Origin of the sequence: Pseudomonas paraglycinae, from assembly GCF_021601625.1 — a bacterium.
GTDB classification, from domain to species: domain Bacteria; phylum Pseudomonadota; class Gammaproteobacteria; order Pseudomonadales; family Pseudomonadaceae; genus Aquipseudomonas; species Aquipseudomonas paraglycinae.
In genome coordinates this window covers 114,776-345,461 of record NZ_BQHR01000001.1, presented here as the reverse complement: position 1 = coordinate 345,461, position 230,686 = coordinate 114,776, and the positions used below count along the sequence as shown (strand labels likewise).

Below are 230,686 nucleotides of genomic sequence, written 5' to 3'. Positions count from 1 at the left end.
TTCAAGCAGGCCATGCACGAGCAGGCCGATGCGCTGGGCGAAAGCCTGACCACGCAGACCGCCACCTCCGCCACCGAGCTGCTGGTGTCCAACGACATACTCAGCCTCAACGTGCTGCTCAACAACCTGACCAAGAACAAGCTGGTGGCCCACGCCGCCATCTACAGCGTGGACAACCGCATCCTCGCCGAGTCCGGTCAGCGGCCCAAGCACGGCCTGCTGGGCGAAGCCGAGGGCATGTACGAGAGCAAGATCACTTTCCAGGACGTGACCGCCGGGCAACTGCGCATCAGCCTGGACATGGATCAGTTCCAGCAGCCGATGACCATCAGCCTGCAAAGCATGGGTATCCTGAGTGCGATCCTGCTGGCACTGTCACTGGCCCTGAGCCTGCGTCTGGGCCGGCACATCTCCACGCCGCTGCTGCAACTGCGCGTGTGGTTGCGCCGGATCGACGAATACACGCCGGGTATCGAACGTCAGGACGAGATCGGCGATCTTGCCCGCCAGTTACACGCCAACTATGCGCCGGAGCCGGCCGAACCGGAGCCTGAGCCGGAACCCGAGTTCGAGGACGACGAACCGGAATTCGAAGTGCGCAACCTGCGTGATCCGAGTTTCGACGAGAGCCGCCCGATGGCTGCGCAGAAGCCTGCGCCACGCCATGCGGTCAGCACCGTTGAAGACGACGATGACGAAGACCCGTTCGCCGATCTGCGTGACGAGTCGCTGGACGAAGCAGCACAACCGGCAGTGCGCCGACCGACCCCGAGCGTGCCGCAACACACGGCGGTGCTGGCGGTACAACTGGGCTCGCAGGAACAACTGCGCCGTTTGCCGCGCGCACGTCTGGAAGAGTTGCAGGATCGCTATCGCGACTGCCTGGAGCAGGCTGCTTCGCTGTACCAGGGCGAAATCGAAACACTGAACGACGGCAGCACCCTGATGCTGTTCCACACCGAAGACAGCGGCGACGATTACCTGACCAACGCCATCTGCTGCGGCGAGCTGCTGCGGGCGCTGGGCCACCAGTTGCAGATCGAAGTCGCCGACAGCGGCATCACCCTGCAATTGCAGCTGGGCCTGACACTTGGCGACGAGCTGTTCGGCCTGAGCCAGATCGACCTGTTGCTGACCGACTCCGCCCAGGACGCCCTGGCTCTGTCGCAACACAGCCGCAACCTGCTGCTGGTGGAGCGCAAGATCGGTGACGACGCGCTGATTCGCCAGCGTGCACGAATCCGGCCGATTGCCAGCCCTGAGGGGGCTTGCTGTGTGGAGCGGTTGATGGAGCCTTATCCGTCGATGCTTGAGCGGCAGCTGGCGCGGATGCATGAGCGTCGGGCCTGAGGCCTTGCCCTTGATGTGAAGAAGCCCGCAGACGAGTGATTGTCTGCGGGCTTTTTGTTTGTGGCGTTATTGTGATATCACCCGTCGTCAAACAGCCCCTCACCCTAGCCCTCTCCCAGAGGGGAGAGGGGACTGACTGAGGTGTATAACGCTATCCGTCGACCTGAAAATTTGAGTCGATTATGGATTCACAGCCGAGCTTTCAAGTCGGCGTACCTCCCGAATATCCCCCAATCAGTCCCCTCTCCCTCCGGGCGGTCCGACGTTTCGGGAGGGTTAGGGTGAGGGGCTTTTCGAGTCGGACACCAATGCATGTCCCACCAACGCCCAGACACGACAAAGCCCGCACAAGGCGGGCTCTGTCCTGACTCGATCCAGCCTTAGAAGCGAAACACTTCCATATCCGTACGAATCGGCGAAGCCATCGGTATCTTCGGCTGCTTCTCGGCTTCCGCCGCCGGTGCTGCCGGTTTCGGTGCCGGTTTGCGCGGCGCTTCGGCGACCGGTGGCTGATTGGCCAACGGCTTGAGCGCTACCGACAACTGCTCGGCCAGACGCTGCAACAACACGCCTTGCGCCTGCACCTGCGCGGCGGTGGTGCCGGCATGCTGCTCTTGCAGATGGACGATGCGGTTATCGCGCACCTGGCCACGGCGGTCGATCAGACGCCATTGCGCATCGAGGATCGCCGGTTGCGATTGACCAGAATCCAGACGCGTAATGGTCAACAGCACCTGCACATCCGGGGTGAAGCCCACAGTGGCCGGCGCCAGCACGACGCGCTGACTGTCCAGATGCCCGGCAACCTGACGCAACAGCAACTGATCGATGTCCGACGAAAGGCTTCCGGCCCAGCGACCATCGGTCGAAGCTTGGAGGCTGCCATCCGGTTGACGCTGCAACAGGGTTTCCCGTTGCAGGTAATCGGCAACGATCACAGGGCCCAGCAAAACTGCCATGCCCGCGCTTTGCGCAGGCTGGGCCGGACTTCCGCTGTCCAGCTGATACAGCGACACCGGCTGGTGAACGCTGCAACCCGCCAGGCCAAGAACGCCGGCGAGCAGGAAAATAAGGGGGCGCAGAGAAGTCATCATCCCGTCCAGGTGGCCGCCACAAGGCTGACCACAGTGAAAATACTCAATAAATATGAAGAACGCTCGGCCACGCCGGCGCTTGGAAAGGCCATATCATCCGTGAATATGCGTTCCGACTCCAGCGCCAAAGCGCCGATCTACGGGTTAAATCGTAGATCCGGCGCTCTAGGACGCTTAATTGAGGTTTTCGACGAGCAGCGCATCCACCCGCTGGAAGCCACGTGGCAGTTTGTTACCACGACGACCACGTTCACCTTTGTAGTGTTCGAGGTCGTCGGCTTTCAGCGACAAGGTACGTTTTCCGGCCTGCAGCACCAAGGTGGCGCCTTCCGGAAGAACGGCGATGTCCGTGACATATTCTTCGCGACTGGCCACACGCTCACCGGAAATACCGATGATCTTGTTGCCTTTGCCCTTCCCTAATTGTGGCAGATCGCTGATCTTGAAGATCAGCAGGCGACCCTCGGTCGTCACCGAGGCCAGCCAGTTGTGCTCGCGGTCGGCGACCGGACGCGGCGCAATCACCTTGGCGTTGTTCGGCAGGCTCAACAGGGCCTTGCCGGCCTTGTTCTTGGCTTGCAGGTCTTCGCCTTTCACCACAAAACCGTAGCCGGCGTCGGAGGCGATCACGTACAGCGAGTCCTCTTCAGGCATCAGCACGCATTCGAACGTGGCGCCCGGCGGCGGCGTCAGACGGCCGGTCAACGGCTCGCCCTGGCCCCGTGCCGATGGCAGGGTGTGGGTGGCCAGCGAGTAACTGCGGCCCGTGGAGTCGATGACCACCGCCGACTGGTTCGAACGCCCCGCCGCCGAGGTCTTGAAGCCGTCCCCGGCTTTGTACGACAGGCCGGTGGCGTCGATCTCGTGGCCTTTGGCCGAACGGATCCAGCCTTTTTCCGACAGTACGACGGTGACTTTCTCGTTCGGCAGCAGATCGTGTTCGGTCAGCGCCTTGGCTTCGGCACGCTCGACGATTGGCGACCGACGGTCATCGCCGTAGGTTTCAGCGTCTTTCAGCAGCTCGCTGCGAACCAGCTTCTTCAGCTTGGCTTCGCTACTCAGCAGGGCTTGCAGCTTGGCCTGTTCCTTGAGCAGTTCGTCCTGCTCGTCGCGCAGCTTCATCTCTTCCAGTCGCGCCAACTGACGCAGACGGGTGTCGAGGATGTAGTCGGCCTGGATCTCGCTGAGGGCAAAACGCTCGATCAGCTTGGCTTTCGGGTGTTCCTCGGTGCGGATGATGTGGATCACTTCATCCAGGTTGAGGTAGGCGATCAGCAAACCGTCCAACAGGTGCAGGCGACGCTCGACCTTGTCGAGGCGGAATTGCAGGCGGCGACGCACGGTCAGCACGCGGAATTCCAGCCACTCCACCAGCAGCGCACGGAGGTTTTTCAGCTGCGGCTTGCCGTCCAGACCGATGATGTTGACGTTGACCCGATAGGTCGACTCCAGCTCGGTGCTGGCGAACAGGTGCTGCATCAGCGCTTCGTGATCGACGCGGCTGTTGACCGGAATGATCACGATGCGGCACGGGTTCTCGTGGTCGGATTCGTCGCGAAGATCGGCGATCTGCGGCGCTTTCGACGGTTTGGCCTGCATCAGCGCAGCGATCTGTTCCAGCACCTTGGCCCCGGAGACCTGGTGCGGCAGCGCGGTGACGATGATGTCGCCGTCCTCGACGTGGTACACGGCGCGCATGCGCACCGAGCCCTTGCCGGTTTCGTACATTTTCAACAGGTCGGCGCGTGGGGTGATGATTTCCGCTTCGGTCGGGTAGTCCGGGCCCTGAATGTGTTCGCAGAGCTGTTCGACCGTGGCTTTCGGCTCATCGAGCAGACGCACGCACGCGGTGGCAACTTCGCGCAGGTTGTGCGGCGGCACGTCGGTGGCCATGCCCACGGCGATACCGGTGGTGCCATTGAGCAGGATGTTCGGCAAACGTGCCGGCAACACCAGCGGTTCCTGTAGGGTGCCGTCGAAGTTCGGGCCCCAGTCTGCGGTGCCCTGGCCCAGTTCGCTGAGCAGCACTTCGGAATAACGCGACAGCCGCGCTTCGGTGTAACGCATGGCGGCGAAGGATTTCGGATCGTCCGGCGCACCCCAGTTACCCTGGCCGTCCACCAGCGTGTAGCGATAGCTGAACGGCTGGGCCATCAGCACCATCGCTTCGTAGCACGCCGAGTCGCCGTGCGGGTGGAACTTGCCGAGCACGTCGCCGACGGTACGCGCCGACTTCTTGTGCTTGGAATCGGCATCCAGCCCCAGCTCGCTCATGGCATAGACGATACGCCGCTGTACTGGTTTCAGACCGTCGCCGATATGCGGCAGGGCACGGTCCATGATCACGTACATGGAGTAGTTGAGGTAGGCATTTTCGGTGAAGTCAGCCAGCGACCGGCGTTCTACGCCATCTAAGCTGTCTGCAAGGTTATCGCTCATGCGGGCCTCATCGGTTCGTTGTCTGGCGCAGCAGCATGGTGCCGCCGCGCTGAGTAAATTCAAGTTTGTTCAGGGCGCTCATGCCGAGCAGCACCTGATCGCCATGCAGCCCCGGCGCCACCAGTGCGCGGACGTCCCGCAGCACGATGTCGCCCAGTTGCAGGCGGTCGATACGGGTGCGATAGCCCTGGCTCAGGCCATTGGCCGTGCTCAGGGTCACACCGAAACCTTCTTCCAGCCGGAGGTTTTTCGCCACCTCGGCCGGGATTGCCACGTCGGTCGCGCCGGTGTCGAGCATGAACTCCACCGGCCGACCGTTGATCAGGCCACTGGCGACAAAATGTCCCTGGGCGTTGCCGATCAGTTTCACTTCTATAAAGCCGTTGCCCTGCTGCGAAGCCACTTCCACATTGGGATTGCGCTGGCGCTCTTCCCACTGGCCGAAAAACCGCGTGGCCAGAAACAGCGCCGCGCACCACGCCAGAATCATCAGCACCCGACCGGCGCGTTTGCCCGGCGGTTGCTGGCTCATGGCTTGGCGCTCCAGCCACCCTCAGGCGCGGCGAAACGCCAGATGATCGGGCGAACCTCGCCATCGGCGCGCGGGCCGAAATTGTTGTCGACGCCGATCCAGGCACCCTGTGCATCGACGACCAGCGCCTCTTCCAGCCCGAAGTTCTGCTCGTAACGACGATTGGCCTGCAACAGCTCGGCCGCATACGACCAGCAGAGCTCGACCTTGGCCGTCTGCACATCCCGTCGACAGATCTGATACGCGTTGCGCTCAAGGGTAAACAGCTTGCCGTTGAACAGGGAGATATCGGAAAAATCCCGATTGACCGGACGGGCTTTCGGGAACTGCGGCGGTTGCATTTCCATGCCGCCCTCGCTGAGCAACACGCAGCGACCGTCACAATCCCAAACCGTCTGCTGGCGCTTGATCAGCAACAAGCCACGGCTTTGCCGCTCGGCGGCCAGCCACATCTGATCGCCCGCCGGGTTGATCGCCAGGCCTTCGAATATCGCATTGAATTGCAGCAACATCCCGCTGGCCCGCGCTTCGCGCACCATCATCGGCGAGATTTTCAGCCACGACGACGGCCCCTGCGGCGGCACTTGCAGCACGGCCGCGTGGGCTTCGCTGACGATGTAGCGGTTACCGGCGCTGTCGCAGCTGATGCCTTCGAAATCCAGATCGCCGCCCCGAATGAACGACGCTGCCCAAGTTCGCGAGCTGATGCCCCACGGCAAACCGCTGTCCGGCACTTTCGGCGGATCGATGCGCACGGCCGTGGCCTGCCAGACCCGATCGCGGATATCGAGACGGTAGATCTGATCATCGTCGCGATCCGAAACGGTCCACAAGTCATTTCCGCACAAGGCCAGCCCCGACAGGTTGCCGCCGCGCATGCCTTCGACCGGGTGTTCGGCGAGCACGCGCAGTTCTTGCGCAGGCTCTGCCGACACCGTCATCGAACCCAGCAGCAACGCACCCGCCAAGGCCCAGCCAAACCGCATCAGGCCAGAACCTCGGCGAGGTTGCCCTTGGATTCGAGCCAGGTCTTGCGGTCGCCGGCGCGTTTCTTCGCCAGCAGCATGTCCATCATTTCCGAGGTCTCGGCGAAGTCGTCCCCAAGGGTCAACTGCACCAGGCGCCGGGTATTCGGGTCCATGGTGGTTTCACGCAGTTGCGGCGGGTTCATTTCACCCAGACCTTTGAATCGGGTGACCTGCGGCTTGCCGCGTTTCTTCTCGGCCACCAGACGGTCAAGGATCCCGTCGCGCTCGGCGTCGTCCAGGGCGTAGAAAATCTCTTTGCCCAGGTCGATGCGGTACAGCGGCGGCATCGCCACGTAGACGTGACCGGCATCCACCAGCGGGCGGAAATGCTGGACGAACAAGGCGCACAACAATGTTGCGATGTGCAGACCGTCGGAGTCGGCGTCGGCGAGGATGCAGATCTTGCCGTAGCGCAGCTGGCTCATGTCCTCGGCGCCCGGATCGACACCGATGGCCACGGCAATGTTGTGCACCTCCTGACTGGCCAGCACTTCGCTGCCGTCGACTTCCCAAGTGTTGAGGATCTTGCCGCGCAACGGCAGGATCGCCTGGAATTCCTTGTCCCGCGCCTGCTTGGCAGAACCGCCGGCGGAATCACCTTCCACCAGGAACAGCTCGGAACGCATCGGATCCTGCCCGGCGCAATCGGCCAGTTTGCCCGGCAACGCCGGCCCCTGGGTGATGCGTTTGCGCTCGACCTTTTTGCTCGCTTTCAGGCGACGGCCGGCGTTGCTGATTGCCAGTTCGGCCAGCGCCAGACCGGTTTCAGGGTTGGCGTTGAGCCACAGGCTGAACGCGTCCTTGACCACACCGGAGACGAAAGCCGCTGCTTCACGAGACGACAGACGCTCCTTGGTCTGGCCGGAGAATTGCGGCTCCTGCATCTTCATCGACAGGACGAAAGCAATGCGCTCCCAAACGTCTTCCGGCGCCAGCTTCACGCCACGCGGCAGCAGACTGCGGAATTCGCAGAACTCGCGCATCGCATCGAGCAGGCCCTGACGCAGACCGTTGACGTGGGTGCCGCCCTGCTCCGTCGGGATCAGGTTGACGTAGCTTTCAGTGACCGAGGTGCCACCTTCCGGCAGCCACAGCAAGGCCCACTCGACCGCTTCCTTGGTACCGGCCAGGTTGCCGCAGAACGGCGCGTCCGGCAGGCGCTCGAATTCGCTGACCGCGTCCACCAGGTAGGAACGCAGGCCATCTTCGTAATGCCACTCGACCTTCTCGCCAGTGCCTTTGTCTTCGAAACTGATCAGCAGCCCCGGGCACAGAACGGCCTTGGCCTTGAGCACGTGCTTGAGGCGGCTGATGGAGAATTTCGGCGAATCGAAGTATTTCGGATCCGGCGCGAAGTACACGCTGGTCCCGGTATTGCGCTTGCCGACAGTGCCGATCACTTGCAGATCGGTGGCCTTGAAGCCGTCGGCGAAGGTCATTTCATATTCGTTGCCGTCACGCTTGACCCGCACCCGTACCTGGGTCGACAAGGCGTTGACCACGGAAATACCCACCCCGTGCAGACCGCCGGAGAACTGGTAGTTCTTGTTGGAAAACTTGCCGCCCGCATGGAGCTTGGTGAGGATCAGTTCGACGCCCGAAACGCCCTCTTCCGGGTGGATGTCGACCGGCATACCGCGACCGTCGTCGCAGACTTCCAGCGAATGATCGGCATGGAGGATGACCTGGATCGATTTGGCGTGGCCGGCCAAGGCTTCGTCGACACTGTTGTCGATGACTTCCTGGGCAAGATGGTTCGGCCGACTGGTGTCGGTGTACATGCCGGGGCGCTTGCGCACCGGGTCGAGGCCCGAGAGGACTTCGATGGCGTCGGCGTTATAGGAGCTAGCGCTGGGAGTGGCCATAGGGTCTCGTCGTCAGTGATTCAATGAAAATGGGGCAAGACTTCACAGTGCGGTGAAATCGATTGCCTGATAGGTATCGGCACCAATCCCGGCAAAGCTGAGCAATGCCGGCAATTGTGTAACAAATCCCTGGAAACTGTGGTCGCCGCCGGCCTGAATGCGCAAGGCGCAGGCCCGGTAATACTGCTGGGCAAGGCGATAATCCAGCGTTTCATCCCCGGTCTGCAACCATACCTGATAACGCTGCGGATCCTGCGGCGCCGGCACTTCCAGCTCGGCCAGGGCCGTCACGTGGTCGTGGGTCAGCTCCCAGGTTTCGTCGGTGTACAGGTTTTTCTGGGTGCCCAGGTATCCGTCGAACATCCGGTGCGGACTGACGGCCGGGTTGACCAGCAGGGCTTTCAAGCCATGGCGCTCGGCCAGGTGAGTCGCATAGTAGCCGCCGAGCGAGCTTCCCACCAGCAATGGCCGGCCGAGTTCGGCGATTGCCTGTTCCAGCTGACCGATGGCTTCGCGCGGGTGGTGATGCAGCGCCGGCACACGCAGTTGATCGCTCAAACCCAGCCGCTCCATCACCTCGACCAGCTGACAGGCCTTTTTCGAGGCCGGCGCACTGTTGAAACCATGGATATAGAGAATCGAACCGGACATTTGAGCTCCCTGGGCGTCGGCTGAAGAAAGCGGAGTTTACAGGGAGTCGAGGGGTGTTGGGCCAGCACCCGAGGAAATCAGCGCTGCGCCCGTCAATCAGTAACCGTCGGAGCCGTAATCAACCTGAAAATCGAAACCCGTGACACGCTCCACACCGGTCTCGATCCGCCCATCCGGCAACAATCGCAACCAGCGATACCCCGGTGCCTGCTCGCCGACCTTGAAGTCTTCACTGCCCGGCTCGAACTGGATGCAGGTCGACGGCGATGCCATCAGCCGTACGCCGTTGCGCTCGCGGTCGATCTCCTGATGGACATGCCCCCACAGCACGGCACGGGCCTGCGGGAAACGATCGAGCACCTCGAAAAAGGCTTCCGGATTGCGCAAGCCGATCGGCTCCATCCAGGCGCAATCGATCGACACCGGGTGATGGTGAAAGCACACCAGATGATGGCGATCCGGCGCTTCGCTCAGGGAGCGGGCGAGCAGTTGCAGCTGGTCGTCCTGCAAATACCCCGGCACCGATCCGGGCACGGCCGAATCGAGCAGGGTCACGCGCCAGTTGCCGACGTCCACCACGGACTCCAGCAGCGCACTCTTCACAGTCGCCTGAGCCATGATCTGTGGCTCGTCGTGGTTGCCGGGAATCCAGCGGGCCGGCGCGTCGATCTGCGCCGTCATCTGCCGGAATTGCTGGTAGGACTCCAGCGTACCGTCCTGGGACAGGTCGCCGCTGGCGACGATCAGGTCGATCCGCGGTTGCTGTTCGAGCACCAGCTCGATGACTTTTTGCAGGCTCTCGCGGGTGTTCATACCCAGCAGCGTTCCGTCCGACTCGGCGAACAGATGACTGTCAGAGAGCTGCACCAGCAACGCCGTGTCGGCGGTGGTCAAAGTCGATACGCTCGGCAAGGCGTTCTCCCCCGGGATCGCGGGACTGGAAAGGTGCGGCAATTATGCGGGGGGACAGCGCAAAGAGAAACCGGCGAACCGGACGCAGTTCACAACTTGCGGTGGTTATCGGACCGCCGCGTATTCGTGTCCGCACGCCAGGCAATGACTCAGCCATTCGCCCAGGAACAGATTGAGCTGGGCCTTCTCGTCCGGCTGATGCATGGCCGCATTCGGGTAAGGATAGACGCCGCGAAACCGTCGCGCATGCTCGGCGCTGATCACTTCGGCCATGCGCGCGTCGTGATAGACCTGCACTTCCAGTTGCGGCACCGGCAGCCACGGCAGGCTGTGTTCCTGACGCACCTGCAGGGTCGTGGTGTACGGACAGGTCTGCAGCACCTCCAGCGCCAGCACGCCGAGCATCTGGTCGCCCTGGGTCACGGCAATGCGCCGTGCCTCGGGGTCGCTGCGCATGTCCGGCAACAGTCGCATCAGGCGCGCGTAGTTCGCCTCGCAGGCGGCTTGCAGGCCCACGAGGTCGACGCGGTAGCGATCGCGCAACTTGTTTACGACCATAGCCCCCTCACTTCGGCGCGATTGAGCGCCAGCCACTGCAAGGCGATGATGCTCGCCGCATTGGCAATCCGTCCGTCACGTACGGCCTGCAGGGCATCTTCAAAAGCCCAGACCGTGACGCGAATATCTTCAGCTTCTTCCTCCAGCCCATGCAGGCCGCCCGCGCCTTCGGTGCTGCAACGCCCCAGATACAAATGCACGAATTCGTTGCTGCCGCCCGGCGATGGAAAGTATTTGGTCATCGGCCACAGGGCCTTGATGTCCAGCCCAGCTTCCTCCTGTGCCTCGCGGTGAGCAACTTCTTCCGGCTGTTCGTCCTTGTCGATCAGACCGGCGACCAGCTCCACCAGCCACGGGTTATCGGCCTTGCCCATCGCGCCGACGCGAAACTGCTCGATCAGCACCACTTCATCGCGCTGCGGATCGTAGGGCAGCATGCACACGGCATCGTGGCGCACGAACACTTCACGATTGATTTCGCGGCTCATGCCACCGGCGAACAGTTCGTGGCGCAAGTGCAGGCGGTCGAGCTTGTAGAAGCCCTTGTAGCACTGCTCGCGTCGCACGATATCGACGGCGGACGGAATGGCTTTGGCAAAATCGGTCATGAGCATCCTCTTTACTGCAAATCCAATACGAGGCGCCTTACCTGCGACCTCGACTTCGCGCCATCCTAACGCGCCGGTGACGTTTGATGCAGCCCCTTTACTGTCAGCGGGATGGACGGTGGAGGCGAAACCCACTCTAATTAGCTTAGTGGCGAACTGACCGCTTCGTTGAGAGTCGAAGCGGTAACTTTTTGCCTTCCCCTGCTTCAGAAAGGACGCCCATGTCGCTTTTCAAAATCGCCTCCGTGGCCGCCATCGCCCTGACCCTGGGCGCCTGCGCCAGCCTGTTCCAGCCCAACTACCGCACGCCGCTGGAAACCACCCGCGACGCCTCGGAAACGCTGAAACCGGGCTGTTCCAACCCGGACTGCCCGCTGGTGAACATCGATACGTTGCGCTTCCCGGCAGAACCGGCGCTGGACGCCATCATCGAAAAACGCCTGCTGCAGATGACCCGCACCGCACCGAACGCGCCGGTAGCGCCGACGCTGGCAGCGTATCGCGAGCAGTTCCTGGCCACCGCCGGCCCGCGCAACAGCAGCTATTTGCAGGCGAAAGTACGCGAGCAGCATGACGGTCTGGTGATCATCGAAACCTCGAGCTACCTGGACACCGGCGGCGCCCACGGTACGCCGGGCCGCGGTTTCATCAACTATTCGCGTCAGCAGCACAAGGTACTGACCCTGGCGGATATGTTGCTGCCAGGTCAGGAAGAGGCATTCTGGAAAGCCGCGCAAGTGGCGCACAACAGCTGGCTGATCAGCACCAAGCTCGATCAGGAACCGGAGTTCGTGAAGAGCTGGCCATTCGTTAAAACCCCGAACGTGGCGCTGACCTACGGCGGCGTGATCCTCAAGTACGACGTGACCACCATCGCGCCTTATGCGCTGGGCCACGTCGAACTGAAGATCCCTTACCCGCGCCTGAACGGCATTCTCAAGCCCGAGCTGTTTCCCGGCCGTAACTGAAAGCCCGACCGAGCACCAGTTGCAGCAGCCCTGCCAGCACCAGCGCCGGCAGGGTCGCGCCGACATCCGGATACAGATTGGCCAGCAAGTGATAGGTGCTGATGCCACCCAGCCAAGCCAATAGTGCCGGCCAGCGCAACGCGGCCGACGCCACCTGGGCACTGCGCTTGCGCAGGATGAAGTGATCCACCAGCACCACGCCGAACAGCGGCGCGAACACCGAACCGATCAGCAGCAGGAAGTTCTGGTACTGCGCCAATGGCGCGAGCAAGGCGATCAGGGTGCAGATCACACCGATGGCCAACGCCAGATGCTCGACTTTCAGACGCAACAGAATCCCGCTGGAAACCGCTGCCGAGTGAATGTCGGCGAAAGCGTTTTCCGACTCGTCCAACAGAATCAGCAGCAGCGGAATCCCGAGGCCTGCACCGGCCAGCGCCAACAGCAGCGCGTTGACTTCACCGCTCGGCGCGAAGGCCAGGGTGTAGGCGACGCCGAGGCTCATCAGCCAGAAGTTGCCGATGAAGAAACCGATCGCCGTACCGCCGAACACGTTCTTCGCCTTCTTGCCGAAACGCGAGTAGTCGGCAATCAGTGGCAGCCACGACAGCGGCATCGCAATCGCAATGTCGAAGCCCACGGCGAGCGACATCGAGCCATCCCCGGCCCGTGCCCACAAGGCGGCAAGATCGGCCTTGGCGAACAGGTTCCAGGTCAGCCAGATGCACGCGGCCAGAATCAGCCAGATGCCCCACTTGCGCAGGATCTTGCGCACGAACGTCAACGGCCCGCTGATCGCGAGCAAGGTCGCCAGCGCACCGAAGCACAACGTCCACAGCATCGGACTGGCCCACAGCGAACCTTCGCTGAACGCACGGGTGCCGAGCAGACTGGCGGCGGCGCGCATGACGATGATTTCGAACGAGCCCCATCCGATCAATTGCAGCAGGTTGAGCAACGCCGGCAGGCTCGCGCCTTTGCTGCCGAGGCTGAGTTTCAGCGCAGCCATAGACGACAGGCCGGTGTCGCTGCCGATCACGCCAACGGCGGCCAGCAACAGGACGCCGACCAGGGTGCCGAGGAAGATCGCCAGCAGCGATCCCGACAGGCCCAGCCCCGGCGCCAGCAGCGCACCGGTCTGCAAGACCATCAGGCCGATGCCGAGGGAAAACCACAGGGAAAACAGATCACGACCGCCGAACACACGCTGGTTGGCGGGCACGGCGAGGTCGGGGGAATAAGTACCGGGTTGAATGCTCAAGGACGTTTCTCACAGAGAAGCAGAAAAAAAGCTGCAAGCTGCAAGCTACAAGTCAGAAGCGATATGCGGACTGCTTCTCCTCTTGTAGCTTGTAGCTTGCCGCTCGTGGCTAGACTTTCTTGTATAGCTGACTGCCTTCCTTCCTGAACCGCTCGGCCTGTTCCGCCAGGCCCTGGGCGACGTCCACGTCGACCGCGTCGATCCGCTGGTTGGCCGCGTATTCGCGGACTTCCTGAGTGATCTTCATCGAGCAGAATTTCGGCCCGCACATCGAACAGAAATGCGCGACCTTCGCCGAGTCCTTCGGCAGGGTTTCATCGTGATACGAACGGGCGGTGTCCGGGTCCAGACCGAGGTTGAACTGGTCTTCCCAGCGGAATTCGAAACGCGCCTTGCTCAAGGCGTTGTCGCGGATCTGCGCGCCCGGATGTCCCTTGGCCAGGTCCGCGGCGTGAGCGGCGATCTTGTAGGTGATGATCCCGGTCTTCACGTCATCCTTGTTCGGCAGACCCAGGTGCTCCTTCGGCGTCACGTAGCAGAGCATCGCGCAACCGAACCAGCCGATCATCGCCGCACCGATACCCGAGGTGATGTGGTCGTAACCCGGTGCGATGTCGGTGGTCAGCGGGCCGAGGGTGTAGAACGGCGCCTCGTCGCAGCACTCCAGCTGCTTGTCCATGTTCTCTTTGATCAACTGCATCGGCACGTGGCCCGGGCCTTCGATCATGCATTGCACGTCGTGCTTCCAGGCGATCTTGGTCAGCTCGCCGAGGGTTTCCAGTTCGCCGAACTGCGCTTCGTCGTTGGCGTCGGCAATCGAGCCCGGACGCAGGCCGTCGCCCAGCGAGAAGCTGACGTCGTAGGCCTTCATGATTTCGCAGATTTCGTCGAAGTGGGTGTAGAGGAAGTTCTCTTTGTGGTGCGCCAGGCACCATTTGGCCATGATCGAACCGCCACGGGACACGATGCCGGTCACGCGTTTGGCGGTCAGCGGCACGTAGCGCAGCAACACGCCAGCGTGGATGGTGAAGTAGTCGACGCCCTGCTCGGCCTGCTCGATCAGCGTGTCGCGGAATAGCTCCCAGGTCAGGTCTTCGGCCACGCCGTTGACCTTTTCCAGCGCCTGATAAATCGGCACGGTGCCGATCGGCACTGGCGAGTTGCGGATGATCCACTCGCGGGTTTCGTGGATGTGCTTGCCGGTGGACAAGTCCATCACCGTATCCGAACCCCAGCGAATGCCCCAGGTCAGTTTCGCCACTTCTTCTTCGATGGATGAACCCAGCGCGCTGTTGCCGATGTTGCCGTTGATCTTCACCAGGAAGTTACGGCCGATGATCATTGGTTCCAGTTCGACGTGGTTGATGTTGGCCGGGATGATCGCGCGGCCACGGGCGATTTCTTCGCGGACGAATTCCGGGGTGATTTCTTTCGGGATGCTCGCGCCGAAGCTGTGGCCGGCGTGTTGCTGGTTCAACAGGCCAGCGGCGCGGGCCTCTTGCAGCTTCATGTTTTCGCGGATGGCGACGTATTCCATCTCGGCGGTGATGATGCCTTTGCGGGCGTAGTGCATCTGGCTGACATTGGCCCCGGCCTTGGCGCGGCGCGGGTTGTTGACGTGGGCGAAACGCAGTTTGGTCAGCTCCGGATCGGCCAGACGCTCCTGGCCGAAATTCGAGCTCAGGCCTGGCAGACGCTCGGTGTCGCCACGGTCGTCGATCCACGCCGAACGCACGTCGCCCAGACCTTTGCGCACGTCGATCACCACGTTCGGATCGGTGTACGGGCCCGAGGTGTCGTAGACGGTGACCGGCGCGTTGATTTCGCCGCCGAAGTCGGTCGGGGTCACATCAAGGGTGATTTCGCGCATCGGCACGCGGATGTCCGGGCGGGAGCCCTGAACGTAGATTTTTTGCGAACGGGTGAATGGTTGAACCGACTGCTCGTCGACCTTGGCCGAGTCACTCAGGTTGATCGCGTTTTTAGATTTTGTAGTCATCACGGGCTCTCCAGACAGCATCCAGGCAGTGGATTGTCGGAGCAGAACCTGAGAGGCACGGACGCACCAGGACTGGTGCTGTGCATCGTCGTCGAGCGTTCGATTGTCGAACAATATCCCGGACGAAGCACAAGAGGACTCGCCGGGTGACGAGAAATCTTGTTCCCTACGCAGGCGCTAACCTGATCAGGTTCAACGGGATCCGAAATTATTCGATCTCAGCCTCATAGCAAGGCACCCCGACAAGAACCCGGCCAGTCTAGACACAACCGGCAAAGAACGCCAACACCGCGGTAAACACCATGATGAATGGCGCAATTGGCAGATTGTTGCCTGCCGCCTGCGCTACTACACTCGCTACGCCATGCTGCGCCTTGACGCTGCATGGGCCGCGCCTTACCTTTGGCGCCCGGATTACTTCCATAATATTCATGCTAGGGATCGCCTCATGCTGCGCAAACTCTCACTGGCTGTCGCCGTGTCTTGTGCGTCCACCGCAACGGCCTGGGCAGCAGAAGCGCCTTTATCGACCAGGACCGATCTGGTCAGCGTCTATCAGGAAGCCGTCGACAACAACGCCGACCTGGCCGCTGCCCGCGCCCAGTACGGTGCGCAGAAAGAAGTGGTGCCCCAGGCCCGCGCCGGGCTACTGCCGAACCTGTCCGGCGGCGCTGAAGTCGCCAACGTGCGCACTTCGATCGACCAGCCCTCGGCCATCGCCAATCGCAGCGCGCACTCCTATCAGGCGACGCTGGCGCAACCGCTGTTCCGCGCCGACCGCTGGTTCCAGTACCAGGCCGCCAAGGACGTCAACGAGCAGGCCGCGCTGCAACTCTCGGCCACCGAGCAGAACCTGATCCTGCAAACCGCCGAAAGCTACTTCAACGTGCTGCGCAGCCAGGACAACCTGGCCTCGACCAAAGCCGAGGAAGCCGCGTTCAAGCGCCAGCTCGATCAGTCCAATGAGCGCTTCGATGTGGGCCTGTCGGACAAGACCGACGTGCTGCAATCGCAAGCCAGTTACGACACCGCGCGCGCCAACCGGATCGTCGCCCAGCGTCAGGTCGATGATGCGTTCGAAGCGCTGATCACCCTGACCAACCGCCAGTACAACTCGATCCAGGGCATCGTCCACACGTTGCCGATCCTGCCGCCGGCGCCGAACGACGCCAAGGCCTGGGTCGATACCGCCGCGAAACAGAACCTCAATCTGCTGGCCAGCAACTACGCGGTCAGCTCCGCCGAACAGACCCTGAAACAGCGCAAGGCCGGCCACCTGCCGACCCTCGACGCGGTGGCCAAATACGAGAAAGGCGACAACGACGCCCTCGGCTTCTCCAACCCGAACGCGTTCGGTACGCCGTACAGTGGCAACGTCGAGCAGAGCACCGTGGGCTTACAACTGAACATCCCGATCTACAGCGGCGGACTGACCAGCTCGCAAGTGCGCGAGTCGTACTCGCGGCTGGACCAGACCGAACAACAGCGTGAAGGCCTGCGCCGGCAAGTGGTGGAGAACACCCGCAACCTGCACCGCGCGGTGAACACCGACGTCGAGCAGGTGCAGGCGCGCCGCCAGTCGATCATCTCCAACCAGAGCGCAGTGGAAGCCACGGAAATCGGTTACCAGGTAGGTACGCGCAACATCGTCGACGTGCTCGACGCCCAGCGTCAGCTCTACACCTCGGTACGCAACTACAACAACACTCGCTACGACTACATCCTCGACAATCTGCGCCTGAAGCAGGCGGCGGGGACGTTGAACCCGGGTGATTTGCAGGATCTGACGCGTTATCTGAAAGCCGACTACAACCCGGACAAGGACTTCCTGCCGCCGGATCTGGCCAAGGCTGCGGAAGCGCAGCTCAAGGCCCGGCCTTAAACAAAAAACGCAGCCCTGAGGCTGCGTTTTTTATGGACGGTCGATCAACCTTCCCAGGCCATCGAGCAAGCGCTGCAACGCGCCCTGATTGCGGCGCATCACGCTCAGCCCGGCTTCCGCCATGCGCTGTGCGTCGCGCGGCAATTCGAACAGACGCTGCACTTCTGTCGCCAGACCTTCGGCATCATCCACTTCGGCCAAGGCTCCGGCGCTGCGCAGTTGCGCGGCGATGTCGAGGAAGTTGAACAGATGCGGGCCGCTGATCACCGGTTTCGCCAGCGCTGCCGGTTCCAGCAGGTTGTGGCCGCCGTTGGGCACCAGGCTGCCGCCGACAAACGCGCTATCGGCCAGGGCGTAGAGAAACAGCAGCTCGCCCATGGTGTCGCCGAGCAGCACCGAAGTCTGCGCATCAACGCCCGCGCCAGTGGAACGACGCACCGTGGCAAAGCCTTCACGCTGGCACAACTCGAACACCGAGTTGAAACGCTCCGGATGGCGCGGCACCAGAATCAGCAGCGCATCGGGATGGTTGGCCAGCAAACGACGGTGAGCGTTCAGCGCCACCTCGTCTTCGCTTTCGTGTGTGCTGGCGGCGATCCACACCGGGCGCTCCAGCGCCTGCCATTGGCCACGCAATTCATGGGCACGTTGCAGCAGTTGCGGGTCGATGGTCAGGTCAAACTTGATCGAGCCGGTGACTTCGACTGTCTCCGGGCGCGCACCGAGATCACGGAAACGCTGTGCTTCAGCTTCGGTCTGCACGGCGAACAGGCTCATCTCGGCCAGCATCGGTGCGGTCAGTTTGCTGAACCGGCCATAGCCCTTGGCTGAACGTTCGGACAGGCGCCCGTTGGCCAGCGCCACCGGAATCCTGCGTTTGGCGCATTGGTGAATGTGGTTGGGCCACAGTTCGGTTTCCATGATCACCGCCAGTTTCGGCTGCACGCGATCCAGAAAACGCGCCGCCGCGCAGGGCAAGTCATACGGCAAATAGCAGTGCTGGATGCGCGGCTCGTTGGCGAACAACGCGTGAATGCGCTCCGAGCCGGTCGGGGTCATACAGGTTACGGTGATCGGCAGCTGTGGATAACGTTGCAGCAGCGCGCGAATCATCGGCGCGGCGGCGATGCTTTCGCCCACCGACACGGCATGAACCCAGATGCCGCCCGGTTGCAGGGCCGGCATGCCATAGGAGAATCGTTCGCCAATCCGCTTGGCATACGCCGGCGCCTTGCGCGAGCGCAGCCACAGCCGAATCGCCACCAATGGCAGCCCCAGATAAAACAGCGCGGTGTAGAGAGTTCTATTCATGGCGGCGGAGTTTATCGGCTTTTGCCGCCGATCGCCCGCAGGTGTATGGCAAATCGCTCCGCCAGCCAACGGGCGGCTGGCCCGAGGGGTTCGTCGCGGCGCCAGACCAGCTCCACCACCAGCGCCGGCGGCGTCCATTCGCTGTCGAGTTCCACCATCAGGCCCTGATACGCCGAGTACTGCACCACGTGACGCGGCAGCCAGGCCCAACCGAGATCGCGCACCAGCCATTCGGCCATCACGTAGAAACTGTCGGCGCGCCAGACCTGCGGACTGGCCGGTTCGCTGCCGGGGTAGACGCTGGTCTGAGTCGACATCAGCAGTTGCCGATGCTGAGCAAGCTGCTGGCAGTTGACCCGTGACTGCGCCGCCAGCGGATGATTGACCCCGCAGACGGTGACCATTTCCACACTGCCCAGCACCCGGCGCTCCAGCGCTTCGGGGATTTCGTCGTGATAGAACAGCAACCCGAGATCGGCACGGCGCTCCACGAGTTTGCGCGAAACCTCGCCTTGGGCGGCGCTGGTCAGTTGCACCTCAAGACTGGGAAACTGCTCGGCCAGCGCGCCGAAGCTTTCCACCAGCGCCTGATAAGGCATCGCCTCATCCTGGGCAACCCGCAATTGCGCTTCCTGCCCGCGCATCATGGCCACGGCCCGACCGTTCAGGCGCTCGCACTGACGCAACACTTCACGCGCCTCTTCAAGCAAGGCTTCACCCGTTTCGGTGAGACTCGGCTGGCGACCGCTGCTACGCTCGAACAGACTGACGCCGAGGTCGTCCTCGAGCATGGCAATCGCGCTGCTGATAGCCGACTGCGCCTTGCGTTGCTGACGCGCCACGGCGGAAAACGAGCGTTGTTCGGCGACCGCAACAAACACCCGCAACTGCTCCAGATTCCACTGCATGCTCATCGGCCAACCCATCTTGTAAACAGATAGGTAATGACTTTACCCCATCTGGGGAGTCACTAGAATGCCGCCTCAGAAAGCAACGCTACACACGAGGATTTGAACATGAACGCTTACGTCTACCTGGCCATCGCCATCTGTGCCGAAGTGATCGCGACCGTTTCGATGAAAGCCGTCAAAGGCTTCAGCACGCCATTGCCACTGGTGCTGGTCATCGTCGGCTACGCCATCGCGTTCTGGATGCTGACCCTGGTGGTGCGCAGCGTGCCGGTGGGCGTGGCCTACGCGGTGTGGGCCGGCATGGGCATCGTGATGGTCAGCGTCGCGGCGCTGTTCATCTACGGGCAAAAGCTGGATATCCCGGCGATGCTCGGGATGGCGCTGATCGTGCTCGGCGTGGTGGTGATTCAGCTGTTCTCGAAAACGGCCGGCCATTGATCCTCACATGAGCCCTTGCAGGCACTCGCTCCTGTAAGGGCTCATGCCTTCCCTCTGTTGATCATCGACAAATCCCCTTTTCCCCGAGTCTGTATACTGCGCCCTCGTCTTGAACACTGAGGTCGTTGCATGCCATCTCCAATTTCCACCGACGTGCTGATTGTCGGCGCGGGTGTCGCCGGTCTCTGGCTGAACGCGCGCCTGCGTCGCCAGGGTTTCTCGACCGTGCTGGTGGAAAGCGCCAGCCTCGGCGGCGGGCAGAGTGTGAAGTCCCAGGGCATCATCCACGGCGGCGCCAAGTACGCGCTGCACGGTGCACTGACCGGCGCCTCGGAAGCCATCGCCGACATGCCGCGCCGCTGGCGTGAAGCCCTGGCCGGTAACGGTGAACTGGACCTGACCGGCGTGCGCCTGCTGTCCGAAGCCCATTACCTGTGGTCGCCGGGCACCCTCGCTGGCAATCTGACCAGTTTCTTCGCCAGCAAAGCGGTGCGTGGCCGGGTCGATCAGGTCAAGGGCGATCAACTGCCGGCGGCCCTGCAAGACAAGCGTTTCAAGGGCAAGGTCTACCGCCTCGCCGAACTGGTGATCGACGTGCCGAGCCTGATCCAGCGTCTGGCCGACCTGTCGGGTGACGGTCTGCTCGCCGGCCAGACCATCGAGCCGCTGCTGGAAAGCGGCGTGCTGGTTGGCCTGAAAGTCGACGGCCGTGAGATCCGTGCCCAGCGCATCGTCCTCAGCGCCGGTGCCGGTACCGCCGACCTGCTGACTGCTTTGGGCCTGACTCATCCGGCCATGCAACGCCGGCCGCTGCACATGATCATCGCGAAAGGCCCGGGCCTGAAGCCGCTGTACGCGCACTGCCTCGGTGGCGGCACCAAGCCGCGCATCACCGTGACCACCCACCCGGCCGCTGACGGCCAGTGGGTCTGGTATCTGGGCGGCGACATTGCCGAGTCCGAAGGCGTGGCCCGTGAGCCGGCCGAACAGATCGCCACCGCTAAAAAAGAACTTGGCCAGTTGTTGCCATGGATCGACCTGAGCACCGTGCAATGGGCGACCCTGCGCGTCGATCGCGCCGAACCGCTGCAAACCGGTCTTACCCGTCCAGACAACGCCTTCCTCGCTGAAGAAGGTCGCCTGCTGGTCGGCTGGCCAACCAAACTGGCCCTGGCGCCAGACTTCGCTGACCGCGTGATCGCGTCCCTCGAACGCGACGGCATCCAGCCAAGCCACCCGGCTCCGCTGCCCGAGCTGCCAAAACCACCGATGGGTGTTCCCGCCTGGGAGCAACTGCTGCCATGAGCCTGCCGACCCTGCACGATCTGCATCGCCCACTGGGCAGCACCGGCCTGCTGGTTTCGCCACTGGGCCTGGGCACCGTCAAACTCGGCCGCGACCAGGGCGTGAAATACCCCAACGGCTTCCAGATTCCCGACGACGACGCCGCGCGCATGTTGCTCAAGCAGGCGCGGGAGCTGGGCATCAACCTGATCGACACCGCACCGGCCTATGGCCGCAGCGAGGAACGTCTCGGCCCGTTGCTGCGCGGTCAGCGTCAGGACTGGGTGATCGTCAGCAAGGTCGGCGAAGAATTTGTCGACGGCCAGTCGACCCACGACTTCAGCGCCGCTCACACTCGGATGTCGGTGGAGCGCACCCTGCAACGTCTTGAAACCGATTTTATCGACCTGGTGCTGGTGCACTCCGACGGTAACGATCTGGCGATCCTCAACGACAGCGAAGTCTACGCAACCCTCGCGGCACTCAAGGCCGAGGGCAAGATTCGCGGCTTCGGCTTTTCCGGCAAAACCGTCGACGGTGGCCTCAAAGCACTGGAGCAAGGCGACTGTGCGATGGTCACCTACAATTTGAACGAACAAAACGAGAAGGCGGTCATTGACTATGCTGCTGCCCACGGCAAAGCCATTCTGGTGAAAAAGGCACTGGCCAGCGGTCATGTGTGCCTGAGTCCCGGCGTGGATCCGGTGCGCGCCAGCTTCGAGTTGCTGTTCGCCCAGCCCGGCGTGGCCAGTGCCATTGTCGGGACAATCAATCCGCTGCACCTCGCCCATAACGTTGCGACCGTTGCCCAGGTCCTTCGTGGTCACTGACGCCGCCTCGCGGCCTTAAGCAGGAGCCGACATGCCGCGTACGCTCATCAGAAAGAACCCGAGCAACTTCAAGACGCTGCCGCTGTTCGTCGAAGCCACGTCGGAAGGCCTGACCTACCAGAGCGTCGGCATGCCGCTGAATTTCGCCCAGACCCTGCAGCGACGCAAACCGGTCAACGTGGCTGACGCCGAGCGGTTTGCGCTGGAGCTGGCCAACCTCGGCGTCTCGGTGCGCCTGACGCTGCACTGGCAGAATCGCGATTACTGGGTGCTGGTGCGCCAGCGTCGGCAGGATCGCGGCGATGTGGTGCTCAAGCTGATTTCCGGTTACGTGCCGGCCCATGAGCTGAACATTCCGCTGCACACAGCGATCCAGGAGATCGCCGAAGAATGCCTGCTGGAAACCCCGGAAGGCTGGCTCGGCGGGCGCTTCAATGACACCTGGCTGCCGGCGCCGTATGCCTCGGCGCTGCATTATCGCGAGGCTCTGCCCTTTCGCCTGACGCCGCTGTCCGGTTCGGCACGGCCGGTGCGCTGCGCCAATCTGCAATTGCTTGAACGGCCGCGGGCCTACGTGCATTTGCCGACCGCGTCCCTGCAATTGATCTACGACCTGCGGCTGGACGTGCCCAAGGAAGCCAAGAACCTCAGCCTGTTCCATGTCGATGAACGGCTGGAAGGCGATCAACTGGTCGCCCGACTCGACCGCAAGCGCCCCGATCTGTACTTGATGCCGTTGCAGGACGGCGAACCGCTGCCCGAGCTGTACACGCTGAAGAAAGGTCAGTTGTACCCGGCGGGCACTCGCGGTCTGTACCTGGCGGAAAGTTTCGCCCGGCAGGACGGCTGGCTGGTGCGCGACGAGCGTATTCGCTGGAAGGACTGGCTGCGCCAGCAGGGTCTGACCCCACCGCCCAAGGACACCGGGCTGGCGCGCTTGCGCGGCAAGGCCAAGCAACTGCTGAAGAAGATCGTGCCACGCAAGAAAGTGAACTCCTGAACGGCAAAAGACCGCGCCTGCGAGTGACTCCGGAGAGTCATCGCAGGCGCGGTCTTTATGTTTGCATCACTCGGATTTGCGGATTTTTTCCACAATCGCCGTGGTCGAGCTGTTTTCCACCAGCCCCAGAACCTTAACGGTGCCGCCGTAGGCTTTGACGATATCCGCGCCGACAACCTGGTCGATGCCGTAATCGCCGCCCTTCACCAGCACGTCCGGCTTGACCTCGCGCAGCAGGTTTTCCGGGGTGCCCTCAGCGAAGCTGATCACCCAGTCCACCGCGCCGAGACCGGCGAGAACCGCCATGCGCCGGTCAACGCTGTTGATCGGACGGCCCGGCCCTTTCAGGCGGCTGACCGAAGCATCGTCGTTGATCGCGACGATCAGGCGATCGCCCTGGGCCCGCGCCTGCTCGAGGTAGGTCACGTGGCCGGCGTGCAGGATGTCGAAGCAGCCGTTGGTGAACACGATTTTCTCGTTGTGCGCACGGGCATCGGCGACTGCCAGCAGCAGTTGCTCCAGACCCAGCACACCACGTTCGGAACCTTCTTCACGCTGGATGGCGCGACGCAGCTCAGGGGCGCTGATCGCCGCGGTACCCAGCTTGCCGACGACGATGCCCGCCGCCAGATTGGCCAGCGCCACCGCGTGCGGCAGTTCTTCGCCAGCGGCAATTGCGGCTGCCAGGGTTGAAATCACCGTGTCGCCGGCGCCGGTCACGTCGAACACTTCACGGGCCCGTGCAGGCAAATGCAGCGCCGGATGATCCGGACGCAACAGGGTCATGCCGTGTTCGCCACGGGTCACCAGCAGTGCGCCGAGATCCAGGTCGTGCATCAGCGTCGCGCCCTTGGTCACCAGCTCGTGCTCATCGGCGCAACCGCCGACGATGGCTTCGAACTCGCTGAGGTTCGGGGTGATCAGGCTCGCGCCACGGTAGATCGAGAAATCTTTGCCCTTCGGGTCGGCCAGCACCGGAATGCCTTTGGCACGGGCGGCCTGGATCAGCGCCTGATGGTTTTTCAGGGCGCCCTTGCCGTAGTCGGACAGCACCAGCACCTTGATGCCTTCGAGCAGATCGTCGACCTGCGCGCCGAGGGCCAGTGCGTCGGTGGCGAACGGTTCTTCGAAGTCGATACGCAGCAATTGCTGGTGCCGGCTCATGACCCGTAGCTTGACGATGGTCGGCTGATGCGCGATGCGCTGGAACAAGGCTCGCACGCCCGCACCCTTGAGGCTGTTGCTCAGGCTGTCGGCGGCTTCGTCGTCACCGGTCACACCGACCAGCGACGCCGGCGCACCCAGCGCGGCAATGTTCAAGGCAACGTTAGCGGCACCGCCCGGGCGGTCTTCGATTTGCTCGACTTTAACGACAGGAACCGGCGCCTCAGGGGAAATCCGTGAGGTACCACCATGCCAGTAACGGTCGAGCATGACATCGCCGACCACCAAGACAGGGGCTTGATCGAATCGCGGCATGGACAACTTCATGGAGCAACCCACATACAAAATGAACAGGGGCGCGATATTAACACAGGGTTGGCGAAGGCTTGTGCGGCGGCTGCAACAGGATGAAACAGCTGGCTTTTTTGCTCATTTTTTAAGCAGAAAAGCCGCCAGCAGCTCGCAGGCTTCTCTCGGCTCGACCGTTTCCGTATCGATCCGGCATTCCGCCGCCGAGGGTTCTTCGTAAGGGCTGTCGATACCCGTGAACTGCTTGATCCGGCCCTCTCGCACGGCCTGGTACAGACCTTTCGGGTCCCGGCGCTCACACACCTTCAGCGACGTGCTCACATGCACCTCGACAAAGTCGCCCTCGGCAAAAAGATCTCGCGCTGCCTCCCGTTCCGCCCGGAACGGCGAGATGGCTGCCACAATGACGATCAGGCCGGCGTCGACCATCAACCGGGCCACTTCAGCCATGCGCCGGATATTTTCCCGACGACTCGCATCGTCCATTCCCAAGTCCCGGCACAAACCGTTGCGCACGTTATCGCCGTCGAGCAAAAACGTGTGCAGGCCGAATTCATGCAAATGCACTTCCAGGGTGTTGGCCAGGGTCGACTTGCCGGCACCGGACAATCCGGTCAGCCACAGGCAACGTGGACGCTGGGCCTTGAGCGCGGCTCTGTCCCGAGCAGACAGCGTGAAGCTGTATGGGCGAATGGCCGATGCGGTCGCCAGACCGGGCAACACTTCATTCATAACCGAGCAACTCATAGTCGCGTTGATAAACCCGACGTACCAAACGCCGTGTACGCAAGGAGCAGAACTCTCGCGCCTTGGTCGGCTGGCGCAGCACGGAAACGTTGACGTGTGGCAGCTGACACACCATCCCCAACTGCTCGCAGACAATCTGAAAATCCCGCTCCAGGTGCTCCTGATAGCCGATGAAATCCATGGCCAGATGGCCCAGCGAGTCGGTCAAAAAATCGCTCTGTGCGGCAAAATGCAGTTGTCGCGAGATCGTCTCCGTATGCAGCCAGCGGGCAATGAAATCGTCGAAGTCCCGGTACTGCCGAACCAGTTGCTGCGCGGCATGATCACGCCCGCTCAACGTATTGCCGTGGAGAAACGCATAAGCCGAATACGCCCGCTCCAGAGGATCTCGTACGAAAGCAAACTTGTACGCAGCGGCATACTGCTCGGGAAACTGCTGCTCGTACCAGTACAGCGGCAGGTGACCCGGAGTCCTGCCGTTGAACATCGCCGTACAGATACTGCTGCCGGCGCATTTGGGCACGTGGATAAACAGACAGGAACGCTGCGCGAACGATGGGGGGTAGTGCCGATTCGCAGACATCGACTTGTTCACGACCTGACGGTCCACGACTGACAGTCGATCCAGCAGAAATTGCCGCTGTGCCTTGGGCAACAGCTTCCAGAGATAACGTTGCAGCATCGCAGTACCCACGCGAAAGGGATGGCCCTCTCGATTGAAGTCAAAGTTCGTTCGAGAACCTTAACAAGCGTGTTACCGGGATTTATTCAAGTTTGGTCAAGAAGCGTAAAGAAACGGATACATATCTCGGAAGCGCATTGCACGCCCCGAAGGGCGACAGGATGGGGCAGTCCCATCCTGTCGTCGGGATCAGGCGATGTCTTCAGCCGGAGCATCCAGGCCCATCGCATGCAGACGCGAGTAGTAGCCGTTCTGCGCCAGCAACTGTGCGTGGGTGCCACGTTCGACAATCTGGCCCTGATCCATCACCAGAATCAGATCGGCCTTCTCGATCGTCGAGAGGCGATGAGCGATGACCAGCGTGGTGCGGCCCTTCATGACGTGATCCAGCGCTGCCTGAATGTGCCGCTCGGATTCGGTATCCAGTGCCGATGTCGCCTCATCGAGAATCAGCAGCGGTGCATTCTTCAACAACGCCCGTGCTATCGCCAGGCGCTGACGCTGACCGCCGGACAGCAACACGCCATTTTCCCCGACCTGGGTGTCCAGGCCTTCGGGCATTTGCGAGATGAAGTCCATTGCGTAGGCGTCGGTAGCGGCCTTTTCGATATCGGCCCGGGGAGCACCGGCCAAGTCGCCGTAGGCGATGTTGTTGGCAATCGTGTCGTTGAACAGGGTCACATGCTGGGTGACCTGTGCAACGTGGCGACGCAGGTTGCGCAATCGGTAATCTTCGATCTCGACGTCATCGAGCAGAATCTCCCCGATATCGTGATGATAGAAACGCGGAATCAGGCTGGCGAGAGTCGACTTGCCGCTACCGGAGCGACCCACCAGTGCGATCATCTGGCCTGGCGCCGCACTGAAGTTGATGTTCTTCAGCACTTCGCGCTCGGTGCCCGGGTAAGTGAAACTGAGGTTGCGTACCTGCAGATGGCCGCTGACCCGGTCACGCTCCACCGTACCGTTATCCACTTCAGGTTCTACGTCCAGTTGCTCGAAAATGCTTTCGGCACCGGCAACCCCTTTCTGGATGGTCGAACTGACCTCCGACAACTGCCGGATCGGCTTGGGCAGCAGACCCGCGGCCGTGATGTACGCCACCAGATCACCGGCCGTGGCATCGCCACGCAGGAACAGCACCAGGAACATCAGCACGGCCATGGCGCTGTAGATCACCAGCTGCAGCATGGGCGTATAGACCGCTCCGGTCTTGGTCATGCGCAATTGCTTGTCGGTGTTGCTCTGGCTGGCGGCGGCAAAGCGGCGCTCTTCATAGCTCTCGCCACCAAAACTGCGCACCACGCGATAGCCCTGGATGGTTTCGGAAGCCACGTGAGTCACGTCGCCCATGGCCACCTGGATCTTCTTGCTCTGCTTGCGGAATTTCTTGCTGGTACTCCCCACCATTAAGGCAATCAACGGAAGGATCGCCAGCATGACGAGGGTCAGCTTCCAGTTCATCCAGAGCAGATAGGCGAACAGAAACACCACCGTCAGGCCTTCACGGATAACCACCTTGATGGCATCGGTGGCGGCACCGGTCACCATGGTCACGTTGAACGTGATGCGCGAAATCAGATGCCCTGAATTATGGGTGTCGAAATAACGATTGGGCAGCACCAGCAGTTTGTTGAACAACTCGATGCGCAGGTCATGCACCAGTCCCAGCGATACTTTCGCCAGATAAAAGTTGCCGAGAAACGACCCCAGCCCCTGCCAGGCAGCGATCAGAATGATCAGCAGCGGCACGGCCATCAACAACTGCAGGTCCTTGAGATAAGGAACATTGGGAAAGAGCACCGCTTCGGGATTGCTCAGGCCATCGACAAAATATTTGAGTATTCCCGCCAGCATTGGCTGGGTGGAGGCAAAAATCACGAAGCCAACGATACTCAGAAGGAAAAGGCCGATATAGGGCTTTACGTACCCCAACAGCCGAAAGTAGATCTTCAGGCTGGAATCCTGTTCCGCTTTGGGCGGTACGTCACTCATCGTAGGGCTCACTGATTAGGAAGAACGCGAAATTTTATCACAGGCACCGGGATTGGCCCGAGCCCATACCAAAACACTGGCCAGACCAATAGGCAACCAGCTTACAAACCACTCGGCCCTTGGGGTTCCGGTCAGGCTGGCGGCGTCGAATTGCATGGCCAGGCTCGAGAACAGCCAAATGCCAATGATGCCCCGCCCGTAGAGGGTTTCCCGGGCTTTCCATGCCTGGCACAAGACGGCAATCCAGATTGCACACCACAACAGCAAGCCTGGCAGGCCCAGCTCGATAGCGACATGGGTGAACAGATTATGGGCATGGTCAAAATACATGCCCGAAGCAAACACTTTGTAGTCGCCACCAAGACCCAGCCCACGCAGGGGGTGCTCGGCGATCATTTGCAGGCAGGCCATCAGAATCTGCGGCCGGTAGGAAACGCCGCGCGCCATGACCAACGGCTCGAACAACACGAAAGCCAGCATGGCGACAACCAACGCGCACGCCGCAATTGCACGGCTGCGGCGGTCACCGCACCAGATCGGCATGGCAAGCAGCGTGAGAAACAATGCCAATGCGGCGCCGCGACTCTGGCTGAGCAGTACGAACATGCCCAGAAACGTCATCGCGATGACCCAGACAATCTGCATCCGCCCGGTTTGTGGTGGCCACAGAACAAGCCATACCGCCGCCAGGCCGATGACATAGCCCCCGAGGATCGGGTGGGCCAGCTCGCCCAGGCCTTCCACGCGCGCCATCAGGACATTGCCATCGAGAAGGTAGAATTTGACGATAGCCGCGATTGCCGTGGCCGCCAGCCCGATGCCACCCCATTGCATGATGCGAATCACACGGTCGGGTCTGCCATTGGCGAAAACCGGAAAGAACAGAAGAAAAACCACGATATACAGCAACCGCTTGGCCTCGCGCCCGCTGTCCGCGGCGTTCGTCCATGAAAGACTGATCAAAGACCAGGCCAGAAGCCCGAGCATCGGCAGCCAGATCCAGCGCTGTTCATGAAACATCTCCCTGAGCCGGGCCCGTGCAGACCAGGAAAAGACCAGCGCAGGTATCCAGAGCAATACGACCAGGCCTTGCTGATAGGCTTTGTTGGTAGGCGCAATGGCAATGGCTAACAGAAACCACAACAGACCTGTCGACATCCATGCTTTCGCCCAACGTGTTTCTTGCATCAAACTGCTCCTGATAGAGTTCACCCACCCAGCCCGGCATGGTTAAAGCTGAAACTTTTCGGCATCATTGCCCGCCACAGCGCCCCGTTCTTCCCACAAGGCTTTTCACGATGCAATTTTCCCGGCTGCCAGAGGCCACTTTGAATCAAATGATTGACGGTGCCAGAATCCTGGAGGCCGATAGCTACGGGCCGAAAGTCTACCTGTTGCAGGATGGGAATATTCTGAAACTGTTCCGCCGCAAACGGTTTTTTTCATCCGCACTGTGGCGCCCCTACTCGAAACGCTTCATCGATAACGCCGTCGGACTGCAAAAACTGGGCGTTCCAACCCTTCAGGTCCTGCAGCTTTATAAACTGCAAGCTCCTGGCATGACAGCTGTGCTCTACCAGCCATTGCCGGGAGAGACCTTGCGCCAGATTGCCAGCAAGGATGGTTTTTCGTGGCAGCAGGCATTGCCAGACCTGGCCGGTCTGATCCGCAATCTTCATGAATCGGGAATCTATTTTCGTTCGCTGCACCTGGGCAACATTGTGGTGACGCCCGACAACTGCATGGGCCTGATCGATGTAGCAGACTTGCGTTTTTTGCGGGCGCCGTTGCCCCGGTATCTGGTCAAGCGCAACCTGCAGCATTTCGCTCGCTATATTGAACGCGAGAAGCTGAACGAAACCTTTCCGATGCACGCACTGGAAAAGGCCGTAATGCCTTCATGAAAGCAGGTCGTGGGCAGCCTGGCTGAAATCGAGCCAGGCCTGGTCAGGCGCCAGCGCCTGATATTGCTCGGCGGCGACTGTTTCGGCCGATGCGCTGAACGCCCTCAGGATCGCGTCACGCCAGGCGGCCACATCCTGAACGGGGGCATACCAGCCGGTATCGGCCAACTGTTCGCGAAACACCTCCAGCTCACTGGATAAAACCGGAACACCCGCCATGACGGCTTCCTGCATGATCAGCCCCAGGCCTTCATTCAGCGACGGCATGGCAACCCAATCGAATGCCCGGTAAAGCTGAGCCGCATCATCCAGATGCCCCGGCAGCAAGACCTTGCCACGCAATTGCAACTCATCGATCCGCGCCTCCAGCACAGCGCGCCCCGTGCCTTCACCGAGAATCACCAACTGCAGATCAGGTCGCTGAAGCAAGGCTTCGGCGAAAGCGTCGAGCAGGCAACCAAACCCCTTGCCCGCGACCAGTCGCCCAACAGCTCCCAATACCGGTTTGTCCAGCGCAAGACCCAATCGCGCTCGCGCCTGCTCCCGAGGGAGAAGGTCGGCACGAAACGCCAGAGGATCGAAAGCGCTGCGCAACGTCATGACCTGAATCTGCAAGTCCTGACACAACGACGCCGCGAGGGTGTTCGAGACTGCAACCAGCGTCAGTTGCGAGGAGGGAATTCGTTTGAAGAGCGCGCGATCCGCAGGATGAAGCCGCGTCGAACCATGAAAGACCACCACCGCACGAACGTCGGGCATGGCTTCGATGACAGGCAGCAATGTACGTGCTACGCCAAGGCCATCGAGGAGCACCACGCGTGCACGGCTGTTTTTGAGGGCTTTGTGAAATCTGGAACGCATCCAGGGCCTCGTCAGCCGCCAGAAATGCCGCCCTTTCAACCGGGCGGAGGACAGCCCCCACTCCGTCACTTCGCCAACGCTCAGCCCACCTTCGCAGGCGCGGCCTTGAAGCAACCAGGTTTGAACCGGCTCCGACGAAGCGGCCTGAGACAGGATCTGTTGATGCACCTTATGAGTTGAGGCAAACGGAGCACCCCCGGCCCACATGACGTTGAGAATACTCATAGGGAACGAAGCCAATACCTGGGTTTCTGGAAAAAAGCTGCGGTGCATTTAATTGATGAACCAGCCAATACAGACTCCCAACAGCAAAGACAATACGAACTTTATCTGTTCGCGACGACTGCGGCGCGCCTTGCGCTGACGCTCGACAGCCGTTTGCACATGCAGACCGAAACCCGTGTGCATGACGGCGTCCGCTTCCAGCGTCATGGCCGTCAGATTCAAGTCTGCGTAGCGAATGGACAGCGCCTTCTCCCCACTGAATCCGGCAAAAGGTGCGCACAAGCGGTATTCCTTCATCCGGCGCAAGCCAGGATTCAGCGAAAAGCCCTGCCACTCAGGCTTGTCGGACACCAACGGGTAACAAGCTACCCCGCCGACGATCTCCCGCGTCTCCAGCCGAATGTAAGGACTATGCACCCGCAAGTCATGATTATAGCTACGCAGCCAGACCTGCAGAATTTCCGGGCGCAGGTCGAGAATGGTCCTGGAGTCTTCCACAAATCCCGGGCGATAGAATTCCCAGTCGTCTTCGCAATGGAAGACATAGGGTGTGGTGACATGTGCGTAAGCCAAGTCGATTGATGCCAGCTGCCCCAGCTTCGGGCGATTGATGAATACGGTGCAATGCTCCTTCCAATGAGCAGGAATCACAGCGTGCACACCTTCATCCCCCGCATCCTCCGTGATGAACACTTCACGGATGGGAGCGGTATTGAACCGGTCGAAGCTCTCAAGCGTTATCTTGAGCAGATCCATTCGACCACAGCTGGTGACCACCAGGGTGATGTCACTTTCTTGAGTAAATTGCACCGGAATCTCAATTAGGTAAAAGTCGCCAGCAATATCGATTGCCGGGTAGTGCTTGTCAAATGCCCAGCTTCAGACGCACCTTTTCCAGAAGGCTCAGCGGCGCACGAGCCCGCAGTTCTGGCTTAAGTTCCTCGACGATACGTTGGCCGATTCGTGCAAAGCTGAACTGACTGACCGCGAGCTCGCGACCGTTGCGCGCAATTCGCGGCGCCAGTTCCGGATCGCTGCGCAATACGGCCAGCTTCTCCTGAAGCTGTGCGATGTCCTTGTAGAACACCACGTTGTGCATGTCCTTCAACCCCAGGGCCTGACTTTCCTCTGCCCCCTGATCAAACGCCAGCAATACACAACCGCAGGCCATCGCTTCGAAATTCTTGATCATGAATTCGCCCATGCCAACGTCGGCGCTGACAAAAAAGCGGATTCGGTTGAGCGTGTCGCGGTATTCCTCTCCGGACTTCGTGCGGGTAACCACCAGAGGCTCGACGCGCCCCAACTCGTCGAGCAAGGCTTTGCGACCGCTGTAGGCAACACTGTTGGTGCTACCCACGAAAGCCAGCTCGATATCCCGCTCGCGCCCCTGATCTTCAAGTTGTGACTGGTCGTAGCCCTTGGGCACGAAGACGGCGTCGAAGCCCTCCTGACGAAGGCGCTCGGTGACCACGAAGCCGGAGCTGATCACTCGTGCCCACGGCAAGCGGCGGTAATGCGCGCTGAACTTACCGGTGTATTTGCACGGAATGTAATTCTGGTAGGCATCGTGTTCCAGAATCACGAGATTGGGGATCGTGCGGATAAATCCGACCTGACGGATTTCCTGCTTGAAACGAAGGAAAAACACGATGCGGTCATATTGCGTAACGTCGACTTCGCGCCGGAAATAGCGACGCAGATTGCGCTGTTCATCGCTGCTCAGCCACCGCAGATCGCACTCGCAATGTGCCGCAACACCTTCGTACAAGCGATCCAGAATCGCCCGCTGATCTTTCTGCACCAGAAATAAAACTTTCATCGTCTTCCTTGCCGCGACAGGCAAACAGAGCAACGCCTGAAGGTCTTTCCGCTCGAAAGCGGACGTACTTCAGGCCCGTACCATCTATAAACGCCAGAACAGTTCATGGCGTCGTACAGCCTTGCGGAAAAATTCGTTTTCACCGTAGGGCGAGCCCGCACGCCCCGCAAGCAGGCGCTGCAGGCCGCGCCGCAGGCGACGCTTGAACGGAGCCGGTGGTTGCAGGTCGTGCATCATGCCCAAGGCCATGGCTTTGTCACGTTGCTGCGAGAGCGTCAACGGCACGCACAATGGCTGCATCGGTTGCGACGAGTCGAATGTCGGCGGCAGGGCGATACCTTGCCCGCTATCACCCATCGGCCAGCGATCGTTATCGTGCAGGTGGTTGGCGTAGCCGAGCAGGACCGGTTGCCAGTCAAGACCACGCAAGACTTCCAGCACGGCTTCCTGGGCGCAGATGTGATCGGGATGCGGATCGAGCGTCGGATGCGGCAGCACGATCACATCCGGGCGCGCGCGGGACAGCACGTCACGCAGGTCGGCCAGCAGATTGTTCCAGGTCGGCGCGCCATCGGCATCACCGGGCAAGGCAAACGGATTCAGCTGACGAAACATCCGTGTATCACTCAAATCAGCTTCCCGCGAACCCACCGGCTGATTCGGCGCAGCCTGCATCGCCGCCAGTTGCAGGCAGAAATACCCGAGCTGCACGCAGTGCTCCTGCGGTACGCCGGCCCAGCGCGGTACGGCAAGACTGTCCCAGGCACGCAGGCGCCCCTTTAGCCGCGCCGCCTCGACCTTGTTCAGGCCCATCTGTTGATAATGTTCGGCTTCGATCTCGCCGGCGGTCAGCGTCACGATCCAGGCTTCACTGGCCTGGCTGTACAGACCGTAGGCGGCGAGTTCCGCATCGTCGGCGTGAGGGGCGATGACCATCACCCGCTGCTGGCGGTAGTCCGGCTGCTCCAGTGCCCACAGCACCGGCTCGCCGGAGACCCGGCAAAAGCGCCCGCGCAGACGCAACTGGCCTTGCGACAAGGCCTGCGCCTGCCCGCTGAGGTTCAGATAACGCAGACCGTTGACGCCACGTTCGAACGTCTGCGCATCGGGATGGGTGCCCCCGGCCAACTCGACCCGAGGATCGAAGAAGCGTCCCAGAAAGCTGCTTTTGACATTCACCGCGAGGATCAGCGTAGCGTCGTCCATCAGCATCACGCCTTCGTCGAGGCGCAATTGCTCGCCGTTCAAATGCACTTTTGGCTGCGGGGTAAACGGCGGAAAGCTGTATTGGTAATCGTCTTTCGGCGAATAGAACAGGTGATCGGCGAACCACGCTTCGTGAGCGATCCAGCCAACCACTGCCAGCACCAGCGGCAACCACCAGGCCACCAGCACACCGAGAGCGATCAACACGACCAGTGCGATCAACAGGCCGATGCGTTTATTGCGCCGGTGGCGCTTGAGCAATTGCTGTTTGCGGCTCATGGGCTGACTCATACGGTGAAGACCGGCACAGGATTGCACCAGCGATCCTTGTATTCACGGTCGGCACGACCGAAGGAAAAGCGCAGCGGCTTGTCCAGTGCCCGCGCATGCTCCCAGGCACTTTGCGTATTGAGGAAACTCAGGACGCTGCCAGGGCTGAATTCGCGGGTTTCAGGGTCGACGCCGCCGTTGATGTATTCGACGCTGATCCACTCCGGGGCTTCAACGCGATACACCAGTTGAATGGCAATCGGCGCGTCGTTGAGGAAGATCACCGAGCCGATCAACAATTCGCGCAGCAATTCGATGACTTCGGCCATGCGTGCCGCGCCAGTGGCCGGAAAACCCCAGCGACGCTGAAACAAGTCGCAGTAGATTGCTGCCAGTTCCGCACTCGAGAAGTCGCTGACCGGCCGCACCACACCGCCCGCCTCTTCCAGCAGGCGCAGTTCACGGCGCTGGTTGTAGCGAAACTTCTTCGACAGTTCTTCGGGGGTACGGGCCATGGCCAGTTGTTCGGTCTGCAACTTGAGGCCGCTGAAGCGGTTTTCGTTGAGCGCCGACAAGTAGCGTCCGCGATGGCGCAGCGGGGCCTGGGCATCGACGGCGGCCGGCAGGATCAGCTCGGCGTTGCCGAGGTCGAACAAGCCTTTCTTGCCGCTGCGCTTGAGCACGTCCTTGGACAAGGCCAAGTCGCGGCCCCAGGTCGGGATCGCGGCTTTGACGTCGCCCCGCTGCTCCCAGGCCAGATAACGCACCGGGATGCCGGCCAGATCCGCCAGACGCTCGACCACCATGGGATGAGTCGCGACGCTGCCGCCGAAACGCTGCCAGGCCTGTGCATAAGTTGAGGCGTCAACGGGCGACCAGCCACGTTCGCGCCAGCCTTGAAATCGGTTGAGCATCAGCCCCTCGGTGCCAGATCGGTAACTTGCGGCAAATGCCAGAAGGTGTCGCGTACAGCTCGGTCGGAGAAGCGCTCGCGCAGACGATCGACCATCATTTCGGCGCATTGACGACGCTGCTGCTCGTCCATGCCGGCCAGATGTTTCAGACCCTGGGCCAGATGCTCGGCGTCACCCAGCGGGAACAGAATGCCCACGCCTTCGACCACTTCCTTCGCCCCGCCACACGCCGTGGCCAGCAACGGCACGCCGGCGGCCATGGCCTCCAGCAGCACCATGCCAAACGGTTCGTGGTCGGAGCTCAAGGCAAACACATCGAATGCGCGGAAATAATTGCGCGCGTCCGGCACCTGGCCGAGGAACAACACGCGATCACCGATGCCCAGTTCACGGGCCAGTTCCTTGAGGTCTTGTTCCAGACGCCCTTTGCCGAGAATCACCAGTTGGCTGTTGGCCGGCAGACCGGGCAATGCCGCAGCAAAACCGTGCAGCAGCGTGGCCTGATCCTTGTCCGGGTGCAGACGACCGACGTTGCCGACAATGAACGCATCCGCTGACAGACCGAGGGTCTCGCGGGCTTCACGGGCCGACACCTGACTCATCTGCAACGCCGAGACATCGATGCGGTTGTAGAGGGTCTGGATGCGCGCCGCCGGCCATTTCGGCAGGCAACGGCGCATGTCGTCGCGCACTGCATCGGACACGCCGAGCAGGCTCAAACGCTTGCGGAAAATCTGCGCAAAAAGTTTGCGCGAGCCGCGTTTGTAATCGCCAAACGCGTGATGCACGCCAATCACCGGCAGCGAAGTGCCGAGCAAGGCGATGTAGATCGGCTTGAAGCGATGGGCGATGCAGAAACTGAAATTGCGTGAAGCGGCGATCTTGCGCAGATCGCCGATGGCGCCCAGCTTCAGGCCACGAATGGCCTTGGAGCTGTATTCCATGAACAACACTTCATCGGAGGCGCAGGCTGCGGCCACCTCGCTATCGGCGGCCCCGGTCAGAAAGACCGTGGTGACCCGATAACCGGTGCCCGCAAACAGGCTGGCGTATTGCCGTGCGCAGTCGAGGAACGGCCCGTCATAGCCGTGACAGAACTGCAGCACATGGCGTTCAGCCGAGCGTGTCATAAGCGTTTGCGCCTTCTTTGACCACCAGGATGTCTTCCATGATCAGGTATTGCAGATCCGAGCCGAAGAACATGTTCAGGGCGTCGGTCGGCGAGCAGATCATCGGTTCACCACGGCGGTTGAGCGAAGTGTTCAGGGAAACGCCGTTGCCGGTCAGCACTTCCAGCGCCTTCATCATGTCGTAGTAGCGCGGGTTGTATTCGCGCTTGAGCACCTGGGCCCGGGAAGTACCGTCTTCGTGGACGACTTCCGGCACGCGGGTTTTCCACTCTTCAGCCACTTCGAAGGTGAAGGTCATGAACGGCGCCGGGTGATCGATCTTGATCATCTGTGGCGCAACGGTGTCGAGCATCGACGGGCAGAAAGGCCTCCAGCGCTCGCGGAACTTGATCTGGTGGTTGATGCGGTCAGCCACGCCAGCCACGCTCGGGCAACCGATGATCGAACGACCACCCAGTGCGCGCGGACCGAACTCCATGCGGCCCTGGAACCAGGCCACCGGGTTGCCATCGACCATGATTTTGGCGATCTGCTCCGGCATGTTGTCGAGCTTGCGCCAGGTCGGCTTGTTCTCGTGACGGGCGCACGCGGCGATCACGTCTTCATTGCTGTACGACGGGCCGAGGTAGACGTGTTCCATCTTCTCGACCGGCACGCCACGGGCGTTGGACACATAGGCCGCTGCGCCGACTGCAGTGCCGGCATCGCCGGAGGCAGGCTGTACGAACAGTTCCTTGACGTCGTCGCGGGCGATGATTTTCTGGTTGAGCTTGACGTTCAACGCACAGCCGCCGGCGTAGGCCAGCTTGCCGGTTTCCTTGAGCACGTCGCCCAGGTAGTAGTCGATCATCTGCAGCGCGATTTTTTCGAACAGTGCCTGGATGCTGGCGGCGTAGTGGATGTACGGCTCGTCGGCGATGTCGCCTTCGCGCTTCGGACCCAGCCACTCGATCAGCTTCGGCGAGAAGTAGTAACCCTTGCCCTTCTCTTTATAGCGACGCAAGCCGATCACGTTGGCGTAGTCGGTGTTGATCACCAGCTCGCCGTTCTCGAACGAAGCCAGGCGCGAGAAATCGTATTTGCTGGCGTCGCCGTACGGCGCCATGCCCATGACCTTGAACTCGCCGTCCAGCATGTCGAAACCGAGGAACTCGGTGATCGCACCGTACAGGCCGCCGAGGGAGTCCGGATCGAAGAATTCCTTGATCTTGTGGATCTTGCCGTTTTCGCCGTAACCGAAGAAGGTCGTGGCGTACTCGCCCTTGCCGTCGATGCCGAGGATCGCGGTTTTCTCTTTGAAACCCGAGCAGTGATAGGCGCTGGAAGCGTGGGCCAGGTGGTGTTCAACCGGTTCGATCTTGATTTTCTTCGGATCGAAGCCCAGTTGCTCCAGGCACCAGACAATCTTGTTGCGATAGCGCTTGTAGCGACGGTTGCCCATCAGGATCGCGTCGAGTGCGCGGTCCGGGGCGTACCAGTAACGCTTGGCGTACTGCCAGCGAGCCTTGCCGAAAATGCTGATCGGGGCGAACGGAATCGCGACCACGTCAACGTCGGAAGGCTTGATGCCTGCCTGCTCCAGGCAGAACTTCGCCGATTCGTAGGGCATGCGGTTCTTTGCATGTTTATCGCGTACGAAGCGCTCTTCCTCAGCCGCCGCGACCAGCTTGCCGTCGATGTACAAGGCTGCGGAAGGATCATGGCTAAGGGCGCCGGACAGGCCAAGAATCGTCAATGCCACAGGGGTCTAGCCTCTTTAGTCTGCATTCAGGCGCGATGCGCCTTGAAAAATGATGTGCCCTCGCACCGGGCGAGAGACAGCTAAAGGGCGGGATTATAGCGTAAACGTGGCGGGAATGACCCTGTGCGAATTGCCCCATGTCGTTCAACCTACTGAACCCTTGTCCATCGGCCTATCCACGGCCTGGTCGCCAATAAACACTGATATTCCCGTCCACCGTCTGGCGATAGATCGTGTACGGCAGAAAAGCCGTATCGAACACACCGGACAGGGTCAGATCGAGCAGGACAACCGGCACCAGAATGCCGGTAGGATCGGGCGGCGCGTGCAGCAGGCAGAAATCGTGGGCGAGTCCGCTGTAGATACGCGGAATCGACTGACAGTAGGTCTTCTGTTTACGCAGGCCGCGCGTGGCGTCTTCATCGTCCTGCAGCACCGTAACGGCGGTGCCGCAGCCGGACAGTGCCAGGGAAAATGCGCCGATAGTGATAGCGTTTTTGATGCTCAAGATTTGCCCTCCGGGAACGTCGGGGCAAACTAGCATCGGGGTTTTGCGAGGGGCAGTTCATGGGTTCCGGGAAGGCCGTAGGACAAGTCACAAGGATTTGTCGCCACATGCCTCACCCGGATCCAACTGCAGAAATGTCTTACGCGCTGGCGAAAACAATCACGCGGTGCCCGCTACATCTTTGGGCAACCGCTGATCAATCACCTGATACAGCGCGCTGCTCTCAGGCCAGTTGCGCATGAAGCGCGCACGATCCCGGGCATAGGCCGGAGCGAAGCTGCCCAACGAGCCGTGCTGACACATCGAATCCAGATCTATCAGCGCCCAGCGATCTTCCTGCCAGAACAGGTTATGCCCCTTGAAGTCGCCATGGCTGATGCGTTCGGCGATCAACCGCGCAAACAGCTGATCCAGCGCCTGCAACTCGCTTTCCGGCGCCGCACCGTTTTCAACGTACGGCGCAAAGCGCTCGATGATGTCCGGCCCGGCCAGATGTTCGGTGATCAGATAGGCCTTGCTGCGCAGCCAGAGAAAACGGGTTTCCAGCACCGCCAACGGTTTTGGCGTGGCGATGCCGAGGAAGGCCAGACGATTGCCTTCGCGCCAGGAATGCCAGGCGCGGCTTGGACGCCAGAAGCGCTTGAGCCAATGGGCAAAATTCTTGATGTTGTAACGCTTGATCACCAGCGCACGCCCGGCAACCTCGACCTTGCCGACACTGGCCGCGCCGCCGGTCTTGTACAGATGGCCCTGATCGAGCAAGGCATCGGCCTGCTCCAGCACCGGCAACATCGCGGGCTCTTCCTCACGACGAATCGAGCGCAGACCGAACGCGCCGCGCTTGACGCTGAACAGCGTGCACTCACGACCGGCCTTGATCAGGTAATCCTTCAAGCGCCAGGCGCGCACCTTGTCGATCTGCTTTTGCAAGGCTTCCAGCGGCAGCGCGTGTTCGCTGTTGCTCAGCAGGTAATACACCAGCAGTTCTTCAGTGAACGGCTCGAGCGACTTGGGCAACTGGGCGAAGAACACTCCGAGGTTTTCCAACACTTTCTGCCGGGACAAAGGCTGGCCGGCGTTTTCCGCACAGATACCTGCGCCATCGATCAGATACAGCTGACCGCCGTGGCGCAGCAGGTTGTCCAGGTGCAGGTCTTCCTGCCACAGGCCTTTGCCGTGCAATTGACCGATGGCGCCAAGCGCTTCGGCCAGCACCGCCGATTGTTCGTCGGCCAGCACCGGCAAGGATTCGACCTTGTTCCAGGCATCGCCGAGGCTTTCGGCGCCTTCGAGGAGCTCGAACAGCAGCCAGCCACCCTCGCCGTCCTTCAGGCCGTCGGCCAGCAACAACGGCGTGGTCATGCCCTGGGCGGCGAGCAGTTTCACACCTTCCAGTTCACGCTGAAAATGCCGCGCAGCCTTGTTGCCGACCAGCAATTTGGCCAGCACCGGACGCCCGCGCCACACACCGGCACCGACGTAACGCTGCCCCGGCAACACCCGCAGCAGACTGAGCAACTGCAAATCGGCAACGCCCGCCGCATCCGCGAGCGAAACCGTCAACGGCAGACTCGGCGTGCGCCCGGCATTTTTCAAGTCGGACAACTGCATCAGCGGGTCTCCTTGCGACTGCGCCGCGCGGTCAGCCGCGTGATCCAGCTGTCGACCAGCGAACTGTCCGTCGATTGATCGAGATACGCCGCCAGCAGCTCACGCAATTGCGCCTCGCTCCACTCCGGCGCACGGCGCAGCAGCGGTTCCAGATCCTTGACCCGGTCACGCATGCCGAACAGCAACGGGCGGGTCTTTTCCAGGTCGATCAACTGCGCCTGATAGCCATCGCTCTCGGCGCGCAGGAAAATGTGTTTTGGATAAAAGCAGCCGTGCACCTGACGCATACCGTGCAGATGACGCGCCAACAGGCCGCAAGCCTTGAGAATCGCCGACTGCTGCGCGGCATCGAGATCCGACCAGCGCTGCAACAGCGAATCGAGATCGTCCCAGCCCTCCAGCGCGCGGGTCAGCAGGATCGCACGGACTTCACCGTTGACCTTGCGCTCACCGAAGAACGCCGCCTGCAACGCCGGAATGCCCAGCTTGTTGTAACGACTGATATTGCGAAATTCCCGGGCGAAGGTCGGCTCGCCGAATGGCGCGTGCAAGGTGCGAGTCAGGTAATTGCACTGGCGCTTGAGGTAATAGCCATGCCCTTCCAGCTCCAGACGAAACACGCTGCTCCAGCCGCCGCCATCGGTGTTGGGTTCATCCACGGCGTCGAGTTGCTTGGACCACAGCGCATCGAACGTGCCGAGACCGTGGCGCTCCAGCAGCGCACGATCTTCAGCGGCCAGAAAATCAGTCATTCGCGTCCCTCGAAAAATCTCACCACGTGGCGAATCCGTTGCTTGTCGGCGGCATTGAGCCGTTCACGTCGGCGATATTGCAGGTAAAAGCGCAGGCGCTGGGTGTTCGACAGGTGATACTTGGCCACCTTGTCGAGACAGGCCAGATCCTTGGTGATCCGGTACTTGAGCCAGAAGCCGCGCCAGAAATCGCCGTTCGGGCAATCGATCAGAAACAGCTGCGCCTGATCGTCGATCAGCAGGTTGCGCCACTTCAGATCGTTATGAGTGAAGCGATGGTCGTGCATGACCCGGGTGTAACCAGCCAGTTGCCGGCTGACGCCGTCGACCCAGGCGCGATCCTTGAGCTTGGGATCGTTGCGTTCGGCCAGTGCCGACAGGTCTTCGGTGCGCGGTAGCTCACGGGTGATCATCGCCCCGCGATCGTAGGCCATGCCGTTGCGCTCCAGGCCCCACGCCACCACTTCGGCGGTGGGAATGCCCCACTTGGCAAAGCGCTTGAGGTTCTGCCATTCCATCTTCACCCGGGGCTTGCCCAGATAACGCCGCAGACCCTTGCCGGCACCGCTGTAGCGCTTGACGTAATAGTTGACGCCATTGAGCTGCACGCGAATGACTTCGGACAATGGATCGCGAGTCAGGCGCTCGCCCTGAAGGGCAAATACCGCTTCGAGGCTACCGAAATGCTGCGCAAGTTCACTGTACTCAGGCTCCAGATTCCAACCCGCCATCAGAGCGCATCCCCGTAACGCTGCTTGCGCGCGTAGAGCTTGTTGGCCTTGCCTTCAAGCCAGCTCAGCAACGGCGCTTCTTCGGCCAGGATCTGGCGCAGCGGTTGCTGGAAGTAGCCTTTGAGGAAACGCAGCTTGTCGCGGCGGGTCAGGCCGATATCCAGCGCGGAAAAGTACAGCGCCGCCAGATCCTTGTTGCGCCAGCGCTGGGTGATCGCCGGGCGAGTCTGGGCACGGTGCAGGTCGATCACCGAAAGTTTGAAATCTTCGGGAGTGACCGGTTTGTCGGTGTGCAGCAGGAAATGGCAGATGTAGCAGTCGCGGTGATTGACCCCGGCGCGGTGCATCATGCCGGTCATGCGCGCGACCTCGGCGATCAGCGCCCGCTTGAGTCTTGGCTGCGGCGGTTGCTTGACCCAGTCGATGCTGAAGTCTTCCAGACTGATGGTCGGTGCCAGCTCTTCGGTGACGATGAACGAATGCTGATCCGCCGGGTTGCTGCCCTTCTCGCCGTACGCAACGGCGGTCATGGTCGGCACGCCGACTTCCTGCAAGCGCTGGATGGCTTTCCATTCCTGACCCGCGCCGAGCACCGGCAGCTTGGCGGTCAGCAGGTTCTTGAAGATCTCGCCCCAACCGATGCCCCGGTGGATCTTGACGAAAAAGCCATTGCCGTCGACTTCCGTACGTAACGTCCGGCGGGCTTCCAGCTCGCGGTACACCTCGCCCTGCAAGCCCTCGACCTCGGCGAACGGATCGCGTCCGGCCCACAGGCTCTTGAACGGTTCAGCCAGCATCAACTTCATTTAAGCGTGCTCCGCCAGAATCACATCGGCCGCGTGCTGCGGCATGCTGTAGAGGTCGGCCGTCTCGGCGAAGGCCAGACCGTTGCGGCTCCAGGCCGCCCGTGCAGCGTCGTCGTTCAACATGTCAGTCAGGTATTGCGCCAGTTGCGCCTGATCGAACGGTTCGTCCAGCACTCGCCCGGCGTCCGCCTCGGCGATGTAATGGGCGTAACCGCAGACCGCGCTGACCAGCACCGGCAACCCGGCGACCAGCGCCTCAAGCAGCACCGTGCCGGTGTTTTCGTTGTACGCCGGGTGGATCAACAGATCGGCGCCGAGCAGGAAACGCGGGATATCGCTACGCCCCTTGAGGAACGTCACGTTGTCGCCCAGGCCCAGCGTCGCACTCTGCATCTGGAACAATTTGGGGTCATCCTGGCCGATTACAAACAGCCGGGTGCGTTTCTTCAGCTCGGCGGGCAATGCGGCCAGCGCTTTCAGGCTGCGATCGACACCCTTGGTCTTGAACCCGGAACCGATCTGCACCAGCAGCAGTTCGTCGTCCTTGAGGTTGAATTCGGCGCGGAAACCGGCGCGAATCTGGTCGGCATCCGCAGGGCGGCGACGATCCTGGGCGATGCCCGGCGGCAGCAAGTGGAAGCGTTCCAACGGCGTGTCGTAATGTTTGATGAACAGCGGCTGCTGCACTTCGGAAATCATCAGCACTTCGGTCTTCGCGTCTTTGGCGAACACCGCACGCTCGTACTCGGCGAAGTGGCGGTAGCGGCCCCAGCGGCGGTACAGCGAATTGCGCAGGTTCTGCGCCTTGTCTTCGAAGCAGCCGTCGGCGGCGTAGTAGACGTCCAGCCCCGGCATCTTGTTGAAGCCGATCAGGCGATCCACCGGGCGCTTGGCCAGGTCCGCTTCCATCCACGCGCTGAGCTTTTCGTTGCGCCGGTGATTGAAGAACGCCTTGACCGGCGCCACCAGCACTTCGAAACCGGGCGGCACGTCGCCTTCCCAGATCAGGGTGTAGACGCGGATCTGGTGCCCGCGCTTCTGGCATTCGAGGGCGATGCGCATGAAGTCGCGCTGCAAACCGCCGAACGGGAAATATTTGTAAAGGACAAAAGCCAATTGCATCAGCGCAGCTCCTCAGCCATCAACAACGTGCTCAGTCGGCTGGCAACACGCTCGGGATTCAGACGCGTGAAGCACAGGGGCCACTCGCGTTTCAGGTCAAACTGACGGGCATCCTGCGCGGTCGGTTGATAGGTACATTTCTTTTGCAGGCACGGCGCGCACGGGAAATCGCTGCCGAGGTGAATCTGCAGCTTGCCGTAGGCGCCGGTCAGGCCCGGATTGGTCGGGCCGAACAGGGAAATCGTCGGCACATCCAGTGCCGCAGCCAGATGGCCGAGACCGGTGTCCACCGCGACGCAGGCCTGGGCGCCGGCCAGCACCTTGCCGACCCCGGCCAGGTTCAGCTTCGGCAAAACTTCGGCGTGTTTGAAACCGGCGGCGATGCGCTCGGCCCGGGCTTTCTCCAGCGGGTTGCCCCACGGCAGCTTGATCCCGACGCCGAGGTAGCCGACACGTTCGGTCAGCTCGCGCCAGTAGGCTTCCGGCCAGTGCTTGGTGTCCCAGGTGGTGCCGTGGAGGAACACCACGTAAGCATTCTTGCGCGGCAGTTCGACCAGACGCTCGACGTTGAGGCCATAATCGCCCAGGCCTTTGGGCAAGTCGTAACCCAAAGCAATGGCGAACAACTGGCGCACGCGCTCGACGGCGTGCTGCCCACGGGCCACCGCCAGTTTGCGGTCATAAAAGCGCGCGGCAATCGGCTCGCGGGCCGAGCCCTTGTCGAGACCGGCCACCGGCGCTTTGACGTAGCGGGTCAGCCAGGCGCTTTTCAGCAGGCCTTGAGCGTCGATCACCAGGTCATATTTGTTCGCCCGAACGGATTGCTTGAAGCGTTTCCACTCGCCGCTGGTGATGGTTTTCCAGATGTTCTTGCGCCAGCGGCGGATCGCCACCGGAATCACTTTGCCTACGGCCGGGTGCCAGGTCGGAATCTCGGCGAAGCCTTCTTCCACCACCCAGTCGAACTTGATCCCGGGAATCGCCCGGGCGGCGTCGGTCAGCGCCGGCAACGCGTGAATCACGTCGCCCAGCGATGAAGTCTTGATCAGCAATACCCGCAAGTTAATGAACCTCGACCACAGAGCCCTGCAAACGCTGCAAGGCATCGTTGACCGCGTCCGGCATCAGCTGGCGCAGGCAGTTGTAATGGCCGAAACGGCAGGTGCGGTCGAAGCAAGGACTGCAATCGAGGCCCAGACGGACGATTTCCACGTGCTCGGCCAGCGGCGGGGTGAAACCCGGCGAGGTCGAACCGTAGACCGCCACCAACGGACGATTCAGCGCGGCGGCCACGTGCATCAGGCCGGAATCGTTGGAGACCACCGAGTCGGCGCAGGACATCAGGTCGATGGCCTCGGCCAGCGAAGTGCCGCCGCTGAGGTTCACGGACTCTTCGCGCAGGCCCGGAATCAGCCGCGCGCGAATGTCTTCACCCACCGCGTGATCGTTCTTCGAACCGAACAGCCAGACCTGCCAGCCTTCGCGGATGCGCGCCTCGGCAACCTTGGCGTAATGCTCCGACGGCCAGCGTTTGGCCTCACCGAATTCGGCGCCGGGGCACAGCACCAGCACCGGGCGATCGAGGGTCAGACCGAACTTGGCCAATGCGGCCTCGCGTGTCACCGGATCGATCTGCAGGCTCGGGCGCGGATAAGGTTTCGGCAACTCGGCGTTCGGCTCGTAGGCCAGCGCCATGAAACGCTCGATCATCAGCGGATAACGTTCTTTATCCAGCGTGCGCACGTCATTGAGCAGGCCGTAGCGGAATTCGCCGCGCCAGCCGGTGCGTTTCGGGATGCCGGCGAAGAACGGCACCAGCGCCGACTTCAGCGAGTTCGGCAACAGGATCGCCTGGTCGTACTGGCCGGCCAGGGATTTGCCGATCCGCCGACGGGTCGCCAGCTCCAGCGCGCCGTGGCCGAGCGGGAAGCTCAAGGCCTTGCGCACTTCGGGCATGCGTTCGAGGATCGGCCGGCTCCACTCGGGGGCCAGCACGTCGATTTCGCACTGCGGGTGGCGCTGCTTGAGACACTGAAACAGTGTCTGCGCCATCACCATGTCACCGACCCAACTGGGCCCAACGATCAGAATATTCATGTGGTTTCCATAAACGAACCGGGGAGGCTTTACGCCTCCCCGTCTCGAGAATCAGCTTAGCCCCAGCTCACGCCAGATCCGCATCACCTGCCGCCGTTCGTCTGCGAACTGATCGCCCGGTATCACCCCGGCGTCCTTCTGCAAGGCCTGCCGGTGGGCGGCGGAACGATAGGCCTTGTAGGCCTCGCGCAACAGGCTGGCGTCTTCGGCCGGCATCAGCCCTTCGTGCTCCAGCTCTTCCAGAATGCGGATATTGTCCGTCCAGCGCAGCAACGGCGGGTGGGTTTGCGACCACGCCAGAGCCGCGTATTGCACCATAAATTCAATATCGACGATACCTCCGGCGTCCTGCTTGAGGTCGAACGGCGCCGTGGCCTCGAAGGCATTCGCCCCGGTACCGGCGGCAGTGCTCTTGCTGCCGAGGTTGTCGCGCATTTTGGCGCGCATCTCGCTCACTTCCTGTTGCAGTTTCGCCAGATCCCGCACTTTGCCCAGCACTTGGGCCCGGACGTTCTCGAACGCCTGGCCGACATCCTTGCTGCCCACCAGCACCCGCGCCCGCACCAGCGCCTGATGTTCCCAGGTCCAGGCTTCATTTTCCTGATAGCGCGCAAACGCGCCGAGCGAACTGACCAGCAGCCCGGATGCTCCGGAAGGACGCAGGCGCATGTCCACTTCGTACAGCTGACCGGAGTTGGTCTGTGCCGTCAGCAAGTGAATGATCCGCTGGCCGAGCCGGGTGAAGAACTGCGTGCCATCGATGGGTTTCGGGCCATCGGTTTCGGCCTGCTGATCGCCATCGTGGATGAACACCAGGTCCAGATCCGAACCATGCCCCAACTCGATCCCGCCGACTTTCCCGTAACCGACAATGATGAAGCCGGGATCGCACAGCGTGCCGTCGGTGCGCAGCGGCGTGCCGTATTTGGCCACGGTCTGGCGCCAGGCCAGGGCCAGCACTTGCTCAAGAATCGCTTCGGCCAGCCAGGTCAGGTAATCGCTGACTTTCATCAACGGCAGGCTGCCGGCGATTTCCGAGGCGGCGACGCGCAAGCGGTGCGCCAGTTTGAAATGACGCAGCGCTTCCATCTGTTGTTCGAGGTCGTCTTCCGGGATCCGCGTCAGGCGCTCGCGCAACTCGGCGGCCAGTTCCGGTGCCAGCGGCGGCTTGAACAGCCGGCCTTCGTTGAGCAATTCATCAAGCAGCAACGGGAAGCGGGTGATCTGCTCGGCGATCCACGGACTGGCGGCGCACAGCGTCAGCAAACGCCGCAGCGCGCCGGGGTTTTCCGTCAGCAGCACCAAATAAGCCGAGCGCCGGGCTACCGCTTCGACCAGCGGCAACACCCGCTCGAGCACCAGATCGGGATTTTCATGCTCCACCGCCTGGGCGAGCAGGCGCGGAATAAAGGCATCGAGACGCTCGCGCCCCAGACGCTGCATCGCCCGCAACTGCGGACTGGCGCGCAGGCTCGCCAGTGCCTTCAGGGCCTTGGTCGCGTCGGCGAAACCGCCCTCCTCCAGCTGGCGACAGGCCGCTTCTTCGTCTTGAGCCTCCTCCCACAGCGGCAGCCATTCACCGCCGACCACCACTTCGCTCTCGACGCCTTCGTCCTCATCCGGATCGGCGATCACTTGCGCAAAGTGCCAAGCCACCCGGCCGCGCCAGAACATCAGCTTCTCGTGGAACGCTTCCCAGTCGGCGAAACCGAGCATGAACGCGATTCGCGCCTGATCCTGAGCGCTGTCCGGCAGCATCTGGGTCTGACGGTCAGCAATCGCCTGGATCGCGTGTTCGGTGTAACGCAGGAATTCGTAACCTTCGCGCAGTTCGCTGATCACCGCTGGCGGCAGATAGCCCTGCCCTTCAAGCGTGCTCAACACCTTTAATAGAGGGCGCTGTTGCAGACTCAGGTCGCGACCGCCGTGAATCAGTTGAAAGGCCTGGGCGATGAACTCGACTTCGCGGATACCGCCCGAGCCGAGCTTGATGTTGTCGGCCATGCCTTTGCGCCGCACTTCCTGCTGGATCAACTGCTTCATGGTGCGCAGCGCTTCGATCGCCGAGAAGTCCAGATAGCGCCGGTAAACGAACGGCCGCAGCATTTCCTGCAACTGCTCGCCCGCCACCTGATCGCCGGCCACCACTCGCGACTTGATCATCGCGTAGCGTTCCCAGTCGCGGCCCTGATCCTGGTAATACTGCTCCAGCGCATTGAAGCTCAGCACCAGCGCGCCGGACGAGCCGTACGGGCGCAGGCGCATGTCGACGCGGAATACAAAACCGTCGACGGTGATCGGGTCGAGTGCCTTGATCAGACGCTGGCCGAGGCGGATGAAAAATTCCTGGTTGTCCAGCGGGCGCTTCACGCCGACGGTTTCGCCGCCCTCGGGGTAAGCGAAGATCAGGTCGATGTCCGAAGACAGGTTCAGCTCGACCGCGCCGAGCTTGCCCATGCCGAGGATGACCATCTGCTGCGGTTCGCCGCTGCGCCGGCCGGTCGGTGTGCCGAACTGGTCGCAATGGCGGCGGTACAACCATTGATAGGCCTGATCGATGCTGGCGTCGGCCATGTCCGAGAGATCGCGGCAGGTCTGCACCAGATCGGCCTGGCGGTTGAGGTCGCGCCAGATGATCCGCACCTGATGCCGGGTGCGCTGGCGACGCAGGGCTCGGCCCAGTTCATCTTCGGTCTGGGCGAGGCTGACGGCGGCGGCGATCTGCGCGCACAACTCACCTTTGGCGAACGGCCGGTCCAGCTCACCGGACTGCACCAGCGACAACAACATCAAAGGGTCACGAACGCTCTGTTCAATGACGAAATCGCTGGCGGCGCTGACGCGGGCGAACTGCGCCCAGCGTTCCGGCGTCCAGGTGGAGAAGCCAAGATCATCTTCAAGTCCGGCGACGGCCGCACGGAACGACTGCTCCGATCGGCTGACCAACGGCAGGAGAATGGCGGGCAGTTCGGCAAGCGCGGGCAGGGTCATGGTCTATCCTTGATCGGCGTGTAAATGGCCGCTTGTAGTGATGATTGAAAAACCGCTACGCGAAGGACTGTCGAACAAAAGTGAGAAATAGCTGAAATTTCTTTTTCTTTGGCAGCCAGCATCAAACTTTCACCTTTTTCGGATGGCTAAAGACCAACCTTAACGATTATTCTCACAACGCAGTCGGAGGCCACAAGCCTTTCATCTGTAGTTTTACTACTCGTCTATACATTCGAAAGGCTGAAATGCCGGATGATTTGTAGTAAAACTACACGCCGCCGGAACAACCTGTCGGCAATCCAAGAATTTTAAATCGTCTGCCCACAAGGCCAGTCGCAAACTCAGGCAACCGATTCTGGAAGCCTTTCCGCCCTGGAGCAAGCCATGCAAGACCTCGATCCCGTCGAAACCCAGGAATGGCTGGACGCCCTGGAATCGGTTCTCGACAAAGAAGGCGAAGACCGTGCTCACTATCTGATGACCCGTATGGGTGAACTGGCGACCCGCAGCGGTTCGCAGCTCCCTTACGCCATCACCACGCCTTACCGCAACACGATCCCCGTTACCCACGAAGCACGCATGCCTGGCGACCTGTTCATGGAACGCCGCATTCGCTCGCTGGTACGCTGGAACGCGATGGCCATGGTAATGCGTACGAACCTGAAAGATTCTGACCTGGGTGGTCACATCTCCAGCTTCGCTTCCAGTGCGACCCTGTACGACATCGGCTTCAACTACTTCTTCCAGGCCCCGACCGACGAACACGGCGGCGACCTGATCTACTTCCAGGGCCACACCTCGCCAGGCGTTTACGCCCGTGCATTCATGGAAGGCCGCATCACCGAAGACCAGATGAACAACTTCCGCCAGGAAGTCGACGGTCAGGGCCTGTCGTCCTACCCGCACCCTTGGCTGATGCCTGACTTCTGGCAGTTCCCGACCGTTTCGATGGGTCTGGGCCCGATCCAGGCGATCTACCAGGCTCGCTTCATGAAGTACCTGGAACACCGCGGTTTCATCCAGCCGGGCAAACAGAAAGTCTGGTGCTTCCTGGGCGACGGCGAGTGCGACGAACCGGAATCCCTGGGCGCCATTTCCCTGGCCGGCCGCGAGAAGCTGGACAACCTGATCTTCGTCATCAACTGCAACCTGCAGCGCCTCGACGGCCCGGTTCGCGGCAACGGCAAGATCATCCAGGAACTCGAAGGCGTGTTCCGCGGTGCTCAGTGGAACGTGACCAAAGTCATCTGGGGCCGTTTCTGGGACCCACTGCTGGCCAAAGACGTCGACGGCATCCTGCAACGTCGTATGGACGAAGTCATCGACGGCGAGTACCAGAACTACAAAGCCAAAGACGGCGCGTTCGTTCGTGAACACTTCTTCAACACGCCAGAACTCAAGGCGATGGTTGCTGATCTGTCCGACGACGAGATCTGGAAACTCAACCGTGGCGGCCACGACCCGTACAAGGTCTACGCGGCGTACCACGAAGCGGTCAACCACAAAGAACAACCGACCGTCATCCTGGCCAAGACCATCAAGGGTTACGGCACCGGTGCGGGCGAAGCGAAGAACACCGCGCACAACACCAAGAAAGTCGACGTCGACAGCCTGAAGCTGTTCCGCGACCGCTTCGATATCCCGGTGAAAGACGAAGAGCTGGAAAACCTGCCGTTCTTCAAGCCGGAGCCAAACAGCGCCGAAGCCCGTTACCTGGCCGAGCGTCGTGCCGCACTGGGCGGTTTCGTGCCTCAGCGTCGTGCACAGAGCTTCAGCGTACCGACTCCGGATCTGGACACCCTCAAGGCGATCCTCGACGGTTCCGGCGACCGTGAAATTTCCACCACCATGGCGTTCGTGCGGATCCTCGCGCAACTGGTCAAGGACAAGGAAATCGGCCCGCGCATCGTTCCGATCATCCCGGACGAAGCCCGTACCTTCGGTATGGAAGGCATGTTCCGTCAGCTGGGCATCTACTCGTCCGTCGGCCAGCTCTACGAGCCAGTCGATAAAGACCAGGTGATGTTCTACAAGGAAGACCAGAAAGGTCAGATCCTTGAAGAAGGCATCAACGAAGCAGGCGCCATGAGCTCCTTCATCGCGGCCGGTACTTCGTACTCCAGCCACAACCAGCCAATGCTGCCGTTCTACATCTTCTACTCGATGTTCGGCTTCCAGCGTATCGGCGATCTGGCATGGGCCGCTGGCGACAGCCGTACCCGTGGCTTCCTGATCGGCGGCACCGCCGGCCGTACCACCCTGAACGGTGAAGGCCTGCAGCACGAAGACGGTCACAGCCACCTGCTGGCTGCCACCATCCCGAACTGCCGCACCTACGATCCGACCTACGGCTACGAGCTGGCGGTGATCATTCAGGACGGCATGAAGAAGATGACCGAAGAGCAACAGGACATCTTCTATTACATCACCGTGATGAACGAGTCCTACCAGCAGCCAGCCATGCCGGCCGGTGCCGAAGAAGGCATCAAGAAAGGCATGTACCTGCTCGAAGAAGACACCCGCGACGCGGCGCACCACGTACAGCTGATGGGCTCCGGCACCATCCTGCGTGAAGTCCGTGAAGCGGCGAAGATCCTGCGTGAAGAGTTCAACATCGGCGCCGATGTGTGGAGCGTCACCAGCTTCAACGAACTGCGTCGCGACGGCCTGGCCGTAGAGCGCAGCAACCGTCTGAAACCTGGCCAGAAGCCTAAGCGCAGCTACGTCGAAGAATGCCTGAGCGGCCGTAAGGGTCCGGTCATCGCGTCTACCGACTACATGAAACTGTTCGCCGAGCAGATCCGTCAGTGGGTACCGTCCAAGGAATTCAAAGTCCTGGGCACCGACGGTTTCGGCCGCAGCGACAGCCGCAAGAAACTGCGTCATTTCTTCGAAGTCGACCGTCATTTCGTGGTGTTGGCAGCCCTGGAAGCACTGGCTGACCGTGGTGATATCGAACCTAAAGTCGTGGCCGAGGCCATTACCAAGTTCGGCATCGACCCGGAAAAACGCAACCCACTGGACTGCTGAGGAGAAACTCTGTGAGCGAACTCATTCGCGTACCTGACATCGGCAGCGGTGAAGGTGAAGTAATCGAACTGTTTGTGAAGGTCGGCGACCGTATCGAAGCCGACCAGAGCATCCTGACCCTGGAATCGGACAAGGCCAGCATGGAAGTGCCGGCCCCGAAAGCCGGCGTCATCAAGAGCCTGAAAGTGAAGCTGGGCGATCGCCTGAAAGAAGGCGACGAACTGCTGGAACTGGAAGTCGAGGGTGCCGCAGCTGCGGCCCCTGCTCCGGCTGCTGCGCCTGCCGCCAAGGCTGAAGCTGCACCGGCAGCCGCTCCTGCACCGGCTGCTCCAGCTGCTGCCCCTGCTGCCGCTTCGGTTCAGCAAGTGCACGTGCCGGACATCGGTTCGTCGGGCAAGGCCCAGATCATCGAGATCCAGGTCAAGGTCGGCGACACCGTCGAGGCTGATCAGTCGCTGATCACCCTGGAATCCGACAAGGCGAGCATGGAAATCCCGTCGCCTGCCGCTGGCGTGGTCAAGGCCATCAGCGTCAAGTTGAACGACGAAGTCGGCACCGGCGACCTGATCCTGGATCTGGAAGTGGCGGGTGCTGCGGCCCCTGCTGCTGCCGCTCCGGCCCAGGCTGCTGCTCCGGCCGCTGCGGCTGCACCAGCACCGGCCGCCGCGCCAGCTGCACCGGTTGCCGACAGCGTTCAGGACATCCACGTTCCGGACATCGGTTCGGCCGGCAAGGCCAAGATCATCGAAGTGCTGGTCAAGGCTGGCGACAGCGTTGAAGCCGACCAGTCGCTGATCACCCTGGAATCCGACAAGGCGAGCATGGAAATCCCGTCGCCTGCCGCTGGCGTGGTGGAAAGCGTTTCCATCAAGCTGGACGATGAAGTCGGCACCGGCGACCTGATCCTCAAGCTGAAAGTCAAAGGCGCTGCTCCTGCTCCTGCTCCTGCCCCGGCTCCAGCTGCCGCTGCTGCTCCGAGCGCTCCGGCGCCGGCCGCTGCTGCTGCTCCGGCTGCCGCTGCACCTGCTGCTGCCGCTCCGGTTGCTGCTCCAGCCAAGCCAGGCGCCAAAGTTCACGCCGGCCCTGCCGTGCGTCAACTGGCTCGCGAATTCGGCGTCGAGCTGAGCGCTGTCGGCGCCAGCGGTCCGCACGGTCGCATCCTGAAAGAAGACGTGCAGGTTTACGTCAAAGCCATGATGCAGAAGGCCAAGGAAGCACCGGCCGCTGCCGCTGGCGCAACCGGTGGCGCGGGCATCCCGCCGATTCCGGTCGTCGACTTCAGCCGTTTCGGCGAAATCGAAGAAGTGCCGATGACCCGCCTGATGCAGGTCGGTGCTGCCAACCTGCACCGCAGCTGGCTGAACGTGCCGCACGTAACGCAATTCGACTCGGCGGATATCACCGAGCTGGAAGCGTTCCGCACCGCACAGAAAGCTGTCGCAGAGAAGGCCGGCGTCAAGCTGACCATCCTGCCGCTGCTGCTCAAGTCCTGCGCGCACCTGCTCAAGGAACTGCCGGACTTCAACAGCTCGCTGGCACCAAGCGGCAAGGCGATCATCCGCAAGAAATACGTGAACATCGGCTTCGCCGTCGACACCCCGGATGGCCTGCTCGTACCGGTCATCAAGAACGTCGACCAGAAGAGCCTGCTGCAACTGGCCGCCGAGGCCGCTTCCCTGGCTGAAAAAGCCCGGACCAAGAAGCTCTCGTCGGACGAGATGCAAGGCGCCTGCTTCACCATTTCCAGTCTCGGCCACATTGGCGGCACCGGCTTCACGCCAATCGTCAACGCGCCGGAAGTGGCGATCCTCGGTGTTTCCAAGGCAACCATCCAGCCAGTCTGGGACGGCAAAGCCTTCCAGCCGAAACTGATGCTGCCACTGTCGCTGTCCTACGATCACCGTGTGATCAACGGCGCCGCTGCTGCACGCTTCACCAAGCGTCTGAGCGACCTGCTGGCGGACATCCGCACCATCCTGCTGTAAAGCGCTCGGCCCTCCGGCAACGGAGGGCCGATCGTGCTCCACGTTTTCGAGCGCCACACGCTCGTACCTCAACCCCGTCAGTTTGGCGGGGCTTTTTTTTGCCTGAAATAACTGTCGCCCGAACTTTTCCCACAACTTGCGCTGATATAAGCCACGACTCGAGTCCACTTCCTGTCGATATTTTTCAGCAACAGGCAACTAACCTTGGCGCATCAAAGTTGCACCAACCAGCCGGGTAACTTTATCAATCACCAACATTTATTCGAATGGACTCGAACATGCTGAAACCTACTGTCGGCCCGATCATTGGCTACACGACAACTAATCAGGTGCGGATCTTTATTCGCGGCGGACTGCAGCATAACGCTGCCGTATTTGCCGGTATTCGCTATCGGATATTGGATTCGAAACAATGGCAGACGGGCCAGTTTGTAAAACTGGATTCAACCCGCGACATGACTGAAGTGCTGGTGCTCGATCATTTGCAGGCCGACACCGACTACGAATACCAGACCGGCTGGTTCAGCCCGATGAGTCCCGTTCACAGTGTGGATAGCGTGGCGGAGTTACCGCTGCAATGGCCACGGGAAACGTATCGCCTGCGCACCCGCAGCCATCAGCCCTTGCAGCCGCGCGCTTATATCCTCGGTTCCTGCCGCTACTTGCGCATGACCGCCGGCATCCCGGTTCTTCCGCATCTGGGCGACCGGATTTTCGCGTCGATCAGTCAATTGATCGAAGGCGCACAACCGGCGATCAGCGCCATCATGATGTGTGGCGATCAAATCTACGCTGATGATTTGAACCTGTTCGCACCGGATCGCGACTATGAAGAGTTCATCGCAAAGTATCGTACGGCGTTTTCCCTGCCCAATATTCGACGACTGATGTCGGAGACTTCGACTTACATGATTCTAGATGATCATGAAATAGAAGATAACTGGCCAATGAACGCCAACGAGTCCGATGAAATACTGTTCAGCAATGCGATGAAGGCTTACGAACTCTATCAAGTCAGTCATAGCCCGGCTTACTCCGCAACAACTAACGGCACAATCGACCGTACTTCACTGAAACACTACTGGTATCAATTCAGCGACGGCGATATCGAATGGTTTGTAACGGACAGTCGAACTCGCCGCAACTTGTCGGCCGAGAACCGCCGCATCCTCGATGAAGAACAGGAACAAGCCTTGTGCAATTGGCTGGTGAAGAGTCCGGCGAGGGTCAAGTTCGTGGTCACCAGTGTCATGTTCTACCCCGACCGCAAAATGAACGGCGATGATGCCTGGGCAGGCTTCCCCGAACAGCGCCTGCGCCTGCTGGAAACCATCCGCCGGCATCGGCTCAGGAACGTCGTGTTCATTTCCGGCGATGTGCATGGCTCGCTGACCAGTCGCCTGAGCCACAGCGAAGACCCGGACTTCGAGGTACACACCGTCGTATCTTCGCCGCTGAGCAACAGCAAATTGCTGCCCTATGCCACCGCCGCGACCTTCATGCTCGACCAGCCGCTGGCGCAGACCGAGGCAGGCGAATACCGGCACGAACTGACCAGCCAAGTCATCAGCCAGGACAACTTTGCGCACCTGGTGGTCGAGGCCGGACGGATCCAGGTCAACTATCACGACCGGGATGGCAGGCACCTGCAATCCATCGATATTCCGCTGCGATGAAATCCAGCGGCACGACCGTTCCGGATGGCCGAAGGCTCTGGAACGGCCATCTCCGCGCTTAATAGCATTAGTTTCCGGCAAGTGCTGGAGAAATGTTCACTGCAGCCGACATATTCTTATAGCACTTGGCCTTCATGTCTCTTGTCAGTCGGTGCCGCAATGATGCAACCTTGCCGCAGGCAACAGTAAAGAGGGCGAGAGCCCGGCGCGTTCAGCAAATTTCCAAGCGAGTTCCCTTCATGAAGAGCCAACCCGATGCCGCCAGCCGTATGGTGGCCGAGGTAGTGACGCAGTTGCCTGTGCCCTCGCGGCTCGGCATGCTGCGTTTCGAGCGCCTGAATGAAGCCAGCTGGGCGATGCTGTTTCTCGATCCCAACTGCGAACGCCAGTTCGGCCAGCCCGCCGTTGAACTCTGCGCCCTGGTCGGCTCGCCCTACGCAAGCCTGATGGAGCCCGAAGCGCGCTATCAACTGCATGATGCGATCCAGCAACAACTCGGCCAAAGCCCGCATTACCTGGTGCGCTATACCCTGCACACCGCCGCCGGCGCGTTGAGCATTCTTGAACTCGGTGAAGCCTACAAACAGCACAACCGCCACTTGCTGCGCGGTTACCTGCTGGCGGTCGACGATGTATTCGACGAAGCGCCGACGTTGCCCTCCGTCGATCTGGAAACCCAGAATTCACGCCTGCAAATCGCCCTTGAACTCAACCAGCGTGCCCAGCAGGAACAGCTGCAACATCTGGAGCGGGTGCGCGCCCAGCAGGACCTGATCCTGCTGCTGGCCCGCCAGCGTTACAGCAGCCAGAACTCCCTGCAAGAAGCCGCCGAACTGATTACCCGCTGCGCCTGCGATATCTACGAAATCGACTGCGCCAGTCTGTGGAACCTTGAAGGCCAGAAGCTGGTGCCGATCTCGGCGTACCACCGCGCCACCCAGGAATACATCCTGCCGGAGGTCATCGACGTCAGCGGCTTCCCCGATTACATGGACGCGTTGCACGGCAGCCGCGCCATCGACGCGCACAACGCGATGCGCGACCCGCGTACCCGGGAAATGGCCGAAGCCCTGCGCCCGCGTGACGTCAACGCCATGCTCGACGCCAGCATCCGCGTCGACGGCCAAGTGGTCGGCGTGCTGTGCCTGGAGCAGACCGGCGTCACCCGCGCCTGGCAGTCCGACGAAATCGCTTTTGCCGGTGAACTGGCCGACCAGTTCGCCCAGGTCATCAACAATCACAACCGCCGCACCGCCACCAGCGCGCTGCACCTGTTCCAGCGTGCGGTCGAGCAAAGCGCCAACGCCTTTTTGCTGGTCAACTGCGACGGCGTGGTCGAGTACGTCAACCCGAGCTTCACCGCGATCACCCAGTACACCACCGAGGAAGTCCACGGCCAGCGCCTCTCGGAATTGCCAGCCCTGGAAAACTTAAGCGAGCTGCTGTTCGACGCGCCGTCGGCGCTGGCCAAGAGCAACAGCTGGCAGGGCGAATTCAAGAGCCGCCGCAAGAACCTCGAACCCTACTGGGGCCAGTTGTCGATCTCCAAGGTCTACGGCGACAACCGTGAGCTGACGCACTACATCGGCATCTACGAAGACATCACTCAGACCAAGCTGGCGCAGCAGCGCATCGAGCGCCTAGCGTATACCGACAACCTGACCAACCTCGGCAACCGGCCTGCATTTATCCGCAATCTGGATGAACGCTTCGCCCGGGATAGCGATACCCCGATCAGCCTGCTGCTGGTGGACATCGACAACTTCAAGCGGATCAACGACAGCCTCGGCCACCAGACCGGCGACAAACTGTTGATCAGCCTGGCCCGGCGCCTGCGTAACAGCCTGAGCCCGAGCGGCAGTCTGGCGCGGTTCGCCAGTAACGAGTTCGCAGTGTTGCTCGACGACACAGACCTTGCCACCGGGCAGCAGATCGCCAACCAATTGCTGGCGACGCTGGATAAACCGATGTTCGTCGACAACCAGTTGATCAGCGTCACTGGCTCCGTGGGCCTGGCCTGCGCGCCACTGCACGGCCGCGACCCGCAAACCCTGATGCGCAACGCCGGCCTCGCTCTGCACAAGGCCAAGGCCAACGGCAAACATCAGGTCCAGGTGTTCACCGAAGCGCTGAACGCCGAGGCCAGCTACAAACTGTTCGTCGAGAACAACCTGCGCCGGGCCCTGACCCAGAACGAGCTGGACGTGTTCTATCAGCCGAAGCTGTGCCTGCGCAGCGGTCGCCTGCTCGGCATGGAAGCATTGCTGCGCTGGAACCACCCGGAGCGCGGCATGATTCGCCCGGACCAGTTCATCAGCGTCGCCGAGGAAACCGGCCTGATCATTCCGATCGGCAAGTGGATCGCCCGTCAGGCCTGTCGCATGAGCAAGGCTCTGACTGCTGCCGGCATGGGCAATCTGCAAGTGGCGATCAACCTTTCGCCCAAGCAGTTCTCCGACCCGGATCTGGTGGCCTCCATCGCCAACATCCTCAAGGAAGAAGCGCTGCCGGCCAATCTGCTGGAGCTGGAACTGACCGAAGGCCTGCTGCTGGAAGCGACCGAAGACACCCACTTGCAGCTCGACCAGCTCAAGCGCCTGGGCCTGACCTTGGCGATGGACGACTTCGGCACCGGTTACTCGTCGCTCAGCTACCTGAAAAAATTCCCGATCGACATCATCAAGATCGATCGCAGCTTCATCCATGAAATCCCGGACAACCAGGACGATATGGAAATCACCTCCGCCGTGATCGCCATGGCCCACAACCTGAAACTCAAGGTCGTCGCCGAAGGCATCGAGACTGCCGAGCAACTGGCGTTCCTGCGTCGCCACCGCTGCGACGTCGGCCAGGGCTACCTGTTCGACCGGCCGATTCCGGGCGCCGAGCTGATCCAGGCGCTCAAGCGCTATCCGCGCGGCCCGCTCTGCCTGTAAATCCCAAGACAGTACCCGCACATTTTGCCTAGTGATTAACGGGGCATCATTGGGCACACTGGCGGTCAGACTTTTTACATCCCATCCTGACTGAGAGGAACGATCATGGTTCTGCGCTCGGAAATTCTGGTGAACAAAAACGTGCTACCGACTAAAGAACAAGCTCTGCCTGGCCGCGAAACCCCGATGGCCCTGCCTGAAAAACACTTTGTTTTCACCGAAACGCCGTTGCTGGGCCCGTTCTTTCAGGACGTCGACTTCGCGATTTTCGGCCTGGGCTGCTTCTGGGGTGCCGAGCGCCGCTTCTGGCAGCGTGAAGGCGTGGTCAGCACCGTGGTCGGTTACGCCGGCGGTTACACGCCGAACCCGACCTACGAAGAAGTCTGCTCGGGCCTGACCGGCCACGCTGAAGTGGTGCTGGTGGTGTTCGACAAGGCCAAGGTCAGCTACGAAGAGCTGCTGGCGATGTTCTGGGAATTGCACAACCCGACGCAGGGCATGCGCCAGGGCAATGACATCGGCACCCAGTACCGTTCGGTGATCTACGCGACCCATCCGGAGCAACTGGAGGCAGCGTTGAAGAGCAAAGCTGTTTATCAGGCCGAACTGTCGAAGGCGGGTCTGGGTGAAATCAGCACCGAGATTGAACAGGCGCCGACCGTTTACTTCGCCGAGGCCTATCACCAGCAGTATCTGGCGAAAAACCCGGAAGGCTATTGCGGGATTGGCGGCACGGGCGTTTGCATGCCGCCGAGTCTGGCGGGGAACTGACCGCGACCACTGATCGCTCCCACGCTCCGCGTGGGAACGATCGGTCAGTGATCAGCTCTCGGCGATCAACCAATCCATCTGCCACCCACCCTGGGTTTGCCCAAGCTTTTTGGACAGCCACGGCAGTAGCTCACGCAATTCTTCCTCCAGCCCCCACGGCGGATTGGCAATCGCCAGGCCAGAGCCGTTCAGGCTGTTCGGCGTGTCCAGTGGATGCACGAGCAGCTCGACCCGCAGCAGTTTCGGCGCACCGGTGCCGGCCAGATCCTGATAGAAACGACGCAGCGCACGCTGATCCTTCACCGGATACCAGATCGCAGCCACGGTCTGGCGCATCCGGCCAATGGCCTCTTTCATCGACGCCGCACAACGCTGCATTTCATCGAGCTGTTCGAACGGCGGATCAATCAACATCACCGCGCGCTTCTCCTGCACCGGCAACATGGCGCGGGCGACATGCCAGCCCTCGCCCAGATGCACCTTCACCCGACGATCGCCGGCCATGTTCTCCTTGAGCTGCACGCCGTCTTCAGGGTGCTTCTCGTTGAGCATCACCCGGTCCTGCGGTCGGGTCAGACGCCGTGCCAGCTCCGGCGAACCCGGGTAATAACGCAACTGACCGTCCGGGTTCATCTCGTGCAGCACCTTCATATAGTCGGCGGTCAGCGCCGGCAGATCCGGCTGATCCCACAACCGCGCGATGCCTTCCAGGTACTCGCCGGTACGGTTGGCCTGATCACCCTGCAGGTCATACAGACCGATGCCGGCGTGGCTGTCGAGATAGGCAAACGGCTGCTCCTTGCGCGACATCAGGGCGATGAGGCGGGTCAAGGTCAGGTGTTTGAACACATCGGCGTGATTGCCGGCATGGAAGGCGTGACGATAATTCATGGCTGCTCCTGCGAGGGCCGTGAAGTTTACCTTTTACCGGGCGGCAAGTCAGGGGTTGGGGGCTGAGTGGGCGTTCCCGGCGCTACACTGGCCGCAACCACCTGACAGGAAGTCTGAAAATCATGTATTGCCGGATCATTGCCCTCCTTTGCCTGCCGGGCTCATTACACGCCTTCGCTGGCGAAGAACACACCGAACAGGCACGCCAGAATCTGAAGAACTACGGTTTGAGCTACTGCATCCTGGCGCCATTCAAAGAACAATCTGCACTGGAAAAAGACATCGGACTGTCCGCCGGAGCCTACTCGTTCATGGGCAAAGGCCTGCACACCATTGTTCAGAATGAGGACACGCTGGAGGTCACGCATGATCCGTATGCTGAGACTGAGAAATACATGGCTGGCGCCTACCTCAAAACATCCTCAACCAGCAAACAGACTAGTAAAAACATAGTGTTCTATTCTTGTCTGGAAATTTATAACTCGCCGGAATTTGACGCTTTCATCAAGTCGCAGGATCAGTATCTGCAAAACTGAAATCTTCTCGCCTGACTAAATGATCTTTCCAAAACGGATGTTGGAAAGGGGTGAGTGGGCAGTCTAGCTGTCGGGTACATCCGTGAGAGCCCCCTCACCCTAGCCCTCTCCCGGAGGGAGAGGGGACTGACCGAGGTGATCTTTCGGTTTGCATCGACCTGAAAAATCACCGCGACCTCAGCTTGGCCAAGCGAAGTTCACCACCGAAGTCGCAGGTCGGCGTACATGACCCAAACAACTCGGTCGGTCCCCTCTACCCTTGGGAGAGGGCTAGGGTGAGGGGTTGGGGATCTAAGGCCGGTCACGCAACCTGCGGCCAATCACATCCAAGACATCACAGCCGTCACGCAACGGAATCACGCAGAGCTGGGCGAAGTCGCTGAGGATGACCGAGTCGCACTCGACCGAGCCGCGCATGCACATGTTTTCCAGGACCTGGATTACCGCGCGGATTCGGTAGTTGGCGGCGTCCATCAGGATGTCGAGCGGGGCGTGGGTGTCGATGAACAGCGTGGGCATGTCGTTGCAGTTACTGGTCAGCGCCATGAGGCGGTTGTCGGGGTGGGGGATGAAGGGCTCGTAGGGTGGATCGGGTTTCAATGTTGGCACTGGAATCACTCCTAACGTATTGGGTGGAGCCGCCAACTCTCACTTCCACGCATTAGGTGGCGGCTGTACGCAGGTGTGGAAGACCGGGACGTTAGGCACCCGGCGCACTCGAAAGCGCCCCGCGCACAGCCACCAAAAACTCAAACGACAAAAACGCCTGACTGGTGCAGCTTGACGCGCCTAACGATAAAAGGGCTTCCACGCCCTGTCACCGAATTTGCGGTGACAGCCAAAGACTATCCCCGCACCACCGCGCCCACCAGTTCACGCAAACCGCCGCAACTCGCAGGAAACGTCCGAAGCCTTTGCCCGGAAATTTCACTCTGATTCGTCCCGCAAGTAGTCCAGCAGTGCCGAAGCCGACGATTCGTCCGACGCTGAAACCGCAAAAAACCTGACAACCTTGCAGCGCAAGACATCGGCGGGGAACGCTTCGAACAACGCCGGTTGCTCCTCGCTCAACCACTGCAAGGCGTTGTTGATCCGGGCATCTTCGCCGAATTGCGCCAGCAGTTTTTCCGGCACCGACCACCAAGGAAACTCTCGACCGGAGACCTGCGCTCTACCCCCTATCTCGACGGCCTGACCGTTGATCAATCCTCGCGTGAGGACCGGTAGTAGTTGCCCGGCATCCACCTCGGACGACTCAAGGATCGGCAACAAATACCGCCCATCCCAAAACCGGAAGAACACCACTTTCCCGTCCGGCATCAGCACCTGGGTCAAACTGCGAAAGTGCTCGACCACCGCCTCAAGCCCTGCTGAAGAAACCGCCAGCCAGCCCCAGTCGCGAGACTCCGTGGTCGCCACCCAATCCAGAAACTCACTGCCCGCGTCGACGATTCCCACGTAGGGCATCACCGCATCCCACTCGGCATAAATTGTTTCCACCCAGACCGGTTTCGGCATCTGCGCTTTCAGCGGCCAGGCCTTCAGTGGCTCTGCCGCACTGGCGCTACTGAAAATCGCGAACAACTGCTCCGACGGCTTCAGCGGCACATCCTTCAACCATTGTTCAGGCTGCACAGACACCACCCTTGCAGCGCTCGCATTCTTCGCAGAACGGCGCATCACCTTTAAGGCTCATGATTTGCGCCGCAGTCAGAATCACAGCCGGTGCCGCCACCAGTTTTTCCGGCAACCCCGGCATTGTCGGCGCCGCGCTCATCGCCGCCATTGGCGCGCCACCCACCACAATCGGCACGCTGCTGAAGATCCCGCCGGGGCCGATGTTGATCCACTGCCCGCCCGCCTGAATCGTCGCGCTCGCCCCGCCGTCGATCACCACTTGCTGGCCTGCGCTGACGTGGAATTGAGCACTGGCGTTGATCGCCTGATTGCTTACGCGGATGTGCCGGTCGCCGGTCACCGTGAGGTGGTCGTCCTGCTTCACTTCGGTCTGGCGCTGGCCGTGGGTGATGCGCTGCTCATCGGCTTTCAGTTCATGCTTGGCGAGACCGGTCACAACGACGCTGCGCTGGTTATCGACCTGCACCTGCTGATCGTTCAGCACATGCTGCGTCCAGTTTCGCTGGGCCCGCAGGTAGATTTCCTCGGCGCCTTTGCGATCCTCGATGCGCAGTTCGTTGTAGCCCCCACCGCCGGGACTGCTCTGGCTGCGGAAAATACTGCGGGTCTTGTCGGCCGGCAGGTCCAGCGGCACTGGCGTCGCGGCGTTCGGCAGGCAAGCCATGACCAGCGGTTTGTCGGCATCGGAATCGATGAACCCCACCAGCACTTCCATGCCGACCCGCGGAATCAGCACGCTGCCATAACGGTCATGAGCCCAGCCGCTGGCGACCCGCAGCCAGCAACTGGAATGCTCGTTGAGTTCGCCGTCGCGATCCCAGGCCAGTTGCACCTTGACCCGACCGTACTCGTCGCAATGGATTTCACTGTCTTGCGGACCAGTGACCACGGCTGGCTGATAACCGAGCATCCGAGGTTTTTCCGGGCCCATCGGCGGGCGGAAGAACACGTCCCACGGTGTGGCGAGAAAGGTATTACGGTAACCCTGGAATTCGTCACCCTCGCTGGTCACCGATTCCTCCAGCACTTGCGGCTGTCGGCCATGGTGCTCGATTGCGGTCAGCAGCCAGAGGTCATTCAGATCCTGGCGCGGATGCTCGGCCAGTTGCAGGAAATGTCCGCTGACCAAGGCAGATTGATCGCTGCGCCCCTCGGCCTGACGGTAATCGGCGACATGCCGCTCAAGCGTGCGCTGGGCCAGTTGCTTGCCAGTGGCGCGATCGGTGAACTGGCCGGGAAAGTGGTAATCCTCCAGCACCGGGCGCTGGTCGCTTTCCACCCAGCTCTGCAGCGCCAGCCGCGGTTTGGTGAAGTCGTAATCACGCCGGGTGACCACGCTGGTGCGGGTTTCCACTCGAACGGTGAAGCGCTTGATTGCCGGTGCCGATGCAGCCATGCCGCTGCCCGGCAGGTACAGCGTCGGCTCGGCCAGACGCGGGAACACCGTTTGATCGTCACCGAACACCAACAGATGCCCGTCCGGGCTGTGCTGAAAGTGGAAGTGAATGCCGACTTCGGCACACAGCCGCTGGATGAACGCCAGATCGCTCTCGGCGTACTGCACGCAATACTCACGCGGCGGGTAATCGCTGCCGAGGCGAAATTCGAAGGCGTCGCGCAGGATCGCGTGATCCTTGAGGATCTGCGTCACAATCTGCGGCACGCTTTGATGCTGGAAGATCCGCTGATTGATCCGATGACCCAGATAGGCCAGACGCGGAACGAGGCTGACGTGATAGCGGGTCAGACGCTTGCCGGAATCCCCCTGCCCGACCCGATAGATCTGACCGTGGATACCGGAACCGTCTTCATCAAAACTCAGAAACGCCTGACAGTGCAGCAGGCTTTCCAGATCCAGATCCGGCCGTTCACTGACCAGCTCCAGGTCAAAGCGAAAGGGTTGGCTGATGGCTTCCTTGCCCGTGAACTCAAGGACTTTGAGGTCAAACAGGGCGCCTTCGACGGTCAACGTGAAACGCGGTTGATTGGCAGGCGCGAACATCCGATGTCTCTCTGCAGATTGAGGGCGGGCGATTCTGCATGAGGGGCAAGGGGTGCAGGTTGGGTGACTGAAAAATCAGATTTCCCCTACTTGAAACTTCGATCTCCCCTTCAAGAATTGGCGCATTCGACTACAGACTTTGCCTTCAGAAAAATCGCAGGCAAAGAAAACGGCCCGCTTCCGGGTAGGAAACGGGCCGTTTTCTGGTGAGCCTCAGCTCATTTCCATCACTTGTTCAGATGGAAATCCTTCTCGGCCGCTTCAAAGCGCTGAACCATGCCGGCGCTCGGCTGGCCCATCAGGCTGACGAAGTAGATCGCCAGGCTGGCGAAGATGAAGCCAGGGATGATTTCGTACAGACCCAGCAGTTCGAAATGCTTCCACACGATCACGGTGATCGCGCCGACCAGGATGCCCGCCAGTGCGCCGTCACGGGTCATCTTTTTCCAGATCACCGAGATCAGCACCACAGGACCGAAGGCCGCACCGAAACCAGCCCAGGCGTAGGACACCAGACCCAGCACGCGGTTTTCCGGGTTGGCAGCCAGGGCGATAGCGACCAGCGAAACCAGCAGCACCATGGCGCGACCAACCCATACCAGCTCGACTTGCGAAGCGGATTTACGCAGGAAAGCCTTGTAGAAGTCTTCGGTCAGGGCGCTCGAGCACACCAGCAACTGGCAGCTCAGGGTGCTCATTACTGCCGCGAGAATCGCCGACAACAGCACGCCTGCAATCCACGGGTTAAAGAGGATTTTCGCCAGTTCAATGAACACGCGCTCGTGGTTTTCGGTCACTGGACCTGCCACCTCCGGGTGCGCCGAGAAGTAAGCGATACCGAAGAAGCCCACCGCCACGGTGCCGCCCAGGCACAGGATCATCCAGGTCATGGAGATGCGACGGGCGTTGGCGATGGATTTCACCGAATCAGCGGCCATGAAACGCGCCAGGATGTGCGGCTGACCGAAGTAGCCCAGACCCCAACCCATCAGCGAGATGATGCCGATGAAAGTGGTGCCCTTGAGCATGTCGAAGTTGCTCGGGTCCTGCGCTTCGATCGCCAGGAACGTGGTGTCGACGCCGCCGGTGGCCAGCAGCACGATGATCGGCGTCAGCAGCAGGGCGAAGATCATCAGGGTGGCTTGTACGGTGTCGGTCCAGCTCACCGCGAGGAAACCGCCGACGAAGGTGTAGGCGATCGTCGCCGCAGCACCGGCCCACAGCGCCGTCTCGTAGGACATGCCGAAGGTGCTTTCGAACAGACGGGCACCGGCCACGATGCCGGAAGCGCAGTAGATGGTGAAGAACACCAGAATCACGACTGCCGAAATGATGCGCAGCAGACCGCTCTTGTCTTCGAAACGGCTGGAGAAGTAGTCCGGCAGGGTCAGTGCATCGCCGTTGTGCTCGGTCTGAACACGCAGACGACCGGCGACGAACAGCCAGTTCAGGTAGGCACCGACGATCAGGCCGATGGCGATCCAGCTTTCGGACAGGCCAGACATGTAGATGGCGCCCGGCAGGCCCATCAGCAACCAGCCGCTCATGTCGGAAGCGCCGGCGGACAATGCCGTCACCACGCTGCCCAGGCTGCGGCCGCCCAGAATATAGTCAGAAAGGTTATTGGTGGAGCGATAGGCCATGAAGCCGATCAGCACCATTGCTGCGATGTAGATCACGAACGTGATCAGGGTTGGATTGCTTGCGCTCATTACGTACGTGCCCTGGCTTTGTTTTTATGTAGCGGCGGCGGTTGCACCGTTTGCAGACTGACGTCTGACAGACGATTCGCACGGCCGCGCATTTATGACCAATGTTTCCCCAGGAAAGCCATTGGCCGGTGCGTCGGGTTTCCCCGGTTGCACCTTGGGCGCGAATCCTATGCAACAAAGTAAAACAGGTGCAACCAGTTTCTTGAGAATTAGTTGCACCCAGTCGGATTTATCTTACGGAAGTGGCTTTTTGCTCCCTTTTAACGCAGTGACAACGCTTTTCTAGAAGCAAAAGCACCAAGCAAGAGCAGCACTTTCGTACCAGAAATTATTTCCTGACGAGCTGCAGAATATTCCGACAAAAAAGGGTTGCACCCGGTTGCACCTGTTTCGGCTCGCGGCTAATCTTGCCGCCAGCTGTTGTCGCGCAACTGCGGCACCTATGAGGATAAAAATATGGCTACCACCACCCTTGGGGTCAAACTTGACGACCCGACCCGCGAGCGCCTGAAGGCCGCCGCAACCTCGATTGATCGCACACCGCACTGGCTGATCAAGCAGGCAATTTTCAATTACCTGGAAAAACTCGAGGGTGGTGCAACCCTGACCGAGCTGAACGGTTTGACCGCCAAGGACGCCGACGACGCGGGCGAAGTCCACACCGATCACGCTCACCAATGCTTCCTCGAATTCGCCGAAAGCATCCTGCCGCAGTCGGTGCTGCGCGCCTCGATCACCGCCGCTTACCGTCGCCCTGAACCGGAAGTGGTACCGATGCTGATCGAGCAGGCTCGCCTGCCGGCGCCGATGGCCGAAGCCACCAACAAACTCGCCGCAACCATCGCGGAAAAACTGCGTAACCAGAAGAGTGCCGGCGGTCGTGCAGGCATTGTTCAGGGCCTGCTGCAGGAATTCTCCCTGTCGTCCCAGGAAGGCGTGGCGCTGATGTGCCTGGCCGAAGCGCTGCTGCGTATCCCGGACAAAGGCACTCGCGATGCGCTGATCCGCGACAAGATCAGCACCGGCAACTGGCAGCCGCACCTGGGCAACAGCCCGTCGCTGTTCGTCAACGCGGCGACCTGGGGCCTGCTGCTGACCGGCAAACTGGTCTCCACCCACAATGAAGCCGGCCTGACTTCGTCCCTGAGTCGCATCATCGGCAAGAGCGGCGAGCCGATGATCCGCAAGGGCGTCGACATGGCCATGCGCCTGATGGGCGAGCAGTTCGTCACCGGCGAAACCATCGCCGAAGCCCTGGCCAATGCGAGCAAATTCGAAGCCAAAGGCTTCCGCTATTCCTACGACATGCTCGGTGAAGCGGCGCTGACCGAACACGACGCCCAGAAGTACCTGGCCTCGTACGAACAAGCCATTCACTCGATCGGCAAAGCGTCCCACGGCCGTGGGATTTATGAAGGCCCGGGCATCTCGATCAAGCTGTCGGCCCTGCACCCGCGTTACAGCCGCGCCCAGTACGAGCGCGTGATGGACGAACTGTACCCGCGCCTGCTGTCGCTGACCCTGCTGGCCAAGCAATACGACATCGGCCTGAACATCGACGCCGAAGAAGCCGACCGCCTGGAGCTGTCGCTGGATCTGCTTGAGCGTCTGTGCTTCGAGCCGCAACTGACTGGCTGGAACGGCATCGGTTTCGTGATCCAGGCTTACCAGAAGCGTTGCCCGTACGTGATCGACTACGTGATCGACCTGGCTCGCCGCAGCCGTCATCGCCTGATGATCCGTCTGGTGAAAGGCGCGTACTGGGACAGCGAAATCAAGCGCGCTCAGGTCGAAGGCCTGGAAGGCTATCCGGTCTACACCCGCAAGGTGTACACCGACGTTTCCTACATCGCCTGCGCCCGCAAACTGCTGTCGGTGCCGGAAGTCATCTACCCGCAATTCGCCACGCACAACGCCCACACCCTGTCGGCGATTTATCACATTGCCGGTCAGAACTATTACCCGGGCCAGTATGAGTTCCAGTGCCTGCACGGCATGGGCGAACCGTTGTACGAACAGGTTGTAGGCAAAGTCTCCGAAGGCAAGCTGAACCGTCCGTGCCGTGTGTACGCTCCGGTCGGCACCCACGAAACCCTGCTGGCGTACCTCGTACGTCGTCTGCTGGAAAACGGCGCCAACACCTCGTTCGTCAACCGCATCGCCGACCAGTCGATTTCGATCCAGGAACTGGTGGCCGATCCGGTGGCGCAGATCGAGCAGATGGCGACCGTGGAAGGTGGTTTCGGCCTGCCGCACCCGCGCATTCCGCTGCCGCGTGACCTGTACGGTTCCGAGCGTGCCAACTCTGCCGGCATCGACATGGCCAACGAACATCGTCTGGCTTCGCTGTCCTGTGCCCTGCTGGCGACCGCGCACAACAACTGGAAAGCTGCGCCGATGCTCGGTTGCGCCTCCAGCAACGAAGCGCCGGCACCGGTGCTGAACCCGTCCGATCTGCGTGACGTGGTCGGCCACGTGCAGGAAGCCACGGTCGAAGACGTCGACAACGCAATCCAATGCGCCCTGAACGCCGCACCGATCTGGCAGGCCACCCCGCCGGCCGAACGTGCCGCGATTCTGGAACGCGCCGCTGACTTGATGGAAGGCGAGATCCAGCCGCTGATGGGCCTGCTGGCCCGCGAGGCCGGCAAGACCTTCGCCAACGCCATCGCCGAAGTCCGCGAAGCCGTCGACTTCCTGCGTTACTACGCGGTGCAGGCACGCAACGATTTCAGCAACGACGCCCACCGCCCACTGGGCCCGGTGGTGTGTATCAGCCCTTGGAACTTCCCGCTGGCGATCTTCAGCGGTCAGGTTGCAGCCGCATTGGCCGCCGGTAACCCGGTGCTGGCCAAACCGGCCGAACAGACTCCGCTGGTGGCTGCACAAGCCGTACGCCTGCTGCTTGAAGCCGGGATTCCGGAGGGCGTGCTGCAACTGTTGCCGGGTCGCGGTGAAACCGTCGGCGCCGGTCTGGTGGGCGATGAGCGCGTCAAAGGCGTGATGTTTACCGGTTCCACCGAAGTCGCGCGTCTGCTGCAACGCAACATTGCTGGTCGCCTCGACAACCAGGGCCGTCCAATTCCGCTGATCGCCGAAACTGGCGGCCAGAACGCGATGATCGTCGACTCTTCGGCACTGACCGAACAAGTGGTGATCGACGTTGTGTCGTCGGCGTTCGACAGCGCCGGTCAGCGTTGCTCGGCCCTGCGTGTTCTGTGCTTGCAGGAAGATTCCGCTGATCGCGTCATCGAAATGCTCAAGGGCGCGATGGCTGAAAGCCGTCTCGGCAACCCGGAGCGCCTGTCCGTGGACATCGGCCCGGTGATCGACGCCGAAGCCAAGGCCGGTATCGAGAAGCACATCCAGGGCATGCGCGACAAAGGTCGCAACGTGTACCAAGTGGCCATCGCCGATACCGAGGAAGTCAAACGCGGCACCTTCGTCATGCCGACCCTGATCGAGCTGGAAAGCTTCGACGAACTGCAACGCGAGATCTTCGGCCCGGTGCTGCACGTGGTGCGCTACAAGCGTAAAGAGATCGACCAGTTGATCGCCCAGATCAACGCCTCCGGTTACGGCCTGACCCTCGGCGTGCACACCCGCATCGACGAGACCATCGCCAAGGTGATCGACAACGTCAACGCCGGCAACGTCTACGTCAACCGCAACATCGTCGGTGCCGTGGTCGGCGTCCAGCCGTTCGGTGGTGAAGGCCTGTCGGGTACTGGCCCGAAAGCCGGTGGCCCGCTGTACCTGTACCGTCTGCTGTCGACGCGTCCTACCGATGCCATCGAACAATCCTTCGCTCGCGGTGATGCTGCCGTGGCACCGGACGTTCGTCTGCGCGACGCCATGAGCAAACCGCTGACCGCCCTGAAAGCCTGGGCCGACAGCAACAAGTTCGCCGACCTGAGCACCCTGTGCGTGCAGTACGCAGCGCAGTCGCAAAGCGGTATCACCCGCGTACTGGCCGGCCCGACCGGCGAGAAGAACAGCTACGCGATCCTGCCGCGCGAGCACGTGCTGTGCCTGGCTGACATCGAAGGTGATCTGCTGACCCAACTCGCGGCGGTACTGGCGGTGGGCGGTTCGGCGGTCTGGCCGGAATCCGACACCAGCAAGGCATTGTTCGCACGCCTGCCGAAGGAGATTCAGGCGCGGATCAAACTGGTTTCCGACTGGAACAAGGACGACGTGGTGTTCGATGCGGTTCTGCATCACGGCCACTCCGACCAGTTGCGTGCGGTCTGCCAGCAGATCGCCAAACGTGCTGGCGCCATTGTTGGAGTCCAGGGTCTGTCCCAGGGCGAGACCAACATTGCGCTGGAGCGTCTGGTGATCGAGCGCGCGTTGAGCGTCAACACTGCGGCAGCGGGCGGTAACGCCAGCCTGATGACCATCGGATAAAAGCAGCTGCAAGCTTCGAGCGACAAGCTGCAAGTAAAAGCAAACTGCTCTTACTTGCGGCTTGAAGCTTGTAACTTGTGCCGCCCCATCACCCTTATCTATCTTCCTTTCCCCTTTTTATAAGCCTCCCTAGACTGCGGCATACTTTATTTAAGGTAGGCCGCCATGTCCGAGACGCTGCTCAGTTCCCGCAATCTGGCTTTCGAGCTGTACGAAGTCCTCGATGCCGAGGGCCTGACCCGGCGCGAGCGATTTGCCGAGCACAACCGCGAAACCTTCGACGCCGCCATCGGCACGGCACGCAACATTGCCGAGAAGTACTTCGCACCGCACAACCGCAAGGGCGACGAAAACGAGCCGCGCTACGAGAACGGTCAGGCGATTCTGATTCCCGAGGTGAAACCGGCGGTGGATGCCTTCCTCGAGGCTGGATTCCTCAACGCGGCGCGCAGTTTCGACGCTGGCGGCATGCAACTTCCTACACTGCTGTCCCAGGCCTGCTTCGCTCACTTTCAGTCAGCGAACGCGGCTTCTACTTCCTATCCGTTCCTGACCATGGGCGCGGCCAACCTGATCGAAAGCTTCGGCACCGAAGAACAGAAGCAACGTTTCCTGCAACCGATGATCGACGGCCGCTTCTTCGGCACCATGGCCCTGACCGAACCTCATGCCGGGTCGTCGCTGTCGGATATTCGTACACGTGCAGAGCCTGCGTCCGACGGCACCTATCGCCTCAAGGGCAACAAGATCTTCATCTCCGGCGGCGATCACCCGCTCTCGGAAAACATCGTGCACATGGTGCTGGCCAAGCTGCCGGACGCACCGGCCGGGGTGAAGGGTATTTCGCTGTTTATCGTGCCCAAGTTTCTGGTTAACGATGACGGCAGCCTCGGCAAGCGCAACGACGTGTTGCTGGCCGGGCTGTTTCACAAGATGGGCTGGCGCGGCACGACGTCCACGGCGCTGAACTTCGGCGATAACGGCGAGTGCGTCGGCTATCTGGTAGGCAAGCCGCATCACGGCTTGAGCTACATGTTCCAGATGATGAACGAGGCGCGGATCGGTGTCGGCATGGGCGCGGTGATGCTCGGTTACGCCGGTTACCTGTACTCGCTGGAATACGCCCGCGAACGGCCGCAGGGTCGGGTGCCGGACAGCAAGGACCCGACGACGGCGCCGGTGGCGATCATTCAGCACGCGGACGTCAGACGCATGCTGCTGACACAGAAATCCTACGTTGAAGGGGCGTTCGATCTCGGTCTGTATGCGGCACGGCTGTTCGATGACACCACCACGCTGGAAACCGAGGCCGAGCGCAAACAGGCGCATGAACTGCTGGATTTGCTGACGCCGATTGTCAAATCCTGGCCATCGGAGTACTGCCTCAAGGCCAACGAACTGGCGATCCAGATTCTCGGCGGCCACGGCTACACCCGTGAATACCCGGTGGAGCAGTACTACCGCGACAACCGCCTGAACCCGATCCACGAAGGCACTCACGGCATTCAGTCGCTGGACTTGCTCGGGCGCAAACTGGCGCAGAACGGTGGTGCCGGGCTCAAGCAGCTGATTCGACTGATCGCCGACACCGCCGAACGCGCGGTGGCGTACGAATCGTTGACCGCACTGCGTGAGCCGTTGGAGAAACTGGTGGCGCGCCTGCAGAGCGTGACCATCGGCCTGCTGACGGATCTGGCTCAAGGCAAGGTCAACAGCAGCCTGGCGAACTCGGCGTTGTACCTGAAGGTGTTCGGGCACGCGGTGATTGGCTGGCGCTGGCTGGAACAGGCGATTCGAGCCGAGGAAGGGTTGGCCAAGGGGAATGCGGCGGATGTCGACTTCTATAAGGGCAAGTTGCAGGCGGCGCGTTATTTTCTGACGTGGGAAGTGCCGGGGTGCCAGCATGAATTGGCGTTGCTGGAGGCGCGGGATGATACGTGTCTGGGGATGCAGGATGCGTGGTTCTGATCATTGACCGAGTGAAACCCGGCCCTCACCCCAGCCCTCTCCCGGAGGGAGAGGGGGCCGAATGGGGGATGCTTAAGAAGTACATCGACCTGAAAGTGCTATGCCGAATCCATAATCGACTCGGTTTTTCAGGTCGATGTAGAGAGCAAGACAACTCGGTCAGTCCCCTCTCCCTCCGGGAGAGGGTTAGGGTGAGGGTGAGGGGCTCTTTGGCTCTTGGCACTCAAACCAACTTGAACCTACCCATCTGCCGCGCCAGATCATCCGCCAGCCGCTGCAACATCTGACAATCCTCGCGACACGCCCGAACCTCCCCCGCCGTCGCCCGGGCCAGATCGGAAATCCCCTGCACGTTACGGTTGATCTCCTCAGTCACAGCCGACTGCTCCTCAGTCGCCGTCGCCACCTGATGGTTCATGTCGCTGATGCGCTCGACCTGCCCGGTAATGGCAGTCAAAGAGGCCCCGGTACGCTGGCTCGATTCAACTCCTGTCCCCGTCGCGGCCTGCCCGGTACGCATTGAAGACACAGCATTCTCCGCCCCCTGCTTGAGGCTGCCGATCATCTGCTGGATCTCGTCGGTAGACGCCTGAGTCCGTCGCGCCAAGGTGCGCACTTCATCCGCCACCACCGCAAAACCACGCCCCATATCGCCGGCTCGAGCAGCCTCGATGGCAGCATTCAACGCCAGCAGGTTGGTCTGCTCGGACACCCCGCGAATCACCGCGAGCACCTGATCGATCGACGCCACCTGATGCGCCAGCTCACCCACCGCGCCCGCCGCGACGCCAATTTCATCGGACATACTTTCTATATGGCGAATCGAGCCACCCACCACTTCCCGCGCCTGCATCGCTTCATCGCGCGCCGTTTGCGAGGCAAGCGCCGCGTTGCCGGCGTTCTGGGCAATTTCCTGTACGGTCAGGCCCATTTCGTGGACGGCGGTGGCAACCATGTCGGTCATTTCCTGCTGGCGACCGGAGCGTTCGGCGGTGTTATCCACAACCCTGGCCACCTGACCGACGGCAACGCGCAGACGTTCACTGGTGGTCAGCACTTCGCCGATCATCCCGCGCTGGCTGTCTAGGAAACGGTTGAAGCCCCGGGCGAGGTCGCCCAGTTCATCGGCGCGGCTGGAATCTAACCGATGGGTCAAATCTCCACCGCCGCTACCGATTGCTACCAGCGCAGCTGTTACCTGACGAATCGGTCGCACCAATCCCTGAGCCAGCCAGACCACCAGTGCCAGGCAGACCAGCGCCACCGCCAGACCGATGCCGCTGCTCATCCACATCGCCCGGCGGGCTTCGGCGTAGATCTGCGACTGTGGCACTTCGGCCACCAGGGTCCAGCCGAGGTCGCGCAAAGGCAGGCTGAAGGCGAGGAAGTCTTCACCGTCGCGCTGGAAGCTGCTGTTGGCGGCGACTTTATGGCCCATGACCGCTTGTGCTGCTGCGCCACCGATCTGCTCGCTCAAGGTGCGCTTGCCGCTGAACTGTGCTTCGGGATGGACCTGGATCAAACCGTCGGAACGCACGAGATAGACCTTCCCGCGCTCGCCGAAGCTGAAGTTGTGGATCAGCTCCGACAGCTCTTTCATGCTCAATCCAAGACCCGCCACGCCGACCACTTTGCCGGCCTGCTCCACCTTCAAATCAATGAACAGTGCCAGCTCTCCGGTGGCCCCGTCGTTGTCGATGTTCAGAGTTCGCGGCTGATTGCTGTCGAGGAAGGAGTAGAACCAGGCATCGGCCGGTTTATCGCGACTCAGGGTGCGATCCAGGCCTTTTTCAGTGATGTAGTGATTGGATTCGGTGCCGATGATCAGCGCGGTAAACGCCTTGTGTTCGGCGCGGATACCTTCCAGATACTGCGCGAAGCCCGCCGTTTTGGCGGAGTCTTCACCATTGGCCAGCCAGTCGCGGACCATGGTGTTGCTGGCGATGTCCTTGGCGGCGGTAAGGGGCTGAACGAGGATTCGTTCGATGTCGTTGCGCGTCGCTTCGATGCTCGACGGCAGCGCCTGTTCGACCAGATAGCTCTGGGCGAGGCGGTTGACCACCAGGGTATAAATGCCAACCACGATCAGAATGCTGACCAGCAGGGCGGTGCCCATACCGAGGATCAGCTGCCATTGAATACTGCGACGCCAGAACTGCATGGAGCACCCCCAAAGAATAAGAGGCTGAAACACTGCAACAGCCGTGCCGATTGTATACAAACCAATCGACAATCTTATTCTTTGGTTGTGCGCAACCCCATCAACCCTGATTGATGGTCTTGGCGATGGTCTCGACCGTGGCGCTGACTTGCTCTTGGTAACGCTCGAGTTCTTCCTGATGCTGTTTCTTCATTTCAATCTGCTGCGAGCACAGATTCATCGCCGCCAGCACCAGCAGGCGGTCGCCGATCAGGGTCGGGTATTTGCGCTTGGTGTCGGCCAGCGCGGCCTTGAGCATCAATGCGGCGTCCAGCAGGGTCTGTTCTTCCCCGGCCGGTGCCTTGATCGAATAGTCCTCCCCCATGATGGAGATGACTTTTACCCCTGCTGTGCCGTGGTTCATGCGCTGACAGGACCTGCGTTGACGCGATCAACCAGGGCCTGGATGCGCGCGGCGGTGGCGCCGTGCTTTTCTTCCTGTTCCATCAGGCTCAGTTGCAGGCTTTCGTTTTCATCCTTGGCCTGGGCCAGTTCCGTGGACAGGGTCTGGTTGGTTTGCGACAGGGTCTGGTTTTGTTGCACCAGGTCGCTGACGAGCTGTTCCAATTGGCTGAGGGATGCTTCCAACATTTTGATCTTCCGGGGCTTTTTCAAAGGGCGCGTACGATAAAGAAAAGTCGTCGTTGACGCCAGGGTTAAACCGGCGCAAGGCCTTGATTTTCCTGGCGGCTCGACCGTTCTTGCGAGTCTTAGAGACTGTCATCTGCCGATCTGGTTCCTGCACTTCGTCGCTTGCGTGCGGATGCGACAAATACGCGCACCGACTCAAGACTTTAGTCGTATGACCGATAAGTCACCCAACAGCAGTCTCAGCCCGCATGGATGCGGCCCTTCCTGGTATACGCCCCATGTCCCTTCGCAATATGAACATCGCCCCCCGGGCGTTCACCGGTTTCGCCCTGATCGGCGGCCTGATGCTGATTCTTGGTGTGTTCGCCCTGAACCAGATGAGCAAGATCCGCGCAGCAGGCGAAGACATCGCCACCGCCAGCGTGCCTTCGATCAAGGCCCTCGACGAATTCACCCAGTTGACCCTGCGCCTGCGCGTGCTGTCGTATCGGTTGCTGATCAACCGCGAGCCAGACGTCCAGCAAAAAACCATCGAGCTGTTCGATTTACGCAACCGGCAGATCACCGACGCGCAACGCGCCTACGAGCCGCTGATCGATGGCCCGCAAGAACGCGCGGCTTACGATCAGTACGTGCAGTTGCTGGCACAGTACCGCCAGCTCGAAGACCGGATGAAGACTCTGTCACGCAACAATCAGATCGACGAACTGCGGCAGATGCTCAACACCGATTTGCTCGCCAATTCCGAAGCGGTGAATACCGCTCTCGCGCGTTTGCTGGAGATCAACACCCAACAGATCGCCGAGACCAATCAGGGCGCCACGGATCAGTATTCGATGTCGTTCAATCTGGTCGTGACCCTGTTGATCATCGCCACCGGCCTGACCTTCCTGTTCGCCTGGTTGTTGACCAGCAGCATCACCAAGCCAATCGCCAAGGCACTCGATGCAGCGGAAACCATCGCCGAAGGCAACCTGACCCAGCCGATCCACGTGGACGGCACCGACGAAGCCGGACGCCTGCTGGCGGCCATGGCCAAGATGCAGTCGAAGCTGCGCGACACCCTGCAGCGGATTTCCGGCTCGGCCACCCAACTGGCCTCCGCCGCCGAAGAGCTGAACAGCGTCACCGACGAAAGCGCCCGAGGCCTGACCCAGCAGAACAACGAAATCGAGCAGGCCGCCACGGCGGTCAACGAGATGACCAGCGCGGTGGAAGAAGTTGCACACAACGCCGTCAGCACCTCGGAAGCTTCGAAGAACGCCACCACCTCCGCCGGCGACGGCCGCGATCTGGTGCAGGAAACCGTCAGCGCCATCGAACGCATGAGCGCCGATGTGCAGAGCACCGCGACCCTGATCGGCGACCTGGCCAACGAATCCCGCGACATCGGCAAGGTGCTGGACGTGATCCGTGGCCTGGCTGACCAGACCAACCTGCTCGCGCTCAACGCCGCCATCGAAGCGGCCCGTGCCGGTGAAGCCGGTCGCGGTTTTGCCGTGGTGGCTGACGAAGTCCGTGCACTGGCGCACCGCACCCAGCAGTCGACCAGCGAAATCGAGCGCATGATCGGCAGCATCCAGAGCGGCACCGAACACGCCGTGGATTCGATGCGCAACAGCACCGAGCGCGCCGAGTCGACCCTGAACATCGCCCGTGGCGCCGGTCTGTCGCTGGACACCATCAACACGGCCATCGTCGAAATCAACGAGCGCAACCTGGTGATCGCCAGCGCTGCTGAAGAGCAGGCGCAAGTGGCACGGGAAGTGGATCGCAACCTGGTGAACATCCGCGATCTGTCGGTGCAGTCGGCGACGGGCGCGAATCAGACCAGTGCGGCGAGTAACGAGCTGTCGCGCCTGGCGCTGGATCTGAACAATATGGTTGGGCGGTTTAGCCTTTGATTTTTTAGATCAAGGTCAAGATCAAAAGCTACCCCCTCACCCCAACCCTCTCCCCCTAAAGGGGGCGAGGGGGAGGGAGCAGATCTTCGTGCGTTTCAAGACCTGAGTTCGACTCGCTATTTCAGGTCGATGTAACTCGAGAGAGCCACTCGGTCAGTCCCCTCTCCCTCCGGGAGAGGGCTAGGGTGAGGGCAGCAATCGCAAGCCGAACCCAAATCCCGAATCCCCCGCTGAAAAACCTTTTTGACAGCATCACATTTCAACAGGTTAGAATCGCTGGCACGCAGACTGCATGGTCAGTTTGTGCCCGTCTTTCCGCTTCTGGAGTACTGCCTTTGAATGCGACGACCATCAACAGCCTGTTCTTGATCGGCGCGTTGCTGGTAGGCGCAAGCATTCTTGTCAGCTCCCTTTCTTCCCGTCTCGGCATCCCGATTCTGGTGATCATCCTCGCGGTCGGCATGACTGCCGGGGTCGATGGCGGCGGCATCATTTTCGATAACTACCCGACGGCCTATCTGGTCGGCAACCTCGCGCTGGCGGTGATCCTGCTCGACGGCGGCTTGCGCACCCGGGTGTCCAGTTTCCGCGTGGCCCTATGGCCGGCTTTGTCGCTGGCGACGGTCGGGGTACTCATCACCACCGGCCTCACCGGCATGGCCGCCGCGTGGTTGTTCGATCTCAACCTGATTCAAGGCCTGCTGATCGGCGCCATCGTCGGTTCCACGGATGCCGCGGCGGTGTTCTCGCTGCTCGGCGGCAAAGGCCTGAACGAACGGGTGACCGCCAGCCTGGAAATCGAATCCGGCAGCAACGACCCGATGGCGGTGTTCCTCACCGTGACCCTGATCGACATGCTCGCCAGCGGCCAGACCGGCCTGCACTGGAGCCTGCTGACCCACCTGATCCGCGAGTTCGGCATCGGTGGTGTGATCGGTCTGGGCGGTGGCTGGCTGATGCTGCAACTGGTCAACCGGATCAATCTGGCCGCCGGCCTGTATCCGATTCTGGTGATCGCCGGCGGTCTGGTGGTGTTCGCCCTGACCAACGCCCTGCACGGCAGCGGCTTCCTCGCCGTGTACCTGTGCGGCCTGGTGATCGGCAACCGCCCGGTGCGCAGTCGTCACGGCATTCTGCACATGCTCGACGGCATGGCGTGGCTGGCGCAGATCGGCATGTTCCTGGTGCTGGGGCTGCTGGTCACTCCGCATGATCTGCTGCCGATCGCCTTGCCGGCGCTGGGTCTGGCGCTGTGGATGATTCTGTTCGCGCGGCCGCTGTCGGTGCTGGTCGGGCTGCTGCCGTTCAAGGCCTTCCATGGCCGCGAAAAGGCGTTCATTTCCTGGGTCGGTCTGCGCGGCGCGGTACCGATCATTCTGGCGGTATTCCCGCTGATGGCCGGGCTGCCAAATGCGCAGCTGTACTTCAACCTCGCGTTCTTTATCGTGCTGGTGTCGCTGCTGGTGCAGGGCACGAGCCTGCCGTGGGTGGCCAAGCTGCTCAAGGTGACGGTGCCGCCGGAGCCGGCGCCGATTTCCCGCGCCGCCCTCGAAGTGCACGTCACCAGCGAGTGGGAACTGTTCGTTTACAAACTCGGCGCGGAAAAATGGTGCATCGGTTCGCCCCTGCGCGAACTGAAAATGCCCGAAGGCACCCGTATCGCCGCCCTGTTTCGCGGCCAGCAACTGCTCCATCCGTCGGGTAGTACGGTGCTGGAAGTCGATGATTTGCTGTGTGTTATCGGCCATGAACACAACCTTCCGGCCCTCGGAAAACTGTTCAGCCAGGCGCCGCAACGCGGCCTCGATCTGCGCTTCTTCGGCGACTTCGTGCTCGAAGGAGATGCCCAGCTCAAAGCGGTTGCCGCCCTGTACGGCCTGCCCGCCGAAGGCATCGATCCGGACATGACCCTGGGCCACTTCATTGCCCAGAAAGTCGGCGGTGCACCTATCGTTGGCGACCAGGTGGAATGGAACAACACCCACTGGACGGTTGCGGTCATGGACGGGAACAAGATCGCCAAAGTGGGCGTCAGATTCCCCGAAGGAAGTCGCCCGGGCCCCGGGCTCTTCCTCTAAACTGCGTCCACTCTCACTTGCTTGACCGGTCTCTATGCCTACCCTGCGCTCCTTTTTCCTCGCGGCCCTGCTGGGCCTGAGTCTTACTGTCGGCCCGCTGCAGGCCGCAGAACCGCCGTCCAGCGACGCCGTGCAGGCCAGCCTGGACAAGCTCACCGACAGCAAACTGCCCGAGGCCGACAAGAAGGCCCTGCAGACGGTCCTGCAAAACACGCTGAACCAGCTCAATAACCGGCGTGACTACGAACAGAAGCTGATCGACCTCAAGCAGCAACTGGCCACGGCGCCGAAGCAGACTATCGAGAATTCGCGCGAACTGACCCGCCTCAAGGCCAGCGCCGTAGTGCCGGTGGCGCAGCGCTTCCCGAAGGAAAACATTCAGCAGCTGGAGCAGATGCTCACCGAGCGCTCGACCCAGCAAAGCGATCTGCAAAAGGCCCTGGCCGACGCCAACAGCCTGATCATCACCGCCCAGACCCGCCCCGAGCGTGCCCAGGCCGAGATTTCCAGCAGCCAGACGCGCATCCAGCAGATCAATAACATCCTCAAGACCGGCAAGGACGCCGGCAAAACCGTCAGCGCCGAGCAGCGCGACCTGCTCAACGCCGAGCTGGCCGCCCTGAACGCGCTGATCCCGCTGCGCCGTCAGGAACTGGCCGGCAACAACCAATTGCAGGATCTGGGCAACAGCCAGCATGACCTGCTTTCGGAAAAGTCCGACCGTCTGGACCGCGAGATCCAGGAACTGCAAACCCTGATCAACCAGAAACGTCTGACCCTGTCGCAGGAAACCGTGACGCAGCAGTCGATCGAGGCCCAGAAGTCCGGCAGCAGCGCCCTGCTCGCCACGGAAAGCGCGGCCAACCTCAAGCTCTCCGACTACCTGCTCAAAAGCACCGACCGCCTCAACGAACTGACCCAACAGAACCTGCAGACCAAGCAGCAGCTGGACAGCGTGACCCAGAGCGATTCGGCCCTCGACGAGCAGATCAACGTGCTCAAGGGCAGCCTTCTGCTGTCGAAGATTCTCTATAAACAGAAACAGGCGCTGCCGCGCCTCAAGGTCGACCGCGATCTGGCGGACCAGATCGCCGACATTCGCCTGTACCAGTTCGAAATCAACCAACAGCGCGAACAGCTGAGCAATCCGGCGACCTACGTCGACAACCTGCTGTCCACCCAGCCGCCGGAACAAGTCACGCCACAACTGCGCAAGAGCCTGCTCGAGCTGGCCAACACTCGCGTCGATCTGCTGGAACGGCTGAGTCGCGAACTGAGCGCGATGCTCAACGAATCGATCACCCTGCAACTGAACCAGAAACAACTGCTGAGCACCGCGCAAAGCCTGCGCGCGACCCTCGACGAGCAGATGTTCTGGATTCCGAGCAACAAGCCGCTGGACACCGAATGGATGCGCGGCGTGCCGGAGCGCCTCAAGCGTCAGATCGACACTTTGCCGCTGGCCTCGAGCTTCAGCGAACTGACCGACGGCCTGACCCAGCGACCGCTGTTGTTCCTGCCGCTGGCGCTGCTGATCGGCGCGCTGCTGTGGCGCCGCAAGCAGTTGTACTCGCGCTTGAACAAGGTTCATCAGGACATCGGTCACTTCAAGCGTGACAGCCAGTGGCATACGCCACAGGCGATCCTGATCAATATTCTGCTGGCGATGCCGGTGGCGCTGGGCTTGGCCCTCTGCGGGCTGGCGTTGCAGATCGACGCCCGCGGGCAGAACGCCAACATGGGCGCGGCGCTGCTGCAAATGGCCCAGGCGTGGCTGGTGTTCTACACCGCTTACCGGATCCTCGCGCCGGGCGGCGTGGCGGAACTGCACTTCCGCTGGGAAAAGCCGCAGGTCGAATTCCTGCAAGGCTGGGTGCGTCGCCTCGGACTGGTGGTCATGGCGCTGGTGGCGGTGGTGGCGGTCGCCGAGCTGCAACCGGCGGCGCTGGCCGACGATGTGCTGGGCATGCCGGTTGTGCTGACCTGCTACGCCCTGATGGCGTGGCTGCTCAGCCGTCTGCTGATCAGCAGCCCGACCCACGAAAACGCCTCGCTGTTCCGCAAGGCTGTGGGCGTGATGTTCACTCTGCTGCCTATCGCGCTGTTCGTCGCCGTGTGCTTCGGCTACTACTACACCGCGCTGAAGCTCAGCGACCGCTTGATCAACACGTTGTACCTGCTGATGTTCTGGCTGGTGATCGAAGCCACGTTCGTCCGTGGCCTCGCGGTTGCGGCACGCCGTCTGGCCTACCAGCGCGCCCTGGCCAAACGTCAGGCCGCGAAAGAAGCCGGCGACGGCGAAGCGGTGATCGAAGAGCCGACCCTGGACATCGAAAAGGTCAACGAACAGTCTCTGCGCCTGATCCGTCTGGCACTGCTCGGCGGTTTCATCGCCGCGCTGTACTGGGTCTGGGCCGACCTGATCACGGTGTTCTCGTACCTCGACAACATCACCCTCTACGAATACACCAGCGGCACCGGCGCCAACATGAGCATGGTGCCGATCAGCATCGGCGACATGCTCGGCGCGCTGATCATCATCGGCATCACCTTCGCGCTCGCCCGCAACTTGCCGGGCCTGCTTGAAGTGTTCGTTTTGTCGAAACTCAATCTGGCTCAAGGCAGTGCGTACGCGACCACGACGCTGCTGTCGTACGTGATCGCCGGGGTCGGTTTCGTCTCGACCCTGTCGACCCTCGGCGTCAGCTGGGACAAGTTGCAATGGCTGGTGGCGGCGCTGTCGGTCGGCCTCGGTTTCGGCATGCAGGAGATCTTCGCGAACTTCATCTCCGGCATCATGATCCTGTTCGAACGCCCGGTGCGGATCGGCGACACCATTACCATCGGCAACCTCTCGGGTACGGTGAGCAAGATCCGCATCCGCGCCACGACCATCACCGACTTCGACCGCAAGGACATCATTGTCCCGAACAAGACGTTCATCACCGGGCAACTGATCAACTGGTCGCTGACCGACACCATCACCCGGGTGACCCTGAAACTGGGCGTCGATTACGGTTCGGATCTGGATCTGGTCAAGGAACTGCTGCTCAAGGCCGCCCGGGAAAACCCGCGTGTGCTCAAGGAACCCGAGCCGCACGTGTACTTCCTCAACTTCGGCGAAAGCACTCTCGACCACGAATTGCGCATGCATGTGCGCGATCTCGGCGACCGCAACCCGGTACTCGATGAGGTCAACCGCTTCATCAACCGCGAGTTCAAGAAGCAGCACATCAACATTTCGTTCCGCCAGATGGAGGTTTACCTGAAGAACCTCCACGGTCAGGAATACAAGATGGTGCCGATCGAGCCGGAAACCAAAACCATCGTGCCGGTCAGCGATGACCAGAAACCCTTGCAGGAACCGCCGCCGGCCAAACTCGACTAACCCGGCTAATCCCAGCAGAATGCTCGGACATTCTGCTGGAGCCGGTCCTTGAAAGCCCTCGACGAACTGACCTTCGACAACCGCTTCGCCCGCCTGGGCGATGCGTTCTCGGCCCACGTGCTGCCCGAACCGATCGACAATCCGCGACTGGTCGTGGCCAGCCCTGCGGCTCTGGCGCTGCTGGATCTGGACCCGGCAGTGGCCGACACCCAGGAATTTGCCGAGCTGTTCGGCGGCCACAAGTTGTGGGCCGATGCCGAGCCACGGGCGATGGTCTATTCCGGACATCAGTTCGGCGGCTACACCCCGCAATTGGGCGATGGGCGCGGATTGTTGCTGGGCGAGGTCTACAACGCCGCCGGTGAGCACTGGGACCTGCATCTGAAGGGCGCCGGGCAGACGCCGTTCTCGCGCATGGGCGACGGTCGCGCGGTGCTGCGCTCGTCGATCCGCGAGTTCCTCGCTTCCGAAGCGCTGCATGCGCTGAACATCCCGTCTTCACGCGCCGCCTGCGTGATCGGCTCCGACACCCCGGTCTGGCGTGAGAAACAGGAACGCGCCGCGATGGTGCTGCGCCTGGCGCCGAGCCACATCCGTTTCGGCCATTTCGAATATTTCTATTACACCAAACGTCCCGAGCAGCAGAAGCTGCTCGGCGAACACGTGTTGGCGATGCACTACCCCGAATGCCTGGAACAGCCGGAGCCGTATCTGGCGATGTTCCGCGAGATCGTCGAGCGCAACGCCGAACTGATCGCCAAATGGCAGGCCTACGGCTTCTGCCACGGCGTGATGAACACCGACAACATGTCGATCCTCGGCATCACTTTCGACTTCGGCCCGTTCGCCTTCCTCGACGATTTCGATGCGAACTTCATCTGCAACCACTCCGACGACCAGGGCCGCTACTCCTTCAGCAATCAGGTGCCTGTCGGCCAGTGGAATCTCAGCGCCCTGGCCCAGGCCCTGACGCCGTTCATCAGCGTTGAAGCCCTGCGCGAAACCCTCGGTTTGTACCTGCCGCTGTTCCAGGCGCACTACCTCGACCTGATGCGCCGCCGCTTCGGCTTCACCACCGCCGAGGACGACGACCAGCAACTGCTGGAACAACTGCTGCAACTGATGCAGAACAGCGGCGTCGATTACACGCTGTTCTTCCGCCGCCTGGGCGAAGAGTCAGCCGAACAGGCCGTCGCTCGCCTGCGCGATGACTTCGTCGATATCAAGGGTTTCGATGCCTGGGGCGAGCGCTATGTCGCCCGCGTCGCACGCGATGGCGCGACCGATCAGGAACAGCGCCGTGCGCGGATGCATGCGGTGAATCCGCTGTACATCCTGCGCAACTATCTGGCGCAGAAGGCTATTGATGCCGCCGAGCAGGGTGACTATTCAGAAGTGCGCCGGTTGCATGCGGTGCTGAGCAATCCATTCGAGGAACAGCCTGGAATGGAGAGTTACGCGGAACGGCCGCCGGAGTGGGGCAAGCATTTGGAGATCAGTTGTTCCTCATGAAGCGCACGGTCTCCTGTCTTGGAGCCGTGCACCCTCCCGTCAGGCAACCTGCTAGATGACAGCGCCGGCTGAAAAAACCGCGCGACATGCTCAGAGTGCAAAGGCCACGACACTGGACACACTGGTTTCCTTTCAGATAAACACGTCCACAGGTAGCTTGAAGTGCTCGGCCAGCCAGCGGACCTGCCGCAGATTCAACTGGCGCTTTCCACTGAGGATTTCCGAAACAACAGACTGAGTCCCCACACCCGGCAAATCGCTCTGGGTCAAACCATGCTCACGCATCAAATACCCCAGTACTTCAAAACCGGGCGGTTTAGGCGTCGGGTGATGCACGCGATCCCATTCTTCAATCCAGTCACCGATGATATCCACCAGACTCATTAAAGGATGAGACTCATCATCACCCGTCATTTCGAGCAGCTCGTCAAGGGCTTGAACGAGCCTGTCGTAGTCGTCTTCGCTTTTCGGCTTGCGCAGCAAGGGCGAAACGAACTCCCAGTGCTCAGCGGCTTTTTTGATCAGAACACTCATGCCTTAGCCTCCTTCCATTTACCGCGGTCATATTCGCGATGATCCAACACATGTCTGATGTACAACTTTTGAGGTCGAAATCTGACATAGGCGATCAACCTGAGCTTGTTACCGCCAATATCGAAAACATGAAAATCACCCACTTTGTCGACAGCTGGAAACAAGGCCTTCAGCGCCGCAAAATCTGGCGATTTGCTCCCTTTCGCCACTTCCAGCCAGTGGTCCAGTGCTGTAGCTGCGTTAGGCCATTTGGCCTTCGCTTCTCGTATTCGTTTTCCGGTGATGACATGCATGCAACATCCTTATCGCATTCTGCTATGGGGAGTTAATCACAGATCAAAATTATCGCAAGTTGCGATACGGCCGAGCAGACCAACGGACTAAGCCGGTTCATCTCAGCCTAGGCTCACAGCCAAACACTGCACGATTGAAAATATGAGCAAACGTCTCCAACTAGTAGTTATCAGCTCTCCACCGGATTCCGATCATGACCGACCCACTCCTCATCCCCTGCCCCTCCTGCAACGGCCTCAACCGCATTCCCGCCGAGCGCCTCAACGATCACCCGAAGTGCGGGCGCTGCAAGTCCGAGGTGCTGTTGAACAAGCCGTTCGAGCTCAAGCAAGGCGATTACGCCAGTCAGATCAAGGGTGATCTGCCGTTGCTGGTGGACGTGTGGGCGGAGTGGTGCGGGCCGTGCAAGTCGTTTGCGCCGGTGTTCGAGCAGGCGGCTGCGCAGCTGGCGGGCAAATGCCGGCTGGCCAAGCTGGACAGCGAGGCCAATCAGCAGTTGTCGGCGCAGCTGGGGATTCGTTCGATTCCGAGCCTGATTCTGTTCCGCAACGGCCGGGAAGTCGCCCGTCAGAGCGGGGCTTTCCCGTTGCCGCAGTTGATGGCCTGGCTGCGCAGCCAGGGCATCTGACAAGGCTTCAGGCGTCTTCGAGCAGGTTATGCAGTTCGACGAACTGTTGCGTCAGCTTGTGCCGTGGGTCGAGGTGGATCAGCGGCGTGTTGGCCTGATGCGACTCGCGCATGCGCACTGAACTGGCGAGGTAGACCGGCAGCACCGGCAGGCCCTCGGCGATCAGTTCGTCGAGGATCTGCTGCGGCAGGCTGGCCCGGGCCTGGAACTGGTTGACCACAATGCCTTCGACTTCCAGGCCTTCGTTGTGGTCTTCCTTCAACTCGTCGATCTCGGCGATCAGACCGTACAGGGCCTGACGCGAGAAGCTGTCGCAGTCAAAGGGAATCAAAACCCGATCGGCGGCAATCAGTGCCGAGACCGCGTAGAAATTCAGCGCCGGTGGCGTATCCAGATAGATCCGGTCGTAATCTTCCGACAACTCGTCGAGCAGCTTTCGCAGCTTGTTGATCTTGTGCTTGGCCTCAAGCTTGGGCTGCAGGTCAGCCAGTTCGGCAGTGGCGGTGATGATGTGCAGGTTGTCGAACGGCGTTTCGTAGATATCCGCCTGATTCTTTTTCGAGAACGGCCCGGAAGACAGGGTCTGCTTGAAGAAATCGGCAATGCCCATCGGAATGTCATCACCCGTGAGCCCGGTCAGATACTGAGTGGAATTGGCCTGGGCATCGAGGTCGACCAACAGCGTGCGATAACCCTCGCTGGCGCTTACCGCCGCCAGATTGCAGGCAATGCTGGATTTGCCCACGCCACCTTTCTGATTGAACACCACGCGCCGCATGACAAAACCTCCGTGTATCAAAGAATGACCGAGTGTAGTGGTGCCCGGTGCCGGTTCGCTACCTCGATGGGCACGGACTACAGAGTCGGGCGCCAATATCCCAATGAATACGGCGCAAAGACACCCGATGATCGCCGATTCGCCTGACAGACAGACACCCGACAATCTGGATAATGGCCAAGTGATAGCTCTTGCCGCGTACCATTCGGTTCATTTCGTCGTTCAAAATGTAACCAGCATTTGCTACACACTCGTCGCACCGGGATAATGCGCGCCACCCGGCGCCACGCGCCATGCCATTTCAGGCTAAATCAGCTCAGCGGCGACGTTGGCGAAACCGCGTCAACTCAGCCCGCAGGGGCGGGATAAATGTCCGTGATCAACTTCAACATCGCCCAATGGCGCGCCTGGGCTCCCGGGCTCGACAGTGTGGAAGCCTGGCAAGCCTGGAGCCGACAACCGGTCGTGCTCGAAAGCAGCGATGCCGCACCCGATGTTTCGTTTCTGCCGGCCATGCAGCGCCGTCGTCTCAGCCGTCTGGCGCGGATGGCGTTCAGTGTCGGCTGGCCGCTGGCCGACGGTCGGGAAAACCTGCCGCTGGTGTTCGTCTCCCGGCACGGCGAAACCCCGCGCACCTTTGAAATCCTCAGCGATCTGGCCAACGAACAGCCGCTGTCGCCGACCCAGTTCAGCCTGTCGGTGCACAACGCGATCATCGGCCTGTGGTCGATCATGCGCGGCGAGACCAGCGAAATGACCGCGCTCGCTGCGGCTGGCGACGGCCTCGAACACGGCATGCTCGAAGCGGCCACGTTGCTGAACGAAGGCGCCCCGGCGGTGCTGCTGGTGATCACCGAGGAACAGCCGCCCGAAGCCTATTCGACGTGGATCGACGACGTACCGTTTCCCTACGCGGTCGGGCTGTTGCTCACCCCCGGTACCGACTGGCGGCTGACCCTGAACAGCGCCCCCGAAGCACGGTCAAAAACGCAGTGGCCCCACGCACTGAATCTGCTGCGAACCCTGCTCGGTCAGCAACCCCATTGCCAACATGCCTGGAAGACTCGTCTATGGACCTGGCAACGCAACCCGTGATCGGAAAAAACCGCGACGCCTATTACTGGCGTCTGCTGGCCACTGCCACCAGCTTCGCCCTGTTCGGGCTCGGTGGTCTGTGCCTGCGCCTGCTGGTATTTCCATTGCTCGGTTGTCTGCCGGGCGATGCCATTACGCATCGCGAACGGGCACGCCAGACCGTCAGCCGGCTGTTCTGGTTTTTTGTCCGGTTCATGGCCCGTACCGGCGTGCTGACCTACGACATTCAGGGCGCCGAACGCCTCGGCCGTCCGGGGCAGATGATCATCGCCAACCACCCTTCACTGATCGACGTAGTGTTTCTCATCGGTCTGGTGCGCGGTGCCAACTGCGTGGTGAAGAAAAGCCTGTGGGAAAACCCCTTCACTCGCGGCCCGCTGCGCAGCACCGAATACATCAGCAACGACGGCAGCATGGACATGCTCGACGCCGCCGCCGGTGCCTTGCAGAGCGGGCAGACCCTGATCATTTTTCCCGAAGGCACCCGCACCCAGCCAGGTCAGGCGCCAGCCTTTCATCGGGGCGCGGCGGCCATCGCGCTGCGCGGTGCGAAAATCCTCACCCCGGTGGTCATCAAGGTCAGTCCGACCACCCTGACCAAGGCCGAGCCCTGGTATCGCATTCCCAGTCGCCGCGTGCACTTCAGTTTTCACGTCGGGGCCGATATAGACCCACAGACTTTCGCCGCGCAGGGGCCAGCGCCCCAGGCTTCGCGCAAGCTCAACGACTATTTGCACCAATTCTTTATCAAGGAGCTCGCCGAAGATGAGCGATCTAAACCGTGACATCAAAGAGCTGATCATCGACGCCCTGGGCCTCGAAGACATCAGCGCAGAGGACATCGGCGACGACCAGACGCTGTTCGGCGAAGGCCTGGGCCTGGATTCCGTCGACGCCCTGGAGCTCGGCCTGGCGATCCAGAAAAAGTACGGCATCAAGATCGACGCCGACGCCAAGGACACCCGTAACCATTTCTCCAACGTGGCGAGCCTTGCGGCGTTCGTCACGGCAAAACAGGCAGCTTGAGACCGGACCATGCAAACTCGTGACGACATCTTCAACACCCTGCGCGATGCCCTGGTCGAGCTGTTCGAACTGGACCCGGCTCGCGTGAGCCTGGAATCCAACCTGTATCAGGATCTGGAAATCGACAGCATCGACGCCGTCGACCTGATCGATCACATCAAACGCCAGACCGGCAAGAAAATCGCCGCCGAGGAATTCAAGTCGGTGCGCACCGTCAGCGACGTGGTCGAGGCGGTCTACCGTCTGGTTCAACCGGCCGCATGAGCCGACTGATCGGCCTCGGCCTGCTGCTGGCAGGCTTGCTGTATCCCTTTGCGGTGTATTTCGGCATGGAGCATTTCGCGCCATGGCAGTTCGGCCTGCTGCTGGGCGGCCTGTGGCTGGCCCGGGCGCTGACCGGCGAACGCAAGCCCGGCAGTTTGTGGATGGCCGGCGTGGCGATCGTGTTCTGCCTGCTGCTGGCGGTGTTCGACAGCCCTTTGCTGTTGCGCTGGTACCCGGTGCTGATCAGCGGCTTCATGCTGGTGCTGTTCAGCCTGAGCCTGAAATACGGCCCGCCGATGGTCGAGCGTCTGGCTCGCCTGCGTGAACCGCAACTGCCGCCCAAGGCGATTCGTTACACCCGCCAGGTCACCGTGGCCTGGAGCGTGTTTTTCTTTTGCAACGGTTTGTGCGCCGCCCTGCTGACACTGTGGGCGCCGCTGAACTGGTGGATGTTGTACACCGGCCTGATCTCCTACGGATTGATCGGCCTGATGTTTGCCATTGAATGGCTGATACGACAACGGGTAAGAGGTCGCCCATGAACTGGATAAAACTTGAGCAGCTGTTGCTCAAGGCCCTGCCGGCGCGCACGGTAACGAGCGCACCGGCATTCGATCATGCACAACTGTGCGAACAGGCCCTGAGCCTGGCGGCAGGTCTGCAAGCGCGCGGCGTGCAACGTCTGGCGGTACATCTGGAAGATGCCGCCGACCTGGCCGTCGCCCTGCTCGGCGCCTGGCGTGCCGGCGTCAGCGTGTTGCTGCCGTCTGATCTGCAAGTGCAGACCCGCCAGCGCTGGTCGAACGACGTCGATCTGTGGCTGACCGATCAGGCCGGTGACGCTCGTCTGAGCGATTTGCTGCAACCTCCCCTGCCCGCTGCCGAACTGGATCTCGACCAGTGCCGCCTGAGCCTGTGCACCTCCGGCTCCAGCGGCGAGCCCAAGCGCATCGACAAATCCCTGCGCCAACTGGCCAACGAAGTCGAAGCCCTTGAGCAACTATGGGGCGCGGACCTGGGTGAAGCCTGCATCCTCGGCAGCGTCGCCACCCAGCACATCTACGGCTTGCTGTTTCGTGTGCTGTGGCCGCTGTGCGCCGGGCGTCCATTCCTGCGCAAGCAACTGGCCTTCCCGGAAGACCTGCAACGCGCCAGCCGCGAGCACCCGGCCTTCGTCTGGGTCGCCAGTCCGGCGCTGCTCAAACGCATGGGCGACAACCTCGATTGGCCAGCCCTGAGCGTCGTGCGCCGGGTGTTTTCGTCCGGTGGCGCACTGCCGGCTGACGCCGCACAAAGCCTGCATCAACGCTTGGGACAGTGGCCGACGGAAATCCTCGGCAGCTCGGAAACCGGCGGCATTGCCTGGCGTCAGGGCGAACCGTTGTGGCAGCCGTTTGCCGGCGTCGAGTTGAGCCAGGACAGCGACGGCGCCTTGCTGATCGCTTCGCCCTACCTGCCCGCCGGGCATGTCGAACACACCGCCGATGCGGCGCGTATTCAGGCCGATGGCCGCTTTGAATTGCTCGGGCGGCTCGACCGGATCGTCAAACTCGAAGAAAAACGTATTTCCCTGCCGATGCTTGAACAGGCGCTGGTAGCCCACGACTGGGTCGCCGAAGCGCGTCTGGGCGTGGTGCAGGAAAACCGCGCGTCCCTCGGCGCCCTGCTGGTGCTCAGCGAATCCGGCCTGTTTGCCTTGCGCGAACATGGTCGACGCAGCCTGACCGAAACCTTGCGCCGTCATCTCGGCGACCATTGCGAAGCCCTGGCCCTGCCCCGCCGCTGGCGTCTGCTACGACAACTGCCGCTGACCTCACAGGGCAAATTGCCTCAAGCCGACGTCGAAGCCTTGCTGTTGGCGCCACGGCCAAAAGCACCGGAAATCCTGGAGCAGGCCGAAACCGAGGGCGAATGGAACCTGCAATTGAGCGTTCCGCCGGATCTGGCCTACTTCAGCGGCCACTTCCCCAAGGCCCCGGTACTGCCGGGCGTGGTGCAGGTCGAATGGGCGCTGAACCTGGGTCGGCAACTGCTGAACCTGCCCGGCGCGTTCGCCGGCATGGAAGTGCTGAAATTCCAGCAACTGGTGCGCCCCGGCGATGAAATCCAGTTGCACCTGCGCTTCGACCCGGAGCGCGGCAAGTTGTATTTCGCCTATCGCAACGACACCGCCACCTGCTCCAGCGGGCGGATTCTGCTGGGGACTGGCGATGCATAATCCTTGCGCAGTGATCCCGGTCTACAACCACGAAACCGCCATCGGCACGGTGGTCGACGCCCTGCTCGCCGAGGATCTGCCGTGCATTCTGGTGGACGACGCCAGCAGCAAATCCTGCGCGGCGGTGCTGGACGCGCTGGCCGAGCGCGAGCGGGTTCATCTGGTGCGCCTCACTGCCAATCAGGGCAAGGGCGGCGCGGTGATGACCGGTCTGCGTGAAGCCGCGCGGCTCGGCTTCAGCCATGCCTTGCAGGTCGACGCCGACGGTCAGCATGACCTGCAGGATGTGGCGCGCTTCATCGAAGAATCCCGCGCTCACCCCAAGTCGCTGATCTGCGGTTATCCGCTGTACGACGCCAGCGTGCCCAAGGGCCGTTTGTATGCGCGCTACCTGACCCACGTGATGGTGTGGATCAACACCCTGTCGCTGCAGATTCGCGACTCGATGTGCGGCTTCCGCGTGTATCCGCTGGAACCGACGCTGGGCGTGATCGACTCGGCGCGGATCGGCAAGCGCATGGATTTCGACTCGGACATTCTGGTGCGCCTGGCGTGGCGCAATCAGCCGATGCGCTGGTTGCAGACCAGCGTGCATTACCCGCTGGACGGCGTGTCGCACTTTCGCCTGTTCTACGACAACGTGCTGATCTCGAGCATGCACACGCGCCTGTTCTTCGGCATGTTGCTGCGCTTGCCCGTGATCCTCTGGCGACGGTGGCGCGCATGACCGTCGAGACCGACAAGAAGCACTGGGCCGACCGCGAAGAGCGCGGCAGTTTCCTGCTGATGAAATTCACCGCGTTCGCCGCCAAGGTCCTTGGTCGACGCCTGCTGAGTCCGTTGCTGTACGGCATCGTCCTGTACTTTTTCCTGTTCGGCCGCACTGCGCGGCGCAGTGCCTGGCAGTATCAGCAGCGCCTCGCCGACTGGAGCGGTCGCCACGAACTGCGCCCGACCCGGTGGCGAGTATTCCGCCAGTTCATGGCATTCGCCGATTCGCTGCTCGACAAGCTCGACGTGTGGAACGGCAAGCTGAAGATCGAGCAGATCGAAATCATCGACCCGGCGCTGTTGCGCAATCAGTTGCGCGGCAGTCGCGGGCAAATGCTGGTGGGCGCGCATCTGGGCAACCTCGAAGTGTGCCGGGCGCTGGCGGAGCTGGGCGAAAAGGTCACGATGAACGTGCTGGTGCACACCAAGCACGCCGAGCAATTCAATCGTCTGCTGGGCGAGGCCGGGGCGACCAACCTGCGACTGATCCAGGTCAGCGAGCTGGACCCGGTGATCATGCTGCAACTGCACGAACGGCTGGAGCGCGGCGAGTGGCTGGCGATTGCCGGCGACCGCGTGCCGCTGCATGGCGGGCGCAGCGTGACCGTGGACTTTCTCGGCCACCCGGCGCCATTTCCGCAAGGGCCGTGGCTGCTGGCCGGCCTGCTGAAATGTCCGGTCAACCTGCTGATGTGCCTCAAGCAACCAGACGGACACTACCGCCTGACTCTCGAGCCGTTCGCCGACGCCGTGGTGTGGTCACGCCGCGAGCGCGAACAGGTCATTCATCAGTGGGCCACCCGCTATGCGCAACGCCTGAGTCACTATTGCCTCGAAGCACCGTGCCAATGGTTCAACTTTTACCCATTCTGGAAAACCGATGACAACGCCAACTCCTGAGCCGGTCACCTTCGGCGAACGCCCTTTGCGCATCGAAGACGTGCTGGCCCTGGCCAACCGTCAGGCGCCCGTGCAGTTGCAGAGCGACGCGCCTTATCGCGAACGCATCGCCAAGGGCGCGCGGTTCCTCGATTCGCTGCTGGACAAGGAAGGCGTGATCTACGGCGTGACCACCGGTTACGGCGACTCCTGCGTGGTCGCGGTGCCGTTGCATCACGTCGAGGCGCTGCCGCGTCATCTCTACACGTTCCACGGTTGCGGACTGGGCAAACTGCTCGACGCCCAGGCCACCCGTGCGGTGCTGGCGGCGCGGTTGCAGTCGCTGTGCCACGGCGTGTCCGGGGTGCGCATCGAGTTGCTGGAGCGCCTGCATGCGTTTCTTGAACACGACATTTTACCGCTGATTCCTGAAGAGGGTTCGGTGGGCGCCAGCGGCGACCTGACGCCGCTGTCCTACGTCGCCGCGACCCTGTCCGGCGAGCGTGAAGTGATGTTCCGTGGCGAACGCCGCCAGGCTGCCGATGTGCACCGCGAACTGGGCTGGACACCGTTGGTGCTGCGCCCGAAAGAAGCGCTGGCATTGATGAACGGCACCGCCGTGATGACCGGTCTGGCCTGCCTGGCTTACGCCCGCGCCGATTACCTGCTGCAACTGGCCACCCGCATCACCGCGCTGAACGTGGTGGCGCTGCAAGGCAATCCTGAACACTTCGACGAGCGCCTGTTCGCCGCCAAGCCGCATCCGGGGCAGATGCAGGTCGCCGCGTGGCTGCGCAAGGATCTGGCGATCGACGCACCGACCGCTCCGCTGCACCGTTTGCAGGATCGTTACTCACTGCGCTGTGCACCGCATGTGTTGGGCGTGTTGGCTGACAGCCTGAACTGGCTGCGTTCGTTCATCGAGACCGAACTCAACAGCGCCAACGACAACCCGATCATCGACGCCGAAGCCGAGCGCGTGCTACACGGCGGGCACTTCTACGGCGGACATATCGCGTTCGCCATGGACAGCCTGAAAAACCTCGTGGCCAACGTCGCCGACCTGCTCGACCGACAACTCGCGCTGCTGGTGGACGAGCGTTACAACCACGGTTTGCCGAGCAACCTGTCCGGCGCCAGCGCCGACCGCGCGATGCTCAACCACGGCTTCAAGGCCGTGCAGATCGGCGCCAGTGCCTGGACCGCCGAAGCGTTGAAAAACACCATGCCGGCCAGCGTATTCTCGCGCTCCACCGAGTGCCACAACCAGGACAAGGTGAGCATGGGCACCATCGCCGCCCGCGACGCCATTCGTGTGCTGGAGCTGACCGAACAGGTCGCCGCCGCCACGTTGCTGGCGGCCAATCAAGGCGTATGGCTGCGCGGCCGCGATGAAGATGCACGACCACTGCCGCCATCGCTGGCCGCCATGCACGAGCAACTGGCCCGGGACTTCCCGCCGGTGATCGAAGACCGTGCCCTGGAAGGTGAATTGCGCCTGTGCCTGCAACGCATCGCCGAGCAACACTGGAGGCTGCATGCGTAGTGCCGGAGTGCTTCACGCCGATACGGAAATCCTCGTGCCGTTCTTTGACGTCGACACCATGCACGTCGTCTGGCACGGCCATTACGTGAAATACCTGGAAGTGGCGCGCTGTGCACTGCTCGACAAGATCGGCCACAACTACAACCAGATGGTCGACTCGGGCTATGCCTGGCCGGTGATCGACCTGCAACTGCGCTACGTGCGCGGCGCGGTGTTCGGTCAGCGGCTGAACGTGCGCGCCAGTCTGGTGGAGTGGGAAAACCGCCTGAAGATTCACTACCTGATCACCGATGCCGAGACCGGTGAACGCCTGACCCGCGCCAGCTCGGTGCAGGTGGCGGTCGAGATGAGCAGCCGGGAGATGCAACTGGCCTCGCCGAAAGTCTTCACCGATGCCGTGGAAAGGATGCTGCGATGAATGTGTTGTTGAAATCCTTGGGGGCCCTGGCACTGCTGACGCTGTCGTCGCTGGCCAACGCCTTCGACCTGCAACAGTTGAGCGAGCAACTGGCGAAGCCGGACGTGATCCACGGCCAGTTCACCCAGGAAAAACACCTGCGCGCCCTGCCCCAGCCGCTGATCAGCAAAGGCAGTTTTGTCCTCGCCAAAAACCACGGCCTGCTGTGGCTGCTGAAATCCCCGCTGCAACAGGATTACCGCATCAGCGCCAAGGGCATCGCCCGGCGTGACGCCACCGGCTGGCAACTGCTGCCGAACAAGAGCGCCGGGGCCGAGCAGAACCGCTTGTTCCTGGCGGTGCTGCAAGGCGACAGCAGCGGTCTGCAACGGGATTTCGAACTGGCCCTGAGCGGCGATGCGCAGAAATGGCAACTGACCCTGACCCCGCGCTCGGTGCTGCTCAAGCAGGTGTTCAATCAGATCAACATCAGCGGCGGCGCGTTGGTGAACACCATCGAACTGCTGGAAACCCAGGGCGACAGCACCGTGCTGCGCATGCAGGACAGCACCGCCGGCCAACCTCTGAGCGACGCGGAGCAACATGACTTTGCCGAGTGAACGCAGGCTGCCCTGGCTGTTCCTGATCCTGCTGCTGGCGGTTGTCGCACTGGGCGCCTGGCAGTGGCGCGACGGTGCGCCGCTGTCGGCCAACCTGATGGAACTGGTACCCGGCACCCACCCGGACGCCCTCGAACTGCGCGCCGAACAACGCATGCAGGAGCCGCTCAACCGCGACATCCTGGTGCTGGTCGGTCACGCCGATCGCCAGCAAGCGGTCGCCATGGCCCAGACCCTGGGCGAGCAATGGCAGGCCAGCGGGCTGTTCGAAAAGGTCCAGTGGAACCTGCAAGCCGACCTGCCGGCCCTGCGCACGCAGTTGCTGCAAGGGCGGCTGGCGATGCTCTCGGCGGATGACCGACAACTGCTGATAGAACATCCCGACGCCTTTATCCAGCAACGGGTACAGGCACTGTTCGACCCGTTCACCGGGTTCAGTCTGGTGCCGAGTCAGGACGACTGGCTGGGCCTGACCGGGCGCATCCAGAACAGCCAGCCGCAACATGGCGCGGTGCAACTGGACATCGGCAGCGGCGCGTTGATCGCCGACGCCGACGGCAAGAGCTGGGTGCTGCTGCGCGCACGCACCACCGGCAGCGCCTTCGACATGAATCAACCGCTGCAAGTCGCCGCACTGCTGCAACACAGCCGTGAACAAGCGGCGAGTGCCGACGTGCAATTGCTGGCCGCCAGCGGCCTGCTGTACGCCGCCAACGGTCAGCAGCAGGCGACCCGGGAAATGACCTGGGTCGGCGGCGGCGCCACCATCGGCATTCTGCTGCTGTTGCTGCTCGCCTTCCGCCGCTGGCGGGTGCTGCTGGCGTTCATTCCGGTGCTGGTCGGCATGCTGTTCGGTGCGGTGGCCTGCGTGGCGCTGTTCGGGCACATGCACGTGATGACGCTGGTGCTCGGTTCCAGTCTGATCGGCGTGGCGGTGGATTACCCGCTGCACTACCTGTCCAAGAGCTGGAGTCTCAAACCTTGGCACAGCTGGCCGGCGTTGCGCCTGACCCTGTCCGGGCTGACGTTGAGCCTGATCACCAGCGCCATCGGTTACCTGGCGCTGGCCTGGACACCTTTCCCGGCCCTGACCCAGATCGCGGTGTTCTCCGCCGCCGGTTTGCTCGGCGCTTATCTGTCGGCGGTGTGCCTGTTGCCGGCGCTGCTGAAAAACGTCGAACTGCGCCCGGCGCAATGGCCGCTGCAACTAGCCGAGCGTCTAGTGCGGTTGCGCGAAACCCTGCTCGAACACGTCAGGACGCCGGTGTTGCTGGCCCTGCTGATCGCCTTCTGCGTCGGCGGCCTGCTGCAACTGGAGAGCAAGAACGACATCCGCCAGTGGGTGGGCGCGCCGCAACGCCTGACCGATGAAGCGCAGACCATCGCGCGGATTACCGGCTATCAGCCGACCAGCCAGTTCTTCCTGGTGCGCGCCGCCGATCAGCAGCAATTGCTGGAACGGCAAGCGGCCCTGAGCGAGCGGCTGGATCAACTGGTCAACCTCGACAAGCTGCAGGGTTATCTGGCGCTCAATCAACTGGTCAGCCCGCCGGCTCAGCAGCAACAGGTTCGCGAAGCGCTGAGCAAGTTGCCGCAGTTCTGGCAGCCCTTGCTGGAGGTCGGCGTGCCGCTGGCGGCGCTGCAAACCGAGCTGCAACAGTTGCAAACGCTGCCCGCCGAAGACATCGATGCAGCGCTGGCCGGCCCGCTCGGCGAGCCCTACCGCACGTTGTGGCTCGGGCCGACCGAGGATGGCGTGGCGGCAATGGTCAGCCTGCAAGGCCTGAACAATCCGTCGCTGCTGCGGGTGCAGGCGCTGGACCTGCCCGGCGTGATGCTGGTGGACCGGCTCGGCGATCTGAACAAGGTGTTCGCCCAGACCCAGATCAGCGCCGCTGAGCTGAAACTCGCGTCCTGCGTGTTGATCGTGCTGGTGCTGATGCTGCCGTTCGGCCTCGGCGGCGCGCTGAGGATCGTCGCCCTGCCGCTGCTCGCTGCGCTGTGCAGCCTCGCCAGCCTGGGCTGGCTCGGTCAGCCGCTGACCCTGTTCAGCCTGTTCGGCCTGTTGCTGGTGACGGCGATCAGCGTCGACTACGCGATCCTCATGCGCGAGCAGGTCGGCGGCGCGGCCGTCAGCCTGCTCGGCACCTTGCTCGCGGCCGCCACCACCTGGCTGTCGTTCGGTCTGCTGGCGGTGTCGAGTACGCCGGCGGTGAGTAACTTCGGCTTGTCGGTGAGCCTCGGGCTGGCGTTCAGCTTCATGCTCGCGCCGTGGGCCGGGCGTCAGGCCCACGCGGTTTCCGTCACGGAGCCTTCAGCATGATGGTGGTGATTTTCTGGCTGATGGCCCTGGCGCTGTTTTTCGTCGCCACCCGGGTCGGCCGGCATTTCGGGCTGATCCCGATCGTCAGTCAATTGCTGCTGGCCAGCTTCGGCCTGCCGCTGCTGATGTACTTCTGGATCGAACCGGGCTGGCAACTCAACGGCGCCGAACTGATCGCGCCGGGCTGGCTGAAAAACCTCTACAGCCTGAGCTTTGCCCTGTTGCTGGGGCACATCCTCAGCGACGTGATCGACCTGCGCCTGGACCGGCAGAGCGTGAAGATCGCCCTGCCGAGTTTCGCCGTGCCCTTCACCTGCGGCCTCGCGACGGCGTACTGGCTGTTGCCGACGCAGCCGTGGATCAACTCGTTGGCGATCGGTTTGGTGTTCGCCATCACCGCGATCCCGGTGTTGTACCTGTACCTGCGCCACATCGACTACCCGCCCGCCGCCACCCGACGTCTGGTGCAGACCGCGATCCTGATCGACCTGACCTGCTGGACCCTGTTCGGCCTCGCTCAGGGCAGCCTGCACCTGAGCAGTCTGTTGCTGCCGCTGGGGATGGCCTGCGTGCCGGTGCTGCTGCGGGTGTTCGGGATCCGCCGGCCATTGACCTACAGCCTCGGTTTTTTTGCGCTGCTGGTGCTGGCCGAACACTACAAACTCAACGCGCTGATTTTCGGCATCGGCTATCTGCTATGCATGGCCGCGCTCAAGGTGCCACTGGTGTTGCCGCTGCCGGCGCACTGGATGAACCGTTTGCAGACCTGGGTCGCGATTCCGCTGATCCTCACTTTCGGCATCGTCCAGATCGACGTGCACAGCGCCCTCGCCAGCCTCGGCGCCGTGCAATGGGCGGCGCTGCTGCTGTTGCCGATCGCCAGCAAAATCGTGGGCAACTGGCTCGGTCTCGGCTGGGCCGGCGCGTCGTTCGCAGGCGCCAGCCGCTGGCGCGAAAGCGTGCTGCTGAACATTCGCGGCTTAAGCGAAATCGTTTTTCTCAACCTGCTGTTGCAACAACAGCTCATCAGTCCGGCGCTGTACTTTGCGCTGATGCTGATGGGTCTGATCGCGACGCTGTTGCCGGCCTTCATCGGCTTGCACCGGGCGTCACTGAACCCTATTGCCGTACCCAGGAGCTCGCGTGCCAATCGTTGAAATGGAATCCCGTCAGGTCGTGATCATCGGCGCCGGCCCCTCTGGCGCCATCGCCGCCGCATTGCTCAAGCGCAAGGGGCACGACGTGCTGGTGATCGAGCGCCAGCATTTCCCGAGGTTCTCCATCGGTGAAAGCCTGCTCTGCCATTGCCTGGATTTCGTCGAAGAAGCCGGCATGCTCGAGGCGGTGAATGCCGCCGGGTTCCAGCGCAAGAACGGCGCGGCATTCGCCTGGGGCGAGCGCTACAGCGCCTTCGATTTTGCTGACACCTTCACCGCCGGCAAGCCCACGACGCTGCAGGTGCAACGCGCCGACTTCGACAAATTGCTGGCCGATCAGGCGGCATTGCAGGGCGCGGAAATCCGCTACGGCGACGCGATTGTCAGCGTCGATTTCGAACGTCCGAGACCGCAGCTGAATGTGCGCCGCGAAGACGGCAGCGAGTACCGCGTCGAAGCCGACTTTGTCCTCGATGCCAGCGGTTACGGCCGCGTGTTGTCGCGTTTGCTCGACCTGGAAGCACCATCGAATTTCCCGGTTCGACAGGCCGTCTTCACTCACGTTGAAGACCACATTGATCATCCCGGCTTCGACCGCGAGAAGATTCTCATCACCACCCACCCGCAGCACCGCGATATCTGGTTCTGGTCGATCCCGTTCAGCAACGGTCGCTGCTCGGTGGGCGTGGTGGCTGCCGCAGAACATTTCGCGGGTCGCGATACCGACCTCGACGCCTGCCTGCGCGGTTTCATCGCCGAAACCCCGAGCCTGGCCAAAGTGCTGAACAACGCCGTGTGGGATACCCCGGCGCGCACTCTCGGCGGCTATGCGGCCAACGTCAAAACCCTGCACGGCCCGGGCTTTGCGCTGCTGGGTAACGCGGCCGAATTTCTCGACCCGGTGTTCTCCTCGGGCGTGACCATTGCCATGCGTTCGGCGAGCATGGCCGCCGCTGTGCTGCACCGCCAGTTGCAGGGCGAAACCGTGGACTGGCAACGGGAGTTTGCCGAGCCGCTGAAACGCGGGGTCGACACTTTCCGCTGCTACGTCGAAGGCTGGTACGCCGGCACTTTCCAGGACGTGATTTTCCACGAGCAAGGCTCGCCGGAAATCCGCCGCATGATCTGCTCGATCCTCGCCGGCTACGCCTGGGACGAACGCAACCCGTTCGTCAGTGAAGCGCGCCGTCGGCTGAAGACGATCTCCGAACTCTGTGCAAGGGACGACACATGAATTACCTGAGCGACAACTACGTCGAGGAAACCCGCTTCGGCTTCTGGTTCCTGCGCAGCCACACCTGGCAGCACCATGTGTTGCGCGTGGCGATCAACGATCTGCGCGGGCTGTTCAGCGAATCGTTGCCAGCCAGTCCGGTGCTGCTGGATGCCGGTTGCGGCCAAGGCAAGTCGTTCGGTCACCTGCGCCAGACCTTCGCGCCACAGCGCCTGATCGGCGTCGATGCCGATCCGCACAGCCTGGAATTGAGCGCCGCCGAGGCCGCGCGTCAGGGCTTCGACGTTGAGCTGATCGGCAGCGACTGCGCGACTTTGAATGTCCCGGATTCAAGCGTCGACCTGCTGTTCTGTCACCAGACCTTCCATCATCTGGTGGAGCAGGAAAAAGCTCTCGCCGAGTTCTATCGGGTGCTCAAGCCGGGCGGTTATCTGCTGTTCGCCGAGTCCACCGAGGCTTACATTGATACGTGGGTGATTCGCTGGCTGTTCCGTCATCCGATGCACGTGCAAAAGAGCGCGGCGCAGTACCTGGAGATGATTCGCCAGCAGGGTTTCGAGTTCGGCGAACAGAACGTTTCGTACCCGTATCTCTGGTGGAGCCGGTCGAAGGATTTCGGTCTGCTCGAACGTTTTGGATTGCACAAACCAAAACCATTCGGCCAGCGGGAAGAAACCCTGGTCAACGTGGTGGCCCGCAAACCCTTGAACGAGGCTGTCTGATGTTGCGTGTTCTGCTGCTCGCCTGCGCTTTGCTGCTCGGTGCCTGTGCCAGTCAGGCGCCGCTGCCGGCCGGCAACCCGAGCCTCCCGCTGCCGATGCAGCTGCATATCGAGCGCCACCTGGCCGGGCAACAGCAAGACTGGTTGCTGGTGATCCAGCGCGAAGGGCCCGGCATCCGCTGGTCGATGATGGATCCGCTGGGCATTCCCCAGGCGCGTCAGCAGTTGATCGACGGGCACTGGCAAGCCGACGGCCTGCTGCCGCCCAACCCGGAAGCCCGGGAGTTGTTCGCCGCGCTGCTGTTCGCCCTGACCCCTGCGGGCGAGCTGTCGCGCAACTACCCCGACGCGCAGCAACAGGGCGGCCAACGTTCCCTGCCGGCGCGCTGGGACATCCGTTACACCCAACCCTTGAGCTTCGAATTGAACCTGCCACAAGGCCCACACTATCGCGTAACGCCACTCGGTGAACCGACGTCATGACCGCCTACCTCAATGCCCTCGGCGTGATCTGCGCCCTGGGGCGCGACAAGCAAGCCGTGGCACGCAACCTGTTTGCCGGCGACTGCTCGGGCATGCGCCGCGAGTCCGGCTGGGTGCCGGAGCGCGAGCTGCCGGTGGCCGCCGTGCACGGCGATCTGGCGCCGATTCCCGAAGCGCTGGCCGACCAGCGCAGCCGCAACAATCAACTGTTGCTGGAAGCCGCGTTGCAGATTCGCGATGACATCGAGCACGCGATCCAGACTTACGGCCGCGAGCGCATCGGCGTGGTGCTCGGCACCAGCACTTCGGGCATCGACGAGGCCAGCCGTGGCCTCGCGCACTACATTCGCGACCAGCAGTTCCCGGCCGATTACGACTACCGGCAACAGGAACTCGGCGCCCCGGCGAATTTCCTCGCCGACTGGCTGCAACTGAGCGGCCCGACCTATGTCATTTCCACCGCCTGCACTTCCAGCGCACGCGCGCTGATGAGCGCCCGACGCCTGCTCGATCTGGGCCTGTGCGACGCGGTGCTGTGCGGCGGTGTCGACAGCCTGTGCAAACTGACCCTCAACGGTTTCAGTGCGCTGGAAGCGGTCTCGGACGAGCGCTGCAATCCGTTTTCCGCCAACCGCAACGGCATCAACATCGGCGAAGCGGCGGTGCTGTTCGTGATGAGCAAAGAGCGCGGTGCAGGGCCGGGCATTGCCCTGCTCGGCGCGGGCGCCAGCTCCGACGCGCACCACATTTCCGCACCGGAGCCGACCGGCCGTGGCGCGCTGCAATCGATGCAAAAAGCCCTCGATCAAGCCCACTTGCAGGCCGGTGACATCAGCTACCTGAACCTGCACGGCACCGCGACCCAGCACAACGACGCCATGGAAAGCCTGGCCGTCGACGCGCTGTTTGCCGAAGGCGTGCCGTGTTCCTCGACCAAACCGATGACCGGCCACACCCTCGGTGCCGCCGGCGCACTGGAAGCGGCGTTCTGCTGGTTGAGCCTGAGTGCCGACAACCCCGACCACGCCTTGCCGCCGCACATCTGGGACGGCCAGGCCGACCCGGCATTGCCAGCGCTGAAGTGGGTGACCGCAAGCGAGCGCCTGGCGTCCATTGCACCGCGCTACCTGATGAGCAACTCGTTTGCCTTCGGTGGCAATAACGTCAGCCTGATTATCGGAGACGCCCCATGAGCCACTGGCCGCTCGCCGAACTGCTGCCCCACGCTGGCGACATGATCCTGATCGACCGGATCCTGAGCTTTGACGACGAACAGATCCACACCACCCTCACCGTCCGGCCCGGCGGCCTGTTCAGCCTGCCCGACGGCAGCCTGCCGGCCTGGGTCGGCGTCGAGTTGATGGCACAAAGCGTCGCCGCGTTCGCCGGCTGCCATGCGCGGCAGAAAGGCAACCCGGTGGAGCTGGGCTTTCTGCTCGGCACACGCAAGTTCGAATGCAATGTCGCAGCCTTTCCGGTTGGCAGCGAACTGACCATCCATGGCCTGCGCTCGCTGGAAGACGACAACGGCATGGGCGTATTTGAATGCCATATCAACGCGCCCGGCATCGAGGCCAGCGCCCGGCTGAACGTGTTCCGCCCGCCCCAGGCAGCGGACTATCTAGAGCAATCCAAGGAGTCGAACGATGACTGAATCAATACTGGTCACCGGCTCCAGCCGTGGCATCGGCCGCGCCATTGCCTTGCGCCTGGCCAGCGCCGGCCACGATATCGTCCTGCATTGCCGCAGCGGCGTAGCGGAAGCGCAAGCAGTGAAAGCCGAAGTCGAAGCGCTCGGGCGCACCGCGCGCATCCTGCAATTCGACGTGGCGGATCGCGAAACCTGCAAAGCCATCCTCGAAGCCGACGTTGAAGCCCACGGCGCCTACTACGGCGTGGTGCTCAATGCCGGCCTGACCCGCGACGGCGCCTTTCCGGCCCTGAGCGACGACGACTGGGACGTGGTGCTGCGCACCAACCTCGACGGTTTCTACAACGTCCTGCACCCGGTGATGATGCCGATGATCCGCCGCCGCGCCGCGGGTCGCATCGTTTGCATCACCTCAGTCTCGGGGCTGATCGGCAACCGTGGCCAGGTCAATTACAGCGCGTCGAAAGCGGGCGTGATCGGCGCCGCGAAAGCCTTGGCGATCGAACTGGCCAAGCGCAAGATCACGGTCAACTGCGTAGCGCCGGGCCTGATCGACACGGCGATGCTGGATGAAAACGTGCCGGTGGAAGAACTGATGAAAATGATCCCCGCACAACGCATGGGCACGCCTGAAGAGGTGGCCGGTGCGGTGAATTTCCTGATGTCGGCGGAAGCGTCGTACATCACCCGCCAGGTGCTGGCGGTCAACGGAGGCTTGTGCTGATGAAGCGCGTTGTCGTCACCGGCATGGCCGGCATTACCTCGCTGGGCAGCGACTGGGACACCATCGCCGGCAATTTCGCCGCCAACCGCAGCGGCATCCGCCGGATGGACGAGTGGGATCGCTTCAGCGAGCTCAACACGCGCCTGGCCGGGCCTATCGATGATTTCCAGGTGCCGGCGCACTGGACCCGCAAACAGCTGCGCAGCATGGGCCGTGTTTCGCGGCTGGCCGTCGGCGCGGCGGAAAAAGCGCTGGCCGATGCCGGCCTGCTCGGCGACGAGTCGATCAAGGACGGGCGCATGGGCGTGGCCTGCGGTTCGTCCACCGGCAGCACCGACGAGATCAAGGCGTTCGGCAACATGCTGCTCAACTCGGTGGCCGAGGGCCTCAACGCCAACTCCTACGTGCGCATGATGCCGCACACCACGGCGGCGAACATCAGCATCTTCTTCGGCCTCACCGGCCGTTTGATCCCGACCTCCAGCGCCTGCACCAGCGGCAGCCAGGGCATCGGTTATGCCTACGAGGCGATCAAGTTCGGACGCCTGCCGCTGATGCTCGCCGGTGGCGCCGAAGAACTGTGCCCGACGGAAGCCATGGTGTTCGACGCGCTGTACGCCACCAGCCTGAAAAACGATGCGCCGCACACCTCGCCACGCCCCTACGACAAGGGCCGCGACGGTCTGGTGATCGGTGAAGGCGGCGGCATGCTGGTGCTTGAAGAGCTGGAACACGCCCTGGCACGCGGTGCGCACATTCACGCCGAGATCGTCGGTTTCGGCAGCAACGCCGACGGCCAGCACACCACCCGCCCCGAGCAAGTCACCATGCGCCGGGCAATGGAACTGGCGCTGGAAGACGCAGGACTTGCGCCGGACGTCATCGGCTACGTCAACGGCCACGGCACCGCCACCGAACAGGGCGATGTCGCCGAAACCCTGGCCACCAGTGCCCTGTTCGGTGAACGCATGCCGATCAGTTCGCAAAAGAGCTTCCTGGGCCACACCCTCGGCGCCTGTGGGGCGCTGGAGTCGTGGTTCAGCATCGAGATGCTCAACCGCGACCTGTACGTGCACACGCTCAACCTCGACGAGGTCGATCCGCACTGCGGCAAGCTCGACTACCTGCGCGGCGAATTCCGCCAGATGAGCCACGAATACGTGATGAACAACAATTTCGCTTTCGGCGGGGTCAACACCTCGCTGATTTTCCGTCGCTGGCCCCAACCGAATTAATCTAGGTCAAGGAGACCTCCATGCACTTCAAGAAACTCGCTGCCACCCTGCTCATCTGCGCCTTGCCGGCCGTCAGCCAGGCCCGTGACACGGCGGTCTACCTGCCGTTCGACAAGGCCGTCGCCGAAGCGACCCGCACCGGCAAGATCGACGGCAGCGTGAAGTTCTATCTGGCGGGCAATGCCCCGGCCGGCAAAGTCACCGTCGTCAGCCCCGGCGCCGTGACCAACAAGAAGACCAACGCCTTCAACAAGACCGACCAGGAAGCCTGCGAGTGGGTCGTGCAATCGGCGATCATCAGCCTGCACCAGGCCGCAAAAAACGCCGGCGCCAACGCCGTGACCAACATCGTCAGCTTCTACAAGAGCAACGAGCGCAAGGATGCGAAAACCTACGAATGCCACGCGGGCGCCATCATGGCGGGCGTTGCGTTGAAGGGCGATCTGGCGACGGTTCAATAACGGCCGGAAACGACAAAGGGCGCCTTTCGGCGCCCTTTCACAAACAGGTTGGCTTGTCATCGCCTGTCACCTGTCTGGCTCTGCGATGGCTGGTTGCCCAGGATCCTCAGAGTCTCACAAGCCCCTTTCGGGAACGCCGGCAGTATTGCCTGAAACCTCATATCGAGCAACGGCTGGCATTTGGCTTCGATGCGCCACTTCCGTTGCCATCACAGTCCCAACGCCCGTCTGACCGCAGTTTTAATGGCGTGAAACTCGTCTGTTGCAAGATGTGAGATCAGGTAGATGCGTTTGCCTTGCCGATCCCGGCTTTTGATCCGATCAAGCCGCGAAAGGCTGACCGTGGCAATCATGTCGCACTTTGCCCAACAGGTCGGACTGGCTCCCTGAAGGTGACTTGCAAGTTCAAGATGGTGCCCAAGCAAGCTATCAGGGGCGGTGGTACTCAACGGCACTACTGTTACCAACAAGCTGTTGGTTCGATGTTTACGTATCACAACAACAGGTCTGACTTTGACCATCTCGGGGATTTCATAACCCCTGAAATCGCAAATCAAAACGCTGCCCTCCTTAGGCTGATATCGAAGTGGCATCCGTGACACTCGTTTGAAAAAGAACTGATTTTGCGCAACAACGGCCATATTCCCTACGACAGTTCCGTTACTCGAAATGTACGGAGTCGAGCCAACCAAACCTGTTCACCACAACTACACTCGCTCAAACAGGCCAATACACAGTGCCTGCCGGAACGGCGAGCCCGGTCGGTCAAGTACTCGCGGTTCTCTTTCACCGTCAAGGAGACGACCATGCAAGCGAAAGCCCTGATCACCGCCGCCCTTCTCGGCCTGCTCCCCAGTGCCAGCCACGCCACCAATCTGATGTACATGCCGTTCGAAACAGTCGTGTCGGATGCAATGCGCGCCGGGCGGCTGGATGGCAGTGTGAAGTTTTATCTGGTCGGCAACGGGCCTCAGGGGACTCAGCGGTTGTTGCAGCGCGGGGTGGTCAGTGACTTGAAGACCAACGGTTTCAACAAGAGCGATCACGACTCGTGCGAGTGGGTGTTGCAGTCGAACCTGATTGCGCTGCAAGCCGAGGCCAAGCGTGTCGGGGCGAATGCGGTGACCAACATCGTCAGCTACTACGACCAGCATGTGCGCAAGGATCTGAACACTTACGAATGTCGGGCCGGGGTGTTTGTGACGCGAGTGGCGTTGAAGGGTGATCTGGTGCGGCTGCCCTGATCAACCGGCTTCAAGCTTGCGCGTGAGCAGTTCGACAAACGCCTTGGCCATCGGTGATTTCTGGTCCTTGCGCTGCACCAGCCACACCGCCGTCACGGCCTCGGGATCGAGCAGCGGTCGATAGACCACGCCGTCGATGCGCATCCGCTGATACGACGCCGGCATGACCGACACGCCCAGACCCGCTGCCACCAGACCGATGATGGTCATGGCTTCGCCGGCCTCCTGGGCGAAGTGCGGGCTGAACCCGGCATCGCGGGCCAGACTGATCAACTGCGAATACAGACCACTGCCGTAGCTGCGCGGGAAGAACACGAACGGCTCCAGAGCCAGCGCCGAGAGGAACAGCCCCTCTTCAGAGCCCTGCGCCAACGGATGTTTGGAGCTGAGCACGGCCACCAGCGGCTCGCGCATCAGTTCGACCACGCTGAGCGAATCCGGCAGGCCCAGCGGGCGCATGATGCCGACCTCGATCGATTCGTCCACCAACGCATCGGCCACCATGGTGCTGCTCATCTCGCGCAGGTTCAGGTGCACGGCCGGGAAACGCTGACGGAAGGAAAATATCGCCTGGGGAATGGTCGAGTTGAACGGCGCCGACGAGGTGAAGCCGATCTTCAATTCACCCAGTTCGCCGAGCTGTGCACGGCGGGCCACGTCGGCCGCTTTATCGACTTGTGCGAGCACCAGCCGCGCTTCCTCCAGAAACAACCGCCCGGCCTCGCTGAGCTCGACCCGACGATTGGTACGCTCGAACAGTCGCGCGCCGACTTCCTGTTCCAGTGCCTGAATCTGCTGGCTCAGCGGTGGCTGGGAGATACCCAGCACCTGTGCGGCGCGACCGAAGTGCAGTTCTTCGGCGACGGCGATGAAGTAGCGCAGATGACGCAATTCCATGAACACCCCATTAGGTCGTGAAAGCTATCAAACAGGTCGAACAATATATTGGATAGAAACATTAGCCAGCTATATGATTTTTTCATTGCCTGTCTGCCCGCGCCCTCCGAGGTCTGATGTGAAAACCGCCGTCGCTCCACTGGCCCATGAAGTCCCGCCCGCTGCGGCGGACGATGTGATGACCGAACTGCAAGAGATCTACATCGAGAAAGGCACGCCCGCGTTCATGCGCACGGTACTCGCGCTGTTCAGCGGCGGCTTCGCCACCTTCGCCCTGCTGTATTGCGTGCAGCCGATGATGCCGCTGCTGTCCCACGAGTATTCGATCAACGCGGCCCAGAGCAGCCTGATCCTGTCGGTGGCCACCGGCATGCTGGCGTTCGGTCTGCTGATCACCGGCCCGATTTCCGATCGGGTCGGGCGCAAACCGGTGATGGTCGCCGCGCTGTTTGCTGCTGCGCTATGCACCATCGCCAGTTCGATGATGCCGAGCTGGCACGGCGTGCTGATCATGCGTGCGCTGATCGGGCTGTCATTGAGTGGCCTGGCGGCGGTGGCGATGACGTACCTGAGCGAGGAAATCCATCCGCAGCACATCGGGCTGGCGATGGGTCTGTACATCGGCGGCAACGCGATTGGCGGCATGAGCGGGCGGTTGATCACCGGTGTGCTGATCGACTTCGTCAGCTGGCACACGGCGATGATGGTGATCGGTGGGCTGGCGCTGATTGCGGCGGCGGTGTTCTGGAAGATCCTGCCGGAGTCGCGCAACTTCCGCTCCCGCTCGCTGCACCCGCGCAGCCTGCTCGACGGCTTCACCATGCACTTTCGCGATGCCGGTCTGCCGCTGCTGTTCCTTGAGGCGTTTGTGCTGATGGGCGCGTTCGTCACGTTGTTCAACTACATCGGTTATCGCCTGCTGGCCGAGCCGTACCACATGGATCAAGTGTTTGTAGGGCTGCTGTCGGTGGTGTACCTGTCGGGTATCTACAGCTCGGCGAAAATCGGTTCGCTGGCCGACAAACTGGGCCGCCGCAAAGTGCTGTGGGCGACCATCGCGCTGATGTTCGCCGGCCTCGCCCTGACCATGTTCACACCGCTGCCGCTGGTGATCATCGGCATGCTGATCTTCACCTTCGGCTTCTTCGCCGCGCACTCGGTCGCCAGCAGCTGGATCGGCCGCCGGGCGCTCAAGGCCAAGGGCCAGGCGTCGTCGTTGTACCTGTTCAGCTATTACGCCGGGTCGAGCATCGCCGGGACGGCCGGCGGGGTGTTCTGGCACATGGCGGGATGGAACGGGATCGGGTTGTTCATCGGCGCGCTGTTGCTGGTGGCGCTGTTGGTGGCGTTGAAGCTGGCGAAGTTGCCGCCGCTGGGTGGCGTCAAAGCCTGATTCACGCCCATAAAAAACGCCCGGCATAAGCCGGGCGTTTTTTATTGAGGCACGATCACTCGTGATACTGCGCCGACAACTCATGCACCGCACGCAGGAACGCGCCGGCGTGTTCCGGGTCGACTTCCGGGGTGATGCCGTGGCCGAGGTTGAACACGTGGCCGCTGCCTTTACCGTAGCTGGCGAGGATGCGTCCGACTTCGGTGCGGATCGCTTCAGGTTTGGCGTACAGCACGGTCGGGTCCATGTTGCCTTGCAGCGCGACCTTGTCGCCGACGCGGGCGCGGGCGTTGCCGATGTCGCAGGTCCAGTCCAGACCCAGTGCGTCGGCGCCGGCGTCGGCGATGCTTTCCAGCCACAGGCCGCCGTTCTTGGTGAAGAGGATCACCGGCACCTTGCGACCGTCGTGCTCGCGGATCAGGCCGCTGACGATTTTCTTCATGTAGGCCAGGGAGAACTCCTGATACGCCGCCGCCGACAGGTTGCCGCCCCAGGTATCGAAGATCTGCACCGCTTGCGCGCCAGCCTGGATCTGGCCGTTCAAGTAAGAAGTCACCGACTGCGCCAGCTTGTCCAGCAGCAGGTGCATGGCTTGCGGGTTGTCGTAGAGCATCGCCTTGGTCTTGCGGAAGTCTTTCGACGAGCCGCCTTCGACCATGTACGTGGCGAGGGTCCACGGGCTGCCGGAGAAACCGATCAGCGGTACACGGCCGTTCAGCTCGCGGCGGATGGTGCTGACCGCGTCCATCACATAACCGAGATCTTTGTGCGGATCCGGGATCGGCAGGGCTTCGATGTCGGCCAGGGTGCTGACGACTTTCTTGAAGCGCGGACCTTCACCGGTCTCGAAGTACAGGCCCTGGCCCATGGCATCGGGAATGGTGAGGATGTCGGAGAACAGGATCGCCGCGTCCAGTTGCGGATAGCGGTCGAGGGGTTGCAGCGTGACTTCGCAGGCGAATTCCGGATTCATGCACAGGCTCATGAAATCACCGGCCTGGGCGCGGCTGGCGCGGTATTCCGGCAGGTAGCGGCCGGCCTGGCGCATCATCCACACAGGGGTGACGTCTACGGGTTGCTTGAGCAGGGCGCGGAGGAAACGGTCGTTCTTCAGGGCAGTCATGTCGGCATCCGGAAAAAAAGTGCGGGCATTTTCTCAGAGCGCGACGCAAAAGGCACGGATGCAGGTCAGCCTTTTGTCTATCGGGTCAATTTGTCGCAATAAATACGGGGCATCAGCATCAGCGAGAAACAACTGTGGGAGCGAGCCTGCTCGCGATAGCGGATTGTCAGCCAATACGTCTGGTGACTGATTCACCGCCATCGCGAGCAGGCTCGCTCCCACAGGCTTATTGCTTTTGGCTCAGGATCCGGGTTTAGACGCCCAGGTAATCCAGAATCCCTTCAGCTGCATTGCGGCCTTCGAAGATCGCCGTCACCACCAGGTCGGAACCGCGCACCATATCGCCACCGGCGAAGATTTTCGGGTTGCTGGTCTGGTGCTTGTACTGTCCCTGCTCGGGCGCAACGACGCGGCCCTGGCTGTCGGTCTGGATCTCGAACTGCTCGAACCACGGCGCCGGGCTCGGGCGGAAACCGAAAGCGATGACCACGGCGTCAGCCGGGATGATCTCTTCGGAACCCGGAATCGGCTCGGGGCTGCGACGGCCACGGGCGTCCGGTTCGCCGAGACGGGTCTCGACCACCTTCACGCCTTCGACCTTGTCCTCGCCAACGATGGCGATCGGCTGGCGGTTGTAGAGGAATTTCACGCCTTCTTCCTTGGCGTTCTTCACCTCTTTGCGCGAGCCGGGCATGTTCGCTTCGTCACGACGATAAGCGCAGGTCACCGACTTGGCGCCCTGGCGGATCGACGTGCGGTTGCAATCCATCGCCGTGTCGCCGCCGCCCAGCACCACGACCTTCTTGCCTTTCATGTCGACGAAATCTTCCGGCGACTTTTCAAAGCCCAGGTTGCGGTTGACGTTGGCGATCAGGAAGTCCAGCGCGTCATAAACGCCCGGCAGATCTTCACCGGCAAAACCGCCTTTCATGTAGGTGTAGGTGCCCATGCCCATGAACACGGCATCGTATTCGGCGAGCAGTTGCTCCATGGTCACGTCCTTGCCGACCTCGGTGTTGAGGCGGAATTCGATGCCCATGCCGGTGAAGACTTCGCGGCGATTGCTCAGCACGGTCTTCTCAAGCTTGAACTCGGGGATGCCGAAGGTCAGCAGACCGCCGATTTCCGGGTTCTTGTCGAACACCACCGGCGTCACGCCACCACGCACCAGCACGTCGGCACAACCGAGGCCCGCCGGGCCTGCACCGATGATCGCGACACGCTTGCCGGTCGGTTTGACCTTGGACATGTCCGGGCGCCAGCCCATGGCGAACGCGGTGTCGGTGATGTACTTCTCGACCGAACCGATGGTCACCGCACCGAAACCGTCGTTGAGGGTGCAGGCACCCTCGCACAGACGATCCTGCGGGCACACCCGGCCACAGACTTCCGGCAGAGTGTTGGTCTGGTGCGACAGCTCGGCGGCCTGGAGGATGTTGCCCTCGGCCACCAGCTTCAGCCAGTTCGGAATGAAGTTGTGCACCGGGCACTTCCATTCGCAATACGGGTTGCCGCAACCCAGGCAGCGGTGGGCCTGGTCGGCCGACTGCTGGGGTTTGAACGGTTCGTAGATTTCCACGAACTCTTTCTTGCGTTGACGCAACAGTTTCTTCTTCGGATCCTTGCGCCCGACATCGATGAACTGGAAGTCGTTATTCAGACGTTCAGCCATTGTTAAAACCTCATCAAACTCTTCAGGCGCATATCACTGCGGGTTGGCACGAGTGCTGGAAAGCAACGACTTCAGGTTGGCAGCCTTCGGCTTGACCAGCCAGAAACGACGCAGGTAGTCATCGAGGTTCTCGGCGAGCTCACGACCCCACTCGCTGTCGGTTTCCGCGACGTACTCGTTCAGCACGTTCTGCAGGTGGCTGCGATAGGCTTCCATCGCCTCGCCGCTGATCCGCTGGATTTCCACCAGTTCGTGGTTGACCCGGTCAACGAAGGTGTTGTCCTGATCGAGCACGTAGGCGAAACCGCCGGTCATGCCAGAGCCGAAGTTGTAACCGGTCTTGCCCAGAACGCAGACAAAACCACCGGTCATGTACTCACAGCAGTGATCGCCAGTGCCTTCCACGACCGTGTGGGCACCGGAGTTGCGCACAGCGAAACGCTCGCCTGCGGTGCCGGCGGCGAACAGCTTGCCGCCCGTGGCGCCGTACAGGCAGGTGTTGCCGATGATGGCGCTTTCCTGAGTCTTATAAACGCTGCCCTTCGGCGGCACGATGGTCAGCTTGCCACCGGTCATGCCTTTGCCGACGTAGTCGTTGGCGTCGCCTTCCAGGTACATGTTCAGACCGCCGGCGTTCCACACGCCGAAGCTCTGACCGGCAGTGCCCTTGAAGCGGAAGGTAATTGGCGCTTTCGCCATGCCCTGGTTGCCGTGCTTGCGCGCGATTTCGCCGGAGATCCGTGCGCCGATCGAACGGTCGCAGTTGCAGATGTCCAGATCGAACTCGGCGCCGCTGAGGTCGTTGATCGCCGACGTCGCCATCTCGACCATTTTCTCGGCCAGCAGGCCCTGGTCGAAGGGCGGGTTGCGCTCGACGCCGCAGAACTGAGGCTTGTCCGCCGGGATGTGATCGCTGCCCAGCAGCGGAGTCAGATCCAGGTGATGCTGCTTGGCGGTCTGGCCTTCGAGGATTTCCAGCAGATCGGTGCGGCCGATCAGTTCTTCGAGGGAACGCACGCCCAGCTTGGCCAGCCACTCACGGGTTTCTTCGGCGACGTAGGTGAAGAAGTTCACCACCATGTCGACGGTGCCGATGTAGTGATCCTTGCGCAGCTTCTCGTTCTGGGTCGCGACGCCGGTGGCGCAGTTGTTCAGGTGGCAGATGCGCAGGTATTTGCAGCCCAGCGCGATCATTGGCGCCGTGCCGAAGCCGAAGCTTTCGGCGCCGAGGATGGCTGCCTTGATCACGTCGAGGCCGGTTTTCAGGCCGCCGTCGGTCTGGACCCGAACCTTGCCGCGCAGGTCGTTGCCGCGCAGGGTCTGGTGGGTTTCGGCCAGGCCGAGTTCCCACGGAGCGCCCGCGTATTTGATCGAGGTCAGCGGCGAAGCACCGGTGCCACCGTCATAGCCGGAAATGGTGATCAAGTCCGCATAGGCCTTGGCCACACCGGCAGCGATGGTGCCGACGCCCGCTTCAGCCACGAGTTTCACCGAAACCAGTGCCTTCGGGTTGACCTGTTTCAGGTCGAAGATCAGCTGCGACAAGTCTTCGATCGAATAGATGTCGTGGTGCGGCGGTGGCGAAATCAGGGTCACGCCCGGCACTGCGTAACGCAGTTTGGCGATCAGCCCGTTCACTTTACCGCCCGGCAGTTGCCCGCCCTCGCCCGGCTTGGCGCCCTGGGCGACCTTGATCTGCAGCACTTCGGCGTTGACCAGGTACTCCGGGGTCACCCCGAAACGGCCGGTCGCGACCTGCTTGATTTTCGAGCTCTTGATGGTGCCGTAGCGCGCCGGGTCTTCGCCGCCTTCGCCGGAGTTGGAACGCGCACCGAGGCGGTTCATGGCTTCGGCCAGGGCTTCGTGAGCTTCCGGCGACAGGGCGCCCAGCGAGATACCGGCGGAGTCGAAGCGCTTGAGCACCGATTCCAGCGGCTCGACTTCACTGATGTCCAGCGGCGTGTCGAGGGTCTTGACCTTGAACAGGTCGCGGATCATCGACACCGGACGGTTGTCCACCAGCGAAGTGTATTCCTTGAATTTGGCGTAGTCGCCCTGCTGCACGGCGGCTTGCAGGGTGTTGACCACGTCCGGGTTGTACGCGTGATATTCGCCACCGTGGACGAACTTCAGCAGACCGCCCTGCTGGATCGGCTTGCGCGGACTCCAGGCTTCGGTGGCCAGTGCTTTCTGCTCGGCTTCGATGTCGATGAAACGCGCACCTTTGATGCGGCTCGGCACGCCACGGAAGCTCAGGTCGCAGACTTCTTCGGACAGGCCGATGGCTTCGAACAGCTGAGCACCGCGATAGGACGCGATGGTCGAGATGCCCATCTTCGACAGGATCTTCAACAGACCTTTGGTGATGCCTTTGCGGTAGTTCTTGAACACCTCATAGAGGTCGCCCAGCACTTCACCGGTACGGATCAGGTCGCCCAGCACTTCGTACGCGAGGAACGGATAGACCGCCGAGGCGCCGAAACCGATCAGCACGGCGAAGTGGTGCGGATCGCGTGCGGTGGCGGTTTCAACCAGGATGTTGGAGTCGCAGCGAAGGCCTTTTTCGGTCAGGCGGTGGTGCACCGCGCCGGTGGCCAGCGAGGCGTGGATCGGCAGTTTGCCAGGAGCGATATGGCGATCGCTCAGTACGATCTGGGTACGACCGGCGCGCACGGCTTCTTCAGCCTGATCGGCGACGTTGCGGATCGCCGCTTCGAGGCCGACGCTTTCGTCGTAGTTGAGGTCGATGATCTGCCGCTCGAAACCCGGGCGGTCGAGGTTCATCAGCGAGCGCCACTTGGCCGGGGAAATGACCGGCGAGCTGAGGATCACGCGCGAGGCGTGTTCCGGCGATTCCTGGAAGATGTTGCGCTCGGCACCGAGGCAGATCTCCAGCGACATCACGATCGCTTCACGCAGCGGGTCGATCGGCGGGTTGGTCACCTGCGCGAACTGCTGGCGGAAATAGTCGTACGGCGTGCGCACGCGCTGGGACAGCACGGCCATCGGCGTGTCGTCGCCCATCGAGCCCACGGCCTCATAGCCTTGCTCGCCGAGCGGACGCAGTACCTGATCGCGCTCTTCGAACGTGACCTGATACATCTTCATGTATTGCTTGAGCTGATCGACGTCGTAGAAAGCCGAACCGTGATCGTTGTCTTCCATGGTCGCCTGGATGCGCAGGGCATTCTTGCGCAGCCATTGCTTGTACGGATGACGGGATTTGAGACGGTTGTCGATCGCGTCGGTGTCGAGGATCTGCCCGGTTTCGGTGTCCACGGCGAAGATCTGGCCCGGGCCGACACGGCCTTTGGCAATCACGTCCTCAGGCTTGTAGTCCCACACGCCGATTTCCGACGCGAGGGTGATGAAACCGTTGGTGGTGGTGACCCAGCGCGCCGGACGCAGACCGTTACGGTCGAGCAGGCACACCGCGTAGCGACCGTCGGTCATTACCACGCCAGCCGGGCCGTCCCACGGCTCCATGTGCATCGAGTTGTACTCGTAGAACGCACGCAGATCCGGGTCCATGGTTTCGACGTTCTGCCACGCTGGCGGAATGATCATCCGCACGCCACGGAACAGGTCGATGCCGCCGGTGACCATCAGCTCAAGCATGTTGTCCATGCTCGAGGAGTCGGAACCGACACGGTTGACCAGCGGGCCGAGTTCTTCCAGATCCATCAGATCGTTGGTGAACTTGGTGCGACGGGCCTGGGCCCAGTTGCGGTTGCCGGTGATGGTGTTGATCTCGCCGTTATGGGCGAGGAAGCGGAATGGCTGGGCCAGCGGCCATTTCGGCAGGGTGTTGGTGGAGAAGCGCTGGTGGAACACGCAGATCGCGGTTTGCAGGCGCTCGTCACTCAGGTCCGGATAAAACGCGGCCAGGTCGGCCGGCATCATCAGGCCTTTATAGATGATGGTCTTGTGGGAAAAGCTGCAGATGTAGTGGTCGGTGTCGGCGGCGTTGGCCACCGACGAACGACGACGGGCGCTGAACAGCTTGACCGCCATGTCCTGATCGCTCAGGCCTTCGCCGCCGATGTACACCTGCTCGATCTGTGGCAGGCGCTCAAGGGCCAGGCGGCCGAGGACGCTGGTGTCGATCGGCACTTTACGCCAGCCGATCAGTTGCAGGCCTTCGGCCAGGATCTCGCGGTTCATGTTCTCGCGAGCGGCTTCGGCCTTGGCCGGATCCTGATTGAAGAAGACCATGCCCACGGCATATTGCTTGGGCAGCTCGACGCTGAAGGTTTCCTGGGCAATGGCACGCAGGAACGCGTCGGGCTTTTGAATCAGCAGACCGCAACCGTCACCGGTCTTGCCGTCGGCATTAATCCCACCGCGGTGGGTCATGCAGGTCAGGGCCTCGATGGCCGTTTGCAAAAGGGTATGACTGGGTTCGCCCTGCATATGGGCTATCAGGCCGAAACCGCAGTTATCCTTGAATTCATCTGGTTGGTACAGACCTGCTTTCATAGACACTTTCTCACCAGGCTGCCTCTTAACGAGGCAAATTTCTTTTCAATTCAACCACTTGCTTGCCGCGCCGAACGTACGCCGGCTTTGCGGGGGCAAAAGGGTGGTCATTGTACACAGCGACACAGAGGCTCACAAATTTGACGACGAAATGTCGCAAATTCATGTCGCATTTGTGAAAGGTTTAAAGCGATCTGCTGTGCTAGTCAAAACTTTTTTAATTTTGACCGCAACGACTCAAAGACTACTGTGACGCAGACACCACAAGGCACGCGGTCTGTAGAGACGGCGCGCACTTGTAGAGATTTTGAGGTGCTTGGAGAGGCGGCCTGGGTAAGGCCGCCGAATCTTCAGCGAGTTGTTGCCAGTTCCTGTTGGACGCTGGCGACAGTGCGAGGCCAAGGTTTACCAGCCTGAACCTTCGCTGGCAAGGCCTTGATGGCAGAAACGGCTGCATCACGATTGGCGAAGTTGCCGTAGGTGATCACGTAGAGAGGCTTGCCGTTGAGGACTTTCTTGAAATAACGGTACTCGCCGCCCTGTTCCTTGACGAAGTTTTGCGCGGTCGCTTCGGAGCTGGTACCAAGGATCTGCACCACGTAGTTGCTGGTCGGCTGACCGGCGTACCAGTTGCCACCGGCAGCCTTGGCGACGGTGACCGGCTTCTCGGCCGGTTTGGCGGCGGCAACAGGCTTGGCAGGCGCCGGAGCCGGTTTCGCTGCTGGAGCTGCCGGAACAGGAGCAGGCTTGGCGGTAGCGACCTGAGTCGGCGCCGGGGTCGGCTTCGGTGCCGGAACTGGAACCGGGGTCGGTGCAGGGCCGGCCTGAACGCCCGCCGGCGGCGCAGTGGTGGTCACGGTCGGCGGCGTGTTGCTGGAGCCTTCAACCGGCACACCGTCGTCGCCTTCAGTGATACCACCCGCGGCTTCAGCCAGCGGACCGCGCATTACCGGCTGCGAGTTGCCGACCAATGGCAGCGGCATCGGCTGGGTATTGCCGTTGAATTCGACGGACGGTGCGCCACCCGCTTGCGGCGTACCCTGGCCCAAGGGCAGTTGCGCCTGCTCGTTGGCCGGCGCACCGGTGGTCGGTGCCTTGTTGCGACCCGGCATCAGCCAGGCGGCAGCGACCGCGACCACAACGACGGCGGAAATCGCCAATACGTGTTTCTTCGGCATGTTGAACCCCATACTTGGACGCTTGACCGCAGAGCGGCTGGCAATCATGACTTCGATCAGAGCATCGCGAGCAACCTGGTTGATGTTGCCCGGCCAACCCTCGGAGCTTTCGTGAATATCAGAGATCTGATCCGCGGTGAAAAGTTCGACACCCCGGCCCGCGCCTTCTAGCCGCTGGTCGAGATACTCGCGGGTTTCTTCTTCGGTGTACGGCTGCAATTCGATGACGTGGAAGCGCTCTTCCTCGAGGTGCAAAGCCTCGAGCTGCGCGATCAGCGACGACTCACCGAACAGGAACACATGCGGGCGGCCTTCCGGCGCGCCGGCGCCCAGCGCCATCAAGGCTTCAAGCGCGGACTCGTCGAGCTGCTCGGCATCGTCCACCAGCAGATAGACTTCCTGACCGGTCAGCGCCAGCTGCACGACCTGATCGAGGATCGCCCCGACTTCGGCCTGGGCCACGTCCAGCGCCTGGGCGATCTGGCGCAGCACACCAGCTGCATCGCCGGCGCCACGGGCGGAAACGACGACGCTCTGCACCGATTGCTTGTTGGTGCTGGCAACCAGCGCCTGACGCAGCAGGGTCTTGCCGCTGCCCTGCGGGCCGGTGACCACCAGCAGCAACTGGCTGTAACGCGCCAGATGATGCAACTGACCCAGCACCGGCTTGCGCTGGGCCGGGAAGAATTTGAAGCCCGGCACCCGCGGCGCGAAAGGGTCGTGACTTAACTGGAAATGGCCGAGGAACGCCTCGTCGGCATGCAAACTAGTCATCGGAATCTTATTAACCTTTAAGCTGAGCCAGAGCGCGGTAATCCGCTCCCAGCGTGGCCTGTAGAACCTCTTTCGGATAATCGTCGGTCACCACCGCTTCGCCCATCCGGCGCAGCAGCACCAGGCGCAAGCGACCGTCGATCACTTTTTTGTCAATTGCCATGTGTTCAAGAAAATCGGCTTCGGTCATCTCTTCCGGCGGAACCACCGGCAGACCGGCACGCTTGAACAGGCGAATGCCGCGATCGCGCTCCTGCTCACTGATCCAGCCCAGGCGCGCGGACATTTCCAGCGCCATCACGGTGCCAGCGGCGACCGCTTCGCCATGCAACCAGACACCATAGCCCATGTGGGTTTCGATGGCGTGGCCAAAGGTGTGGCCGAGATTGAGCGTGGCCCGTACGCCGGTTTCCTTCTCGTCGGCGCCGACCACTGCAGCCTTGGCGGCGCAGGAGCGCTCGATGGCATAGGTCAGGGCCGTTTGATCCAGCGCACGCAGGGCGTCGACGTTGTCTTCGAGCCAGGTCAGGAACGGCTCGTCGCAGATCAGACCGTACTTGATGACTTCCGCCAGACCGGCCGACAGCTCGCGCGCTGGCAGGGTTTTCAGGGACGCGGTATCGATCAGCACCACGTTCGGCTGATAGAACGCGCCAACCATGTTCTTGCCCAGCGGATGGTTGATCCCGGTCTTGCCGCCCACCGACGAATCGACCTGGGACAGCAGCGTGGTAGGAATCTGGATGAAATCGACGCCGCGCTGGTAGCAGGCGGCCGCGAAACCGGCCATGTCGCCGATCACACCGCCGCCGAGGGCGATCACCGTGGTGCGACGGTCATGACGGGCGGTCAGCAGGCCGTCGAAGATCAGTTGCAGGGTTTCCCAGTTCTTGAAGGCTTCGCCGTCGGGCAGCACCACGGAAACCACCGAGAACTGCGCCAGGCTGCGGGTCAGACGTTCGAGATAGAGCGGCGCAACGGTCTCGTTGGAGATGATTGCCACTTGCCGCCCGTGGATATGCGGGGCCAGCAGTTCAGGCTGGTCCAGTAATCCTTCGCCAATGTGAATCGGGTAGCTGCGCTCGCCTAGGTCGACCTTGAGTGTCTGCATGTGTCCCCACGATGAAGATGAAGCAGGCGTCCTGCCTGGAATTATCGAATGTTCACGGCATGTGCTGGTGTGACGCCACTCGCACGCCATCCGCCACAACCCTTGGCGGCCATTACAGGTCGCCGAGGATAGCGCATTTCGTGCGGCGCTTTAACGGGGCGGAAGTTGCTGCAGGCGGTCGAGAATATCGAGCACGACCATGCGCGGTGGCCGCTCGTCGGTTTCCACCACCAGATCGGCGATTTCCCGATAGAGCGGATCACGGATCGCCAGCAGATCGCGCAAGGTTTTCTCCGGATTGGCGGTGCGCAGCAACGGCCGGTTGCGGTCGCGAGAGGTGCGGCCGACCTGCTGTTCGACGGAGGCGTGCAGATACACCACCCGCCCGCCCTCGTGCAGGGCCTTGCGGTTGGCATCGCGCATCACGGCGCCGCCACCGGTCGCCAGCACCACGCCGTCGAACGCGCACAGCTCGGCGATCATCGCCTGCTCACGGTCACGAAAGCCGGGCTCGCCTTCCTTGTCGAAGATCCACGGGATATTGGCGCCCGTACGCAGTTCAATTTCCTTGTCGGAATCCTTGAACGGCAGGCGCAGCTCTTTGGCCAGTAATCGGCCGATGGTGCTTTTTCCAGCCCCCATCGGTCCTACAAGAATCAAATTTCGCACAGAATCAACGACTCACAGCAATCGCCTGGTTATTCATGATACGCGGAGTGAGAAATACCAGCAGCTCGGATTTTTTCTCCGAAACCACATCACGCCGGAAAAGGCGGCCAAGATACGGCACATCGCCAAGAAATGGCACCTTATCTACAACCTTGCTCTGAGTATTTGAGAAAACGCCCCCGATCACGATGGTCTCGCCGTCGTTCACCAGCACCTTGGCGTTGACCTCGTTTTTCTTGATCGGCGGTACATCCTGCACTTTGTTCAGGTAGTCCGGTTCGTCCTTGGTGACCTTGACCTCCATGATGATGCGGTTGTCCGGGGTGATCTGCGGCGTCACTTCCAGCGACAGCGACGCCTCCTTGAAGGACACCGACGTAGCGCCGCTGGAGCTGGCTTCCTGATACGGAATCTCGGTGCCCTTGAGGATCTTTGCGGTTTCCTTGTCGGAGGTGACCACTTTGGGCTGCGAGACGATTTCGCCGTTGCCGGTCTTCTCCATCGCGGTCAGCTCAAGGTCGAGCAAGACGTTGTCGGTGATGAAGGCGATGCCGATCCCGGATGTGTTGTTGACCGTGCCCATGTCGACGAACGGCGAGTTGGTGCTGGTGCTGCCCGGCGTGCCGATGGTGGTCGAGGAACCGTTGCTGACCCCGGACGTGTTCCAGTTGCCCTTGTTCTGGATCGAGCCGCCCCAGCGCACGCCCAGGCTCTTGTCGTAATCGACGTTGGCCTCGACGATCCGCGCCTCGATCATCACCTGACGCACCGGGATATCCAGCTGCGCCACGATCCGCCGCAGCTCGTCGAGGCGATCCTGGGTCTGGTAGGCAATGATGTTGTTGGTCCGTTCATCGACGGTGATCGAACCCCGTTCGTCGACCTTGGCCTCGGCACTGGTGACCGACTGGAACAGCTTGGCGATGTCCGCAGCCTTGGCGTAGTTCACTTGCAGCAGTTCGCGGCGCAGCGGCGCCAGTTCGGCGATCTGTTTCTGCGATTCCAGTTCCTGCCGTTCGCGGGCGGCGATTTCATCTGCCGGCGCCACCAGCAGCACATTGCCGACCTTGCGCTTGTCCAGGCCTTTGGTCTTGAGCACCAGATCCAGCGCCTGATCCCACGGCACGTTCTGCAGGCGCAAGGTAATGCCGCCCTGCACCGTATCGCTGGCCACCAGATTGAGGTTGGTGAAGTCGGCGATCAGTTGCAGCACCGAACGCACATCGATGTCCTGAAAGTTGAGAGAGAGCTTTTCGCCGTTATAGCTGTTGCGGTCGGCGTTGCGCTTTTGCAGGTCATCGACGGTCAACGGCCGGATGCTGACAGTCAGCTTGTTGTCGGTCTGGTAAGTGGAATAGTCGAAAGTACCGCTGGGTTCGACGGTGATCGTCGCCCGATCACCGCTGACACCGGCATTGACGAACTGCACCGGGGTGGCGAAATCCTTGACGTCGAGGCGCACCCGCAGCGGCTCGGGCAATTGGGTACGCGCGAAATTGAGGATGATCTTGCCGTCGTGTTCCTGAATGTCCGGGGCAATGGCCGGGTCGGACAGATCAATGACCACATTGCCTTCACCTGCCGTACCACGCTGGAAATCGACGCCGCGAATGGCCCTGGCGGTCGGCGCAAACGTGCGGACCGGCGCTGCCGCAGGTGCTGCGCGCGGCGCACGAGCCGCCGTACGCTGGGCAACGGCTTTGCTGCCTTGCCCGACCACCACGAACACCGTATTGCCTTCGACCCGGGTGTCGTACGGCGCCAGTTGCGTCAGGCTGATGATCAGCCGCGTCCGGTTATTGGCCTCGACCACCGTGGCCGTGCGGGCATTGCCACTGCCCAGATCGCGAGTCTTGCTCGCCAGTTGACTGGCAACACCCGGCAGATCGAGGGCAATCCGTGCCGGCGAGTCGGTGGTGTAGCCCTTGGGCTGCGGAGGCGGGCCGTCGAATGACAGCTTCAGCTCGACCCGGTCGCCCGGCAGTGCCGCGACGTCCAGCGCCTTCAGATTGGCTGCCTGTACCATCGGTGAAAGCAGCGCCATCCATAGCGAAAAACCGAGGGTGGAAAAAATCCTGTTCATTATTCGACTTCCACTTATGAGTGCTCTTTCAAAGGAATGGTGCGCGGCCGCTCAAGCCAGGCGCCCTGGCCATCCGGAACGATTTCCACCACCTCGACCTGTGAAGCGCTGATCGCAACGATCCGCCCGTCGTTGCGCCCCAGGTAATCGCCGACCTTTAGCCGATGAACCCCGCCCGCCCCCCGCAGCAAAGCGAAGGAACCGGAGGCGTTGGCAATCGTGCCGACCATTTCGAACTGCTCGATGTTGAAACCTTCGAGGTATTGCTTGACCCGGTTGGGATCAGGTTTCACGTCCCGCGAGCCGTGTTTCTGCCCGGCCAGATCGACCCGTAGCTGACGCGAAAACGGACTGCGCAGGTTGGCGGCGCTGTAGGTGAATGTCGGGTAGGAGCGGAAGGTCGGGGTCGGCTCGATCTTGCCCGGCGGACGCAGGCGCACTTCATTCATGTAGGCGTCGAGGTCACTGAAGTCATCGCCGCCACAGCCACCGAGCATCAATAACAATGCCGACAAGGCGATAAAACGGATCGGGCTCATTTCTGCAGCCCCTTGTCGTTATAGCGGTAGGTCTTGGCGAGGATGCTCATGCGCAGCTTCGGCCCACCTTCAGGATTGGCTGGCGCCAGCTCGAAATCGTGCAGGGTGACGATGCGGGGCAGCCCGGCCACGCCGCTGACGAAAGTCGCAAGGTCGTGATAGGCGCCGGTCACAGTGATCTGGATGGGCAGCTCGATGTAGAACTGCTGGGTAACCTCCGGCAGCAGTTTGATCTCTTCGAATTCAAGACCACTGCCCAGCCCGGTGCGGGTGATGTCTTCCAGCAACCCCGGCACTTCGGTGTCACTGGGCAATTGCCGCAACAGCACACCGAACGAGTTTTCCATCTCCTTCATCTGCTGGGTGTACAGCTCCAGATTGGCCGCCATGCGCGCCTTGCTCGCGAATTGCTCCTTGAGGGTGACCTCCTCCTCACGCTTGAGCTCGAGCTGGTTCTCCAGGTCACTGATGAAAAAGTTATAGCCAAGCGCCAGGACCAGCACCATCAACAGCCCGCCGGCCAGGGTTTTGACCACTGGCGGCCAGGAGCCGATGTTGCTGGTGTCCAGGTCGTTGAAATCGACATTGCGCAGGCTGTCCAGCCACTCGGACGGCTTCATTGGTCGTCCTCCTCGATCCGGGGTCGAGTCTGGCGAACGGTCAGCTGGAAGACGTTGGCCTGATCCACCTGGCCAGCGGTGGTGGCTTTCACTTCATTGAGGTTGGGCGCATCGAACCAGTCGGAGGCATCAAGGTTGCGCATCAGGTCGGACACCCGATTGTTCGACTCCGCCGCGCCGCTGATCGACAGGGTATTGCCGACCATTTTCACGTCGGTGAAATACACCCCGTCGGGCAAGGTGCGCGCCAGCTGATCGAAGATCCGCCCGCTGATCTGCCGGTTGCCCTGCAAGTCCTGGATGATGCGCATGCGCTCTACCAGTTGCTGACGATGGGCCTTGAGCTCGCTGATCTGCTTGATCCGTTCGTCGACCACGGCGATCTGCTTGCCGATGTAGTCATTGCGCGCGACCTGCCGCGCGATGGCGGCGCTGATGATCTGATCGGCAATGAGCACCGCCCCCACCGAACCGACCACCACGCCGGTCAAGGCCAGCAGGAAGCGTTTGCGCCGTTCTTCGCGGCGCTCCTCGCGCCAGGGTAAAAGGTTGATCCGCGCCATCAGTCGAAACTCCTGAGCGCGAGCCCGCAGGCAATCATCAGGGCCGGCGCATCGCTCGCCAGGGCCCCGGCGTTGACCTTGCTGCTCAAGGCCATGTCGGAAAACGGGTTGGCGACCTGGGTCGGGGTGTTCAGACGCTCTTCGATCAGCCGATCGAGCCCGGGCACCGACGCCGTGCCGCCGGCCAGCAGAATATGGTCGACGGCGTTGTACTGGCCGGAGGCGAAAAAGAACTGCAGGGAGCGCGACACCTGCTGCACCAGCGCCTCGCGAAACGGTTGCAGCACCTCGCTGACGTAGTCGTCCGGCAGACCGCCCTGTTTCTTGGCGAGCCCCGCCTGCTCAAGGGTCAGGCCATAACGGCGCTGAATTTCCTCGGTCAGCTGTCGACCGCCGAACAGCTGTTCGCGGGTATAGATGATCCGGCCGTTGTGCAGGACGCTGAGGGTGGTCATGGTGGCGCCGATGTCGACCACGGCCACCGTCAGCCGATCCTGTGACGCGGCCAGTTGCGTGGCCAGCAGGCCGAACGAGCGCTCCAGCGCATAAGCCTCGACATCCACCACCCGCGCCGTCAGCCCGGCCAGTGCAAGCGCCGCTTCGCGGACTTCGACGTTTTCCTTGCGACAGGCGGCCAGCAGCACGTTGACCCGCTCGGGGTTGCGCGGCGAAACGCCCTGGACTTCGAAGTCGATGGCGACCTCGTCCAGCGGATAGGGAATGTATTGATCGGCCTCGATCTTGAGCTGGTTTTCCAGTTCGTCGTCGGACAGCCCGGCGTCCATTTCGATGACCTTGGTGATCACCGCAGATCCAGCCACCGCCACCGCCACGGTTTTCAACCCGGTACGCGCCTTGACCAGCACCCGGGACAGGGCCTGGCCGACGCCCTCGAGCTCGGCGATGTTCTTTTCGACCACGGCGTTGGCCGGCAACGGCTCCACCGCGTACGCCTCGACCCGGTAGCGCTCCCCCTGACGGCTCAGCTCCAGTAGCTTCACCGACGTGGAGCTGATATCGATCCCCAGTAACGTATTGGCCTTTTTATTGAAGAGTCCTAGCACTACCAATTCCCTATGACTTTCCGTGAGTTACGGACTCTGTAATGCGCATTGCGTTCCCTCGCCCCGTCTTGACAGAAGCGCAAATGACGCCCCCAGCGGAAAAGTGCTTATAATGCCCAGCGTTTTTTTCCGCTTTTTACTGCCGGCGCGGGTCGTTCTGTGTGTTAGCCGGGACCCTGTCGCCCAATTCATTCTTTGCCGTGGATGTCCAAAAGCCTTGATTCGTCTGCTGAAATTTTTCGGTTGGTCCATCGTCGCCGTTTTCTGCGGACTGCTTTTAGGTCTCAGCGGCGCGTTTCTTTACCTTAGTCCGGGTTTGCCATCTGTGGAGGCGCTGAGAAGCATTCAGTTGCAGATTCCGCTCCGGGTCTACAGCAGCGACAACAAGTTGATCGCAGAATTTGGCGAAATGCGCCGCACACCGATCCGTTTCGCCGACATTCCCCCCAATTTCATCAATGCGTTACTAAGTGCTGAAGACGACAACTTCGCCAACCACTACGGCGTCGATCCAAGCAGCCTGATGCGCGCCGCGACCCAACTGGTCAAGAGCGGGCACATCCAGTCCGGCGGCAGCACCATCACCATGCAGGTGGCGAAGAACTTCTTCCTGACCAGCGAACGCAGCTTCTCGCGCAAGACCACGGAAATCTTGCTGGCCCTGCAGATCGAGCGGCAATTGACCAAGGACGAGATCCTTGAGCTGTACGTGAACAAGATCTATCTGGGCAACCGCGCCTACGGCATCGAGGCGGCGGCGCAGGTGTATTACGGCAAGTCGATCCGCGAGGTCAGCCTGGCGCAGATGGCGATGATCGCCGGCCTGCCGAAAGCCCCGTCGCGCTTCAACCCGCTGGCCAACCCGGCGCGCAGCAAGGAGCGTCGCGACTGGATCCTCGGGCGTATGTACAAGCTCGGCAAGATCACCGAAGCCGACTACACCGCCGCGATCAACGAGCCGCTGAACGCCAGCTATCACGTGCCGACCCCGGAAGTGAACGCGCCGTACATCGCCGAAATGGCCCGTGCCGAAATGGTCGGTCGCTACGGCAGCGACGCCTATACCGAAGGTTTCCGCGTTACCACCACGGTCCCGAGCAATCTCCAGGAAATGGCCAACACCGCGCTGCACGAAGGCCTGATGACCTACGACCAGCGTCACGGCTACCGTGGTCCTGAATCGCGCCTGCCGGGCAAGACCCGCGAAGCCTGGGCCACCGAACTGACCAAGCAACGCACCATCAGCAGCCTCGAACCGGCCATCGTCACCCAGGTCGACAAGAACGGCCTGCAAGTGCTGACCCGCACGGGCGAAGAGCACGTGGCGTGGGACACCATGAAATGGGCCCGTCCGTTCCTCAATACCAACAGCATGGGTGCCAACCCGCGTCAGCCGTCGGATGTGGCACAGATCGGCGACCTGATTCGCGTGCAGCGCCAGCCGAACAATTCGCTGAAATTCAGCCAGATTCCGCAGGCGCAAGGCGCGCTGGTGTCGCTGGACCCGCAGAACGGCGCGATCCGTTCGCTGGTCGGCGGTTTCGCCTTCGAGCAGAGCAACTACAACCGCGCGATGCAGGCCAAGCGTCAGCCGGGCTCGAGCTTCAAGCCGTTCGTCTACAGCGCCGCGCTGGATAACGGCTACACCGCCGCCAGCCTGGTCAACGACGCGCCGATCGTGTTCGTCGACGAGTACCTGGACAAGGTCTGGCGTCCGAAGAACGACACCAACACCTTCCTCGGCCCGATCCGTCTGCGTGAGGCGCTGTACAAGTCGCGCAACCTGGTGTCGATCCGCCTGCTGCAGGCGATGGGCGTAGGCAAGACCATCGACTACATCACCCGTTTCGGCTTCAACAAGCAGGACCTGCCGCCAAACCTGTCCCTGGCGCTGGGCACCGCGACCCTGACGCCGATGGAAATCGCCACCGGCTGGAGCACCTTCGCCAACGGCGGCTACAAGATCACCCCGTACATCATCGACAAGATCGAAAGCCGCAACGGCGATACGCTGTTCGTCGCCAACCCGCCGACCGTACCGCAGGGCGGCGCGGCCACCGATGGCATCGCGGCACCCGCTACCGAATCGTTTACCGTCAATGCCGCGCCGGTTCCGGGTGAAGCGCCGGGCAGCGCGGCTGTGCCGCAAGCTCCAGCAGTCGCCGAGCGTATCGTCGATGGCCGTACTACTTACATCCTCAACAGCATGCTGCAGGACGTGATCAAGCTCGGCACCGGCCGTCGCGCACTGGCCCTGGGCCGCAGCGACATCGCCGGCAAGACCGGTACCACCAACGAATCCAAGGACGCGTGGTTCTCCGGCTACAACGCCGACTACGTGACCACCGTGTGGACCGGTTTCGACCAGCCGGAAAGCCTCGGTCGCCGAGAGTTCGGCGGCACCGTGGCACTGCCGATCTGGATGAACTACATGGCCGCCGCGCTCAAGGACAAGCCGCCGCACGTCCAGCCGGAGCCGGAAGGCATCCTCAGCCTGCGGGTCGATCCGGTCAGCGGTCGTGCGGCATCGCCGAGCACACCAGGCGCGTACTTCGAGCTTTTCAAGGCTGAGGACACGCCACCGTCGGTCAATGAGATCGGCAACGGCACAGTTCCGGGCAGTCCGCTGCCGGCGGATGAACAGGCGCCGATCGATCTGTTCTGATCCTCAACTGCCAAAAAGCCCCACCTTCGTGAGAAGTGCGGGGCTTTTTGTTTTCTGTCGTACCGAGAATGGCGTTTCACATCAAAGGCCGCCCTCACCCTAGCCCTCTCCCAGGGGGAGAGGGGACTGACCGATGTGTCTGGCGCTGTACGTCGACCTGAATAACCGAGTCGATTATGGATTCACAGCAAGGCCTTCACGTCGGCGTAACTCATCAATATCCCCCATTCGGTCCCCTCTCCCCCTGGGAGAGGGTTAGGGTGAGGGCCGCCCTTCAAGCTGGAACGCATTTTCACGGACAAAAAAAACCCCGCTTAAAAAGCGGGGCTCTTCATGAAGCGCTACAACGGCTTAGCCGTTGAACACGTCATCCACGCTTTTCAGCGGGTAGTTCTTCGGATACGGCAGGGTCGCCACACCGGTCTCGATCGCGGCCTTGGCCACGGCGTCGGAGATCACGGTGATCAGGCGCTTGTCCATTGGCTTCGGAATGATGTACTCACGGCCGAATTCCAGGGAGATACCGCCGTAGGCGTCGCAGACTTCCTGAGGAACCGGCAGCTTGGCCAGTTCGCGCAGGGCGTTGGCGGCAGCGATCTTCATTTCTTCGTTGATGCGCTTGGCGCGAACGTCCAGGGCACCACGGAAGATGAACGGGAAGCCCAGTACGTTGTTGACCTGGTTCGGGTAGTCCGAACGGCCGGTGGCCATGATCACGTCGTTACGGGTGGCGTGAGCCAGTTCCGGGGAGATTTCCGGATCCGGGTTGGAGCATGCGAAGACGATCGGGTTGGCCGCCATGCGCTTGAGTTGCTCGGCGCTCAGCAGGTTCGGACCCGACAGGCCGACGAATACGTCAGCGCCTTCGATGGCGTCGTCCAGGGTGCGTTTCTCGGTAGGGTGAGCGAACACAGCCTTGTACTGGTTCAGGTCGTCACGGCCAGCGTGGATCACGCCAGTACGGTCAACCATGAAGATGTTCTCGACCTTGGCGCCCATGCTCACCAGCAATTTCATGCAGGAGATGGCGGCTGCGCCAGCGCCCAGGCAGACGATCTTGGCGTCGGCAAGGGTTTTGCCAGCGATTTCCAGGGCGTTGATCATGCCCGCAGCGGTCACGATCGCGGTGCCGTGCTGGTCATCGTGGAATACCGGAATGTCGCACTGCTCGATCAGAGCGCGCTCGATCTCAAAGCACTCAGGCGCCTTGATGTCTTCCAGGTTGATGCCACCGAAGGTGATGGAAATGCGTTTTACGGTGTCGATGAAGGCTTGCGGGCTTTCGGAGTCGACTTCGATGTCGAAGACGTCGATGCCGGCGAAGCGCTTGAACAGCACGCCTTTACCTTCCATCACTGGCTTGGAAGCCAGTGGGCCGAGGTTACCCAGGCCCAGAATCGCGGTGCCATCGGAAATGACTGCAACCAGGTTGCCCTTGCCGGTGTACTTGTAGGCCAGTTCAGGATCGCGGGCGATCTCGCGCACTGGTTCAGCTACGCCGGGGCTGTAGGCCAGCGACAGGTCGCGGGCGGTAGCAGTGGCCTTGGTGAGCTCGACACTCAGCTTTCCTGGACGAGGATTGGCATGATATTCGAGAGCGGCAGTTTTCAGATCAGACATTTTGGCATTCCGCTTTTTACTGTTGGACAGACTGGTCAGCGAGGATACGCGCCTCGCAAAGTCCCCACAAGACTGCCCGGTCACCCCTGTCAAGCGCCCTGCCCTACGACTTTGGGCCAAGAGCCACGGCGCACAAGGGTTAGACTGTTCACAATCGATAGAAAAAATGTCTACAACTTTTTTATTCAGCGGGACGGCTGGAGCATCGAAGGATCGGTCAGCGGCAGCAACCAGCGCGCCTGACCTGATTTCAGTCCACCGCGCCGGGAACGGTCGACCACCCAGCCACGAGCCTCGATCTGCTTGCCCTTCAATGCCTGCAGAGAGGCGCCATCGAAGCGATGCAGCAGATTGGGTGCAACGCGCAGTACAAGCTTGTCCTGCAACTCGATCCAGATTCCGCCGCGATTGCGTTGAACCTTGCTCACACGCCCGCTGACCAGCGCGAAACCCGAGCGCTCGATCTGCTCCGCTTTCAGTACAGGTGAGCGTTTCCACAGGCCAAGCCCGGCCTGTCGCGCGCGGCGTTCAGCGGCTTGCTGACAATCGACCAGATCTACATTTGGCGCTACCGAAACCTGGAAACCGAGGCCATCGGCGAGCATCTGCGCTTCGAGATTCTCACCCCTGGCGCTGAAAACATGGGCCAGTGTTCGCCCGTAACGGTCCCTGGACTCGACGCCGAGTCGCAGGCCTACCCGCCCGTCGCTCTCGGCGACCAGGGCTTCGAGGCGCTTGCGCGCGGCCACTGCAAACGGCTCGTCGCTGCGGCCCTGCTTGCCGAGTTCGGGCGTATTGAGGCCGATCATCCGCACATTGCGCCCGTCGATCAGGCGCAGGGTGTCGCCGTCGACCACCCGCTGAACCGTGGCGCTGTCCAGACCGGTCGGCGCCGGGCAGAAGGCCTGAACGGAGGAGAGCCAAATCGCGGACACAAAAAAGGCGCCCGCAAGGGACGCCTTTTTCATCAGACCGGAAAAGCCGCTGAGGTTTTCCAGAATGAAGGGCCTTAGGCCTTTTTCGCGCCGAAAGCACCGAAACGGTCGGCGAACTTCTGAACGCGACCACCGGTGTCCAGAGTCTTCTGCTTACCGGTGTAGAACGGGTGGCACTCGTTGCAAACGTCGATCGACAGGGCTTTGCCGAAGGTCGAACGGGTTTCGAACTTGTTGCCGCAGCTGCAAGTTACTGCAACTTCTGGGTAATTCGGGTGGATATCGGCTTTCATGGTGTTTTCCTCAGCTGGCGTGCCGCCATCCAACACGATTGTTGAATACCGCACGTAATTAGGCCGCGGATTCTACCAGACAATCCCGATCACGCAAGCTGTCACTGAGACCGACCGTCTGCTAGGCTCCCGGCCTTCTCCACCGCCCCGCCTATGAGAATCCTCCGCGTGCCCGACGCCATTCTGCGCCTCGCCCTGCCTTCGCCCCTGCGCCGCCTGTTCGACTATCGTGCCCCGGCCGGTGTGCTGCGTTCGCAGTTGCAACCGGGCATGCGCCTGCGGGTGCCTTTCGGCAGACGGGAGATGATCGGGATTCTGGTGGAAGTCACTGACACCAGCGAAGTGCCGGTGGAAAAGCTCAAACCGGCGCTGGCCCTGCTCGACGCCACCGCTCCGCTACCGCCGGCGCTGTTCAAGCTATGCCTGTGGACGGCTCAGTATTATCAGCACAGCCTCGGCGACACGCTGAGCTGGGCGCTGCCGGTGCTGTTGCGTCAGGGCGAACTGGCCGAGGTTCGGCAGGAACGCTTCTGGTCCGCCGCTCCCGGCGCCAGCCTCGATGACCCGCGCATCGCTCGCGCCCCGCGCCAGCGCGAAGCCCTGGCGACGCTGGCCCAGCATCCTCACGGCGTCGCCCATCAGTTGCTGAGCAAACTGATGCTGAGCAAGGACAGCCTCGATTTGCTGCTGGCCAAGGATCTGGTGCAAGTCGAAGTGCGCCGCCACGCCCCCGGCGCGCGCCATGAACACTGGCTGGCCCAGCCCGAACTGCCGCTCAACAGCGAGCAGCGCGCCGCGTACGAGGCGATCCGCGCCGGGTTCGACAGTTATCACGCGTTCCTGCTCGCCGGGGTCACCGGCAGCGGCAAGACCGAAGTCTATTTGCAGCTGATCCGCGAAACCCTCGAGGCCGGCAAGCAGGCGCTGGTGCTGATTCCGGAGATCAACCTCGGCCCGCAGACCCTCGCCCGTTTCGAACAACGCTTCAATGCACGCATCGCCCTGCTGCACTCGGCGGTCAACGACCGTGATCGTCTGGACGCCTGGCTCGCCGCCCGTGACGGCGAGGCCGACATTATTATCGGCACCCGCTCGGCGCTGTTCACCCCGATGAAAAATCCGGGGCTGATCATCATCGATGAAGAACACGACGGCTCCTATAAACAGCAGGAAGGCCTGCGCTATCACGCGCGGGATCTGGCGCTGGTGCGGGCGCGGCAGGAAAACATCCCGATCGTGCTCGGCTCCGCGACGCCATCCCTGGAAAGCCTGCACAACGCCTACACCGGCCGCTACGGACTCCTGCGCCTGAACGAACGGGCCGGCGGCGCCAAGCAGCCACGTTTCCTGCGCCTCGATGTGAAAAGTCGCCCACTGGACAGCGGCATTTCCGGGCCGATGCAGCAAGCCATCGGCCAGACCCTCGCCGCCGGCCAGCAGGTGCTGGTGTTCCTCAACCGCCGGGGGTTTGCCCCGACTCTGCTGTGCCACGATTGCGGCTGGATGTCCGAATGCCAGCGCTGCGATGCGCGGATGACCGTGCATCAGCGCTACGGCGAACTGCGCTGCCACCACTGCGGTTACGTCGAGCGCGTGCCGCGCCAGTGCCCGAAGTGCAACAAGGTCGATCTGCGGCCCGTGGGCGCCGGTACCGAGCGGGCCGAGGAACGGCTGGCGATTCTGTTCCCGGACTATCCGGTGTTGCGCGTCGACCGGGACAGCACGTCGCGCAAGGACGCGATGAACCAGTTGTTCGCCACGATCCAGAAAGGTCAGCCGTGCATTCTGGTCGGCACCCAGATGTTGGCCAAGGGTCACCATTTCCCTCGGGTGACGCTGGTGTCGATCCTCGATGCCGACGGCGGATTGTTTTCCGGTGACTTCCGCGCCAGCGAGCGCATGGCGCAGTTGATCGTGCAGGTTGCCGGCCGGGCCGGGCGGGCGGAAGAACCGGGCAAGGTGATCATCCAGACCCACCTCGCAGACCATCCTTTACTGGTGCAACTGACCGAGCAGGGTTACTTCGCCTTCGCCGAGCAGGCCCTGAGCGAACGCCGCGCCGCCGGCCTGCCGCCGTTCGCCCACCTCGCCCTGCTGCGCGCCGAAGCGCACAAGCCGGGGCAGGCCGAAGGCTTTCTTGATGAGGCGTGCAGCGAGGCCGAGCGTTTGCTGGTCGAACAGAACCTGACCGGCATTGAACTGTTGGGACCCGTGCCAGCGCCGATGGAACGCCGGGCCGGACGCTTCCGCGCGCAGCTGCTGTTGCAGGCCACGGCCCGGGCGCCGCTGCACCGATTGCTGGCGAGCTGGCTGCTGGTACTGGAGCAGATGCCAAGCGGCCGTGCGGTGCGCTGGTCGCTGGATGTCGATCCGGTGGATCTGTACTGACCGGGCAAAACCGGCCGAATTGTCACCACACATCCACATCCTGCCTGCTAAGGTTGGCAAGCCCGTCTTCGCAACGGATAATGCCCAGTTTTTCCACCCGCGCATCGATGCGCCGCCGCGCTTGCGGTCGAAAGAGAAGACCATGAAAGACACCATTCGCCAGCTGATCCAACAAGCCCTCACCCAACTCGTCAACGAAGGTGTGTTGCCTGAAGGCCTGACGCCGGCGATCCAGGTGGAAAACGCCCGGGACAAGACCCATGGCGACTTCGCCAGCAACATCGCGATGATGCTGGCCAAGCCTGCGGGCATGAAGCCCCGCGACCTGGCGGAGAAAATCATCGCCGCCCTGCCGGCTGACGAGAACGTCACCAAGGCCGAAATCGCCGGGCCCGGCTTCATCAACTTCTTCCAGAACACTCAAGCGCTGGCCTCGCGCCTCGACGCCGCACTGGCCGACGCTCACGTTGGCGTGCGCAAGGCCGGCCCGGCGCAACGCACCGTGGTCGACCTGTCGGCACCGAACCTCGCCAAAGAGATGCACGTCGGCCATCTGCGCTCGACCATCATCGGCGACGGCGTGGCGCGGGTACTCGAATTCCTCGGCGACACCGTGATCCGTCAGAACCACGTCGGCGACTGGGGCACTCAGTTCGGCATGCTGATGGCGTACCTGCAGGAAAACCCGATCACCAGCGACGAACTGTCGGACCTGGAAAACTTCTACCGCGCCGCCAAGCAACGCTTCGACGAATCTCCGGAATTCGCCGACCGCGCCCGTGGTCTGGTGGTCAAGTTGCAGGCTGGCGATGCCGAGTGCCTGGCGCTGTGGACCAAGTTCAAGGACATCTCGCTGTCGCACTGCCAGAAGATCTACGAACTGCTCAACGTCAAACTGACCATGGCCGACGTGATGGGCGAAAGCGCCTACAACGACGACCTGATCAACGTGGTCAACGACCTGAAAGCCGCCGGCATGCTGGTCGAAAGCAACGGCGCCCAGTGCGTGTTCCTCGACGAATTCAAGAACGCCGAAGGCGAGCCGCTGCCGGTGATCATCGTCAAGGCTGACGGCGGCTACCTGTACGCCACCACCGACCTGGCGGCCGTGCGCTACCGCAGCGGCAAGCTGAAGGCCGACCGTGCGCTGTACTTCGTCGACCAGCGTCAGGCCCTGCACTTCCAGCAAGTGTTCGCCGTGGCGCGCAAGGCCGGTTTCGTGACCCATCCGATGGAAATGGAGCACATGGGCTTCGGCACCATGAACGGCGCCGACGGCCGTCCGTTCAAGACCCGTGACGGCGGCACCGTGAAGCTGATCGACCTGCTGACCGAAGCGCAGGAACGTGCCTACAGCCTGGTGAAGGAAAAGAACCCGACACTGGCCGAAGACGAACTGCGCGCGATCGCCAAAGTGGTCGGCATCGGCGCGGTGAAGTACGCCGACCTGTCGAAGCACCGCACCAGCGACTACAGCTTCAACTTCGACCTGATGCTCAATTTCGAAGGCAACACTGCGCCATACCTGTTGTACGCCTACACCCGCGTGGCCGGCGTATTCCGCAAACTGGGCAAGGATTTCAGCGAAGTCGACGGCCAGATCGTCCTCGAGGCCGCGCACGAGCAGGAACTGGCAGCCAAACTGGCGCAGTTCGGTGAAGTGCTGAACAACGTTGCGGAAAAGGGCACGCCACACACCCTGTGCACTTACCTGTACGACGTGGCCGGTCTGTTCTCCAGCTTCTACGAGAACTGCCCGATCCTCGCCGCCGACACCCCGGCACAAATGCAAAGCCGTCTGCGCCTTGCCGCGCTGACCGGCCGTACCCTCAAGCAAGGCCTGGAACTGCTCGGCCTGGAAACCCTGGAGCGCATGTAAGTTGGCTGCCAAGAAAAAACCTGCACCCAAGCGTGGCGCCAGCCGTTACCAAGCTCCAGCGAAGCAGCCGATTCCGGGCTGGCTGTGGATGGCCATCGGCCTGACGGTCGGCGCGTTCATCGTGTTCCTGATGAAACTGGAGCCGGGCAAGGGCAGCGACACGGTCAAGCGCGAGAAGGTCGAGCAACAGCAACAACAGAAAGCCAGCAAGATCGCCGAGGCCAACAAGACCCCGCCGAGCCCGACGCAACCGGTGAAGCCGAAGTACGACTTCTACACCCTGCTGCCGGAATCGGAAGTGATCGTGCCGCCTGATGCCGTGCCGGAGAAAACCCTGCCGACGCCACAAGTGCCGGCAATCCCGACCACGCCGGTGACCCCGGCGGAAGCGGCGAAAATCGACACCGCACGCGCACAGGCTGCACTGGCCGGGATCACCCCGCCGCCAGCGCCACCGGTGACCAAGGCTGCACCGGTGACCAAGTTCTTCCTGCAGGCCGGCTCGTTCCGCAAAGAGACAGATGCCGACAAGGTCCGCGCGCAGATCATTCTGCTCGGCCAGGCGGTCGCGGTTGAGTCCGGGACGGTCAAGGATGAAACCTGGTACCGCGTACTGGTCGGCCCGTTCAGCAACCGCGAACAACTGACCACCGCCCAGAAACAACTGGCGGGCGCGGGCTTCAGCAACCTGTTGTTACAACAACGCCAGAGCCGCTGATCCTCCCCCACCGATCGTTCCCACGCTCCGCGTCCCTTGCCGCAGGGACGCGGAGCGTCCATTGAGGCATTACCACGCGGAGCGTGGGAACGATCATGTAGCTCTGCGTGGGAGCGATCACTTGCAAACCACCGCTCGTCCCCTCTCCCGCCCCGCAGTTGAAATCCTCTCCACCACCCCCATATGAATGGGCATAAGGCATTTTCGCCCCGCAGTGTGGAGACTCTTCCCTTGACCACCATCGTTTCAGTCCGCCGCCACGGCAAAGTCGTCATGGGCGGCGACGGCCAGGTTTCTCTCGGCAACACCGTGATGAAAGGCAACGCGAAGAAAGTTCGTCGCCTGTACCACGGCGAAGTCATCGCCGGTTTCGCCGGTGCCACCGCCGACGCCTTTACCCTGTTCGAACGTTTCGAAGGCCAGCTTGAAAAGCACCAGGGCCACCTGGTTCGCGCCGCCGTCGAACTCGCCAAAGAATGGCGCACCGACCGCTCCCTGAGCCGCCTCGAAGCGATGCTCGCGGTCGCCAACAAGGACGCATCCCTGATCATCACCGGCAACGGTGACGTGGTCGAACCCGAAGACGGCCTGATCGCCATGGGTTCCGGTGGCGCCTACGCGCAAGCCGCCGCCAGCGCGCTGCTGAAGAAGACCGACCTGTCGGCCCGCGAAATCGTCGAGACCGCTCTCGGCATCGCCGGCGACATCTGTGTATTCACCAACCACACCCAGACCATTGAGGAGCAGGATCTCGCTGAATAAGCCTGACGCGGCCCCTGTGCCACGGCTTGTTTCTGCTTGAGGACCGTCAATTATTATGTCCATGACTCCCCGCGAAATCGTCCACGAACTCAACCGCCACATCATCGGCCAGGACGATGCCAAGCGCGCCGTCGCGATTGCCCTGCGCAACCGCTGGCGCCGCATGCAGCTGCCTGAAGAGCTGCGCGTTGAAGTGACCCCGAAGAACATCCTGATGATCGGCCCGACCGGTGTCGGTAAAACCGAGATCGCCCGTCGTCTGGCCAAGCTGGCCAACGCACCGTTCATCAAGGTCGAAGCGACCAAGTTCACCGAAGTCGGCTATGTCGGCCGTGACGTCGAATCGATCATCCGTGATCTGGCCGACGCCGCGATCAAGATGCTGCGCGAGCAGGAAATGACCCGCGTTCGCCACCGTGCCGAAGACGCCGCCGAGGACCGTATTCTCGACGCCCTGCTGCCGCCGGCACGCATGGGCTTCAGCAACGAAGAAGCGCCGACCCAGGATTCCAACACTCGCCAACTGTTCCGCAAGCGCCTGCGCGAAGGTCAGCTGGACGACAAGGAAATCGAGATCGAAGTCGCCGAAATGGCCGGCATCGAAATCGCCACGCCTCCGGGCATGGAAGAAATGACCAACCAGTTGCAGAACCTGTTCGCCAACATGGGCAAGGGCAAGAAGAAGGCCCGCAAGCTCAAGGTCAAGGAAGCGCTGAAGCTAGTACGCGATGAAGAAGCCGGTCGTCTGGTCAACGAAGAAGAGTTGAAGGCCAAGGCCCTGGAAGCGGTCGAGCAGCACGGCATCGTGTTCATCGACGAGATCGACAAGGTCGCCAAGCGCGGCAATGTCGGCGGCGCCGATGTGTCCCGCGAGGGCGTGCAGCGTGACCTGCTGCCGCTGATCGAAGGCTGCACCGTCAACACCAAGCTGGGCATGGTCAAGACCGACCACATCCTGTTCATCGCCTCCGGTGCGTTCCACCTGAGCAAGCCGAGCGATCTGGTTCCGGAGCTGCAAGGCCGTCTGCCGATCCGCGTCGAACTCAAGGCCCTGAGCCCGCAGGACTTCGAACGCATCCTCAGCGAACCGCATGCCTCGCTCACCGAGCAATACTGCGCGCTGCTGAAAACCGAAGGCCTGAACATCCAGTTCCAGCCGGAAGGTATCAAGCGTCTGGCGGAAATCGCCTGGCAGGTCAACGAGAAGACCGAGAACATCGGTGCCCGTCGCCTGCACACACTGCTCGAGCGTCTGCTGGAAGAGGTATCGTTCAGCGCCGGCGATCTGGCCAGCGCCCACGACGACAAGGCGATCCAGATCGATGCCGAATACGTCAACAGCCACCTGGGCGAATTGGCGCAGAACGAAGACCTGTCCCGTTATATTCTGTAGAGCTGCCAGCTCCGAGCTACAAGCGGCAAGCTGAGTTAAGCTTGCCGCTTGTAGCTTGCAGCTAAAGGCTTTTTTCTATGCTTCCCACCGACATCAAACTGCACAAAGCCTCGAAAACCCTGTCGCTCAAATACGCGTCCGGCGAGGAATACACCCTGCCCGCCGAATTCCTGCGCGTGCATTCCCCCTCCGCCGAGGTTCAGGGCCACGGCAAACCGATCCTGCAATTCGGCAAGCTGAACGTCGGCCTGACCAAGGTAGAACCGGCCGGTCAGTACGCACTGAAACTGACCTTCGACGACGGTCACGACAGCGGTCTGTTCACCTGGGATTATCTGTACGAGCTGGGGCGACGTTATGACGCACTCTGGGCGGATTATCTGGCCGAGCTCAAAGCCGCCGGCAAAACCCGCGACCCGGACCAGTCCGTCGTCAAGCTGATGCTCTAGTCCGCGCCCTGGACTGTTTAGAGGGCATTTTCTAGATTCATCTGTTTGAATGCTCCGCTAAAGCGGCCCGGGATCGGCTGCTTGCGAAAAAAATCAATCTCGGGTAACCAATGGAACTGGCAAGTTCCCTGCAGTGCTCTACGACTGTAAAGCAGCTATGCAGAATCAACGGTCACCCGAGCAGTAGTACCTGGCATTGGCTGTGGAACTGCACAGCAGAAAACCGGGTACTCGTCTCAGGACAATGGAGCGTCGTAGATGAGTAACAAGAATAACGATGATTTGAAGTACCAGGCCTCGGAAAACACCCTGGGGCTGAATCCTGTCGTTGGGCTTCGCGGAAAGGATCTGCTGGCCTCTGCTCGAATGGTGCTGACCCAGGCCATCAAACAACCGATCCATAGTGTCAAACACGTCACCCAGTTCGGCCTCGAACTGAAGAACGTGCTGTTCGGCAAATCCGACCTGCAACCGGCGGGCGATGACCGTCGCTTCGTCGATCCGGCGTGGAGTCAGAACCCGCTGTACAAACGTTATCTGCAAACCTACCTGGCATGGCGCAAGGAACTCCATGCCTGGATCGACGACAGCAGCCTCTCGCCCAAGGACATCGCGCGTGGCCACTTCGTGATCAACCTGATGACCGAGGCCATGGCCCCGACCAACACGGCAGCCAATCCGGCAGCGGTCAAACGCTTCTTCGAGACCGGCGGCAAGAGCCTGCTCGACGGCCTCTCGCATCTGGCCAAGGATCTGGTGCACAACGGCGGCATGCCGAGCCAGGTCAACATGGGCGCGTTCGAGGTCGGCAAGAGCCTTGGCGTGACCGAAGGCGCGGTGGTGTTTCGCAACGATGTGCTGGAACTGATCCAGTACAAGCCGATCACCGAGCAGGTGCACGAGCGCCCGCTGCTGGTGGTGCCGCCGCAGATCAACAAGTTCTATGTATTCGACCTGAGCCCGGACAAGAGCCTGGCGCGTTTCTGCCTGCGCAACAATGTGCAGACCTTCATCGTCAGCTGGCGCAACCCGACCAAGGAACAGCGTGAGTGGGGCCTCTCGACCTACATCGAAGCCCTGAAGGAAGCGGTCGACGTGGTCACCGCGATCACCGGCAGCAAGGACGTCAACATGCTGGGCGCCTGCTCCGGCGGCATCACCTGCACCGCCCTGCTCGGCCACTACGCGGCAATCGGCGAGAACAAGGTCAACGCCCTGACCCTGCTGGTCAGCGTGCTCGATACAACGCTGGACAGCGACGTCGCGCTCTTCGTCGACGAGCAGACCCTGGAGACCGCCAAGCGCCATTCGTATCAGGCCGGCGTGCTCGAAGGCAAAGACATGGCCAAGGTCTTCGCCTGGATGCGCCCCAACGATCTGATCTGGAACTACTGGGTCAACAACTACCTGCTCGGCAACGAGCCGCCGGTGTTCGACATCCTGTTCTGGAACAACGATACGACTCGACTGCCGGCCGCGTTCCACGGCGACCTGATCGAGATGTTCAAAAACAACCCACTGATCCGCCCCAATGCACTGGAAGTGTGCGGCACGCCGATCGACCTCAAGCAGGTAACCGCCGACATCTTCTCGCTGGCCGGCACCAACGACCACATTACCCCGTGGAAGTCCTGCTACAAGTCGGCGCAGCTGTTTGGTGGCAAGGTCGAATTCGTGCTGTCGAGCAGCGGGCATATCCAGAGCATTCTGAACCCGCCGGGCAACCCGAAATCGCGCTACATGACCAGCGATGAAATGACCGCCAATGCCGATGACTGGCAGGAAAACTCGACCAAGCACGCCGATTCCTGGTGGCTGTACTGGCAGGCGTGGCAGGCCGCGCGTTCGGGCGAGCTGAAAAAGGCGCCGACCAAGCTGGGCAACAAGGCGTATCCGGCAGGCGAAGCTTCACCGGGCACTTACGTTCACGAGCGGTAACCGACACACCTCGCCCCACACTGTGGGAGCGAGCCTGCTCGCGATGGCGTCGACAGCCGGAACAATGTGCTGACTGATACACCGCTATCGCGAGCAGGCTCGCTCCCACAGGGGATTGAGGCTGACATTGAGATCGACCCACAGGGCCTTGAAGCATGCCGCACCCGTTCATCTTTCGAACCGTCGAGCTGGATGGCCAGACCATCCGTACGGCGGTCCGCCCCGGCAAGCCTCACTTGACGCCCTTGCTGATATTCAACGGCATCGGCGCCAACCTGGAGCTGGTGTTTCCTTTTGTCGCGGCGCTGGATCCGGATCTGGAAGTGATCGCCTTCGACGTGCCCGGTGTCGGCGGTTCCTCGACGCCGAGCCGACCGTATCGCTTCCCCGGGCTGGCGAAACTCACCGCACGAATGCTCGATTACCTCGACTACGGACAGGTCAACGTGATCGGCGTGTCCTGGGGTGGTGCGCTGGCGCAGCAGTTCGCCTACGACTATCCCGAGCGCTGCAAGAAGCTGGTGCTGGCGGCGACCGCTGCCGGTGCGGTGATGGTGCCGGGCAAGCCGAAAGTGCTGTGGATGATGGCCAGCCCGCGGCGCTATATCCAGCCGTCCCATGTGATCCGCATCGCCCCGATGATCTACGGCGGCTCGTTCCGCCGCGACCCGACACTCGCCGCCAGCCATGCGGCCAAGGTGCGTTCGGCGGGCAAGCTCGGTTACTACTGGCAACTGTTCGCGGGCCTGGGTTGGACCAGCATTCACTGGCTGCACAAGATCCACCAGCCGACGCTGGTGCTGGCCGGCGATGACGACCCGCTGATCCCGCTGATCAACATGCGCATGCTCGCCTGGCGAATCCCCAACGCGCAGCTGCACATCATCGACGACGGGCATCTGTTCCTGATTACCCGGGCCGAGGCGGTGGCGCCGATCATCATGAAATTCCTCCAGGAGGAACGTCAGCGTGCGGTGATGCATCCGCACCCGACACCGCTGGGCGGATAACCGTCCCGGCACGGATTTATGGACAGCGTTTTGCAACGCGTCTGGACAGGTGCGTGGCAGGAGGCCACGCAGGCAGCAACCCGCAACAGCGTCTATGGTGTTCTGGTTCGGTGTGTTTGTTTTTGGCCTGAAGACGAAGGAGTGTTGAGTCATGCGTGACAAACCAGCGACGGGCGTCGTGCCCAGCCCCGCCGTGTTCATCAATGCACAGAGTGCAATGACCGGTCTGCGCGGCCGGGACCTGATATCGACCTTGCGCAACGTTGCGGCCCACGGGCTGCGCAATCCGATCCACAGTGCAAAACACGCCTTGAAGCTGGGAGGCGCGCTCGGACGCGTGCTGCTCGGCGAAACCCTCCACCCGACCAATCCGCAGGACAGTCGCTTCGCCGATCCGGCGTGGAGCCTGAACCCGTTCTATCGGCGCAGCCTTCAGGCTTATCTGGCCTGGCAGAAACAGGTCAAGAGCTGGATCGACGAGAGCAGCATGAGCGACGACGACCGCGCCCGCGCACACTTCGCCTTCACCCTGCTCAACGACGCCGTGGCGCCTTCCAACACGCTGCTCAATCCGCTGGCGGTCAAGGAACTGTTCAACTCTGGCGGCCACAGTCTGGTGCGCGGTCTCAGCCATCTGATCGACGACCTGTTGCACAACGACGGCCTGCCGCGCCAGGTGACCAAACAGGCATTCGAAGTCGGCAAGACCGTCGCCACCACCACCGGCTCGGTGGTGTTTCGCAACGAAATGCTCGAGCTGATCCAGTACCGGCCGATGAGCGAAAAGCAGTATTCGAAACCGCTGCTGGTGGTGCCGCCGCAAATCAACAAGTACTACATTTTCGACCTCAGCCCGAGCAACAGCTTCGTCCAGTTCGCCCTGAAGAACGGCTTGCAGACCTTCATGATCAGCTGGCGCAACCCGGATGTGCGCCATCGCGAATGGGGCCTGTCGACCTACGTCGAAGCCGTGGAAGAAGCGATGAACATCTGCCGGGCGATCACCGGCGCCCGTGAGGTCAACCTGATGGGCGCCTGCGCCGGCGGGCTGACCATCGCGGCGCTGCAAGGGCATCTGCAGGCCAAGCGGCAGCTGCGGCGAGTCTCCAGCGCCACCTATCTGGTGAGCCTGCTCGACAGTGAGATGAACACCCCGGCCACCCTGTTCGCCGATGAGCAGACGCTCGAAGCGGCCAAGCGGCGTTCCTATCAGAAAGGAGTGCTGGACGGCCGCGACATGGCCAAGGTGTTCGCCTGGATGCGCCCCAACGATTTGATCTGGAGTTATTTCGTTAACAACTATCTGCTGGGCAAGGAGCCGCCGGCGTTCGACATTCTCTACTGGAACAACGACAGCACCCGCCTGCCCGCCGCGTTTCACGGCGACATTCTGGACTTCTTCAAGCACAACCCGTTGACCCATCCGGGGGGCCTGGAAGTGTGCGGCACGCCGATCGACCTGCAGAAGGTCACGGTCGACAGTTTCAGCGTGGCCGGCATGAACGACCACATCACGCCGTGGGACGCGGTGTATCGCTCGACGCTGTTGCTGGGCGGTGAGCGGCGCTTCGTGCTGTCCAACAGCGGCCACGTGCAGAGCATCCTCAACCCGCCGGGCAACCCGAAAGCCCATTACGTCGAGAACGGAAAGCTCAGCGGTGATCCGCGCGCCTGGTACTACGACGCCAAGAAAGTCGACGGCAGCTGGTGGCCGCAATGGCTGGAGTGGGTGCAGCAGCGCTCCGGCACCCTGCGCGAAACCCAGATGACCCTCGGCAACGCCAATTATCCACCGATGGAAGCGGCACCCGGCACCTATGTGCGTGTGCGCTGACTGACTCAAGCCCTTTTAAGAAGACTGGATGAAAACAAGCGAACGGATCCTCGAATGTGCCCTGCAGTTGTTCAATGAAAAGGGCGAGCCGAACGTCTCCACCATGGAGGTTGCCAATGAAATGGGGATCAGCCCCGGCAACCTCTACTACCACTTCCACGGCAAGGAACCGCTGATTCTCGGACTGTTCGAGCGCTTCCAGAACGACCTCGCCCCGCTGCTCGACCCGCCCGCCGATGTCGAACTGGCGCCGGAGGATTACTGGCTGTTCCTGCACCTGATCGTCGAACGGCTGGCGCAGTACCGTTTTCTGTTCCAGGACCTGTCGAACCTCGCCGGGCGCCTGCCGAAACTGGCCAAGGGCATTCGCCAGTTCCTCAACGTGCTCAAGCGCACGTTGGCGTCATTGCTGGCGCGGTTGAAGGCGTCGGGGCAGTTGGTCAGCGACACCCAGGCGCTGGGGCAACTGGTGGAGCAGATCACCATGACGCTGCTGTTCTCGCTGGACTATCAGCGGATTCTCGATCGCGAAGGGGAAGTGCGGCTGGTGGTGTACCAGATCATGATGCTGGTGGCGCCGCATCTGTTGCCGCCGGTGAAGGTGGCGACAGAGAGGATGGCTTTGCAGTATCTCGAAGATCACGAGTGAGTCAGGTAGATCGCTGCCCTCACCCTAGCCCTCTCCCGGAGGGAGAGGGAACCTACGGAGTTGTCTTACGCTAGACATCGACCTGAAAGACCTTATCGATTATGGATTCAATGCTTCACTTTCAGGCCGACGTAAGACTGAAGCATCCCCCAATCGGCCCCCTCTCCCTCCGGGAGAGGGCTGGGGTGAGGGGCTCTTGGATCAGACATAAAAAACGCCCGACCTTCACAGGCCGGGCGTTTTTTTGAGCCCTGAAAAATCAGGACTGACTGGTTGGCGTCGACGGCGTCGATGCAGCAGTCGGAGCAGGCGCCGGGGTTGGAGCCGAGGCGGAGTTCGACGTGCTTGCCAGTGCTTGCGGTGTGGTCACCGGTTTTGGTGCTGCAGCTTTCGGCGCAGCGGCTTTCGGCGCGGCCGGTTTTTTCACTGCCGGTTTTTTCGCCGCAGCCGGTTTGGCGGCAGGCTTGGCGGCAGCGGTTTTCGCTGCTGGCTTGGCCGCAGGTTTGGCGGCTGATTTTGCAGCCGGCTTGGCGGCGGCCTTGGCAGCAACCGGTTTGGCCGCGGCTTTCGCTGCAGGCTTGGCGGCAGCGGTTTTGGCTGCCGGTTTTGCGGCCGGTTTGGCGGCGGCTTTAGCCAGTGGCTTGGCAGCGGTTTTGGCCGCAGGCTTGGCTGCTGCGGTTTTCGCCGCGACAGGCTGAGCTTTCAGGCCGGTGAGTTTTTCGATCTGCTTGGTCAGGGTATCGACCTTCTTGTGCAGATCCTTCACCTCGTTGCGGCTCGGTACGCCCAGGCGCGAAATCGCACTGTTCAGGCGCTTGTCGAAAGCCCCTTCCAGTTGATCCCAGGTGCCCAGCGCGCGATCTTTCACGCCGCTGATGCGCGATTTTGCCGAGCTTGCAGAATCCTTGGCAGCATCGACTTTCTTGCCAACTGCAGCCTTGGTGAGCTTCTCGGCTTTCTCGCCGTCTTTGACCAATGTATCGAAGAGCTTGCTGCCGTCAGTGTCGATCTTCGAGTACACGCCTAAACCAGCCAGCCAGATCTTGCGGGAATAGTCTTCGACTTTTCCGATCCACGAGCTGCCTTCTTTATCGGTGTTCTTTTTACCAGCCATCCCGTTCTCCTTAAGATTTACGCGCGACGCGTTCGAGCAATGCCGTCAGCTCATCGAGCTTAGCAGAGAGTTCCTCAACGTCATGTTTAGACGGAATGCCGATACGATTCAAGGCACTGGCGACACGCGTGTCGAACGCCTTCTCGACCTTGTCGAGCTGAACTTCGACCCGGCCTTTGAAAGAGCTGACTTCGCTCTTGGCTTCATCGATCTCGGCGTTGGCCGCTTCGAGTTTTTCGGTGACGGCTTTTTTGCCTTTCTTTTCAACAGTTTGACCAGCCTTGATCAACTCCTGAAAGTACTCGCTGCCCTCCTGACCGACCTTGGTGTAGGCACCCAGGCCTGCCAGCCAGATCTTGCGGGCATAGGATTTGACGTCGCTCAGAGCGGAAGTCGAAGCGTCGATTTTTTTCTTCAAAATGACTTTGGCCATGGTGCACCTCACGCGCAGAAGGTTTGAGGAACTGCCCTGACGAGTGTCGGGCTCAGGCACAAAGTAGGGAGAAAAATTAGAAACGGCACCCTAACAACTGACATAAAAGGCAGGTGCTCAGGAAAAAAAACGGGGAGCCCGAAGCTCCCCGTTTTGTCCTGATCAGACCAGCGCTTTATCCAGCGCCTTTTCGATCTCGGCTTTGATCATGCCGCTCATGGCCGACATCATCAGGCCCAGTTCCACGTCGACCCGGATCGAGTCCTCGGCCACATGCACCGCGCCCTTCACGCCCGAACGCTTGAGGTTCAGGACATCGCCCGACCACTGCGGCTCCAGGCCATATTGATCGGAGAGTTTTTGCGCCAGTTTGTCGGCTTTCTCGCGGGCCGCTTCCTTGCCCAGGCTGTGGGCACGCTCAACACTGATATGGGCCATTGAATGACTCCTGCTTTTTGAATGGGGCTATGAATGCCTGCAACGAATCTTGACCGCCACTGCGGCAAATCGTCCCGAAGGTTGCCCATCTTACCTTTAGCCATTCCAAGACAAAGCATGGCTTGGGGATTAGAATGTCGCGCATTCTCTTTTGGTGACAGCGATATGACTGATCAGCACAAAGGCAGCGATGCCGAACCCACCACTCACTTCGGCTTCAAAAACGTTCCGGAAAGCCAGAAAGCGGAAAAAGTCGCTGAGGTGTTCCACTCCGTGGCCGCCAAGTACGACCTGATGAACGACCTTCTGTCGGGCGGCATGCACCGTCTGTGGAAGCGCTTCGCGATCGAACTGTCGGGCGTGCGCGCCGGTAACCGCGTGCTGGACATCGCCGGTGGCACCGGGGACCTGACCAAGAAATTCTCGCACCTGGTCGGCCCGACCGGTCAGGTGGTTCTCGCGGACATCAACGAATCCATGCTCAAGGTCGGTCGTGACCGCCTGCTGGATGTCGGTGTTTCGGGCAACGTCGAGTTCGTTCAGGCCGACGCTGAAAAGCTGCCGTTCCCGGACAACCATTTCGACTGCGTGACCATCGCCTTCGGCCTGCGCAACGTGACGCACAAGGAAGACGCCCTGCGCTCGATGCTGCGCGTACTCAAGCCGGGCGGCCGCCTGCTGGTGCTGGAATTCTCCAAGCCGACCAACGCGCTGATGTCCAAGGCCTACGACGCCTACTCGTTCGCCTTCATGCCGCTGATGGGCAAGCTGATCACCAACGACTCGGAAAGCTATCGCTACCTGGCCGAATCGATCCGCATGCACCCGAATCAGGAAACTTTGAAGTCGATGATGGTCGACGCCGGTTTCGACCGCGTGACCTATCACAACATGACCGCAGGCATCGTCGCCCTGCACCGCGGCATCAAACCCTGATGCTGCTGACCGGGCTGCTCGCCAGCGTCGAACTCGGCCTGAACCGCGTGCTGCGTCTCGACAGCACGGCGCTGCCGCGACTGGCGCATCTGACCGGCAAAGTGATTGCCGTGGATTGCCGCAGCCCGGCGCTGCAACTGTTCATCCTGCCGAGCGACGAAGGCCTGATGCTGGCGTCCCACTGGGAAACCGGCGTCGACTGCACCCTGCGTGCCCCCGCTTCGAGTCTGGTGAAACTGGCCCTGAGCAAGGACAAGACCGCGGTGCTGCACGCACCGGAAGTCGAACTCGACGGTGACAGCGGCGTGCTGCTGGAACTGGCGGGCGTGCTGCAGGATCTGGAGCTGGACTGGGAGTACGAACTCTCGCGCTGGCTGGGACCTGTCGCCACGCAACTGGTCGGCGGTCACCTACGCAGCCGCGCCCGCTGGTATCAACAAGGATTTGCCAGCCTCAACCAGAACCTCGCCGAATACCTGGCCGAAGAATCGCGCACCCTCGTCGGGCAGCGCGAAGCCGAAGCCCGCTTCAGCGAACTGGACCGGATCAAACTCGATCTGGAACGTCTCGAGGCGCGCTTCGAGCGCCTTTCCCGATCCCTCGACCCAAGCGATAACGCATGAAGCTGCTCGCCGTCCGCCGTCTGTTGCGCATCCAGCGCGTCGTGATCCGCTACCGCCTCGATGACCTGCTGTTCGATCTGCCTTTGCCGTGGTTTTTGCTGGCGCTGCGCTACGTCTTGCCGTGGCGCTGGTTCCCGCGCAAGCCGCTGGACCTGAGCCGTGGCGCACGCCTGCGCCTGGCCTTGCAGGACCTGGGGCCGATCTTCATCAAGTTCGGGCAGATCCTTTCGACCCGCCGCGACCTGCTGCCAGAAGACATCGCCGATGAGCTGATGCGGTTGCAGGACCGCGTGCCGCCGTTCGATTCGCAGCTGTCGGTCAAGCTGATCGAAGAGCAACTGGGCAAGAAGATCAGCGAAGTGTTCAGCCGCTTCGACGTCGAACCGCTGGCCTCGGCCTCGGTGGCGCAGGTGCATGCCGCGCAGTTGAAGACCGGCGAAGAAGTAGTGGTCAAGGTGATCCGCCCGGGCCTGAAACCGATCATTGCCCAGGATCTGGCGTGGCTGTTCATCCTCGCCCGCGCCGCCGAAAAGGTCTCCGCCGACGCTCGTCTGCTGCACCCGGTGGACGTGGTCAGCGACTATGAAAAAACCATCTACGACGAACTCGACCTGTTGCGCGAGGCAGCCAACGCCAGCCAGTTGAAACGCAACTTCGAAGGCTCGCCGCTGCTGTACGTGCCGCAAGTCTATTGGGACTGGTGCCGGCCGAAAGTGCTGGTGATGGAGCGCATCTACGGGATTCAGGTGACGGATCTGGCGACCCTCGCCGACCAGCGCACCGACATGAAGATGCTTGCCGAACGTGGCGTGGAGATCTTCTTCACCCAGGTATTCCGCGACAGTTTCTTCCACGCCGACATGCACCCGGGCAACATCTTCGTCAGCACCGTCAACCCGTGGAGCCCGCAGTACATCGCTATCGACTGCGGCATCGTCGGCAGCCTGACCCCGGAAGACCAGGACTATCTGGCGCGCAACCTGTTCGCCTTCTTCAAACGCGACTACCGCCGCGTGGCGCAATTGCACATCGATTCGGGCTGGGTGCCGGCGGAAACCAAGCTCAACGAATTCGAAGCGGCGATCCGTACCGTGTGCGAGCCGATCTTCGAAAAACCATTAAAAGATATTTCATTTGGCCAGGTGCTGATGCGCCTGTTCCAGACCGCGCGCCGCTTCAACATGGAAGTGCAGCCGCAACTCGTATTGCTGCAAAAGACCCTGCTGAACATCGAAGGCCTGGGCCGTCAGCTGTATCCGGATCTGGATCTGTGGAACACCGCGCAGCCGTTCCTCGAACGCTGGATGCGCGAGCGCGTCAGCCCGAAAGCCTTGATCGGCAACGTCCAGAGCCAGTTCGAACAACTGCCGCACCTGGCCAACATGGCCCGTGACCTGCTCGAACGCATGTCCCAACCTCACGCCAACGACCCGCCACCGCCGTGGAAAAAGCGCAAGGACGACTGGTTCCTGCGCCTGCTCGGCAGCGCCCATCTGGCGGGCGGTACGATCCTCGCCGCCGGTGGCCCGATGCACGAACTGGGGCATTGGCCCGCCGGGATCATGGTGGCCGTCGGCTTGTATCTGGTCGTTCGCCGATAGCCAGTTCCGTGATCGGCTGGCACACTGTTTCAACGCCTGAACCCGACTATTGAAGTGTGGGTTCGCTGTCGGAGTCGAAGATGAAAAACTGGCTGGACGAGATCAAGTGGGACGCCGATGGCCTGGTGCCGGCGATTGCCCAGGATCACAAGACCGGACGCGTATTGATGATGGCCTGGATGAACCGCGAAGCCCTGGAGCTGACCGCGGCGGAAAACCGTGCCATCTATTGGTCACGTTCCCGTGGCAAGCTGTGGCGCAAGGGCGAAGAGTCCGGCCACGTACAGACGCTGCATGAAATGCGTCTGGACTGCGACGCCGACGTCATCATCCTGATGGTCGAACAGATCGGCGACATCGCTTGCCATACCGGCCGTCAAAGCTGCTTCTACCGCGTCTTCGAAAACGGCGACTGGAAAACGGTCGACCCGGTCCTGAAAGACCCGCACGCCATCTATTCCGCAGGACACAAACATGAGTGACACTCTGACCCGCCTTGCTCAGGTGCTGGAAGAGCGCAAAGGCGCAGCCGCCGACAGCTCGTATGTCGCCAGTCTGTACCACAAGGGTCTGAACAAGATTCTGGAGAAGGTCGGCGAAGAGTCGGTTGAAACGATCATTGCCGCCAAGGACGCCGCCGTCAGCGGCGACTGCAGCGACGTGATCTACGAGACCGCCGACCTGTGGTTCCACAGCATGGTCATGCTTGCCCAGCTGGGGCAGCATCCGCAGGCGGTGCTGGATGAACTGGATCGCCGTTTCGGCCTGTCCGGACACGTCGAGAAAGCCTCGCGCCCGTCCGCCTGAACAACTATTAGAGAGGAACAGCAACATGGGCATTTTTGACTGGAAACACTGGATCGTCATCCTGGTGGTCGTGGTACTGGTGTTCGGTACCAAGAAACTGAAAAACCTCGGCACCGACGTCGGCGAGTCGATCAAGGGCTTCCGTAAAGCCATGAACGACGACGAGAAACCGGCCGATCCGACCGTCACGCCTGCGCAACCGGTACCGCCGGTCCAGCCGCAAGCCACCGCTCAGGCCAACCCGCCGCACACCATCGACGTGCAGGCGCAGAAAGTCGAAGAGCCGATCCGCAAAGACGTGTGAGCACTGACTAATGTTTGGTATCAGCTTCTCTGAACTGCTGCTCGTCGGCCTCGTTGCCCTGCTGGTGCTGGGTCCCGAGCGTCTGCCGGGCGCTGCACGCACCGCCGGCCTGTGGGTCGGACGGCTGAAGCGCAGCTTCAACGCGATCAAACAGGAAGTTGAGCGTGAAATCGGTGCCGACGAAATCCGTCGGCAACTGCACAACGAGCACATCCTGTCGCTGGAACAGGAGGCGCGGAAGATTTTCACGCCGGTTCAGCAGGAGCCGACGCCGGTCGAGCATGTGGGTGAGCAGACGATTCACAGCCCTGCCGCTCCAACGCCAGCGGCACCTGCTGTAGCGCCAATCGAACCAGCGCCTGTCGTCGCGCCAGCCTCGGTTGAACACGTAACACCAACCGCCGCGCCGACCACACCAGCGCCTCAAGACCCAACATTGCCGCCGCGAGCCCCATGAGCGATCTCCCCGAAAACGACCAGCACATGCCGCTGGTTTCGCACCTCACCGAGTTGCGCACCCGCCTGCTGCGTTGCGTCGCGGCGATCTTCATCATCTTCGCCGGGCTGTTTGCCTTCACCCAGCAGATCTACACCTTCGTCTCGACGCCGCTGCGCGAATACCTGCCGGCCGGCGCGACGATGATCGCCACCGACGTGTCGTCGCCGTTCCTGACGCCGCTGAAACTGACGATGATGGTCTCGCTGTTCCTGGCGATTCCGGTGATCCTGCATCAGATCTGGGGCTTCATCGCACCGGGCCTGTACAAGCACGAGAAGCGTGTCGCAGTGCCGTTGCTGATCTCCAGCATCCTGCTGTTCTACACCGGCATGGCGTTCGCCTACTTCTTCGTGTTCCCGCTGATCTTCAAGTTCTTCGCCTCGGCCACTCCGGCCGGCGTGGAAATGATGACCGACATCACCAGTTACCTCGACTTCGTCATGACGCTGTTCTTCGCTTTCGGCGTGGCGTTCGAAATCCCGGTGGCCGTGGTGCTGCTGGTGTGGATCGGCGTGGTCGACGTCAAATACCTGAAGAAGATCCGTCCGTACGTGATCATCGGCTGCTTCGTGGTCGGCATGATCCTGACCCCGCCGGACATCTTCTCCCAGACCCTGCTGGCCGTGCCGATGTGGATGCTGTTCGAAGTCGGCATCCTCTTCGGCAGCCTGGTCAGCAAGCGCGAGCGCCCGGAAGAAACCGTAGACGATCACAACGACCAGCCGCCAGCGACTCAGCCATGAACCTGCTGCTGCTCGAAGAGGCCGACTTCATTGCGGCCGACCGCGTCGTGCTGCGTGATCGGCGCCTGACCCACATGCAGGAAGTCCACCGTTCGGAAGTCGGCGACAGCCTGCGGGTCGGGCGGATCGGCGGGTTGATGGGCTCGGCCGAGCTGCTGCGCCTGGACGCGGGTGAAGCCGAGCTTCGGGTCACCCTCGATCAACCGCCACCGGCCAAACTGCCGCTGACCCTGGTGCTCGCCCTGCCCCGCCCGAAAATGCTGCGCCGGGTGTTCCAGACCGTGGCGACCATGGGCGTGTCGAAGGTGATCCTGGTCAACAGCTACCGGGTCGAGAAAAGCTTCTGGCAGACGCCGTTCCTCGAACCGGACGCCATCCGCGAACAACTCATCCTCGGCCTCGAACAGGCCCGCGATACCGTGCTGCCGGAAATCATCATCGAGAAGCGCTTCAAGCCGTTCGTCGAAGATCGCCTGCCAGCCATCACCGACGGCACCCTCGGCCTGGTCGGTCATCCGGGCAATTTTCCGCCCTGCCCCCGCGCCCTGAACGAACCGGTGACCCTGGCCATCGGCCCCGAGGGTGGCTGGATTCCCTACGAAATCGATCTGCTGGCCAGGGCCGGGCTGCAACCGGTGCAACTGGGCGAGCGAATCCTGCGGGTCGAAACCGCCGTCACCGCGCTGCTCGCCCGGCTGTTCTGAGCGCTTCTGTTCTAAGCGCTTCGCCGGACAAAAGGCGTTACAGATTGCCATCATCCGGCCGATACCCTCTCCATAAGTCCAATTAGTGGTCCGAGGGAGTCGTCGCATGTACCGTTGGTTAGCCGAGAGTCTTGGAAACGTCAGCGTCAAACGTAAGCTTGGAATCGGTTTCGGCCTGGTGCTGCTGCTGACCCTGTTGATCACCTTCACCGGCTGGACCGGCATGAGCGGGATCATCAGCCGGGGTGACAAGCTCGGGTTCATCTCCAGCCTCAACGAGCTGACCAAAGACCTGCGCCTGGCACGCCTGGACTATGAAGCCCGCCGTGGCGAACAGGGCCCTGGCGCGGTCAACGACCTGCTCGGCAAGCTCGACAGCGGCCTGCAAAGCGCGCGCGGCATGATCGAGCAACCGTCCGACGTGGCCATGATCGATCAGCAACTGGCAGCGGTCGCCGAGTACAAACGCGCCTTTGCCGACATGACCCAGGCCACCGTGCAGCGTGAAGACGCCCGCAGCAAACTCGGCGCCAGCGCCGATAACGCCGTGGCCAAGGTCAGCGAAGTCGAGAAATCCCTGCTGCAAGGCGACAGCGTTGCGCAATTCAACAGCGTGATCGAGCTGAGCAAACTGCTGCAGCAGGCGCGCTATCAGGTGCGCGGCTACACTTACAGCGGCAAGGCCGAGGCCGAACAGCCGGCGCTGGATGCCATCGCCGCCGCCCTGAACAATCTGGAAAGCCTGCCGAGCAAACTGCCCGAGCAACACATCGCCAACCTGCAACAGGCCACCGAATCGCTGAAGGCTTACCGCGCTGCCGTCAGCCAGTTCCGCGACTCCCAGGTGAACAACGCCAAGGCGCTGGCTCGCATGTCGGCCCAAGGCGACATCCTGCTCGACGTCAGTAAGAAACTCACCGAATCCCAGACCATCGTCCGCGACACCGATGCCGCGCACGCCAAAAACATGCTGATGATCGCCACCCTGCTGGCCCTGGCCTTCGGTCTGCTCGCGGCTTGGGCGATCACCCGCCAGATCATCATCCCGCTGGAGCAGACCCTGAAAGTTGCCGAGCGTGTGGCCGCCGGTGACCTGACCCACAACCTGGTATCCCTGCGCCGTGACGAACTTGGCCAACTGCAACGCTCGATGCAGAGCATGACTCAAGGCCTGCGCGAACTGATCGGTGGCATCAGCGACGGCGTGACCCAGATCGCCAGCGCTGCCGAAGAATTGTCCGCCGTGACCGAGCAGACCAGCGCCGGGGTGAACAATCAGAAAATCGAGACCGACCAGGTCGCCACCGCCATGAACGAAATGGCCGCCACCGTGCAGGAAGTCGCGCGCAACGCCGAGGAAGCTTCGGAAGCAGCGGTCGCTGCTGACCAGCAGGCCCGCGAAGGCGACAAGGTGGTTGGCGAGGCCATCGCCCAGATCGAACGTCTGGCTGCTGAAGTCGGCCACTCCACCGAGGCCATGGGTGAGCTCAAACGCGAAAGCGACAAGATCGGCAGCGTGCTCGACGTGATCAAGTCCGTGGCCCAGCAAACCAACCTGCTGGCCCTCAACGCCGCCATCGAAGCCGCCCGTGCCGGTGAAGCCGGACGTGGTTTTGCGGTGGTTGCCGACGAAGTCCGCAGCCTCGCCCAGCGCACTCAGAAGTCCACGGAAGAGATCGAAGAGCTGATCGTGGGTCTGCAGAACGGCACCCAGCAAGTGGCGACGATCATGGACAACAGCCGCACCCTGACCGACAGCAGTGTCGAGCTGACCCGGCGTGCCGGTGGCTCGCTGGAAAGCATCACCCGCACCGTCTCGGCGATTCAGGCGATGAACCAGCAGATCGCTGCAGCGGCCGAGCAGCAGAGCGCCGTGGCCGAAGAGATCAACCGCAGTGTGCTGAACGTGCGTGATGTCTCGGACCAGACCTCGGCGGCCAGTGAAGAGACGGCGGCCTCCAGCGTCGAGCTGGCGCGCCTGGGCACTCACCTGCAAACGCTGGTGGGCCGGTTCAAGGTTTGAGGTGATTCACCCACCTCGGTTCGCTTGGGACCGAGGTGATGCTATCGCTGGCAAGCCAGCTCCCACAGGGTTTGTAGTCGACCACGAAGTTTGTGTTCAGCCCCATTAACTGTGGGAGCTGGCTTGCCAGCGATGACGTCCGAGCGGACGCCGCAGTTACAGAACCTGTCGAAGGAACGCCTGAGCTCGCGGATCCTTCGGTGCATCGAAGAACTCCGCCGGCGAGGCGTCTTCCAGCAGTTTGCCGTGATCGAAGAACAGCACCCGATCCGCCACTTCCCGGGCAAAGCCCATTTCGTGGGTCACGCAGACCATGGTCATGCCTTCCACGGCCAGGTTCTTCATCACGTCCAGCACTTCGCCGACCATTTCCGGGTCGAGGGCCGAGGTCGGTTCGTCGAACAGCATTACTTTGGGATCCATCGCCAGCGCCCGGGCAATCGCCACCCGCTGTTGCTGACCGCCGGACAGGCGCGACGGGTATTCGCGGGCCTTCTGGGCGATGCCGACCTTCTCCAGCAACGCCAGGGCCTTGGCCTCGCTTTCCTTCTGGCCGCGCTTGCGCACGACTTTCTGCGCCAGGCACAGGTTTTCCAGCACGGTCATGTGCGGGAACAGATTGAAATGCTGGAACACCATACCGACTTCGCGGCGGTAGGCGTTGACGTCGGTTTTCGGGTCGGCCAGTTGCAGGCCGTCGATGCTCACCGAGCCGGAATCGAATTCTTCCAGACCATTGAGGCAACGCAGAAAGGTCGACTTGCCTGAACCGGACGGGCCGATCACCACCAGCACTTCGCCCTTGGCCACGGAAGTGCTGACGTTATCCACCGCGCGCACCACCTGCCCACGGGTGTCGAAGACTTTTACCAGATCGCGGACTTCAATCACTTTGCGCGAGCCTCCGCTCAAGCCGGCTGGCGATTTTCGACAGCGGCAGGTTGATCAACAGGTACAGGCCGGCGACGCAGAACAGGATCTCGAACGGCGAGAACGACGTGGTGATGACTTCACGGCCGCTTTTCAGCAACTCGGTGATGGCGATCACCGACACCAGCGAGGTGTCTTTGACCAGACTGATGAACTGCCCGGCCAGCGGCGGCAGCACGCGTTTGAACGCTTGCGGCAACACCACATGACGCATCGACTGGCCAGCGCTCAGCCCCAGCGAACGCGCTGCTTCGTTCTGGCCACGGGCAATCGACTGCACGCCGGAACGGATGATTTCCGCCACGTAGGCGCCGGTGAACAGCGACAGCGCGGCGATCCCGGCGAACTCCCGGGACAGGTTCATCACCGTGCCGATGAAGAAATAGAAAATGAAGATCTGCACCAGCAGCGGCGTGCCGCGCACCAGTTCGACATAGATCGTCGACAGGTCGCGCAGGGTCGGGTTGCTCGACAGCCGGCACAGCCCGGTCGCCAGACCGATCAGCAGGCCCAGCACGCCGGACACCACCGACAGCCAAAGCGTGGTCCACAGGCCCCACAACAGCGGACCCGCCGCCCAATGCCGCGTCACACCCACGACGTCGCCTTCGGCCACATCGTCGCCCTGAGCGAATTGCAGGCTGTTTTCGTCGACGGTCAGGTGCTGCTCGTCACCGGCATCGTTGCGCAGGGTGACCTGCGCGCTGCCGCCCTTGCGCACCAGTTCGCTGACGGTGGAAATGTCGGTCGCGCGCTGGGTTTCCTCGGCCTGATAGGCGAAGTACTGCGGCACACGGTTCCAGCGCCATTCGTAGGACATCAGCGACGTGGCGTAATACAACGCGCCAGCCAGGCCGACCAGCACCAGCACAGTCAGGACGTGCCAGGGCCATTGGGCTTTTTTCTGTTTCATTGAATGTTTCTCTGATTCGCTCGTTCCCACGCTCTGCGTGGGAATGCATCCTGTGACGCTCTGCGTCACGCTTGCGAAGGGACGCGGAGCGTCCCGGGCGGCGTTCCCACGCAAAGCGTGGGAACGATCAGCGGGCGGGCCTTATTCCATGTCCTTGAGCCACTCGGTGCTCTTGAACCACTTGTCATGGATGCGATCGTAGGTGCCGTCTTCGTGGATCTGGTGCAGGAAGTTGTTGATGAAGTTGATGCTGTCGTAGTCACCCTTCTTCAGACCGAAGGCCAGTGGCTCGTAGGTGAACGGCTTGTCGAGGAACACCAGCTTGCCGGCGCCGACCTTGTTCACTGCAACGACGTTGTACGGCGCGTCGTAGATGAAGGCGTCCGCCTTGCCGTTGACCACGTCGAGCACGGCTTCCTGCTCGTTGTCGTAACCGTGGTACTTGGCCTTGGAGATCAGCTTCTTGGCGACCATCTCGCCAGTGGTGCCGAGCTTGGAGGTGATGCGGTAGTCGGCGGTGTTCAGGTCTTTGTAGGACTTGATGGTGCCTTCCAGCTCTTTACGGATCAGCAGGGTCTGGCCGACCACGATGAACGGTTCGCTGAAGTTCAGGCGCAGGTTGCGTTCCTGGGTCAGGGTCATGCCGCTGCCGATCATGTCGAACTTGTCGGTCATCAGCGCCGGGATGATCCCGTCGTAACCGGTGGAGACCAGCTCCAGCTTGACGCCCATCGCCTTGGTCATGGCTTTGAGGATGTCGACTTCGAAACCGATGATTTCGCCGCGCTTGTTGGTCATTTCGAACGGCATGTAGGTCGGATCCATGCCGACTTTCAACGAGCCACGCTTGACCGCCTCGTCGATTGCGCCGGCCTGCGCCGCATTGACTGCAACCAGTGCCGTGACGCCGACCAGCAGCATCGACAGATACTTCTTCATCTTCAAGTCCCCAAAACCATTGCGTTTGCGGCGCGAAAACCGACAGAAATGGACAAGATTGTCCGGGTGCGCCAATTCGGGGACGGATGCTAACGCACTCGATTTTTTGCACAAGGTTTAATGGACGATTTGTTTAACATTCAAGAACCACCCCTCACCCCAGCCCTCTCCCCAGAGGGGAGAGGGGGAAAGGGAGCCGATCTTCGTTGTCTTCCAGACCGGAGTTCAACTCGGTATCTCACGTCGGCGTAACTCGAGCATTCAACTCGGTCAGTCCCCTCTCCCTCCGGGAGAGGGTTAGGGTGAGGGGGGCTCTTTTTCTGGACATAAAAAACCCCGCTTTCGCGGGGTTTCTTCATCAGGCCGGTTGCGCCTGCAAGCTCACCGGCTTGAGCGGCAGCAGCGGCGCGTGGGGATCGGCTTTCACCGAAGCCCGCCAGGCGTCCAGCCACTCGGCATGGCCTTCGGCCCACACCTGCTCGTGCAGACGGGCCAGGGCCACCGGATCGCTCAGCAGTTGCAGGCGATCATGGTTGTTCAGCCCGGCCGGGCCGACCTTGATCGCGTGACGCACGCGTTCCTGACGCAGCCATTCGATCGGCTCGGCCTGACCGTGACGCGAGGTCGCCAGCGAGCACGCCAGGGCGTTCTGCTGTGGATCGACCACGGCGCGGACGAAGCCGTCGTTCAGCGCGTGCCAGCGGTTTTCGTGGGTGTACTGATCGGTGGCCAGCAGCTCCTGTGGCGGATTGTATTCCTCGGGGATGAGGAACAGGCTCTCGTCACGGGATTTGAGGCCCAGACCGACGCGGCTGGAAATCACCGACACCGGAATCGACAGCATCAGCGAACCGACGATCGGCACCAGCCACCACAGGAAGCTCGGGTTCAGCCAGATCACCAGCAGCGCCCAGAAGAAGCCCAGCAGGGTCTGCGGACCGTGACGCTTGACCGCTTCGCTCCATGGCGTGGAATCGTCGTCACGCTGCGGCGAGTTCCAGGTCGCGGCCCAGCCGAGGAACGCGGCCAGAACGAAACGGGTGTGGAAAATCATCCGCACCGGCGCCAGCAGCATGGAGAACAGCATCTCCAGCAGCATCGACAGGGTCACCTTGAACTTGCCGCCGAACTCTTTCGCGCCCTTGGCCCAGATCAGGATGATGCTCAACAGCTTCGGCAGGAACAGCAGCACGATGGTCGTCGAGAACAGCGCGATCGCCTTGTCCGGGTGCCATTGTGGCCACAGCGGATAGAGCTGACGCGGTTCGAGGAAGTACTGCGGCTCCATCAGCGTGTTCACCGCCAGCAGCGCGGTCGACAACACCAGGAAGAAGAACCACAGCGGCGCCGACAGGTAAGACATCACGCCAGTCAGAAACACCGCGCGGTGCACCGGGTGCATGCCTTTTACCAGGAACAGACGGAAGTTCATCAGGTTGCCGTGGCACCAGCGACGGTCACGCTTGAGTTCATCGAGCAGGTTCGGCGGCAGTTCTTCGTAGCTGCCCGGCAGATCGTAGGCAATCCACACGCCCCAGCCGGCACGGCGCATCAGCGCCGCTTCAACGAAGTCGTGAGAGAGGATCGCACCGGAGAACGCACCCTTGCCCGGCAACGGCGCCAGGGCGCAGTGGTCGATGAACGGCTTCATGCGGATGATCGCGTTGTGACCCCAGTAGTGGGATTCACCCAGCTGCCAGAAGTGCAGGCCGGCGGTGAACAGCGGACCGTATACACGGGTGGCGAATTGCTGCATGCGTGCATACAGCGTGTCCATGCCCGAAGCGCGCGGCGCGGTCTGGATGATGCCGGCGTCCGGAGTGGCCTCCATCAGGCGCACCAGACTGGTCAGGCACTCGCCGCTCATGACCGAGTCGGCGTCGAGTACGACCATGTACTTGTAGTCACCGCCCCAGCGACGGCAGAAGTCGTCGAGGTTGCCGCTCTTGCGTTTTACGCGGCGACGACGGCGGCGATAGAAGATCTTGCCGAAGCCCTTCGCTTCACGGCAGACGTCCAGCCAGGCCTGCTGCTCGGCAACGCAGATGTCGGTGTCGTTACTGTCGCTGAGGACGAAGAAGTCGAAACGGTCCAGGTCACCGGTAGCGGCGACCGACTCGAACGTCGCGCGCAGACCGGCAAATACCCGAGGCACGTCTTCGTTGCAGATCGGCATCACCAGTGCGGTGCGCGCGTCTTTCGGAATCGGCTCGTTGCCGGCACTTTTACCGGAGATCCGGTATTTATCGTGGCCGGTGAGCAATTCGAGGAAGCCCATCAGCGCGGTCCAGAAACCGGCCGATACCCAGCAGAACAGAATCCCGAACATGATCAGGATGCTGGTCTGCAGCGCATACGGCAGCACTTGCGTGGCGGTTTGCAGCAGCGGTTGATGCAGGACTTCTTCCAGATCGACGAACGACCAGCCCTGGTACGGCATGATGCCTTTCATGTACCAGCCGGCGACGATGGTCTGACCCAGCATCAGCACCAGCAGAATGTAGCGACGGATCGAACCGACCGTGCGCCAGCGCGCCGCCGGCAACACGTTGGCGTCCTTCGGCGGTTGCGGCGGGTTGGTCCGACCGGTCAAACGGCGCCAGCCACGCACCAGAATGTTGGTGCGCCACGGCTCCGGCACGACCTTGGTCCGACGGATCGGCGGCGTGGCCTTCATGCTGACCCGGCCGCTGGCGTCGAGCACCAGCATTTCCGCGTCTTCCAGCTCTTCGGCGGTGCTCAGGGTCAGGCGCTTGCCCACCGAAGCCTGGGCGGCTTCGGTCGGCGCGTCAAAGGTCTTGGACGACAGGCGTTCATGCAATTCGCTGAAGGACTGGCAGCCCGCGAGTTCCGCGCGCTGCTCGTCGGTCATCGGCAGATGCGCCAGGTACTCGGACAGAGTCTCTGGCTGTACTTGAGAGTTACTCATCGGCAGGCAACTGATAGCTCCAGGTCTCGGTCAGGACTTCTTCAGTCGGTGCCGATTCCGGTGTGGCTGGGGCCGCGTCCGCAGCGGCTGGCTGCTTGGCGTCTTTGTTGGCCTTGTCCTTGGCATCTGCAACCGGCTTGGCGTCGGCCTGTTTGGCCTCGGCGGCCTTGGCTTCCTTGTCGGCTTTCTCTTGTTGCTTGGCGGCAACCTTGTCGGCCTTGGCTACCGACGAGTTGGACGTCGGTACCGAAGACTTGGCCAGATCAGCGGTGACCACTGGCTGCACCAGGGCTGCGCGCATCTCGGTGGACTTGCTCGCGTCCTTGATCTTCATCCGCAGGGTCAGGCGCCAGCCCTTGGTTTCCGGGTTGTAGCGCACGCTGTTCTCGACCAGTTCGGCGTTGTCGCCGACGCTGACCTGGCTGCGAACGTCTGCATCCGGGGCCAAGGCGGCCAGGGACGGGCCCTCGAAGTCGACCAGGTAGGCAACGCTGCCATCCGGCTGACGGATCAGGTTCGATTGCTTGACGTCACCGGTCGAACGCAGGGTCTGGTTGACCCAGGCGCTGTCCGGCGCGTGCAGCGCGGCTTCGTCGATGGTCCAGTGCATGCGGTAGGCAAAGTCCAGCGGCTGGCCTGGCTCCGGCAGTTTTTCCGGGCTCCAGAACGCAACGATGTTGTCGTTGGTTTCGTCGGCGGTCGGGATCTCGACCAGATCGACGGTGCCTTTGCCCCAGTCGCCCTTCGGCTCGATCCAGGCGCTTGGGCGCTTGTCGTAGCGGTCGTCGAGGTCTTCGTAGTGGCTGAAGTCACGGCCACGTTGCAGCAGACCGAAACCACGCGGGTTTTCGACGCTGAACTGGCTGACAGCCAAATGTTTCGGGTTGTTCAGTGGGCGCCAGATCCACTCGCCGTTGCCGGCATGGATCGACAGACCGCTGGAGTCGTGCAGTTCACGACGGTAGTTGAGCACTTTCGACGGCTGGTTGGCGCCGAACAGGAACATGCTGGTCAGCGGCGCGATGCCGAGCTTGCCGACCTTGTCACGCAGGTACATCTGGCCCTTGACGTCGACGATGGTGTCGCTGCCCGGACGCAGGATCAGACGGTAGGCGCCGGTCGCACGTGGCGAATCCAGCAGGGCGAAGATCACCAGGTGCTTGTCGCCCGGCTTCGGCTGCTGAATCCAGAACTCGCGAAAACGCGGGAATTCTTCGCCGGACGGCAAAGCGGTATCGATCGCCAGACCACGGGCCGACAGACCGTAGGTGTGACCCTTGCCGACAACGCGGAAGTAGCTCGCGCCCAGCATGGTCATGATTTCGTCTTGCTTGTCAGCCTTGTTGATCGGGTACAGGACACGGAAACCGGCGTAGCCCAGTTGTTCGGTGGCCTTAGGATCGAACTGCAGGTCGCCGAAATCGAAACGGCTAGGATCGTATTTGATCTCTTCGACGGTGTTCGCGGTGATTTCGTTGATTTTCACCGGCGTATCGAAGTGCATGCCCTGATGATAGAAGGACAGCTTGAACGGGGTCTTCTGGTCGGCCCATTCGGCTTTTTCGGTGCGGAAACGAATCTTCTGATAGTCCGCGAATTTCATTTCACGGAATTCGTTTGGCAGGTTGCTGCGCGGGGCTTCGAACTTCTGCCCGGCCAGCTCTTTGGCCTTGGCCGACACATCGTCAAGATTGAATGCCCAAAGCTGGCCGGCGCTGAGCAGGCAGAGTACTGCCGAGCCCGCTACCAGAGCGCTGCGCAAGCGTTTGGCAGACAATTTTGCTGCATTACAGGGACTAACAATCACGAGCAACCCTCGCCGAAAACAGATCAATAAACCAACGGCCAGATGAAGTGCCTGTGAGGGATTCGGTACAAAAAAACCGACCTTTCAGGGCACCCTTGCCAAGTTGGCGAGCATTGTTCCGACTCCGCTGGGTCAAAATGATTCCCCAATCGGATCCGGACAAGTCTCTACCTAAGTCAAAATGGACCAACGAACGCTGATCCCCGTAGCGCGCGATTATCTAGTAGCCCGCGTGACAACGCATCAGGGGTAACAAAGTATTTATCGCGAAAATTCCCTGTTTTCAGTCGAAAAGCCCTTAAAAAGATGTTTCAAGCGCTTTCATGTCTGTAACAGGAAGGTTACCGGGCCATCGTTGACCAGGTGCACCTGCATATCCGCGCCGAATCTACCTGATGCCACTGTGCCATGCATCTGTTTCGCTTTGCTTAATAGATAGTCGAATAATTCTTCGCCCAGCGTCGGAGGGGCGGCGGTCGAGAAACTCGGGCGCAACCCGCTTTTGGTGTCGGCAGCGAGGGTGAACTGAGAGACCAGCAGCAACCCGCCGCCCACATCCGCCAGGGACAGATTCATCTTGCCCTCGGCGTCACTGAACACTCGATAGTTAAGCAGCTTATGCAGAAGTTTGTCGGCGCTGGCCGGCGTGTCGTCGGGTTCGACCGCCACCAGCACCAGCAAACCCTGATCGACACTGCCAACCACCTCGCCCGCCACTTCGACCCGCGCGCCTTTCACGCGCTGCAAAAGACCCTTCATGCTTCTTCGGGCGGCAGGTCGAGCAGGCGACGGGCCATTTTGCTGGCGGCGCGCACCAGTGCATCGGTGATGCCCGGTTCGGACGCGGCGTGGCCGGCATCGCGGATCACCTGCAGCTCGCTGTTCGGCCAGGCCTGATGCAGTTCCCAGGCGTTGTCGAGCGGGCAGATCACGTCGTAGCGGCCATGGATGATCACGCCCGGCAGATGGGCGATCTTGCCCATGTCGCGGATCAGCTGGTTTGGCTCAAGGAACGCGTTGTTGGTGAAGTAGTGGCATTCGATCCGCGCAATCGACAAGGCGCGCTGCGGCTCGGAGAAGCGGTCGACCACCAGCGGATTCGGACGCAGGGTCGCGGTGCGCCCTTCCCAGGTCGACCAGGCCTTGGCCGCGTGCATCTGGGCGATCTGGTCGTTGCCGGTCAGGCGTTTGTGGAACGCGCTGAGCAGGTCGTCGCGCTCGTCCAGCGGAATTGGCGCGAGGTAGTCCTGCCAGTAATCGGGGAACAGACGGCTGGCGCCGGCCTGGTAGAACCATTCGATTTCCTGCGGACGGCACAGAAAGATCCCGCGCAGGATCAGCCCATGTACGCGCTCCGGGTGGGTCTGCGCGTAGGCCAGCGCCAGGGTCGAACCCCAGGAGCCGCCGAACAGCACCCATTTGTCGATGCCCAGGTGTTTACGAATACGCTCAAGGTCTTCGACCAGATCCCAGGTGGTGTTGTTTTCCAGACTGGCGTGGGGCGTGGAGCGACCGCAACCGCGCTGGTCGAAGGTGACAATGCGATACAGGTTCGGATCAAAATAGCGGCGACTCTGGGCGTCGCACCCGGCGCCGGGACCTCCGTGGATGAACACCACCGGCAAACCTTCCGGTGAACCGCTTTCGTCGACGTACAGCGTGTGGGTGTCATCGACGGCCAGATCGTGCCGTGCGTGAGGTTTGATCTGCGGAAACAAAGTCTGCATTGCGCGCTCCGTAAGGGGTCGAGGTCATCCCTGGGGGGACTTCTATTATTCTGCCGTCCGGCATCATAAACCCGATTTACGTCAATGAGCATGCCCGTGCGCTGTCACAATTTGTCAGCCATGAACCCCAGCAGGTTCTCAAAGAGACGATCGACCTCGGCGACCTGATGCCGCGCCCGCAGGCAGCCGTGAACCAGCCCTTCGCCGTAGTACAGCACCGCGTCGACTCCCGCCGCGTTCAGCCGTTCGGCGTAGCACACGCCGTCGTCACGCAATGGATCGAACTGCGCCACGGCAATCCAGGCCGGGGGCAAACCGCTGAAGTCCCCGGCCAGCAACGGCATCGCATAGGCGTTCGGCTTCGCGGTGCCGCGCAGGTACAAGGCGTGATAGCAATCGACATCGCTGCTGGCGAGCAACGGCGCATCGGCGCATTCGCTGCGCGACGCTAACTGTGCGTCGCCACCCAGCCCCGGATAGATCAAGACCTGCGCGCCCGGCAGCGGCTCGCCGGCATCGCGTAGCGCCAGGCACAGCGCCGCCGCCAGATTGCCGCCGGCGCTGTCGCCCGCCACCAGCATCCGTCCGGGATCGAACCAGAACGGTCCGCTGCGCAACGCGCGCCAGACGCTCAGGCAATCCTCGAAACCGGCCGGGAACGGATGCTCCGGCGCCAGCCGGTAATCCACCGCCACCACCATCGCCCCGAGCGCCATGGCCAACTCGCAGCAGATGAAGTCATGGGAATCCAGCCCGCCGACCACCCAACCGCCGCCATGCAGGTACAACACGCACGGCCAGCCACTGGCCGATGGCCGGACAGGCGGGCGATACGAGCGCACCGCCACCCCGCTCAACTGGAAATCCACCACCTCCAGACCCGCCGGCCGCTCGGGCGTGAAGGCGCGGCACATGGCGTCGTAGGATTTGCGCAATCCGCCGAGGCTGCTGTCATCGCTGGCGAAGCTTTCGGTTCTGGCGACGAACGCCGCCATCGACGGCGAGAGTGGATAAGTGCCCATCAGTTTTTCAGGCTGGCCTGAACCGTGGCCACGCCGTCCTTGCCGTCAAAACTGCTGACACCCGCCAGCCAGCGTTGCAGATCTTCGGGATGCTCACGCAGCCAGGTCTTCGCCACTTCCTGAGGGGTCTTGCGCTCCATGATCGGCACCATCAACTGGCTTTCCTGGGCGGCGGTGAAGGTCAGGTTTTCCAGCAGTCGATGGACGTTCGGGCAGCGCTCGGCGTAGTCCGGCGCGGTGACGGTGGAAACGGTGGCGGCGCCTTCGTTCGGGCCGTAGACGTCTTCGCTGCCGGTCAGGTAGGTGATTTTCATGTTGATGTTCATCGGGTGCGGGGTCCAGCCGACGAATACCACGAATTCCTTGCGGTTTACCGCTCGCTGCACGGCGGCGAGCATGCCGGCCTCACCGGATTCGATGATCTTGAAATCCTTCAGGCCGAAGTGGTTGGTTTCGATCATGGTCTTGATCGTGGTGTTGGCGCCGCTGCCGGGCTCGATGCCGTAGATTTTGGCGCCGAGTTGATCCTTGAATTTCGCGATGTCGCCAAAGGTCTTCAGCCCCGCCGCCGCCACGTAATCCGGAACCGCCAGCGTCGCCTGGGCGTCGGCCAGGCTTGGTTTGTCCATGACTTTGACCTGATTGGCGGCGAGGAACGGCGCGATGTTCTTGTCCATCGCCGGTTTCCAGTAGCCGAGGAAGATATCCAGACGTTTGTCGCGGATGCCGGCGAAGATGATTTGCTGCACGGCGCTGGTTTGCTTGCTTTCATAACCGAGGCCGTTGAGCAGCACGTCGGCCATGCCGCTGGTGGCGATCACGTCGGTCCAGTTGACCACGCCCATGCGCACGGTTTTGCAGGAAGCATCGTCGGAAGCCATGGCGCCGGCGCTGAGCAGCGCACTGCCGGTGAGGATTAACGCACAACGAGTGAACAGTTTTTTCATGTGGGATCGTCTCGTGCGGCAGCGGGTTATTGTTCGGATCGGTGTCTTCTTGCACCGTGGCCGAAACATTACGCAGCAGACGAGCGGGAAAAGCGAACTGTGGCGACCGGGATTTGCACGGTGGCGACTGTTTGAGGGCGCCCCCCCAGATCGCTCACTCACCGCAGATCGTTCCCACGCTCTGCGTGGGAATGCCTCAAGGGACGCTCCGCGTCCAGTGACGCGGAGCGTCACGGGCTGCATTCCCACTCGGACGGTTCGACGCCTCGACGTGGGAACGATCAGACAATCAGTTAGGCTGTATAGCGGGATTTGCCCCAGGCGAGCAGTCCTTGCAGCAACTCCTTGAGCACCACCCGCGTCGGCTCTGCCAGATCGGTGCGATAGCGAAACGGTTCGAACTCTTCCATATACGTGCACTGGCCCAGCTCCAGTTGCACGGCGTGGATGTTCTCGGCCGGGTTGCCGTAGTGACGGGTGATGTGGCCGCCCTTGAAGCGTCCGTTCAGCACATGGCTGTAAGCGTCGTGGCGGGCGCAGATCGCTTCCAGTTGTGTGGCCAGTTGTGGATCGCAACTGGCGCCATTGAAGGTGCCAAGGTTGAAATCCGGCAGCTTGCCGTCGAACAGGTGCGGGATGATCGAACGGATCGAGTGTGCATCGAACAGCAAAGCGTAACCGAACTCGGCCTTCAGCCGCGCCAGCTCTTCCTGCAAGGTGCGGTGGTACGGCGTCCAGATCTGCTCCAGGTACGTCGCGCGCTCTTCTTTCGACGGTTCCTTGCCTTCCTTGAACAACGGAATGCCATCGAACAGCGTCGCCGGGAACAGACCGGTGGTGGCGCCGGCGTACAGCGGTTTGTCGTCGGACGGCCGGTTCAGGTCGATGACGAATCGCGAGTACTCGGCCGCCAGGGTGCTGGCGCCCAGTTCGGCGGCGAAGTCGTAGAGCTGCGGAATATGCCAGTCGGTGTCCGGCAGACTTTTCGCGTCCGGGATCAACCCGGCCTCGACCGCCGGAGTCAGGCGCACACCGGCGTGGGGCATGCTGATCAGCAGCGGCACGCGACCTTGTTTGAAGTTCAGAACCTTATCCACAACCGTTCTCCTACAGACTTGATTCAACGCCGTGACGGACGACGCGTTTATCCAGTTCACCACCCAGCCAGTACGCCAGATCCGCCGGGCGGTCGATCTGCCAGGCGACAAAATCCGCGACCTTGCCGACTTCCAGCGAACCGTGGGTCTCGGCCATGCCCAAGGCTTGCGCCGCGTGAATCGTGGCGCCGGCCAGGGCTTCTTCCGGGGTCATGCGGAAACAGGTGCAGGCCATGTTCAGCATCAAGCGCAACGACAGCGCCGGCGAGGTGCCGGGGTTGAGGTCGCTGGCGATGGCGATTTTCACTTTGTGTTTGCGCAGGGCTTCCATCGGCGGCAACTGGGTTTCGCGCAGGAAGTAGAACGCGCCCGGCAACAGCACTGCGACGGTGTCGGATTCGGCCATGGCGATGGCGTCGGCTTCGTCCATGAACTCCAGGTGATCGGCGGACAACGCGTGATAGCGCGCGGCCAGGCTGGAGCCGTGCAGCGACGACAATTGTTCGGCGTGCAGTTTCACCGGCAGATTGAGTTTTTGCGCGGTGATGAACACACGCTCGACCTGCTCCGGGGAGAACGCCAGGTATTCGCAGAACGCATCCACCGCATCCACCAGGCCTTCGGCGGCCAGCGCCGGGAGCATTTCGGCGCAGATGTGATCGATGTAATCGTCGGCGCGATCCTTGTACTCCGGCGGCAATGCATGAGCGGCCAGGCAGGTGCTGCGCACGCTGATCGGCAGCTCGGCGGCGAGGCGACGGATGACCCGCAGGATCTTGCGCTCGCTGGCCAGATCGAGGCCGTAGCCGGATTTCATTTCGACCGTGGTCACGCCGTCGCGCATCAGGCTTTTCAGGCGTTTGGCGGCGCTGGCGAACAGCTCGTCTTCCGAGGCTTCGCGCGTGGCCCGCACGGTGCTGGCGATGCCGCCGCCGGCCGCTGCGATTTCGGCATAGCTGACGCCTTGCAGGCGCTTCTCGAACTCGCCGCTGCGGTTGCCGCCGAACACGGTGTGAGTGTGGCAATCGATCAGGCCGGGGGTGACCCACGCGCCTTGCAGGTCATTGACCGCCGGGTATTCGCCTGACGGCAATTGGCTGCGCGGGCCAATCCACTCGATGAGTGCACCGGACGTCACGATGGCCGCATCCTCGATGATCGAGTAGACGCCTTGCGCCATGGTTGCGACGTGGCAGTGTTGCCAGAGGGTTTTCACTGTGAGCCTCCGTTGGATTCTGTTTGGTGGGCAGCCTTCAAAAGCCCCCTCACCCTAACCCTCTCCCGGAGGGAGAGGGGACTGACCGGGTTGCTCTTTCGAGGTACATCGACCTGAAATTCTTGAGTCGAACTCAGGTTCTGAAAACGATGAAGATCTGCTCCCTTTCCCCCTCTCCCCCTTGGGGGAGAGGGCTGGGGTGAGGGGGATCGGTTTCCCGGACGACAAAAATCCCCCTGAAAAAACGCTTACAAACTAGGCAGCAACTTCGCCGGAACCAGTTCAGTCAGGACCCGCGAAGCCAACAGTTCGGTCGCCGCGTTGATATCCGGCGCGAAGAAGCGGTCCTTCTCGTAGAACGGCACTTCGCGACGCAGAATCCCTCGGGCCAGTTCCAGTTTGGCCGAAGTTTTCAGGCCGTTGCGCAGATCAAGCCCCTGCACCGCCGCCAGCCACTCCACCGCAAGAATCCCGCGGGTATTCTCAGCCATTTCCCACAGGCGCTTGCCAGCGGCCGGGGCCATCGACACGTGGTCTTCCTGGTTGGCAGAAGTCGGCAGGCTGTCCACCGAATGCGGATGGGACAGCGCCTTGTTCTCGCTGGCCAGGGCCGCAGCGGTCACCTGGGCGATCATGAAGCCGGAGTTCACGCCGCCATTGGCCACCAGGAACGGCGGCAGTTGCGACATGTGCTTGTCCATCATCAGCGAGATACGACGCTCGCTCAGGGAACCGATTTCGGCAATGGCCAGGGCCATGTTGTCAGCGGCCATGGCTACCGGCTCGGCGTGGAAGTTGCCGCCGGAAATCACGTCGCCTTCGGCCGCGAACACCAGCGGGTTGTCGGATACGGCGTTGGCCTCGACAGTCAGCACTTCGGCGGCCTGACGGAACTGGGTCAGGCACGCGCCCATGACTTGCGGCTGGCAACGCAGCGAGTACGGGTCCTGCACCTTTTCGCAGTTCTGGTGCGAGTCGGAGACTTCGCTACGCTCGCCCAGCAGATCGCGGTAAGCGGCAGCGGCGTCGATCTGGCCTTTCTGGCCACGGGCGGCGTGGATGCGCGCATCGAACGGCGAACGCGAGCCGAGCACCGCTTCGACCGTCAGACCGCCCAGCGCCAAAGCGCCAGCAAACAGGTCTTCACCTTCGAACAGACCGCGCAAAGCGAAAGCGGTGGAAACCTGAGTGCCATTGAGCAGCGCCAGACCTTCTTTCGCCGCCAGAGTCAGCGGGGTCAGACCGGCGACTTTCAGCGCTTCGGTCGCTTCCATCCACTCGCCCTTGTAACGCGCCTTGCCCTCGCCCAGCAGCACCAGCGACATGTGCGCCAATGGCGCGAGGTCGCCGGAGGCACCGACCGAACCTTTCAATGGAATGTGCGGATAGACCTCGGCGTTGATCAGGGTGATCAGCGCATCGATCACCACCCGACGGATGCCGGAGAAACCACGGCTGAGGCTGTTGACCTTGAGCACCATGATCAGGCGCACCAGCTCATCGCTGATCGGCTGGCCGACACCGGCGGCGTGGGACAGCACCAGCGAACGCTGGAGGTTTTCCAGGTCTTCGCTGGCAATGCGGGTCGAGGCCAGCAGGCCGAAACCGGTGTTGATGCCGTAGGCGGTGCGGTTTTCCGCGAGTATCTGCTCGACGCAGGCCACACTGGCCTCGATCTGCGCGCTGGCGCTGTTGTCGAGGGTCAGCTTGACCGGATTCTGATAAACGTCACGCAGTTGGGCCAGGCTCAGTTGGCCGGGGATCAGGTTCAGCGCAGTCATTTTGTGCTCCTTTTGAGAGTTTATTGTTAACTCGCCAGACGCTCCGGAGATGTCCGTTGTCCGTCGCGTCTGCCCTTTTGGGGAGCCGCGCCTTGGCACGCTGGCGTGGGTAGTTGTCAGTGCAAATTCGGTAATGCGTTGTGCAGCAGATCCGTGTCTTTCAGAACGCTTGCAGCTGCGGCGATGTCCGGCGCCAGCCAGCGGTCCTGATCGTAGGCCGGGACTTTTTCGCGCAGCAGTCGCCAGGCGGTATCGGTGCCGGCGCCGAATCGCTGTTCCTTGAGAAATTCAAACGCCTGGGCCGCCAGCAGGTACTCGATCGCGAGGATCTGCGTGCAGTTTTCCAGCGCGCGATGCAGCTTCAGCGCGGCGTTGGTGCCCATGCTCAGATGGTCTTCCTGCAGGCCCGAGGTGACGTAGTTGTCGAGCACCGCCGGTTGCGCCAACTGGCGGTTTTCCGCGCACAGCGACGCGGCGACGTATTGCACGATCATCATCCCGGAGTTCACCCCCGGATTGGCCACCAGAAACGCCGGCAGACCGCTGACGTGCGGGTTGATCAGGCGATCCAGACGCCGCTCGGCAATCGAGCCGATTTCAGCCATCGCAATCGCCAGCAGATCCGCCGCCAGCGCCACCGATTGTCCGTGCGGGTTGGCCTGGGACATCACCCGGAAGTCATCCGGCGTGCCCAGCAGCAACGGGTTGTCGGTGCAGCCGTTGAGCTCGGTTTCGATCTGTTTGATCGCGTGTTCCAGTTGATCGCGCGCAGCACCGTGCACCTGCGGGATCGAGCGGATGCTCAAGGCATCCTGAGTGCGAATGCCTTTGCTCGACTCAATCACTTCACTGCCATCGAGCAAGGCGCGCAGGTTGACGCCGACCTGCTGCATGCCCGGATGCGGCTTGAGCGCGATGATCTCGGCATCGAAAGCGGCGATCTGGCCGCGTTGTGCTTCAAAGCTCATGGCGCCGATCACGTCGGCCCATTGCAGCAGACGCGTGGCGTCGGCAATCGCCAGGCAACCGAGGCCGGTCATGCACGGCGTGCCGTTGACCAGACACAGACCGTCCTTCGCCCCGAGCTGCACCGGTTGCAGGCCCTCTTCGGCCAGCGCCTGCTGCGCGGAAACCACTTGCCCGCGATAACTGACATTGCCCACGCCCAGCAGCGCGATGCCGATGTGCGCCATGTGGGTCAGGTAACCCACCGAACCCTGCGACGGCACTTGCGGGGTGATGCCGCGATTGAGCAGCGCCAGCAGCGCTTCGACCACCCGGCGATGAATGCCGGATTTGCCGTGGCTGTAGTTGCGGATCGCAGCGCACATGATTGCGCGGGTCTGCTCGTCGGCCAGTACCGGACCGACGCCGCAGGCATGGCTGAGCAAGGTGTTGCGCGACAGCTGACTGAGCTGCTCGTCTTTCAGCGAAACGTTGCACAGCGCACCGAGACCGGTGTTCACACCATAGGCGCGCTCGCCGCTGGCAACGATACGCTGGACGATGCCCTGCGCGTTTTCAATGCGCGCCCAGGTCTGCGCCGACAGCTCGAGCTGCGCTCCGTGACGGGCGACTGCGACCACATCCTGCCAACGCATCGTAGCGTCGGCGATAACGACTTTTTCAGCCTGGGACATCACTTACCTCAACCATAATTTTGATGCAGCTTCACCGGCCTCATCGCTGGCAAGCCAGCTCCCACAGAATCTCCGCTGCTCACACAATCCCTGTGGGAGCGGGCTTGCCCGCGATGAGGCCAGTCTGTGCACTGCAAAACTCAGATCAGACCACCGCCGCCCGCCGCTGCACGAAACGGTCGACATACTCGTCCGCCGGCGAATGCAGGATCTCTTTCGGCGTGCCGACCTGGATCAGGCGGCCGTCCTTGAGGATCGCGATGCGGTTGCCGATGCGCACGGCCTCGTCGAGGTCGTGGGTGATGAAGACGATGGTCTTGTGCAGGGTCTTTTGCAGCTCCAGCAACTGGTCCTGCATCTCGGCGCGGATCAGCGGATCCAGCGCACTGAAGGCTTCGTCCATCAGGATGATGTCGGTATCCGCCGCCAATGCCCGGGCCAGACCCACACGCTGGCGCATGCCGCCGGAGAGCTGGTGCGGGTATTTGTTTTCGTAGCCCTTGAGGCCCACGGTGTTGATCCAGTGCAACGCACGTTCGGCGCACAGCTGCTTGCTCTCGCCGCGCACTTTCAGGCCGTAGGCGACGTTGTCGAGGACGGTCTTGTGCGGCAGCAGGCCGAAGCTCTGGAACACCATGCTGATCTTGTGCCGGCGAAATTCGCGCAGGGCTTCCATGTCGTATTGCAGGATGTCCACGCCGTCCACCAGGATCGCGCCGCTGGTCGGGTCGATCAGGCGGTTGAAGTGGCGCACCAGCGTCGATTTTCCGGAGCCGGACAGGCCCATGATCACGAAGATCTCGCCGGTACCGATGCTCAGGGACAAGTCGTTGACCCCGACCACGCAACCGGTTTCGTTCAGCACCTGATCCTTGGTCTTGCCCTGGCCGACCATCGCCAGGGCGTCCTTGGCGCGGTTGCCGAAAATCTTGAAGACGTTTTTGACTTCGATCTTGCTCACGGTTGCGTTGCTCATTTGCTCACCTCATGCCGTGGCCGACCATACGCCTGGGTAATGCGGTCGATGACCACTGCGAGAATCACGATCGCCAGACCGGCTTCCAGGCCACGTCCGACGTTGAGGGTCTGAATGCCCACCAGCACATCTTCACCCAGGCCACGGGCGCCGATCATCGAGGCGATCACCACCATCGACAGGGCCATCATGGTGGTCTGGTTGATCCCGGCCATGATGCTCGGCAGGGCCAGCGGCAGTTGCACGCCGAACAGTTGCTGCCAGCGGTTGGCGCCGAAGGCGTTGATCGCTTCCATCACTTCACCATCGACCTGGCGGATGCCCAGATCGGTCAGGCGGATCAGCGGCGGCGCGGCGTAGATCACGGTGGCGAAAATCGCCGGCACCTTGCCCAGGCCGAACAGCATCAGCACCGGAATCAGGTACACGAAGCTGGGCATGGTCTGCATGATGTCGAGCAGCGGCATCAGCACCGAACGCAGGCGATTGCTGCGCGCCGAGAGAATCCCCAGCGGTACGCCGATCAGCACCGAAATGACCGTCGCCACCATCATCAGCGCGAGGGTCTGCATCAACTTGTCCCACAGGCCGACGGCGCCGACCAGGAACAACAGACCGACGATCACGGCGGTGGTCACGACTTTGCGCGTCGCATGCCAGGCCACGACGCCGACGATGGCCAGCATCAACCACCACGGCGCGGCGCGCAGCAGGCCTTCAAGATTGACGATGGCCCACAGCAGGGTGTCGGAGATATGGCGGAACACGTCGCCGTAATTGGTGACCAGCGCATCGACCCAACCGTTGACCCAGTCGGCGATGGAAAAGGTAAAGCTTTCGGGAAACATAAGCGGCTCTCAATCAGGAAACTCAATCAAGCGATTGCGGCGAACACCCCGGCCAGCCTCTCGGTTGGCCGGGAGGAATTCGACCTACAGCGCCGCGTCGATTTTCTTGGCAGCGTCTTCACTCACCCACGCATGCCAGACCTCAGGATGTTCCTTGAGGAAGATTTTCGCCAGTTTTGGCGACTCGATACGTTCCTTCGCCATGCGGCCCAGGTTCTGGTTCAGCAGGTCGATCGGCAGGTTGACCTTTTCCAGCACGGCCACCAGTTCCGGCGCTTGCTCGTGGAAGGTCTTGGACAGACCGACCTTGATGGTCACGGTCTTGTCGACGCCCGCTTTTTCTTCCAGTTTGACTGCGTCGATCTGGCCCATCAGCGGGGTTGGCGACCAGTAGTAGAACAGGATCGGCTCGCCACGCTTGTAGCTCGACAGCACGGCCGCATCCAGCGCTGGACCTGTGCCCGGACGGAAGTTGGTGTAGCTGTTTTCCAGGCCGTAGCTTTTCAGCATTTCGCTGTTGTCCAGCTCGCAGGTCCAGCCGGCCGGGCAGTTGTAGAAGCGGCCCTTGGAAGGCTCTTCGGCGTCCTTGAAGATGGCGGCGTATTTGCCCAGGTCGGCGATGTTTTTCAGGTCCGGCGCCTTGGCTTCGAGTTTGCGTTTGGCGTCGCCTTCGATCACGTAACGCGGCACGTACCAGCCTTCGATCGCCCCCACCACCGGGGCGCCGACACCGACGACCTTGCCGGCCTTCTCGGCCTTGTTCCAGACCTCGCTGCGGCCAACCCATTCTTCGGCGAAGATCTGGATGTCGTTGCTGCTCAGGGCGTTTTCCATGGTGATGGAGTTGCCCGGCAGGCTGTCGGTCTTGCAGTCGTAACCTTTTTCCAGCACCACCTGCAGAACGTCGGTCAGCAGCATGCCGCTTTCCCAGTTCAGGCCGGCGAATTTCACCGGTTTGCCGGACTCGCACCAGCCGGCGGCCTGGGTCGCGCCGGCGCTGGCCAGCAGGCCCATGGAAAGCAAGGTGGTCAGCAGGGTCTTGTTCGATTTCATTGTTGTGACGCTCCTAATCATGAATTGGCTTACGGCAGTCAAGAGGCATCCAGCCCTGTCCACGTCCAAATCAGGCCTGCGCCGCAGCGCGACCGGCCCCGCTTGTTTTAGGTTGTACAACGCTGTCCTGCTCGACGGGCAGAATCAGTCGATCGGGTACGGTGCCGTGCCATTTTTTCGCGCAGACGTAGTACAGCGCTGCGGGCAGCACGAGACCGATGATCCAAGAAATATCCACATCCCCCAGGGCCGCTACCAATGGACCGGTATAGAACTTGGTGGAAATGAACGGCAGTTGCACCAGCACCCCGAACACATAAACGCTGATACCGAGGAGGTTCCAGCGGCCGTAGCGACCGTTCGGATCCGCCAGCGCCGGTACGTCATAGCGCTCACGGGTGATGCAGTAGTAGTCCACCAGGTTGATCGCGCTCCACGGCGTGAAGAACGCCAGCAGGAACAGGATGAAGGACTTGAACGCACCGAGGAACGAATGCTGGCCGAGCAACGCGATCAGGGTCGCCGCGCCGACGATCACCAGCACGAACACCAGACGCTGCATCCGCGAAACCTGCAAGTTGCCACGGAAGCCGCTGATGATGGTCGCGATGCACATGAAGCTGCCGTAGGAGTTCAGGGTGGAGATGGTGACCTTGCCGAACGCGATGCTGAAATACAGCAGCGCGGCGGTGGCACCGGTCCCGCCCAGACCGACGATGTAAGCGACTTCATGACCGGCGAATTGCCCGTTGGCCGAAGCGGCCGCGAACACACCGAGGATCATCGCCACCTGCGCACCAATCACCGAACCGGCACCGGCGGCGAAGAAGGTTTTCACCGAAGACACCTGGCTCGGCAGGTAGCGCGAGTAGTCCGCCACGTACGGGCCGAAAGCGATCTGCCAGGAGGCCGCGAGCGACACCGCCAGCAGGAAACTGCTCCAGCTGAAGTGACGGATTTCCAGAAGTGCGCCGACGTCCACCTGACTCATCAAACGGCTGAACAGGTACACGAAAGCAATCACGCCAATGGCACTGGCGATGCGGCCGATCCAGTGAATCACCCGATAGCCGAGCACCGTGACCACGACGATGACGCTGGCGAAAAGCAGGATGCCGAAGGTGTCGCTGACCCCGAACAACTGGCCCAGCGCCTGACCGGACAACACGGTCCCGGTGGCGGTGAAGCCGAGGTACATCAGGCACACCAGCACGATCGGAATCGCCGCGCCGTAGACGCCGAACTGCACCCGGCTGGAAATCATCTGCGGCAGGCCAAGCTTCGGCCCTTGCGCCGCGTGCAGCGCCATCACCCCGCCGCCCAGCAGTTGACCGATCAGCAGACCGATCAACGACCAGAACACATCGCCGCCCAGCACCACGGCCAGTGCCCCGGTGACAATCGCGGTGATTTGCAGGTTGGCACCCATCCACAGGGTGAACTGACTGAACAGACGACCGTGTCTTTCCGCTTCCGGGATATAGTCGATCGAACGCCTTTCGATCAACGGTTTACTGCCTGCACGATCGGTGTTGCCCGCCATGATTCAACCTCTGTGGATTGTTCTGGTTATTGTTGTTGTGGCCCTGCGGGAGCGAGGGTGCCCGCTCCCGCAGATGTTCACTTGCCGGTGATCATCGGCAGGTTCAGCCCTTGTTCCTTGGCGCAGTCGATGGCGATCTGGTAACCGGCATCGGCGTGACGCATGACGCCGGTGCCCGGGTCGTTGTGCAGCACGCGAGCGATACGCTCGGCCGCTTCGTCAGTACCGTCGCAGACAATCACCATGCCCGAGTGCTGGGAGAAGCCCATGCCGACGCCGCCGCCGTGGTGCAGGGAAACCCAGGTCGCGCCGCTCGCGGTGTTAAGCAGCGCGTTGAGCAGCGGCCAGTCGGAGACTGCATCGGAGCCGTCCTGCATCGATTCGGTTTCGCGGTTCGGGCTGGAGACCGAGCCGGAGTCGAGGTGGTCGCGACCGATCACGATCGGTGCCGACAGCTCGCCGCTGCGGACCATTTCGTTGAACGCCAGACCGAGCTTGGCGCGCAGGCCCAGGCCGACCCAGCAGATACGCGCCGGCAGACCCTGGAAGCTGATGCGCTCGCGGGCCATGTCCAGCCAGTTGTGCAGGTGGGCGTCGTCCGGGATCAGTTCTTTGACTTTCGCGTCGGTCTTGTAGATGTCCTGCGGGTCACCGGACAGCGCAGCCCAGCGGAACGGGCCGATGCCACGGCAGAACAGCGGACGGATGTAGGCCGGTACGAAGCCCGGGAAATCGAATGCGTTTTCGACGCCCTCTTCCTGAGCCATCTGACGGATGTTGTTGCCGTAGTCGAAGGTCGGCACGCCCATTTTCTGGAAGTCGAGCATGGCTTTGACGTGAACGGCCATCGATTGCTTGGCGGCCTTGACCACAGCGGCTGGCTCGGTCTTGGCGCGGGCGCGGTATTCGTCCCAGGTCCAGCCGGCCGGCAGGTAACCGTTGAGCGGGTCGTGGGCGCTGGTCTGATCGGTGACCATGTCCGGGCGCACGCCGCGCTTGACCAGTTCCGGAAGGATTTCAGCGGCGTTGCCGCACAGGGCGATGGAAACCGCCTTGCCTTCGGAGGTGTATTTGGCGATGCGGGCCAGCGCGTCGTCGAGGTCTTTGGCCTGCTCGTCGACGTAGCGGGTCTTGAGGCGGAAATCGATGCTGATCTGCTGGCATTCGATGTTCAGCGAGCAGGCACCGGCGAGGGTCGCGGCCAGTGGCTGGGCGCCGCCCATGCCGCCGAGGCCGGCGGTCAGTACCCATTTGCCGGTGAGGTTGTCGTTATAGTGCTGGCGACCGGCTTCAACGAAGGTTTCGTAGGTGCCCTGGACGATGCCCTGGCTGCCGATGTAGATCCAGCTGCCGGCGGTCATCTGGCCGTACATGGCCAAGCCTTTGGCGTCGAGTTCGTTGAAGTGTTCCCAGGTCGCCCAGTGTGGCACCAGGTTGGAGTTGGCGATCAGTACGCGCGGGGCGTTGCTGTGGGTCTTGAACACGCCGACCGGCTTGCCCGATTGCACCAGCAGGGTTTCGTCTTCGTTGAGGTTGGTCAGGCTCTCGACGATCTTGTCGTAGCACTCCCAGTTACGCGCAGCGCGACCGATGCCACCGTAGACCACCAGCTCTTTCGGATTCTCGGCGACTTCCGGGTCGAGGTTGTTCATCAGCATGCGCAGCGGCGCTTCGGTCAGCCAGCTCTTGGCGGTCAGCTTGTTGCCGCGGGCGGCACGGATTTCGACGTCACGAAACTTAGTGGTTTTGTTGTCAGTCACGAAAAAGACTCCTCAGCGATCAATTCAAACCAACCCTGGCAGTGGGCAAGCAGCCTGTGCGCATCAGTGCGCGACAAGCGAATCAGTGGACGCTGCGGAGAGTCTCGATCGACTCATACGCATACGTCTTTACTTGTACATACAAGCATATGCAATCAAGCGGCCAACTTGTTGGAGGGTCGTTCAACAAAAATCCCGGGCAGGGCTGGAAAGCGCCTGAATCAAGGGCTCTGGCATTCATGAAATTTTTCGCGGGGTGGATTGAGGGTAGCGAGAGGTTGTTACGAAAGCGTGGTTTTGCGCCACACTGGGGCGTTCGGTAACAAGTTGGTGCGCATTTCGGGAACGTCGGGACGAAAAAAAACCGCTGCGTTCAAAGCAGCGGTTTTTGATCGTTCCCACACAGAGCGTGTGAAGGAATCAGCGTGAGGACAGTTCGATCACGCAGCAGCCGGCATTGACGGCAATCTCGGTCAGCCCGGTGTTACCGTCCAGTTGCAGGCAGTCATGGCGGCCGAGTTGCGAGGCGCTGTCACCGACCGTGACCTCCAGCAGTTCACTGACGCTGAAGACCAGCACGGTGCTCGCCGAACTGAAAAACCGCTGTTCGCCGTCCAGCCATTGCAGGCGTGCGCTGTAACGCTGGGGTGAGTAGATCAGGTTGAAGTCGCGGATTGCGCCACCGAGCAAGGTGCAGGACACCTGGCTCTCGCCGCTGAAGGCAAACGGGTCGAGGGGTAACAACGGCCGGGTATCGTCGCCATCGACACACAGGGTCATGCCGTCGCCCTGCAATACCGTGATCACTCGCTGGTAACCGGCGAAGGTCGAAAAGCCGCCGGATTCGGCGATGTCGGCAATCGACAGACGCCAGCCAAAACCGTCGAGACCGGCGCCGGCGTCACGGGTGATTTCCTCGGTGCTGCCGCCGCCGTTTTTCCACGGCATGCGAGGGTAGCCTTCGGCGCGTAATACCTTCAACTCTTTCATTTATGAAACCGACCTTCCAGACGATGACGAGAACCGGGGTGGATCAGGCGCGCCGCCGTCACCGGCTGACGACCCGACCACGTACGACGGCGGATCAGCAGGCACGGCTCGCCTTTTTCGATCTGCAGCAATTTGCATTCGGACGCTTCGGCAAGGATCGCTTCGACCACGTGCTCGCCTTCGGTCAGCGGCGCGACCTGGTTCAGATAGGCGTAAGGCGTTTGCAGGGTGAAGTCCTGCTTGAGGTATTCCGGGGCGACCAACGCGTTGACGAAACGGTCTTCGATCTGCACCGGAATGTCGTTTTCGTAATGCACGATCAGCGAGTGAAAGACCTTCTGCCCTTCGCGCATGTCCAGCGCCAGCGCACGTTCGGAACCGGCGGCCTCTTCTTCCAGTGTGATGACCTGACAGGTGTGGCGATGGCCACGGGAGGCGATTTCGTCCGCGATGTTGTGCACTTCGAACAGCGCCGACTGGCTCTTCGGTTCGGCGACAAAAGTGCCGACGCCTTGCATGCGCACCAGCAGACCGTCGGCGGTCATTTCCCGCAGCGCGCGGTTGATGGTCATGCGGCTGAAACCCAACTGGCTGACCAGCTCGCTTTCCGACGGCACGCGGTAATGCGGCGGCCAGTTACCGCTGTCGATCTGCTGGGTGATCATCTGTTTGACGCGGGCGTACAAGGGCGCCGGACTGTCGCCCATGTTCGCGGCCAACGGGGAGACTGGAGGCGGAGTCGGCACGGTGGATCCCTGTTCATTGGATGAAAGTTGCTAGCTTGCCGGAGTTTACCGGGCAGGCAAACGTCTGTATATGTATATACAAATAACACACGATGGGGTGCTGAACCATGTCCGCCTTCTTTGCCGAACGCGCGCTGCTGCCTAACGGATGGGCCAACAATGTACGTCTCGAGGTCAGCGCCGATGGCGTGTTGACCCGAATCCAGGCCGACTCCACTGCAGATGGCGCCGAACGGCTGAGCGGTCCGCTGCTGCCGGGGATGCCGAATCTGCACTCCCACGCGTTTCAGCGAGCGATGGCCGGACTTGCAGAAGTGGCCGGCAATCCCAACGACAGTTTCTGGACCTGGCGCGATCTGATGTACCGGCTCGTCGGAAAAATCAGCCCCGACCAGCTCGGTGTGATTGCCCGTCAGCTGTACATCGAAATGCTCAAGGCCGGTTACACCTCGGTCGCCGAATTCCATTATGTCCACCACGATCACAACGGCCAGCCTTACGCCGACCCGGCCGAACTGGCGTTACGCATCAGCCAGGCGGCCAGCTCCGCCGGTATCGGTCTGACATTGCTGCCCGTGCTCTACAGCCACAGCGGTTTCGGCGGCCAGACCCCGAACGAAGGCCAGCGCCGCTTCATCAACAGCACCGAAAATTACCTGAAGCTGCAATCGCGTCTGCAACCCCTGCTGGCGCAGCAAAAGGCGCAGTCGCTGGGCCTGTGCTTCCACTCGTTGCGCGCGGTCACGCCGCAGCAGATCAGCGAAGTGCTGGCGGCCAGCGACCAGCAATGCCCGGTGCACATCCACATCGCCGAGCAGCAGAAGGAAGTCGATGACTGCCTGAGCTGGAGCGGTCGTCGTCCGCTGCAATGGCTGTACGAAAACACCGAAGTCGATCAGCGCTGGTGCCTGGTGCACGCGACCCACGCCAATCCGGAAGAAGTCACGCTGATGGCCAAAAGTCGCGCCATCGCCGGCCTGTGCCTGACCACCGAGGCCAACCTCGGCGACGGGATTTTCCCAGCGGTGGATTTCATCGCTCAGGGCGGGCGCATGGGAATTGGTTCCGACAGCCATGTGTCGTTGAGCGTGGTAGAGGAATTGCGTTGGCTGGAATACGGCCAGCGTCTGCGCGATCAGCGACGCAATCGCTTGTATGGCGCGGATCAGCCGATGGTCGGCCGTACGCTGTATGACGCGGCGCTGGACGGTGGCGCTCAGGCGCTGGGCCAGCCGATCGGCGCGCTGGAAGTCGGCAAGCGTGCCGACTGGATTGTGCTCGATGGCAGCGATCCCTATCTGGCCACGGCCAGCGGTGACGGGATTCTCAATCGCTGGCTGTTTGCCGGTGGCGATCGCCAGGTGCGCGACGTGCTGGTCAACGGTCAGTGGGTCGTGCGCGAGGGGCGACATGCCGGGGAAGAGGACAGCAATCGCGCCTTTACCCAGGTCCTGCGAGACCTTTTGGGCTGACACAAAAAAACCTGTGGGATTGTCCTCCACAGGTTTTTTTCACCTCTGTTACTGATCGTTCCCACGCTCTGCGTGGGAATGCAGCCCGGGACGCTCCGCGTCCCAAAAGCGGACGCAGAGCGTCCATTGAGGCATTCCCACGCGGAGCGTGGGAACGATCAGAACAGGAGAAGTCAGTTGGACGTCTTGGCCATCTGCTGATCCGACGTGCGCCAGATCAGACGCGTGGTGTCATAACCCTGCTGACGCGCCTTGCTCAGCAGTTCCTCACGCACCACACCGTTGACGGTCGGCGTGCGGGACAACAGCCACAGGTAGCGACGACTCGGGTCGCCCACGAGGGCGGTCTTGTAGTCATCGCTGACGTACAGCACCCAGTATTGACCCTTCGCCACACCCGGAATCAGACGCGAGAACCAGGTATCAAATTCGACCCACAGCTTGTCGGTCTTGCCCGGCACCTGTGGATAAGCCGTGCCTTTGACTTCTTCCCACGTCCAGTCCGCCGTCAGGCAGCGGTTGTACACCGCGATATTGCCGTCGGGCTTTAGGGAATAACGGGCTTCGGATTGCGCGCAGTTGCGCTGGAAATACATCGGCAGACGCGCCAGTTCGTACCAGGTGCCCTGGTAACGCTTGAGATTGACACTGTTGACCGTCTTCGGCGCCAGCGGATCTTCACCGGACGTGGCGCAGCCGGCCAATACCAGGCCGGCCAAAAGGACAAGCAATAACCGCTTCATTGTTTTTCTCCCGTGGGCGCGTAGCCCCGGTTTACTTCAGGCCTTGGCCGGAAAACATCAGCACTTTGTCACCGGCGTACTGCACGCTGATAAAGCTGTTCTTGTCGCCCCAGGTGCAACTGGACATGCCGAGCGCGCCCGAGCAATCGGTGGGCTTGCCAAGCAGCGTCTCCACTTCGGCCTTGGCCATGCCGGCCGAGAGCTTCGAATAGTTTTCCTGATTGACCTTGCTGCATGCGGCCAACAGCACGCAAAACGACAGCAGGGCGATAGATCGCAGCGACATGGTGTAACTCCTGGAACGGAAGGGGGATGGCATGGCGCCAACCAGAAGCTTAGAAGAGAAAACCCCTGTCTGGTTCCCTGAAAGGCTGGCTATTTGTTAGCCCGCTCGTCCGGCTTTCGCCGGTAAATCAGACAGTTTGTAAGGCTATTGAGCATTTCGTCGCATTTCGTAAAAGGCGCCTAATCTTTGGCGCGCCGTGGTCGAAATAAGAGCAGCGCAAAGCCCGATAGTGTGGCAAATTGCCGCCCTTTCTTGACCAGCCCCTTCGCGGTAGCTCACTTAATGACCAGAAACATGAAATTCAGCCACAAGATCTTGTTGGCTGCCGCCCTCGTGGTGGCCGTTGCGTTCGCCTGTTTCATTTTGTTCAACGACTATCGCCAGCGCGAAGCCCTGCAAAGCAGCACCGAAGCGTCGATGCAGGAACTGGGCAGCCTGACCACCAGCAACATCCAGACCTGGCTGGAAAGCCGCATCCAGTTGCTGCAATCGATGGCGCAACAGGTTGTCGCCGACGGCAACGCCCCGGCCAGCCTGAAACGCATCATCGACCTGCCCGCCTACACCGGCAATTTCCAGCTCAGCTACTTCGGCGGCGCCGACGGCGTGATGTTCTCGGTCCCGGCCGGCAACCGCGCGCCGGATTACGATCCGCGCGCCCGTGGCTGGTACAAGGCAGCCAACGCTGCGCAACAGACCATCGTCACCGAACCGTACATCGCCGCCTCGTCGGGCAAACTGGTGATCACCGTCGCCACCCCGGTGCAGCGCCAGGGCCAGATGATCGGTGTGGCCGGCGCCGACATTGATCTGTCGAGTGTCAGCGCAATCATCAACTCGCTGAACTTCGGCGGCCATGGCCACGCGTTCATCGTCGGTGCCGACGGCAAGATCCTGATCCACCCGGACAGCAAACTGGTGCTCAAGACTCTGGCCGAGGCCTACCCCAACGGCGCACCGAAAGTCAGCCCGGGCCTGAAAGAAGTCGAGTTCGACGGCAAGACCCAGTTGATCTCCTTCACCCACGTCAACGGCGTGCCGTCGGCCGACTGGTACGTGGCGCTGGTGCTGGACAAGGACACCGCGTTCTCGATGCTCAGCGAATTCCGCACCTCGGCGCTGATCGCCATGGTCATCGCCGTGGTGATCATCATCGCCCTGCTCGGCATGCTGATCCGCGTCCTGATGCAGCCGCTGCTGACCATGGGCCGCGCCATGCACGACATCGCCGAAGGCGAAGGTGACCTGACCAAACGCCTGACCATCCACGGCCACGATGAATTCGGTGCGCTGGGGCTGTCGTTCAACCGTTTCGTCGAGCGCATTCACACTTCGATCCGCGAAGTGTCTTCGGCCACCGGGCAAGTCAACGAAGTCGCCCTGCGCGTGGTCGCGGCATCGAACTCATCGATGTTCAACTCCGACCAGCAGGCCTCGCGCACCAACAGCGTGGCCGCCGCGATCAACCAGCTCGGCGCCGCCGCCCAGGAAATCGCCCAGAACGCCGCCCTCGCCTCGCAACATTCCAGCGACGCGCGCAGCCTGGCCGAAGACGGCCAGCAGGTTGTGGATAAAACCATCCACGCGATGCAGCAGCTGTCGGCGAAGATCAGCGACTCCTGCGGCAACATCGAAACCCTGAACAGCAACACCGTGAACATCGGGCAGATTCTGGAAGTGATCACCAGCATCTCCCAGCAGACCAACCTGCTGGCGCTCAACGCCGCCATCGAAGCGGCCCGTGCCGGTGAAGCCGGTCGCGGATTCGCCGTGGTCGCCGACGAAGTGCGCAACCTGGCGCACCGCACCCAGGATTCGGCGCAGCAAGTGCAGAAGATGATTGAAGAGCTGCAAGTCGGCGCGCGTCAGGCGGTCGGCATCATGACCGAGAGCCAGCGTGAGAGCGAAAGCAGCGTCGGCATCGCCAACCAGGCCGGCGAACGTCTGGGCAGCGTGACCCAGCGCATCGGCGAGATCGACGGCATGAACCAGTCGGTGGCGACCGCGACGGAAGAGCAGACAGCGGTGGTCGAGTCGATCAACGTTGATATCAACGAGATCAACACGCTGAACCAGGAAGGTGTGGAGAACTTGCAGGCTACTTTGCGGGCTTGTGCGGATCTGGAGCAGCAGGCTGCTCGGCTGAAGCAGTTGGTGGGTAGCTTCAGAATCTGAAGATCAAGAGCTTACCCCCTCACCCCAACCCTCTCCCCCAAGGGGGCGAGGGGAAAGGGAGCCGATCTCTGTCGCTTTCCAGACCTGAGTTCAACTCGGTATTTCAAGTCAGCGTAACTCGAACATCCAACTCGGTCAGTCCCCTCTCCCTCCGGGAGAGGGTTAGGGTGAGGGCTGGTTTTTCAGGTTGCCGAAAATCGCCCTAAAACCGCGAACCCGGCTCTTTCAAAAACTTCAGTTCCTCAACCGTAGACTCCCGCCCCAACACCGCATTGCGATGCGGAAACCGTCCAAACCGCGCAATCACCTTCTGATGCCGCTCGGCATAATCCAGGTTGTCGGCAAACACCCCGCGCTCCGCTTCCGGCTGTTCCGCCACCAGTTCGATGAATCGCGAGACCGCTTCATTCTGCACCGCGAGGTTTTCGCAGTGTTCGAAGACGAGGTAGATGAAGAGTCGCTGGATCGGTTTCAACTGCCGATCGAAATCTGCGGCAATCCCCTGAGCAACCAGTTTCTGCGCCCGTAGATCGCCGGAAAAAGCCTTGGGCGTATCGCGAAAGATCATTCGCGGGAGTTGGTCGAGCAGCAGCACCACCGCCAGCCAACCTTCGGGACATTGCGTCCACTCGGTCAATTCGCCAGCGAGGGCCTGATCGACAAAGACCCCGAAACGCTCACGCGCTTCGAGGTCCTGGCTGTCTTTCTTGCCGAACCACAACCCGCCCTGTTGCGCCGTCACTTCAGTAGCCGATTCGGAGTGACCGAACCACCAATCGAGCAACGGCTGCCAGGGCGCGTTCATGGTTTATTCCTTGTGGTAGGCCGTGGCGCGGGCGACTTCTTCTTTCGAGCCGAGGAACACCGCTACGCGCTGGTGCAGGCCTTCAGGCTTGATGTCGAGGATGCGCTGGTGACCGTCGGTGGAAGCGCCGCCCGCCTGTTCCACGAGGAACGACATCGGGTTGGCTTCGTACATCAGGCGCAGCTTGCCCGGCTTGGACGGCTCGCGGCTGTCGCGCGGGTACATGAACAGACCGCCACGGGTCAGGATGCGGTGCACGTCGGCAACCATCGCCGCGACCCAACGCATGTTGTAGTTCTTTTTCAGCGGGCCTTCTTCACCGGCCAGCAGCTCCGAAACGTAGCGCTGTACCGGAGCTTCCCAGTGGCGCTGGTTGGACATGTTGATGGCGAATTCCTGGGTGGATTCAGGAATGGTGATGTCTTCGTGGGTCAGGACGAAGCTGCCCATTTCGCGGTCCAGGGTGAAGCCTTTGACGCCGTGGCCCAAGGTCAGCACCAGCATGGTTTGCGGGCCGTAGATCGCGTAACCGGCGGCAACCTGCTGAGTGCCTGGCTGCAGGAAGGCCTTTTCATCCAGCGCTTCGTTCTGGCTCAGGTATTCGTTCGGGCAACGCAGCACGGAGAAGATGGTGCCGACCGGGGCGTTGATGTCGATGTTCGACGAACCGTCCAGCGGGTCGAATACCAACAGGTAGGCGCCTTTCGGGTATTTGCCCGGGATCTGGTAGGCGTTGTCCATTTCTTCGGACGCCATGCCGGCCAGGTGACCGCCCCACTCGTTGGCTTCGAGCAGGATTTCGTTCGACAGCACGTCGAGCTTCTTCTGCACTTCGCCTTGCACGTTTTCCGTGCCCATGCTGCCCAGAACACCGCCCAGGGCGCCTTTGGACACGGCGTGGCTGATCTCTTTACAGGCACGCGCCACCACTTCGATCAGGAAGCGCAGATCGGCAGGAGTGTTGTTGCTGCGGGTCTGCTCAATCAAATAGCGACTCAGGGTAACGCGGGACATGGACGGCTCCGGTGGAATGGGGGGCTAAAAACCCGCGCAGTTTACAGGGAGTCTGAAACCGTAGCGAGCAATGACGCCCGGTAACATGCGTCGGGTGCAATTCCTGCTATCAGACGTGATCGAACCGAGAGAGTTCAGGCACCGGATTCAGCGTAGTTGGAAACCCGACGGGTGTAGAGGCCACACCCGTCATATTCACGATTTGGCCGGCGGCTTGCGCAGCAGACTGAAGGCCATCGCCGCCAGAAACAGCACACTGAGCAGCAACACCGCCCACAGGCCGAACTTCTTCCAGTTGGTGTCCGCCGTGGCCGAGGTGGTGGCCGTCGAAGTCTGGGTCGCCAGCGCGTCGCCCTGCACCGTGGCCTTGCCCAATGTGGCCAGTTTCTCCGGTTTGAAATCGGGGATCAGCGTGGTCAGCGGGAGGTTCGCCGTCTTCACGGTCGGATTGCCCAGCGCCAGGCTGTACGGCCCGTCACCCCGGGCGAGGAAGATAACCTGAGTGGCGCGCACCGCGTATTTCACGCTCGGCGCCTGCTCGCCTAGACCGCCGCCGCGTTCGTCGACCGTCAGTTTCAACTGCTGCACGGTCTGCCCGTACAGCTGCAATTCGTTCTGCACCACGTCCTGGCCGTTCTGGGTCAGGCGATAGAGCAAGCCGCTGCTCAGCGGTTGCCACGGCAGACTGCTGTCGCGACGCCCCGACAACGTCACCGGTGCCAGGCTGTTGGCCTGTTTCAGTTCGACCTGCACCCGCTCGATGTTCAGCCCCATCGGCAACTGCCAGGTGTATTCGCCGGGCTTGCCGCTGCTGCCGGCCAGCGCCGGCGACCAGACCAATGGCAGCGGCAGGTTGCGCGGGTCGCTGCTTTTCAGTTGCACCGACGTCAGGACCGGCGCCGAGGCCGGTGAATCCCACAGCAGACGCAGATACCGCGCCGACTGCCCCGGCAGCGCCACTTCATGTTGCTCGACCCGTTCGTCGGCAAAGGTCAGGCGCGCGACCTGGCCTTCGCCCCAGGCCTGCCAGTGCTGCAAGTCGTCGCTGGCCTCGATGCTGAAACGCTGGAAGCCGTCGCGCTCGCTGGTCCAGTCGAGGATCAATTGCTGCAACGGCGCCTTGATCGCGCTGGCATCGAGCAGCCAACCGCGCAGCACTTCCTCGCCCGCTTCCAGTTGGCTGGACGGCTGCACTTCCACCAGCGTACCGGTGGTGGTGGATTGCACGCGGACGCTCGGCGCGCGCTCGGTGGCATCCGCCGAGTTGTACAGCGGGAACCACTTGACCTCATGCAACCGGCCGTCGTCGCGGGTCTGCGCTGATTCCCGGGCCAGCGCGTAGGCCTGTGGCTCTCCGGCGGCGTTGAACACCCGCAGGTCGCTGAGATCAGTCTGGCGCGCCTGCAACTGCACGCTCAGCGGCAGTTCGAGGCGATACCAAGGGCCGGGACCACTGACCGCCAACGGCACCTGCGCGGCGAAGTCCGCCGGTTTTTCCTGGGCGCCGGCCGTCATGGCCACGCCCAGCAACAGCCACCCGAGATTAAGCTTGCGACTCAAGACGACACTCCTTCGGTTTCCGGGGCCGATTTGTCCGCCGCCGGTACAGCTTCGACGCGTTTAGGCGGCAGCGGCGCAAAATAGCCCACCACCAGCAGCAACACGCCGACGCCGATGAACGAGACAATCCGGGCCAGTCCGCCACGGTTGCTCAATTCGACAAAAATCAGTTTGGCCACCACCAGCGCAATCAGCGCCGCGCCGATCAGCCACACTTCGCGGCGATGACGCAGGTGCCCGCCGATCATCAGTCCGAGCGCCATCAGCGTCCAGACGATGGACAGACCGGCCTGCACCAGCATCGATTCGAGCAGCAGATCCAGCTCGAACGGAATCCCCGCCCAATGGTGCGCGGCGCGGGTGACCAGCGCAGTGCAGAACGCAAACAGCGAAACACCGGCGATCAGTTGCGTCGCATAAGCCGCGTAGTCCTGGCGGATCGACAGCTCGGCAACGGCGCTGCGCGACCAGACGTAGACACCGAACAGTGCAAACAGCAGACCCAACTCCAGCGGGTTAAGCAGCGGCACATAAGGCAGCGGCTCGGCATTGCCATCGCTGACGCCATTGGCCAGCCAGAACCAGACCAGCATCAGCACCGCCAACGGCGCCGCCGCGTACAGGCGATATTCGCGAGGGAACGCCGCCACCGGCCACGGCCACTGACGCGGCGCAGCCATCAGCAACAGATACACACTCGGCAGAATCGCCCAGCCCAGCCAGCGCCAGGCGTTGTACTGCTCGGACAACAGCAGCAGGCCGTAGCGCAACTCCAGCGCCAGCACGCCGATCAGCAGCCAGCAACCGAGCACATGGGCCGTGCTCAAGGCCCGCGCCGGCAGCATCGGTGCCAGACGCCGCAGGCTGATGAAATGCACAACGAACACCGCCGCCCACGCCAGCCGGCCGAAATCCGCCGCCGGGTGATAACGCGAGTGCCACGCGCCGAGCAACACCAGCCCGGCTGCCGGAATCAGCAAGGTGCAGAGTAGACCGAGCGACGGCCATTTCAGGCGCAAGGCCAACACCGCCCACAACGCGACGCTCAGCGCGGCGACCAACAGCAACAGCGTCGCTTGCAGATTCAGCGGCGCAAACCGCAGCACTTCGCTGACCCACGCCAGCGCCCACCAACCGGCGCCCCACACCAGCAACACTTCCGAAAGTCGCTGCAGACTCAGCACATCGAACGCCGAGGCGTGATTGCCCAGTTGCAGGCGCCATGCCCCGATCATCGCCGCCAGGCCCAGCACCAGCGGCGTCCAGAATCCGCCATGGGCCAGCGGTCGCAGCCCCTCGCTGGACAACGGCCCGAGCAACTCGGGGCCGGCGAGCAGAAACGCCGCGCCGCCGATCAGTTGCAACAGCAGACCGAACACAAAACTCACGCGCTGCTTGAGGTACAGACTGAGCCAGATGATCAGCAAGCCACTGGCCGCCCACACCGCGCTCGCGGTCTGCCACGGCAGCACAAACAACACCGCCAGATTGATCAGCACCAGACCCGCCAGCAGCACCACCGACAAACCGCGCAGCAGGCGAACATCGCTGCGCACCATCTCGTCGCGCGCCGCCAGCAGCATGCCGGCGATCAGCGCCAGACCGATCAACGAGGCGCTGAGCAAACCGCTCCAGCCAGCGCTGAACACGGCCGCCGAATCCTCGCCCGCCCCTTGCAGGCGCAACAGGAACAACGCTCCGCCGAGCAGTTGCACGGCAAACGCGGTGAACAGGAACGTGCGCGATTGCAGGCGCAAGCCGACGAACAAGGTCGCCAGCCCGGCCAATGCCCAACTGATCGCCGTGCCCTGAATGAAGAAGAACAGCGGCGCCAGCAGATACAGGAAGGTCAGCCCCAGACTCGCCAGCACTGGCAGCCCTTGGCGCTCCCACGGCGAGGTTTGCTCCGGCAATGCCTTGCGCAATTGGTAGAAGCTGAATAGCAACGCCGCGCCGAGCATCAATGCGCCCAGAGGCGCTCCGTCGAGCAGGCTGCTTTCGCCGACACGTAACTGGCTGAGAAACGCCAGCGCCGAACCCAGTTGCAGCAGCAACGCGAAGGCCCGGGCCAACGGCCGTTGCTGACGCAAGCCCAGCCAGAAAATTCCCGCACCCTCCACCGCCCAGGCCGCGGACGTCCAGCGCGCATCCAGCCCCAGCGGAATCGCCAGGCTGGCGAAAATCACCCCGAGCGCCAGGCAAGTCTCGCCCAGCAACATCGCCCGACCGCCCATCAGCACTTTGGCCAGGGCCATGTAGATCATGCCCAGCGCCAGCGCACTGAACGCGGCAGCGAATTCAAGATGCTGGACCAGCGCGAATTGCAGGCCGAAACCCACCAGCGGCGGACCGAACAGCATCGTGCCGTCGACGTAATCGCCCTTGCGCGCCGACCAATGCAGCAGCGCCTGGCGATCGTCATCCGCCGGGGCGTCCGGCATGTCCAGCAACTTGCGCCGGGCGAACAGCAGGCCGATGGCCAGATACATCAGGAAGAACAGAATCAGGAACGGTTCGGTGCTCCACAGCAGTTCCGGCGTGTACGAACGCAGGCCCCAGGCGAAACCGATGCCGAAGGTGCCAACGAAGCCGATCAGGTTGAGCAGGCGCCAGGCCTTGAACCAGGCGATGGCCAGGATGCCGGCGTTGAGCAGCGCGAAATAACTGAATAGCGCGACGTGGTTGCCGGCGCCGGTGGAGGTCAGGATCGGCGCGGCGAAACCGCCCAGTGCGGCGACGCAGGCCAGGGCCAGGGAATCCTGGGTGATGGCCAGAATGGCCGAAAACACCGTCACTGCCACCAGCAATCCCAGCGCGGCAGACGGATCGAGCAGCGGGTGCAGGCGCATCGCCGCAAACACCGTCAGATACAACACCGCGATCCCGGTGCCTTGCAGCATCAAAGCGTAGCTGTTGTTGCGATGGCGCAACCACCAGCCCAATGCCAGCAAGCCCAGCGCTGCCGCTGCGACCCCGGCGTAACGCAATTCGATCGGCACCACCATGCCTTCGGTGGCGTAGCGCAGCAGGAACGCCAGACCGAAGAACAACAGCACCACACCGACCCGCAGCACGGTATTGCCACCGAACAGCCAGTTGCGCGCAGCGCTGATGCCGCGTTCGATAAGGTTCGGGCCACAAGGTTCGGCGGGTTGTCGGGGTTCAGGTTCAGGCGTAACGGCGTCCAGACGCCAGACATCGACCGGCAGCGGCTGACCGGGTTCGCTGGCGGCGACGGCGACAGGTTCGAGTTCGGGTGGCAGTTCCCAGACCAGCTCGGGTTCTGCGGCAGCGGGTTGTTCAAATACCGTGACGGGTTCAACGACTGTTTCGCTGGCCGGCGCGACGCTCGGCGGCGCTGGCGAATGCGCCGGAGCGCCCTCCAGCAGAAACAGACGCTGTTCGACGCCCTGCAACGCAATCTTCGCGTGATCCAGCTGACGCTGTTGCTCGGCAGCCTGCGAACCGAGCCGGGCAATCCGCATCGCCTGCCCGATGGCGAGCCCCAGCAACGCGCCCAACAGTGCATCGCTGAACGACTCGTCGAGCAGCCAGCCGAGCAGCAGCCCGATCAACATGAACATCCATTGCATGGTCGATATCCCTGAGCAGCCCCGTGGCGGGGCGGAACCAAGGCTCAGTATATCGGCCCGGCCCAACAATCGTGGGGCCAGGCGCACATTTGTCGCTAAAAGTTACTCGAGTGCCTTCCAGATATCCGTGGCGTACTCGCGGATTGTCCGGTCGGACGAGAACCAGCCCATACGCGAGGTGTTCAGCACCGCCGAACGCCACCAGTTGTTGGCGTCGTGCCAATGCGCATCGACACGCATCTGCGCCTCCCAGTAGGAGTCGAAATCGGCGCAAACGAAGAACCGGTCGTAATCCACCAGCGAATCGATCAGCCCGGTGTAGCGCGACGTGTCGTCCGGCGAGAACACCCCGCTGCGGATCGCCTGCAACACATCGTTGAGGCGATGGGACGCGGCAATGTCCGGCACCGCGCTGAACTCGTGGTTCTGCTTGCGCGCTTCGACCTGCTGGGCGCTGAGACCGAAGATGAACATGTGCTCGGCGCCGATGTTTTCGCACATTTCCACGTTGGCGCCGTCGAGGGTGCCGATGGTCAGCGCGCCGTTCAGGCCAAACTTCATGTTGCTGGTGCCCGAGGCCTCGAAACCGGCGGTGGAGATCTGCTCCGACAGGTCCGCCGCCGGAATGATGCTTTCCGCCAGGCTGACGTTGTAGTTGGGCAGGAACACCACTTTGAGCAGGCCGCGCACGGTCGGGTCGTTGTTCACCACCCGGGCGATGTCGTTGGTCAGCTTGATGATCAGCTTGGCTTGGTGATAACTCGCCGCGGCTTTGCCGGCGAAGATTTTCACCCTCGGCACCCAGTCGATTTCCGGCTCGGCGCGGATCGCCTGATACAGCGCGACGGTGTGCATCAGGTTGAGCAGTTGGCGTTTGTATTCGTGGATCCGTTTGACCTGCACGTCGAACATCGCCGCCGGGTTGACCGCGATCCCCAGCCGTTCATGGATCAGGTAAGCGAGGGCTTTTTTGCTGTGCAGCCGCTGCTCGGCGAAGGCTTTGCGGAAGGTTGGTTTTTCGGCGAACGGCTCAAGATCGAGCAGACGCTGTTCGGGGTTATCCAGAACATCCGCGCCGAGGGAATCGACCAGCATCGACGTCAGTTCCGGGTTGGCCTGATACAGCCAGCGGCGGAAGGTGATGCCATTGGTCTTGTTGTTGATCCGCTCCGGATACAGCTTGTGCAGTTCGGCGAACACGGTTTTGCGCATCAGTTGCGTGTGCAGCCCGGACACGCCGTTGACGCTGTGGGAACCGAGGAATGCGAGGTTGCCCATGCGCACCCGTCGGCCGTTGTCTTCCTCGATCAGCGACACCGCGCGCAGCACGTCGAAATCGTGGATGCCCTTGGCCCGCAGCGAATCGATGTGCTGGGCGTTGATCAGATAAATGATCTGCATGTGCCGCGGCAGCATGCGTTCCATCAGCCCCACCGGCCAGGTTTCCAGCGCTTCGGGCAGCAGCGTGTGGTTGGTGTACGACAGCGTATCGACGGTGACTTGCCACGCCGCGTCCCAGGCCACGTCGTAGACATCGACCAGTTGGCGCATCAGTTCGGCGACAGCGATCGAGGGGTGGGTGTCGTTGAGCTGGATTGCCGCGTGATCGCCGAGGGTCAGCACCGAGGTGTGCATGTTGCGATGACGGCGCAGCAAATCCTGAAGCGACGCGGCGACGAAGAAGTATTCCTGACGCAGGCGCAGTTCCTGCCCGGCTTCGGTGCTGTCCGCCGGGTAGAGCACGCGGGAGATACTCTCGGCCCGGGCCACTTCGGCGACGGCGCCCAGGTGGTCACCGGCGTTGAAGCGCTCCAGATGCAGGTCCTCCATCGCCCGCGCCCGCCACAGGCGCAAGGTGTTGACGCTCGCCCCGCGCCAGCCGACCACCGGGGTGTCGTAGGCAATCGCCCGGACGGTTTCCGCCGGGTGCCAGACTTGCCGGGACTTGCCGCTGGCGTCGGTGACGGTCTCGACGCTGCCGCCAAAGCCGATCGGATAGACCACCTCTGGCCGCTCGAACTCCCAGGGGTTGCCGAAATCCAGCCAGTGCTCGGTCTGTTCCTGTTGCCAACCGTCGACAATCGCCTGACGGAACAACCCGTGCTCATAACGAATGCCGTAGCCGTGGCCAGCGATACCGAGGGTCGACATGCTTTCCATGAAGCACGCCGCCAATCGTCCGAGGCCACCGTTGCCCAGCGCCGCATCCGGCTCCAGGATGCGGATGCGCTCCAGATCGACGCCCAGCTCGGTCAAGGCTTCACGGGCGACGTCCAGCAAACCGAGGTTGCTCAGGCTGTCGTAGAGCAAACGGCCGATGAGAAATTCCAGCGAGAGGTAATACACCCGCTTCTGGCCTTTGCGGTAGATCTGCCGGGTATGGTCCATCCAGTGCTCGACCATGTGATCGCGCGCCGCCAGGGCGATGGCTTCGAACCAGTCATGGTCGAAGGCGTGATCCGGGTCTTTGCCCACCGCGTAGGTGAGTTTGGTCAGGACGGCGTCGCGGAATGCGGCCACCTCTGCTTCGCGAACTAGTGGTTCTTGAGTCATCGATAGGACCTCGAGCGAGCGGGGAGTTGTCAGAGCCTAGACGGTCTGACCGACGGTAAGGGCTCTGGTTCGGCAGTTTTTACCGAGAGTGTGAGATCGACCGGCAATACTCTGGCGAATGCCTCAATGAATGCAGGGGCCGTGCCGAATTGTCGGACGATGCGGGTGCATGAAGAAAAAATCTGGCGAAAGGTTGTTCAAAAATCCACCAGTCCCGGTATGATCGCGCGCCCTGATGCACACGCCTGGTAACCACCGATGATGAAGCCCAACCTGATCGCCGCAGCCGAGATCGACCGTCTCGATACCTGGGCCAAATATTCGGCCCCGATGTGCGGCTCGTGCGTTTCCAGCTGCTGCACGCTGCCGGTCGAGGTCAAGATCAAGGATCTGGTGCGCATCGGTGTGGTCGACGAGTTCGAACTGGGCGACCCGCCGAAGAACATCGCCAAGCGTCTGCAAAAGGAAGGTCTGGTCGAGCGCTTCAATCAGAAGTCGGGGATCTTCACGCTCCAGCGCATGAGCAACAACGATTGCTACTACCTGGATCGTAAGAGCCGCCTGTGCACCATTTATGACAAGCGCCCTGACACCTGCCGCAACCACCCGAAGATCGGCCCGCGCCCGGGGTACTGCGCGTACAAGCCGAAGGAAGTGGAGCGGGTGCAGAATTCGCGGTCGATCGAGAAGTTCTGATCTGCCCTGAGATGTTCGGCGGCTGATCGGCCGCCTTCGCTGGCAAGCCAGCTCCCACAAAGGTTACTGGTGATCAAGTAACTTGTGTTCCCCCCAAAACCCTGTGGGAGCTGGCTTGCCAGCGATGGGGCCCGCACAAACACCGCATAAATCCCGGACAAACAAAAACGCCCCCGGTCTCTCGACCGGGGGCGTTTTTTCAAGCCTGGGCTAAATTACGCCTTGGCTTTCTTGGCAGCGCGGGTACGCTCGCTTTCGTCCAGGATCTTCTTGCGAAGACGGATGGACTTAGGCGTAACTTCGCACAGCTCGTCTTCCTGGATGTATTCCAGAGCCTGTTCCAGGGTGAAGCGAACAGGTGGGACCAGAGCGATGGTTTCGTCTTTACCCGAAGCACGCATGTTGTCGAGCTTCTTGCCTTTGGTCGGGTTCACACCCAGGTCGTTGTCGCGGGAGTTCTGACCAACGATCTGACCGTTGTAGATCTCCTGGCCGTGTTCTACGAACAGCTTGCCACGAGCCTGCAGGGTTTCCAGGGAGTAGGTCAGCGCCTTGCCGGTTTCAACCGAAACCAGAACGCCGTTCTGACGGCCGGACATGTGGCCCGACTTCACTGGAGCGTAACGGTCGAAGATCGAGGTCAGGATGCCAGCACCGTTGGTCAGGGTCAGGAACTGGTTACGGAAACCGATCAGACCGCGAGCAGGGATGTTGTATTCCAGACGAACACGGCCCTTGCCATCCGGCACCATGTTGCTCAGGTCGCCTTTACGCAGACCCATTTCTTCCATGACCTTGCCCTGGGATTCTTCAGGGATGTCGATGGTTACGTTTTCGAACGGTTCCTGCTTCACGCCGTCAACTTCACGGATGATCACTTCAGGACGGCCCAGGGCCAGCTCGAAGCCTTCGCGACGCATGGTTTCGATCAGTACCGAGAGGTGCAGCTCACCACGGCCGGATACCTTGAACTTGTCAGCCGAGTCGCCTTCTTCAACGCGCAGTGCAACGTTGTACAGCAGCTCTTTGTCCAGACGATCCTTGATGTTACGGGAGGTCACGAACTTGCCTTCTTTACCGCAGAATGGCGAGTCGTTTACCTGGAAGGTCATGGAAACGGTTGGCTCGTCAACGGTCAGAGGCTTCATCGCCTCGACGTTGTTGATGTCGCACAGGGTGTCGGAGATGAACAGCTCGTCGAAACCGCTGATGCAGACGATGTCGCCGGCTGCTGCTTCTTCAACGTCAACGCGGTGCAGACCGTGGTGACCCATCAGCTTCAGGATACGACCGTTGCGGCGCTTGCCGTCGGCGCTGATAGCAACAACCGGAGTGTTCGGCTTGACGCGACCACGAGCGATACGGCCAACACCGATAACACCCAGGAAGCTGTTGTAGTCCAGAGCGGAGATCTGCATCTGGAACGGACCGTCACGGTCAACAGCCGGAGGCGGAACGTGGTCGACTACCGCCTGGTACAGCGCGGTCATGTCTTCGCCCATGGCGGTGTGGTCCAGACCGGCGATGCCGTTCAGGGCCGAAGCGTAAACAACCTGGAAGTCCAGTTGTTCTTCGGTAGCGCCCAGGTTGTCGAACAGATCGAAGATCTGGTCCAGAACCCAGTCAGGACGCGCGCCCGGACGGTCAACCTTGTTGATGACCACGATTGGACGCAGGCCGGCTTCGAAAGCCTTCTTGGTCACGAAACGGGTTTGCGGCATAGGGCCGTCCTGGGCGTCGACCAGCAGCAGCACGGAGTCAACCATGGACATTACGCGCTCGACTTCGCCGCCGAAGTCGGCGTGGCCCGGGGTGTCCACGATGTTGATGTGGTAGCCGTTCCAGTTGATGGCGGTGTTTTTCGCCAGAATGGTAATGCCGCGCTCTTTTTCCTGGTCGTTGGAGTCCATCACGCGCTCGTCGTTGAGCTCGTTGCGCTCCAGGGTGCCGGATTGACGCAGGAGTTTGTCTACCAGGGTGGTCTTACCATGGTCAACGTGGGCAATGATGGCGATGTTGCGTAGATTTTCGATCACTTGTGTATCTCGATCAGAGGATTCGGTTTGCTGACAAGTCTTGGCAGCGATTGACAGTAGTGTCCGGCATGGCCGTTACAGCTTGACGGCGGTGTCGGGGGGCCGGTGACGCAGGCCACAGGCAAACAGCCCCGGGCACTTAGCTCGGTCGATAAACGCGCACATTGGCATGCCCCTCACTGAGCAAATGGTGGGCATGCAGGCGACTCATCACGCCTTTGTCGCAATACAGCAGGTACTGGCGAGTAGGGTCCAGTTCCTTGAAACGAGCGTTCACTGCGTAGAACGGCATCGTCTGTACCTCTATGCCGGCGAGTTCCAGCGGGTCATCCTCGGCGGCATCCGGGTGGCGGATGTCGATGACGATCTGACCGGCCAGCGCTTCGCTGACTTCTTCGATCTGCAAATCCTGGCCCAATTCGTCGATCACCCGATCGATCGGCACCAGTCTGGCGTTTGCGAGCGCACGCTCGAGCACCGCCATGTCGAATTCCTGCTCTTCGTGCTCGACCCGGCCACGCTTGGCGGCGGTCTTCGGGTTGACCGAGATGACGCCGCAGTATTCCGGCATGTGCCGGGCGAAATCACCGGTACCGATCTGGTCGGCCGTGTCGATGATGTCCTGCTTGTGGGCGACGATCAGCGGTCGCAGCACCAGCTTGTCGGTGACGCAATCGATGACCGACAGGTTCGGCAGCGTCTGGCTCGACACCTGGGAAATCGCTTCACCGGTGACCAGCGCATCGATGTGCAGGCGTTCGGCAATGTTCGACGCCGCGCGCAACATCATACGCTTCAATACGACGCCCATATGACTGTCGTCGACCTTGCCGAGAATTTCGCCCAAGACTTCTTCGAACGGAACACTGACAAATAGCACGCGTTGCGAGCTGCCGTACTTCTTCCAGATGAAATGCGCGACTTCCATTACGCCCAATTCGTGGGCACGACCGCCCAGGTTGAAGAAGCAGAAGTGCGTCATCAGACCCCGACGAAGGATCTGGTACGCGGCAACCGTCGAGTCAAAACCGCCGGACATCAATACCAGCGTCTGCTCCAGCGCACCGAGCGGGTAGCCGCCGATGCCATTGTGCTGGCTGTGGATCACGAACAACCGTTTGTCGCGAACTTCGATGCGGACTTCGATTTCCGGCTGTTTCAGGTCGATTCCGGCAGCGCCGCACTCACGGCGCAGCTTGCTGCCGACGTATTTTTCGACGTCCATCGAGCTGAACGCATGCTTGCCCGCACGCTTGCAGCGCACCGAAAAAATCTTCCCGGCCAGCGCATCGCCGTAGTGCTGCTTGCACTTCTCGGTGATGTCGTCGAAGTCGCCCAGCGGATACTCGTCGATCTGCAGAAAATGCGCGATGCCCGGCATGCAGGTCAGGCGTTCGCCCATCTCTTTCAGGGCCTTGGGGTCGGTGACGCGGGTTTCCAGCTCGAGATTGTCCCACACACCGTTCACCACCACGGCCGGGTCCAGGTCGCGGAGCACGGTGCGGATGTTCTTGGCCAGCTGGCGGATGAATTTCGTCCGGACAGGTCGGCTTTTGATGGTGATCTCGGGGAAGACTTTTACGATTAGTTTCATGAAAACAGCGCGCGCAGGGCCAGCCGAAAAAGGGGGGCGCGGATTATAGCGGAAATTGCTCAAGGTTTAACCAGTTAATGTGCAGAAGGTTTTGCGCGCACCAAAACGGGTCATTTTTCGATTTGAGCGCTACATTAAAGGGCGAGATTTTCGCCTTTAAGGCGCTTTCGACCTTTAGAAGCGTGAATTTGGGGCAAAAAACCCATGCTGGGGCACTGGCATGCAATTTGCTCCCTTGTGAGGCAGGTTGCCTTGGCAGAGTATTCGCGCCGGCATCACCACTATTAAGGGCATCCACTACCCGCCCTAATTCACCCGGAGGACACTATGTCGAAGTCGGTTCAACTCATCAAAGATCATGACGTCAAGTGGATTGATCTGCGCTTCACGGACACCAAAGGCACTCAGCACCACGTGACCATGCCGGCTCGCGATGCGCTGGAAGACGACTTCTTCGAAGTTGGCAAGATGTTCGACGGTTCCTCCATCGCTGGCTGGAAAGGCATCGAAGCCTCCGACATGATCCTGCTGCCGGACGACGAAACCGCCGTACTGGACCCGTTCACCGAAGAGCCGACCCTGATCCTGGTCTGCGACATCATCGAACCTTCGACCATGCAAGGTTACGATCGCGACCCGCGCGCCATCGCCCGCCGCGCCGAGGAATACCTGAAGACCACCGGTATCGGTGACACCGTATTCGCCGGTCCGGAGCCTGAGTTCTTCATCTTCGACGAAGTGAAGTTCAAGTCCGACATCTCCGGTTCGATGTTCAAGATCTACTCCGAACAAGGCTCGTGGATGTCCGACCAGGACGTGGAAGGCGGCAACAAAGGCCACCGTCCAGGCGTGAAAGGTGGCTACTTCCCGGTTCCGCCGTTCGACCACGACCACGAAATCCGTACCTCCATGTGCAACGCACTGGAAGAAATGGGCCTGACCGTTGAAGTTCACCACCACGAAGTGGCAACTGCCGGCCAGAACGAAATCGGCGTCAAGTTCAACACCCTGGTGAAGAAAGCCGACGAAACCCAGACCCTGAAATACGTTGTACACAACGTTGCCGACGCCTACGGCCGTACCGCGACCTTCATGCCGAAGCCGCTGTACGGCGACAACGGTTCGGGCATGCACGTTCACATGTCCATCTCCAAAGATGGCAAGAACACCTTCGCGGGTGAAGGCTATGCCGGCCTGTCCGACACCGCCCTGTACTTCATCGGCGGCATCATCAAGCACGGTAAGGCCCTGAACGGCTTCACCAACCCGGCCACCAACTCCTACAAGCGTCTGGTGCCAGGCTTCGAAGCCCCGGTAATGCTGGCCTACTCGGCTCGCAACCGTTCCGCCTCGATCCGTATTCCTTACGTCAACAGCCCTAAAGGCCGTCGTATCGAAGCCCGTTTCCCGGATCCGGCTGCCAACCCGTACCTGGCTTTCGCAGCACTGCTGATGGCCGGTCTGGACGGTATCCAGAACAAGATCCACCCAGGCGACGCAGCTGACAAAAACCTGTACGACCTGCCGCCTGAAGAGGCGAAAGAGATCCCGCAAGTTTGCGGCAGCCTGAAAGAAGCCCTGGAAGAGCTGGACAAGGGCCGCGCGTTCCTGACCAAGGGCGGCGTGTTCTCCGACGACTTCATCGACGCTTACATCGCGCTGAAATCCGAAGAAGAAATCAAGGTCCGCACCTTCGTACACCCACTGGAATATGAGCTGTACTACAGCTGCTGATCCGGTAGCGCCGCGCTACGCGGCGTGACAAAAAGAGGCCTCCTTCGGGAGGCCTTTTTTGTGCCCGCTCATCCGTGGATAATCCGCCGCTTTCGCGCCATGACCGGCGCCTTGACGAAGGGATTCGCATGAAGTGGTTACGGGCTATCGCCCTGATGGCAGGCCTCACCTGCTCGACAGTCGGCGCAGCCGAGTTCTATGAAAACAAGCCGCTGGCTCACCCGCTGATCCAGGGCTTGCAGGAGAGCTCGATGACTCTGGCGTTCATCAAGGAAACGAACGGCGTCAAAGGCTATTACTGCCGTTGCGACACGCCGGGCGAACGTCCGCAATTGCTTGATGACTTCGGCCAGGCGAGCATCGAGTCGGTTTTTCTCATGTCGCTCGACAGTGAAGATCCGACCCGCTTCGTGCTTTTTCGGCAAAACGACCGCTACAAAATCTACGCCTACAAATACAACGCCAACGACCACCTCTACAGCCGCGTCACGCGATTGCAGCCGGCGCTGGACCGCATCGCCGAAGGTCGCAAACACCTCGACGCCCTGACCATCAAGAAGGCTCTGAGCCAAATCACCCCGCTCAACTACAGCCTCTTCCTTGAAGCGTCCGGCATACCGGAATTCGACCAACTCGATTTCAGCCAAGGAAAACTGGTGAGCTTTTACGGCCAGTACTACGACCCACTGAGCGACCCGACGCCAGATGACGAACCTTACTTCTTCAAGAAGACCTATCAGGAAAAATACGGCCGGTTCCTTACCGTTACTTTCTGGCGATGGCTCGACGAGACGCTCATCGAGGGCAAGCGCACGCTCTACAACTATCGGGTGAGGCGTATTGCCTGGGAAACCGAACCGGCTAAATTCACCGGCAGCGAAGACGGCCAATCGGTGTCTTATGATTCCGGCTCGCTCTCGGCCCAAGGTGCCTACAAGCAGGGTGTGCGGATCGGCCCGTGGTCTTCTTCCAAAGACGAGAAATATTCGGAGTCCGGCAATTTCGTAGAGGGCAAACGAGAGGGCCAGTGGACGCTGTACCAGGATGGGCAAACGCTGGAGGGCGAATTCCACAATGATTTGCGCGAGGGTCGTTGGCAGCTTCTCAACCACGACGACATGGAATGGGTCGCCACCGGATTCCAGACCTATGCCCACGGCCAACTCAACGGCCTCAGCGAATTGACTGTCCGTGGCACTACCGAGCGCGGTGAATATCGCGATGACAAACGCCAAGGCCTTTGGGTGACCAGGCTCGACAATGGCCACATCCTCAACGTCAACTTTGTTGACGACGTAAAGGAAGGCGAGTTGCGCGAAGTCGACACCAAGGGTGCGCCGGTCCTGATCGAGCACTACAAGGCAGGCGTCCTGTCCGGCGCCCGCGAGAATGCCGTTACGCCTGGCGCCGCACAATAAATCCTGAACGGTTTGTGTGAGCGGATATTGTCCCGATTGGGCTTACCGCCGCCCCTGGCCTATGCTGCAAGCCAATCTCATTGTTGATCGGTCGAATCCATGGGTCGTGGTTTTTTCTTCCTGCTGCTGATCGCCCTGCCCGCCGCCGCGCAGATCTACAAGTACACCGACGCCAGCGGCAACACGGTGTACAGCGATCACGCGCCGGACGGCGTGCAGGCGCAGTCGGTGGAGTTGCCGCCGCTCAACAGCGTCCAGCCGCAGGCACCGAGTGCGCCCTCTTCAGACACGCCCAGTCGCGAGCCTGCGCGCAATGCCTATGAAGTGCTCGAGCTGACCGGCCTGCCTACCGAAGAAGCCCTGCGCGCCAACAACGGCAGGTTCACGGTCAGCGTACTGATCAAGCCGCGCCTGCAACCGCCGCATCAATTGCGTCTGCTGCTGGACGACGCGCCTTATGGCCAGCCGAGCAACGTGCCGATCCTGCAACTGGTAAACGTTGACCGGGGCGAGCATCGGCTGGCGGTGCAGGTGATCAATGGCGAGGCGATCATTCAGCAGAGTCCTGCGGTGGTGTTCACCGTGCAGCGGGTGCACAAGCCATGACGCGGGGATTGATTGCCCTGTGCCTGTTTCTGATGGCGTTTGGCGCATCGGCCGAGGTGTTCACTTACATCGACGCCCAGGGCAATCGTGTCTATACGGACCAACCGCACGGCAACGCCAAGCGTGTGCCGCTGGCCACCAGCAATCGCATGGCCTCGAATCCGACCGCCGCTGCACCGGTCACACCGTCGAAGCAATCAGCAGAGCCGTCACTGTTCCACTACGACATGCTGCGCGTGCTGATCCCCGAGCCGGACGCAACCATTCGCAGCAGCGCCGGTGAGCTGATCGTCAGCGTCACCAGCGAACCGGGCCTGCAAAGAGGTCACCTGTATCGCCTGCTGCTGGATGGCCAGGCCGTCGGCGAACCCGGCCTGAGTCCGGTGTTCCCGCTGAGCAATATCGATCGCGGCAGCCACAACCTGTCGGTGGAGATCCTCGATGCCCAGGGCCGAACCGTGGAGAAAACCGCCAACCAGCCATTCCACATGCAGCGCATTTCCCTGGCACAGAAACGTCAGGTCAAACCCTGCGTCAGCGCCGACTACGGCGTGCGCCCGGAATGCCCATTGAAAGACAAACCCGCCGAACCGAAAAATCCTTTCCTGCGTTTCTTCTGACGTCGTTCAGCTTTGCGCACTATATTGGTGCAATACGCTGCACCGTACTCACATTCCAACCCATTTTGGTTCGAAAGTACCCGCCAGAGCGGTTCGACTGCCACGCAAACGAGCGTCAAACGCCCGTTTCAGGGGTTGAACGCTTCTTTTCGGAGCCTTGGTTTGGTTTTTGCATTTTCCTCGCATCAGCGCTGTATCCCTGCGCGCGCCATGCTCCAAAAGAGGTCCTCATGACCATCAGTGACGCACTGCATCGCTTGCTACTCGACAACCTGACCACCGCCACCATCCTGCTCGACAGCGAATTGCGCCTCGAGTACATGAACCCGGCGGCGGAGATGTTGCTGGCCATCAGCGGCCAGCGCAGCCATGGGCAGTTCATCAGCGAGCTGTTCACCGAGTCCACCGAGGCGCTCAATTCGTTGCGCCAGGCGGTGGAGCAGGCGCACCCGTTCACCAAGCGCGAAGCGATGCTCACTGCCCTCACCGGCCAGACCCTGACCGTGGATTACGCGGTGACGCCAATCCTCAGCAACGGCGCGACCCTGCTGCTGCTGGAAGTCCATCCCCGTGACCGCCTTTTGCGGATCACCAAGGAAGAGGCCCAGTTGTCGAAGCAGGAAACCAGCAAGATGCTGGTACGAGGCCTGGCCCACGAGATCAAGAACCCGCTCGGCGGCATCCGCGGTGCCGCGCAACTGCTGGCCCGGGAACTGCCGGAAGACAGCCTGCGCGACTACACCAACGTGATCATCGAAGAGGCCGACCGCCTGCGCAATCTGGTCGACCGCATGCTCGGCTCGAACAAACTGCCGTCGCTGGCCCTGTGCAATGTCCACGAAGTGCTGGAGCGCGTCTGCCAATTGGTCGAAGCCGAAAGCCAGGGCTGCATCACGCTGGTGCGCGATTACGACCCGAGCATCCCCGACGTCCTGATCGACCGCGAACAAATGATTCAGGCGGTGCTGAATATCGTCCGCAACGCGATGCAGGCCATCAGCAGCCAGAACGAGCTGCGCCTGGGCCGCATCAGCTTGCGCACCCGCGCCATGCGCCAGTTCACCATCGGCCACGTCCGCCATCGTCTGGTGACCAAGATCGAGATCATCGACAACGGCCCGGGCATTCCGGCGGAACTCCAGGAAACCATCTTCTTTCCCATGGTCAGCGGCCGTCCGGACGGTACCGGGCTGGGCCTGGCCATCACCCAGAACATCATCAGCCAGCACCAGGGCCTGATCGAGTGTGACAGCCATCCAGGCCACACCACGTTCTCGATCTTTCTGCCACTGGAACAAGGAGCCACATCGACATGAGCCGTAGTGAAACCGTGTGGATCGTCGATGACGACCGTTCTATCCGTTGGGTTCTGGAAAAAGCCCTGCAACAGGAAGGCATGACCACCCAGAGCTTCGACAGCGCCGATGGTGTGATGAGCCGCCTCGCGCGCCAGCAGCCGGACGTGATCATCTCCGACATCCGCATGCCCGGCGCCAGCGGCCTGGACCTGCTGGCGCGGATCCGCGAGCAGCACCCGCGGCTGCCGGTGATCATCATGACCGCTCACTCCGATCTGGATAGCGCTGTCGCCTCCTATCAAGGCGGCGCGTTCGAGTATCTGCCCAAGCCGTTCGACGTTGACGAAGCCGTGTCGCTGGTCAAGCGCGCCAATCAGCACGCCCAGGAACAACAAGGCCTGGAAGTCGCACCGACCCTGACCCGGACCCCGGAAATCATCGGCGAAGCGCCGGCGATGCAGGAAGTGTTTCGCGCCATCGGGCGCTTGAGCCACTCCAACATCACCGTGCTGATCAACGGCGAATCCGGCACCGGTAAAGAACTGGTGGCCCACGCCCTGCACCGCCACAGCCCGCGCGCGGCCTCGCCGTTCATCGCGCTGAACATGGCGGCGATTCCGAAAGACTTGATGGAATCCGAGCTGTTCGGCCACGAGAAAGGCGCCTTCACCGGCGCGGCCAACCTGCGTCGCGGCCGTTTCGAACAGGCCGACGGCGGCACGCTGTTCCTCGATGAGATCGGGGACATGCCGGCGGACACCCAGACCCGACTGCTGCGGGTACTGGCCGATGGCGAGTTCTATCGTGTTGGCGGGCATGTGCCGGTCAAGGTCGATGTGCGGATCATCGCCGCAACGCACCAGAATCTGGAAACCCTGGTTCACGCCGGGAAATTCCGTGAGGACTTGTTCCATCGCCTCAACGTGATCCGCATCCATATTCCGCGCCTGTCGGACCGTCGCGAAGACATCCCGACCCTGGCCAAGCACTTCCTCAGCCGCGCTGCGCAAGAACTGGCGGTGGAGCCGAAGCTGCTGAAAAGCGAGACCGAGGAATACCTGAAGAACCTGCCGTGGCCAGGCAACGTGCGCCAGCTGGAAAACACCTGCCGCTGGATCACCGTGATGGCGTCCGGGCGCGAGGTGCACATCAGCGATCTGCCGCCGGAACTGCTGAGCCTGCCGCAGGACTCGGCGCCAGTCACCAACTGGGAACAGGCGCTGCGTCAGTGGGCCGATCAGGCCCTGGCGCGCGGTCAGTCGAGCCTGCTCGACAGCGCGGTACCGGCGTTCGAGCGGATCATGATCGAGACAGCACTGAAGCACACTGCCGGGCGTCGTCGTGACGCTGCGGTGCTGCTGGGCTGGGGCCGCAACACCTTGACCCGCAAGATCAAGGAACTCGGCATGAAAGTCGATGGCGGGGATGACGATGAGGGCGATGAAGGCTGAGATTCAGCGCCAGCCTGCACCGCCGCAAGGCACCGTGACCCTTAATCGGGCACAGCCACTGGCTCAGGCTTGCACTGTAAACCGCTGAAAATCCCATCCTGTGAAAAGACGAAGGCCCCGTATTACGGGGCCTTCGTCGTTGTGCCGGGCTTTTTTGTTTCAAAACGCGAAAACCTGGCACGCCCCCTGCAATAACTCCTACAGGTGATTCGATTCACCCACCCTTTCGGGGGCCTTGGTACAGGCAGGCCGGGGATTCCCCTCTTTACACAGGACTCGATGAGTCCACCCTTTTGGGGCCCTTGATACAGGCAGGTCAGGGGTTCCTTCTTTACACCGGCTCAGAACGCGATGCGATGAGCCCGCCCGTTTCGGGAACCTTGGTACAGGCAGGCCGGGGATTCCCTCTTTTATTGCTCCCGGAGATGGATCTCCAGCCGCCAGCGGTCATCGACCGCCTGGCCGGCCCAGTCGCCCTGCAGCGGCCGCGCCGCCACCAGCGTCAGCAACAACCCCCCGTCACTCAACCGCGTCCGCCAGTTCACGTCCTTGCCGTTGAACTTGAGCTGACCTTTCTGCGCCTTGCCTTCGGCCTCGAACAGCAACGCGAGGCTGCCATCGACGATCTCGCCGTGCAGCTTCGGCTCGTTGTTGAACCAGACCGCAAGACCGCCATCGATCACCTCGACCTGCTGCAAGACGGTCGGGTCAGGCGTGGTCAAACGACCGATCATCATCCCGACCATCACACCGACGATCGCCAGCGATGCCATCACCCGCGGGAATAGTTTCGAACGCGGATCCGCTTGCGGCGTAGAATGCGCGTCATCTTTACCTTCGGAGCCGTGCATGTTTCACGTCATCCTTTTTCAACCGGAAATTCCGCCGAACACCGGCAACGTTATCAGGCTGTGCGCCAACAGCGGCTGCCACCTGCATTTGATCGAACCGCTGGGCTTCGAGATGGACGACAAGCGCCTGCGCCGCGCCGGTCTCGACTACCACGAGTATGCCACTTTGCAGCGCCATGCCGACCTCGCCAGCTGCCTGGAAAGCCTCGGTCATCCACGGCTGTTCGCCTTCACCACCAAGGGTTCGCGGCCGTTTCACGATGCCGCGTTCGTCCCGGGCGATGCGTTCATCTTCGGCCCGGAAAGCCGTGGCCTGCCGCCGGAAGTGCTCGACGCCCTGCCCGGCGAACAGCGCCTGCGCCTGCCGATGCGCGAAGGCTGCCGCAGCCTGAACCTGTCCAACACCGTGGCAGTGGCCGTGTACGAAGCGTGGCGGCAGAACGACTTCAAATAACACCGCCCAAGAAGACACCGCTGATCGTTCCCACGCTCTGCGTGGGAACGATCAGCCAAGAAAAAAGCGCCTGTAACGGCGCTTTTTTCGTTGTTGCATCGACCGCTTACTGAACAGTCGGGGTTTCGCCGGATTCCTGCATGCGCTGCAGCTCTTGCGCGTACAGGGCGTCGAAGTTCACCGGGGCCAGCATCAGGGCCGGGAACGAACCGCGGGTCACCAGGCTGTCCAGGGTTTCGCGAGCGTACGGGAACAGGATGTTCGGGCAGAACGCACCCAGGGTGTGGCTCATCGAACCCGCGTCCAGGTTCTTGATCAGGAAGATGCCAGCCTGCTGCACTTCAGCGATGAAGGCAACTTCTTCACCGTTTTTCACGGTCACGGACAGGGTCAGCACGACTTCGTAGAAATCACCTTCCAGGGCTTTCTGGCGGGTGTTCAGATCCAGAGCGACCGCCGGATCCCACTGCTGGCGGAAGATCGCCGGGCTTTTCGGGGCTTCGAAGGACAGGTCGCGTACGTAGATGCGCTGCAAGGAGAATTGCGGTGCGGTTTCTTCTTCGCTGGCTGCAGTGTTCTGTTGGTCAGTCATCTCAGATCCTTTCTGATCTTGGGTCTTTTAGGGTTCTTTACGTGTGCAGCAGGTCAGGCCTTGAGCAGCGCGTCGAGCTTGCCGGCGCGCTCCAGGGCATACAAATCATCACATCCGCCGACATGGGTGTCGCCGATCCAGATCTGCGGCACGGACGTGCGTCCGGCCTTCTGGGCCATGGCGGCGCGCACCTGCGGCTTGCCATCGACCTTGATCTCTTCGAAGGCCACGCCTTTGTTCGCGAGCAGGTACTTGGCGCGCGAGCAGTAAGGGCAGTAATCGCTGGAGTAGACGATGACGTCGCTCATGTCACTTCACCAACGGCAGGTTGTCGCCTTTCCAGCTGGAAATCCCGCCGGACAGCTTGGCGGCGGTGAAGCCGGCCTTCATCAGTTCGCGGGCGTGGGTGCCGGCGGTCTGGCCCAGGGCGTCGACCAGAATGATGGTCTTGGCCTTGTGTTTTTCCAGCTCGCCAATGCGGGCAGCCAGTTTGTCCTGGGGAATGTTCACCGCGCCAACGATGTGACCGGCGGCGTAGTCCTTGCTCGGACGGATGTCCACCACCACGCCGGCTTCCTTGTTGACCAGTGCGGTCAGCTCGCCCGTGCTCAGGCTTTTACCGCCGCCCTGCACCGTATGCGCCAGCAGCAAAGCCAGCAGTACGACGAAGATACCGACAAGAATGTAGTGGTTAGTGGCAAATTCAATCAGGTGAGCAACCATCGAAGGAGGTTCCAGGGCGTTAAAATGTCGGCCAGTATACACAGCCACTATGGTCGGCCAAACCCCGTCCGGCGGTGACGCCGCCGGAACTTCGCTTTAAACTCCAACTCCCTTTTCCATCGCCCTCTTCTTATTAGCCACGAGTGGATTCCATGACTACCACGCCTAAACCTTTGGTCCTGATGATTCTCGACGGCTTCGGTCACAGCGACAGCCCCGAATCCAACGCCGTCTATGCGGCCAAAAAGCCTGTGCTGGATCGCCTGTGGGCCACCGTGCCGAACGGCTTGATCTCGGGCAGCGGCATGGACGTCGGTCTGCCGGACGGCCAGATGGGCAACTCCGAAGTCGGCCACATGAACCTGGGCGCCGGGCGCGTGGTGTATCAGGACTTCACGCGTGTGACCAAAGCGATCCGCGACGGTGAGTTCTTCGAGAACCCGACCATCTGCGCCGCCGTGGACAAGGCCGTGGCCGCCGGCAAGGCCGTGCATTTCATGGGCCTGCTCTCGGATGGCGGCGTTCACAGCCATCAGGATCACCTGATCGCGATGGCCGAACTGGCCTTCAAGCGCGGCGCCGAAAAAATCTACCTGCACGCCTTCCTCGATGGCCGTGACACCCCGCCGAAAAGCGCCGCTTCGTCGATCGAACTGCTCGACGCGACCTTCCAGGCGCTCGGCAAGGGCCGCATCGCCAGCCTGATCGGCCGCTACTACGCCATGGATCGCGACAACCGTTGGGATCGCGTGTCCCAGGCATACAACCTGATCGTTGATGGCAATGGCGAATTCAACGCTGCCACCGCCCAGGAAGGTCTGGAAGCCGCTTACGCCCGTGGCGAGAGCGACGAATTCGTCAAAGCCACCAGCATCGGTGAGCCGGTGAAGGTCGAAGACGGCGACGCCGTGGTGTTCATGAACTTCCGCGCCGACCGCGCCCGCGAGCTGAGCCGCGTGTTTGTCGAAGACGGTTTCAAGGAATTCGAGCGCGCGCGCCAGCCGCAAGTGCAGTACGTGGGCCTGACCCAATATGCCGCCAGCATCCCGGCCCCCGCCGCCTTTGCCCCGGGCAGCCTGGAAAACGTGCTCGGCGACTATCTGGCGAAAAACGGCAAGACCCAGCTGCGCATCGCCGAAACCGAGAAATACGCCCACGTGACCTTCTTCTTCTCCGGCGGTCGTGAAGAGCCGTTCCCGGGCGAAGAGCGCATCCTGATCCCGTCGCCGAAAGTCGCCACCTATGACTTGCAGCCGGAAATGAGCGCGCCGGAAGTCACCGACCGCATCGTCGAGGCCATCGAGAACCAGCGCTACGACGTGATCGTGGTCAACTACGCCAACGGCGACATGGTCGGCCATAGCGGCGTGTTCGAAGCCGCGGTGAAAGCCGTGGAGTGCCTGGACACCTGCGTGGGTCGCATCGTCGAAGCACTGGAAAAAGTCGGCGGCGAAGCGCTGATCACCGCCGACCACGGCAACGTCGAGCAGATGGCCGACGAATCCACCGGGCAAGCGCACACCGCGCACACCACCGAGCCGGTGCCGTTCATCTATGTCGGCAAGCGTGACCTGAAAGTCCGCGAAGGCGGCGTGCTGGCGGACGTGGCGCCGACCATGCTGAAACTGCTGGGTCTGGAAAAACCGGCGGAAATGACTGGCACTTCGATTCTGGTCTGATATCAAAAACGCCCTGTAATCAGCCTGAAACGGCTTTTTATGACGAACGCCTCAAAGCAGTTGGCTTTGAGGCGTTTTTTTTGCCGCGTCGGGCGGGCATACTAGGCCGTCCCTTACCCTGGTGCCGCCCGCCTCTATGCTTCGCGTCCTGATCGCCCTCGCTCTGACATGCCTGCTCCAACCGGCCTTCGCGGATGAGCGCGCGCAAACCCAACAGCAACTGGACGCCACGCGCCAGGACATCGCCGAGCTGAAAAAACTGCTGGGCAAGCTCCAGGAAGAAAAATCCGGCGTGCAAAAGGAGCTCAAGGGCACCGAAACCGAGATGGGCAAGCTCGAGAAACAGGTCGAAGCCCTGCAGAAAGAGCTGAAGAAGAGCGAGTCCGAGCTGCAGCGGCTCGATGCGGAGAAAAAAAAACTCCAGAGCGCGCGCACTGAACAGCAGCGACTGATCGCCATCCAGGCCCGCGCCGCCTACCAGAACGGTCGCCAGGAATACCTCAAGCTGCTGCTCAACCAGCAGAATCCCGAGAAATTCGCCCGCACCCTCACCTATTACGACTACCTGAGCCAGGCTCGCCTGGAGCAGCTTAAAAGCTTCAACGAAACCCTGCGCCAACTGGCCAACGTCGAAAAAGACATCGGCGTGCAGCAGGCGCAGTTGCTGGCGCAGCAAAGCGATCTCGACACTCAGCGCGAAGCGCTCGACAAGGTCCGCAAGGAGCGCCAGCAGGCCCTTGCCAAACTCAATGACGACGTGAAAGCCCGGGACCAGAAACTGGCCGCCCGCGAGCAGGATCAGGCAGACCTGTCTAAAGTCCTTAAAACCATTGAAGAAACCCTGGCCCGCCAGGCTCGTGAGGCAGAAGAAGCGCGGCAGAAAGCGCTCATCGCCCAGCAGGAAGCCGAAAAAAAGCGCTTGCGTGAGGCCCAGGCCCGCGCCGATGCGGACTCGGACACCAGCGACGCCCCGCGAAAACAAGCCAGACCCACACCTGGCGCGCTGGTTTCCAGCAGCGGCGAGACCTTCGGTGGCCCTTTTGCGTCAAGTCGGGGAAAACTTCCATGGCCGGTTGATGGTCGACTGCTGGCACGCTTCGGTGAAACCCGTGGCGACGATGCCCGCACCAAGTGGGACGGCGTGATGATCAGCGCCTCCGCCGGCAGCCAGGTGCACGCCGTACACGGCGGGCGCGTGGTGTTTGCCGACTGGCTGCGCGGTGCCGGGCTGCTGGTGATCCTTGATCACGGCAACGGTTTTCTGAGTCTTTACGGTCACAACCAGACGCTGCTCAAGTCGGCGGGTGACGTGGTAAAAGCCGGTGAGTCCATTTCCACTGTGGGTAATAGTGGCGGTCAGGACACACCAGCGCTGTATTTCGCAATTCGTCAGCAGGGTCACCCGAGTGATCCGGCGCAATGGTGCCGCGCGCAAGGATAAGCGCGCCGCCTAATTCAGGAGTTCGTTCGACATGCTGCATTTGTCCCGCCTTACCTCGCTGGCCCTGACGATCGCCCTGGTGATCGGCGCGCCTCTGGCGTTTGCCGCTCAACCGGCCCCGGCTGTCGCTCCGGCAGGCACTGCCGCCACCAGCAAGGCGCCGTTGCCGCTGGAAGAGCTGCGCACCTTTGCCGAGGTCATGGACCGGATCAAGGCGGCCTACGTCGAGCCGGTGGACGACAAGACCCTGCTGGAAAACGCGATCAAGGGCATGCTCAGCAACCTCGATCCGCACTCCGCCTACCTCGGCCCTGAAGACTTTGCCGAGTTGCAGGAAAGCACCAGCGGCGAGTTCGGCGGCCTGGGCATCGAAGTCGGCGCCGAAGACGGCTTCATCAAGGTCGTGTCGCCGATCGACGATACGCCAGCATCGAAGGCCGGCATCCAGGCCGGCGACTTCATCGTCAAGATCAACGGCGCGCCGACCCGCGGCCAGACCATGACCGAAGCCGTGGACAAGATGCGCGGCAAGATCGGCCAGAAGATCACCCTGACCCTGGTCCGCGACGGCGGTACGCCGTTCGATGTAACCCTGGCTCGCGCCGTGATCCAGGTGAAGAGCGTCAAGGCGCAACTGCTGGAATCGGGCTACGGCCTGATCCGCATCACCCAGTTCCAGGTCAAGACCGGCGAAGAGGTCTCCAAAGCCCTGGCCAAGCTGCGCAAGGACAACGGCAAGAAGCTCAACGGCATCATCCTTGACCTGCGCAACAACCCGGGCGGCGTGTTGCAGGCAGCGGTCGAAGTGGTCGACCACTTCATCACCAAAGGCCTGATCGTCTACACCAAGGGCCGGATCGCCAATTCCGAACTGCGCTTCTCCGCCACCGGCAAGGACGAAAGCGAAGCGGTGCCGATGGTCGTGCTGATCAACGGTGGCAGTGCCTCGGCCTCGGAAATCGTCGCCGGCGCCCTGCAGGACCAGAAACGCGCCGTGGTCATGGGCACCACCAGTTTCGGCAAGGGCTCGGTGCAGACCGTGCTGCCGCTGAACAACGACCGCGCGCTGAAGATCACCACTGCGCTGTACTTCACGCCGAACGGCCGCTCGATCCAGGCCCAGGGCATTGTTCCGGACATCGAAGTACGCAAGGCCAAGATCACCAACGAAGCGGACGGCGACTACTTCAAGGAAGCCGACCTGCAAGGTCACCTGGGCAACGGCAACGGCGGCGCGGACAAACCGACCGGTTCCGGCGGCAAGGCCAAGGCGATGCCGCAGGATGACGATTACCAGCTGGCCCAGGCCCTGAGCCTGCTCAAAGGCCTGAGCATCACGTCCGGCCGTTGAGGATGTCTTTGCGTTTCGTCTTTGTCCTGCTGTGCTGCCTGGCGGGTGCTGCTCACGCAGAACCTGCCAGACCCACACCTCAAAAAGCCTACCTGACGCTGATCATCGACGACCTGGGGCAGAACCTGCCCCGGGATCGTCGCGTGCTGGCCCTCCCCGGGCCGGTGACCACAGCGATCATGCCCGACACCCCGCACGCCACCGAATTCGCCCGCGAAGCCCATCGCGCCGGCAAGGTCGTGATCCTGCACATGCCGATGGATCCGGCCACCGGCCCGTTCGCCTGGCATCCCGAACTGCCCATCGAAGAACTCGAAAAACGCCTGAACGCCGCGTTCAGAATGGTCCCCTACACCGCTGGCATCAACAACCACATGGGCAGCCGCATGACTGCGCAGCCGGTGGCCATGGCGTGGTTGATGGGCGAGTTGCAGCGTCGCCACAAGTTCTTCGTCGACAGCCGCACCAGCGCCCAGACCGTCGCTGCGCAACAGGCACAGAAGATTGATCTGGCGAGTGTTTCGCGGGATGTGTTTCTCGATGACGAGCGCACAGAAGCGGCGATCCTGACTCAATTGCAGACAGCGATCAGTCTGGCGCACAAACAGGGTTCGGCCGTGATGATCGGCCACCCTTATCCGCAGACACTGGCGGTGCTGGAGCGCGAACTACCCAAATTGAAGGCTCAGGGCATCGAGTGGATCGACATCAAGCAGATGATCAGTGTGCGCAGCAATCGCGCTACAGCCGCTCACGGCCACAACGGCATTTACCGGTAGCACCCCGCCATACCCGATAAATAGTTACCGCCCGTCCCCTTGGCCAATTCCGGATATTGAGACCTGCAACAGGTCGCGACCACGAGTCGCCTTTCACTATCAGGAATGACCATGAACAGCGAAAACAGTGAAACCACGGCCGACAGGCCAATGGATTCGATCCAGGTCGATAACCTGCTGATCAACTTCACCACCGAATTCCAGCGGATCTGGAACTGCAATGGCTCGGGCTCGACACCCTGCGCGCTCTGGCGTCCGGTGCCATCCCCCGACTCGCTGCCTGGCTTTTACCCCCTCGGGGACGTCGCCATCTCCGGCAACGGCAATATCAATGGCAGCAAGATCGTGGCCGTTGTCCGCGAAGGCCCAGCCGCAAACGGCGAAACCGCGCAAACAAATGCACTCAGTCCACCGGATGATTTCGAAGAAATCTGGAGCGATGCAACCTCGACGCCGGCGGGGGGGACGCTATGGCGGCCGATCGCGCCTGAGGGGTATGTGGCACTGGGAACGGTGTGCTCCATCAACCACGAAAAGCCTTTACTGAGCTCGGTACGTTGCGTGCGCGAAGATCTGGTAATTGAGGCCAGTGTCGCCGAGTTGATCTGGAATGATCGGGGAGATCGTTCCCGCCAGTATTTCAGCGCCTGGAGCATCGCGCCTCCGGTTGCCGATGCAGGTGCGATCAACTTCACAGCAGGCACGTTCATCGCTTCCGGCAACCCTGACAGCCCCGAGAATGAAGCCGAAGCCTATTCATTGCGAATGCAGATTACGGTACAGAGCAATCCAGCGCCTGAACTTCCGGAACTGTCAGGATTCGAAGCGCCGGAACCGCTCGAGCCCTCGCAACCGACCCACACTGCCAGGCTGCCCTGGTTTGCGGTGGAAGACCACGGTCAGCCATCACTGAAGAGATTCCGCCAATCGCCCTACTATTACCTGCAAAGGACTGACCGGTATGTGCTCATCGGCTCCAGCCATAACACGACTGACAAGAGCAGCCTGTTTCACTGGACGTTGCCTCGTGTTCTGAGCCGCCGCGATCTGCGGCTTTTCAACCGCATCAGTGCAATACAGATTCCGGGGGTTTGGCCAGCGAGCGACTCAACGGTTGAACGGTCTATAAGGTTCTCGGCAAGGCTGGGCGAAGCCTTCACCCACACCGAAACCTCGAGCATCGGATGGACCACGCCGGACATCGTGGCGGTCGCCGCCAACGTGACGAAACACAAGATGATGGCGCTGTATCAACTGCAGAGTAACTACGATCTCTGGCGGGACAACCGAACGGAAACCGCCATCAACTTCAGGTACTCCGACAGAAACAGCCTGCACTGGCTCGAATACCCGCCAGAAGTCGCGAGTGACGCCATGGTGCCACTCCCGTCAGTGCCGGAACAGCCGGAATCTCCCGAGTTACCAGAGTCGCCAGAAACTACAGATACCGCCCCATGATCTCGTCGACCACGCCGTCCTTGCGCATCTGTTCGAGCGCCGCCTGAAGCTTGGCAACGGCTTCGTCCGGCACGTCCTTGTTCAGCGCCAGATACAGTTCGGCGCTGTTGAAACGCAGTACGGTTTTCAGGCCGGTCACGCCATCCTGCCGCGCCAGATAACGCCCGGCAGGATCGCCGGTGGCCCAGAGGTCGATCTGGCCGCTGACGAGTTTTTTGGCGTTGTCCTGATCACGCAGCACCACCACCGGCTTCAAACCCTGCTTGGTCAGAGTCTCGGCAATCGCATCGCCCTTGTAGGCGCCGATCTTGTATTTGCGCGCGTCATTGAGGGTTTCGAGGGTGATCTTGCTGTCGGCCCTGGCCAGCATGACCCAGTCGTCCGGGCCGATCGGGCCGACCCACTTGAAGAGCTTTTCGCGATCCGGCAGGCGTGCCATGACGAACGCACCGTAGCCGGGATTCTCCAGCGCCAGCTTGTAGACCCGCTCCCATGGGAAACGCAGGGTCAGGCTGTAAGTGATGCCGGCACGCTTGAACATCTCGCGCACGATGTCCGTGGCGATGCCGTTGATGTTTTCATCCTGAGCGAAATTCTTGCCGTTCTTCGCCATGTTGTACGGCGGGAAGTTTTCGGTGAGGAGCACCAGATCGGTGTCGGGACTTTCCTCGGCGTGGCCGGTGTTGATCAACAACAAGGAGGCACTGGCGAGGGCGAGAAGCAGGCGTTTGATCATGTCGGGCTACCGAAATCCATGGCGTGCCCAAGAGTGCCTTGGGTACGCCATGCTGTCCACTGGCCTGTATGGATGTTTAACGCATTACGATGCCGCGTTTGGCCATGTAGGCCTTGGCTTCTTGAACGGTGTATTCGCCGAAGTGGAAAATACTCGCCGCCAGTACTGCACTGGCGTGGCCTTCAAGAATGCCGTCAGCCAGATGCTGCAGGTTGCCGACGCCGCCGGAAGCGATCACCGGAATGCCCAGCGCATCGCTGATGGCGCGGGTCACACCGAGGTCGAAGCCGTTTTTCATACCGTCCTGATCCATGCTGGTCAGGAGGATTTCACCGGCACCCAGGCCTTCCATTTTCTTCGCCCACTCGACGGCGTCGAGGCCGGTCGGTTTGCGACCGCCGTGGGTGAAGATCTCCCAGCGCAGGGTTTCGCCCGGGCCCGAAACCTTCTTTGCGTCGATGGCGACGACAATGCATTGCGAGCCGAAATGCTGCGCCGCTTCGCCGACGAATTCCGGGTTGAACACAGCAGCGGTGTTGATCGACACCTTGTCCGCACCGGCGTTGAGCAGGTTGCGGATGTCCTGCACGGTCCGCACGCCACCGCCGACGGTCAGCGGAATGAACACCTGACTGGCCATGCGCTCGACGGTGTGCAGCGTGGTGTCACGGCCATCGACGCTGGCGGTGATGTCGAGAAAGGTAATCTCGTCGGCACCCTGCTCGTCGTAGCGACGGGCGATTTCCACCGGGTCGCCGGCGTCACGGATGTTCTCGAACTTCACACCTTTGACGACCCGGCCGTTGTCCACGTCCAGGCAAGGGATGATGCGTTTGGCCAGCGCCATGGTCAGTCCTCAGCCTTGGTACGAATCGCAGAAAGCTTGCGCTTCGGCGACGTCGAGAGTGCCTTCGTAGATCGCCCGGCCGGTGATGGCGCCGATGATGCCCGGTGCCTTGGCGTCGAGCAGCGACTTGATGTCACCCAGGTTGTGAATGCCGCCGGAAGCGATCACCGGGATCTTGGTGGCAGCAGCCAGCGCAGCGGTGAACGGAACGTTGCAGCCCTGCATCATGCCGTCTTTGGCGATGTCGGTATAAACGATCGAGGACACGCCGTCGGCTTCAAACTGCTTGGCCAGATCGATAACCTGCACGGTGCTGATTTCAGCCCAGCCATCGGTGGCGACAAAACCGTCCTTGGCATCCAGACCGACGATGATCTTGCCCGGGAACGCGCGGCAGGCTTCAGCGACGAACGCCGGATCCTTCACCGCTTTGGTGCCGATGATCACATAGCTGACGCCAGCCTTGACGTAGTGCTCGATGGTTTCCAGCGAACGGATGCCGCCGCCGATCTGGATCGGCAGGGTCGGGTAGCGCTTGGCGATCGCGGTCACCACTTCGCCGTTGACCGGCTGGCCTTCGAAAGCGCCGTTCAGGTCGACCAGATGCAGACGGCGGCAGCCGCCCTCCACCCACTTGGCAGCCATGCTCACCGGGTCATCGGAGAACACTGTGGAATCTTCCATGCGGCCCTGGCGCAGACGTACGCAGGCACCGTCTTTAAGATCGATAGCGGGAATAATCAGCATGCTTTTTCCTTCGTCAAAAGAGCTGCAAGCTGCAAGCCATAAGCTGCAAGCGCGCACGCGTGTGTACTTCTTGCAGCTTGCAGCTTGAAGCTTGCCGCTGCCCTAATTCTTCTCGAGCGCCCACAGGTCGCTTTCGATGCTTTCAAACCGCTCCTTGAGGTGGGTCTGCACATCGAAAATCGCCCTGTTGTAATAGTGCGGAGCAATTTCGCGGGTAAACAGCTCAAGAATTTCCGCCGCCTCGAACGAACCCAGGTCCAGTTCGAAACGATCCTCCATGAACCGCTGAATCTTGCGGTTGGCTTCACTCTCCTGCTCGGGAGTGAGGGTCAGGATCGGCGGCTTGGATTTCTTGACGGCCATTTACCAGCGACCGTCCCACGCAGCGAAGTTCTGCAGCAATTGCAGGCCATGGGTATGGCTCTTCTCCGGGTGGAACTGCACGGCGAAACGCGAACCTTCGGCCAGCGCCGCGGCGAAATCGACGCCGTAATGACCGCTGCCCACCACCTGCCGCGGGTTACCGGCGGCGATGTAATAGCTGTGCACGAAGTAGAAACGCGCCAGGTCCGGAATGTTGTGCCACAGCGGGTGATCCACCGCCTGCTTCACTTCGTTCCAGCCCATGTGCGGGACTTTCAGGTGCTCGCCGTCTTCATGCAGGTCTTTGCCGAAGAACTTCACCGCGCCCGGGAACAGGCCGATGCAGTCGACGCCGTCGTTCTCTTCGCTGCTGTCGAGCAAGGCTTGCATGCCGACGCAGATGCCGAGGAACGGACGATCCTGACTGACTTCACCCACCAGCGAATCGAAACCGAGGCGACGGATCTCCGCCATGCAATCGCGAATCGCGCCGACGCCGGGGAAAACCACCCGGTCGGCTTCGCGGATCACTGCCGCATCACTGGTGATCAGCACCTTGCCGGCACCAACGTGCTCGAGGGCCTTGGCCACCGAGTGCAGGTTGCCCATGCCGTAATCGATAACTGCAACCGTCTGCATTACAGGACGCCCTTGGTCGAAGGCATCTGGCCGGCCATGCGGTCATCCAGCTCGACGGCCATGCGCAGCGCGCGGCCGAATGCCTTGAACACGGTTTCGATCTGGTGGTGGGTGTTGGTGCCGCGCAGGTTGTCGATGTGCAGGCTGACCAGCGCGTGGTTGACGAAGCCCTGGAAGAATTCCTGGAACAGGTCGACGTCGAAGCCGCCAACGGTGGCGCGGGTGTACGGCACGTGCATCTGCAGGCCTGGGCGGCCGGAGAAGTCGATCACCACGCGCGACAGCGCTTCATCGAGCGGCACGTAGGCGTGGCCGTAGCGACGGATGCCTTTCTTGTCGCCAATGGCTTGCGCGAAGGCCTGGCCGAGGGTGATACCGACGTCTTCCACCGTATGGTGGTCGTCGATATGCAGATCGCCCTTGCATTCGATATCCAGGTCGATCAGCCCGTGACGGGCGATCTGATCCAGCATGTGCTCAAGAAAAGGAACACCGATATCGAATCGGGCCTTTCCGGTGCCATCAAGGTTGATCGAGGCTTTGATCTGGGTTTCCAGAGTGTCGCGCTCGACAGACGCCTTACGTTCGGCCATCACCAGCTCCGCAAAATCATTGGGCGAAAAAGGCAGCCATTATAGGGGCGCGGGGCCAAAACAGAAACATGAGAGGTGGAATGACTGACGGATAGAACCCCGTGCTGTCGGGGATAGACATGTCCATACAAGCATCGAAAGGCGCTGATCGCTCCCACGCTCTGCGTGGGAGTGCAGCCCCGGACGCTCTGCGTCCACTTCGGATCTGACGCAGAGCGTCAAAGGGAGGCATTCCCACGCAGAGCGTGGGAACGATCAGGTATAAACGATCTTAGTGGAATAGAACCGCCGTCTTCTGCAGGGTCACCCACACACCCCACGCCAACGGAATCCCCACCACCAGCCACGCAGCGATCGCCAATGGCTTGCTGCCCGGCGCGGCTTTCCACTCCAGCACGGTGCTGGCATCAGCACCCTTGTCGTGGCCCAGCGCCTGTTCGGCGGCCAGTTCGGCGTCGGTCATGAAGTACTTGTCGGCCACCGGGCGCACCAGCAGGTTGCACAGGAAGCCCAGCACCAGCAGGCCAGCGAGGATGTACAGGGTGATGTCGTAAGCGGCAGCGCGTTCAACACCGATGCTCAGCTGATACTCACGCAGGTAGTTCACCAGCACCGGACCCAGCACGCCAGCGGCGGCCCAGGCCGTCAGCAGACGACCGTGGATCGCGCCAACCATCTGTGTACCAAACAGGTCGGCCAGATAGGCCGGAACGGTCGCAAAACCACCGCCGTACATCGACAGGATGATGCAGAACGCCGCCACGAACAGCGCAACGTTGCCCAGGTGACCGAGGTTCGGGATCAGTGCGTACAGCGCAAAACCCAGCGCGAAGAACACGAAGTAAGTGTTCTTGCGGCCCAGGTAGTCCGAGAACGACGCCCAGAAGAAACGACCGCCGATGTTGAACAGGCTCAGCAGACCGGTGAAACCGGCCGCAATCGCAGCGATGGAAGCCAGTTGACCGGCGTCCAGCTGACCGAACGGCAGATCGTTACCCAGCAGCTTGCCGCCGAACACTTCCTGCAACAGTGGCGAAGCCATGCCGAGGATGCCGATACCGGCAGACACGTTCAGGCACAGCACCAGCCACACCAGACGGAATTGCGGGGTTTTCCACGCCACATTCACGTGAACGTGACGGTGGGTGATCATCGCGTTCGAGGCTTTCTTAGCCGGAGCGGTCCAGCCTTCAGGCTTCCAGCCGGTTGGCGGCACGCGGTAGGCCAAGGCGCCACCGATCATGAACACGAAGTAGATCGCGGCCATGGCCACGAAGCTCTGCCACACGCCCACGCCAGTCGGCGAAGCGAAATGGCTCATCAGAGCGGTCGCCAGTGGTGCACCAACCATCGCGCCACCACCGAAACCCATGATCGCCATGCCGGTCGCCATGCCGCGCTTGTCCGGGAACCACTTGATCAGGGTCGAAACCGGCGAGATGTAGCCCAGACCCAGACCGATACCGCCGATCACGCCGGAGCCGATCCACATCAGCCAGATCTGGTGGGTATAGATCCCCAGCGCAGAAATCAGCAGACCGCCGCACCAGCACAGTGCCGATACAACGCCGGCCTTGCGTGGACCTGCGTGTTCGAGCCAGCCACCCCAGATCGCTGCCGAGCAGCCGAGGAAGATGAAGAACAGGGTGTAGATCCAGCCGAGCATGGAGATCGGCCAGTCGCATTGCGACGAGAAGACTTGTGCGATGAAGCTCATGTCCGGTGCGCAAGCCACCGGAGCGGTTACACCCAGTGCCTTGGACAGCGGCAACCAGAACACCGAGAAGCCGTAGGCCATGCCGATGCACAGGTGAATGGCCAGAGCGGCCGGCGGGACCAGCCAACGGTTGAAACCGGGCTTGGCGATGATGCGTTCCTTGGACAGGAACCCGGGCTGATCGGCTTTGAAGCCGTCCGCCGTAATGGTCGTGCTCATTTTGTATCCCCCAATTATTAGTATGGTTCGCCAGCCACTGCCCACCCCGGCCTTTATGCACGCAGGCATGACCGTTTTTTGCGGGTGAAGCTCCTTGAAAGCGCGACGTTAAGTCGCAGATGGGCGGACGAACGGGCGAAGGTTACCATTTGCACGTGACAGAAAAACCAAACTGATATCACCTTTTTTGAGTCATCTGATCTCCTGATGCCGGGGAACCCCGATGCCGATCGTTGTCGAAGCGCTGTACATCACGGTTCAGCAGGCTGCACGGGACACCGCAACAGCGCGGGTTGATGCAGCGCTATACTCCCCGGCTAAATTACGAATTCGACTACTTACAAGGACTCGCCCATGAAAGCGTTCGGCAAAATCCTGGGTCTGGTACTTCTCGGGCTGTTGCTGATCATTGTGGCGGCGGGCTTCGCCCTGACCCACCTGTTTGATCCCAACGACTACAAAGACGAGATCCGCCAGATTGCCCGCGACAAGGCCCACATCGAGCTGACGCTCAATGGCGACATCGGCTGGAGCCTGTTCCCGTGGCTCGGCCTGGAACTGCACGAGGCCAGCGTCGCGACCCTGGCCAAGCCTGCCGAACCGTTCGCCGACCTGCAGATGCTCGGCCTGTCCGTGCGCGTGCTGCCGCTGCTGCGCCGAGAAGTGCAGATGAGCGACGTGCGCGTCGAAGGCCTGAACCTGCGCCTGAACCGTGACAAGAATGGTCATGGCAACTGGGAAGACATCGGCAAGGTGCCGCCCAAGGCCGGCAGCGCCCCGGCGCCAACCACCACGGCCGAAACCGCCCCCGAGGCCCCTGCGCAACCGGAAAAACCGGCCCAGCCGATCCGCCTCGACATCGACAGCCTGACCGTCAACAACGCCCGCGTGGAATACAACGACGAGCTGACCGGCAAGCAATTCAGCGCCGAAAGCATCCAGCTGAGCACCGGCGCGGTTCACGATTCGACCAACATCCCGGTCAAAGCCACCGCGTTCCTCGGCACCAACCAGCCAGTGCTGCGGGTGCGCACCGAGCTCAACGGCGAGCTGCGCTTCGAGCGCGCCCTGCAACGCTACAAGTTCGAAGACCTGAAGCTGTCCGGCGAGGTCGCCGGCGATCCGTTGCAAGGCAAGACCGTGACCTTCGCCGCTCAAGGCCAACTGTTGCTGGACAAGGCCGCCAACGTCGCCGAATGGACTGGCATCAAGCTCTCGGTCAATCAGCTGCGCGCCCTGGGCGAACTGAAGGCCAACGACCTGGACAAGACGCCACAGATCACCGGCGGGATTTCCATCGCCCAGTTCGACCTGGCGAAATTCGTCGACAGCATCGGCCAGACCCTGCCGGCCATGGCCGAAGGCAGCCTGAGCAAGGTTGAACTGGTCAGCCGTGTCGCCGCGACGCCGACCAGCGTGTCGCTGGACAACATCAACCTGAAACTCGACGACAGCAGCTTCAGCGGCCGCATCGCCGTCGAAGATTTCGCCAAGCAATCGCTGCGAGCGGTCCTCAAGGCCGACACCTTCAACGTCGACCGCTACCTGCCGCCGAAATCGGAAAAAGCCAATAACTCTACCCAGGTCCGTCAGGCCGAAGTCGCCAGTACCGAGGCCGATGCGATGGCGGGTGCCGGCAGCACACCGCTGCCGGAAAAACCGAGCAAAAGCGCCTGGAGCACCGAGCGCCTGTTTCCTGTCGAGCGCCTGAGCAAACTCGACGTAAATGCCGACCTGACCTTCGGCCAGTTGACCCTCGACAAGCTGCCGATCCAGAACGCCGCGTTGAAAGCCACCGGCCAGGGTGGCCTGCTGACCCTGGAGAACCTGCGCGGCGAGTTGTACAACGGCGACTTCGAAGCCAAGGGCACGCTGGACGTGCGCCAGACCGCGCCGGTGCTGAACCTGCAAACCCGGATCAACCGGGTGCCGGTGGAGAAAATCCTCGAAAGCCAGGGCAAGAATCCGCCGGTCAAGGGTCTGGTCAATCTCACCAGCACCGTCACCGGTAGCGGCAACAGCCAGCAGGCGCTGATCGAAACCCTCAACGGCAACGCCAGCTTCGTGATCAACAACGGCGTGTTGCTCAACGCCAACCTTGAACAGCAACTGTGCAAGGGCATCGCCACCCTTAACCGCAAATCCCTGAGCGGCGAGCCGCGCGGCAAGGACACGCCGTTCCAGGAGCTCAAGGGCAACCTGACCTTCCGCAACGGCGTGGCCAGCAACCCGGACCTGAAAGTGCGCATCCCCGGCATGAGCGTCAACGGTGACGGCGATATCGACCTCAAAGTGCTGGGCATGGACTATCGCGTCGGCATCATCGTCGAAGGTGACACCAGCGCCATGCCGGACCCGGCCTGCCAGGTCGGCGACAAATTCGTCGGCATCGAATGGCCGCTGCGTTGCCGTGGCCCGCTGGAACTGGGCGCCAAGGCCTGCCGCGTGGACAACGAACGCATGGGCCAGGTCGCGAGCAAACTGGCCGGCGACAAGATCAGCGAAAAAATCGACGAGAAACTGGGTGACAAAGTCAGCCCGGAACTGAAAAACGCATTGAAGGGGCTGTTCAAGCGATGAGAGCGGAGCAGTTTTCCACGGCGGTGCTGGAATGGTTCGACCGCCACGGACGCCATGATTTGCCCTGGCAACAGAACATCAACCCGTATCGGGTGTGGGTGTCCGAGATCATGTTGCAGCAGACTCAGGTCAGCACCGTGCTCAATTACTTCGACCGGTTCATGGCGGCACTGCCGACGGTCGAAGCCCTGGCCGAAGCGCCGGAGGACGAGGTGCTGCACCTGTGGACGGGCCTGGGTTACTACACCCGCGCGCGCAACTTGCAGAAGACCGCGAAGATCGTCGTCAGCCAGTATGGCGGCGAGTTTCCGCGCGATGTCGAGAAGCTTACCGAGCTGCCGGGCATCGGCCTGTCCACCGCTGGCGCGATCGCCAGCATCAGCATGGCCCTGCGCGCGCCAATCCTCGACGGCAACGTCAAACGGGTGCTGGCGCGCTTTACCGCGCAGGAGGGCTACCCCGGCGAGCCAAAGGTCGCCAAACAGCTGTGGGCCAACGCCGAGCGCTTTACGCCGCAGGATCGGGTCAACGCCTACACCCAGGCGATGATGGATCTGGGCGCCACGCTCTGCACCCGCAGCAAGCCGAGCTGCCTCCTGTGTCCGCTGGAAAAGGGCTGCGAAGCGCACATGCTCGGCCTGGAGACGCGTTACCCGATCCCCAAACCGCGCAAGGCTATCCCGCAGAAACGCACGCTGATGCCGCTGCTGGCCAACGAGGAGGGCGCGATTCTGCTTTATCGCCGCCCGTCCAGCGGATTGTGGGGCGGTTTGTGGAGCCTGCCGGAACTCGATGGCCTCGACGACCTGCAACACCTCGCTGCGCAGCACTCGCTGGAACTGGGCGAGCAGCAGGCGCTGCCGAGCCTGGTCCACACCTTCAGCCACTTCCAGCTGTCCATCGAACCCTGGCTGGTTCAGGTGCAGGAGGCCGGCGGTCACGTGGCCGAGGCCGACTGGCTCTGGTATAACCTCGCCACCCCGCCGCGCCTGGGCCTCGCCGCCCCGGTCAAGACCTTGCTCGAACGCGCGGCCGCCGTCTTGAATGCAGGAGAGTCGACATGACCCGCACCGTAATGTGCCGCAAGTACAAAGAACAACTCGAAGGTCTGGAGCGCCCACCGTACCCGGGCGCCAAGGGCCAGGACATCTTCGAACACGTCTCGGCCAAGGCCTGGGCCGACTGGCAGAAACACCAGACACTGCTGATCAACGAAAAACGCCTGAACATGATGAACGCCGAAGACCGCAAATTTCTTCAGGGCGAAATGGACAAGTACTTCTCCGGCGAGGAATACGCTCAAGCGGAAGGCTACGTTCCGCCTGCAGAGTAAACCCCGCGAAATCGGGGGTCGGATCGTAAGCGACGGAATTAATTTAAGAAATTTTAAAAAAGTCGTTGACGTAAATCCGAAAAACCCTTTTAATGCGCCCCGTTGCCCAGATAGCTCAGTCGGTAGAGCAGGGGATTGAAAATCCCCGTGTCGGCGGTTCGATTCCGTCTCTGGGCACCAAATACCGAAAACCCTGAATCGCAAGATTCAGGGTTTTTTTATGCCTGCGATTTGATGACGGCCCGATCCCGCCCTTCTTGCAGGCCGGAATTCGCGATACGTTGCTCAACCCTTAAGGAAGAGGGTCATCACCGCGATGAACCAGAAAAGAACCCGCGTCCCCCTGCCCCATCCTGCGCCACCCGTAAAACGCACCGACTGGTTGATGATCGCTCTCGGCACCGTACTGACCCTCTGCGTAGGCCTGATCACTTATGAAACGGTGAACGGCCTGATTCAGGGACGCATCAGCAACATGGCTCGGGGGAAACACTTCGCCGTGTATTCACAGGCCGAACAGTCCTTCGACTTCTGGTTCACTGTTGCCACGCACTGCCTCTTCGCACTCTTCCTGTCGGGCGCTGCCTGGCTTCTGATCTGGATGGGACGCACCGCGACGGTCACGCCACCCGGGCGTGACCGTCGGCGACGTTAGGTGTTGTCGCTCCAGTGGAACACCAGATTGCGCGCAGCACCGCCGCCTACTTGCGCCACATCCCGACGCGTTTCACCCTTGCGGGTGGCGACGACCGTGTACTTGCCTGGCGGTAACTGAACGTACACCAATGGCCCGGTCTGATTCAGCGTCAGCACGGTTTGACCGGGGGCTTTCTGGATCGCCACGTCGACATCGGCGGTGTATTCGTTTTGCGTACCGACAGCGAAGGTCATGTGCAGGTTGTAGCCCGCGGATTGCTGAATGGCTTTCGACTCATCTTCACCAATCCCGCCGGCCAGATAGCGAACGCCGTTTTGCTCTTGCTGTTGAACCTGCACAGCGGAATTGTCGATCGGCTCCAGACTCGCAGCCTGCGCCATGATCGGAAACAGCAGTACCGCCGCAGCGGCAAGGGGCAGCACGAATGAAAGAACGCGTTTCATGAGGACGACTCCCGGGCTCTCGTGGAACCCAATCGTTACCTCTTTTTAGATTTTTTCTTGCGGGGCGGGTTTTAGAACGATTGGGAGTTGCCTTGAATGCGAAAAGGACTACAGAAGTATCTTCCAGCCAATTCATGACGCACTGCGTCACGGATTGGCGACCGCCTCGAACCGTCAATCCGCTACGCACTGCGTACCAAGTCATTGCGTTACATCCCGCGTGAAGTTCATTCTCGACCCGTCCTAGCCAGGCTCTAAACCCATGAACCTACAAAGTGCGCCGCCTCCCCTTGGCCAAGCATCCGACGTTGAAAGCGAGCCCTTCCACGAGCCCGCCGCCGACGGCTATCTGCTCGGCGGTTTCACCTGGCGTCACGCGACACCGGATCCACAATGCCCGGTGGTGATCATCAACGCCGCCACGTCCGTGCGCTGCCGCCACTACTCGCGCTTCGCGGCGTATCTGTTCGCCAACGGCTTCGACGTGATCATTTACGACTACCGGGGCATTGGCGAGTCGCGGCCGAAGTCGATGAGGCATTTGCAGGCTTCGTGGACGGATTGGGGCGCGCTGGATTTCGAGGCGATGCTCAAACGCGCGCAGCGAGAGTTTCCCGGGCAGCCGATCGATGTGGTCGGGCACAGCTTCGGCGGCTGCGCAGCAGGCCTGGGGGCGTCCGGACAGGTAATCCGACGACTGGTGACGGTCGGCGCGCAATTCGCTTACTGGCGCGATTACGCGCCCGAGCACCGCTGGCGAATGTTCGGCAAATGGCACCTGCTGATGCCGCTGGTCACGCTGTTCTGTGGCTACTTCCCGGGCAAACGAATTGGCTGGCTGGAAGACACGCCTGCCGGTGTGGTGCGCGACTGGAGCACACCTGCCGCGCGCTATGAGCGGCGCCCGAGCGGGAGAACGATGACGGACTTGCCCTTCGCCAACGTCCGGGCCAAAGCCCTGGCAATCAGCATCAGCGACGATCCCTACGGCACGATTCCCGCCATCGAACGCCTGCTGGCTTACTTCCAGAATGCGCAGAAGACCCACCTGCGAATCGAGCCGCAGGACATCGGCGAACAGCAAGTCGGACATTTCGCCTTTTTTCGCAACGCATACCAAGCCACACTATGGCCCATCGCTCTGACCTGGCTGCAGACCGGAGAACTGGCCTCCGACACACCGGGGCGCGAAATCCCACGCAGCCAAGCCCTTTAACGCACCACGGAACACACACCATGGCTTCCGCCAACAAGCAGCAAAAACGCGCCGCCCGGGCCAAGACCAAGGCCAAGCAGAACCGCACCAAACGCGCGGAAACGCCGGTCGAGCTGGACCCGAACGACGACCGCATCGATTTCGAGTCGGTGGACCTGACCGAACTGTTCAAGAAAATGATCGACGCCGAAAAGATCAGCCAGCAGGCCCTGTGCACCGCGTTCCTCGAAGACCCGCTGCTGGAGCTGGTGTACGAGCAGGAAGGCGAAGAAGGCGCGATGGACTTCATCCTCGCCGCGCTGATCCAGTACCGCCAGTGGGCCACCGAGACTGACGAGGCAGGCGCTCTGGCGTGGATCGAATCGCCGGATTTCCAGAAAGACTATGTGGCCGCGTCCGACGCAATCGCCGCACAAACCCAACAGAAAAACTGAGTTCCCATGGCATCCCTGAACAAGCAACAGAAACGCGCCAAACGCGCCAAGGCCAAAGCCAAGCAAATCCGCATGGTCGGTCGCAAACCGCTGGCCCAGGACGATGACCTCGGTCACCTCGCCGAGCCGATCCCGGAATACACCCTGGCGATGTTCAGCAAAATGCGCGACGCCGAAGCCGTCAGCCGCAACGAAATGCTCCTGACGCTGCTGCGTGAACTGGCGTTCATCATCGTCGACCATCCTGAACTGCTGGACATGGAAAACGCCGAGAACGAAGGCATGGCCGCCACTCACCTGGCCGCCGACATGCTGATCGACTACCGCATGTGGGCCGATGGCATGGATCGCGAGACCGCCCAGGCGTGGCTGAGCGAACCGCAGTTCATCAGCGATTTCGGGATTGCGCTGGACACCTACGGTCAGTCGGTGGAAGCGCAGGAAGAAAAGAGCGAATAAACCGCTCGCAGTAACAAAAACGGCCGCTTGTCATCACTGACAGCGGCCGTTTTGCGTTACTCGTGGCGGATCAGTTCAAAACTGCCGCACCACGGTTTTCCACCTTGCGACGACGAGCTACCAACAGACCGGTAGCTACGACGACCAGACTCAGCAGGCCGGTCGCGAGGATTTCCACGCGGTGGGCGTCCTGGAACAGCATGATGGTCAGGGCCGCGACGATGAATACGATCACCGCGTAGGTCAGGCCCGGGAACAGCCACATGCTGAAGACGATTTTCTCGCCGCGAGCCATGCGTTGTTTACGCATGCGCAGTTGCGAAATCGCGATCACCAGGTACACCAGCAGCGCGATGGCGCCGGAGCTCGCCAGCAGGAACTCGAACACCGCAGCCGGGGCCACGTAGTTGGCGAAGGTGCACAGGAACGCCGCGCCGGTAGACAGCATCACCGCCCAGTAAGGCGTGCCGCTCTTGTTGGTGCGGGTCGCCATGGCCGGTGCATCGCCACGCTTGCCGAGGGAGAACAGCATGCGCGAAGAGGTGTACAGCGCCGAGTTCAGGCAGCTGGTCACAGCAACCAGAACCACGATGTCGACGATCATCTTGGCGTTCGGGATGCCCATGCGCTCAAGCACGGTCTGGTAGGAACCGACGCTGGCCAGAACCGGGTCGTTCCATGGCACCAGGGCCACAACGATGAAGATCGACACGAGGTAGAACAGGCCGATCCGCCAGATCACCGAGTTGGTGGCCTTGGAGATCTGCTTGCCAGGGTTCTTTGATTCCGCGGCCGCGATGGTCACGATCTCGGTACCCATGAAGGAGAACATGGTGGTCAGGATTGCGCCCAGCACTGCGCCCATGCCGTTTGGCAGGAAGCCCTGGGTGTCGAAGATGTGCGACACGCCGCTGACCTGGCTGTTCGGCAGGAAACCGAAAATGGCCGCGACGCCAAGAATGATGAAACCGATGATCGCCACCACTTTGAGCAGGGCGAACCAGAATTCGAACTCACCGTAGTTTTTCACGCTGAACAGGTTGGTCACCGTCAGCAGCATGGTGATGATCAGCGCGAACGCCCAGATATCCACACCCGGGAACCACGCATGCAGGATGGTTGCGGCGGCGTTGGCTTCCAGCGGAATCACCAAAACCCAGAACCACCAGTACAGCCAGCCGATGGTGAAACCGGCCCAGTGACCGATGGCACGGTCGGCGTAAGTCGAGAACGAGCCGGTATCAGGCGAGGCAACAGCCATTTCGCCGAGCATGCGCATCACCAGCACAACCAGCGCGCCGGCAGCGGCGTAAGCCAAGAGAACAGCGGGACCGGCAGCGGCGATGGCGTGGCCGGAGCCTACGAACAGACCTGCACCGATCACCCCGGCGATCGACAGCATGGTCACATGACGCGGTTTGAGCCCCTGTTCGAGGCCATTGGAGCTTTGGGTACTGCTCATTGGAACTACCTTTGCGAGGAAAGCGATTGCGTCCGGCCCGTCTGGTGTTCCTTCTCGTAAAAAGAATCCAACGGGGCGTTCCGGATTCTGCACGCAATAAATGCGCCAAAATGTTTCAAACTCTTCTGCCGTGCGGTTTTCCGCGCGACCGGACAGTCATCGCAAGTCCTTGAGAATAATGGCCTTTCGCCAAAGCGTTACCCTGCGACTCACTTTTCAAACGAATCAGCGCACCAGAAACACACTGAAAAAGTACGGGATGCACAATAAAAGGGCGAATGAGGAACGTTCGGCCGGTTAGCGCTTCCAACACCCCGCCAAAGGTGGCAACATCGCGCCTTTTTTTACGCGACACCCACGGGAATCCACGTTCAAACACCCGTTCGGTTGTTGATGGGGCGACAGCCTGCTGCGCCGATGCGACAACCTGCCACACGCCATCCGTTTACCGCTCGTAGCGCTGTTGGCTGCCATTGAAACGCTATGCTAGCTTGGCCGCCTCGCCAGGAAGGCCAACCAACAGCAGGAGCGCAACATATATGAGGAACGCACATGGCTGAGGCCACGCCCGCGCTTGAAATCCGCAACTTGCACAAACGCTACGGACAGCTTGAGGTGCTCAAAGGCATCTCGCTGACCGCCCGCGACGGCGATGTGATCTCGATCCTGGGTTCCTCCGGTTCCGGCAAGTCCACGTTCCTGCGTTGCATCAACCTGTTGGAAAACCCGCATCAGGGCCAGATCCTGGTGGCCGGGGAAGAACTCAAGCTCAAGGCCGCCAAGAATGGCGAACTGGTTGCCGCCGACGGCAAGCAGATCAATCGCCTGCGCTCCGAGATTGGTTTTGTGTTTCAAAACTTTAATCTGTGGCCGCACATGAGCGTGCTCGACAACATCATCGAAGCCCCGCGCCGCGTGCTCGGCCAGAGCAAGGCCGAAGCCATCGAGGTCGCCGAAGCGCTGCTGGCCAAGGTCGGCATCGCCGACAAGCGCCACGCCTACCCGGCGCAACTGTCCGGCGGCCAGCAGCAGCGCGCGGCGATTGCCCGCACGCTGGCGATGCAGCCCAAGGTGATCCTGTTCGACGAGCCCACCTCCGCCCTTGACCCGGAAATGGTCCAGGAAGTACTTAATGTCATCCGCGCATTGGCCGAAGAAGGCCGCACCATGCTGCTCGTGACCCATGAAATGGGCTTCGCCCGTCAGGTCTCCAGCGAGGTGGTGTTCCTCCACCAGGGCCTGGTAGAAGAGCAAGGATCGCCACAGCAGGTGTTCGAAAACCCGCTTTCGGCGCGCTGCAAACAATTCATGTCCAGCAACCGCTAACGGAGCTACCCGCATGCAGAACTACAAAAAGGTCTTCCTGGCCGCCGCCGTCACACTCGCGTTCAGCGCCGGTGCAATGGCCGAGACCCTGAAGATGGGCATCGAAGCGGCTTACCCGCCGTTCAACAATAAAGACGCCAGCGGCAACGTCGTCGGCTTCGACAAAGACATCGGCGACGCCCTGTGCGCCAAGATGAAAGTTGAATGCTCCGTGGTCACCTCCGACTGGGACGGCATCATCCCGGCCCTGAACGCCAAGAAGTTCGACTTCCTGATTTCCTCGCTGTCGATCACCGACGAGCGCAAGGGCGCGGTGGACTTCACCGACCCGTACTACTCGAACAAACTGCAGTTCATCGCGCCGAAAAACGTCGATTTCAAAACCGACAAGGACGCGCTCAAGGGCAAGATCATCGGTACGCAACGCGCAACCTTGGCAGGCACCTGGCTCGAAGACACTTACGGTAGCGATATCCAGGTCAAACTTTATGACACCCAGGAAAACGCCTACCTGGACCTGACCTCCGGTCGTGTCGATGCCATCCTCGCCGACAAGTACGCCAACTATGACTGGCTGAAAACCGACGCCGGCAAGAACTACGAGTTCAAGGGTGACCCGGTCGTGGAAAGCGACAAGATCGGCATCGCCGTGCGCAAAGGTGACCCATTGCGCGAGAAGCTGAACGCCGCATTGAAGGAAATCGTCGCCGACGGTACCTACAAAAAGATCAACGACAAGTACTTCCCGTTCAGCATCTATTGATCCTGACCTGCGGGACCTGCGCCGTGATCAGACGGTGCAGGCTCCCGATCTTGCCTGCCGCGATTTGAAAAGAAATCCATGATTATCGATCTCCACGGATTCGGCCCGGTGCTACTCGCCGGCGCGCTGATGACCGTCAAACTGGCACTCTCGGCCCTGTGCGTCGGGCTGGTGCTCGGTCTGCTCGGTGCCTTGGCCAAGACTTCCCCGTACAAGCCGCTGCAGTGGCTTGGCGAAACCTACTCGACCCTCGTACGCGGTGTGCCGGAACTGCTATGGGTTCTGCTGATCTACCTCGGCACCGTCAAGACGATGAATGCCATTGGCGAATACTTTGGTAATCCCGACCTGGCACTGAGCCCTTTCGTGGCAGGCGTAACCGCCCTCGGACTGTGCTTCGGCGCCTATGCCACGGAAGTCTTTCGTGGCGCGCTCCTGGCCATTCCCAAAGGTCACCGTGAGGCCGGCCAGGCCCTGGGCCTGTCAAAATGGCGGATCTTCACCCGACTGATCATGCCGCAGATGTGGCGTATCGCCCTGCCTGGCCTTGGCAACCTGTTCATGATTCTGATGAAAGACACCGCGCTGGTGTCGGTCATAGGACTGGAAGAAATCATGCGCAATGCGCAGAACGCCGTAACCTTCGCCAAGCATCCATTCACTTTCTATCTGGTTGCAGCCTTCATGTATCTGGTCCTGACCATACTGGCGATGATCACTATGCACTTCCTGGAAAAACGCGCCGCTCGTGGCTTCGTGAGGACGACGTAATGGAATGGGAAGTCATCTATAAGTGGCTGCCGAAGTTCTTTCAGGGCGCCCTGCTGACACTCGAACTCTTGGGTATTGCCGTTATTCTCGGGTTGTTGCTGGCGATTCCTCTGGGCATCGCTCGTTCCTCCAAACTCTGGTTTGTCCGCGCATTTCCTTACGCTTATATCTTTTTCTTCCGTGGCACTCCGTTGCTCGTGCAGTTGTTCCTGGTCTACTACGGCCTGGCTCAGTTCGACGCCGTACGCGACAGCTTCATGTGGCAGTACCTGCGCGACCCATTCTGGTGTGCCACCGCCACGATGACGTTGCACACAGCCGCCTACATCGCCGAGATCCTGCGTGGCGCCATCCAAGCCATCCCGCCGGGTGAGATCGAAGCCGCACGCGCACTGGGCATGTCCAAGGCCAAGGCATTGTTCTATATCGTCCTGCCCCGCGCCGCGCGCATCGCTCTGCCGGCCTACAGCAACGAAGTTATTCTGATGCTGAAGGCCAGTTCTCTGGCGAGCACGGTGACCTTGCTCGAACTCACTGGCATCACCCGCACCATCATTGCCCGCAACTACCTGACAGTGGATATGTTCTTCA

At 61.5% G+C, this 230,686-nt stretch carries 198 protein-coding genes, 1 tRNA gene, 2 pseudogenes and 1 riboswitch (2 of these 202 cut by a window edge); of the genes and pseudogenes, 93 read left to right on the top strand and 108 right to left on the bottom strand.

Annotation, left to right across the window (positions count from 1 at the left end):
• Positions 1–1,350 carry the 3' portion of an AhpA/YtjB family protein gene (locus L6D82_RS01520; RefSeq protein ID WP_236187914.1) on the top strand. Its footprint begins 159 nt before the window's first position, so 1,350 of the gene's 1,509 nt are visible here — the last part of the coding sequence; the start codon falls outside the window, past its left edge; its stop codon occupies positions 1,348–1,350.
• 380 nt (positions 1,351–1,730) lie between these two features.
• Here the strand turns inward: L6D82_RS01520 and L6D82_RS01515 are convergent, their stop codons facing one another.
• From L6D82_RS01515 to L6D82_RS01475, 9 genes are all read right to left on the bottom strand, one after another.
• The gene (locus L6D82_RS01515; protein WP_085746491.1) at positions 1,731–2,441 is read right to left on the bottom strand and encodes a PqiC family protein; all 711 of its coding nucleotides are present in this window, start codon (positions 2,439–2,441) and stop codon (positions 1,731–1,733) included.
• Positions 2,442–2,618: 177 nt separating this feature from the next.
• Positions 2,619–4,883: a DNA topoisomerase IV subunit A gene (gene parC / locus L6D82_RS01510; RefSeq protein WP_011332166.1), complete on the bottom strand. Its 2,265-nt coding sequence runs from the start codon at positions 4,881–4,883 to the stop codon at positions 2,619–2,621.
• A 7-nt stretch (positions 4,884–4,890) separates the two neighbouring features.
• A complete protein-coding gene (locus L6D82_RS01505) occupies positions 4,891–5,415 on the bottom strand; it encodes a retropepsin-like aspartic protease family protein (RefSeq protein WP_007952204.1) in 525 nt (174 codons plus the stop codon).
• A complete protein-coding gene (locus L6D82_RS01500; protein ID WP_236187913.1) occupies positions 5,412–6,401 on the bottom strand; it encodes an esterase-like activity of phytase family protein in 990 nt (329 codons plus the stop codon). Before L6D82_RS01500 ends, L6D82_RS01505 begins: the two co-directional genes overlap by 4 nt.
• Positions 6,401–8,308 (bottom strand): DNA topoisomerase IV subunit B, encoded by a 1,908-nt coding sequence (gene parE / locus L6D82_RS01495; RefSeq protein ID WP_085608483.1) that lies wholly within the window; start codon positions 8,306–8,308, stop codon positions 6,401–6,403. The genes L6D82_RS01500 and parE overlap by 1 nt, the downstream gene beginning before the upstream one ends.
• A gap of 42 nt (positions 8,309–8,350) precedes the next feature.
• On the bottom strand, positions 8,351–8,959 hold the full coding sequence (locus L6D82_RS01490; protein ID WP_064382909.1) for a YqiA/YcfP family alpha/beta fold hydrolase: 609 nt from the start codon (positions 8,957–8,959) through the stop codon (positions 8,351–8,353).
• 96 nt (positions 8,960–9,055) lie between these two features.
• Complete coding sequence (cpdA, locus tag L6D82_RS01485) at positions 9,056–9,871, bottom strand: 3',5'-cyclic-AMP phosphodiesterase (protein ID WP_236187912.1); 816 nt, start codon at positions 9,869–9,871, stop codon at positions 9,056–9,058.
• Between the two features lie 105 nt (positions 9,872–9,976).
• The gene (locus L6D82_RS01480; RefSeq protein ID WP_129972323.1) at positions 9,977–10,429 is read right to left on the bottom strand and encodes a DUF1249 domain-containing protein; all 453 of its coding nucleotides are present in this window, start codon (positions 10,427–10,429) and stop codon (positions 9,977–9,979) included.
• A complete protein-coding gene (locus L6D82_RS01475) occupies positions 10,420–11,037 on the bottom strand; it encodes an NUDIX domain-containing protein (RefSeq protein WP_102716956.1) in 618 nt (205 codons plus the stop codon). The genes L6D82_RS01480 and L6D82_RS01475 overlap by 10 nt, the downstream gene beginning before the upstream one ends.
• 221 nt (positions 11,038–11,258) lie before the next feature.
• Here L6D82_RS01475 and L6D82_RS01470 point away from each other — a divergent pair, with 221 nt between their 5' ends.
• Positions 11,259–12,005, top strand: a complete 747-nt coding sequence (locus L6D82_RS01470) for an RsiV family protein (RefSeq protein ID WP_236187911.1) — start codon at positions 11,259–11,261, stop codon at positions 12,003–12,005.
• On the opposite strand, the gene cytX is transcribed toward L6D82_RS01470, so the two are convergent.
• Positions 11,974–13,266 carry a putative hydroxymethylpyrimidine transporter CytX gene (gene cytX, locus L6D82_RS01465; protein WP_236187910.1) on the bottom strand — a complete coding sequence of 431 codons (1,293 nt, stop codon included), beginning with the start codon at positions 13,264–13,266 and terminating at the stop codon, positions 11,974–11,976. The two genes, L6D82_RS01470 and cytX, sit on opposite strands and share 32 nt — an antisense overlap.
• A gap of 109 nt (positions 13,267–13,375) precedes the next feature.
• Positions 13,376–15,265, bottom strand: a complete 1,890-nt coding sequence (gene thiC / locus L6D82_RS01460) for a phosphomethylpyrimidine synthase ThiC (protein WP_236187909.1) — start codon at positions 15,263–15,265, stop codon at positions 13,376–13,378.
• A gap of 146 nt (positions 15,266–15,411) precedes the next feature.
• A riboswitch (TPP riboswitch) is annotated at positions 15,412–15,517 on the bottom strand.
• A gap of 196 nt (positions 15,518–15,713) precedes the next feature.
• Between thiC and L6D82_RS01455 the strand changes: the two genes are divergently transcribed.
• Positions 15,714–17,147, top strand: coding sequence for a TolC family outer membrane protein (locus tag L6D82_RS01455; protein ID WP_085746481.1), 1,434 nt, complete (start codon positions 15,714–15,716; stop codon positions 17,145–17,147).
• 30 nt (positions 17,148–17,177) lie between these two features.
• Here L6D82_RS01455 and waaA read toward each other — a convergent pair whose 3' ends face one another.
• A complete protein-coding gene (waaA, locus tag L6D82_RS01450; RefSeq protein ID WP_236187908.1) occupies positions 17,178–18,458 on the bottom strand; it encodes a lipid IV(A) 3-deoxy-D-manno-octulosonic acid transferase in 1,281 nt (426 codons plus the stop codon).
• A gap of 11 nt (positions 18,459–18,469) precedes the next feature.
• Positions 18,470–19,372 carry a LysR family transcriptional regulator gene (locus tag L6D82_RS01445; protein ID WP_007952236.1) on the bottom strand — a complete coding sequence of 301 codons (903 nt, stop codon included), beginning with the start codon at positions 19,370–19,372 and terminating at the stop codon, positions 18,470–18,472.
• A 102-nt stretch (positions 19,373–19,474) separates the two neighbouring features.
• On the opposite strand from L6D82_RS01445, the gene L6D82_RS01440 reads away from it, so the two are divergent.
• From L6D82_RS01440 to L6D82_RS01425, 4 genes are all read left to right on the top strand, one after another.
• Positions 19,475–19,807 (top strand): DMT family transporter, encoded by a 333-nt coding sequence (locus tag L6D82_RS01440; protein ID WP_007952237.1) that lies wholly within the window; start codon positions 19,475–19,477, stop codon positions 19,805–19,807.
• Positions 19,808–19,936: 129 nt separating this feature from the next.
• On the top strand, positions 19,937–21,112 hold the full coding sequence (locus tag L6D82_RS01435; protein WP_102686804.1) for an NAD(P)/FAD-dependent oxidoreductase: 1,176 nt from the start codon (positions 19,937–19,939) through the stop codon (positions 21,110–21,112).
• On the top strand, positions 21,109–21,921 hold the full coding sequence (locus tag L6D82_RS01430) for an aldo/keto reductase (RefSeq protein WP_102686805.1): 813 nt from the start codon (positions 21,109–21,111) through the stop codon (positions 21,919–21,921). The genes L6D82_RS01435 and L6D82_RS01430 overlap by 4 nt, the downstream gene beginning before the upstream one ends.
• A 31-nt stretch (positions 21,922–21,952) precedes the next feature.
• Positions 21,953–22,921, top strand: a complete 969-nt coding sequence (locus L6D82_RS01425; protein ID WP_102686806.1) for a metal ABC transporter ATPase — start codon at positions 21,953–21,955, stop codon at positions 22,919–22,921.
• A gap of 66 nt (positions 22,922–22,987) precedes the next feature.
• Here the strand turns inward: L6D82_RS01425 and hldE are convergent, their stop codons facing one another.
• From hldE to L6D82_RS01400, 5 genes are all read right to left on the bottom strand, one after another.
• Positions 22,988–24,412: a bifunctional D-glycero-beta-D-manno-heptose-7-phosphate kinase/D-glycero-beta-D-manno-heptose 1-phosphate adenylyltransferase HldE gene (gene hldE / locus L6D82_RS01420; protein WP_007952241.1), complete on the bottom strand. Its 1,425-nt coding sequence runs from the start codon at positions 24,410–24,412 to the stop codon at positions 22,988–22,990.
• A 102-nt stretch (positions 24,413–24,514) separates the two neighbouring features.
• Entirely contained in the window at positions 24,515–25,126 is a 612-nt protein-coding gene (cysC, locus tag L6D82_RS01415; RefSeq protein ID WP_102716950.1) for an adenylyl-sulfate kinase, read from the bottom strand.
• Positions 25,119–25,823: a sulfotransferase family 2 domain-containing protein gene (locus L6D82_RS01410; RefSeq protein WP_102716949.1), complete on the bottom strand. Its 705-nt coding sequence runs from the start codon at positions 25,821–25,823 to the stop codon at positions 25,119–25,121. Before L6D82_RS01410 ends, cysC begins: the two co-directional genes overlap by 8 nt.
• Positions 25,824–26,012: 189 nt before the next feature.
• Positions 26,013–27,818, bottom strand: coding sequence for a lipid A export permease/ATP-binding protein MsbA (msbA, locus tag L6D82_RS01405; protein WP_085746475.1), 1,806 nt, complete (start codon positions 27,816–27,818; stop codon positions 26,013–26,015).
• 15 nt (positions 27,819–27,833) lie between these two features.
• On the bottom strand, positions 27,834–29,006 hold the full coding sequence (locus L6D82_RS01400) for an O-antigen ligase family protein (protein WP_085746474.1): 1,173 nt from the start codon (positions 29,004–29,006) through the stop codon (positions 27,834–27,836).
• Positions 29,007–29,116: 110 nt separating this feature from the next.
• Between L6D82_RS01400 and L6D82_RS01395 the strand changes: the two genes are divergently transcribed.
• Entirely contained in the window at positions 29,117–29,722 is a 606-nt protein-coding gene (locus L6D82_RS01395; protein ID WP_102686808.1) for a BUD32 family EKC/KEOPS complex subunit, read from the top strand.
• On the opposite strand, the gene L6D82_RS01390 is transcribed toward L6D82_RS01395, so the two are convergent.
• The 17 genes from L6D82_RS01390 to L6D82_RS28535 form a co-directional block, all read right to left on the bottom strand.
• The gene (locus tag L6D82_RS01390; protein ID WP_129972336.1) at positions 29,717–30,808 is read right to left on the bottom strand and encodes a glycosyltransferase; all 1,092 of its coding nucleotides are present in this window, start codon (positions 30,806–30,808) and stop codon (positions 29,717–29,719) included. The two genes, L6D82_RS01395 and L6D82_RS01390, sit on opposite strands and share 6 nt — an antisense overlap.
• A gap of 48 nt (positions 30,809–30,856) precedes the next feature.
• Positions 30,857–31,618: a hypothetical protein gene (locus L6D82_RS01385; RefSeq protein ID WP_085746471.1), complete on the bottom strand. Its 762-nt coding sequence runs from the start codon at positions 31,616–31,618 to the stop codon at positions 30,857–30,859.
• Positions 31,619–31,673: 55 nt separating this feature from the next.
• Positions 31,674–32,630 (bottom strand): glycosyltransferase family protein, encoded by a 957-nt coding sequence (locus tag L6D82_RS01380; protein WP_102686810.1) that lies wholly within the window; start codon positions 32,628–32,630, stop codon positions 31,674–31,676.
• A gap of 84 nt (positions 32,631–32,714) precedes the next feature.
• Positions 32,715–34,115 carry a PIG-L family deacetylase gene (locus L6D82_RS01375; RefSeq protein WP_085746469.1) on the bottom strand — a complete coding sequence of 467 codons (1,401 nt, stop codon included), beginning with the start codon at positions 34,113–34,115 and terminating at the stop codon, positions 32,715–32,717.
• Positions 34,116–34,123: 8 nt separating this feature from the next.
• Positions 34,124–35,020: an antimicrobial resistance protein Mig-14 gene (locus L6D82_RS01370; protein WP_236187906.1), complete on the bottom strand. Its 897-nt coding sequence runs from the start codon at positions 35,018–35,020 to the stop codon at positions 34,124–34,126.
• Positions 35,020–36,150 carry a glycosyltransferase gene (locus L6D82_RS01365; protein WP_085746467.1) on the bottom strand — a complete coding sequence of 377 codons (1,131 nt, stop codon included), beginning with the start codon at positions 36,148–36,150 and terminating at the stop codon, positions 35,020–35,022. The genes L6D82_RS01370 and L6D82_RS01365 overlap by 1 nt, the downstream gene beginning before the upstream one ends.
• Entirely contained in the window at positions 36,134–37,891 is a 1,758-nt protein-coding gene (locus L6D82_RS01360; protein WP_007952261.1) for a carbamoyltransferase family protein, read from the bottom strand. The genes L6D82_RS01365 and L6D82_RS01360 overlap by 17 nt, the downstream gene beginning before the upstream one ends.
• Before the next feature lie 172 nt (positions 37,892–38,063).
• Positions 38,064–38,399 (bottom strand): YceK/YidQ family lipoprotein, encoded by a 336-nt coding sequence (locus L6D82_RS01355; RefSeq protein ID WP_085746466.1) that lies wholly within the window; start codon positions 38,397–38,399, stop codon positions 38,064–38,066.
• A gap of 159 nt (positions 38,400–38,558) precedes the next feature.
• On the bottom strand, positions 38,559–40,010 hold the full coding sequence (locus tag L6D82_RS01350; RefSeq protein WP_236187904.1) for a lipopolysaccharide kinase InaA family protein: 1,452 nt from the start codon (positions 40,008–40,010) through the stop codon (positions 38,559–38,561).
• Complete coding sequence (locus tag L6D82_RS01345) at positions 40,010–40,762, bottom strand: lipopolysaccharide kinase InaA family protein (RefSeq protein ID WP_102686815.1); 753 nt, start codon at positions 40,760–40,762, stop codon at positions 40,010–40,012. Before L6D82_RS01345 ends, L6D82_RS01350 begins: the two co-directional genes overlap by 1 nt.
• Entirely contained in the window at positions 40,759–41,493 is a 735-nt protein-coding gene (locus tag L6D82_RS01340) for a lipopolysaccharide kinase InaA family protein (protein WP_085746463.1), read from the bottom strand. The genes L6D82_RS01345 and L6D82_RS01340 overlap by 4 nt, the downstream gene beginning before the upstream one ends.
• Complete coding sequence (gene rfaP, locus L6D82_RS01335; RefSeq protein WP_085654401.1) at positions 41,493–42,299, bottom strand: lipopolysaccharide core heptose(I) kinase RfaP; 807 nt, start codon at positions 42,297–42,299, stop codon at positions 41,493–41,495. Before rfaP ends, L6D82_RS01340 begins: the two co-directional genes overlap by 1 nt.
• A complete protein-coding gene (locus L6D82_RS01330; protein ID WP_236187901.1) occupies positions 42,300–43,421 on the bottom strand; it encodes a glycosyltransferase family 4 protein in 1,122 nt (373 codons plus the stop codon).
• Entirely contained in the window at positions 43,421–44,482 is a 1,062-nt protein-coding gene (gene waaC, locus L6D82_RS01325; RefSeq protein WP_074689605.1) for a lipopolysaccharide heptosyltransferase I, read from the bottom strand. Before waaC ends, L6D82_RS01330 begins: the two co-directional genes overlap by 1 nt.
• Before the next feature lies 1 nt (position 44,483).
• Positions 44,484–45,518, bottom strand: a complete 1,035-nt coding sequence (gene waaF / locus L6D82_RS01320) for a lipopolysaccharide heptosyltransferase II (RefSeq protein WP_039766536.1) — start codon at positions 45,516–45,518, stop codon at positions 44,484–44,486.
• Between the two features lie 51 nt (positions 45,519–45,569).
• A complete protein-coding gene (gene glnE, locus L6D82_RS01315) occupies positions 45,570–48,509 on the bottom strand; it encodes a bifunctional [glutamate--ammonia ligase]-adenylyl-L-tyrosine phosphorylase/[glutamate--ammonia-ligase] adenylyltransferase (RefSeq protein ID WP_085746459.1) in 2,940 nt (979 codons plus the stop codon).
• Positions 48,506–48,631, bottom strand: a complete 126-nt coding sequence (locus L6D82_RS28535) for a hypothetical protein (RefSeq protein ID WP_255261909.1) — start codon at positions 48,629–48,631, stop codon at positions 48,506–48,508. The genes glnE and L6D82_RS28535 overlap by 4 nt, the downstream gene beginning before the upstream one ends.
• Before the next feature lie 262 nt (positions 48,632–48,893).
• On the opposite strand from L6D82_RS28535, the gene aceE reads away from it, so the two are divergent.
• From aceE to msrA, 5 genes are all read left to right on the top strand, one after another.
• Positions 48,894–51,539: a pyruvate dehydrogenase (acetyl-transferring), homodimeric type gene (gene aceE, locus L6D82_RS01310; RefSeq protein WP_011332129.1), complete on the top strand. Its 2,646-nt coding sequence runs from the start codon at positions 48,894–48,896 to the stop codon at positions 51,537–51,539.
• Positions 51,540–51,550: 11 nt separating this feature from the next.
• Positions 51,551–53,524, top strand: coding sequence for a dihydrolipoyllysine-residue acetyltransferase (gene aceF, locus L6D82_RS01305; RefSeq protein WP_085746458.1), 1,974 nt, complete (start codon positions 51,551–51,553; stop codon positions 53,522–53,524).
• Positions 53,525–53,802: 278 nt separating this feature from the next.
• Positions 53,803–55,200, top strand: coding sequence for an alkaline phosphatase D family protein (locus L6D82_RS01300; RefSeq protein ID WP_236187900.1), 1,398 nt, complete (start codon positions 53,803–53,805; stop codon positions 55,198–55,200).
• Positions 55,201–55,439: 239 nt separating this feature from the next.
• Positions 55,440–58,136, top strand: coding sequence for a putative bifunctional diguanylate cyclase/phosphodiesterase (locus L6D82_RS01295; RefSeq protein WP_102686819.1), 2,697 nt, complete (start codon positions 55,440–55,442; stop codon positions 58,134–58,136).
• A gap of 105 nt (positions 58,137–58,241) precedes the next feature.
• Entirely contained in the window at positions 58,242–58,907 is a 666-nt protein-coding gene (msrA, locus tag L6D82_RS01290; RefSeq protein ID WP_074689601.1) for a peptide-methionine (S)-S-oxide reductase MsrA, read from the top strand.
• Between the two features lie 51 nt (positions 58,908–58,958).
• On the opposite strand, the gene L6D82_RS01285 is transcribed toward msrA, so the two are convergent.
• Complete coding sequence (locus L6D82_RS01285; RefSeq protein ID WP_085746455.1) at positions 58,959–59,798, bottom strand: 23S rRNA (adenine(2030)-N(6))-methyltransferase RlmJ; 840 nt, start codon at positions 59,796–59,798, stop codon at positions 58,959–58,961.
• 122 nt (positions 59,799–59,920) lie between these two features.
• On the opposite strand from L6D82_RS01285, the gene L6D82_RS01280 reads away from it, so the two are divergent.
• Positions 59,921–60,334, top strand: coding sequence for a hypothetical protein (locus tag L6D82_RS01280; protein WP_102686820.1), 414 nt, complete (start codon positions 59,921–59,923; stop codon positions 60,332–60,334).
• Between the two features lie 291 nt (positions 60,335–60,625).
• Here the strand turns inward: L6D82_RS01280 and L6D82_RS01275 are convergent, their stop codons facing one another.
• The 4 genes from L6D82_RS01275 to putP all read right to left on the bottom strand — a co-directional run bounded on the left by L6D82_RS01275 (position 60,626) and on the right by putP (position 65,686).
• Positions 60,626–60,943, bottom strand: coding sequence for a hypothetical protein (locus L6D82_RS01275; protein WP_102716942.1), 318 nt, complete (start codon positions 60,941–60,943; stop codon positions 60,626–60,628).
• Positions 60,944–61,261: 318 nt separating this feature from the next.
• A complete protein-coding gene (locus L6D82_RS01270; RefSeq protein WP_102716941.1) occupies positions 61,262–62,014 on the bottom strand; it encodes a DUF4123 domain-containing protein in 753 nt (250 codons plus the stop codon).
• Entirely contained in the window at positions 61,959–63,974 is a 2,016-nt protein-coding gene (locus L6D82_RS01265; RefSeq protein ID WP_236187898.1) for a type VI secretion system Vgr family protein, read from the bottom strand. The genes L6D82_RS01270 and L6D82_RS01265 overlap by 56 nt, the downstream gene beginning before the upstream one ends.
• Before the next feature lie 227 nt (positions 63,975–64,201).
• Positions 64,202–65,686 (bottom strand): sodium/proline symporter PutP, encoded by a 1,485-nt coding sequence (gene putP / locus L6D82_RS01260; RefSeq protein WP_236187897.1) that lies wholly within the window; start codon positions 65,684–65,686, stop codon positions 64,202–64,204.
• A gap of 456 nt (positions 65,687–66,142) precedes the next feature.
• Here putP and putA point away from each other — a divergent pair, with 456 nt between their 5' ends.
• Together putA and L6D82_RS01250 are read left to right on the top strand one after the other, a co-directional pair.
• Positions 66,143–70,096, top strand: coding sequence for a trifunctional transcriptional regulator/proline dehydrogenase/L-glutamate gamma-semialdehyde dehydrogenase (putA, locus tag L6D82_RS01255; RefSeq protein WP_236187896.1), 3,954 nt, complete (start codon positions 66,143–66,145; stop codon positions 70,094–70,096).
• Positions 70,097–70,261: 165 nt separating this feature from the next.
• Positions 70,262–72,064 (top strand): acyl-CoA dehydrogenase, encoded by a 1,803-nt coding sequence (locus L6D82_RS01250; protein WP_236187894.1) that lies wholly within the window; start codon positions 70,262–70,264, stop codon positions 72,062–72,064.
• Between the two features lie 223 nt (positions 72,065–72,287).
• Here the strand turns inward: L6D82_RS01250 and L6D82_RS28835 are convergent, their stop codons facing one another.
• The 4 genes and pseudogenes from L6D82_RS28835 to L6D82_RS01235 form a co-directional block, all read right to left on the bottom strand.
• Entirely contained in the window at positions 72,288–73,019 is a 732-nt protein-coding gene (locus L6D82_RS28835) for a methyl-accepting chemotaxis protein (protein ID WP_445009168.1), read from the bottom strand.
• A 135-nt stretch (positions 73,020–73,154) separates the two neighbouring features.
• Positions 73,155–74,180, bottom strand: a pseudogene (locus tag L6D82_RS28830) (cache domain-containing protein); the annotation flags it as partial.
• Positions 74,181–74,325: 145 nt separating this feature from the next.
• Positions 74,326–74,628, bottom strand: a complete 303-nt coding sequence (locus L6D82_RS01240; RefSeq protein WP_007952314.1) for a cell division protein ZapA — start codon at positions 74,626–74,628, stop codon at positions 74,326–74,328.
• The gene (locus L6D82_RS01235; protein ID WP_064592964.1) at positions 74,625–74,855 is read right to left on the bottom strand and encodes a hypothetical protein; all 231 of its coding nucleotides are present in this window, start codon (positions 74,853–74,855) and stop codon (positions 74,625–74,627) included. The genes L6D82_RS01240 and L6D82_RS01235 overlap by 4 nt, the downstream gene beginning before the upstream one ends.
• A gap of 278 nt (positions 74,856–75,133) precedes the next feature.
• Here L6D82_RS01235 and L6D82_RS28825 point away from each other — a divergent pair, with 278 nt between their 5' ends.
• The 4 genes from L6D82_RS28825 to selO all read left to right on the top strand — a co-directional run bounded on the left by L6D82_RS28825 (position 75,134) and on the right by selO (position 83,737).
• Positions 75,134–76,759 carry a methyl-accepting chemotaxis protein gene (locus L6D82_RS28825; protein WP_236187891.1) on the top strand — a complete coding sequence of 542 codons (1,626 nt, stop codon included), beginning with the start codon at positions 75,134–75,136 and terminating at the stop codon, positions 76,757–76,759.
• A 335-nt stretch (positions 76,760–77,094) separates the two neighbouring features.
• Positions 77,095–78,837, top strand: coding sequence for a potassium/proton antiporter (locus tag L6D82_RS01225; protein WP_085667701.1), 1,743 nt, complete (start codon positions 77,095–77,097; stop codon positions 78,835–78,837).
• Positions 78,838–78,871: 34 nt separating this feature from the next.
• On the top strand, positions 78,872–82,225 hold the full coding sequence (mscK, locus tag L6D82_RS01220; RefSeq protein ID WP_085746445.1) for a mechanosensitive channel MscK: 3,354 nt from the start codon (positions 78,872–78,874) through the stop codon (positions 82,223–82,225).
• Between the two features lie 48 nt (positions 82,226–82,273).
• Positions 82,274–83,737, top strand: a complete 1,464-nt coding sequence (gene selO / locus L6D82_RS01215; protein ID WP_064382865.1) for a protein adenylyltransferase SelO — start codon at positions 82,274–82,276, stop codon at positions 83,735–83,737.
• 132 nt (positions 83,738–83,869) lie between these two features.
• Here the strand turns inward: selO and L6D82_RS01210 are convergent, their stop codons facing one another.
• Together L6D82_RS01210 and L6D82_RS01205 are read right to left on the bottom strand one after the other, a co-directional pair.
• Positions 83,870–84,271, bottom strand: a complete 402-nt coding sequence (locus L6D82_RS01210; RefSeq protein ID WP_039766491.1) for a helix-turn-helix domain-containing protein — start codon at positions 84,269–84,271, stop codon at positions 83,870–83,872.
• The gene (locus L6D82_RS01205) at positions 84,268–84,564 is read right to left on the bottom strand and encodes a type II toxin-antitoxin system HigB family toxin (protein WP_102718314.1); all 297 of its coding nucleotides are present in this window, start codon (positions 84,562–84,564) and stop codon (positions 84,268–84,270) included. The genes L6D82_RS01210 and L6D82_RS01205 overlap by 4 nt, the downstream gene beginning before the upstream one ends.
• Positions 84,565–84,758: 194 nt before the next feature.
• Between L6D82_RS01205 and trxC the strand changes: the two genes are divergently transcribed.
• Positions 84,759–85,193, top strand: coding sequence for a thioredoxin TrxC (gene trxC, locus L6D82_RS01200; protein ID WP_102686828.1), 435 nt, complete (start codon positions 84,759–84,761; stop codon positions 85,191–85,193).
• Between the two features lie 7 nt (positions 85,194–85,200).
• Here the strand turns inward: trxC and L6D82_RS01195 are convergent, their stop codons facing one another.
• Positions 85,201–85,971: a ParA family protein gene (locus L6D82_RS01195; RefSeq protein ID WP_007952339.1), complete on the bottom strand. Its 771-nt coding sequence runs from the start codon at positions 85,969–85,971 to the stop codon at positions 85,201–85,203.
• Positions 85,972–86,340: 369 nt separating this feature from the next.
• Between L6D82_RS01195 and L6D82_RS01190 the strand changes: the two genes are divergently transcribed.
• The 21 genes from L6D82_RS01190 to L6D82_RS01090 are packed head-to-tail and all read left to right on the top strand — an operon-like array spanning position 86,341 to position 104,776.
• Positions 86,341–87,066 (top strand): beta-ketoacyl synthase chain length factor, encoded by a 726-nt coding sequence (locus L6D82_RS01190; protein ID WP_085746442.1) that lies wholly within the window; start codon positions 86,341–86,343, stop codon positions 87,064–87,066.
• A complete protein-coding gene (locus tag L6D82_RS01185; protein ID WP_085746441.1) occupies positions 87,042–87,851 on the top strand; it encodes a lysophospholipid acyltransferase family protein in 810 nt (269 codons plus the stop codon). The genes L6D82_RS01190 and L6D82_RS01185 overlap by 25 nt, the downstream gene beginning before the upstream one ends.
• Entirely contained in the window at positions 87,832–88,092 is a 261-nt protein-coding gene (locus L6D82_RS01180) for a phosphopantetheine-binding protein (RefSeq protein ID WP_007952344.1), read from the top strand. The genes L6D82_RS01185 and L6D82_RS01180 overlap by 20 nt, the downstream gene beginning before the upstream one ends.
• Before the next feature lie 9 nt (positions 88,093–88,101).
• Positions 88,102–88,356, top strand: a complete 255-nt coding sequence (locus L6D82_RS01175; RefSeq protein ID WP_007947135.1) for an acyl carrier protein — start codon at positions 88,102–88,104, stop codon at positions 88,354–88,356.
• A complete protein-coding gene (locus L6D82_RS01170) occupies positions 88,353–88,898 on the top strand; it encodes a COG4648 family protein (RefSeq protein ID WP_085746440.1) in 546 nt (181 codons plus the stop codon). The genes L6D82_RS01175 and L6D82_RS01170 overlap by 4 nt, the downstream gene beginning before the upstream one ends.
• Positions 88,895–90,574 carry an acyl-CoA synthetase family protein gene (locus L6D82_RS01165; RefSeq protein WP_236187890.1) on the top strand — a complete coding sequence of 560 codons (1,680 nt, stop codon included), beginning with the start codon at positions 88,895–88,897 and terminating at the stop codon, positions 90,572–90,574. The genes L6D82_RS01170 and L6D82_RS01165 overlap by 4 nt, the downstream gene beginning before the upstream one ends.
• Positions 90,567–91,301 carry a glycosyltransferase family 2 protein gene (locus L6D82_RS01160; protein WP_102686830.1) on the top strand — a complete coding sequence of 245 codons (735 nt, stop codon included), beginning with the start codon at positions 90,567–90,569 and terminating at the stop codon, positions 91,299–91,301. The genes L6D82_RS01165 and L6D82_RS01160 overlap by 8 nt, the downstream gene beginning before the upstream one ends.
• A complete protein-coding gene (locus tag L6D82_RS01155) occupies positions 91,298–92,245 on the top strand; it encodes an LpxL/LpxP family acyltransferase (RefSeq protein WP_039766474.1) in 948 nt (315 codons plus the stop codon). Before L6D82_RS01160 ends, L6D82_RS01155 begins: the two co-directional genes overlap by 4 nt.
• A complete protein-coding gene (locus L6D82_RS01150) occupies positions 92,226–93,770 on the top strand; it encodes an HAL/PAL/TAL family ammonia-lyase (protein ID WP_074689588.1) in 1,545 nt (514 codons plus the stop codon). The genes L6D82_RS01155 and L6D82_RS01150 overlap by 20 nt, the downstream gene beginning before the upstream one ends.
• The gene (locus tag L6D82_RS01145) at positions 93,763–94,188 is read left to right on the top strand and encodes an acyl-CoA thioesterase (RefSeq protein WP_085746436.1); all 426 of its coding nucleotides are present in this window, start codon (positions 93,763–93,765) and stop codon (positions 94,186–94,188) included. The genes L6D82_RS01150 and L6D82_RS01145 overlap by 8 nt, the downstream gene beginning before the upstream one ends.
• Positions 94,185–94,787: an outer membrane lipoprotein carrier protein LolA gene (locus L6D82_RS01140; protein ID WP_102718311.1), complete on the top strand. Its 603-nt coding sequence runs from the start codon at positions 94,185–94,187 to the stop codon at positions 94,785–94,787. The genes L6D82_RS01145 and L6D82_RS01140 overlap by 4 nt, the downstream gene beginning before the upstream one ends.
• The gene (locus L6D82_RS01135; RefSeq protein WP_236187889.1) at positions 94,771–97,110 is read left to right on the top strand and encodes an MMPL family transporter; all 2,340 of its coding nucleotides are present in this window, start codon (positions 94,771–94,773) and stop codon (positions 97,108–97,110) included. The genes L6D82_RS01140 and L6D82_RS01135 overlap by 17 nt, the downstream gene beginning before the upstream one ends.
• On the top strand, positions 97,107–98,267 hold the full coding sequence (locus tag L6D82_RS01130) for a cation:proton antiporter (RefSeq protein ID WP_007952355.1): 1,161 nt from the start codon (positions 97,107–97,109) through the stop codon (positions 98,265–98,267). Before L6D82_RS01135 ends, L6D82_RS01130 begins: the two co-directional genes overlap by 4 nt.
• The gene (locus L6D82_RS01125; protein ID WP_064382853.1) at positions 98,254–99,501 is read left to right on the top strand and encodes an NAD(P)/FAD-dependent oxidoreductase; all 1,248 of its coding nucleotides are present in this window, start codon (positions 98,254–98,256) and stop codon (positions 99,499–99,501) included. The genes L6D82_RS01130 and L6D82_RS01125 overlap by 14 nt, the downstream gene beginning before the upstream one ends.
• On the top strand, positions 99,498–100,223 hold the full coding sequence (locus L6D82_RS01120) for a class I SAM-dependent methyltransferase (protein WP_102686836.1): 726 nt from the start codon (positions 99,498–99,500) through the stop codon (positions 100,221–100,223). Before L6D82_RS01125 ends, L6D82_RS01120 begins: the two co-directional genes overlap by 4 nt.
• Complete coding sequence (locus L6D82_RS01115; RefSeq protein WP_236187888.1) at positions 100,223–100,705, top strand: hypothetical protein; 483 nt, start codon at positions 100,223–100,225, stop codon at positions 100,703–100,705. The genes L6D82_RS01120 and L6D82_RS01115 overlap by 1 nt, the downstream gene beginning before the upstream one ends.
• On the top strand, positions 100,702–101,898 hold the full coding sequence (locus L6D82_RS01110; protein WP_102686838.1) for a beta-ketoacyl-[acyl-carrier-protein] synthase family protein: 1,197 nt from the start codon (positions 100,702–100,704) through the stop codon (positions 101,896–101,898). Before L6D82_RS01115 ends, L6D82_RS01110 begins: the two co-directional genes overlap by 4 nt.
• Positions 101,895–102,359 carry a hotdog family protein gene (locus tag L6D82_RS01105; protein WP_085746429.1) on the top strand — a complete coding sequence of 155 codons (465 nt, stop codon included), beginning with the start codon at positions 101,895–101,897 and terminating at the stop codon, positions 102,357–102,359. Before L6D82_RS01110 ends, L6D82_RS01105 begins: the two co-directional genes overlap by 4 nt.
• Entirely contained in the window at positions 102,352–103,080 is a 729-nt protein-coding gene (locus L6D82_RS01100) for a 3-ketoacyl-ACP reductase FabG2 (protein ID WP_085746428.1), read from the top strand. The genes L6D82_RS01105 and L6D82_RS01100 overlap by 8 nt, the downstream gene beginning before the upstream one ends.
• Entirely contained in the window at positions 103,080–104,315 is a 1,236-nt protein-coding gene (locus L6D82_RS01095; RefSeq protein WP_085611127.1) for a beta-ketoacyl-ACP synthase, read from the top strand. Before L6D82_RS01100 ends, L6D82_RS01095 begins: the two co-directional genes overlap by 1 nt.
• A gap of 20 nt (positions 104,316–104,335) precedes the next feature.
• Positions 104,336–104,776 carry an excinuclease gene (locus tag L6D82_RS01090; RefSeq protein ID WP_085648021.1) on the top strand — a complete coding sequence of 147 codons (441 nt, stop codon included), beginning with the start codon at positions 104,336–104,338 and terminating at the stop codon, positions 104,774–104,776.
• Positions 104,777–104,985: 209 nt separating this feature from the next.
• On the opposite strand, the gene L6D82_RS01085 is transcribed toward L6D82_RS01090, so the two are convergent.
• A complete protein-coding gene (locus tag L6D82_RS01085) occupies positions 104,986–105,369 on the bottom strand; it encodes a type II toxin-antitoxin system PemK/MazF family toxin (protein WP_129972335.1) in 384 nt (127 codons plus the stop codon).
• Between the two features lie 213 nt (positions 105,370–105,582).
• On the opposite strand from L6D82_RS01085, the gene L6D82_RS01080 reads away from it, so the two are divergent.
• Complete coding sequence (locus L6D82_RS01080; RefSeq protein WP_102686841.1) at positions 105,583–106,020, top strand: excinuclease; 438 nt, start codon at positions 105,583–105,585, stop codon at positions 106,018–106,020.
• On the opposite strand, the gene L6D82_RS01075 is transcribed toward L6D82_RS01080, so the two are convergent.
• Positions 106,021–106,917, bottom strand: a complete 897-nt coding sequence (locus L6D82_RS01075) for a LysR family transcriptional regulator (RefSeq protein WP_085746425.1) — start codon at positions 106,915–106,917, stop codon at positions 106,021–106,023.
• A 178-nt stretch (positions 106,918–107,095) separates the two neighbouring features.
• Between L6D82_RS01075 and L6D82_RS01070 the strand changes: the two genes are divergently transcribed.
• Entirely contained in the window at positions 107,096–108,310 is a 1,215-nt protein-coding gene (locus tag L6D82_RS01070) for an MFS transporter (RefSeq protein WP_373870893.1), read from the top strand.
• A 55-nt stretch (positions 108,311–108,365) separates the two neighbouring features.
• Here the strand turns inward: L6D82_RS01070 and hemE are convergent, their stop codons facing one another.
• The 11 genes from hemE to L6D82_RS01015 form a co-directional block, all read right to left on the bottom strand.
• A complete protein-coding gene (gene hemE / locus L6D82_RS01065) occupies positions 108,366–109,433 on the bottom strand; it encodes a uroporphyrinogen decarboxylase (RefSeq protein ID WP_007952372.1) in 1,068 nt (355 codons plus the stop codon).
• Between the two features lie 253 nt (positions 109,434–109,686).
• Positions 109,687–111,105, bottom strand: a complete 1,419-nt coding sequence (locus tag L6D82_RS01060; RefSeq protein WP_007909438.1) for an FAD-dependent oxidoreductase — start codon at positions 111,103–111,105, stop codon at positions 109,687–109,689.
• Between the two features lie 33 nt (positions 111,106–111,138).
• Complete coding sequence (gene gltB / locus L6D82_RS01055; protein ID WP_085746421.1) at positions 111,139–115,584, bottom strand: glutamate synthase large subunit; 4,446 nt, start codon at positions 115,582–115,584, stop codon at positions 111,139–111,141.
• 350 nt (positions 115,585–115,934) lie between these two features.
• A complete protein-coding gene (locus tag L6D82_RS01050) occupies positions 115,935–117,536 on the bottom strand; it encodes an AAA family ATPase (RefSeq protein ID WP_236187884.1) in 1,602 nt (533 codons plus the stop codon).
• 10 nt (positions 117,537–117,546) lie between these two features.
• A complete protein-coding gene (gene aroB / locus L6D82_RS01045; RefSeq protein ID WP_102718302.1) occupies positions 117,547–118,647 on the bottom strand; it encodes a 3-dehydroquinate synthase in 1,101 nt (366 codons plus the stop codon).
• A gap of 150 nt (positions 118,648–118,797) precedes the next feature.
• Positions 118,798–119,316: a shikimate kinase AroK gene (gene aroK, locus L6D82_RS01040; protein WP_045121685.1), complete on the bottom strand. Its 519-nt coding sequence runs from the start codon at positions 119,314–119,316 to the stop codon at positions 118,798–118,800.
• A 4-nt stretch (positions 119,317–119,320) separates the two neighbouring features.
• Positions 119,321–121,399 (bottom strand): type IV pilus secretin PilQ, encoded by a 2,079-nt coding sequence (locus L6D82_RS01035; RefSeq protein WP_102686849.1) that lies wholly within the window; start codon positions 121,397–121,399, stop codon positions 119,321–119,323.
• A gap of 14 nt (positions 121,400–121,413) precedes the next feature.
• Positions 121,414–121,938, bottom strand: a complete 525-nt coding sequence (locus L6D82_RS01030; RefSeq protein WP_007952383.1) for a pilus assembly protein PilP — start codon at positions 121,936–121,938, stop codon at positions 121,414–121,416.
• Complete coding sequence (pilO, locus tag L6D82_RS01025; protein ID WP_085746418.1) at positions 121,935–122,558, bottom strand: type 4a pilus biogenesis protein PilO; 624 nt, start codon at positions 122,556–122,558, stop codon at positions 121,935–121,937. Before pilO ends, L6D82_RS01030 begins: the two co-directional genes overlap by 4 nt.
• Positions 122,555–123,121 carry a PilN domain-containing protein gene (locus L6D82_RS01020; protein ID WP_085746417.1) on the bottom strand — a complete coding sequence of 189 codons (567 nt, stop codon included), beginning with the start codon at positions 123,119–123,121 and terminating at the stop codon, positions 122,555–122,557. The genes pilO and L6D82_RS01020 overlap by 4 nt, the downstream gene beginning before the upstream one ends.
• A complete protein-coding gene (locus tag L6D82_RS01015) occupies positions 123,121–124,185 on the bottom strand; it encodes a pilus assembly protein PilM (RefSeq protein WP_085746416.1) in 1,065 nt (354 codons plus the stop codon). The genes L6D82_RS01020 and L6D82_RS01015 overlap by 1 nt, the downstream gene beginning before the upstream one ends.
• Before the next feature lie 220 nt (positions 124,186–124,405).
• Here L6D82_RS01015 and L6D82_RS01010 point away from each other — a divergent pair, with 220 nt between their 5' ends.
• A complete protein-coding gene (locus tag L6D82_RS01010; RefSeq protein ID WP_371857333.1) occupies positions 124,406–126,850 on the top strand; it encodes a penicillin-binding protein 1A in 2,445 nt (814 codons plus the stop codon).
• 351 nt (positions 126,851–127,201) lie between these two features.
• Here the strand turns inward: L6D82_RS01010 and L6D82_RS01005 are convergent, their stop codons facing one another.
• The 3 genes from L6D82_RS01005 to rpmE all read right to left on the bottom strand — a co-directional run bounded on the left by L6D82_RS01005 (position 127,202) and on the right by rpmE (position 129,698).
• On the bottom strand, positions 127,202–128,470 hold the full coding sequence (locus L6D82_RS01005) for a malic enzyme-like NAD(P)-binding protein (protein ID WP_007952395.1): 1,269 nt from the start codon (positions 128,468–128,470) through the stop codon (positions 127,202–127,204).
• A 185-nt stretch (positions 128,471–128,655) separates the two neighbouring features.
• Positions 128,656–129,438 carry a thermonuclease family protein gene (locus L6D82_RS01000; RefSeq protein WP_085746413.1) on the bottom strand — a complete coding sequence of 261 codons (783 nt, stop codon included), beginning with the start codon at positions 129,436–129,438 and terminating at the stop codon, positions 128,656–128,658.
• A gap of 41 nt (positions 129,439–129,479) precedes the next feature.
• Positions 129,480–129,698 carry a 50S ribosomal protein L31 gene (gene rpmE / locus L6D82_RS00995; RefSeq protein WP_064592895.1) on the bottom strand — a complete coding sequence of 73 codons (219 nt, stop codon included), beginning with the start codon at positions 129,696–129,698 and terminating at the stop codon, positions 129,480–129,482.
• Positions 129,699–129,866: 168 nt separating this feature from the next.
• Between rpmE and L6D82_RS00990 the strand changes: the two genes are divergently transcribed.
• From L6D82_RS00990 to L6D82_RS00945, 10 genes are all read left to right on the top strand, one after another.
• Positions 129,867–132,086 carry a primosomal protein N' gene (locus L6D82_RS00990; RefSeq protein WP_085746412.1) on the top strand — a complete coding sequence of 740 codons (2,220 nt, stop codon included), beginning with the start codon at positions 129,867–129,869 and terminating at the stop codon, positions 132,084–132,086.
• 142 nt (positions 132,087–132,228) lie between these two features.
• The gene (argS, locus tag L6D82_RS00985; protein ID WP_102718298.1) at positions 132,229–133,965 is read left to right on the top strand and encodes an arginine--tRNA ligase; all 1,737 of its coding nucleotides are present in this window, start codon (positions 132,229–132,231) and stop codon (positions 133,963–133,965) included.
• 1 nt (position 133,966) lies between these two features.
• Positions 133,967–134,683, top strand: coding sequence for an SPOR domain-containing protein (locus L6D82_RS00980; protein ID WP_039772438.1), 717 nt, complete (start codon positions 133,967–133,969; stop codon positions 134,681–134,683).
• 231 nt (positions 134,684–134,914) lie between these two features.
• Positions 134,915–135,445 (top strand): ATP-dependent protease subunit HslV, encoded by a 531-nt coding sequence (hslV, locus tag L6D82_RS00975; protein WP_003196958.1) that lies wholly within the window; start codon positions 134,915–134,917, stop codon positions 135,443–135,445.
• A gap of 55 nt (positions 135,446–135,500) precedes the next feature.
• Positions 135,501–136,838 carry an ATP-dependent protease ATPase subunit HslU gene (hslU, locus tag L6D82_RS00970; protein WP_007952406.1) on the top strand — a complete coding sequence of 446 codons (1,338 nt, stop codon included), beginning with the start codon at positions 135,501–135,503 and terminating at the stop codon, positions 136,836–136,838.
• Positions 136,839–136,915: 77 nt separating this feature from the next.
• Positions 136,916–137,287: a gamma-butyrobetaine hydroxylase family protein gene (locus L6D82_RS00965; RefSeq protein WP_102718297.1), complete on the top strand. Its 372-nt coding sequence runs from the start codon at positions 136,916–136,918 to the stop codon at positions 137,285–137,287.
• A gap of 258 nt (positions 137,288–137,545) precedes the next feature.
• Entirely contained in the window at positions 137,546–139,225 is a 1,680-nt protein-coding gene (gene phaC / locus L6D82_RS00960; RefSeq protein ID WP_039772445.1) for a class II poly(R)-hydroxyalkanoic acid synthase, read from the top strand.
• A 155-nt stretch (positions 139,226–139,380) separates the two neighbouring features.
• A complete protein-coding gene (gene phaZ / locus L6D82_RS00955) occupies positions 139,381–140,235 on the top strand; it encodes a poly(3-hydroxyalkanoate) depolymerase (protein ID WP_007952412.1) in 855 nt (284 codons plus the stop codon).
• A gap of 151 nt (positions 140,236–140,386) precedes the next feature.
• A complete protein-coding gene (phaC, locus tag L6D82_RS00950; protein ID WP_085746408.1) occupies positions 140,387–142,069 on the top strand; it encodes a class II poly(R)-hydroxyalkanoic acid synthase in 1,683 nt (560 codons plus the stop codon).
• Positions 142,070–142,097: 28 nt separating this feature from the next.
• Positions 142,098–142,718 carry a TetR/AcrR family transcriptional regulator gene (locus tag L6D82_RS00945; RefSeq protein ID WP_007952414.1) on the top strand — a complete coding sequence of 207 codons (621 nt, stop codon included), beginning with the start codon at positions 142,098–142,100 and terminating at the stop codon, positions 142,716–142,718.
• A gap of 259 nt (positions 142,719–142,977) precedes the next feature.
• Here the strand turns inward: L6D82_RS00945 and L6D82_RS00940 are convergent, their stop codons facing one another.
• The 3 genes from L6D82_RS00940 to L6D82_RS00930 all read right to left on the bottom strand — a co-directional run bounded on the left by L6D82_RS00940 (position 142,978) and on the right by L6D82_RS00930 (position 144,703).
• Positions 142,978–143,832 (bottom strand): phasin family protein, encoded by an 855-nt coding sequence (locus L6D82_RS00940; RefSeq protein WP_085746407.1) that lies wholly within the window; start codon positions 143,830–143,832, stop codon positions 142,978–142,980.
• 10 nt (positions 143,833–143,842) lie between these two features.
• The gene (locus tag L6D82_RS00935; RefSeq protein WP_236187883.1) at positions 143,843–144,265 is read right to left on the bottom strand and encodes a phasin family protein; all 423 of its coding nucleotides are present in this window, start codon (positions 144,263–144,265) and stop codon (positions 143,843–143,845) included.
• Positions 144,266–144,427: 162 nt separating this feature from the next.
• Positions 144,428–144,703 carry a polyhydroxyalkanoic acid system family protein gene (locus L6D82_RS00930; RefSeq protein ID WP_007952417.1) on the bottom strand — a complete coding sequence of 92 codons (276 nt, stop codon included), beginning with the start codon at positions 144,701–144,703 and terminating at the stop codon, positions 144,428–144,430.
• A 165-nt stretch (positions 144,704–144,868) separates the two neighbouring features.
• Between L6D82_RS00930 and ubiE the strand changes: the two genes are divergently transcribed.
• The 11 genes and pseudogenes from ubiE (at position 144,869) to L6D82_RS28620 (ending at position 152,943) form a co-directional block, all read left to right on the top strand.
• A complete protein-coding gene (gene ubiE, locus L6D82_RS00925; protein ID WP_236187881.1) occupies positions 144,869–145,639 on the top strand; it encodes a bifunctional demethylmenaquinone methyltransferase/2-methoxy-6-polyprenyl-1,4-benzoquinol methylase UbiE in 771 nt (256 codons plus the stop codon).
• Positions 145,639–146,262: a ubiquinone biosynthesis accessory factor UbiJ gene (locus L6D82_RS00920; protein ID WP_007952419.1), complete on the top strand. Its 624-nt coding sequence runs from the start codon at positions 145,639–145,641 to the stop codon at positions 146,260–146,262. Before ubiE ends, L6D82_RS00920 begins: the two co-directional genes overlap by 1 nt.
• Entirely contained in the window at positions 146,259–147,863 is a 1,605-nt protein-coding gene (ubiB, locus tag L6D82_RS00915) for a ubiquinone biosynthesis regulatory protein kinase UbiB (protein WP_007952420.1), read from the top strand. Before L6D82_RS00920 ends, ubiB begins: the two co-directional genes overlap by 4 nt.
• Positions 147,864–147,943: 80 nt before the next feature.
• A complete protein-coding gene (hisI, locus tag L6D82_RS00910) occupies positions 147,944–148,345 on the top strand; it encodes a phosphoribosyl-AMP cyclohydrolase (RefSeq protein ID WP_007909357.1) in 402 nt (133 codons plus the stop codon).
• Positions 148,338–148,670, top strand: a complete 333-nt coding sequence (locus L6D82_RS00905) for a phosphoribosyl-ATP diphosphatase (protein ID WP_007952422.1) — start codon at positions 148,338–148,340, stop codon at positions 148,668–148,670. The genes hisI and L6D82_RS00905 overlap by 8 nt, the downstream gene beginning before the upstream one ends.
• Before the next feature lie 25 nt (positions 148,671–148,695).
• Positions 148,696–148,974: a twin-arginine translocase TatA/TatE family subunit gene (locus L6D82_RS00900; protein ID WP_007952423.1), complete on the top strand. Its 279-nt coding sequence runs from the start codon at positions 148,696–148,698 to the stop codon at positions 148,972–148,974.
• A gap of 10 nt (positions 148,975–148,984) precedes the next feature.
• Positions 148,985–149,431, top strand: a complete 447-nt coding sequence (gene tatB / locus L6D82_RS00895) for a Sec-independent protein translocase protein TatB (protein ID WP_085746405.1) — start codon at positions 148,985–148,987, stop codon at positions 149,429–149,431.
• On the top strand, positions 149,428–150,216 hold the full coding sequence (gene tatC, locus L6D82_RS00890; RefSeq protein WP_085608402.1) for a twin-arginine translocase subunit TatC: 789 nt from the start codon (positions 149,428–149,430) through the stop codon (positions 150,214–150,216). Before tatB ends, tatC begins: the two co-directional genes overlap by 4 nt.
• Entirely contained in the window at positions 150,213–150,920 is a 708-nt protein-coding gene (locus L6D82_RS00885) for a 16S rRNA (uracil(1498)-N(3))-methyltransferase (protein ID WP_236187879.1), read from the top strand. Before tatC ends, L6D82_RS00885 begins: the two co-directional genes overlap by 4 nt.
• A 106-nt stretch (positions 150,921–151,026) precedes the next feature.
• A pseudogene (locus L6D82_RS28625) lies at positions 151,027–152,088 on the top strand (methyl-accepting chemotaxis protein); the annotation flags it as partial.
• A complete protein-coding gene (locus tag L6D82_RS28620) occupies positions 152,071–152,943 on the top strand; it encodes a methyl-accepting chemotaxis protein (RefSeq protein WP_371850981.1) in 873 nt (290 codons plus the stop codon). The pseudogene L6D82_RS28625 and the gene L6D82_RS28620, both read left to right, overlap by 18 nt.
• 156 nt (positions 152,944–153,099) lie before the next feature.
• On the opposite strand, the gene L6D82_RS00875 is transcribed toward L6D82_RS28620, so the two are convergent.
• The 20 genes from L6D82_RS00875 to hutC all read right to left on the bottom strand — a co-directional run bounded on the left by L6D82_RS00875 (position 153,100) and on the right by hutC (position 177,768).
• Positions 153,100–153,834: an amino acid ABC transporter ATP-binding protein gene (locus L6D82_RS00875; protein ID WP_064592877.1), complete on the bottom strand. Its 735-nt coding sequence runs from the start codon at positions 153,832–153,834 to the stop codon at positions 153,100–153,102.
• On the bottom strand, positions 153,827–154,786 hold the full coding sequence (locus L6D82_RS00870; protein ID WP_007952431.1) for an amino acid ABC transporter permease: 960 nt from the start codon (positions 154,784–154,786) through the stop codon (positions 153,827–153,829). The genes L6D82_RS00875 and L6D82_RS00870 overlap by 8 nt, the downstream gene beginning before the upstream one ends.
• 141 nt (positions 154,787–154,927) lie before the next feature.
• Positions 154,928–155,725 (bottom strand): transporter substrate-binding domain-containing protein, encoded by a 798-nt coding sequence (locus L6D82_RS00865; protein WP_108559177.1) that lies wholly within the window; start codon positions 155,723–155,725, stop codon positions 154,928–154,930.
• Between the two features lie 358 nt (positions 155,726–156,083).
• The gene (mdoH, locus tag L6D82_RS00860) at positions 156,084–158,654 is read right to left on the bottom strand and encodes a glucans biosynthesis glucosyltransferase MdoH (RefSeq protein ID WP_102687887.1); all 2,571 of its coding nucleotides are present in this window, start codon (positions 158,652–158,654) and stop codon (positions 156,084–156,086) included.
• On the bottom strand, positions 158,647–160,461 hold the full coding sequence (locus tag L6D82_RS00855; RefSeq protein ID WP_102687895.1) for a glucan biosynthesis protein G: 1,815 nt from the start codon (positions 160,459–160,461) through the stop codon (positions 158,647–158,649). The genes mdoH and L6D82_RS00855 overlap by 8 nt, the downstream gene beginning before the upstream one ends.
• Before the next feature lie 321 nt (positions 160,462–160,782).
• Positions 160,783–161,220 (bottom strand): D-aminoacyl-tRNA deacylase, encoded by a 438-nt coding sequence (gene dtd / locus L6D82_RS00850; protein ID WP_102687886.1) that lies wholly within the window; start codon positions 161,218–161,220, stop codon positions 160,783–160,785.
• A complete protein-coding gene (gene pip, locus L6D82_RS00845; protein ID WP_007952436.1) occupies positions 161,217–162,188 on the bottom strand; it encodes a prolyl aminopeptidase in 972 nt (323 codons plus the stop codon). The genes dtd and pip overlap by 4 nt, the downstream gene beginning before the upstream one ends.
• Before the next feature lie 104 nt (positions 162,189–162,292).
• Entirely contained in the window at positions 162,293–163,210 is a 918-nt protein-coding gene (locus L6D82_RS00840; RefSeq protein ID WP_236187875.1) for an alpha/beta hydrolase, read from the bottom strand.
• A complete protein-coding gene (locus tag L6D82_RS00835) occupies positions 163,210–164,157 on the bottom strand; it encodes a choline ABC transporter substrate-binding protein (protein ID WP_102687884.1) in 948 nt (315 codons plus the stop codon). Before L6D82_RS00835 ends, L6D82_RS00840 begins: the two co-directional genes overlap by 1 nt.
• A 293-nt stretch (positions 164,158–164,450) precedes the next feature.
• Positions 164,451–165,254, bottom strand: a complete 804-nt coding sequence (gene hutG / locus L6D82_RS00830; protein WP_236187874.1) for an N-formylglutamate deformylase — start codon at positions 165,252–165,254, stop codon at positions 164,451–164,453.
• A gap of 10 nt (positions 165,255–165,264) precedes the next feature.
• On the bottom strand, positions 165,265–166,470 hold the full coding sequence (hutI, locus tag L6D82_RS00825) for an imidazolonepropionase (protein ID WP_103387335.1): 1,206 nt from the start codon (positions 166,468–166,470) through the stop codon (positions 165,265–165,267).
• A 248-nt stretch (positions 166,471–166,718) separates the two neighbouring features.
• A complete protein-coding gene (hutH, locus tag L6D82_RS00820; RefSeq protein WP_236187873.1) occupies positions 166,719–168,251 on the bottom strand; it encodes a histidine ammonia-lyase in 1,533 nt (510 codons plus the stop codon).
• 116 nt (positions 168,252–168,367) lie between these two features.
• Positions 168,368–169,891 (bottom strand): histidine ammonia-lyase, encoded by a 1,524-nt coding sequence (gene hutH, locus L6D82_RS00815; RefSeq protein WP_236187871.1) that lies wholly within the window; start codon positions 169,889–169,891, stop codon positions 168,368–168,370.
• Between the two features lie 145 nt (positions 169,892–170,036).
• Positions 170,037–170,867: a quaternary amine ABC transporter ATP-binding protein gene (locus L6D82_RS00810; protein ID WP_052266509.1), complete on the bottom strand. Its 831-nt coding sequence runs from the start codon at positions 170,865–170,867 to the stop codon at positions 170,037–170,039.
• Positions 170,864–171,715, bottom strand: coding sequence for an ABC transporter permease (locus tag L6D82_RS00805; RefSeq protein WP_007952475.1), 852 nt, complete (start codon positions 171,713–171,715; stop codon positions 170,864–170,866). The genes L6D82_RS00810 and L6D82_RS00805 overlap by 4 nt, the downstream gene beginning before the upstream one ends.
• Before the next feature lie 84 nt (positions 171,716–171,799).
• A complete protein-coding gene (locus L6D82_RS00800) occupies positions 171,800–172,768 on the bottom strand; it encodes an ABC transporter substrate-binding protein (RefSeq protein ID WP_085746394.1) in 969 nt (322 codons plus the stop codon).
• Positions 172,769–172,838: 70 nt separating this feature from the next.
• Positions 172,839–174,311 (bottom strand): purine-cytosine permease family protein, encoded by a 1,473-nt coding sequence (locus L6D82_RS00795; protein WP_236187869.1) that lies wholly within the window; start codon positions 174,309–174,311, stop codon positions 172,839–172,841.
• 77 nt (positions 174,312–174,388) lie between these two features.
• Positions 174,389–176,071 carry a urocanate hydratase gene (hutU, locus tag L6D82_RS00790; RefSeq protein WP_039764719.1) on the bottom strand — a complete coding sequence of 561 codons (1,683 nt, stop codon included), beginning with the start codon at positions 176,069–176,071 and terminating at the stop codon, positions 174,389–174,391.
• Between the two features lie 420 nt (positions 176,072–176,491).
• Complete coding sequence (locus tag L6D82_RS00785; RefSeq protein ID WP_085746393.1) at positions 176,492–177,061, bottom strand: HutD/Ves family protein; 570 nt, start codon at positions 177,059–177,061, stop codon at positions 176,492–176,494.
• Positions 177,058–177,768, bottom strand: a complete 711-nt coding sequence (hutC, locus tag L6D82_RS00780; protein ID WP_170844914.1) for a histidine utilization repressor — start codon at positions 177,766–177,768, stop codon at positions 177,058–177,060. The genes L6D82_RS00785 and hutC overlap by 4 nt, the downstream gene beginning before the upstream one ends.
• Before the next feature lie 146 nt (positions 177,769–177,914).
• Here hutC and L6D82_RS00775 point away from each other — a divergent pair, with 146 nt between their 5' ends.
• Positions 177,915–179,279 (top strand): formimidoylglutamate deiminase, encoded by a 1,365-nt coding sequence (locus tag L6D82_RS00775; RefSeq protein WP_236187867.1) that lies wholly within the window; start codon positions 177,915–177,917, stop codon positions 179,277–179,279.
• Positions 179,280–179,452: 173 nt separating this feature from the next.
• Here L6D82_RS00775 and L6D82_RS00770 read toward each other — a convergent pair whose 3' ends face one another.
• Both L6D82_RS00770 and L6D82_RS00765 read right to left on the bottom strand, forming a co-directional pair.
• On the bottom strand, positions 179,453–180,022 hold the full coding sequence (locus L6D82_RS00770; protein ID WP_085746391.1) for a lipocalin family protein: 570 nt from the start codon (positions 180,020–180,022) through the stop codon (positions 179,453–179,455).
• 31 nt (positions 180,023–180,053) lie between these two features.
• Positions 180,054–180,308: a hypothetical protein gene (locus L6D82_RS00765; RefSeq protein ID WP_007952486.1), complete on the bottom strand. Its 255-nt coding sequence runs from the start codon at positions 180,306–180,308 to the stop codon at positions 180,054–180,056.
• Positions 180,309–180,590: 282 nt separating this feature from the next.
• Here L6D82_RS00765 and L6D82_RS00760 point away from each other — a divergent pair, with 282 nt between their 5' ends.
• Positions 180,591–182,483 carry a methyl-accepting chemotaxis protein gene (locus tag L6D82_RS00760; RefSeq protein ID WP_207252705.1) on the top strand — a complete coding sequence of 631 codons (1,893 nt, stop codon included), beginning with the start codon at positions 180,591–180,593 and terminating at the stop codon, positions 182,481–182,483.
• Positions 182,484–182,685: 202 nt separating this feature from the next.
• Here the strand turns inward: L6D82_RS00760 and L6D82_RS00755 are convergent, their stop codons facing one another.
• The 5 genes from L6D82_RS00755 to L6D82_RS00735 all read right to left on the bottom strand — a co-directional run bounded on the left by L6D82_RS00755 (position 182,686) and on the right by L6D82_RS00735 (position 192,008).
• Positions 182,686–183,288, bottom strand: a complete 603-nt coding sequence (locus tag L6D82_RS00755) for a DUF924 family protein (RefSeq protein WP_236187866.1) — start codon at positions 183,286–183,288, stop codon at positions 182,686–182,688.
• Between the two features lie 3 nt (positions 183,289–183,291).
• Positions 183,292–184,302 (bottom strand): class 1 fructose-bisphosphatase, encoded by a 1,011-nt coding sequence (locus tag L6D82_RS00750; protein ID WP_007952492.1) that lies wholly within the window; start codon positions 184,300–184,302, stop codon positions 183,292–183,294.
• Between the two features lie 195 nt (positions 184,303–184,497).
• The gene (locus tag L6D82_RS00745) at positions 184,498–185,862 is read right to left on the bottom strand and encodes a DUF3999 domain-containing protein (protein WP_236187865.1); all 1,365 of its coding nucleotides are present in this window, start codon (positions 185,860–185,862) and stop codon (positions 184,498–184,500) included.
• Positions 185,859–189,455 (bottom strand): DUF2339 domain-containing protein, encoded by a 3,597-nt coding sequence (locus L6D82_RS00740; protein ID WP_236187858.1) that lies wholly within the window; start codon positions 189,453–189,455, stop codon positions 185,859–185,861. Before L6D82_RS00740 ends, L6D82_RS00745 begins: the two co-directional genes overlap by 4 nt.
• Before the next feature lie 102 nt (positions 189,456–189,557).
• Positions 189,558–192,008, bottom strand: a complete 2,451-nt coding sequence (locus tag L6D82_RS00735) for a glycogen/starch/alpha-glucan phosphorylase (protein ID WP_236187856.1) — start codon at positions 192,006–192,008, stop codon at positions 189,558–189,560.
• 258 nt (positions 192,009–192,266) lie between these two features.
• Between L6D82_RS00735 and L6D82_RS00730 the strand changes: the two genes are divergently transcribed.
• Complete coding sequence (locus tag L6D82_RS00730; protein WP_007961740.1) at positions 192,267–192,704, top strand: YkgJ family cysteine cluster protein; 438 nt, start codon at positions 192,267–192,269, stop codon at positions 192,702–192,704.
• Positions 192,705–192,919: 215 nt separating this feature from the next.
• Here the strand turns inward: L6D82_RS00730 and typA are convergent, their stop codons facing one another.
• Together typA and thiI are read right to left on the bottom strand one after the other, a co-directional pair.
• Positions 192,920–194,740, bottom strand: coding sequence for a translational GTPase TypA (typA, locus tag L6D82_RS00725; protein ID WP_007952502.1), 1,821 nt, complete (start codon positions 194,738–194,740; stop codon positions 192,920–192,922).
• Between the two features lie 139 nt (positions 194,741–194,879).
• Positions 194,880–196,334, bottom strand: coding sequence for a tRNA uracil 4-sulfurtransferase ThiI (thiI, locus tag L6D82_RS00720; RefSeq protein ID WP_085746385.1), 1,455 nt, complete (start codon positions 196,332–196,334; stop codon positions 194,880–194,882).
• Positions 196,335–196,661: 327 nt separating this feature from the next.
• Between thiI and glnA the strand changes: the two genes are divergently transcribed.
• From glnA to ntrC, 6 genes are all read left to right on the top strand, one after another.
• Positions 196,662–198,068, top strand: a complete 1,407-nt coding sequence (glnA, locus tag L6D82_RS00715; protein ID WP_011332032.1) for a glutamate--ammonia ligase — start codon at positions 196,662–196,664, stop codon at positions 198,066–198,068.
• Positions 198,069–198,142: 74 nt separating this feature from the next.
• A complete protein-coding gene (locus tag L6D82_RS00710; RefSeq protein ID WP_236187854.1) occupies positions 198,143–199,486 on the top strand; it encodes a toxin-antitoxin system YwqK family antitoxin in 1,344 nt (447 codons plus the stop codon).
• A 99-nt stretch (positions 199,487–199,585) separates the two neighbouring features.
• A complete protein-coding gene (locus tag L6D82_RS00705) occupies positions 199,586–200,092 on the top strand; it encodes a DUF4124 domain-containing protein (RefSeq protein WP_236187853.1) in 507 nt (168 codons plus the stop codon).
• Positions 200,089–200,712 carry a DUF4124 domain-containing protein gene (locus tag L6D82_RS00700; RefSeq protein ID WP_102687868.1) on the top strand — a complete coding sequence of 208 codons (624 nt, stop codon included), beginning with the start codon at positions 200,089–200,091 and terminating at the stop codon, positions 200,710–200,712. Before L6D82_RS00705 ends, L6D82_RS00700 begins: the two co-directional genes overlap by 4 nt.
• Before the next feature lie 230 nt (positions 200,713–200,942).
• Positions 200,943–202,028, top strand: coding sequence for a nitrogen regulation protein NR(II) (gene glnL, locus L6D82_RS00695; RefSeq protein WP_007952516.1), 1,086 nt, complete (start codon positions 200,943–200,945; stop codon positions 202,026–202,028).
• Positions 202,025–203,461 carry a nitrogen regulation protein NR(I) gene (gene ntrC / locus L6D82_RS00690; RefSeq protein ID WP_007952518.1) on the top strand — a complete coding sequence of 479 codons (1,437 nt, stop codon included), beginning with the start codon at positions 202,025–202,027 and terminating at the stop codon, positions 203,459–203,461. The genes glnL and ntrC overlap by 4 nt, the downstream gene beginning before the upstream one ends.
• A 410-nt stretch (positions 203,462–203,871) precedes the next feature.
• Here ntrC and L6D82_RS00685 read toward each other — a convergent pair whose 3' ends face one another.
• Positions 203,872–204,312 (bottom strand): hypothetical protein, encoded by a 441-nt coding sequence (locus L6D82_RS00685; protein WP_102717658.1) that lies wholly within the window; start codon positions 204,310–204,312, stop codon positions 203,872–203,874.
• Between L6D82_RS00685 and L6D82_RS00680 the strand changes: the two genes are divergently transcribed.
• Positions 204,311–204,766 carry a tRNA (cytidine(34)-2'-O)-methyltransferase gene (locus tag L6D82_RS00680; RefSeq protein WP_007952520.1) on the top strand — a complete coding sequence of 152 codons (456 nt, stop codon included), beginning with the start codon at positions 204,311–204,313 and terminating at the stop codon, positions 204,764–204,766. The two genes, L6D82_RS00685 and L6D82_RS00680, sit on opposite strands and share 2 nt — an antisense overlap.
• A gap of 106 nt (positions 204,767–204,872) precedes the next feature.
• On the opposite strand, the gene secB is transcribed toward L6D82_RS00680, so the two are convergent.
• The 3 genes from secB to L6D82_RS00665 are packed head-to-tail and all read right to left on the bottom strand — an operon-like array spanning position 204,873 to position 206,081.
• A complete protein-coding gene (secB, locus tag L6D82_RS00675) occupies positions 204,873–205,358 on the bottom strand; it encodes a protein-export chaperone SecB (RefSeq protein ID WP_007952521.1) in 486 nt (161 codons plus the stop codon).
• Between the two features lie 53 nt (positions 205,359–205,411).
• Positions 205,412–205,666 (bottom strand): glutaredoxin 3, encoded by a 255-nt coding sequence (gene grxC / locus L6D82_RS00670; RefSeq protein WP_007952522.1) that lies wholly within the window; start codon positions 205,664–205,666, stop codon positions 205,412–205,414.
• A gap of 1 nt (position 205,667) precedes the next feature.
• The gene (locus tag L6D82_RS00665) at positions 205,668–206,081 is read right to left on the bottom strand and encodes a rhodanese-like domain-containing protein (RefSeq protein ID WP_007952524.1); all 414 of its coding nucleotides are present in this window, start codon (positions 206,079–206,081) and stop codon (positions 205,668–205,670) included.
• Between the two features lie 152 nt (positions 206,082–206,233).
• Between L6D82_RS00665 and gpmI the strand changes: the two genes are divergently transcribed.
• The 5 genes from gpmI (at position 206,234) to L6D82_RS00640 (ending at position 212,789) form a co-directional block, all read left to right on the top strand.
• Positions 206,234–207,760 carry a 2,3-bisphosphoglycerate-independent phosphoglycerate mutase gene (gene gpmI / locus L6D82_RS00660; protein WP_085746380.1) on the top strand — a complete coding sequence of 509 codons (1,527 nt, stop codon included), beginning with the start codon at positions 206,234–206,236 and terminating at the stop codon, positions 207,758–207,760.
• A 136-nt stretch (positions 207,761–207,896) separates the two neighbouring features.
• Entirely contained in the window at positions 207,897–209,201 is a 1,305-nt protein-coding gene (locus L6D82_RS00655; protein WP_085746379.1) for a murein hydrolase activator EnvC family protein, read from the top strand.
• A 31-nt stretch (positions 209,202–209,232) separates the two neighbouring features.
• The gene (locus L6D82_RS00650; RefSeq protein WP_085654441.1) at positions 209,233–210,552 is read left to right on the top strand and encodes a S41 family peptidase; all 1,320 of its coding nucleotides are present in this window, start codon (positions 209,233–209,235) and stop codon (positions 210,550–210,552) included.
• Positions 210,553–210,554: 2 nt separating this feature from the next.
• Positions 210,555–211,331: a divergent polysaccharide deacetylase family protein gene (locus L6D82_RS00645; RefSeq protein WP_085746378.1), complete on the top strand. Its 777-nt coding sequence runs from the start codon at positions 210,555–210,557 to the stop codon at positions 211,329–211,331.
• A gap of 111 nt (positions 211,332–211,442) precedes the next feature.
• Positions 211,443–212,789, top strand: a complete 1,347-nt coding sequence (locus L6D82_RS00640) for a Vps62-related protein (RefSeq protein WP_236187852.1) — start codon at positions 211,443–211,445, stop codon at positions 212,787–212,789.
• Here the strand turns inward: L6D82_RS00640 and L6D82_RS00635 are convergent.
• The 7 genes from L6D82_RS00635 to L6D82_RS00605 all read right to left on the bottom strand — a co-directional run bounded on the left by L6D82_RS00635 (position 212,770) and on the right by L6D82_RS00605 (position 218,650).
• A complete protein-coding gene (locus L6D82_RS00635; RefSeq protein WP_236187851.1) occupies positions 212,770–213,525 on the bottom strand; it encodes a substrate-binding periplasmic protein in 756 nt (251 codons plus the stop codon). The two genes, L6D82_RS00640 and L6D82_RS00635, sit on opposite strands and share 20 nt — an antisense overlap.
• 76 nt (positions 213,526–213,601) lie before the next feature.
• Positions 213,602–214,372, bottom strand: a complete 771-nt coding sequence (hisF, locus tag L6D82_RS00630; RefSeq protein ID WP_102687863.1) for an imidazole glycerol phosphate synthase subunit HisF — start codon at positions 214,370–214,372, stop codon at positions 213,602–213,604.
• Positions 214,373–214,381: 9 nt separating this feature from the next.
• Positions 214,382–215,119: a 1-(5-phosphoribosyl)-5-[(5-phosphoribosylamino)methylideneamino]imidazole-4-carboxamide isomerase gene (gene hisA / locus L6D82_RS00625; protein WP_003220753.1), complete on the bottom strand. Its 738-nt coding sequence runs from the start codon at positions 215,117–215,119 to the stop codon at positions 214,382–214,384.
• Positions 215,120–215,221: 102 nt separating this feature from the next.
• Positions 215,222–215,482, bottom strand: a complete 261-nt coding sequence (locus L6D82_RS00620; RefSeq protein ID WP_011332018.1) for a DUF2164 domain-containing protein — start codon at positions 215,480–215,482, stop codon at positions 215,222–215,224.
• Complete coding sequence (hisH, locus tag L6D82_RS00615) at positions 215,483–216,121, bottom strand: imidazole glycerol phosphate synthase subunit HisH (protein ID WP_236187850.1); 639 nt, start codon at positions 216,119–216,121, stop codon at positions 215,483–215,485. It abuts the gene before it with no gap.
• Positions 216,121–216,714 (bottom strand): imidazoleglycerol-phosphate dehydratase HisB, encoded by a 594-nt coding sequence (gene hisB / locus L6D82_RS00610; protein WP_192563168.1) that lies wholly within the window; start codon positions 216,712–216,714, stop codon positions 216,121–216,123. The genes hisH and hisB overlap by 1 nt, the downstream gene beginning before the upstream one ends.
• Before the next feature lie 271 nt (positions 216,715–216,985).
• Positions 216,986–218,650 (bottom strand): OFA family MFS transporter, encoded by a 1,665-nt coding sequence (locus tag L6D82_RS00605; protein WP_085611172.1) that lies wholly within the window; start codon positions 218,648–218,650, stop codon positions 216,986–216,988.
• Positions 218,651–219,004: 354 nt separating this feature from the next.
• Here L6D82_RS00605 and L6D82_RS00600 point away from each other — a divergent pair, with 354 nt between their 5' ends.
• The 5 genes from L6D82_RS00600 (at position 219,005) to L6D82_RS00580 (ending at position 223,218) form a co-directional block, all read left to right on the top strand.
• Complete coding sequence (locus tag L6D82_RS00600) at positions 219,005–221,230, top strand: AsmA family protein (RefSeq protein WP_236187848.1); 2,226 nt, start codon at positions 219,005–219,007, stop codon at positions 221,228–221,230.
• Positions 221,227–222,294 carry an A/G-specific adenine glycosylase gene (gene mutY / locus L6D82_RS00595; protein WP_236187847.1) on the top strand — a complete coding sequence of 356 codons (1,068 nt, stop codon included), beginning with the start codon at positions 221,227–221,229 and terminating at the stop codon, positions 222,292–222,294. The genes L6D82_RS00600 and mutY overlap by 4 nt, the downstream gene beginning before the upstream one ends.
• The gene (locus L6D82_RS00590; protein WP_007952551.1) at positions 222,291–222,563 is read left to right on the top strand and encodes an oxidative damage protection protein; all 273 of its coding nucleotides are present in this window, start codon (positions 222,291–222,293) and stop codon (positions 222,561–222,563) included. Before mutY ends, L6D82_RS00590 begins: the two co-directional genes overlap by 4 nt.
• Positions 222,564–222,667: 104 nt before the next feature.
• A tRNA-Phe gene (locus tag L6D82_RS00585) sits at positions 222,668–222,743 on the top strand.
• A gap of 136 nt (positions 222,744–222,879) precedes the next feature.
• A complete protein-coding gene (locus tag L6D82_RS00580) occupies positions 222,880–223,218 on the top strand; it encodes a hypothetical protein (RefSeq protein WP_085746372.1) in 339 nt (112 codons plus the stop codon).
• On the opposite strand, the gene L6D82_RS00575 is transcribed toward L6D82_RS00580, so the two are convergent.
• Positions 223,215–223,664: a hypothetical protein gene (locus tag L6D82_RS00575; protein WP_085746371.1), complete on the bottom strand. Its 450-nt coding sequence runs from the start codon at positions 223,662–223,664 to the stop codon at positions 223,215–223,217. The genes L6D82_RS00580 and L6D82_RS00575 overlap by 4 nt on opposite strands.
• 262 nt (positions 223,665–223,926) lie before the next feature.
• On the opposite strand from L6D82_RS00575, the gene L6D82_RS00570 reads away from it, so the two are divergent.
• Genes L6D82_RS00570 through L6D82_RS00560 form a run of 3 tightly spaced genes read left to right on the top strand, consistent with a single transcriptional unit; the run spans position 223,927 to position 225,773 of the window.
• On the top strand, positions 223,927–224,880 hold the full coding sequence (locus L6D82_RS00570; RefSeq protein ID WP_085746370.1) for an alpha/beta hydrolase family protein: 954 nt from the start codon (positions 223,927–223,929) through the stop codon (positions 224,878–224,880).
• 20 nt (positions 224,881–224,900) lie between these two features.
• A complete protein-coding gene (locus L6D82_RS00565; protein ID WP_102687860.1) occupies positions 224,901–225,314 on the top strand; it encodes a hypothetical protein in 414 nt (137 codons plus the stop codon).
• Between the two features lie 6 nt (positions 225,315–225,320).
• Positions 225,321–225,773: a hypothetical protein gene (locus L6D82_RS00560; RefSeq protein ID WP_039764661.1), complete on the top strand. Its 453-nt coding sequence runs from the start codon at positions 225,321–225,323 to the stop codon at positions 225,771–225,773.
• A 70-nt stretch (positions 225,774–225,843) separates the two neighbouring features.
• Here L6D82_RS00560 and gabP read toward each other — a convergent pair whose 3' ends face one another.
• Positions 225,844–227,235, bottom strand: coding sequence for a GABA permease (gabP, locus tag L6D82_RS00555; RefSeq protein ID WP_102687859.1), 1,392 nt, complete (start codon positions 227,233–227,235; stop codon positions 225,844–225,846).
• A 552-nt stretch (positions 227,236–227,787) separates the two neighbouring features.
• On the opposite strand from gabP, the gene L6D82_RS00550 reads away from it, so the two are divergent.
• The 4 genes from L6D82_RS00550 to L6D82_RS00535 all read left to right on the top strand — a co-directional run.
• Positions 227,788–228,561: an ABC transporter ATP-binding protein gene (locus L6D82_RS00550; protein ID WP_007897462.1), complete on the top strand. Its 774-nt coding sequence runs from the start codon at positions 227,788–227,790 to the stop codon at positions 228,559–228,561.
• Between the two features lie 13 nt (positions 228,562–228,574).
• Positions 228,575–229,324 carry an ABC transporter substrate-binding protein gene (locus L6D82_RS00545; protein WP_102687858.1) on the top strand — a complete coding sequence of 250 codons (750 nt, stop codon included), beginning with the start codon at positions 228,575–228,577 and terminating at the stop codon, positions 229,322–229,324.
• Between the two features lie 78 nt (positions 229,325–229,402).
• Positions 229,403–230,095 carry an ABC transporter permease gene (locus L6D82_RS00540; protein ID WP_102687857.1) on the top strand — a complete coding sequence of 231 codons (693 nt, stop codon included), beginning with the start codon at positions 229,403–229,405 and terminating at the stop codon, positions 230,093–230,095.
• On the top strand, positions 230,095–230,686 hold the 5' portion of the coding sequence (locus L6D82_RS00535) for an ABC transporter permease (protein WP_236187845.1). Its footprint extends 98 nt past the window's final position; only the first 592 of its 690 coding nucleotides appear in the window; its start codon is at positions 230,095–230,097; the stop codon falls past the right edge of the window. Before L6D82_RS00540 ends, L6D82_RS00535 begins: the two co-directional genes overlap by 1 nt.

Excerpts from the sequence above, each read along its gene's own strand:
- L6D82_RS00575 (WP_085746371.1), bottom strand. The coding sequence starts at position 223,664 with ATGAAACGCGTTCTTTCATTCGTGCTGCCCCTTGCCGCTGCGGCGGTA.
- tatB (WP_085746405.1), top strand. The coding sequence starts at position 148,985 with ATGTTTGGTATCAGCTTCTCTGAACTGCTGCTCGTCGGCCTCGTTGCC.
- L6D82_RS01075 (WP_085746425.1), bottom strand. The coding sequence starts at position 106,917 with ATGGAATTGCGTCATCTGCGCTACTTCATCGCCGTCGCCGAAGAACTG.
- L6D82_RS01115 (WP_236187888.1), top strand. The coding sequence starts at position 100,223 with ATGTTGCGTGTTCTGCTGCTCGCCTGCGCTTTGCTGCTCGGTGCCTGT.
- glnL (WP_007952516.1), top strand. The coding sequence starts at position 200,943 with ATGACCATCAGTGACGCACTGCATCGCTTGCTACTCGACAACCTGACC.
- L6D82_RS00840 (WP_236187875.1), bottom strand. The coding sequence starts at position 163,210 with ATGGGCACTTATCCACTCTCGCCGTCGATGGCGGCGTTCGTCGCCAGA.
- L6D82_RS01395 (WP_102686808.1), top strand. The coding sequence starts at position 29,117 with ATGCAATTTTCCCGGCTGCCAGAGGCCACTTTGAATCAAATGATTGAC.
- L6D82_RS01425 (WP_102686806.1), top strand. The coding sequence starts at position 21,953 with ATGCCGCGTACGCTCATCAGAAAGAACCCGAGCAACTTCAAGACGCTG.
- L6D82_RS00570 (WP_085746370.1), top strand. The coding sequence starts at position 223,927 with ATGAACCTACAAAGTGCGCCGCCTCCCCTTGGCCAAGCATCCGACGTT.
- L6D82_RS01090 (WP_085648021.1), top strand. The coding sequence starts at position 104,336 with ATGCACTTCAAGAAACTCGCTGCCACCCTGCTCATCTGCGCCTTGCCG.
- L6D82_RS28535 (WP_255261909.1), bottom strand. The coding sequence starts at position 48,631 with ATGCTGGCTGCCAAAGAAAAAGAAATTTCAGCTATTTCTCACTTTTGT.
- L6D82_RS01440 (WP_007952237.1), top strand. The coding sequence starts at position 19,475 with ATGAACGCTTACGTCTACCTGGCCATCGCCATCTGTGCCGAAGTGATC.
- hemE (WP_007952372.1), bottom strand. The coding sequence starts at position 109,433 with ATGACTGCCCTGAAGAACGACCGTTTCCTCCGCGCCCTGCTCAAGCAA.
- tatC (WP_085608402.1), top strand. The coding sequence starts at position 149,428 with ATGAGCGATCTCCCCGAAAACGACCAGCACATGCCGCTGGTTTCGCAC.
- L6D82_RS01060 (WP_007909438.1), bottom strand. The coding sequence starts at position 111,105 with ATGGCTGAACGTCTGAATAACGACTTCCAGTTCATCGATGTCGGGCGC.
- L6D82_RS00940 (WP_085746407.1), bottom strand. The coding sequence starts at position 143,832 with ATGGCTGGTAAAAAGAACACCGATAAAGAAGGCAGCTCGTGGATCGGA.
- L6D82_RS01195 (WP_007952339.1), bottom strand. The coding sequence starts at position 85,971 with ATGCGGCGCGTGGTGTTCAATCAGAAAGGTGGCGTGGGCAAATCCAGC.
- L6D82_RS01470 (WP_236187911.1), top strand. The coding sequence starts at position 11,259 with ATGTCGCTTTTCAAAATCGCCTCCGTGGCCGCCATCGCCCTGACCCTG.
- hldE (WP_007952241.1), bottom strand. The coding sequence starts at position 24,412 with ATGAAGTTGTCCATGCCGCGATTCGATCAAGCCCCTGTCTTGGTGGTC.
- waaA (WP_236187908.1), bottom strand. The coding sequence starts at position 18,458 with ATGAATAGAACTCTCTACACCGCGCTGTTTTATCTGGGGCTGCCATTG.
- L6D82_RS01265 (WP_236187898.1), bottom strand. The coding sequence starts at position 63,974 with ATGTTCGCGCCTGCCAATCAACCGCGTTTCACGTTGACCGTCGAAGGC.
- L6D82_RS00805 (WP_007952475.1), bottom strand. The coding sequence starts at position 171,715 with ATGTTTCCCGAAAGCTTTACCTTTTCCATCGCCGACTGGGTCAACGGT.
- L6D82_RS01370 (WP_236187906.1), bottom strand. The coding sequence starts at position 35,020 with ATGCTCAACCGATTTCAAGGCTGGCGCGAACGTGGCTGGTCGCCCGTT.
- L6D82_RS00770 (WP_085746391.1), bottom strand. The coding sequence starts at position 180,022 with ATGAAGCGGTTATTGCTTGTCCTTTTGGCCGGCCTGGTATTGGCCGGC.
- L6D82_RS01515 (WP_085746491.1), bottom strand. The coding sequence starts at position 2,441 with ATGACTTCTCTGCGCCCCCTTATTTTCCTGCTCGCCGGCGTTCTTGGC.
- putA (WP_236187896.1), top strand. The coding sequence starts at position 66,143 with ATGGCTACCACCACCCTTGGGGTCAAACTTGACGACCCGACCCGCGAG.
- L6D82_RS01150 (WP_074689588.1), top strand. The coding sequence starts at position 92,226 with ATGACAACGCCAACTCCTGAGCCGGTCACCTTCGGCGAACGCCCTTTG.
- L6D82_RS01445 (WP_007952236.1), bottom strand. The coding sequence starts at position 19,372 with ATGAGCATGCAGTGGAATCTGGAGCAGTTGCGGGTGTTTGTTGCGGTC.
- L6D82_RS01005 (WP_007952395.1), bottom strand. The coding sequence starts at position 128,470 with ATGTCTGATCTGAAAACTGCCGCTCTCGAATATCATGCCAATCCTCGT.
- hisH (WP_236187850.1), bottom strand. The coding sequence starts at position 216,121 with ATGCAGACGGTTGCAGTTATCGATTACGGCATGGGCAACCTGCACTCG.
- mscK (WP_085746445.1), top strand. The coding sequence starts at position 78,872 with ATGCCTACCCTGCGCTCCTTTTTCCTCGCGGCCCTGCTGGGCCTGAGT.
- L6D82_RS01300 (WP_236187900.1), top strand. The coding sequence starts at position 53,803 with ATGCTGAAACCTACTGTCGGCCCGATCATTGGCTACACGACAACTAAT.
- gabP (WP_102687859.1), bottom strand. The coding sequence starts at position 227,235 with ATGAGCAGTACCCAAAGCTCCAATGGCCTCGAACAGGGGCTCAAACCG.
- L6D82_RS00635 (WP_236187851.1), bottom strand. The coding sequence starts at position 213,525 with ATGATCAAACGCCTGCTTCTCGCCCTCGCCAGTGCCTCCTTGTTGTTG.
- L6D82_RS00590 (WP_007952551.1), top strand. The coding sequence starts at position 222,291 with ATGACCCGCACCGTAATGTGCCGCAAGTACAAAGAACAACTCGAAGGT.
- mutY (WP_236187847.1), top strand. The coding sequence starts at position 221,227 with ATGAGAGCGGAGCAGTTTTCCACGGCGGTGCTGGAATGGTTCGACCGC.
- hslU (WP_007952406.1), top strand. The coding sequence starts at position 135,501 with ATGTCCATGACTCCCCGCGAAATCGTCCACGAACTCAACCGCCACATC.
- hisF (WP_102687863.1), bottom strand. The coding sequence starts at position 214,372 with ATGGCGCTGGCCAAACGCATCATCCCTTGCCTGGACGTGGACAACGGC.
- L6D82_RS00565 (WP_102687860.1), top strand. The coding sequence starts at position 224,901 with ATGGCTTCCGCCAACAAGCAGCAAAAACGCGCCGCCCGGGCCAAGACC.
- grxC (WP_007952522.1), bottom strand. The coding sequence starts at position 205,666 with ATGAGCGACGTCATCGTCTACTCCAGCGATTACTGCCCTTACTGCTCG.
- L6D82_RS01235 (WP_064592964.1), bottom strand. The coding sequence starts at position 74,855 with ATGTTGGAAGCATCCCTCAGCCAATTGGAACAGCTCGTCAGCGACCTG.
- rpmE (WP_064592895.1), bottom strand. The coding sequence starts at position 129,698 with ATGAAAGCCGATATCCACCCGAATTACCCAGAAGTTGCAGTAACTTGC.
- L6D82_RS00930 (WP_007952417.1), bottom strand. The coding sequence starts at position 144,703 with ATGGCCCATATCAGTGTTGAGCGTGCCCACAGCCTGGGCAAGGAAGCG.
- L6D82_RS00685 (WP_102717658.1), bottom strand. The coding sequence starts at position 204,312 with ATGCACGGCTCCGAAGGTAAAGATGACGCGCATTCTACGCCGCAAGCG.
- aroB (WP_102718302.1), bottom strand. The coding sequence starts at position 118,647 with ATGCAGACACTCAAGGTCGACCTAGGCGAGCGCAGCTACCCGATTCAC.
- hutC (WP_170844914.1), bottom strand. The coding sequence starts at position 177,768 with ATGGGCGACAGTCCGGCGCCCTTGTACGCCCGCGTCAAACAGATGATC.
- L6D82_RS01455 (WP_085746481.1), top strand. The coding sequence starts at position 15,714 with ATGCTGCGCAAACTCTCACTGGCTGTCGCCGTGTCTTGTGCGTCCACC.
- msbA (WP_085746475.1), bottom strand. The coding sequence starts at position 27,818 with ATGAGTGACGTACCGCCCAAAGCGGAACAGGATTCCAGCCTGAAGATC.
- L6D82_RS01135 (WP_236187889.1), top strand. The coding sequence starts at position 94,771 with ATGACTTTGCCGAGTGAACGCAGGCTGCCCTGGCTGTTCCTGATCCTG.
- L6D82_RS01000 (WP_085746413.1), bottom strand. The coding sequence starts at position 129,438 with ATGAAAAAGGCGTCCCTTGCGGGCGCCTTTTTTGTGTCCGCGATTTGG.
- L6D82_RS00775 (WP_236187867.1), top strand. The coding sequence starts at position 177,915 with ATGTCCGCCTTCTTTGCCGAACGCGCGCTGCTGCCTAACGGATGGGCC.
- L6D82_RS00750 (WP_007952492.1), bottom strand. The coding sequence starts at position 184,302 with ATGTCCCGCGTTACCCTGAGTCGCTATTTGATTGAGCAGACCCGCAGC.
- L6D82_RS00680 (WP_007952520.1), top strand. The coding sequence starts at position 204,311 with ATGTTTCACGTCATCCTTTTTCAACCGGAAATTCCGCCGAACACCGGC.
- L6D82_RS01340 (WP_085746463.1), bottom strand. The coding sequence starts at position 41,493 with ATGGCGGGTTGGAATCTGGAGCCTGAGTACAGTGAACTTGCGCAGCAT.
- L6D82_RS01365 (WP_085746467.1), bottom strand. The coding sequence starts at position 36,150 with ATGACACGCTCGGCTGAACGCCATGTGCTGCAGTTCTGTCACGGCTAT.
- L6D82_RS00885 (WP_236187879.1), top strand. The coding sequence starts at position 150,213 with ATGAACCTGCTGCTGCTCGAAGAGGCCGACTTCATTGCGGCCGACCGC.
- L6D82_RS28825 (WP_236187891.1), top strand. The coding sequence starts at position 75,134 with ATGTCCCTTCGCAATATGAACATCGCCCCCCGGGCGTTCACCGGTTTC.
- L6D82_RS01190 (WP_085746442.1), top strand. The coding sequence starts at position 86,341 with ATGTCCGTGATCAACTTCAACATCGCCCAATGGCGCGCCTGGGCTCCC.
- phaC (WP_039772445.1), top strand. The coding sequence starts at position 137,546 with ATGAGTAACAAGAATAACGATGATTTGAAGTACCAGGCCTCGGAAAAC.
- L6D82_RS00905 (WP_007952422.1), top strand. The coding sequence starts at position 148,338 with ATGAGTGACACTCTGACCCGCCTTGCTCAGGTGCTGGAAGAGCGCAAA.
- L6D82_RS00755 (WP_236187866.1), bottom strand. The coding sequence starts at position 183,288 with ATGAACGCGCCCTGGCAGCCGTTGCTCGATTGGTGGTTCGGTCACTCC.
- mdoH (WP_102687887.1), bottom strand. The coding sequence starts at position 158,654 with ATGAGTAACTCTCAAGTACAGCCAGAGACTCTGTCCGAGTACCTGGCG.
- L6D82_RS01180 (WP_007952344.1), top strand. The coding sequence starts at position 87,832 with ATGAGCGATCTAAACCGTGACATCAAAGAGCTGATCATCGACGCCCTG.
- pip (WP_007952436.1), bottom strand. The coding sequence starts at position 162,188 with ATGCAGACTTTGTTTCCGCAGATCAAACCTCACGCACGGCACGATCTG.
- L6D82_RS01410 (WP_102716949.1), bottom strand. The coding sequence starts at position 25,823 with ATGCTGCAACGTTATCTCTGGAAGCTGTTGCCCAAGGCACAGCGGCAA.
- L6D82_RS01505 (WP_007952204.1), bottom strand. The coding sequence starts at position 5,415 with ATGAGCCAGCAACCGCCGGGCAAACGCGCCGGTCGGGTGCTGATGATT.
- phaC (WP_085746408.1), top strand. The coding sequence starts at position 140,387 with ATGCGTGACAAACCAGCGACGGGCGTCGTGCCCAGCCCCGCCGTGTTC.
- L6D82_RS00640 (WP_236187852.1), top strand. The coding sequence starts at position 211,443 with ATGAACAGCGAAAACAGTGAAACCACGGCCGACAGGCCAATGGATTCG.
- L6D82_RS00600 (WP_236187848.1), top strand. The coding sequence starts at position 219,005 with ATGAAAGCGTTCGGCAAAATCCTGGGTCTGGTACTTCTCGGGCTGTTG.
- L6D82_RS01035 (WP_102686849.1), bottom strand. The coding sequence starts at position 121,399 with ATGAACAGGATTTTTTCCACCCTCGGTTTTTCGCTATGGATGGCGCTG.
- L6D82_RS01475 (WP_102716956.1), bottom strand. The coding sequence starts at position 11,037 with ATGACCGATTTTGCCAAAGCCATTCCGTCCGCCGTCGATATCGTGCGA.
- ubiB (WP_007952420.1), top strand. The coding sequence starts at position 146,259 with ATGAAGCTGCTCGCCGTCCGCCGTCTGTTGCGCATCCAGCGCGTCGTG.
- rfaP (WP_085654401.1), bottom strand. The coding sequence starts at position 42,299 with ATGAAGTTGATGCTGGCTGAACCGTTCAAGAGCCTGTGGGCCGGACGC.
- L6D82_RS00655 (WP_085746379.1), top strand. The coding sequence starts at position 207,897 with ATGCTTCGCGTCCTGATCGCCCTCGCTCTGACATGCCTGCTCCAACCG.
- L6D82_RS01095 (WP_085611127.1), top strand. The coding sequence starts at position 103,080 with ATGAAGCGCGTTGTCGTCACCGGCATGGCCGGCATTACCTCGCTGGGC.
- L6D82_RS01345 (WP_102686815.1), bottom strand. The coding sequence starts at position 40,762 with ATGACTGATTTTCTGGCCGCTGAAGATCGTGCGCTGCTGGAGCGCCAC.
- L6D82_RS01085 (WP_129972335.1), bottom strand. The coding sequence starts at position 105,369 with ATGCCACTTCGATATCAGCCTAAGGAGGGCAGCGTTTTGATTTGCGAT.
- parE (WP_085608483.1), bottom strand. The coding sequence starts at position 8,308 with ATGGCCACTCCCAGCGCTAGCTCCTATAACGCCGACGCCATCGAAGTC.
- L6D82_RS00545 (WP_102687858.1), top strand. The coding sequence starts at position 228,575 with ATGCAGAACTACAAAAAGGTCTTCCTGGCCGCCGCCGTCACACTCGCG.
- L6D82_RS01130 (WP_007952355.1), top strand. The coding sequence starts at position 97,107 with ATGATGGTGGTGATTTTCTGGCTGATGGCCCTGGCGCTGTTTTTCGTC.
- L6D82_RS00945 (WP_007952414.1), top strand. The coding sequence starts at position 142,098 with ATGAAAACAAGCGAACGGATCCTCGAATGTGCCCTGCAGTTGTTCAAT.
- L6D82_RS01170 (WP_085746440.1), top strand. The coding sequence starts at position 88,353 with ATGAGCCGACTGATCGGCCTCGGCCTGCTGCTGGCAGGCTTGCTGTAT.
- L6D82_RS01295 (WP_102686819.1), top strand. The coding sequence starts at position 55,440 with ATGAAGAGCCAACCCGATGCCGCCAGCCGTATGGTGGCCGAGGTAGTG.
- L6D82_RS01070 (WP_373870893.1), top strand. The coding sequence starts at position 107,096 with ATGACCGAACTGCAAGAGATCTACATCGAGAAAGGCACGCCCGCGTTC.
- L6D82_RS01020 (WP_085746417.1), bottom strand. The coding sequence starts at position 123,121 with ATGGCGCGGATCAACCTTTTACCCTGGCGCGAGGAGCGCCGCGAAGAA.
- L6D82_RS01270 (WP_102716941.1), bottom strand. The coding sequence starts at position 62,014 with ATGCGCCGTTCTGCGAAGAATGCGAGCGCTGCAAGGGTGGTGTCTGTG.
- L6D82_RS00700 (WP_102687868.1), top strand. The coding sequence starts at position 200,089 with ATGACGCGGGGATTGATTGCCCTGTGCCTGTTTCTGATGGCGTTTGGC.
- L6D82_RS01435 (WP_102686804.1), top strand. The coding sequence starts at position 19,937 with ATGCCATCTCCAATTTCCACCGACGTGCTGATTGTCGGCGCGGGTGTC.
- argS (WP_102718298.1), top strand. The coding sequence starts at position 132,229 with ATGAAAGACACCATTCGCCAGCTGATCCAACAAGCCCTCACCCAACTC.
- L6D82_RS00965 (WP_102718297.1), top strand. The coding sequence starts at position 136,916 with ATGCTTCCCACCGACATCAAACTGCACAAAGCCTCGAAAACCCTGTCG.
- L6D82_RS01380 (WP_102686810.1), bottom strand. The coding sequence starts at position 32,630 with ATGAAAGTTTTATTTCTGGTGCAGAAAGATCAGCGGGCGATTCTGGAT.
- thiC (WP_236187909.1), bottom strand. The coding sequence starts at position 15,265 with ATGACTACAAAATCTAAAAACGCGATCAACCTGAGTGACTCGGCCAAG.
- trxC (WP_102686828.1), top strand. The coding sequence starts at position 84,759 with ATGACCGACCCACTCCTCATCCCCTGCCCCTCCTGCAACGGCCTCAAC.
- L6D82_RS01350 (WP_236187904.1), bottom strand. The coding sequence starts at position 40,010 with ATGCAGTTGTCCGACTTGAAAAATGCCGGGCGCACGCCGAGTCTGCCG.
- thiI (WP_085746385.1), bottom strand. The coding sequence starts at position 196,334 with ATGAAACTAATCGTAAAAGTCTTCCCCGAGATCACCATCAAAAGCCGA.
- aceE (WP_011332129.1), top strand. The coding sequence starts at position 48,894 with ATGCAAGACCTCGATCCCGTCGAAACCCAGGAATGGCTGGACGCCCTG.
- L6D82_RS01490 (WP_064382909.1), bottom strand. The coding sequence starts at position 8,959 with ATGTCCGGTTCGATTCTCTATATCCATGGTTTCAACAGTGCGCCGGCC.
- L6D82_RS01210 (WP_039766491.1), bottom strand. The coding sequence starts at position 84,271 with ATGAGTGTTCTGATCAAAAAAGCCGCTGAGCACTGGGAGTTCGTTTCG.
- L6D82_RS01155 (WP_039766474.1), top strand. The coding sequence starts at position 91,298 with ATGACCGTCGAGACCGACAAGAAGCACTGGGCCGACCGCGAAGAGCGC.
- L6D82_RS00835 (WP_102687884.1), bottom strand. The coding sequence starts at position 164,157 with ATGAAAAAACTGTTCACTCGTTGTGCGTTAATCCTCACCGGCAGTGCG.
- L6D82_RS01500 (WP_236187913.1), bottom strand. The coding sequence starts at position 6,401 with ATGCGGTTTGGCTGGGCCTTGGCGGGTGCGTTGCTGCTGGGTTCGATG.
- L6D82_RS01400 (WP_085746474.1), bottom strand. The coding sequence starts at position 29,006 with ATGCAAGAAACACGTTGGGCGAAAGCATGGATGTCGACAGGTCTGTTG.
- L6D82_RS00785 (WP_085746393.1), bottom strand. The coding sequence starts at position 177,061 with ATGAAAGAGTTGAAGGTATTACGCGCCGAAGGCTACCCTCGCATGCCG.
- secB (WP_007952521.1), bottom strand. The coding sequence starts at position 205,358 with ATGACTGACCAACAGAACACTGCAGCCAGCGAAGAAGAAACCGCACCG.
- L6D82_RS00870 (WP_007952431.1), bottom strand. The coding sequence starts at position 154,786 with ATGAAACAGAAAAAAGCCCAATGGCCCTGGCACGTCCTGACTGTGCTG.
- L6D82_RS00665 (WP_007952524.1), bottom strand. The coding sequence starts at position 206,081 with ATGGTTGCTCACCTGATTGAATTTGCCACTAACCACTACATTCTTGTC.
- L6D82_RS01145 (WP_085746436.1), top strand. The coding sequence starts at position 93,763 with ATGCGTAGTGCCGGAGTGCTTCACGCCGATACGGAAATCCTCGTGCCG.
- L6D82_RS01175 (WP_007947135.1), top strand. The coding sequence starts at position 88,102 with ATGCAAACTCGTGACGACATCTTCAACACCCTGCGCGATGCCCTGGTC.
- L6D82_RS00795 (WP_236187869.1), bottom strand. The coding sequence starts at position 174,311 with ATGGCGGGCAACACCGATCGTGCAGGCAGTAAACCGTTGATCGAAAGG.
- hutH (WP_236187873.1), bottom strand. The coding sequence starts at position 168,251 with ATGACTGCGCTGAACCTGATCCCCGGCCAACTGAGCCTGGCCCAACTG.
- L6D82_RS01430 (WP_102686805.1), top strand. The coding sequence starts at position 21,109 with ATGAGCCTGCCGACCCTGCACGATCTGCATCGCCCACTGGGCAGCACC.
- L6D82_RS00620 (WP_011332018.1), bottom strand. The coding sequence starts at position 215,482 with ATGGCCGTCAAGAAATCCAAGCCGCCGATCCTGACCCTCACTCCCGAG.
- L6D82_RS28835 (WP_445009168.1), bottom strand. The coding sequence starts at position 73,019 with ATGGTTGCCACCGCCGTCCACGAAATGGGCCTGACCGTACAGGAAATT.
- waaF (WP_039766536.1), bottom strand. The coding sequence starts at position 45,518 with ATGAATATTCTGATCGTTGGGCCCAGTTGGGTCGGTGACATGGTGATG.
- L6D82_RS00735 (WP_236187856.1), bottom strand. The coding sequence starts at position 192,008 with ATGACTCAAGAACCACTAGTTCGCGAAGCAGAGGTGGCCGCATTCCGC.
- L6D82_RS00810 (WP_052266509.1), bottom strand. The coding sequence starts at position 170,867 with ATGAGCAACGCAACCGTGAGCAAGATCGAAGTCAAAAACGTCTTCAAG.
- L6D82_RS00920 (WP_007952419.1), top strand. The coding sequence starts at position 145,639 with ATGCTGCTGACCGGGCTGCTCGCCAGCGTCGAACTCGGCCTGAACCGC.
- glnE (WP_085746459.1), bottom strand. The coding sequence starts at position 48,509 with ATGACCCTGCCCGCGCTTGCCGAACTGCCCGCCATTCTCCTGCCGTTG.
- L6D82_RS01160 (WP_102686830.1), top strand. The coding sequence starts at position 90,567 with ATGCATAATCCTTGCGCAGTGATCCCGGTCTACAACCACGAAACCGCC.
- phaZ (WP_007952412.1), top strand. The coding sequence starts at position 139,381 with ATGCCGCACCCGTTCATCTTTCGAACCGTCGAGCTGGATGGCCAGACC.
- L6D82_RS01080 (WP_102686841.1), top strand. The coding sequence starts at position 105,583 with ATGCAAGCGAAAGCCCTGATCACCGCCGCCCTTCTCGGCCTGCTCCCC.
- cysC (WP_102716950.1), bottom strand. The coding sequence starts at position 25,126 with ATGAATGAAGTGTTGCCCGGTCTGGCGACCGCATCGGCCATTCGCCCA.
- L6D82_RS01100 (WP_085746428.1), top strand. The coding sequence starts at position 102,352 with ATGACTGAATCAATACTGGTCACCGGCTCCAGCCGTGGCATCGGCCGC.
- L6D82_RS01330 (WP_236187901.1), bottom strand. The coding sequence starts at position 43,421 with ATGCAATTGGCTTTTGTCCTTTACAAATATTTCCCGTTCGGCGGTTTG.
- msrA (WP_074689601.1), top strand. The coding sequence starts at position 58,242 with ATGGTTCTGCGCTCGGAAATTCTGGTGAACAAAAACGTGCTACCGACT.
- L6D82_RS00765 (WP_007952486.1), bottom strand. The coding sequence starts at position 180,308 with ATGTCGCTGCGATCTATCGCCCTGCTGTCGTTTTGCGTGCTGTTGGCC.
- L6D82_RS01240 (WP_007952314.1), bottom strand. The coding sequence starts at position 74,628 with ATGAACCACGGCACAGCAGGGGTAAAAGTCATCTCCATCATGGGGGAG.
- L6D82_RS01050 (WP_236187884.1), bottom strand. The coding sequence starts at position 117,536 with ATGACTAGTTTGCATGCCGACGAGGCGTTCCTCGGCCATTTCCAGTTA.
- L6D82_RS28620 (WP_371850981.1), top strand. The coding sequence starts at position 152,071 with ATGCAGAGCATGACTCAAGGCCTGCGCGAACTGATCGGTGGCATCAGC.
- L6D82_RS00800 (WP_085746394.1), bottom strand. The coding sequence starts at position 172,768 with ATGAAATCGAACAAGACCCTGCTGACCACCTTGCTTTCCATGGGCCTG.
- L6D82_RS01480 (WP_129972323.1), bottom strand. The coding sequence starts at position 10,429 with ATGGTCGTAAACAAGTTGCGCGATCGCTACCGCGTCGACCTCGTGGGC.
- hisB (WP_192563168.1), bottom strand. The coding sequence starts at position 216,714 with ATGGCCGAACGTAAGGCGTCTGTCGAGCGCGACACTCTGGAAACCCAG.
- L6D82_RS01390 (WP_129972336.1), bottom strand. The coding sequence starts at position 30,808 with ATGAGTATTCTCAACGTCATGTGGGCCGGGGGTGCTCCGTTTGCCTCA.
- L6D82_RS01110 (WP_102686838.1), top strand. The coding sequence starts at position 100,702 with ATGACCGCCTACCTCAATGCCCTCGGCGTGATCTGCGCCCTGGGGCGC.
- L6D82_RS00650 (WP_085654441.1), top strand. The coding sequence starts at position 209,233 with ATGCTGCATTTGTCCCGCCTTACCTCGCTGGCCCTGACGATCGCCCTG.
- L6D82_RS00560 (WP_039764661.1), top strand. The coding sequence starts at position 225,321 with ATGGCATCCCTGAACAAGCAACAGAAACGCGCCAAACGCGCCAAGGCC.
- L6D82_RS01105 (WP_085746429.1), top strand. The coding sequence starts at position 101,895 with ATGAGCCACTGGCCGCTCGCCGAACTGCTGCCCCACGCTGGCGACATG.
- L6D82_RS01375 (WP_085746469.1), bottom strand. The coding sequence starts at position 34,115 with ATGAGCCGCAAACAGCAATTGCTCAAGCGCCACCGGCGCAATAAACGC.
- L6D82_RS00865 (WP_108559177.1), bottom strand. The coding sequence starts at position 155,725 with ATGAAGAAGTATCTGTCGATGCTGCTGGTCGGCGTCACGGCACTGGTT.
- L6D82_RS00605 (WP_085611172.1), bottom strand. The coding sequence starts at position 218,650 with ATGAGCACGACCATTACGGCGGACGGCTTCAAAGCCGATCAGCCCGGG.
- L6D82_RS00900 (WP_007952423.1), top strand. The coding sequence starts at position 148,696 with ATGGGCATTTTTGACTGGAAACACTGGATCGTCATCCTGGTGGTCGTG.
- L6D82_RS00705 (WP_236187853.1), top strand. The coding sequence starts at position 199,586 with ATGGGTCGTGGTTTTTTCTTCCTGCTGCTGATCGCCCTGCCCGCCGCC.
- ntrC (WP_007952518.1), top strand. The coding sequence starts at position 202,025 with ATGAGCCGTAGTGAAACCGTGTGGATCGTCGATGACGACCGTTCTATC.
- L6D82_RS01030 (WP_007952383.1), bottom strand. The coding sequence starts at position 121,938 with ATGAGCCCGATCCGTTTTATCGCCTTGTCGGCATTGTTATTGATGCTC.
- hisI (WP_007909357.1), top strand. The coding sequence starts at position 147,944 with ATGAAAAACTGGCTGGACGAGATCAAGTGGGACGCCGATGGCCTGGTG.
- L6D82_RS01120 (WP_102686836.1), top strand. The coding sequence starts at position 99,498 with ATGAATTACCTGAGCGACAACTACGTCGAGGAAACCCGCTTCGGCTTC.
- L6D82_RS00760 (WP_207252705.1), top strand. The coding sequence starts at position 180,591 with ATGACCAGAAACATGAAATTCAGCCACAAGATCTTGTTGGCTGCCGCC.
- gltB (WP_085746421.1), bottom strand. The coding sequence starts at position 115,584 with ATGAAAGCAGGTCTGTACCAACCAGATGAATTCAAGGATAACTGCGGT.
- L6D82_RS00645 (WP_085746378.1), top strand. The coding sequence starts at position 210,555 with ATGTCTTTGCGTTTCGTCTTTGTCCTGCTGTGCTGCCTGGCGGGTGCT.
- L6D82_RS01280 (WP_102686820.1), top strand. The coding sequence starts at position 59,921 with ATGTATTGCCGGATCATTGCCCTCCTTTGCCTGCCGGGCTCATTACAC.
- hutH (WP_236187871.1), bottom strand. The coding sequence starts at position 169,891 with ATGTCCCAGGCTGAAAAAGTCGTTATCGCCGACGCTACGATGCGTTGG.
- L6D82_RS01285 (WP_085746455.1), bottom strand. The coding sequence starts at position 59,798 with ATGAATTATCGTCACGCCTTCCATGCCGGCAATCACGCCGATGTGTTC.
- L6D82_RS01250 (WP_236187894.1), top strand. The coding sequence starts at position 70,262 with ATGTCCGAGACGCTGCTCAGTTCCCGCAATCTGGCTTTCGAGCTGTAC.
- L6D82_RS01140 (WP_102718311.1), top strand. The coding sequence starts at position 94,185 with ATGAATGTGTTGTTGAAATCCTTGGGGGCCCTGGCACTGCTGACGCTG.
- dtd (WP_102687886.1), bottom strand. The coding sequence starts at position 161,220 with ATGAAGGGTCTTTTGCAGCGCGTGAAAGGCGCGCGGGTCGAAGTGGCG.
- putP (WP_236187897.1), bottom strand. The coding sequence starts at position 65,686 with ATGAGCGCAAGCAATCCAACCCTGATCACGTTCGTGATCTACATCGCA.
- L6D82_RS01205 (WP_102718314.1), bottom strand. The coding sequence starts at position 84,564 with ATGCATGTCATCACCGGAAAACGAATACGAGAAGCGAAGGCCAAATGG.
- ubiE (WP_236187881.1), top strand. The coding sequence starts at position 144,869 with ATGACTGATCAGCACAAAGGCAGCGATGCCGAACCCACCACTCACTTC.
- L6D82_RS01165 (WP_236187890.1), top strand. The coding sequence starts at position 88,895 with ATGAACTGGATAAAACTTGAGCAGCTGTTGCTCAAGGCCCTGCCGGCG.
- gpmI (WP_085746380.1), top strand. The coding sequence starts at position 206,234 with ATGACTACCACGCCTAAACCTTTGGTCCTGATGATTCTCGACGGCTTC.
- parC (WP_011332166.1), bottom strand. The coding sequence starts at position 4,883 with ATGAGCGATAACCTTGCAGACAGCTTAGATGGCGTAGAACGCCGGTCG.
- L6D82_RS00740 (WP_236187858.1), bottom strand. The coding sequence starts at position 189,455 with ATGCAATGGATGTTCATGTTGATCGGGCTGCTGCTCGGCTGGCTGCTC.
- L6D82_RS00580 (WP_085746372.1), top strand. The coding sequence starts at position 222,880 with ATGAACCAGAAAAGAACCCGCGTCCCCCTGCCCCATCCTGCGCCACCC.
- L6D82_RS00935 (WP_236187883.1), bottom strand. The coding sequence starts at position 144,265 with ATGGCCAAAGTCATTTTGAAGAAAAAAATCGACGCTTCGACTTCCGCT.
- L6D82_RS01185 (WP_085746441.1), top strand. The coding sequence starts at position 87,042 with ATGGACCTGGCAACGCAACCCGTGATCGGAAAAAACCGCGACGCCTAT.
- L6D82_RS00730 (WP_007961740.1), top strand. The coding sequence starts at position 192,267 with ATGATGAAGCCCAACCTGATCGCCGCAGCCGAGATCGACCGTCTCGAT.
- pilO (WP_085746418.1), bottom strand. The coding sequence starts at position 122,558 with ATGAAGCCGTCCGAGTGGCTGGACAGCCTGCGCAATGTCGATTTCAAC.
- hisA (WP_003220753.1), bottom strand. The coding sequence starts at position 215,119 with ATGCTGATTATTCCCGCTATCGATCTTAAAGACGGTGCCTGCGTACGT.
- L6D82_RS00550 (WP_007897462.1), top strand. The coding sequence starts at position 227,788 with ATGGCTGAGGCCACGCCCGCGCTTGAAATCCGCAACTTGCACAAACGC.
- glnA (WP_011332032.1), top strand. The coding sequence starts at position 196,662 with ATGTCGAAGTCGGTTCAACTCATCAAAGATCATGACGTCAAGTGGATT.
- L6D82_RS00540 (WP_102687857.1), top strand. The coding sequence starts at position 229,403 with ATGATTATCGATCTCCACGGATTCGGCCCGGTGCTACTCGCCGGCGCG.